General features: G+C 73.1%; 194 protein-coding genes, 1 tRNA gene, 4 pseudogenes and 1 riboswitch (2 of these 200 cut by a window edge). Of the genes and pseudogenes, 119 read left to right on the top strand and 80 right to left on the bottom strand.

Annotated elements, in window-relative coordinates; translation table 11 throughout:
• The 3 genes from macS to ACFY7E_RS17085 all read left to right on the top strand — a co-directional run.
• Positions 1-81: the 3' end of a MacS family sensor histidine kinase gene (macS, locus tag ACFY7E_RS17095; RefSeq protein ID WP_389485547.1), read on the top strand. Its footprint begins 1,131 nt before the window's first position; the window shows 81 of its 1,212 coding nt (coding positions 1,132-1,212); its start codon lies off the left edge, out of view; the stop codon is at positions 79-81.
• 20 nt (positions 82-101) lie between these two features.
• Positions 102-749, top strand: a complete 648-nt coding sequence (locus ACFY7E_RS17090; protein ID WP_383442040.1) for a response regulator — start codon at positions 102-104, stop codon at positions 747-749.
• Between the two features lie 135 nt (positions 750-884).
• Positions 885-1,883 carry a 2-hydroxyacid dehydrogenase gene (locus ACFY7E_RS17085; RefSeq protein WP_389485545.1) on the top strand — a complete coding sequence of 333 codons (999 nt, stop codon included), beginning with the start codon at positions 885-887 and terminating at the stop codon, positions 1,881-1,883.
• Positions 1,884-1,916: 33 nt separating this feature from the next.
• Here ACFY7E_RS17085 and ACFY7E_RS17080 read toward each other — a convergent pair whose 3' ends face one another.
• The 3 genes from ACFY7E_RS17080 to ACFY7E_RS17070 all read right to left on the bottom strand — a co-directional run bounded on the left by ACFY7E_RS17080 (position 1,917) and on the right by ACFY7E_RS17070 (position 6,818).
• Entirely contained in the window at positions 1,917-3,785 is a 1,869-nt protein-coding gene (locus ACFY7E_RS17080) for an anthranilate synthase family protein (protein ID WP_389485543.1), read from the bottom strand.
• A 101-nt stretch (positions 3,786-3,886) separates the two neighbouring features.
• The gene (locus tag ACFY7E_RS17075) at positions 3,887-3,943 is read right to left on the bottom strand and encodes a trp operon leader peptide (RefSeq protein ID WP_383442038.1); all 57 of its coding nucleotides are present in this window, start codon (positions 3,941-3,943) and stop codon (positions 3,887-3,889) included.
• Positions 3,944-4,034: 91 nt separating this feature from the next.
• Positions 4,035-6,818, bottom strand: coding sequence for an N-acetylmuramoyl-L-alanine amidase (locus tag ACFY7E_RS17070; RefSeq protein WP_389485541.1), 2,784 nt, complete (start codon positions 6,816-6,818; stop codon positions 4,035-4,037).
• A gap of 193 nt (positions 6,819-7,011) precedes the next feature.
• Between ACFY7E_RS17070 and ACFY7E_RS17065 the strand changes: the two genes are divergently transcribed.
• Both ACFY7E_RS17065 and ACFY7E_RS17060 read left to right on the top strand, forming a co-directional pair.
• Positions 7,012-8,364 (top strand): class II 3-deoxy-7-phosphoheptulonate synthase, encoded by a 1,353-nt coding sequence (locus ACFY7E_RS17065; protein WP_389485538.1) that lies wholly within the window; start codon positions 7,012-7,014, stop codon positions 8,362-8,364.
• A gap of 122 nt (positions 8,365-8,486) precedes the next feature.
• Positions 8,487-8,747, top strand: coding sequence for a bacterioferritin-associated ferredoxin (locus tag ACFY7E_RS17060; RefSeq protein WP_389485536.1), 261 nt, complete (start codon positions 8,487-8,489; stop codon positions 8,745-8,747).
• A 13-nt stretch (positions 8,748-8,760) separates the two neighbouring features.
• Here ACFY7E_RS17060 and bfr read toward each other — a convergent pair whose 3' ends face one another.
• The gene (bfr, locus tag ACFY7E_RS17055) at positions 8,761-9,237 is read right to left on the bottom strand and encodes a bacterioferritin (protein ID WP_030205614.1); all 477 of its coding nucleotides are present in this window, start codon (positions 9,235-9,237) and stop codon (positions 8,761-8,763) included.
• Positions 9,238-9,420: 183 nt separating this feature from the next.
• Here bfr and ACFY7E_RS17050 point away from each other — a divergent pair, with 183 nt between their 5' ends.
• On the top strand, positions 9,421-10,077 hold the full coding sequence (locus ACFY7E_RS17050; RefSeq protein ID WP_389485533.1) for a sulfite oxidase-like oxidoreductase: 657 nt from the start codon (positions 9,421-9,423) through the stop codon (positions 10,075-10,077).
• A gap of 16 nt (positions 10,078-10,093) precedes the next feature.
• Here the strand turns inward: ACFY7E_RS17050 and ACFY7E_RS17045 are convergent, their stop codons facing one another.
• The 6 genes from ACFY7E_RS17045 to thiO all read right to left on the bottom strand — a co-directional run bounded on the left by ACFY7E_RS17045 (position 10,094) and on the right by thiO (position 15,862).
• Positions 10,094-10,657 (bottom strand): DUF4396 domain-containing protein, encoded by a 564-nt coding sequence (locus tag ACFY7E_RS17045; RefSeq protein ID WP_389485530.1) that lies wholly within the window; start codon positions 10,655-10,657, stop codon positions 10,094-10,096.
• Between the two features lie 67 nt (positions 10,658-10,724).
• Positions 10,725-11,576, bottom strand: a complete 852-nt coding sequence (locus ACFY7E_RS17040) for a deoxyribonuclease IV (RefSeq protein ID WP_389485527.1) — start codon at positions 11,574-11,576, stop codon at positions 10,725-10,727.
• Positions 11,577-11,582: 6 nt separating this feature from the next.
• Entirely contained in the window at positions 11,583-13,529 is a 1,947-nt protein-coding gene (gene pknB / locus ACFY7E_RS17035; protein ID WP_389485524.1) for a Stk1 family PASTA domain-containing Ser/Thr kinase, read from the bottom strand.
• A 91-nt stretch (positions 13,530-13,620) separates the two neighbouring features.
• Complete coding sequence (locus ACFY7E_RS17030) at positions 13,621-14,415, bottom strand: thiazole synthase (protein ID WP_389485522.1); 795 nt, start codon at positions 14,413-14,415, stop codon at positions 13,621-13,623.
• 5 nt (positions 14,416-14,420) lie between these two features.
• Positions 14,421-14,666, bottom strand: a complete 246-nt coding sequence (gene thiS, locus ACFY7E_RS17025; RefSeq protein ID WP_389485519.1) for a sulfur carrier protein ThiS — start codon at positions 14,664-14,666, stop codon at positions 14,421-14,423.
• Positions 14,663-15,862, bottom strand: a complete 1,200-nt coding sequence (thiO, locus tag ACFY7E_RS17020; protein ID WP_383442009.1) for a glycine oxidase ThiO — start codon at positions 15,860-15,862, stop codon at positions 14,663-14,665. The genes thiS and thiO overlap by 4 nt, the downstream gene beginning before the upstream one ends.
• A riboswitch (TPP riboswitch) is annotated at positions 15,860-15,972 on the bottom strand. It overlaps the preceding gene by 3 nt.
• Positions 15,973-16,116: 144 nt before the next feature.
• Here thiO and ACFY7E_RS17015 point away from each other — a divergent pair.
• The 5 genes from ACFY7E_RS17015 (at position 16,117) to ACFY7E_RS16995 (ending at position 20,436) form a co-directional block, all read left to right on the top strand.
• Complete coding sequence (locus ACFY7E_RS17015; protein ID WP_389485644.1) at positions 16,117-17,280, top strand: NAD(P)/FAD-dependent oxidoreductase; 1,164 nt, start codon at positions 16,117-16,119, stop codon at positions 17,278-17,280.
• 42 nt (positions 17,281-17,322) lie between these two features.
• Positions 17,323-17,688: an Rv2175c family DNA-binding protein gene (locus ACFY7E_RS17010; protein ID WP_053640476.1), complete on the top strand. Its 366-nt coding sequence runs from the start codon at positions 17,323-17,325 to the stop codon at positions 17,686-17,688.
• A gap of 150 nt (positions 17,689-17,838) precedes the next feature.
• Positions 17,839-18,492, top strand: a complete 654-nt coding sequence (thiE, locus tag ACFY7E_RS17005) for a thiamine phosphate synthase (protein ID WP_389485515.1) — start codon at positions 17,839-17,841, stop codon at positions 18,490-18,492.
• Positions 18,493-18,672: 180 nt separating this feature from the next.
• Positions 18,673-19,590 (top strand): methylenetetrahydrofolate reductase [NAD(P)H], encoded by a 918-nt coding sequence (gene metF / locus ACFY7E_RS17000; RefSeq protein ID WP_383442853.1) that lies wholly within the window; start codon positions 18,673-18,675, stop codon positions 19,588-19,590.
• 54 nt (positions 19,591-19,644) lie between these two features.
• Positions 19,645-20,436, top strand: a complete 792-nt coding sequence (locus ACFY7E_RS16995) for a hypothetical protein (RefSeq protein WP_389485512.1) — start codon at positions 19,645-19,647, stop codon at positions 20,434-20,436.
• A gap of 40 nt (positions 20,437-20,476) precedes the next feature.
• On the opposite strand, the gene ACFY7E_RS16990 is transcribed toward ACFY7E_RS16995, so the two are convergent.
• The 5 genes from ACFY7E_RS16990 to ACFY7E_RS16970 form a co-directional block, all read right to left on the bottom strand.
• Positions 20,477-21,883, bottom strand: a complete 1,407-nt coding sequence (locus ACFY7E_RS16990; protein ID WP_389485510.1) for a phytoene desaturase family protein — start codon at positions 21,881-21,883, stop codon at positions 20,477-20,479.
• Between the two features lie 42 nt (positions 21,884-21,925).
• Positions 21,926-22,543, bottom strand: a complete 618-nt coding sequence (locus tag ACFY7E_RS16985) for a DUF4126 domain-containing protein (protein ID WP_389485508.1) — start codon at positions 22,541-22,543, stop codon at positions 21,926-21,928.
• Positions 22,544-22,804: 261 nt separating this feature from the next.
• On the bottom strand, positions 22,805-23,434 hold the full coding sequence (locus tag ACFY7E_RS16980) for a TetR/AcrR family transcriptional regulator (protein ID WP_389485506.1): 630 nt from the start codon (positions 23,432-23,434) through the stop codon (positions 22,805-22,807).
• 43 nt (positions 23,435-23,477) lie between these two features.
• Positions 23,478-25,565, bottom strand: a complete 2,088-nt coding sequence (locus tag ACFY7E_RS16975; RefSeq protein WP_389485504.1) for a YhgE/Pip family protein — start codon at positions 25,563-25,565, stop codon at positions 23,478-23,480.
• Positions 25,537-26,415 carry an ATP-binding cassette domain-containing protein gene (locus ACFY7E_RS16970; protein WP_389485502.1) on the bottom strand — a complete coding sequence of 293 codons (879 nt, stop codon included), beginning with the start codon at positions 26,413-26,415 and terminating at the stop codon, positions 25,537-25,539. Before ACFY7E_RS16970 ends, ACFY7E_RS16975 begins: the two co-directional genes overlap by 29 nt.
• A gap of 163 nt (positions 26,416-26,578) precedes the next feature.
• Between ACFY7E_RS16970 and ACFY7E_RS16965 the strand changes: the two genes are divergently transcribed.
• The 3 genes from ACFY7E_RS16965 to ACFY7E_RS16955 all read left to right on the top strand — a co-directional run bounded on the left by ACFY7E_RS16965 (position 26,579) and on the right by ACFY7E_RS16955 (position 28,627).
• Entirely contained in the window at positions 26,579-27,097 is a 519-nt protein-coding gene (locus ACFY7E_RS16965) for an SAV_6107 family HEPN domain-containing protein (protein WP_389485499.1), read from the top strand.
• Between the two features lie 66 nt (positions 27,098-27,163).
• Positions 27,164-27,952, top strand: a complete 789-nt coding sequence (locus tag ACFY7E_RS16960; protein ID WP_383442829.1) for a class I SAM-dependent methyltransferase — start codon at positions 27,164-27,166, stop codon at positions 27,950-27,952.
• A 273-nt stretch (positions 27,953-28,225) separates the two neighbouring features.
• Positions 28,226-28,627, top strand: coding sequence for a DUF3040 domain-containing protein (locus ACFY7E_RS16955; protein WP_383442826.1), 402 nt, complete (start codon positions 28,226-28,228; stop codon positions 28,625-28,627).
• Positions 28,628-28,887: 260 nt separating this feature from the next.
• Here the strand turns inward: ACFY7E_RS16955 and ACFY7E_RS16950 are convergent, their stop codons facing one another.
• The 3 genes from ACFY7E_RS16950 to ACFY7E_RS16940 are packed head-to-tail and all read right to left on the bottom strand — an operon-like array spanning position 28,888 to position 33,742.
• On the bottom strand, positions 28,888-31,377 hold the full coding sequence (locus tag ACFY7E_RS16950) for a transglutaminaseTgpA domain-containing protein (protein WP_389485497.1): 2,490 nt from the start codon (positions 31,375-31,377) through the stop codon (positions 28,888-28,890).
• Complete coding sequence (locus ACFY7E_RS16945; protein WP_389485494.1) at positions 31,374-32,726, bottom strand: DUF58 domain-containing protein; 1,353 nt, start codon at positions 32,724-32,726, stop codon at positions 31,374-31,376. Before ACFY7E_RS16945 ends, ACFY7E_RS16950 begins: the two co-directional genes overlap by 4 nt.
• Entirely contained in the window at positions 32,726-33,742 is a 1,017-nt protein-coding gene (locus tag ACFY7E_RS16940) for an AAA family ATPase (RefSeq protein ID WP_389485492.1), read from the bottom strand. Before ACFY7E_RS16940 ends, ACFY7E_RS16945 begins: the two co-directional genes overlap by 1 nt.
• Positions 33,743-34,304: 562 nt before the next feature.
• Here ACFY7E_RS16940 and rsmH point away from each other — a divergent pair.
• The 16 genes from rsmH (at position 34,305) to ACFY7E_RS16860 (ending at position 52,029) form a co-directional block, all read left to right on the top strand.
• Positions 34,305-35,261 carry a 16S rRNA (cytosine(1402)-N(4))-methyltransferase RsmH gene (gene rsmH / locus ACFY7E_RS16935; protein ID WP_389485490.1) on the top strand — a complete coding sequence of 319 codons (957 nt, stop codon included), beginning with the start codon at positions 34,305-34,307 and terminating at the stop codon, positions 35,259-35,261.
• Positions 35,258-35,776: a septum formation initiator family protein gene (locus ACFY7E_RS16930; RefSeq protein WP_389485487.1), complete on the top strand. Its 519-nt coding sequence runs from the start codon at positions 35,258-35,260 to the stop codon at positions 35,774-35,776. The genes rsmH and ACFY7E_RS16930 overlap by 4 nt, the downstream gene beginning before the upstream one ends.
• 7 nt (positions 35,777-35,783) lie before the next feature.
• Positions 35,784-37,781, top strand: a complete 1,998-nt coding sequence (locus ACFY7E_RS16925; protein WP_389485484.1) for a peptidoglycan D,D-transpeptidase FtsI family protein — start codon at positions 35,784-35,786, stop codon at positions 37,779-37,781.
• 16 nt (positions 37,782-37,797) lie between these two features.
• Positions 37,798-39,489, top strand: a complete 1,692-nt coding sequence (locus ACFY7E_RS16920; RefSeq protein WP_389485482.1) for a UDP-N-acetylmuramoyl-L-alanyl-D-glutamate--2,6-diaminopimelate ligase — start codon at positions 37,798-37,800, stop codon at positions 39,487-39,489.
• A 4-nt stretch (positions 39,490-39,493) separates the two neighbouring features.
• On the top strand, positions 39,494-40,918 hold the full coding sequence (murF, locus tag ACFY7E_RS16915; protein ID WP_389485479.1) for a UDP-N-acetylmuramoyl-tripeptide--D-alanyl-D-alanine ligase: 1,425 nt from the start codon (positions 39,494-39,496) through the stop codon (positions 40,916-40,918).
• Positions 40,915-41,985, top strand: a complete 1,071-nt coding sequence (gene mraY / locus ACFY7E_RS16910; protein ID WP_062756489.1) for a phospho-N-acetylmuramoyl-pentapeptide-transferase — start codon at positions 40,915-40,917, stop codon at positions 41,983-41,985. Before murF ends, mraY begins: the two co-directional genes overlap by 4 nt.
• Positions 41,967-43,406 carry a UDP-N-acetylmuramoyl-L-alanine--D-glutamate ligase gene (murD, locus tag ACFY7E_RS16905; RefSeq protein ID WP_389485477.1) on the top strand — a complete coding sequence of 480 codons (1,440 nt, stop codon included), beginning with the start codon at positions 41,967-41,969 and terminating at the stop codon, positions 43,404-43,406. Before mraY ends, murD begins: the two co-directional genes overlap by 19 nt.
• Before the next feature lie 55 nt (positions 43,407-43,461).
• Positions 43,462-44,802, top strand: a complete 1,341-nt coding sequence (ftsW, locus tag ACFY7E_RS16900) for a putative lipid II flippase FtsW (RefSeq protein WP_389485474.1) — start codon at positions 43,462-43,464, stop codon at positions 44,800-44,802.
• Positions 44,803-44,808: 6 nt separating this feature from the next.
• On the top strand, positions 44,809-45,903 hold the full coding sequence (gene murG / locus ACFY7E_RS16895; protein ID WP_389485472.1) for an undecaprenyldiphospho-muramoylpentapeptide beta-N-acetylglucosaminyltransferase: 1,095 nt from the start codon (positions 44,809-44,811) through the stop codon (positions 45,901-45,903).
• 34 nt (positions 45,904-45,937) lie between these two features.
• Positions 45,938-46,741: a cell division protein FtsQ/DivIB gene (locus tag ACFY7E_RS16890; protein ID WP_389485469.1), complete on the top strand. Its 804-nt coding sequence runs from the start codon at positions 45,938-45,940 to the stop codon at positions 46,739-46,741.
• A 278-nt stretch (positions 46,742-47,019) separates the two neighbouring features.
• Complete coding sequence (gene ftsZ / locus ACFY7E_RS16885; protein ID WP_383443521.1) at positions 47,020-48,237, top strand: cell division protein FtsZ; 1,218 nt, start codon at positions 47,020-47,022, stop codon at positions 48,235-48,237.
• Entirely contained in the window at positions 48,234-49,010 is a 777-nt protein-coding gene (gene pgeF, locus ACFY7E_RS16880) for a peptidoglycan editing factor PgeF (protein ID WP_383443518.1), read from the top strand. Before ftsZ ends, pgeF begins: the two co-directional genes overlap by 4 nt.
• Positions 49,010-49,729, top strand: a complete 720-nt coding sequence (locus tag ACFY7E_RS16875) for a YggS family pyridoxal phosphate-dependent enzyme (RefSeq protein ID WP_389485466.1) — start codon at positions 49,010-49,012, stop codon at positions 49,727-49,729. The genes pgeF and ACFY7E_RS16875 overlap by 1 nt, the downstream gene beginning before the upstream one ends.
• Before the next feature lie 122 nt (positions 49,730-49,851).
• Positions 49,852-50,472, top strand: coding sequence for a cell division protein SepF (locus ACFY7E_RS16870; protein ID WP_389485463.1), 621 nt, complete (start codon positions 49,852-49,854; stop codon positions 50,470-50,472).
• 80 nt (positions 50,473-50,552) lie between these two features.
• Positions 50,553-50,843, top strand: coding sequence for a YggT family protein (locus ACFY7E_RS16865; protein ID WP_360801912.1), 291 nt, complete (start codon positions 50,553-50,555; stop codon positions 50,841-50,843).
• A gap of 55 nt (positions 50,844-50,898) precedes the next feature.
• Positions 50,899-52,029: a DivIVA domain-containing protein gene (locus tag ACFY7E_RS16860; RefSeq protein ID WP_389485460.1), complete on the top strand. Its 1,131-nt coding sequence runs from the start codon at positions 50,899-50,901 to the stop codon at positions 52,027-52,029.
• A 168-nt stretch (positions 52,030-52,197) separates the two neighbouring features.
• On the opposite strand, the gene ileS is transcribed toward ACFY7E_RS16860, so the two are convergent.
• Positions 52,198-55,335, bottom strand: coding sequence for an isoleucine--tRNA ligase (ileS, locus tag ACFY7E_RS16855; RefSeq protein ID WP_389485458.1), 3,138 nt, complete (start codon positions 55,333-55,335; stop codon positions 52,198-52,200).
• A 548-nt stretch (positions 55,336-55,883) separates the two neighbouring features.
• Between ileS and ACFY7E_RS16850 the strand changes: the two genes are divergently transcribed.
• From ACFY7E_RS16850 to ACFY7E_RS16825, 6 genes are all read left to right on the top strand, one after another.
• A complete protein-coding gene (locus ACFY7E_RS16850) occupies positions 55,884-56,582 on the top strand; it encodes a TraR/DksA family transcriptional regulator (protein WP_389485456.1) in 699 nt (232 codons plus the stop codon).
• A gap of 116 nt (positions 56,583-56,698) precedes the next feature.
• Positions 56,699-57,295: a signal peptidase II gene (lspA, locus tag ACFY7E_RS16845; RefSeq protein ID WP_389485454.1), complete on the top strand. Its 597-nt coding sequence runs from the start codon at positions 56,699-56,701 to the stop codon at positions 57,293-57,295.
• A 17-nt stretch (positions 57,296-57,312) separates the two neighbouring features.
• Entirely contained in the window at positions 57,313-58,254 is a 942-nt protein-coding gene (locus ACFY7E_RS16840; RefSeq protein ID WP_383437944.1) for an RluA family pseudouridine synthase, read from the top strand.
• Positions 58,251-58,730 carry a GNAT family N-acetyltransferase gene (locus ACFY7E_RS16835; RefSeq protein WP_389485452.1) on the top strand — a complete coding sequence of 160 codons (480 nt, stop codon included), beginning with the start codon at positions 58,251-58,253 and terminating at the stop codon, positions 58,728-58,730. The genes ACFY7E_RS16840 and ACFY7E_RS16835 overlap by 4 nt, the downstream gene beginning before the upstream one ends.
• Before the next feature lie 75 nt (positions 58,731-58,805).
• A complete protein-coding gene (locus ACFY7E_RS16830) occupies positions 58,806-60,392 on the top strand; it encodes a Na+/H+ antiporter (protein ID WP_389485449.1) in 1,587 nt (528 codons plus the stop codon).
• Positions 60,393-60,526: 134 nt separating this feature from the next.
• On the top strand, positions 60,527-61,108 hold the full coding sequence (locus ACFY7E_RS16825; RefSeq protein ID WP_389485447.1) for a dienelactone hydrolase family protein: 582 nt from the start codon (positions 60,527-60,529) through the stop codon (positions 61,106-61,108).
• A gap of 74 nt (positions 61,109-61,182) precedes the next feature.
• Here the strand turns inward: ACFY7E_RS16825 and ACFY7E_RS16820 are convergent, their stop codons facing one another.
• The 5 genes from ACFY7E_RS16820 to ACFY7E_RS16800 form a co-directional block, all read right to left on the bottom strand.
• Positions 61,183-62,145, bottom strand: coding sequence for a zinc metalloprotease (locus tag ACFY7E_RS16820; protein WP_389485445.1), 963 nt, complete (start codon positions 62,143-62,145; stop codon positions 61,183-61,185).
• Between the two features lie 356 nt (positions 62,146-62,501).
• Complete coding sequence (locus ACFY7E_RS16815; RefSeq protein WP_389485443.1) at positions 62,502-64,151, bottom strand: alkaline phosphatase D family protein; 1,650 nt, start codon at positions 64,149-64,151, stop codon at positions 62,502-62,504.
• A 198-nt stretch (positions 64,152-64,349) separates the two neighbouring features.
• Complete coding sequence (locus ACFY7E_RS16810) at positions 64,350-65,165, bottom strand: DsbA family protein (RefSeq protein WP_389485441.1); 816 nt, start codon at positions 65,163-65,165, stop codon at positions 64,350-64,352.
• 55 nt (positions 65,166-65,220) lie between these two features.
• Positions 65,221-65,907, bottom strand: a complete 687-nt coding sequence (locus ACFY7E_RS16805) for a hypothetical protein (RefSeq protein WP_389485439.1) — start codon at positions 65,905-65,907, stop codon at positions 65,221-65,223.
• A 37-nt stretch (positions 65,908-65,944) separates the two neighbouring features.
• Complete coding sequence (locus ACFY7E_RS16800) at positions 65,945-67,303, bottom strand: DUF2252 domain-containing protein (protein ID WP_389485436.1); 1,359 nt, start codon at positions 67,301-67,303, stop codon at positions 65,945-65,947.
• 190 nt (positions 67,304-67,493) lie between these two features.
• Here ACFY7E_RS16800 and dnaE point away from each other — a divergent pair, with 190 nt between their 5' ends.
• Complete coding sequence (dnaE, locus tag ACFY7E_RS16795) at positions 67,494-71,033, top strand: DNA polymerase III subunit alpha (RefSeq protein ID WP_389485433.1); 3,540 nt, start codon at positions 67,494-67,496, stop codon at positions 71,031-71,033.
• A 72-nt stretch (positions 71,034-71,105) separates the two neighbouring features.
• Here dnaE and ACFY7E_RS16790 read toward each other — a convergent pair whose 3' ends face one another.
• Positions 71,106-71,276 carry a hypothetical protein gene (locus ACFY7E_RS16790; RefSeq protein ID WP_383437916.1) on the bottom strand — a complete coding sequence of 57 codons (171 nt, stop codon included), beginning with the start codon at positions 71,274-71,276 and terminating at the stop codon, positions 71,106-71,108.
• A gap of 225 nt (positions 71,277-71,501) precedes the next feature.
• Here ACFY7E_RS16790 and ACFY7E_RS16785 point away from each other — a divergent pair, with 225 nt between their 5' ends.
• The 5 genes from ACFY7E_RS16785 to ACFY7E_RS16765 are packed head-to-tail and all read left to right on the top strand — an operon-like array spanning position 71,502 to position 75,648.
• Complete coding sequence (locus ACFY7E_RS16785) at positions 71,502-72,839, top strand: NYN domain-containing protein (protein ID WP_389485431.1); 1,338 nt, start codon at positions 71,502-71,504, stop codon at positions 72,837-72,839.
• A 20-nt stretch (positions 72,840-72,859) separates the two neighbouring features.
• Positions 72,860-73,840, top strand: coding sequence for an ABC transporter ATP-binding protein (locus tag ACFY7E_RS16780; RefSeq protein ID WP_389485641.1), 981 nt, complete (start codon positions 72,860-72,862; stop codon positions 73,838-73,840).
• Positions 73,837-74,181, top strand: a complete 345-nt coding sequence (locus ACFY7E_RS16775; RefSeq protein ID WP_389485428.1) for a hypothetical protein — start codon at positions 73,837-73,839, stop codon at positions 74,179-74,181. Before ACFY7E_RS16780 ends, ACFY7E_RS16775 begins: the two co-directional genes overlap by 4 nt.
• On the top strand, positions 74,178-75,002 hold the full coding sequence (locus tag ACFY7E_RS16770) for an ABC transporter permease (protein ID WP_389485426.1): 825 nt from the start codon (positions 74,178-74,180) through the stop codon (positions 75,000-75,002). Before ACFY7E_RS16775 ends, ACFY7E_RS16770 begins: the two co-directional genes overlap by 4 nt.
• A gap of 34 nt (positions 75,003-75,036) precedes the next feature.
• A complete protein-coding gene (locus ACFY7E_RS16765; RefSeq protein ID WP_389485423.1) occupies positions 75,037-75,648 on the top strand; it encodes a DUF2567 domain-containing protein in 612 nt (203 codons plus the stop codon).
• Between the two features lie 13 nt (positions 75,649-75,661).
• Here ACFY7E_RS16765 and ybaK read toward each other — a convergent pair whose 3' ends face one another.
• The 4 genes from ybaK to ACFY7E_RS16745 all read right to left on the bottom strand — a co-directional run bounded on the left by ybaK (position 75,662) and on the right by ACFY7E_RS16745 (position 79,843).
• Entirely contained in the window at positions 75,662-76,159 is a 498-nt protein-coding gene (gene ybaK, locus ACFY7E_RS16760; RefSeq protein WP_389485420.1) for a Cys-tRNA(Pro) deacylase, read from the bottom strand.
• Positions 76,160-76,255: 96 nt separating this feature from the next.
• A complete protein-coding gene (locus tag ACFY7E_RS16755) occupies positions 76,256-76,993 on the bottom strand; it encodes an LON peptidase substrate-binding domain-containing protein (RefSeq protein WP_389485418.1) in 738 nt (245 codons plus the stop codon).
• 11 nt (positions 76,994-77,004) lie between these two features.
• The gene (locus ACFY7E_RS16750) at positions 77,005-78,084 is read right to left on the bottom strand and encodes a hypothetical protein (RefSeq protein WP_389485416.1); all 1,080 of its coding nucleotides are present in this window, start codon (positions 78,082-78,084) and stop codon (positions 77,005-77,007) included.
• A 145-nt stretch (positions 78,085-78,229) separates the two neighbouring features.
• On the bottom strand, positions 78,230-79,843 hold the full coding sequence (locus ACFY7E_RS16745; protein WP_389485414.1) for an oxidoreductase: 1,614 nt from the start codon (positions 79,841-79,843) through the stop codon (positions 78,230-78,232).
• A gap of 194 nt (positions 79,844-80,037) precedes the next feature.
• Here ACFY7E_RS16745 and hisD point away from each other — a divergent pair, with 194 nt between their 5' ends.
• From hisD to ACFY7E_RS16695, 10 genes are all read left to right on the top strand, one after another.
• Complete coding sequence (gene hisD / locus ACFY7E_RS16740) at positions 80,038-81,387, top strand: histidinol dehydrogenase (protein ID WP_389485412.1); 1,350 nt, start codon at positions 80,038-80,040, stop codon at positions 81,385-81,387.
• Positions 81,384-82,490 (top strand): histidinol-phosphate transaminase, encoded by a 1,107-nt coding sequence (locus ACFY7E_RS16735; RefSeq protein WP_389485410.1) that lies wholly within the window; start codon positions 81,384-81,386, stop codon positions 82,488-82,490. The genes hisD and ACFY7E_RS16735 overlap by 4 nt, the downstream gene beginning before the upstream one ends.
• Positions 82,487-83,080, top strand: coding sequence for an imidazoleglycerol-phosphate dehydratase HisB (gene hisB / locus ACFY7E_RS16730; RefSeq protein WP_389485407.1), 594 nt, complete (start codon positions 82,487-82,489; stop codon positions 83,078-83,080). The genes ACFY7E_RS16735 and hisB overlap by 4 nt, the downstream gene beginning before the upstream one ends.
• 2 nt (positions 83,081-83,082) lie before the next feature.
• Entirely contained in the window at positions 83,083-83,247 is a 165-nt protein-coding gene (locus ACFY7E_RS16725) for a hypothetical protein (protein WP_383437884.1), read from the top strand.
• The gene (gene hisH, locus ACFY7E_RS16720; RefSeq protein WP_389485405.1) at positions 83,244-83,894 is read left to right on the top strand and encodes an imidazole glycerol phosphate synthase subunit HisH; all 651 of its coding nucleotides are present in this window, start codon (positions 83,244-83,246) and stop codon (positions 83,892-83,894) included. Before ACFY7E_RS16725 ends, hisH begins: the two co-directional genes overlap by 4 nt.
• On the top strand, positions 83,891-84,619 hold the full coding sequence (gene priA / locus ACFY7E_RS16715) for a bifunctional 1-(5-phosphoribosyl)-5-((5-phosphoribosylamino)methylideneamino)imidazole-4-carboxamide isomerase/phosphoribosylanthranilate isomerase PriA (RefSeq protein ID WP_383437878.1): 729 nt from the start codon (positions 83,891-83,893) through the stop codon (positions 84,617-84,619). Before hisH ends, priA begins: the two co-directional genes overlap by 4 nt.
• Positions 84,616-85,014, top strand: coding sequence for a RidA family protein (locus tag ACFY7E_RS16710; RefSeq protein ID WP_389485402.1), 399 nt, complete (start codon positions 84,616-84,618; stop codon positions 85,012-85,014). Before priA ends, ACFY7E_RS16710 begins: the two co-directional genes overlap by 4 nt.
• A complete protein-coding gene (gene hisF, locus ACFY7E_RS16705) occupies positions 85,011-85,766 on the top strand; it encodes an imidazole glycerol phosphate synthase subunit HisF (RefSeq protein WP_389485399.1) in 756 nt (251 codons plus the stop codon). Before ACFY7E_RS16710 ends, hisF begins: the two co-directional genes overlap by 4 nt.
• Before the next feature lie 118 nt (positions 85,767-85,884).
• Positions 85,885-86,472 carry an ArsR/SmtB family transcription factor gene (locus ACFY7E_RS16700; RefSeq protein ID WP_389485397.1) on the top strand — a complete coding sequence of 196 codons (588 nt, stop codon included), beginning with the start codon at positions 85,885-85,887 and terminating at the stop codon, positions 86,470-86,472.
• Entirely contained in the window at positions 86,469-87,713 is a 1,245-nt protein-coding gene (locus ACFY7E_RS16695; protein ID WP_389485394.1) for an MFS transporter, read from the top strand. Before ACFY7E_RS16700 ends, ACFY7E_RS16695 begins: the two co-directional genes overlap by 4 nt.
• 30 nt (positions 87,714-87,743) lie before the next feature.
• Here the strand turns inward: ACFY7E_RS16695 and ACFY7E_RS16690 are convergent, their stop codons facing one another.
• The gene (locus tag ACFY7E_RS16690; protein WP_356543512.1) at positions 87,744-88,379 is read right to left on the bottom strand and encodes a TIGR03085 family metal-binding protein; all 636 of its coding nucleotides are present in this window, start codon (positions 88,377-88,379) and stop codon (positions 87,744-87,746) included.
• 84 nt (positions 88,380-88,463) lie between these two features.
• On the opposite strand from ACFY7E_RS16690, the gene hisI reads away from it, so the two are divergent.
• The 11 genes from hisI (at position 88,464) to lgt (ending at position 98,149) form a co-directional block, all read left to right on the top strand.
• Positions 88,464-88,814 (top strand): phosphoribosyl-AMP cyclohydrolase, encoded by a 351-nt coding sequence (gene hisI / locus ACFY7E_RS16685; protein WP_125666693.1) that lies wholly within the window; start codon positions 88,464-88,466, stop codon positions 88,812-88,814.
• A gap of 11 nt (positions 88,815-88,825) precedes the next feature.
• Positions 88,826-90,316 carry an anthranilate synthase component I gene (locus ACFY7E_RS16680; protein ID WP_389485391.1) on the top strand — a complete coding sequence of 497 codons (1,491 nt, stop codon included), beginning with the start codon at positions 88,826-88,828 and terminating at the stop codon, positions 90,314-90,316.
• 14 nt (positions 90,317-90,330) lie between these two features.
• Positions 90,331-90,969, top strand: coding sequence for a TIGR02234 family membrane protein (locus ACFY7E_RS16675; RefSeq protein WP_389485388.1), 639 nt, complete (start codon positions 90,331-90,333; stop codon positions 90,967-90,969).
• Positions 90,970-91,110: 141 nt separating this feature from the next.
• Complete coding sequence (locus ACFY7E_RS16670; protein WP_389485638.1) at positions 91,111-91,365, top strand: HGxxPAAW family protein; 255 nt, start codon at positions 91,111-91,113, stop codon at positions 91,363-91,365.
• Between the two features lie 249 nt (positions 91,366-91,614).
• Positions 91,615-92,262: a DUF2752 domain-containing protein gene (locus ACFY7E_RS16665; RefSeq protein WP_389485386.1), complete on the top strand. Its 648-nt coding sequence runs from the start codon at positions 91,615-91,617 to the stop codon at positions 92,260-92,262.
• Positions 92,263-92,401: 139 nt separating this feature from the next.
• A complete protein-coding gene (trpC, locus tag ACFY7E_RS16660; RefSeq protein WP_389485383.1) occupies positions 92,402-93,211 on the top strand; it encodes an indole-3-glycerol phosphate synthase TrpC in 810 nt (269 codons plus the stop codon).
• Between the two features lie 7 nt (positions 93,212-93,218).
• Positions 93,219-93,503 carry a tryptophan biosynthesis modulator TrpM gene (trpM, locus tag ACFY7E_RS16655; RefSeq protein ID WP_389485380.1) on the top strand — a complete coding sequence of 95 codons (285 nt, stop codon included), beginning with the start codon at positions 93,219-93,221 and terminating at the stop codon, positions 93,501-93,503.
• Positions 93,504-94,090: 587 nt separating this feature from the next.
• On the top strand, positions 94,091-95,374 hold the full coding sequence (gene trpB, locus ACFY7E_RS16650) for a tryptophan synthase subunit beta (RefSeq protein ID WP_383447977.1): 1,284 nt from the start codon (positions 94,091-94,093) through the stop codon (positions 95,372-95,374).
• Positions 95,371-96,201: a tryptophan synthase subunit alpha gene (gene trpA / locus ACFY7E_RS16645; RefSeq protein ID WP_383447975.1), complete on the top strand. Its 831-nt coding sequence runs from the start codon at positions 95,371-95,373 to the stop codon at positions 96,199-96,201. The genes trpB and trpA overlap by 4 nt, the downstream gene beginning before the upstream one ends.
• 70 nt (positions 96,202-96,271) lie before the next feature.
• A complete protein-coding gene (locus ACFY7E_RS16640) occupies positions 96,272-97,093 on the top strand; it encodes a DsbA family protein (RefSeq protein WP_389485377.1) in 822 nt (273 codons plus the stop codon).
• Between the two features lie 99 nt (positions 97,094-97,192).
• Positions 97,193-98,149, top strand: coding sequence for a prolipoprotein diacylglyceryl transferase (lgt, locus tag ACFY7E_RS16635; protein ID WP_389485375.1), 957 nt, complete (start codon positions 97,193-97,195; stop codon positions 98,147-98,149).
• A 77-nt stretch (positions 98,150-98,226) separates the two neighbouring features.
• Here lgt and ACFY7E_RS16630 read toward each other — a convergent pair whose 3' ends face one another.
• The 7 genes from ACFY7E_RS16630 to ACFY7E_RS16600 form a co-directional block, all read right to left on the bottom strand.
• A complete protein-coding gene (locus tag ACFY7E_RS16630) occupies positions 98,227-99,108 on the bottom strand; it encodes an HpcH/HpaI aldolase/citrate lyase family protein (protein WP_389485373.1) in 882 nt (293 codons plus the stop codon).
• Positions 99,105-100,349, bottom strand: a complete 1,245-nt coding sequence (locus ACFY7E_RS16625) for a CaiB/BaiF CoA transferase family protein (RefSeq protein WP_389485371.1) — start codon at positions 100,347-100,349, stop codon at positions 99,105-99,107. The genes ACFY7E_RS16630 and ACFY7E_RS16625 overlap by 4 nt, the downstream gene beginning before the upstream one ends.
• A complete protein-coding gene (gene rbsK, locus ACFY7E_RS16620; protein WP_389485369.1) occupies positions 100,346-101,266 on the bottom strand; it encodes a ribokinase in 921 nt (306 codons plus the stop codon). Before rbsK ends, ACFY7E_RS16625 begins: the two co-directional genes overlap by 4 nt.
• Positions 101,263-102,840 carry an ADP-ribosylglycohydrolase family protein gene (locus tag ACFY7E_RS16615; protein ID WP_389485367.1) on the bottom strand — a complete coding sequence of 526 codons (1,578 nt, stop codon included), beginning with the start codon at positions 102,838-102,840 and terminating at the stop codon, positions 101,263-101,265. Before ACFY7E_RS16615 ends, rbsK begins: the two co-directional genes overlap by 4 nt.
• Positions 102,837-104,042: an ADP-ribosylglycohydrolase family protein gene (locus ACFY7E_RS16610; RefSeq protein ID WP_389485365.1), complete on the bottom strand. Its 1,206-nt coding sequence runs from the start codon at positions 104,040-104,042 to the stop codon at positions 102,837-102,839. The genes ACFY7E_RS16615 and ACFY7E_RS16610 overlap by 4 nt, the downstream gene beginning before the upstream one ends.
• A complete protein-coding gene (locus tag ACFY7E_RS16605) occupies positions 103,969-105,150 on the bottom strand; it encodes an ADP-ribosylglycohydrolase family protein (protein WP_389485636.1) in 1,182 nt (393 codons plus the stop codon). Before ACFY7E_RS16605 ends, ACFY7E_RS16610 begins: the two co-directional genes overlap by 74 nt.
• A 536-nt stretch (positions 105,151-105,686) precedes the next feature.
• Positions 105,687-106,682 (bottom strand): ADP-ribosylglycohydrolase family protein, encoded by a 996-nt coding sequence (locus ACFY7E_RS16600; protein ID WP_389485363.1) that lies wholly within the window; start codon positions 106,680-106,682, stop codon positions 105,687-105,689.
• A 257-nt stretch (positions 106,683-106,939) separates the two neighbouring features.
• On the opposite strand from ACFY7E_RS16600, the gene ACFY7E_RS16595 reads away from it, so the two are divergent.
• The 3 genes from ACFY7E_RS16595 (at position 106,940) to ACFY7E_RS16585 (ending at position 114,113) form a co-directional block, all read left to right on the top strand.
• Entirely contained in the window at positions 106,940-107,668 is a 729-nt protein-coding gene (locus ACFY7E_RS16595) for a VIT1/CCC1 transporter family protein (protein ID WP_383438075.1), read from the top strand.
• 429 nt (positions 107,669-108,097) lie between these two features.
• Positions 108,098-112,660: a glutamate synthase large subunit gene (gltB, locus tag ACFY7E_RS16590; RefSeq protein WP_389485361.1), complete on the top strand. Its 4,563-nt coding sequence runs from the start codon at positions 108,098-108,100 to the stop codon at positions 112,658-112,660.
• Positions 112,653-114,113 (top strand): glutamate synthase subunit beta, encoded by a 1,461-nt coding sequence (locus tag ACFY7E_RS16585; protein WP_389485359.1) that lies wholly within the window; start codon positions 112,653-112,655, stop codon positions 114,111-114,113. Before gltB ends, ACFY7E_RS16585 begins: the two co-directional genes overlap by 8 nt.
• A 121-nt stretch (positions 114,114-114,234) precedes the next feature.
• Here ACFY7E_RS16585 and ACFY7E_RS16580 read toward each other — a convergent pair whose 3' ends face one another.
• From ACFY7E_RS16580 to ACFY7E_RS16570, 3 genes are read right to left on the bottom strand one after another with little or no spacing between them, the layout of a single operon-like run.
• On the bottom strand, positions 114,235-114,687 hold the full coding sequence (locus ACFY7E_RS16580) for a hypothetical protein (RefSeq protein WP_389485357.1): 453 nt from the start codon (positions 114,685-114,687) through the stop codon (positions 114,235-114,237).
• Positions 114,684-115,010 (bottom strand): hypothetical protein, encoded by a 327-nt coding sequence (locus ACFY7E_RS16575; protein WP_389485355.1) that lies wholly within the window; start codon positions 115,008-115,010, stop codon positions 114,684-114,686. The genes ACFY7E_RS16580 and ACFY7E_RS16575 overlap by 4 nt, the downstream gene beginning before the upstream one ends.
• Positions 115,007-120,172: a caspase family protein gene (locus tag ACFY7E_RS16570; protein ID WP_389485353.1), complete on the bottom strand. Its 5,166-nt coding sequence runs from the start codon at positions 120,170-120,172 to the stop codon at positions 115,007-115,009. Before ACFY7E_RS16570 ends, ACFY7E_RS16575 begins: the two co-directional genes overlap by 4 nt.
• Before the next feature lie 157 nt (positions 120,173-120,329).
• Here ACFY7E_RS16570 and ACFY7E_RS16565 point away from each other — a divergent pair.
• The 4 genes and pseudogenes from ACFY7E_RS16565 to ACFY7E_RS16550 all read left to right on the top strand — a co-directional run.
• Positions 120,330-121,043 (top strand): annotated as a pseudogene (locus ACFY7E_RS16565) (vWA domain-containing protein); the annotation flags it as partial.
• 58 nt (positions 121,044-121,101) lie between these two features.
• The gene (locus ACFY7E_RS16560; protein ID WP_389485351.1) at positions 121,102-121,485 is read left to right on the top strand and encodes a VOC family protein; all 384 of its coding nucleotides are present in this window, start codon (positions 121,102-121,104) and stop codon (positions 121,483-121,485) included.
• 300 nt (positions 121,486-121,785) lie between these two features.
• Complete coding sequence (locus ACFY7E_RS16555) at positions 121,786-123,447, top strand: DEAD/DEAH box helicase (protein WP_389485349.1); 1,662 nt, start codon at positions 121,786-121,788, stop codon at positions 123,445-123,447.
• Positions 123,448-123,592: 145 nt separating this feature from the next.
• Positions 123,593-123,787, top strand: a pseudogene (locus ACFY7E_RS16550) (DUF3817 domain-containing protein); the annotation flags it as partial.
• Between the two features lie 14 nt (positions 123,788-123,801).
• On the opposite strand, the gene ACFY7E_RS16545 reads toward ACFY7E_RS16550, so the two are convergent.
• Both ACFY7E_RS16545 and ACFY7E_RS16540 read right to left on the bottom strand, forming a co-directional pair.
• A complete protein-coding gene (locus tag ACFY7E_RS16545; RefSeq protein ID WP_389485347.1) occupies positions 123,802-125,280 on the bottom strand; it encodes an ankyrin repeat domain-containing protein in 1,479 nt (492 codons plus the stop codon).
• Positions 125,281-125,348: 68 nt separating this feature from the next.
• Positions 125,349-126,233 carry a hypothetical protein gene (locus tag ACFY7E_RS16540; protein ID WP_389485344.1) on the bottom strand — a complete coding sequence of 295 codons (885 nt, stop codon included), beginning with the start codon at positions 126,231-126,233 and terminating at the stop codon, positions 125,349-125,351.
• 178 nt (positions 126,234-126,411) lie between these two features.
• On the opposite strand from ACFY7E_RS16540, the gene ACFY7E_RS16535 reads away from it, so the two are divergent.
• Entirely contained in the window at positions 126,412-127,182 is a 771-nt protein-coding gene (locus tag ACFY7E_RS16535; RefSeq protein ID WP_383438139.1) for a S1 family peptidase, read from the top strand.
• Between the two features lie 122 nt (positions 127,183-127,304).
• Here the strand turns inward: ACFY7E_RS16535 and ACFY7E_RS16530 are convergent, their stop codons facing one another.
• The gene (locus ACFY7E_RS16530) at positions 127,305-129,068 is read right to left on the bottom strand and encodes a beta-galactosidase family protein (protein WP_389485342.1); all 1,764 of its coding nucleotides are present in this window, start codon (positions 129,066-129,068) and stop codon (positions 127,305-127,307) included.
• A 107-nt stretch (positions 129,069-129,175) separates the two neighbouring features.
• Here ACFY7E_RS16530 and ACFY7E_RS16525 point away from each other — a divergent pair, with 107 nt between their 5' ends.
• The 6 genes from ACFY7E_RS16525 to ACFY7E_RS16500 all read left to right on the top strand — a co-directional run bounded on the left by ACFY7E_RS16525 (position 129,176) and on the right by ACFY7E_RS16500 (position 137,264).
• Positions 129,176-130,063, top strand: a complete 888-nt coding sequence (locus ACFY7E_RS16525; RefSeq protein WP_389485340.1) for a helix-turn-helix domain-containing protein — start codon at positions 129,176-129,178, stop codon at positions 130,061-130,063.
• 11 nt (positions 130,064-130,074) lie between these two features.
• Positions 130,075-130,452 (top strand): chorismate mutase, encoded by a 378-nt coding sequence (locus ACFY7E_RS16520; protein ID WP_389485338.1) that lies wholly within the window; start codon positions 130,075-130,077, stop codon positions 130,450-130,452.
• A gap of 82 nt (positions 130,453-130,534) precedes the next feature.
• Positions 130,535-131,527 (top strand): asparaginase, encoded by a 993-nt coding sequence (locus ACFY7E_RS16515; RefSeq protein WP_389485336.1) that lies wholly within the window; start codon positions 130,535-130,537, stop codon positions 131,525-131,527.
• Between the two features lie 224 nt (positions 131,528-131,751).
• Positions 131,752-134,238 carry an aminopeptidase N gene (gene pepN / locus ACFY7E_RS16510; protein ID WP_389485334.1) on the top strand — a complete coding sequence of 829 codons (2,487 nt, stop codon included), beginning with the start codon at positions 131,752-131,754 and terminating at the stop codon, positions 134,236-134,238.
• A 135-nt stretch (positions 134,239-134,373) separates the two neighbouring features.
• Positions 134,374-135,819 carry a pyridoxal phosphate-dependent decarboxylase family protein gene (locus ACFY7E_RS16505; RefSeq protein WP_389485331.1) on the top strand — a complete coding sequence of 482 codons (1,446 nt, stop codon included), beginning with the start codon at positions 134,374-134,376 and terminating at the stop codon, positions 135,817-135,819.
• Positions 135,816-137,264, top strand: a complete 1,449-nt coding sequence (locus ACFY7E_RS16500) for a lysine N(6)-hydroxylase/L-ornithine N(5)-oxygenase family protein (RefSeq protein WP_389485329.1) — start codon at positions 135,816-135,818, stop codon at positions 137,262-137,264. Before ACFY7E_RS16505 ends, ACFY7E_RS16500 begins: the two co-directional genes overlap by 4 nt.
• Before the next feature lie 8 nt (positions 137,265-137,272).
• Here ACFY7E_RS16500 and ACFY7E_RS16495 read toward each other — a convergent pair whose 3' ends face one another.
• On the bottom strand, positions 137,273-139,081 hold the full coding sequence (locus ACFY7E_RS16495) for a bifunctional metallophosphatase/5'-nucleotidase (protein WP_389485327.1): 1,809 nt from the start codon (positions 139,079-139,081) through the stop codon (positions 137,273-137,275).
• Between the two features lie 272 nt (positions 139,082-139,353).
• On the opposite strand from ACFY7E_RS16495, the gene pyk reads away from it, so the two are divergent.
• Both pyk and ACFY7E_RS16485 read left to right on the top strand, forming a co-directional pair.
• Positions 139,354-140,781, top strand: a complete 1,428-nt coding sequence (pyk, locus tag ACFY7E_RS16490; protein ID WP_389485325.1) for a pyruvate kinase — start codon at positions 139,354-139,356, stop codon at positions 140,779-140,781.
• Positions 140,782-140,828: 47 nt separating this feature from the next.
• Positions 140,829-141,590 (top strand): isocitrate lyase/phosphoenolpyruvate mutase family protein, encoded by a 762-nt coding sequence (locus ACFY7E_RS16485; RefSeq protein WP_389485322.1) that lies wholly within the window; start codon positions 140,829-140,831, stop codon positions 141,588-141,590.
• Positions 141,591-141,596: 6 nt separating this feature from the next.
• Here ACFY7E_RS16485 and ACFY7E_RS16480 read toward each other — a convergent pair whose 3' ends face one another.
• Positions 141,597-142,376 (bottom strand): helix-turn-helix domain-containing protein, encoded by a 780-nt coding sequence (locus ACFY7E_RS16480; protein ID WP_389485319.1) that lies wholly within the window; start codon positions 142,374-142,376, stop codon positions 141,597-141,599.
• 109 nt (positions 142,377-142,485) lie between these two features.
• Positions 142,486-142,558 (bottom strand) — tRNA-Leu (locus ACFY7E_RS16475).
• 100 nt (positions 142,559-142,658) lie between these two features.
• Between ACFY7E_RS16475 and ACFY7E_RS16470 the strand changes: the two genes are divergently transcribed.
• The gene (locus ACFY7E_RS16470; RefSeq protein ID WP_389485316.1) at positions 142,659-143,318 is read left to right on the top strand and encodes an ANTAR domain-containing response regulator; all 660 of its coding nucleotides are present in this window, start codon (positions 142,659-142,661) and stop codon (positions 143,316-143,318) included.
• Positions 143,319-143,411: 93 nt separating this feature from the next.
• Here the strand turns inward: ACFY7E_RS16470 and ACFY7E_RS16465 are convergent, their stop codons facing one another.
• From ACFY7E_RS16465 to ACFY7E_RS16435, 7 genes are all read right to left on the bottom strand, one after another.
• A complete protein-coding gene (locus tag ACFY7E_RS16465) occupies positions 143,412-144,128 on the bottom strand; it encodes an ABC transporter ATP-binding protein (protein WP_389485314.1) in 717 nt (238 codons plus the stop codon).
• On the bottom strand, positions 144,125-145,114 hold the full coding sequence (locus ACFY7E_RS16460) for an ABC transporter ATP-binding protein (RefSeq protein ID WP_389485312.1): 990 nt from the start codon (positions 145,112-145,114) through the stop codon (positions 144,125-144,127). The genes ACFY7E_RS16465 and ACFY7E_RS16460 overlap by 4 nt, the downstream gene beginning before the upstream one ends.
• A gap of 3 nt (positions 145,115-145,117) precedes the next feature.
• Positions 145,118-146,947: a branched-chain amino acid ABC transporter permease gene (locus tag ACFY7E_RS16455; protein WP_389485633.1), complete on the bottom strand. Its 1,830-nt coding sequence runs from the start codon at positions 146,945-146,947 to the stop codon at positions 145,118-145,120.
• A 5-nt stretch (positions 146,948-146,952) separates the two neighbouring features.
• Positions 146,953-147,882 carry a branched-chain amino acid ABC transporter permease gene (locus ACFY7E_RS16450; RefSeq protein ID WP_389485309.1) on the bottom strand — a complete coding sequence of 310 codons (930 nt, stop codon included), beginning with the start codon at positions 147,880-147,882 and terminating at the stop codon, positions 146,953-146,955.
• A 97-nt stretch (positions 147,883-147,979) separates the two neighbouring features.
• Positions 147,980-149,218: an ABC transporter substrate-binding protein gene (locus ACFY7E_RS16445; RefSeq protein ID WP_389485307.1), complete on the bottom strand. Its 1,239-nt coding sequence runs from the start codon at positions 149,216-149,218 to the stop codon at positions 147,980-147,982.
• A gap of 529 nt (positions 149,219-149,747) precedes the next feature.
• Positions 149,748-150,251 (bottom strand): PaaI family thioesterase, encoded by a 504-nt coding sequence (locus ACFY7E_RS16440; RefSeq protein ID WP_389485305.1) that lies wholly within the window; start codon positions 150,249-150,251, stop codon positions 149,748-149,750.
• 97 nt (positions 150,252-150,348) lie between these two features.
• A complete protein-coding gene (locus tag ACFY7E_RS16435) occupies positions 150,349-152,631 on the bottom strand; it encodes an FdhF/YdeP family oxidoreductase (RefSeq protein WP_389485303.1) in 2,283 nt (760 codons plus the stop codon).
• Positions 152,632-152,753: 122 nt separating this feature from the next.
• On the opposite strand from ACFY7E_RS16435, the gene polA reads away from it, so the two are divergent.
• Both polA and ACFY7E_RS16425 read left to right on the top strand, forming a co-directional pair.
• On the top strand, positions 152,754-155,465 hold the full coding sequence (gene polA / locus ACFY7E_RS16430) for a DNA polymerase I (protein WP_389485301.1): 2,712 nt from the start codon (positions 152,754-152,756) through the stop codon (positions 155,463-155,465).
• Between the two features lie 221 nt (positions 155,466-155,686).
• Positions 155,687-156,385 (top strand): annotated as a pseudogene (locus ACFY7E_RS16425) (serine hydrolase); the annotation flags it as partial.
• Between the two features lie 208 nt (positions 156,386-156,593).
• Here the strand turns inward: ACFY7E_RS16425 and ACFY7E_RS16420 are convergent.
• Positions 156,594-157,481, bottom strand: a complete 888-nt coding sequence (locus tag ACFY7E_RS16420) for a DUF4184 family protein (RefSeq protein WP_389485298.1) — start codon at positions 157,479-157,481, stop codon at positions 156,594-156,596.
• 252 nt (positions 157,482-157,733) lie between these two features.
• On the opposite strand from ACFY7E_RS16420, the gene ACFY7E_RS16415 reads away from it, so the two are divergent.
• Positions 157,734-159,617, top strand: a complete 1,884-nt coding sequence (locus tag ACFY7E_RS16415) for a lytic transglycosylase domain-containing protein (RefSeq protein ID WP_389485295.1) — start codon at positions 157,734-157,736, stop codon at positions 159,615-159,617.
• Between the two features lie 307 nt (positions 159,618-159,924).
• On the opposite strand, the gene ACFY7E_RS16410 is transcribed toward ACFY7E_RS16415, so the two are convergent.
• Together ACFY7E_RS16410 and ACFY7E_RS16405 are read right to left on the bottom strand one after the other, a co-directional pair.
• Positions 159,925-162,600: an ATP-dependent RNA helicase gene (locus tag ACFY7E_RS16410; RefSeq protein WP_389485293.1), complete on the bottom strand. Its 2,676-nt coding sequence runs from the start codon at positions 162,598-162,600 to the stop codon at positions 159,925-159,927.
• A gap of 222 nt (positions 162,601-162,822) precedes the next feature.
• A complete protein-coding gene (locus ACFY7E_RS16405; protein WP_389485290.1) occupies positions 162,823-163,662 on the bottom strand; it encodes a class I SAM-dependent methyltransferase in 840 nt (279 codons plus the stop codon).
• A gap of 346 nt (positions 163,663-164,008) precedes the next feature.
• Between ACFY7E_RS16405 and rpsA the strand changes: the two genes are divergently transcribed.
• A complete protein-coding gene (rpsA, locus tag ACFY7E_RS16400; protein WP_383437697.1) occupies positions 164,009-165,523 on the top strand; it encodes a 30S ribosomal protein S1 in 1,515 nt (504 codons plus the stop codon).
• A gap of 114 nt (positions 165,524-165,637) precedes the next feature.
• On the opposite strand, the gene ACFY7E_RS16395 is transcribed toward rpsA, so the two are convergent.
• Positions 165,638-166,585 carry a right-handed parallel beta-helix repeat-containing protein gene (locus ACFY7E_RS16395; protein ID WP_389485287.1) on the bottom strand — a complete coding sequence of 316 codons (948 nt, stop codon included), beginning with the start codon at positions 166,583-166,585 and terminating at the stop codon, positions 165,638-165,640.
• A gap of 239 nt (positions 166,586-166,824) precedes the next feature.
• Here ACFY7E_RS16395 and ACFY7E_RS16390 point away from each other — a divergent pair, with 239 nt between their 5' ends.
• From ACFY7E_RS16390 to ACFY7E_RS16380, 3 genes are all read left to right on the top strand, one after another.
• Positions 166,825-167,763: a PAC2 family protein gene (locus ACFY7E_RS16390; RefSeq protein WP_389485284.1), complete on the top strand. Its 939-nt coding sequence runs from the start codon at positions 166,825-166,827 to the stop codon at positions 167,761-167,763.
• Positions 167,764-167,794: 31 nt separating this feature from the next.
• The gene (gene coaE, locus ACFY7E_RS16385) at positions 167,795-168,454 is read left to right on the top strand and encodes a dephospho-CoA kinase (protein WP_389485281.1); all 660 of its coding nucleotides are present in this window, start codon (positions 167,795-167,797) and stop codon (positions 168,452-168,454) included.
• 79 nt (positions 168,455-168,533) lie between these two features.
• Complete coding sequence (locus ACFY7E_RS16380) at positions 168,534-168,902, top strand: tetratricopeptide repeat protein (protein WP_383437708.1); 369 nt, start codon at positions 168,534-168,536, stop codon at positions 168,900-168,902.
• Positions 168,903-168,960: 58 nt separating this feature from the next.
• Here ACFY7E_RS16380 and ACFY7E_RS16375 read toward each other — a convergent pair whose 3' ends face one another.
• Together ACFY7E_RS16375 and ACFY7E_RS16370 are read right to left on the bottom strand one after the other, a co-directional pair.
• Positions 168,961-169,230: a DUF6343 family protein gene (locus tag ACFY7E_RS16375; RefSeq protein WP_389485277.1), complete on the bottom strand. Its 270-nt coding sequence runs from the start codon at positions 169,228-169,230 to the stop codon at positions 168,961-168,963.
• 90 nt (positions 169,231-169,320) lie between these two features.
• Positions 169,321-169,656 (bottom strand): hypothetical protein, encoded by a 336-nt coding sequence (locus tag ACFY7E_RS16370; RefSeq protein ID WP_383437713.1) that lies wholly within the window; start codon positions 169,654-169,656, stop codon positions 169,321-169,323.
• Between the two features lie 379 nt (positions 169,657-170,035).
• Between ACFY7E_RS16370 and ACFY7E_RS16365 the strand changes: the two genes are divergently transcribed.
• The 3 genes from ACFY7E_RS16365 to ACFY7E_RS16355 all read left to right on the top strand — a co-directional run bounded on the left by ACFY7E_RS16365 (position 170,036) and on the right by ACFY7E_RS16355 (position 175,144).
• Positions 170,036-172,924, top strand: coding sequence for a DEAD/DEAH box helicase (locus ACFY7E_RS16365; RefSeq protein ID WP_389485274.1), 2,889 nt, complete (start codon positions 170,036-170,038; stop codon positions 172,922-172,924).
• Positions 172,921-174,192: an SWIM zinc finger family protein gene (locus ACFY7E_RS16360; protein WP_389485271.1), complete on the top strand. Its 1,272-nt coding sequence runs from the start codon at positions 172,921-172,923 to the stop codon at positions 174,190-174,192. The genes ACFY7E_RS16365 and ACFY7E_RS16360 overlap by 4 nt, the downstream gene beginning before the upstream one ends.
• A 127-nt stretch (positions 174,193-174,319) precedes the next feature.
• The gene (locus ACFY7E_RS16355) at positions 174,320-175,144 is read left to right on the top strand and encodes a chaplin (protein WP_389485268.1); all 825 of its coding nucleotides are present in this window, start codon (positions 174,320-174,322) and stop codon (positions 175,142-175,144) included.
• A 47-nt stretch (positions 175,145-175,191) separates the two neighbouring features.
• On the opposite strand, the gene ACFY7E_RS16350 is transcribed toward ACFY7E_RS16355, so the two are convergent.
• The 3 genes from ACFY7E_RS16350 to ACFY7E_RS16340 all read right to left on the bottom strand — a co-directional run bounded on the left by ACFY7E_RS16350 (position 175,192) and on the right by ACFY7E_RS16340 (position 177,656).
• A complete protein-coding gene (locus tag ACFY7E_RS16350) occupies positions 175,192-175,869 on the bottom strand; it encodes a DUF2293 domain-containing protein (protein ID WP_389485265.1) in 678 nt (225 codons plus the stop codon).
• An 11-nt stretch (positions 175,870-175,880) separates the two neighbouring features.
• On the bottom strand, positions 175,881-176,339 hold the full coding sequence (locus ACFY7E_RS16345; RefSeq protein ID WP_383437726.1) for a hypothetical protein: 459 nt from the start codon (positions 176,337-176,339) through the stop codon (positions 175,881-175,883).
• Between the two features lie 105 nt (positions 176,340-176,444).
• Positions 176,445-177,656, bottom strand: a complete 1,212-nt coding sequence (locus tag ACFY7E_RS16340; protein WP_389485263.1) for a pyridoxal phosphate-dependent aminotransferase — start codon at positions 177,654-177,656, stop codon at positions 176,445-176,447.
• Positions 177,657-177,756: 100 nt separating this feature from the next.
• On the opposite strand from ACFY7E_RS16340, the gene ACFY7E_RS16335 reads away from it, so the two are divergent.
• Positions 177,757-178,398: a winged helix-turn-helix transcriptional regulator gene (locus ACFY7E_RS16335; RefSeq protein ID WP_389485261.1), complete on the top strand. Its 642-nt coding sequence runs from the start codon at positions 177,757-177,759 to the stop codon at positions 178,396-178,398.
• On the opposite strand, the gene ACFY7E_RS16330 is transcribed toward ACFY7E_RS16335, so the two are convergent.
• Both ACFY7E_RS16330 and ACFY7E_RS16325 read right to left on the bottom strand, forming a co-directional pair.
• Positions 178,388-178,759: a MerR family transcriptional regulator gene (locus ACFY7E_RS16330; protein WP_389485257.1), complete on the bottom strand. Its 372-nt coding sequence runs from the start codon at positions 178,757-178,759 to the stop codon at positions 178,388-178,390. The two genes, ACFY7E_RS16335 and ACFY7E_RS16330, sit on opposite strands and share 11 nt — an antisense overlap.
• A gap of 48 nt (positions 178,760-178,807) precedes the next feature.
• Complete coding sequence (locus tag ACFY7E_RS16325; RefSeq protein WP_389485254.1) at positions 178,808-179,560, bottom strand: SDR family NAD(P)-dependent oxidoreductase; 753 nt, start codon at positions 179,558-179,560, stop codon at positions 178,808-178,810.
• Between the two features lie 43 nt (positions 179,561-179,603).
• Here ACFY7E_RS16325 and ACFY7E_RS16320 point away from each other — a divergent pair, with 43 nt between their 5' ends.
• Both ACFY7E_RS16320 and ACFY7E_RS16315 read left to right on the top strand, forming a co-directional pair.
• On the top strand, positions 179,604-180,077 hold the full coding sequence (locus tag ACFY7E_RS16320; RefSeq protein ID WP_389485252.1) for a hypothetical protein: 474 nt from the start codon (positions 179,604-179,606) through the stop codon (positions 180,075-180,077).
• A 4-nt stretch (positions 180,078-180,081) separates the two neighbouring features.
• Positions 180,082-180,717 (top strand): uridine kinase, encoded by a 636-nt coding sequence (locus tag ACFY7E_RS16315; RefSeq protein WP_389485250.1) that lies wholly within the window; start codon positions 180,082-180,084, stop codon positions 180,715-180,717.
• A gap of 34 nt (positions 180,718-180,751) precedes the next feature.
• Here the strand turns inward: ACFY7E_RS16315 and ACFY7E_RS16310 are convergent, their stop codons facing one another.
• Together ACFY7E_RS16310 and ACFY7E_RS16305 are read right to left on the bottom strand one after the other, a co-directional pair.
• The gene (locus ACFY7E_RS16310; protein WP_389485248.1) at positions 180,752-181,669 is read right to left on the bottom strand and encodes a carbohydrate kinase family protein; all 918 of its coding nucleotides are present in this window, start codon (positions 181,667-181,669) and stop codon (positions 180,752-180,754) included.
• Positions 181,670-181,815: 146 nt separating this feature from the next.
• Positions 181,816-182,712: pseudogene (locus ACFY7E_RS16305) on the bottom strand (pseudouridine-5'-phosphate glycosidase); the annotation flags it as partial.
• 264 nt (positions 182,713-182,976) lie between these two features.
• Between ACFY7E_RS16305 and ACFY7E_RS16300 the strand changes: the two are divergent.
• Positions 182,977-183,333 (top strand): cupin domain-containing protein, encoded by a 357-nt coding sequence (locus ACFY7E_RS16300; protein ID WP_383437752.1) that lies wholly within the window; start codon positions 182,977-182,979, stop codon positions 183,331-183,333.
• 157 nt (positions 183,334-183,490) lie between these two features.
• On the opposite strand, the gene ACFY7E_RS16295 is transcribed toward ACFY7E_RS16300, so the two are convergent.
• Together ACFY7E_RS16295 and ACFY7E_RS16290 are read right to left on the bottom strand one after the other, a co-directional pair.
• Positions 183,491-184,795: an MFS transporter gene (locus tag ACFY7E_RS16295; RefSeq protein WP_389485246.1), complete on the bottom strand. Its 1,305-nt coding sequence runs from the start codon at positions 184,793-184,795 to the stop codon at positions 183,491-183,493.
• Positions 184,796-184,901: 106 nt separating this feature from the next.
• Complete coding sequence (locus ACFY7E_RS16290; RefSeq protein WP_389485244.1) at positions 184,902-185,492, bottom strand: methylated-DNA--[protein]-cysteine S-methyltransferase; 591 nt, start codon at positions 185,490-185,492, stop codon at positions 184,902-184,904.
• Between the two features lie 240 nt (positions 185,493-185,732).
• Here ACFY7E_RS16290 and ACFY7E_RS16285 point away from each other — a divergent pair, with 240 nt between their 5' ends.
• The 5 genes from ACFY7E_RS16285 (at position 185,733) to ACFY7E_RS16265 (ending at position 193,100) form a co-directional block, all read left to right on the top strand.
• Positions 185,733-186,650, top strand: a complete 918-nt coding sequence (locus tag ACFY7E_RS16285; protein ID WP_389485242.1) for an MHYT domain-containing protein — start codon at positions 185,733-185,735, stop codon at positions 186,648-186,650.
• Positions 186,651-186,721: 71 nt separating this feature from the next.
• Positions 186,722-188,860, top strand: a complete 2,139-nt coding sequence (gene uvrB / locus ACFY7E_RS16280; protein WP_383437760.1) for an excinuclease ABC subunit UvrB — start codon at positions 186,722-186,724, stop codon at positions 188,858-188,860.
• Positions 188,861-189,014: 154 nt separating this feature from the next.
• A complete protein-coding gene (locus tag ACFY7E_RS16275) occupies positions 189,015-189,593 on the top strand; it encodes a TerD family protein (RefSeq protein WP_383437762.1) in 579 nt (192 codons plus the stop codon).
• A 164-nt stretch (positions 189,594-189,757) separates the two neighbouring features.
• Complete coding sequence (locus ACFY7E_RS16270; protein WP_389485239.1) at positions 189,758-191,860, top strand: TerD family protein; 2,103 nt, start codon at positions 189,758-189,760, stop codon at positions 191,858-191,860.
• A 232-nt stretch (positions 191,861-192,092) separates the two neighbouring features.
• Positions 192,093-193,100: a TerC/Alx family metal homeostasis membrane protein gene (locus ACFY7E_RS16265; RefSeq protein WP_389485236.1), complete on the top strand. Its 1,008-nt coding sequence runs from the start codon at positions 192,093-192,095 to the stop codon at positions 193,098-193,100.
• A 68-nt stretch (positions 193,101-193,168) separates the two neighbouring features.
• On the opposite strand, the gene ACFY7E_RS16260 is transcribed toward ACFY7E_RS16265, so the two are convergent.
• The 3 genes from ACFY7E_RS16260 to ACFY7E_RS16250 all read right to left on the bottom strand — a co-directional run bounded on the left by ACFY7E_RS16260 (position 193,169) and on the right by ACFY7E_RS16250 (position 195,949).
• On the bottom strand, positions 193,169-194,452 hold the full coding sequence (locus tag ACFY7E_RS16260) for an MFS transporter (RefSeq protein WP_389485630.1): 1,284 nt from the start codon (positions 194,450-194,452) through the stop codon (positions 193,169-193,171).
• A gap of 132 nt (positions 194,453-194,584) precedes the next feature.
• A complete protein-coding gene (locus tag ACFY7E_RS16255) occupies positions 194,585-195,241 on the bottom strand; it encodes an MBL fold metallo-hydrolase (RefSeq protein ID WP_389485234.1) in 657 nt (218 codons plus the stop codon).
• A gap of 9 nt (positions 195,242-195,250) precedes the next feature.
• On the bottom strand, positions 195,251-195,949 hold the full coding sequence (locus ACFY7E_RS16250) for a maleylpyruvate isomerase family mycothiol-dependent enzyme (protein WP_389485232.1): 699 nt from the start codon (positions 195,947-195,949) through the stop codon (positions 195,251-195,253).
• 165 nt (positions 195,950-196,114) lie between these two features.
• On the opposite strand from ACFY7E_RS16250, the gene uvrA reads away from it, so the two are divergent.
• Entirely contained in the window at positions 196,115-199,141 is a 3,027-nt protein-coding gene (uvrA, locus tag ACFY7E_RS16245) for an excinuclease ABC subunit UvrA (RefSeq protein WP_389485230.1), read from the top strand.
• A 298-nt stretch (positions 199,142-199,439) separates the two neighbouring features.
• Positions 199,440-199,883 (top strand): Rieske (2Fe-2S) protein, encoded by a 444-nt coding sequence (locus ACFY7E_RS16240; protein ID WP_389485228.1) that lies wholly within the window; start codon positions 199,440-199,442, stop codon positions 199,881-199,883.
• Between the two features lie 30 nt (positions 199,884-199,913).
• On the opposite strand, the gene ACFY7E_RS16235 is transcribed toward ACFY7E_RS16240, so the two are convergent.
• Positions 199,914-200,843 carry a hypothetical protein gene (locus ACFY7E_RS16235; protein WP_389485226.1) on the bottom strand — a complete coding sequence of 310 codons (930 nt, stop codon included), beginning with the start codon at positions 200,841-200,843 and terminating at the stop codon, positions 199,914-199,916.
• 226 nt (positions 200,844-201,069) lie between these two features.
• Between ACFY7E_RS16235 and ACFY7E_RS16230 the strand changes: the two genes are divergently transcribed.
• From ACFY7E_RS16230 to ACFY7E_RS16160, 15 genes are all read left to right on the top strand, one after another.
• The gene (locus tag ACFY7E_RS16230; protein WP_383443696.1) at positions 201,070-201,657 is read left to right on the top strand and encodes a papain-like cysteine protease family protein; all 588 of its coding nucleotides are present in this window, start codon (positions 201,070-201,072) and stop codon (positions 201,655-201,657) included.
• Positions 201,658-201,683: 26 nt separating this feature from the next.
• A complete protein-coding gene (locus ACFY7E_RS16225; RefSeq protein ID WP_389485628.1) occupies positions 201,684-202,553 on the top strand; it encodes a hypothetical protein in 870 nt (289 codons plus the stop codon).
• Positions 202,554-202,715: 162 nt separating this feature from the next.
• Entirely contained in the window at positions 202,716-204,821 is a 2,106-nt protein-coding gene (gene uvrC / locus ACFY7E_RS16220) for an excinuclease ABC subunit UvrC (protein ID WP_389485224.1), read from the top strand.
• Complete coding sequence (gene rapZ / locus ACFY7E_RS16215) at positions 204,818-205,726, top strand: RNase adapter RapZ (RefSeq protein ID WP_383443690.1); 909 nt, start codon at positions 204,818-204,820, stop codon at positions 205,724-205,726. The genes uvrC and rapZ overlap by 4 nt, the downstream gene beginning before the upstream one ends.
• Positions 205,723-206,748 carry a uridine diphosphate-N-acetylglucosamine-binding protein YvcK gene (gene yvcK / locus ACFY7E_RS16210; protein ID WP_383443687.1) on the top strand — a complete coding sequence of 342 codons (1,026 nt, stop codon included), beginning with the start codon at positions 205,723-205,725 and terminating at the stop codon, positions 206,746-206,748. Before rapZ ends, yvcK begins: the two co-directional genes overlap by 4 nt.
• On the top strand, positions 206,739-207,728 hold the full coding sequence (gene whiA, locus ACFY7E_RS16205; protein WP_383443684.1) for a DNA-binding protein WhiA: 990 nt from the start codon (positions 206,739-206,741) through the stop codon (positions 207,726-207,728). The genes yvcK and whiA overlap by 10 nt, the downstream gene beginning before the upstream one ends.
• Before the next feature lie 238 nt (positions 207,729-207,966).
• Complete coding sequence (locus ACFY7E_RS16200) at positions 207,967-210,915, top strand: M14 family zinc carboxypeptidase (RefSeq protein ID WP_389485221.1); 2,949 nt, start codon at positions 207,967-207,969, stop codon at positions 210,913-210,915.
• Positions 210,916-211,154: 239 nt separating this feature from the next.
• A complete protein-coding gene (gap, locus tag ACFY7E_RS16195; protein ID WP_383443678.1) occupies positions 211,155-212,165 on the top strand; it encodes a type I glyceraldehyde-3-phosphate dehydrogenase in 1,011 nt (336 codons plus the stop codon).
• 106 nt (positions 212,166-212,271) lie between these two features.
• Positions 212,272-213,483, top strand: a complete 1,212-nt coding sequence (locus ACFY7E_RS16190) for a phosphoglycerate kinase (RefSeq protein ID WP_389485219.1) — start codon at positions 212,272-212,274, stop codon at positions 213,481-213,483.
• A gap of 7 nt (positions 213,484-213,490) precedes the next feature.
• On the top strand, positions 213,491-214,267 hold the full coding sequence (gene tpiA, locus ACFY7E_RS16185; protein ID WP_389485217.1) for a triose-phosphate isomerase: 777 nt from the start codon (positions 213,491-213,493) through the stop codon (positions 214,265-214,267).
• 97 nt (positions 214,268-214,364) lie between these two features.
• Positions 214,365-214,595 (top strand): preprotein translocase subunit SecG, encoded by a 231-nt coding sequence (gene secG, locus ACFY7E_RS16180; protein ID WP_030205174.1) that lies wholly within the window; start codon positions 214,365-214,367, stop codon positions 214,593-214,595.
• Between the two features lie 77 nt (positions 214,596-214,672).
• A complete protein-coding gene (locus tag ACFY7E_RS16175; protein ID WP_003957010.1) occupies positions 214,673-215,008 on the top strand; it encodes an RNA polymerase-binding protein RbpA in 336 nt (111 codons plus the stop codon).
• A 177-nt stretch (positions 215,009-215,185) separates the two neighbouring features.
• Entirely contained in the window at positions 215,186-216,847 is a 1,662-nt protein-coding gene (gene pgi, locus ACFY7E_RS16170) for a glucose-6-phosphate isomerase (protein WP_389485214.1), read from the top strand.
• Between the two features lie 9 nt (positions 216,848-216,856).
• The gene (locus tag ACFY7E_RS16165) at positions 216,857-217,357 is read left to right on the top strand and encodes a PH domain-containing protein (protein ID WP_389485212.1); all 501 of its coding nucleotides are present in this window, start codon (positions 216,857-216,859) and stop codon (positions 217,355-217,357) included.
• Positions 217,354-218,952: a PH domain-containing protein gene (locus ACFY7E_RS16160; RefSeq protein ID WP_389485210.1), complete on the top strand. Its 1,599-nt coding sequence runs from the start codon at positions 217,354-217,356 to the stop codon at positions 218,950-218,952. Before ACFY7E_RS16165 ends, ACFY7E_RS16160 begins: the two co-directional genes overlap by 4 nt.
• Before the next feature lie 34 nt (positions 218,953-218,986).
• Here the strand turns inward: ACFY7E_RS16160 and pgl are convergent, their stop codons facing one another.
• The 5 genes from pgl to tkt are packed head-to-tail and all read right to left on the bottom strand — an operon-like array spanning position 218,987 to position 225,664.
• A complete protein-coding gene (gene pgl / locus ACFY7E_RS16155; RefSeq protein WP_389485207.1) occupies positions 218,987-219,769 on the bottom strand; it encodes a 6-phosphogluconolactonase in 783 nt (260 codons plus the stop codon).
• Positions 219,766-220,887, bottom strand: a complete 1,122-nt coding sequence (gene opcA / locus ACFY7E_RS16150; protein ID WP_389485205.1) for a glucose-6-phosphate dehydrogenase assembly protein OpcA — start codon at positions 220,885-220,887, stop codon at positions 219,766-219,768. The genes pgl and opcA overlap by 4 nt, the downstream gene beginning before the upstream one ends.
• Positions 220,884-222,416, bottom strand: coding sequence for a glucose-6-phosphate dehydrogenase (gene zwf / locus ACFY7E_RS16145; protein WP_383445195.1), 1,533 nt, complete (start codon positions 222,414-222,416; stop codon positions 220,884-220,886). Before zwf ends, opcA begins: the two co-directional genes overlap by 4 nt.
• Positions 222,417-222,421: 5 nt before the next feature.
• The gene (gene tal / locus ACFY7E_RS16140; protein WP_389485202.1) at positions 222,422-223,540 is read right to left on the bottom strand and encodes a transaldolase; all 1,119 of its coding nucleotides are present in this window, start codon (positions 223,538-223,540) and stop codon (positions 222,422-222,424) included.
• A 36-nt stretch (positions 223,541-223,576) separates the two neighbouring features.
• The gene (tkt, locus tag ACFY7E_RS16135) at positions 223,577-225,664 is read right to left on the bottom strand and encodes a transketolase (RefSeq protein WP_389485200.1); all 2,088 of its coding nucleotides are present in this window, start codon (positions 225,662-225,664) and stop codon (positions 223,577-223,579) included.
• 313 nt (positions 225,665-225,977) lie between these two features.
• Here tkt and ACFY7E_RS16130 point away from each other — a divergent pair, with 313 nt between their 5' ends.
• Positions 225,978-226,925, top strand: coding sequence for a heme o synthase (locus tag ACFY7E_RS16130; RefSeq protein WP_383445202.1), 948 nt, complete (start codon positions 225,978-225,980; stop codon positions 226,923-226,925).
• Between the two features lie 99 nt (positions 226,926-227,024).
• Positions 227,025-227,357, top strand: a complete 333-nt coding sequence (locus ACFY7E_RS16125; RefSeq protein ID WP_389485198.1) for a hypothetical protein — start codon at positions 227,025-227,027, stop codon at positions 227,355-227,357.
• Positions 227,358-227,454: 97 nt separating this feature from the next.
• Here ACFY7E_RS16125 and ACFY7E_RS16120 read toward each other — a convergent pair whose 3' ends face one another.
• The 3 genes from ACFY7E_RS16120 to ACFY7E_RS16110 form a co-directional block, all read right to left on the bottom strand.
• Complete coding sequence (locus ACFY7E_RS16120; RefSeq protein WP_389485196.1) at positions 227,455-228,414, bottom strand: heme A synthase; 960 nt, start codon at positions 228,412-228,414, stop codon at positions 227,455-227,457.
• A gap of 72 nt (positions 228,415-228,486) precedes the next feature.
• Positions 228,487-229,281 (bottom strand): ABC transporter permease, encoded by a 795-nt coding sequence (locus ACFY7E_RS16115; protein ID WP_389485194.1) that lies wholly within the window; start codon positions 229,279-229,281, stop codon positions 228,487-228,489.
• Positions 229,278-230,219, bottom strand: coding sequence for an ABC transporter ATP-binding protein (locus ACFY7E_RS16110; RefSeq protein ID WP_389485191.1), 942 nt, complete (start codon positions 230,217-230,219; stop codon positions 229,278-229,280). Before ACFY7E_RS16110 ends, ACFY7E_RS16115 begins: the two co-directional genes overlap by 4 nt.
• Positions 230,220-230,398: 179 nt before the next feature.
• Between ACFY7E_RS16110 and ACFY7E_RS16105 the strand changes: the two genes are divergently transcribed.
• Positions 230,399-230,686, top strand: partial view of a helix-turn-helix transcriptional regulator gene (locus ACFY7E_RS16105; RefSeq protein ID WP_389485189.1) — the start only. 438 nt of this gene lie beyond the right edge of the window; only the first 288 of its 726 coding nucleotides appear in the window; it begins with the start codon at positions 230,399-230,401; its stop codon lies off the right edge, out of view.

Below are 230,686 nucleotides of genomic sequence, written 5' to 3'. Positions count from 1 at the left end.
AGCGCCGAGGTCGTCTCGGTCCCGGGGCAGGGCACGGAAGTCGAGTTGAAGGTCCCACGGGGGAAGGCGGAGAAGCAGTGAGCGAGCAGCGGATCAGAGTGATGGTCGTCGACGACCACCCGATGTGGCGGGACGCGGTCGCCCGCGACCTGGACGGGGCGGGCTTCGAGGTGGTCGCCACCGCCGGCGACGGCGAGCAGGCCGTGCGGCGCGCGGCGGCCGCCGCCCCCGACGTCCTCGTCCTGGACCTGAACCTGCCGGTCAAGCCCGGCGTCCAGGTCTGCAAGGAGCTCGTCGGGGCCCGGCCGGACCTCAGGGTCCTCGTCCTCTCGGCGAGCGGCGAGCACGCCGACGTCCTGGAGGCGGTCAAGTCCGGCGCCACCGGCTACCTCCTCAAGTCCGCCAGTACGGAGGAGCTGATCGACGCGGTGCGGCGCACGGCCGCCGGCGACCCCGTCTTCACCCCCGGCCTGGCCGGCCTGGTCCTCGGCGAGTACCGCCGGCTCGCCTCCGAGCCCGCCCCGGTCCCCGGCACCGACGAGCCGAACGCCCCCCGCCTTACCGAGCGCGAGACCGAGGTCCTGCGGCTCGTCGCCAAGGGCCTCAGCTACAAGCAGATCGCCGAACGCCTGGTCATCTCGCACCGCACGGTGCAGAACCACGTCCAGAACACCCTCGGCAAGCTCCAGCTGCACAACCGGGTCGAGCTCGTCCGGTACGCCATCGAGCGCGGCCTCGACGAGGCGTAGGAACCACGGAGACCCGGCCCCCGGGACCCGGCGCGGCGACCGCGAGGGCCGTATATTCGCGCACAACAGGACATGTGTGTGCGTATACGGCCCGTCACCGCGAGGGTCGCGGAGAGCGGACGACGAGGGGAAACCGTGGAAATCCTGGCATTCGGCGTGCAGGCGGACGAGAGGCCCCTCATCGAGCGGGCCTTCGAGGGGTACCACGACGTCCACTGCCTGGACGTCTTCCTGACCGAGGACACCGCCCGCATCGCGGCCGGCCACGAGATCATCTCCACCAGCGTCAACGCCGTCCTGGACCACCGCGTCCTGCAGACCCTCGCCGCCGGCGGCACCCAGATGATCGCCCAGCGCTCCACGGGCTTCAACAACATCGACCTGGAGGTCGCCGAGCGCCTCGGCCTCACCGTCGCCCGGGTGTCGTACTACTCGCCGTACTCGGTCGCGGAGTTCGCCTGGACCCTCGCCATGGCCGTCAACCGCCGGATCGTCCGGGCCTCCAACCGCACCCGCGACTTCGACTTCCGCCTCGACGGGCTGATGGGCCGCGACCTGCGGGGGCGCACCGTCGGCGTCCTCGGCACCGGCAAGATCGGGGAGGCCTTCACCCGGATCGCCCACGGCTTCGGGATGAAGCTCCTCGGCTGGGACGTCGCCGAGAACCCGGCCTGCGTCGACCTCGGCATGCGGTACGTCGAGAAGGAGCGGCTCTTCGCGGAGTCGGACCTCGTCAGCCTCCACGTGCCGCTGCTCCCCGCCACCCGGCACGTCGTCGACGCCACCGCCCTCAAGGCGATGAAGGACGACGCCATCCTGGTGAACTCCAGCCGCGGCGGCCTCGTCGACACCGACGCCCTGGTCGCCGAGCTGCGCGCCGGCCGTTTCACGGGCGTGGGCCTGGACGTGTACGAGGCGGAGGCCGGGCTCTTCTTCCTCGACAAGTCCCTGGAGGCCGTCGAGGACGACACCCTGGCCCGCCTGGTCACCTTCCCGAACGTGGTGGTCACCTCCCACCAGGCGTACTACACGGCGGACGCCGTCGGCCAGATCGTGGAGGCCACCCTCCGCAACGTCCTCGACCACGTCGCGGGCCGGCGCAGCGAGAACGTCCTGGTCCCCAGGGTCGGATGACCCGGCGGCCGGACCCCGGGGACCCCCGGGCCCTCAGACCAGCACGCCCGCGAGGAGCGAGGCCGTCAGGGCCGCGCCCTCCGTCGTCAGGACCGACTCGGGGTGGAACTGCACCCCGGCGAAGCCGGGCCCGCGCAGGGCGTGCACCTCGCCGGTCCCCGGATCGCGGCTGACCTCGATCCGGTGCAGCGCCAGCTCCTCGGCCGCCCGGTCGTCGCAGCGGGCGGTGAAGCTGTTGTAGAAGCCGACCGTCCGCTCCTGCCCGAAGAGGTCGATCCGCACCTGGGCGCCCTGGAACGGCACCCGCTTGCGGACGATCTCCAGGCCCAGCTCGGCGGCGATCAGCTCGTGCCCGAGGCACACCCCCAGCAGGCCGTGCCGGTGGTCCCGGACCAGGTCGGCCGTCAGAGCGCGCAGGAACCGCATCTTCGGGTCGGCCGCGTCCGAGGGGTCGCCGGGCCCGGGGCCCAGGACGACCGGCCCCTCGTGCGCGAGCGCCAGCTCCCGCAGCCCCGGCTCGTCGTACCGCAGCACCGACACCTCCAGGCCCGAGGAGCGCAGGACGTGCGCCAGCATCGCCGTGAAGGTGTCCTCGGCGTCCACCACCAGGGCGTGCCCGGACAGTTCGGCGGACCGGACCTGCATCTTCAGCCAGAACGGCGCCAGGTCCGCCCGGCGCGCGTCGAGCGCGGCCCGCACCCGCGGGTCGTCGGCCAGCCGCGGGCCGGCGGGGTCCCCCGTCGCCGGCCGGCCCTCCCGCACCCCGAGCGCGGTGAGGACCCCGGCCGCCTTGGCGTGGGTCTCGGCGACCTCGCCCGCAGGGTCCGAGTGCCGCACGAGGGTCGCGCCCACCGGCACCCGCAGCCGCCCGTCGGCGGCGATGTCGGCCGTACGGATCAGGATGGGGGAGTCCAGCGTCTGGGCGCCGGTCCCGTCCGTGCCGAGCAGGGCGAGGGCCCCCGCGTAGTAGCCGCGGCCCCCGGTCTCGTGGCGCTCGATCACCCGGCAGGCGTTCTGCACCGGCGACCCGGTCACGGTCGCCGCGAACATCGTCTCCCGCAGCACCTCCCGCACGTCGAGTGACGACCGGCCGCGCAGCTCGTACTCGGTGTGGGCGAGGTGCGCCATCTCCTTCAGGCGCGGGCCGATCACCACCCCGCCCCGGTCGCCCACCGTGCACATCATCTTCAGCTCCTCGTCCACCACCATGGACAGCTCCTCGGTCTCCTTGCGGTCGCCGAGGAAGGCGAGCAGGCCCTCCGGGGTGGGGGCGGCGCCGGCCGGGTAGCGGTACGTGCCGCTGATCGGGTTCATCACGACCGTCCCGCCCGACATCCGCACGTGCACCTCGGGACTGGCCCCGACCAGCGTCCGCTCCCCGGTGTGCACGACGAAGGTCCAGTACGCGCCCCGCTCGCCCGCGAGCAGCCGCCGGAACAGGGCGAGCGCGTCGGCGCGCCCGAAGCCCGGGATCTCCCCGGTGTAGGTGCGCCGGATCACGAAGTTCGCGCCCTCGCCGGAGCCGATCTCCTCGTCGATCACCCGCCGCACGGTCTCCGCGTACTCCTCGTCGGAGACGTCGAACCCGCCGCCCTCGACCCGCACGTCGTGCGCGGGGAGCCGCTCCAGGACGTCGGCGAGCGGCAGCTCGTGGGCCTCGTCGGCGACGAGCACGGAGAGCGGGGTGCCGTCGTCGCGCACGTCGAAGCCGCGCTCCCGGATCTGCCGGAAGGGCACGAGCGCGAGCGTCGGCAGCGGACCGACGGGCAGCTCCGCGAGGCGCTCGGCCTCGTGGACCCGGCCGATCAGCACCTCGACGGTGTCGTGGTCGCGGCCCGGGGTGCGCCTGCGCAGCAGGGCGAAGGGAGGGCAGGAGTCGTCGAGCAGACGGGAGAGGTCCATGGGGTCCGTCGTTCCTTCCGTTGGTGTGCGGAGAGGAACGGCCCCGGATACGGGAAAGGCCGCCCCTCGGGCGGCCTTCGCGCGTGTCGGTGTACGCGTGGTCAGTGGGCCGCCGGAAGAGCGGGCCACCACCAGTTCTGGTTCAGGGGCGCGTACATGCGAGCACTGTAACCCAGCCGCACACGGGAACGGGGCCCGTCCCACACCGCGGACGGTGTGGAACGGGCCCCGGGGCCGTCACGCCTTCGATCAGACGATCAGGTCGTAGGTCTGCCAGCCGGGACCGACCTGCACGCGCGCGGCGTACGGGTTCGGGTAGCCGTTCGTGTTCTTGTAGAACCACAGGACGCCGGCCGTGTCGCGGGCGATCAGGTCCGGCCTGCCGTCCCTGTCCAGGTCGCTCGGACCGACCATGACGTTGTAGACGCCCCAGCCGCCGCCGACCTTGGCGCGGGTGGCGTACGGGTTCGGCGACCCGCCCGTGTTCTTGTACAGCCACAGGACGCCGGCCGTGTCGCGGGCGATCAGGTCCGGCTTGCCGTCACCGGTCATGTCGCCGGTGCTGATGAGCTCGTTGTAGATGCCCCAGCCGCCACCGACCCTGACGCGGGTCGCGAAGGGGTTCGGGGTGGCGCCCGTGTTCGTGTAGAGCCACAGCACGCCCGACGCGTCGCGGGCGATCAGATCCGGCCTGCCGTCGGCGTTCATGTCCCGCGCGCCGAGCAGCTTGTTGTAGACGTTCCAGCCGCCGCCGACCTTGAGCCGCGTCTTGAACGGCACGGAGGGGTTGCCGCTGCCCTGGTAGTACCAGAGCACGCCGTCCTTGTCCCGGGCGACCACGTCCCCGGTGCCGTCGGCCCGCAGGGCCGTCATCGGGGTGACGGCGTTGTAGATCCCCCAGCCGGACCCGATCCGGTACTTGGCCAGGAACGGCGCGGAGCCGGAGCCGGTGCCCTGGTACTGCCAGAGGACGCCGGAGGCGTCGCGGGCGATGACGTTGTAGCGGTCGTTCGTGGCGACGGGGGCGGCGGCGGGCGCCTCCGTGATCTCGCTCTGCTTCACCCAGACGACCTTGTGGTGGAAGCGGATCGGCACGAACTTCGTGGAGCCGACGACGTTCTTCTGGGCCGAGCCGAACCAGTCGTCGCCCGCCACGGCCGGACCGGCCTTGACGTAGGCCTGGCCGGCGGCGAACGAGAACTTCGACAGGGGGTCGTTCTCGTCGCCCGGCGCCTCGAGGTTCGCTGCCGTGTAGGCGGCGGTCTCGGGGAAGGAGCGGCCGAAGACCTTGATCGAGGAGCGGCCCGACCCGACCTTCACGGTCGTGGCGCCGGAGACCGGGACGGTGTACTGGCCGCCCGGGTTGAAGAACCAGGCCTTCTGGCCGGCGTACCAGATCGCCGTCCAGTCGTTCTGCGCCTCGGCGACGACGTAGAGACCGCCGGCGCGGACCTTGTTGCCGTAGTTCGACCCCTCGGTCGGGAGGGAGCTGAAGTACGGGTCCTTCAGCGTCGTCGCGGTCGTCGAGGGCGAGGTGTAGAGGTAGCCGAAGTTGGCCGGGCGGGCCGGGACGTCCGTGCCGCCCGTGGTCAGCTTCGGCTGGTTCGCCGTGGTGAACGGCGGCACGACGCGGACCACCTGGCCGGCCCGGAGCAGACCGCCCGCGCCCTTGTCGCCCTGCGGGGCGCCCAGGAGGGACATGTAGTAGTTCCAGTCCCAGTACGGGCCCGCGTCCCAGTGGAGGCTGGCGAGGCGGTTGTCCGTCTGGAGCGCCACCTCGTCGTGGCCGATGATGTGCTCGCGGTCGATCGGCACGCCGTACTCGTTCGCCAGGAACTTCACCAGCTCCGCGGAGGAGCGGTACTGCGGCTCGGTGTACCAGCTCCCCTCCTTGATGGCGAAGCCCTCGTGCTCCACGCCGATGGCGTGCATGTTGTGGGTCCAGTTGCCCGCGTGCCACGCCAGGTGCTTGTTCTCCAGCATCTGGGTGACCAGGCCGTCCTGGGCCCGGATCAGGTAGTGCGCGCTGCCGCCGCCCTTCGGGTTGGTCAGGGCGTCGAGCGAGCCCTGGTAGGGGCCCTCGGTGTCGTGGATGACGATCTGGCGGATGTCCACGCCCTGGTTCGGGCGGTCGGCCGGCGTGTAGTTGCGCGCGCCGCCGGGGTCCGTCCGGACCGGTACGAAGTTGCAGTTCAGGCCCGACGGGCACTCGGGGGTCGGGACCGCCGCCGTGCTCGCGAAGCTCGCCGCCAGCGGTACGTTCGCCGGCTTGACCGGCTCCACCGAAGGGTCGGCCGGCAGGGCGACCTGCTCGCCGTCGAGGGTGACCGCCCGCTCGCCCTCCTTGATCGACTCGAAGACGCGCTTCGCGAAGAGGTCGGCGCCCTTCTTCTCCGGCGACTGGCTGTAGCGCGCCACGGCCGGGTACCAGTCGCCCGGCTCCTCGGACAGCTCGGCGCCCGCCTGCTTCTGGTAGTCGGCGAGCAGCGCGGCACCGGCCCGGACGGAGGCGCCGGCGTCGTTCTGGACGGTCTCGGCGGAGCTGTCGATCAGCTCGGCGGCCTTGTCCAGGGTGTGCAGGCGCGGGTCGTCGGTGTCGACGAGCGCCTTCTCCAGGATGCGCCGGACCTGCTCGCGGTCGAACTTCTCCTCGATCTCCGGCCGGCCGGAGCCGTTGAAGTGGTCGATCTGCTCGTCGGTGACCTTCTGCGCGACGTCCTCGGGCTCCACCTTCGTGAGCCCCATCACGTTGTACGCGCCGGTCGTGCTCGGCTCGCCGTCGTGCGACTCCCAGCGGGTCTGCTGGTACGAAACCGCCATCAGCACGCTCTGCGGCACGTCGAACTCCCGTGCCGCGTTCGCGAACTGCTCCTGGAGGGTGGCCTCCCGGCCCGGCTTGTCGTCCCCCGCCGCTCCCAGGAGGTTCGGAGAGGCGACCGCGAGGGTGCCGATCGCGGCCGTGGCGACGACCGCCGCCGCCGTCCCGTAAAGGAGACGTTTCTTCTTGCGGTCCCTGCGGTGTGTCTGGCTCACGCCCACCCCTGTGTTCACCTGTGTTCGACCGAGCTGTCGAGAACTGTGCGGTCAAGAACTGTGTTGTCGAGAAACGGGCCCGAGGGTAACACCATCCGGTGCCACGAAGATCGTCGACCGACATTCCGGGCAGTCGTCTCAGCCACTGGTCGGTAGGGCAGGACCGGACGAAGAACCCCGTAGTGTTGTCCGTGTGACCGTGAACGCTGATTCCCACGCCGTCGCCGAGGCGACCTGGCGAGACCTGCCCGCGGCGCAGCAGCCCGAGTACCCCGATGCCGAGGCTCTGCGCGACGTGATCGCGGACCTCGAGTCGTATCCTCCGCTCGTCTTCGCCGGCGAGTGCGACCAGCTGCGCGCCCGGATGGGAGCCGTCGCCCGTGGCGAGGCGTTCCTGCTCCAGGGCGGCGACTGCGCCGAGGCCTTCGACGCCGTGTCCGCCGACCACATCAGGGCCAAGCTCAAGACGCTGCTCCAGATGAGCGCCGTCCTCACCTACGCGGCCTCCGTGCCCGTGGTGAAGGTCGGCCGTATCGCCGGGCAGTACTCCAAGCCCCGCTCGAAGGGGACCGAGACCCGCGACGGCGTGACCCTGCCGACGTACCGCGGCGACTCCGTCAACGGCTTCGACTTCACCGAGGCCGCCCGCGTCCCGGACCCCGAGCGCCTGAAGCGGATGTACAACGCCTCCGCCTCCACGCTCAACCTGGTGCGCGCCTTCACCACCGGTGGCTACGCCGACCTGCGCCAGGTGCACGCCTGGAACCAGGACTTCGTCAAGTCGTCCCCCTCGGGCCAGCGCTACGAGGCGCTCGCCCGCGAGATCGACAACGCCCTGAACTTCATGAAGGCCTGCGGCACCGACCCGGCCGAGTTCAAGGCCGTCGAGTTCTACGCCTCCCACGAGGCGCTGCTGCTCGACTACGAGGGCGCCCTGACCCGTACGGACTCGCGCACCGGCAGGCTGTACGACACCTCCGGCCACATGGTCTGGATCGGCGAGCGCACCCGCCAGCTCGACCACGCCCACATCGAGTTCGCCTCGCGGATCGCGAACCCGATCGGCATCAAGCTGGGCCCGACCACCTCGGTCGACGAGGCGCTCACCTACATCGACCGCCTCGACCCGGAGCGCGAGCCGGGCCGGCTGACCTTCATCGTCCGCATGGGCGCCGACAAGGTCCGCGACAAGCTCCCCGAGCTGGTCGAGAAGGTCACCGCCTCCGGCGCGGTCGTCGCCTGGGTCACCGACCCGATGCACGGCAACACCTTCGAGGCCGCCTCCGGCCACAAGACCCGCCGCTTCGACGACGTCCTGGACGAGGTCAAGGGCTTCTTCGAGGTCCACAAGGCGCTGGGCACCCACCCCGGCGGCATCCACGTCGAGCTCACCGGTGACGACGTCACCGAGTGCGTGGGCGGCGGCCACGAGATCTTCGTCGACGACCTGCACCAGCGCTACGAGACGGCCTGCGACCCCCGCCTGAACCGCAGCCAGTCGCTCGACCTGGCGTTCCTGGTGGCGGAGATGTACCGCGATCAGTAAGTGCCTTCCTACGACGACGGGGCGCGGATCCTTGTGATCCGCGCCCCATCGTCTTGGCGGGGGCTTTTCCGGCCCCGGGCCGCCGGGTAAGGTTAGGTTAGCCTAATCGATCTCGGCGGGAGGTGAACCGCGTGTACGTCTGCTCATGCTTCGGTGTCACGGAGAAGCAGGTCAAGGAGCACGCGGACGCGGGCGCCCACACGCCCCGCCAGATCGCCTCCGCCTGCAAGGCCGGCACGGACTGCGGGTCCTGCGTCCGTCGCATTCAGGCCATTCTCGGGCGCGGCAACTGCCCCCGGCGCGAGCTGGTGGACCGGGGCGTCCCCGCCCTGGCGGCCGAGACCGCCGTCGCTCCCGTCGCCACCCTCGGGGAAGCCGCCTGACCCCGCCGGGGACTCAGCTCGGCTGCTCGATGAGCGTCGAGATGTAGAGCGCCTCGCCCAGCGACTCGATCAGCTCCAGCTGCGTGTCCAGGTAGTCGATGTGGTGCTCCTCGTCCGCGAGGATCTCCTCGAAGAGGTTGGCGGACGTGATGTCCCCCTTGGCGCGCATGACCTCGATGCCGCGCCTGAGGCGGTCGATCGCCTCCACCTCGACCTGGCGGTCCGCCTGGAACATCTCGGTGACGGTCTGGCCGACGCGCACGTGGAAGAGCCGCTGGTAGTTGGGCAGGCCGTCGAGCATCAGGATGCGCTCGGTCAGCTTGTCCGCGTGCTTCATCTCGTCGATGGACTCTTCACGGGTGTACTTGGCGAGCTTCGTCCACCCCTTGTTGTCCTGGATGCGGTAGTGCAGCCAGTACTGGTTGATGGCGGTGAGTTCGCCGGTCAGCTGCTCGTTCAGGAACTCGAGGACCTCGGGGTCGCCCTGCATCGCACAGGCTCCTTCCACTTGCACACGGTGTGTCCACGCCATAACTGGGCAGGATGGCCGCATCCTCGCACTCCGAATGGGGGGCGTCCAGTAAGTACAGGCTTAGTGGGAGTTGCCCCAATGGTGTCGTCGGAGTGGTCGCCTGGTCATGACCACCCCTTGCGGTCTGTCACCATGGATGACATGGGTCAGCCGGAGAGCGGAGTACACCGGGAAGAGGGCCGGCCGGATCGTTCGCCGGACCTTTCGGCGGATCTCCCGCCGGGGCAGCGGATCCAGCGCGGCTGGCCGGTCACCCACTACGGTCCCGTCCCCAAGTTCAAGCCGGACCGCTGGGAGTTCCGCGTCTTCGGGGCGACGGCCGACGGCGACAAGCGGTGCTGGAACCACGAGGAGTTCTCGGCCCTGCCGTTCTCCACGGTGGTGGCCGATCTGCACTGCGTCACGAAGTTCAGCATGCTCGGGGCCGAATGGGGCGGCGTTCCCGCCCGGACGATCCTGGAGCTCGCCCCGCCCGCGCCCCAGGTCACCCATGTGATGGTCTGGGCCGAGTACGGCTACAGCGCCAACATGCGGCTCGCCGACTTCGCCTCGGACCGCACGATCTTCGCCACCCACAAGGACGGGGAGCTGCTCACCGCCGAGCACGGCTTCCCGTTGCGGCTCGTCGTCCCCCACCTGTACGCCTGGAAGGGCCCGAAGTGGGTCCGGGGCGTGGAGTACATGGCCGCCGACCGGCGGGGCTTCTGGGAGGAGCGGGGCTACCACAACCTCGGCGACCCCTGGCGGGAGCAGCGCTACTCGTACCAGGAGGAGCCGGGGGACGGCCCCGAGCTCTGACCCGGGGCCCCCGGCCTCAGTGGTGGTACGCGTGGACCACCGCGTGGCCCTTGCCGCGGCCGATCAGCCACTTGTTGACCGGCGTGGTGATCACGAAGGCGACGGCGAGCGCGAGGGCCAGGACGATCCAGAAGAGCGGCTCGGACAGGTGCGCGTCCATGGCGCCGGGCCAGAGGGCGATGACGCCGTTGTCGACGATCTCCATGACCGCGATGGAGAGGGTGTCGGCGGCGAGGGCGACCTTGAAGGCCGCCCGGAAGCCGACGCCGGCGGCCAGGATGCCGCGCAGGGTGAGCGCGTAGCCGAAGAAGAAGGCCAGGACGATGGCGAGGACCATCGTCGGCACGTTCCCCCAGCCGAGCGCGGTGCCGATCACCATGCCGAGCACCTCGCCGATGGCGCAGCCGGTGAGGCAGTGCAGCGTGGCCTTGGCGGCCATGGCCCAGGTGGCCCCGCCGGGCGCGGCGTGCTCCCCGTGGCCGTGGCCGTGGTCGGGTCCGGGTCCGTGGTTGTTGTCGTGCCCGTGGTCGTTGTCGTGTCCGTGCTCGTGCCCGTGGTGGGCGTGCGCTTCGTGTCGCATGAGGACCCCCGGCGTCGGGTGAAGGTTCCTGTCGTTACGGGAACCCTATACCCCTCAGGGGTATTTCTCAGGGGCGCAGTTTCTTCAGGAGCTCCACGTCCGCCCGGTGCCCCTCCTTGCCGCCGGGCGTCTCGATGACCAGCGGCACGCCCTCCGTCGCCGGATGGCGCAGCAGCTCCCGGAAGGCGTCCTCGCCGATGTGGCCGGCGCCGATGTTCGCGTGCCGGTCCTTGTGGGCGCCCACCACGTCCTTGGAGTCGTTGGCGTGGATCAGCCTCAGCCGCCCCGCCCCGACGGTCTCCACGAGCAGGTCGAGGGTCTGCGCCGCCCCCGACGGGCCCGTCAGGTCGTGTCCGGCGGCGAACACGTGACACGTGTCCAGACAGACGCCCAGCTTGGGATGGCGGTCGAGGACGTCGAAGTACGGGCCGAAGTCCCAGGTCCGCGAGCAGAGCGAGGAGCCCTGCCCGGCCGTCGACTCCAGGAGCAGGTCCGGGTCGTCCGGGTGCGTCAGCTCGTCGAGCAGCGGCAGCAGCCGCTCCCGCACCTGGGCGAGCGCCACCGCGCGCGGCCGGCCGCCGGTCGCCGAGCCGGTGTGCACCACCACGCCCTTCGCGCCGATCTCCCGGCCCCGGCGCAGCGAGTGCCGCAGCGACTCCACCGACCGCTCCGCGGTGGCCTCGGTGTGCGAGCCGAAGTTGATCAGGTACGGGGCGTGGACCCAGACCGAGAGCGACGCCTCCGCGCACTCGGTCCGGAACCGCTCGTCCTGGGCCGGGTTGCCGGCCGGGGTGGCCCAGCCGCGCGGGTTGGCGACGAAGACCTGCACGGCCTCGGCGCCCAGCTCGCGGGCGTAGCCCAGACCGACCGTGGCGAGACCGCCGGCCACGGGGACGTGGCCGCCGACGGGGTTGCGCATGGGTGTCTACAGTCCCTTGATCGTGAGGGTGACCGTGGAGCCCTCGGGGGCGGTGGAGCCGCCTTCCACGGACTGGCCCGCGACCGTGTCGCCGAGGTACGGGAACGACTTCTTCAGCTTCACCTCGAAGCCCGCGTCCTCCAGGGCCGCGCGCGCGTCCTCGGTCTTCTCGCCGGTCACGTCGGGGACCTCGATCAGCTCGGGACCCTCGGAGACGGTGAGGGTGACGGTGTCGCCCTCGGCGGCGCGGCTGCCCTCCGGGAGGGACTGGGCGGCGACCGAGCCGGCGTCCTCGGGGGAGTTGACCCGCTCCGGGGCGACCCGGACGGTGAGCCCCGCCTCCTGGAGCGCCGCCGTGGCGTCGGCGACGGTCTCGCCGGTCACGTCGGGCACGTCGACCGGGGAGCCCTTGCTGACGACCAGGGCGATCGCCGAGTCGGGGGCGCGCTCGGTGCCGGGCTCGGGATCGGAGCCGATCACGGCCCCCCTGGCGACGGAGTCGCTGAACTCGCGGGTGACCACCCCCGCGGCCAGGCCCTCCTCCGCCAGGGCCTCGCGGGCCTCGGCGAGCGGCTTGTTCCTGAGGTGCGGCACCTTCACGACCTCGGGACCCCGGGAGAGGGTGAGGGCGACCGTGTCGTTGCCGCGCAGACGCTCGCCGGGAGGCGGGTCGACGGCCATGACGGTGCCGCGCTCGTACACGTCGCTGAAGGCGCGCCTCGTCGTGCCGACGTCCAGGCCGGCGTCGGTGATCCGCTGCGTGGCGGCGGCCTCGCTCTGGCCGAGGACGGCCGGGACGCGGGTGAACTGGCCGGAGTTGATGTACCAGACCCCGCCGCCCAGACCGAGGACGAGCAGGACGGCGGCGACCACGAGCAGCGGGCCGCGCGGGGCCGGCCGGCGGGCGGCGGGGGCCGCGGGCGGCTCGGGCGCCGGCATCCGGCCGGTGTGCCGCACCTCCCCGGCGCCGGCCTCCGCCGACGGCGGGAGGTCGATCACACTGGTGCGTTCCTCGGCCGGCACGGCACGGGCGATCACGCTCGTCCGGTCCTCGGCGGTGTCCCGGGCGCCGGACCGCGCCTGCGGCGGCGCCGCGTCCAGCTGCTCCTCGGAGAGCGCGGCGCGGGCCGCCAGGACCAGGCCGAGCAGGGCGGCGGCGTCGTGCGGACGCGCCTCGGGGGCGCGGGCCGCGGCGGCCGCGACCAGGCCGTCGAGCTCCGGGGCCAGCCCCGGCACGGCGGCCGAGGGCGCGGGCACGTCCGTGTTCAGGTGCCGGTAGAGCACCTGGGCGGGCGTGTCGCCCGCGTGCGGCTTGGCGCCGGTCAGCATCTCGTACAGGACGACGCCGCAGGCGTACACGTCGGCGCGGGTGTCGGCGGTGCCGTGCTCGATCTGCTCCGGCGCCAGGTACGAGACCGTGCCGAGGACCGAGCCGGTGGTGGCGGTCGCCGAGCCCACCGCCCGTACGAGCCCGAAGTCCGCGACCTTCACCCGGCCGTCGTCCCCTATCAGGACGTTCTCCGGCTTCATGTCCCGGTGCACGAACCCGGCCCGGTGCGCGGCGCCGAGCGCGGCGAGCACCGGCTCCAGGATGTCGAGCGCGGCCCGGGGCGCCAGGGCGCCCCGCTCGCGCAGCACGTCGCGGAGGGTGCAGCCGGGCACGTACTCCATCGCCAGGTAGACGTACGGCCCCTCGGCGCCCTGGTCGAAGACGCCGACGACGTTGGGGTGCGCGAGCCGGGCGACCGACTTCGCCTCGCGGATGAACCGCTCGACGAAGGCGGCGTCGGCCGCCAGCTGCGGGTGCATCACCTTGAGCGCGAGGACGCGGTCGAGGCGGGTGTCGACGGCCCGGTAGACCGTGGCCATCCCGCCGACGGCGATGCGCGCGTCGACGCGGTAGCGGCCGTCGAGCAGCCGCCCGACGAGGGGGTCCTGAAGGGTCGTGTCCACGGCGACGAGTCTACGAGCCGCGCACACGCGTCCGGCGCGCCCGTCCCGTACCGCGGCACACCCGTGACGGGCGCGCCGGACGGCCCCGGCCTCAGAAGGCGGGGCGCTCCGGGTCCAGGCGGGCCCGGCCCTCCACCGGCGAGGACGCCTCCGCGAAGTGGCGGCGCGGGATCCGGCCGGCCCGGTGGGCGAGCCGGCCCGCCTCGACCGCGTGCCGCATCGCCGAGGCCATCAGGACCGGTTCCTGCGCCCGGGTGACGGCCGACGCCAGCATCACCGCCGCGCACCCCAGCTCCATCGCGAGCGCCGCGTCCGACGCCGTGCCGGCTCCCGCGTCCAGGATCACCGGCACTCCCGCACGCTCCGCGATGAGCTGGAAGTTGTGCGGGTTGCGGATGCCGAGCCCGGAGCCGATGGGGGAGCCGAGCGGCATGATCGCCGCGCACCCCGCGTCCTCCAGCTTCCGGGCGAGGACCGGGTCGTCGTTGGTGTACGGCAGGACGGTGAAGCCGTCGTCGACCAGGGTCTCCGCCGCGTTCAGGAGCTCCTCCCCGTCCGGCAGCAGGGTCCGCTCGTCGGCGACGACCTCCAGCTTGATCCAGTCGGTGCCGAGCGCCTCCCGGGCGAGCCGGGCGGTCAGGACCGCCTCGCCGGCCGTGAAGCAGCCCGCCGTGTTGGGCAGGACCCGGATGCCGAGCCGGTCCAGGACGGAGAGGACCGACCCCTGGACGGTCGGGTCGAGACGCCGCATGGCGACCGTGGTCAGCTCCGTGCCGCTGGCGACCAGGGAGCGCTCCAGGGCGTCGAGGCTGGGCGCCCCGCCGGTCCCCATGATCAGGCGGGAGGAGAACTCCGCACCGCCCAGGACGAACACGTCGTCGGACATCGCGCTCAGCCCCCCTGCACCGCGGTGAGGACCTCCACCCGGTCCCCGTCGCCGAGGAGCGTCGCCGCCCACTCGCCGCGCGGGACCACCGTCTCGTTGACGGCGGCGGCCACCCCGGAGGGGGCGGCGGTCAGGGTCGCGACGAGGGCGTCGAGGGAGACGGGACCGGAGAGGACGCGCGCCTCCCCGTTGACGGACACGGACACGGACACGGTCGCGGGCGCGTCGTTCGCGGACGGGTTCACGCTCATGCGGGCTGCTCCTGACGTACGGGAGGGGCGGGGGAGAAACGGCGGGGGGTGAAGGGGCGCGCCTCCTCGGGCAGGGCGCCCGTGGTGAGCGCCTCGGCCAGGGCGTCGCCGGTGACGGGGGTGAGCAGCACCCCGTTGCGGTAGTGGCCGGTGGCGAGCAGCAGGCCGGGCAGGGCGGTGGGGCCGAGCAGGGGGGCGTTGTCCGGCGAACCGGGGCGCAGCCCGGCCAGGGTCTCGGTGAGCGGCAGCTCGGTGATCCCGGGCACCAGCTCGTGGGCGTCGCGCAGCAGCTCGTACACCCCGCCCGCCGTCACCGTGGTGTCCCAGCCGAGCTCCTCGCTGGTGGCGCCGACGACCAGCTCGCCGTTCTCGCGGGGCACCAGGTAGACGTGGCTGCCGCGCACGACGGCCCGGACGGTCCGGGAGAGGAAGGGGGCGTACGCGGGCGGCACCCGCAGGCGCAGGACCTGGCCCTTCACCGGGCGCACCGGCGGGAGCACCTCGTCGGGCACCCCCGCGAGCCGTCCGCTCAGGCTGCCCGCCGCGAGGACGGTCTGCCCCGCCGTCAGCTCCTCGCCCCCGGCGAGGACCGCGCCGCGCGCCCGGTCGCCCGTCACCGTGAGCCGCTCCGCGCGTGTCCGGTGGAAGACCACCCCGGCCCGCTCGCAGGCGGTGACGAGCGCGGCGGCGAGCCGGCGCGGGTCCACCTGGTGGTCGCCGTCGACCCGGAGGCCGCCGCGCACGCCCGGTGCCAGCATCGGCTCCAGACGGCGGCACTCGCGGCCGCTCAGCCACTCGGAGGCGAGCCCGCAGCGGGTCTGCAGGGCGTGCAGCTCGCGCAGGTGGGCCCGGTCGTCGGCGTCGAGGGCGACGGCGAGGGTGCCGCAGGCGCGGTAGCCGACGTCGAGCCCGGTCGCCTCCTCCAGCTCGGCGACGAAGGCCGGATAGCGGGCGGCGGAGGCGAGGTTGAGCCCGAGCAGGGTCTCCTCGCCGTAGTGCAGCTCGGTCACGGCGGCGAGCATCCCGGCCGCGACCCGCGCGGCCCCGCCGCCCGGTTCGGGATCGACGACGGCGGTGCGCAGCCCGCGCAGCGCGGCCCGCCAGGCCGTGACCAGGCCGATGATCCCGCCCCCGACCACGAGGACGTCGAAGGCCTTCCGGACATCGGAAGATCTCTGTGCGTCGGAAGAACGCATGGGCGTCCAGCCCCTCCCTTCGCCGGCATGACCCGGATCAGGTTCGTACGGTCGGAGGCCGGTCAGCCTCCCTCTCAGCCCGGTGCGTCCGGGCTCCCGCGAGTGCTTTACGCCCGCCAGACTAGCTTCCGCCGCGCGCCCGTCACGAGGGGGCCGGACTCCCCGTTCTCCCTGACGGCCCGTCAGGTACGTAAGGTGGCCGCGTGAGCGAGCAGAAGCAGACCCAGCGGCGCGTCGTGGTCGTCGGCGCCGGAATGGCGGGCGTCCAGACCGCCGTCGCCCTGCGCGAGCAGGGCTTCACCGGCCCCGTGACCCTCGTCGGGGCCGAACCCCACCAGCCCTACGACCGGCCCCCGCTCTCCAAGGCGGTCCTCCTCGGGAAGGCCGAGGACTCCGCCTTCGAGGTCGACTTCGAGGACCTCGGCGTCGAACTCCGGCTCGGCGTGGACGTCACCGGGCTGCGCGCCGCCGACCACGAGGTCGACACCGAGGCCGGACCCGTCCCGTACGACGTCCTGGTGATCGCCACCGGCGCACAGCCGGTCACCCTGCCCGGCTCCGAGGGCGTCCCCGGCGTCCACCTGCTGCGCACCCTCGACGACGCCGTGCGCCTCGGACCCGTCCTGGAGCGCCGCCACACCGTCGTGGTCGTCGGCGCCGGCTGGATCGGCGCCGAGTTCACCACCGCCGCGCTCGGCGCCGGCTGCGCCGTCACCGTCGTGGAGGCCGCCGACCTCCCGCTGGCCGGCACCCTGCCCGCCGAGGTCGCCGCCCCCATGGCCGACTGGTACGGGGCGAACGGCGCCGAACTCCTCACCCACGCGCGCGTGGACACCGTCGAACCCGGCCGGGTCCGCCTCGCCGACGGCCGCGAACTGCCCGCCGAGGCCGTCGTCGTCGGCATCGGCGCCCGCCCGGCCACCGGCTGGCTCGCCGGGTCCGGCATCGCCCTCGACCCGGGCGGCGCCGTCACCGCCGACGACCGGCTGCGCACCTCCCTGCCCGACGTGTACGCGGTCGGGGACTGCGCCTCCTTCCCCTCCACCCGCTACGGCGAGCGCCTCCTCGTCCACCACTGGGACAACGCCCTCCAGGGCCCGCGCGCGGTCGCCGCCGCGATCACGGGCGCCGACACCGGCCCGTACGACCCCGTGCCGTACTTCTGGTCCGAGCAGTTCGGGCGCTTCGTCCAGTACGCGGGGCACCACGCGGGCGCGGACGAGCTGCTGTGGCGCGGCGACCCGGCGGACGAGGCCTGGTCGGTGCTCTGGCTGCGCGCCGGGGCGCCGGTGGCCCTCCTCGCCGTCGGCCGCCCCCGCGACCTGGCCCAGGGCCGGAAGCTGATCGAGGCCGCGACCCCGGTCGACCCGGTCCGCGCCGCCGACCCCTCCGTACCCCTGAAGGCGGCAGTCCGGTAGGCCCGACTACCGGCTGTCGGTCCGGGATGGCAGGCTTGTCACGTGACCGAGATTGACGCAAAGATCGATGCTCTCGTCCCCGCCTGGCTCTACCTGCCCGACATCGCGGAGATGCTCGATGTCGAGGTGACGCGCGTGCGGCAGCTGGTCAAGGAGGGCCAGCTCATCGCCGTGCGCCGCGGAGAGAACAACGCACTCCAGGTGCCCGCCGCCTTCATCCAGGGCGACAAGGTCGTCAAGGGCCTCACCGGGACCCTGACCCTGCTGCGGGACGACGGCTTCACCGACGAGGAGATGCTGGAGTGGCTCTTCACTCCGGACGAGAGCCTGCCGGGCACGCCCGCGCAGGCGCTCGGCGAGAACCGCGGCACGGAGGTGAAGCGCCGCGCCCAGGCGCTCGCCGTCTGACGCGCCCTGCTTGACGCGCACCGCCCGACACGCGTCACCCGACGCACGTCGTCCGGCGCGCGCCGAAGACACCACCAGCGGGTGTCGTGACGGCCGGTCCCCGGTGACCGGCCGCCACGGCACCCGCGACACCGACGGGGGGACCCACCCATGCCCACGCCTCGCGAGCGGCTCGCCGACGCCCGGCTCTACCTGTGCACCGACGCCCGGAAGCGCCAGGGCGACCTGCCCGCCTTCCTCGACGCCGTGCTCTCCTCCGGCGTGGACGTCGTCCAGCTCCGCGACAAGGGCATGGAGGCCGCCGAGGAGCTGGAGCACCTCGCCGTCTTCGCCGAGGCCGCCCGCCGGCACGGCCGGCTCCTCGCCGTGAACGACCGGGCCGACGTCGCCCACGCCGTCGGCTCCGACGTCCTCCACCTCGGCCAGGGCGACCTGCCCGTCCCCGCCGCCCGCGCGATCCTCGGCGAGGAGGTCCTCGTCGGGCGTTCCTGCCACGCCGAGGGCGAGGTGGCCGCGGCCGCCGCCGAGCCGGGCGTGGACTACTTCTGCGCCGGCCCCTGCTGGCCCACCCCCACCAAGCCCGGACGGTACGCGCCGGGGCTCGACCTCGTGCGGTACGCGGCCGGCCTGGCCCAGGACCGCCCCTGGTTCGCCATCGGCGGCATCGACGAGACCAATCTCGACGAGGTCCTGGACGCGGGCGCGCGCCGGATCGTCGTCGTCCGGGCGATCACCGAGGCCGACGACCCGGCCGCCGCGACCGCCGCCCTCGTCAAGCGCGTCCGGGAGCGCGCCGGGGACTGAGACGCACCGGGGACCGGGACGCGCCGGGGACGACGACGCGCCCGAGACCGGGACGCACCGGGACCCGGACGCACCGGGCCGCGACACGCCCGGGCCCGGCCCGGCCGGAATCCGTCCGAAAAGTGTCCACCGATCGGACAGGGCCCGCGCGGTCCGCCGTACCCCGTCTAACCTGCCCGTATGGCCCTTGGTACCGCTTCCGTCCGCTCGGACCGCGCCCGCACGGTCCGCGACATCCTCGCCTCCGGCGGCACGTCGTACTCCTTCGAGTTCTACGCGCCCCGGACCGAGAAGGGTGAGCAGAGCCTCTGGAAGGCCATGCGGCGGGTCGAGGCGGTCGGCCCCAGCTTCGTCTCCGTGACCTACGGCGCCGGCGGCACCACCCGGGGCGGCACCGTCAAGGCCACCCAGAAGATCGCCTCCGACAGCACGCTGACCCCCGTCGCGCACCTCACGGCCGTCGGCCAGTCCGTCGCCGAGCTGCGCAACATCCTCGGCCAGTACGCCGACGCCGGCATCCGCAACATGCTCGCCCTCCGGGGCGACCCGCCGGGCGACCCGCTGGGCGAGTGGATCGAGCACCCGGAGGGGGTCCGCTACGCCGCCGACCTGGTCCGGCTGATCAAGGAGTCGGGCGACTTCTGCGTCGGCGTCGCCGCCTTCCCCGAGATGCACCCCCGGTCCACCGACTGGGACACCGACGTCCGGCACTTCGTGGACAAGTGCCGCGCGGGCGCCGACTACGCCATCACCCAGATGTTCTTCGACCCGGAGACGTACCTGCGGCTGCGCGACAGCGTGGCGAAGACGGGCTGCGAGACCCCGATCATCCCCGAGGTCATGCCCGTCGTGAACGTGAAGACCCTCGACCGGCTGCCCCAGTTGAGCAACGCCGCCTTCCCGGCGCGCGTGAAAGAGCGCATCCTCGCCGTCAAGGACGACCCCGCCGCTGTACGCTCCATCGGTATCGAGTTCGCGACGGAGTTCTGCGCGCGTCTGCTGTCCGAGGGCGTCCCCGGACTGCACTTCATCACGCTCAACAGCTCCACCGCGACACTCGAGATCTACGAGAATCTCGGACTGCACCAGCAGTCGTGACCGGTCGTACCCGCCCCGACCCGCGGCGGTGACCGTGGAGAGGGGCGGCGGGGCATGGGGTGGACGGTCCTCTACATCGCGTTCGGCGTGGTCGCGCTGTGGCTGCTGGGGGAGGTGCTCCTCCAGTACAAGGCGCGGCTGCGCTGGCGCGTGCTCGCCTTCTGCGGCTTCCTCTTCGTGGTCCTGGGCGTCCTGCTGCCCTCGGTCCCGGTGATCGTCGCCGGCGCGCTCGCCTTCGCCGTCGGCCAGACCTGTGTGACGCTCTCGTTCCGCCGCGGCTTCTCCACCGGCTGGGCGATCGGCGGCAACCCGGGCGCGAGCCGCCGCCGCAGGTCCGGCGCGCCGGCCCAGGCCGGACCCACCCTGGAGGTCACCGGACTCTCGTACGACGAGCCGGGCGCCGGCCACGGCCCCGCGGAGCACCCGGAGACGGCGGCCGGGGGGATGCCGGTCCACGAGCCCCTGCCGATGCCCGACGACACGGGCGGGTACGGGGTCTACGACACGGGGCGCGACACCGCCCCCGACGGCGGCCACGAGCCGGCGGCCCACGCCTCCTGCGCGACGGGGTACGAGCAGCCCGTCGCCCCGCAGGGGTACGACTACGGGACCGTCGGGCAGCAGCAGTACGCCGCCTACTCCGACCCGTACATCGGTCCCGGCACGGACGCCCAGCAGTACGGCTCGTACTACGGCGACCCCTACGCCCCCTCGTACACCTACGACACCCCGCCCGGCGGGGTCTGGGTCCCGCAGCAGCGCGACGCCGAGCCGGACCCGCGGCAGGCCACGGAGCCGTACGGACCCGGGTCCCACCAGGACGACCAGCAGCACTACCGGTACTGAGGTCCCGGGGCGCCCGTGGTCCCACCGCGGGCGCGCCGCCTCACCGCGAGCCGCGGAAGTCCTCGCCCTCCACGATCAGTCCCGCCACCAGCGCGCCCGACATGCCCGCGTGGGCGAGCCCGCCGCCGGGGTGCGACCAGCCGCCCGCGAAGTACAGGCCCGGCAGCGGCGAGCGGTTGGCGGCCGGGAGCAGCCGTCCGTCCGCCCCGGCGAGCGCGGGCCCGGGCACCTCGGCGGCGCCGGTGTCCCGGCGCACGTCCTCCGGGGTGCGGACGTGCCGCCACAGCAGCCGCTCCCGGAGGCCCGGCACCGCTCGTCCGGCGGCCTCGACCATCCGGTCGGCGAACGCCTCCCACTCCCGTCCCGGAGCCGTGCGGACGGTCGCGGTGACCGTCACCGCCTCGTGGTCCGCGTCCGGCCGCAGCGCCGGGTCGTCCGGGCGCAGCACGGTCACCGTCGGCCGCCCGCCCTCCGCGTGCACGACCGTGCGGTGGACCGCGTCCGCCCCCCGGGGGCCGCGCAGGGCCAGACAGACCGTCACCCGGCCGGTGCCGAGGGCCTGGTGGCGCTGCGTACCGCCGGGGTGGAGCGCGGGCACCGGGGCCCCGGAGACCACGTGGTCGGCCGCGACCTCCTCGCCCCCGGCCAGCCGCACGCCGACCGCCCGGCCGTCCTTCTCCAGGACGTCCACCACCGGCGCGTCGAAGACGAACTCCACCCGCCGCTTCCGGCACCGCTCGTACACCGCGTCGGCCAGCGCCCGCAGCCCCCCGGCCACGTACCAGCTGCCGAAGGTCTGCTCCATGTACGGCAGGACGGCGGCCGAGGCCGGGGCGTCGGCCGGGTCGAAGCCGTACGACCACGCGTACGCGTCGAGCAGGGCGGCGAGCCGGGGATCGCGCAGCTCCCGCGCCCCCACCCGCGCCAGCGTCCTCGTGGGGCGGCGCAGCAGGCCCGCCTTCGGGGCCGGGTACGGCTCGCGGGCCAGCGGCGCGGGGTCGGCCGGCTGCGGCTCCTCCAGGAGCGGCCGGCGGGTGCGGTCCCAGGCCTCGCGGGCCCGGGTCAGGAAATCGCCCCAGCGCTCGCCCGCACCCGCGCCGAGCGCCGCGTCCAGGGCGGCGACCGTGCCGGCCCGGGAGGCGTTCGGCAGCTCCACGCGCGTGCCGTCGGCGAAGACGTGACGGGCCGCCGGGTCGACCTGCGTCAGCGCGACGCACTCCTCCAGGGGCTCCCTGCCCGTCTTCACGAACAGGTCCCGGTACACGGCGGGCAGGTGCAGCAGCCCCGGGCCCGTGTCGAAGGCGAAGCCGTCGCGCGCGTACCGGCCCACCGCGCCGCCGTACGTCGCCCCCTGCTCGTACACCGTCACCCGGTGGCCCGCCACGGCCAGCCGGGCCGCCGCCGCCATGGCGCCCAGTCCCGCGCCGATCACCACAATCCGTGCCATGCCGGCGAGCCTATCCGGCCCCTCCGACGCCCCGTGAAGAGGTCAGGGGTGGGGAGGGGTGCGGGCCCCGGCGGCGAGCCGCCTCTCCTCCCGGCGCTGTGACCTGCGGCGCAGGAAGCGGCGGATCCGCCGGGCGAGGAAGACGACTGTGACCAGGCCGAGCAGGAGCAGGACGCCCGCGACGACCGCCGCCGCCACCGGGTGGAAGAGCGCGAGGGTGACGACCGCCGCCACCCCGAGGTCCTCCGCCAGGCTCACCCCGACGTTCGTGAACGGCTCCGGCGAGGTGTTGACCGCCATCCTCGTCCCCGCCTTGACGAAGTGGCTCAGGAGGGCCGTCGAACCGCCGACCGCGCCCGCCGCCAGCTCCGGCAGCGAACCGTCCTGCCCGGCGAGCAGGGCGCCGACGACGGCTCCCGCGACCGGCCGGACCACGGTGTGGACGGCGTCCCACACCGAGTCGACGTACGGGATCTTGTCCGCCACCGCCTCGCACAGGAACAGCACGCCCGCGACGACGAGGACGTCGGTGCGCTGGAGGGACTCGGGCACCTCGTCGGTCAGCCCGGTCGCGCCGAAGAGGCCGAACAGCAGGACCACCGCGTACGCGTTGATCCCGCTCGCCCAGCCGCTGGTGAACACCAGGGGGAGTACGGACACGTCCGCGATCGTAACCAGGACTGAGTACCCGTACCCAGGGGGCGGGATGAGTACGAGCGCGGATGGGCCCGGCGGCGCCCGGAGGAGAGAGTGGAGCCCACGGAAGGGGCGCGGCTCCGGAACCGCCGGCACGGGGCGGCGGAACGGGGCCGCGCGCCGGCCGGCACGGGGGCACGGGGGTGTTCACGGGGGGAACGCGGAAGAAGCCGGTGCGGCGGGGCTCGGGGGGATCGAGCCTCACCGCACCGGCTTTCTCCGTGCCTACGCGCGCGGGGTGGGGTCCTGACAGCCGCCCACCCGGCCGTGCAGCAGCCGGGAGAGGGCCGCGTGCACGTCGTCGAGCGAACGCTCGCTCTGGAACGCCTGCCAGTCGAGCGCCGCCACGAGCACCATGCCGACGAGCGCCGCCGCCGTCAGCTGGACGTCGATCTCCTCGCTCAGCTCCCCGGCCCCGACCCCTTCGCGCAGCACCCCCTCGACCACCGCGACCGCCTCCTTGCGGACCACCAGGAGCGTGGAGTTCCAGGCCCGGTTGGTGCGCCAGAGCTCGGCCACGTACAGCTGGGTGAAGGCCGGGTAGCGGTCGATGAAGACGAGGCCCGCCCGGATCATCGCGTCCAGCGCGTCGACCCGGCTCCCGCCGCGCCCGGCGGTCTCCTCGGCCGCCGCGCGCAGGGAGGCGGTGAGCAGCGACACCCCGTGGCGCAGCAGCTCCTCGAAGAGCTCGGTCTTGCTCTTGAAGTTGTAGTAGACCGTGCCCTTGGCCACGCCGGCCCGCTCGGCGATCTCGTCCACCGTCGTCGCGGAGAAGCCCTGCTCCGCGATGAGCGTGACGGCCGCTTCGTAGAGCTTCGCGCGCGTGGCCTGGCGTCTGGTGCTGCTGCTGTCCATGGGGTCGATTCTCACAGGTGTCACGGGTGGTGCCGGCCCTGTCTCACAGGGTCAGTTCGGGGTGGAGCCGGTCCAGCGTCCAGACCTGCCGCCTGCGGGCCGAGACGGCCGTCAGGGCCAGGGCGCCCAGGGTGAACGCCGCCAGGACCGCGCAGGACTGCCAGACGGGTTCGAGACCGCCGCCCGTGATCAGCCGGCGCAGCGACTCGACCACGTAGCTCATGGGCAGGAAGGGGTGGATCGCGTTGAAGAACGCCGGGCTGGTCTGGACGGGGTACGTGCCGCCCGCCGAGGTCAGCTGGAGCATCAGGAGGGCGAGCACCAGGATCCGGCCCGCCGCGCCGAAGCGGGCGTTGAGCCACTGGACGATCGCGGTGAAGCAGCAGGTGACCAGGGCGAGGAAGCCGACCGTGCCGGCGGCCCGCGCCATCTGGAGGCCGAGGCCCCAGTGCAGGACCGACATCAGGGCCGCGACCTGGAGGAGCCCGATCGCCGCCACCGGGAGCCAGCCCGCGAGGGCGATCCGCCAGGCGGAGCCGCCCACGGCGAGCGCGCGCCGGTTCATCGGCTGGATGATCATGTACGCGACCATCGCGCCGACCCAGAGGGAGAGCGGGATGAAGTACGGGGCGAAACCGGTGCCGTAGTTCGGCGCCTTGTGGAGCGACTGGGAGGCGAGCCGCACCGGGTCGGCCATGACCTCCGTACGCCGGTCGCGGGCCTGCTGGTCGTAGTCCGGGATCCGCCCGACCCCGTCGCGCAGCCCGACCGCCAGCTCGCCGGAGCCGTCGGCCAGCTTGAACAGGCCGCCGTCCAGGTCGCCGGCGCCCTTCTCGAGCCTGTCGATGCCGGCGTCGAGGTTCACCGAGCCGGTCTTCGCCCCGGTGATGCCGGTGTGCAGCCGGTCTGCGCCCGTCGCGACCTTCCTGGCACCCGCGTTCAGCTCGTTGATCTTCCGGATGGCGTCCTCGACGTCCTCGTCGAGGTGCGGGGCGCGGGCGGCCAGCTCGTCGGCCTGCTTCTTGAGCGTGACCAGGCGCGCGTTCAGCTTCTTCAGGTCGCCGTCGCTGTCCTTGGTCAGCTCGTGCACGTCGTCCGCGACGACCGCCACGTCGCCTGCGGTGACCGCGGCCCGCCGGAGGACCTCGCAGACCCGGGCGTCGGGCTCGGGGGCCTCCGCGCACGCCTCGCGGTGCAGGGCGGTCAGGTCGGCGTCGGCCTTGTGCGCGGCGGTGCGGAGCTGCGGGCCCCGCTTCACCAGGAGGTCCAGGTTGTGCTGGACGGCGGTGGCCGAGTCGGAGACCAGCCGGGCGGTGTCGCGGATCGACCTGCCGTTGTTCGCCAGGTAGGGGCGGACCTTGTCGGCGGTGCCGTTCACCTTGTCGGCGAGCCTCTGCGTGCCGTCCGCGACCTTGCGGGAACCGTTCTCCAGGTCCTTGGCGCCCTTGTCGAGCTTCTTCAGGCCCGCGGCCAGGTCGCCGCTGCCGGCCTTGGCGTCCCCGAGGCCGTCCGCCAGGCTCTTGGAGCCCTTCTTGGCCCTGTCCACGCCCCGCTTGAGGTCGGCCGCACCCTCGGCGGCCTTCTCGGTGGCGTCGTGGATGTCGGAGAAGGAGATGAAGATCTTGTCGAGGAAGGTGCGCGAGGACTTGGTGGAGGCCGCGGTGCGCACCTCGGAGAAGACCGTCCGGGAGATCTGCCCGACGATGTAGTTGTTGGCGTCGTTCGTCCGCACCCGCAGGGCGCCGGTCTCGGGGGAGTCGCCGGAGCTGGAGGCGATGCGCGCGCTGAAGTCGCCGGGCATGGTCAGGGACAGGTAGTACGTCCCGTCCTCGACGCCCCTGCGCGCCTCCTCGTCGCTCACCCGGTGCCACGCGAAGGTGTCGCTCTCCAGGAGCCCCTTCGTGATGTCGTCGCCGGCGTCGATCCTCCTGCCGTCGGCGGTGGCGCCCCGGTCCTCGTTGACGAGGGCGACGGGGATCTTGTCGAGCCTGCTGTACGGGTCCCAGAACGAGCACAGGTAGAGGGCGCCGTACAGCAGGGGCAGCAGCAGGACCGCGACGAGCGCGGCGATCGGCAGCTTCCCCCTGCCGAAGCGCCTCAGCTCAAGAGCGGCCAGTTTCGGCGAGCGCATCGTCCGCCCCCTCCTCGGTCGTGGACGCGGCGGCGCCCGTGTCGGTACGGCCGGCTTCGGCGGCTCCGGGGGCCCCGGTTGCTTCGGGGGCTCCGGTTGCTTCGCGCGTCTCCGGCGTCTCCGGCGCTTCCGGCGCCTCCCCGGCGACCGCGGTGATCCGCAGGGCGCCCTCCGGGGCATCGCTGCAGACGGCGAGGACGGTCGTCCCGGACGCGGTCAGGGAGCGCAGGAGCGCCCAGGCCTCGGTCCGGGCGGCGTCCGAGAGCTTCAGGTCCGCGTCGTCCACGGCGAGCAGCCGGGGGCGCCCGATCAGGGCGAGGGCGATCGAGAGCCGCAGCGCCTCGATCCGCTCCAGGTCCCGTACGGAGGTCCGCGCGCCCTTCGGCAGGGCGTCGAGGTCGAGCCCGGCGGCGGCCACGGCCTCCTCGATCCGGGCCCGGGCCTCCGCCGCCCGCGTGCCGGGGCGCCGCAGCAGCGCCCGTACGGAGCCGTCGAAGCGGCGCTGGAGGAGCGCCCGCTCGCGCAGGTGCTCGGCGACCGTGAGGGCGGGGTCGAGCTCGTTGACGCCGGGGACCTGGCCCAGCGCGCTGATCCGGCGCACCGCGGCCGCCTTCCGGGGCAGCGGGAGGCCGCCGACCTCGGCGTGCCCCTCCTGGGCCTTCATCCGGCCGGTGAGCGCGAGGAGCAGGCAGGTGCGCCCCGTGCCCGACGGCCCCTCGATCGCCACGAGCGCGCCCGGCTCCGCCCGGAAGGACACCTCCCGGAAGACCCAGCCCCGCGGTCCCCTCAGTCCGAAGCCGTCCGCGACGACGGCGGCGCCGTGCGGCTGTTCCTCGGCTTCCGTGCCCACGGACTCACCCCCCACTCCCCATTTTGAACTGACCAGTCAGTTCAAAAGCTACCCTCGTCCCGGATCCTTCGCAAAACGGCAGGTCAGCGTGATTGTCAGTGGGAGTGGGCACGATGGACACATACGGCCACAGCGCCGTCACGCGACGACAGGAGGCTTCGTCATGGCACGTCCATCCGCAGCAGCCGCACCCAGGCGCCACCACGTCCCCGTGCACTCCGGACCCGCGTCCGACATCCACCCCGTCTCCCGCCGCACCGCCGCCCCGCCCGCCGCCCTCGACCTCCTCGCCAAGTCCCGCGCCGGACTCGCCGAGGCCGCCGTCCTCGACCGCCCCCACGAGCGGTACGCCACCGCCCACCTCGCCGCCCTGCGCGCCGCGGCCGCCGTGCTCGCCGCCCGGGGCGCGCCCGACCCCGCCCCCCGCCGCCGGGAGCGGATACGGACCGCCTGGGAGCTGCTCGCCGAGCTGGCGCCCGAGCTGGCCGAGTGGAGCGCCCACTTCGCCGCCGGCGCACCGCGCAGGGCCCGCGCCGAGGCGGGCATCACGAGCGCCGTCACCCCCAGGGAGGCCGACGACCTCCTCAGGGAAGCCGCGCACTTCTCCCGTCTGGTCGAGCGGCTGCTCACCCTCCAGCCGGTGCTGCCCCGCGGCCCCGGGAGCGACGACGCGGGAGGATGATCCGAAAGGCGGGACCGAGGCCATAGGGTGGGGAGGTCCGTACCCGTCACCGAGGAGTCAACAGCCGTGCCGGACCCTTCCCCCGCCTTCGGTCGAGAGGCGACCTCCCGCCCGTCGCGCGCCTCCCTGCGCACCGCCGTCGTCTGGGACGTCCTCAAGGACGCCCTGGACCGCCGGGTCGAGGCCACCGGGAAAGACGGTCTCGACGTCCTCGACACGGGCGGCGGCTCCGGGAACTTCGCGGTGCCGGCGGCCCGCCTCGGCCACCGGGTCACCGTCGTCGACCCCAGCCCCAACGCGCTCTTCGCGCTGGAGCGCCGGGCCGCCGAGGCCGGCGTCGCCGACCTCGTCACCGGTGTCCAGGGCGACGTCCGGGGCCTCTTCGACGTGGTCGGGCGCGAGGGGTACGACGCCGTGCTCTGCCACGGCGTCCTGGAGTACGTCGACGACCCCGCCGAGGGCGTGCGCAACGCGGTCGCCGCGCTCCGGCCCGGCGGCAGCCTCAGCCTGCTCGCCGCCGGGGTCGGCGGCGCCGTCCTGGCCCGCGCCCTCGCCGGGCACTTCACCGAGGCCCGGCACGCGCTCACCGACCCGGCCGGCCGCTGGGGCGCGGGCGACCCGGTGCCCCGCCGCTTCACCGCCGACCAGCTCGCCGAGCTGGCCGACGAAGCCGGCCTGGAGGTCGGCGCCGTGCACGGCGTCCGGGTCTTCGCCGACCTCGTCCCCGGCGTCCTCGTCGACACCGAGCCGGGCGCGGCCGAGGCCCTCCTCCGTCTGGAGGCGGCCGCCGCGGAGCTGCCCTCCTTCCACGCCGTCGCCACCCAGCTGCACGTCCTCGGCGAGAAGCGGGCCTGACCCCCGGAGCCCACCCGTTCGGCGGTCCGGACCCCGGCGCCCCATGGAGTGCGCCACAGCACGCCCGGTGCGGGGCTCGGCCCCGTATGATCGGGGGACACCATCCGGCATGACGGACGGGGGCCCGGGGAACCAACACCTCAGCAACCGATCCGCATGGCGGCCCGGATTGGCTATTCGGCATTGTGGGCGGGTTTCACGGGGGCGATTCCCTGCCTATCCTGAAAGGGCCGCAAACCGGTCGCCCCCGCGGCCGACGACTAGGAGGACTCCGTGCCGCTCTCGGAGCACGAGCAGCGAATGCTCGAGCAGATGGAGCGAGCGCTGTACGCCGAAGACCCCAAGTTCGCGACAGCGCTCGAGGGAAGCGGACTGCGCACGTACACCCGGCGACGGGTTTACCAGGCAGTCGCCGGCTTCCTGGTGGGTATCGCGCTCCTCATGGCCGGAATGGTCGCACAGCAGATCTGGATCAGCGTGGTGGGATTCCTCGTCATGCTGGGCTGCGCGGTCCTGGCGGTCACCGGATGGCGCAAGGCGCCGAAGCCGGGCGAGCAGCAGACTGCGGGTGGACCGGCGGCCGGCGGCCGCCAGACCCGGCAGCGACGCCCCATGATGAACCGGATCGAAGAGCGGTGGCAGCGCCGCCGTGACGAACAGGGCGGCGGCCACTGACGGCCCCCTGAGCGGAAGCCCCGCCCCCTCCGACGGACCGAGCCCCGCAGAGCCGCGCTCCCGAGCGCAGCGGCCCTGTGGGGCTCGTTCGTGTCCCGGGCCCGCTCGTTCGCGTACCGGGACCAGGGGGGCCCCACCAGACCCGGGAGCGAGGCTCCTTCGTACCAGGGGGAGAGGCCCCTCCGGACCAGGGGGAGAGGCCCCTCCGGACCAGGGGGAGAGGCCCCTCCGGACCTCGCCCCCTCCCCCGGCCGGCTTCCTCAGCCCGCCCCGTGCTGGGTCCGGCGGAAGCGGGCCGTCAGGGCGTCGCGGCGGTCCGCCCAGCGGGCCGTCCCCTCCGCCCAGCGGGCCGAGGCCGCCCAGCGGACCCGGACCGCCGAGCGGGGAGCGAGCAGGGCGCGCAGCCGGGTGCGACGGTTCGCGCCCGCGTGGAAGCCCGCCCGGACCCGCCCGGCCTCCTCGGCCAGGCCCGCGACCGGCTGCGGCCGGGGTGCGTACAGCACCTCCTCCACCGCCCGCGCCACCCGGTGCACCGCGTCGGCGGACCCGCCCCGCAGCTCGCCCAGGCGCACGATTCGCGCCGCCGCGCGCCGGGGCGTCTGCGACTCGTCCGGCTCGACCCCGTAGTCCCAGGCCGTGTCGTTGATCTCCCGCCAGACCGCGAGCGTCCGCGCCGCCGTCCCCCCGGCGCCCCGCGCCGAGACCCGGCCGGAGCGCTCCTCCGCGGGCGCCGCCCCGGAGGGCACGGCCGTCACCTCCGGGTCCCGCGACCCGGCCGCCCCGAGCCGCCGGGCGCGGGTCCGGATCCGCCAGAACAGCGGAAGCAGCGGCAGGGCCAGGACCGCGACCGCGCCCAGGACGATCAGGGTCGTGTCCACCGGGTCCGGACCGGAGTCGTCCGGGGCCGCCCCGGCCGCCGCCGTCTGCGGGCCGCAGTCACCGAGCCTGCGCATCTGCGGCGTGCAGTCCTCCGAGGCGCTCGGCGCGACGGACGGCTGCGCCGAGGCGCTCTGCTGCGGCTGCGCGGGCCCGGTGGCCGAGCCCGAGGGCGTGGTCTCCCGGGCGTAGGAGGGGGTGGAGCCCCGCTGCGGGGTCGGCTCGAACCGCGTCCAGCCCGCCCCCTCGAAGTACAGCTCCGGCCACGCGTGCGCGTCCCGGATGCCGACCGACACCGACCCGTCGCTCTGGGGCGTGCCCGGCATGAAGCCCACGGCCACCCGGGCCGGGATGCCGAGCGTGCGGGCCATCGCCGCCATCGAGAAGGAGAAGTGGATGCAGAAGCCCTCCTTGTCCTTCAGGAAGCGGGAGACGGCCTGCGCCCCCGTGCCGGACTCCACCTCCACGTCGTAGCGGAAGCCGCCCTCCCGGGCGAACCAGTCCTGGAGCTTCACGGCCCGCTCGTAGTCGTTGCGCGCGTCGCCGGTGACCTTCAGGGCCGTCGCCTTCACGTCGGCCGGCAGCGACGGGGGCACCTCGGTGTACTCGCGGCGCAGCTTCTCCGGGGCGGCCCCGGCGGCGGCCAGCTGCTCCGCCGTCGGCCGCACCTCCAGGCCGGCCACCTGGTAGCGGACGCCCCGGGTGGTCTGCTTGTCGTCGCCGACCAGCATCCGGCCGGCCGGCTCGTACCGCCAGTTGCCCCCGACGTCGACCCGGGAGGCCGGGTACGGCATGGGCAGCCACTTCTGCTCGTAGTTCTCCGAGGCGACGAAGTTGCCGGTCACCTCGGTCACCCGGACGTCCTGCGCGAGCCCCTCCGGCCACGGCAGCCGCTCCGGCACGTCCTCGACCGGGCGGACCGAGGACTTCCACGACAGGCCGTCGAACCGGTCGAGCGCGACGAGCCGCAGGTACATGCCGCTGATGTCCTGGGCGTTGGTCCGGTAGCGCAGGACCTCCCGGTCCTCCTGCTGGCGCAGGTTGTTCTGGAGGGAGACCAGCGGGTTCACGGCGGAGATCCGGCCGCCCGTGCCGGTGCCCCCGGACCCCCCGCCGCCCCCGCCGTTCAGGAGGAGACCGCCGCTCAGACCGGGCAGCGCGAACGGCACCACGAGCGCGACCCCCATGGCCACGGCCCCGATCCGGCGTCCGGTGCGGACCGGGGCGAAGGCCTGGCCGCCGCCGCCCGCGGCGCTGCCGGGCCGGCCGGTGCGCCGGGCGCCGCCGAAGACCCGCCCCCACTGGGAGAGCCGGTCCCGGCCCTCGGCGAGGAGCAGCAGCAGATAGCCGGCGCCGGCCAGGACGAACCAGAGCCGGCCCGCGCCGCCGCCGGAGAGCCCGGCCGCCACCGAGTACAGGGCGAGCAGCGGCAGACCGGCCGGGGCCGCCCTGCGGAAGGTGACCGCGAGGGCGTCCACCAGGAGCCCGATCACGACCACGCCGCCGACCAGCATGAGCCGGATGCCCTCGGTGTCCGGCGCGGGAACCGCGTACCGGCCCACGTCCTCGGCGCCCGCCCGGAGCAGCTCGGCGGCGTGCGTCACCGCCCGCGGCCCCGGGAGGAACCAGAGGACCGCCTGCTCGCGCGCGAAGATCGCGGTCAGCGCGAGCAGCGCGACCACGCCCTGGGCGAGCAGGGTCAGCGGCCGGGACGGCGCCGCCCGCCGGACCAGCGTGCCCGCCCCGCTCACCAGGGCGAGCACGAAGGCCGCCGTGAAGATCCAGGTCGCCGGCCTGACCAGCGGGAGCAGGGCCCCGGCCGCCATCAGGGTGGCGGCCCAGGAGGCCAGCGTCAGCCGTGCGCGCCCGCTCATGACCATCCTCCGTAGGGGGTGTCGGCGGCGGCCTCCGCGCGGACGCCGGCCGCCTGCTGCCACAGATCGGCGAGCCGCGCCCCGGGCGGCACGGCGAGCGCCGTCCAGCCCGCCTCGCGCAACTGCCGCACCCGGTCCTCGACCGCCCCGGAGACCGAACCGCCGGTCAGCCAGGCGCCGGAGTCCAGGACGAAGGCGACGGCCGCGCCGGCGCGCCCGCGCATCCGGGCGACGAGCGCGGCCTGCTCCTCGTCCAGGTCGCCGAGGAAGGCGACGAGCAGCCCGTCGCCGCCGGTCCGCAGCACGTCGGAGGCGCGCGAGAGCCCCGCCCCCTCGGAGTGGTCGACGACCGCGAGGGTGTCCATCATCAGACCGGCCGAGTCCGCCGGGTCCTGCACCGAGCCGCCGAAGCCCTCGGAGCCCTCGCCGGGGACCGCGCTGCCGGTGTCGGTGAGCAGCCGGACCGTGTAGCCGCGCTCCAGCATGTGGACGAGCGCGGAGGCGGTGCCGGAGACCGCCCACTCGAAGGCGGAGTCGGGGCCCGTCCCCCGGTAGGCGACCTCGCGGGTGTCGAGGAGGACGGTGCAGCGGGCGCGCTGCGGCTGCTCCTCGCGGCGGACCATCAGCTCCCCGTAGCGGGCGGTGGAGCGCCAGTGCACCCGGCGCAGGTCGTCGCCGTGGCGGTAGGCGCGGGGGATCACGTCGTCGTCGCCGGCGAGGGCGAGCGTGCGCTGCCGCCCCTCGCCGTATCCGGCGGTCTCGCCGAAGAGCCCGGTCGGCGGCAGGACCTCGGTCCTGGGCACGACGGTCAGGTCGTCGTACGCGCTGAAGGAACGGGTCAGCTCGCACATCCCGAAGGGGTCGCTCAGCCGCAGCTGGAGCGGCCCGAGCGGGAAGCGGCCGCGCAGGTCCGAGCGGACCCGGTAGGACACCTCGCGCCGCCCGCCCGCCTCGACCCGGTCGAGGACGAAACGGGGGCGGGACCCCAGCATGTACGGCACGTGGTCCTGGAGCATGAGCAGCCCGGTGGGCAGCTTGGAGACGTTCTCCATCCGCAGCCGGACCCGGGCCTCGGTGCCCGTCTCCACCCGCTGCGGGGTGAGCAGGCGCGAGGTGGCGACCCGGTAGCGGGTCCGGTGCAGCACGAGGACGCAGATCAGCGGCAGGACGGCGAGCAGCAGCCCGACGCGCAGCAGGTCGGCCTGGCCGAGGACGTAGGCGCAGACGGCGGCGGCCACCCCGGCGGCGAGGAAGGACCGGCCGCGGGTGGTGAGGCCGCTCAGGGCGGTCCGCAGCCCGCCCCGGCCGTCGTCGCCCGGCTGCCCGTCCGGCACGGCGGCGCTCGTCATCACAGCCGCCGGGCGCCGGGCTGCTGGCCGTAGAGCGGTCCGGCGGGCGGGGCCGCGGCCGGTACGGGGGTGCGCTGCAGGATGTCGTGGACGACCTGCTCGGCGGTGCGGCGGTTCAGCTGGGCCTGCGCCGTCGGCAGCAGCCGGTGGGCGAGGACGGGCGCGGCGAGGGCCTGGAGGTCGTCGGGCAGGACGTACTCGCGGCCGCTGAGCGCGGCGGAGGCCCGCGCGGCCCGCAGCAGGTGGAGCGTGGCCCGCGGGGAGGCGCCGAGCCGCAGGTCGGGGTGGGTGCGGGTGGCGGCGACGAGGTCGACCGCGTACCGGCGCACGGCGTCGGCGACGTGCACCGCGCGCACCGCCTCGATCAGCTTCAGGACGTCGTGGGCGTGCGCGACCGGCTGGAGGTCGTCCAGCGGATTGACCGCGCCGTGCACGTCGAGCATCTGGAACTCGGCCTCGGCGCTCGGGTAGCCGATGGAGACCCGGGCCATGAAGCGGTCGCGCTGGGCCTCGGGCAGCGGGTAGGTGCCCTCCATCTCGACCGGGTTCTGGGTGGCCACGACCATGAACGGGCTGGGCAGCTCGTACGTCTGCCCGTCGATGGTGACCTGCCGCTCCTCCATGGACTCCAGGAGCGCGGACTGGGTCTTCGGCGAGGCGCGGTTGATCTCGTCGCCGATCACGATCTGGGCGAAGATCGCGCCCGGCTTGAACTCGAACTCCCGGCGCTGCTGGTCGAAGATCGACACGCCCGTGACGTCCGAGGGCAGCAGGTCCGGGGTGAACTGGATGCGGCGCACCGAGCAGTCGATGGACCGGGCCAGGGTCTTGGCCAGCATGGTCTTGCCGACGCCGGGCACGTCCTCGATGAGGAGGTGCCCCTCGGCGAGCAGCACGGTCAGCGAAAGGCGTACGACCTCGGGCTTGCCCTCGATCACACTCTCCACCGATCTGCGGACGCGCTCCACAGTGGCGGTCAGATCAGTGAGGCTCGCTCGATCGTCATAGGTCGTCACCCGGCCCTCCTCGGCCTTCCGGAACACACGGACACCTGCCCCCGGCGGAATGTTCGGGGGGTGTCCACCCGGGCATTGTTGTTGGCGCGGCCGGGTCGTGTCACTCGGCTGCCGACAAGTACGGAGGAAATGCCGGAGTTTCGACCGTTAAGCCCGGCCGGCGGCGCGGGCCCCCGGGGATCCGCGGCGCGGGCCCCCGCGATCCGCCGCGCGGGGGAGGGGGAGCGTCAACGCGCCTCGTCGCGAGCTGACCCGCGGGAGGGAGAGCCGCACCCCGAACGAGTGAGCCGTCCGGAATGTTCCGCGGAACCGCCGGGGCCGTGCGACGCGCCAGCGGGTTGATTGACCGGCGGGTCCCGTGGACTAAAGTGACGCGGAGTTCACGGAGACAACGAGCGATTTCCGCGGTTTCTCCCCCGTGTGCGCGGCGGTACCCACGGCTCGGCCTCCTCCCGCTCGCCGGTCGGCCGACACGCCCTTCCGGCGCCGGACGACCGCTTCTCCCCGGCGAGCGGGCGGGGACCCGGCGGTACGTGCCCCGCGTTCGTTCTGAGAGGGCGCATTGAGCAACGACCGACACGTCCCGGTGATGCTCCAGCGGTGCCTGGACATGTTGGCCCCCGCCCTGGAGCGCCCCGGCGCGGTCGTCGTCGACTGCACCCTGGGGCTCGGCGGCCACAGCGAGGCCCTGCTGAAGAGGTTCCCCGAGGTGCGCCTCGTCGCACTCGACCGGGACAAGGAGGCCCTGCGGCTCTCCGGCGAACGGCTCGCCCCCCACGGCGAGCGGGCCACCCTCGTCCACGCGGTGTACGACGAGCTGCCCGAGGTCCTCGACCGGCTCGGCATCCCGCGGGTGGACGGCGTCCTGTTCGACCTGGGCGTCTCCTCCATGCAGCTGGACGAGGCCGACCGCGGCTTCGCCTACGCCCAGGACGCCCCGCTCGACATGCGCATGGACCAGTCGACCGGCATCGGCGCGGCCGAGGTCCTCAACACCTACCCGGCCGGCGAACTGGTCCGCATCCTGCGCGCGTACGGCGAGGAGAAGCAGGCCAAGCGGATCGTCTCCGCGATCGTGCGCGAGCGCGAGAGGGAGCCCTTCACCACCAGCGCCCGGCTCGTCGAGCTCATCCGCGACGCCCTGCCCCAGGCCGCCAAGCGCACCGGCGGCAACCCGGCCAAGCGCACCTTCCAGGCCCTGCGCATCGAGGTCAACCACGAGCTCGACAGCGTCGAGAGGGCGATCCCGGCGGCCGTGAAGGCCCTCGCCGTCGGCGGCCGGATCGCCGTCCTGTCGTACCAGTCCCTGGAGGACCGGATCGTCAAGCAGGTCTTCGCGGCCGGCGCGGCCACCACCGCCCCGCCCGGCCTGCCGGTCGTCCCCGAGAAGTACCAGCCCCGCCTGAAGCTGCTCACCCGCGGTGCCGAGCTGCCCACGGAGGAGGAGGTCGCCGAGAACCGGCGTGCCGCCCCGGCCCGGCTGCGGGGCGTCGAGCGCATCCGGGAAGACGTCCTGTGAACACGGCGAAGGGGCCCCTCAAAGGGCGGGCCGCGCGGCTCGGGCTGCTCATGCCGTCCGGGCCCAGCACGGCCGCCCGCACCCCCTTCGTCCTGCTCGTCGTCGTGCTGCTCGGCGGCGGCCTGATCAGCCTGCTCCTGCTGAACTCGGCGCTCAACCAGGGCTCCTTCAAGCTGAACGAGCTGAAGAACGAGACCACCGAGCTCACCGACGAGGAGCAGGCGCTCCAGCGGGACGTGGACGACTACGCGGCCCCCGACGCCCTGGAGCGGCGGGCCCGCGAACTCGGCATGGTCCCGGGCGGCAGCCCCGCCTTCCTAGGCCCCGACGGCAAGGTCCTCGGCCGTCCCTCCGCCGCCCCCTCCCCGGACCCGACCCCGGCCCCGACGGACCCGTCGGCGGACCCGGGCGCGGCCGGCGCCGGCGCGGACCCCGCGGGCACCGGAACCGGCACCGACCCGGCGCGGACCGCGCCCGCGTCCCCAGCAACCGCTCCGACGACCTCCGGCAGGTGACCGAGCAGTGCCCCCCAAGGAGCCCCCGCGCCGCCGCGTCCCCGGCCCCGCCCGGCCCGCCCGCCCCCGGCCCGCCCCGGCGGCCTCCGGCGGCGCCCGCACGGCCCGGCCCGCACCGCGCCCGGCGGCCAGGGCCGGGCGGACCGCGCCCCGGCCCCCGGCCCGCCGGCCCCGCACCATCAAGCTCGGCAACCCCCGGCCCCGGCTGCGCCTGGTCTCCCTCGGCCTGACCCTCGTCATGCTGGTCTTCGTCGTCCGGCTGCTCCAGGTCCAGGCCGTGGACGCCGACGCGTACGCGGCCAAGGCCGACCGGTACCGATTCCAGGAGTACACGCTCTCCGCCGAGCGCGGCGAGATCACCGACCGCAACGGCATCGCGCTCGCCGCCAGCGTCGACGCGTACGACATCACCGCCGACCCCAAGCTCTTCACCCCCGAGGAGAGCAAGGTCGCGGACGCCCCCGAGCAGGCGGCCGCCCTCCTCGCCCCGATCCTCGGCAAGCAGCCCGCCGAGCTCGCCAGGAAGCTCCGCACCCCCAAGTCCCGCTACACCCTGCTCGCCCGCAAGCAGACCCCGCAGGTGTGGAACCAGATCAAGGACCTCAAGAAGGTCTACGGGCAGAAGGCCCAGGCTTCCGCCGGGGGCAACGGGATCAACCTCCTCGGCGGCGTCCTCAGCGAGCCCAGCACCAGGCGCGTCTACCCGAACGGCGAACTCGCCGCCGGGATACTGGGCTACGTCAACGCCGAGGGCCGGGGCGCCGGCGGCCTGGAGTCCATGCTCGACCCGCAGCTCGCCGGCAAGGACGGCAAGATCCGCTTCACCCAGTCCGGAGGCCGCCAGGTGCCCACCGCCGGCTCCCAGGGCACCCCCGCCGTCCCCGGCTCGAACATCGAGCTGACCATCGACCGGGACATCCAGTGGGCCGCCCAGCAGGCCATCACCGAGCAGGTGGAGAAGTCCAAGGCCGACCGCGGCTACGTCATCGTGCAGGACACCCGCACCGGCGAGGTCCTCGCCATGGCCAACGCCCCCGGCTTCGACCCCAACGACCTCTCCGCCGCCAACGCCGCCTCCATGGGCAACGCCGCCCTCCAGGACGCCTACGAACCCGGCTCCACCAGCAAGGTCATGTCCATGGCCGCCGTCCTGGAGGAGGGCAAGGCCGCCCCCGACACCCACGTCACCGTCCCCAACCGGCTCCACCGCGGCGACCGGCTCTTCAAGGACGACATCGACCACCCGACCTGGTACCTGACGCTCAACGGCGTCCTCGCCAAGTCCAGCAACATCGGCACCATCCTCGCCACCGGCCGGCTCGGCGCCACCCAGGCCGAGTCGAACAAGGTGCTCCACTCCTACCTGCGCAGGTTCGGCATCGGCGGCCCCACCGGCCTCGGCTACCCCGGGGAGACCTCCGGCATCCTCGCCAGGCCCGGGGACTGGTCCACCTCGCAGCAGTACACGATCCCCTTCGGCCAGGGCCTCTCCCTCAACGCCATGCAGGCCGCCTCCGTGTACTCGACCATCGCCAACGGAGGCGTACGGGTCGCCCCCACCCTCGTGCGCGGCACCAAGGGACCCGACGGGCGCTTCACCCCGACCCCCCGGCCCGAGGAGGCGCGGGTCGTCAGCGAGAAGACCGCCAAGACCCTCGCCACCATGCTGGAGTCCGTCGTCGACGACCAGGAGGGCACCGGCACCCGCGCCGCGATCCCCGGCTACCGCGTCGCCGGCAAGACCGGCACCGCCAACCGGGTCGACCCCGAACTCGGCCGCTACAAGGGCTACACCGCCTCCTTCGCCGGCTTCGCCCCCGCCGACGCGCCGAGGGTCACCGTCTACTGCGCCATCCAGAACCCCACCAGGGGAAGCTACTTCGGCGGCCAGATCTGCGGCCCCATCTACAAGAAGGTCATGGAGTTCGCCCTCAAGACCCTCCACATCGCCCCCACGGGCAGCGGCCCCGCCCGACTGCCGGTCGTCTTCGACCCCACCCCGTGACACTCCGGGAGCACCAGTGACAACGATCACCCCCCATTCCGGGAACCGGAAATCGAACTCCGGCGAGGCCCCGGCCTCTTTTGGCCCCCCACAGGGTGGGCCCGGTACGCTCACCGCCGTGCCACACGCTGATCAGTACCGAACCACCCCGCCACGGCCGGAGCGGGTCCGCCCGACACCCCTGGGCGACCTGGCCGCGCACCTGGGGACCGACACCCCGGGCGACGCCGAGATCTCGGGCATCACCCACGACTCCCGGGCCGTGCGCCCCGGGGACGTGTACGCCGCCCTGCCCGGCGCCCGCGCCCACGGCGCCGACTTCGTCGACCAGGCCGCCGGACTCGGCGCCGCCGCGATCCTCACCGACCCGGCGGGCGCCGAACGCGCCGCCGCCACCGGACTGCCGGTCCTGGTCGTCGAGGACCCGCGCGGCCGGATGGGCGAACTCGCCGCCGAGATCTACGGACGGCCCGGCGCCGACCTGCTGAAGATCGGCATCACCGGCACCTCCGGCAAGACCACCACCGCCTACCTGGTCGAGGGCGGCCTGCGCGGCGCCGGACGGCGGACCGGACTCGTCGGCACCGTCGAGATGCGGATCGGCGACGAGCGCATCAAGTCCGAGCGCACCACCCCCGAGGCCACCGACCTCCAGGCCCTCTTCGCCGTCATGCGCGAGCGGGGCGTCGAGGCCGTCGCCATGGAGGTCTCCAGCCACGCCCTCGTGCTCGGCCGGGTCGACGGCTGCGTCTTCGACGTCGCCGTCTTCAACAACCTCAGCCCGGAGCACATGGAGTTCCACTCCGACATGGAGGACTACTTCCAGGCCAAGGCCGGGCTCTTCACGCCCGAGCGCAGCCGCCTGGGCGTGGTCAACCTCGACGACGCGTACGGCCGCAGGCTGGCGAAGGAGGCCGGCGTCCCGGTCGTCACCTTCTCCGCCGAGGGCCGCACCGACGCCGACTGGCGCGCCGAGGACCTCGTCCTGGGCTCCCACGACTCGACGTTCACCGCCGTCGGCCCCGGGGGCGAGCGGATTCCCGCCGCCGCCCCGCTGCCCGGCCCGTTCAACGTCGCCAACACCCTCGCCGCGATCGCCGTCCTCGCCGTCGCCGGCCTCGACCCGAAGGCCGCCGCCGAGGGCGTCGCCGCCGTCCCCGGCGTCCCCGGACGCCTGGAGCGCGTCGACGCGGGCCAGCCGTACCTCGCGGTCGTCGACTACGCGCACAAGACGGACGCCGTCGAATCGGTCCTGCGCTCCCTGCGCGAGGTCACCGAGGGCCGGCTGCACGTGGTCATCGGCTGCGGCGGCGACCGGGACGTCACCAAGCGCGGCCCGATGGGCGCCGCCGCCGCCCGGCTCGCCGACACCGCCGTCCTCACCTCGGACAACCCCCGCTCCGAGGACCCCCTCGCCATCCTCACCGCCATGCTCACGGGCGCCGCCGGGGTCCCCGCCGGAGAGCGCGGCGAGGTGCTCGTCCTCGCCGACCGCGCCGCCGCGATCGGCGCGGCCGTCGCCCGCGCCCGGCCGGGCGACACCGTCCTGGTCGCGGGCAAGGGACACGAACAGGGCCAGGAGATCGCCGGGGCCGTCCGCCCCTTCGACGACCGCGAGGTCCTGCGCGCCGCGATCCTCGGACAGCAGAACCGGACCGCCCCGTCGAGCAGCAGTGCCGAAGCCAGTCACCAGAACAGTCAGGGATGAAGCAGTGATCGCCCTCTCCCTCGCCGAGATCGCCGAAATCGTCGGCGGGCAGGCGCACGACATACCGGATCCGGCCGCCCGGATCACCGGGCCCGTCGTCATCGACTCCCGCGAGGTGCGGGCCGGCAGCCTCTTCGCGGCCTTCGCCGGTGAGCGCGTCGACGGCCACGACTACGCGGCACGCGCCGTCGAGGCGGGTGCGACGGCCGTGCTCGCCACCCGCCCCGTCGGCGTGCCCGCGATCGTCGTGGACGACGTCCAGACCGCCCTCGGGGCCCTCGCCCGCGCGGTCGTCGAACGCCTCGGCACCGACGTCGTCGCCCTCACCGGCTCGGCGGGCAAGACCTCCACCAAGGACCTGATCGCCCAGGTCCTGGAGAAGCACGCCCCCACCGTGTGGACGCCCGGCTCGCTCAACAACGAGATCGGCCTGCCCCTCACGGCGCTCCGTGCGACCGACGAGACCCGGCACCTGGTCCTGGAGATGGGCGCGCGCGGAATCGGCCACATCCGCTACCTCACCACCCTCACCCCGCCCCGCATCGGCCTCGTCCTCAACGTGGGCTCCGCCCACATCGGCGAGTTCGGCGGCCGGGAGCAGATCGCCCTGGCGAAGGGCGAGATGGTCGAGTCGCTCCCCACCGAGGCCGAGGGGGGAGTGGCGGTCCTCAACGCCGACGACCCCCTCGTACGCGCGATGGCCGACCGCACCAAGGCCCGCGTGCTCCTCTTCGGAGAAGCGGACGAAGCGGCCGTACGTGCCGAGAACGTCCACCTCACCGAGGTCGGGAGGCCCTCTTTCCGCCTTCACACACCCACCGGGTGCAGCGACGTGACCTTGCGCCTGTACGGTGAGCACCACGTGTCGAACGCGCTCGCCGCGGCCGCCGTCGCGCACGAGCTGGGCATGCCTGTCGAAGAGATCGCCACCGCGCTCTCCGAGGCCGGCTCCCTGTCGCGCTGGCGCATGGAGGTCACCGAGCGTCCGGACGGCGTGACGATCGTCAACGACGCCTACAACGCGAACCCCGAGTCCATGCGGGCCGCCCTGCGCGCGCTCGCGTCCATGGGCCGGGCCGCACAGGCCCGGGGGGCCCGTACGTGGGCGGTGCTCGGCAAGATGGCCGAGCTCGGGGACGCATCGCTCGCCGAGCACGACGCGGTCGGACGGCTCGCCGTCCGGCTCAACGTCAGCAAGCTCGTGGCGGTCGGGGACAGGGAAGCGTCCTGGCTGCAACTGGGCGCATATAACGAGGGTTCGTGGGGTGAGGAGTCGGTGCACGTGTCCGACGCGCAGGCGGCGGTCGACCTGTTGCGCAGTGAGCTGCGCCCGGGGGACGTCGTCCTTGTGAAGGCTTCCAGGTCGGTCGGTCTCGAACGGGTCGCCCTGGCTCTCCTCGACACCGAGGGCGAGGTCGCCGGCCGATGAGGCAGATCCTCTTCGCGGGGGCCATCGGGCTCTTCCTGACCCTGATCGGCACCCCGCTGCTCATCAAGCTGCTCGCGCGCAAGGGGTACGGGCAGTTCATCCGGGACGACGGCCCGCGCGGCCACGCCGGGAAGAAGGGCACGCCCACCATGGGCGGCATCTCCTTCATCCTGGCCACGCTCATCGCGTACGCGCTGGCCAAGGTCATCACCGGCGAACCCGTCTCGTACTCCGGCGTGCTCGTCCTCTTCCTGATGGCGGGCATGGGCCTGGTCGGCTTCCTCGACGACTACATCAAGATCGTCAAGCAGCGGTCGCTCGGTCTGCGGGCGAAGGCGAAGATGGCCGGACAGCTGATCGTGGGCATCGCCTTCGCGGTGCTCGCGCTCCAGTTCTCCGACTCGCGGGGACTCACCCCGGCCTCCGAGAAGCTCTCCTTCATCACGGACTTCGGCTGGACCATCGGCCCGGTGCTCTTCGTGGTCTGGGCGCTCTTCATGATCCTGGCCATGTCCAACGGCGTGAACCTGACGGACGGTCTGGACGGCCTGGCCACCGGGGCCTCCGTGATGGTCTTCGGCGCGTACACCTTCATCGGGCTCTGGCAGTTCCAGGAGTCCTGTGCCAACGCGCTGACCCTCACCAACCCGAACGCCTGCTTCGAGGTCCGCGACCCGCTGGACCTCGCGGTCGTGGCCTCCGCCCTCATGGGAGCCTGCTTCGGCTTCCTGTGGTGGAACACCTCGCCCGCCAAGATCTTCATGGGCGACACCGGCTCGCTCGCCCTCGGCGGCGCCCTCGCCGGCCTCGCCATCTGCTCCCGCACGGAGCTCCTCCTCGCGCTGCTCGGCGGCCTGTTCGTGCTGATCACGATGTCCGTGGTCATCCAGGTCGGCTCGTTCAAGATGACCGGCAAGCGCGTCTTCCGGATGGCCCCCCTCCAGCACCACTTCGAACTCAAGGGGTGGTCCGAGGTCCTGGTCGTCGTCCGGTTCTGGATCATCCAGGGCATGTGCGTCATCGTGGGCCTGGGCCTCTTCTACGCGGGATGGGCAGCGGACAAGTGACAGAGCGGCTCGACTGGAACGGCAAGCGGGTCACCGTCGCGGGACTCGGCGTCTCCGGCATCCCGGCCGCCCGCGTCCTGCACGGCCTCGGCGCGCGCGTGACCGTCGTCAACGACGGCGACGACGAGCGCTCCCGGGCCCAGGCCGCCGCGCTGGAGGCCGAGGGCGTCACCGTCCGCCTCGGCGACGGCGACACCCTGCCGACCGGCACCGAGCTGATCGTCACCGCCCCCGGCTGGCGCCCCGACAAGCCCCTCTTCGCGGCCGCCGCCGAGGCGGGTGTGGAGGTCTGGGGCGACGTCGAACTGGCCTGGCGGCTCCGGGGCCCCGGAGCCGCGCCCTGGCTCGCGGTCACCGGCACCAACGGCAAGACCACGACCGTGCGGATGCTCGCCTCGATCCTGGAGGCGGCCGGCCTGCGGACCGCCGCCGTCGGCAACATCGGCGTCTCCCTCCTCGACGCCGTCCTCGGCGACCGGGAGTACGACGTGCTCGCCGTCGAACTCTCCAGCTACCAGCTCCACTGGGCGCCCTCCGTCCGCGTCCACTCGGCCGCCGTCCTCAACCTGGCGCCCGACCACCTCGACTGGCACGGCTCCATGGAGGCGTACGCCGCCGACAAGGGCCGGATCTACGAGGGCAACCGGGTCGCCTGCGTCTACAACGCCGCCGACAGGGCGACCGAGGACCTGGTCCGCGAGGCCGACGTCGAGGAGGGCTGCCGGGCGATCGGCTTCACCCTCGGCACCCCCGGCCCCTCCGAACTGGGCGTCGTCGAGGGCCTCCTCGTCGACCGGGCCTTCGTCGAGAACCGGCGGGAGAACGCCCAGGAGCTGGCCGAGGTCGCCGACGTGCGGCCCCCGGCCCCGCACAACATCGCCAACGCCCTCGCCGCCGCCGCCCTGGCCCGCGCCTTCGGCGTCGACGCCAAGGCCGTACGGGACGGCCTCAGGGCCTTCCGGCCCGACCCGCACCGCATCGAACCGGTCGAGGAGGTCGGGGGAGTCACCTACGTCGACGACTCCAAGGCCACCAACACCCACGCCGCGGAAGCCTCGTTGGCGGCCTACGACCCGATCGTCTGGATCGCCGGCGGCCTCGCCAAGGGCGCGACCTTCGACGAGCTGGTCCAGAAGTCCGCGAAGCGGCTGCGCGGGGCCGTCCTGATCGGCGCCGACCGGGCCCTGATCCGCGAAGCCCTGGCGCGACACGCCCCGGAGGTCCCGGTGGTCGACCTCGACCGGACCGACACTGGTGCGATGTCCGAGGCGGTCCGCGAGGCGGCCCGGCTCGCCCGCCCCGGGGACACGGTCCTGCTCGCCCCGGCCTGTGCCTCGATGGACATGTTCACCGACTACAACAAGCGCGGCGAGGCCTTCGCGGACGCGGTCCGCGCCCTCGCCGCCGCCGGGGACGCCTGACCCGACCAGTGGGAGGGTCCGGCCGCACCGGACACGACCGGAGGGGACGGCGACCATGCCGAGCAAGACCGCCGGGACGCGCCGGCCCTCCGCCGCACGCGGCGGGGGGCGGCCTCCCGCGACCCCGCGGCGGACGCGCGGCGGAGGCGTGCGGGGGCTCCACGAGCGGGCCAGGAAGGCCTGGGACCGCCCCCTCACGGCGTACTACGTGATCATCGGCGCGGGAATGCTCATCACCGGCCTCGGGCTCGTGATGGTCTACTCCGCCTCGATGATCACCGCGCTCACCTACGACCTGGTGCCGTCCTACTTCTTCCGGAAGCAGTTCCTCGCCGCGCTCCTCGGCACCGGACTGCTCCTGGCCGCCTCCCGGATGCCGGTGAGGCTGCACCGGGCGCTGGCCTACCCGATCCTGGTCGGCGCGGTCTTCCTGATGGTCCTCGTGCAGATCCCCGGGATAGGGCACTCGGTCAACGGCAACCAGAACTGGATCTCCCTCGGCGGCCCCTTCCAGCTCCAGCCCAGCGAGTTCGGCAAGCTGGCGCTGATCCTGTGGGGCGCCGACCTGCTCGCCCGCAAGCAGGACATGCGGCTCCTGACCCAGTGGAAGCACATGCTGGTGCCGCTGGTCCCGGGCGCCTTCATGCTGCTCGGACTGATCATGCTCGGCGGCGACATGGGCACCTCGATCGTCCTCGCCGCGATCCTCTTCGGCCTGCTCTGGACGGCCGGGGCGCCCACCCGGCTCTTCGTCGGGGTGCTCACCGTCGCCGGCGCGATCGGCATGCTGCTGATCAAGACAAGCGCCAACCGCATGAAGCGCTTCCAGTGCATCGGCGCGTCCGACCCGGGCGGCGAGGGAGCCCCCTGCCTCCAGGCCGCGCACGGAATCTATGCTCTGGCGTCGGGCGGATGGTTCGGATCCGGGCTCGGTGCGAGTGTGGAGAAATGGGGCCAACTGCCGGAGGCGCACACCGACTTCATCTTCGCGGTCACCGGTGAGGAACTGGGCCTGGCGGGGACGCTGTCGGTACTCGCCCTGTTCGCGGCTCTAGGCTATGCGGGTATCCGCGTGGCCGGAGGCACGGAGGACCCCTTCGTGAGGTTCGCCGCGGGAGGTGTGACCACCTGGATCACGGCGCAGGCCGTGATCAACATCGGTGCGGTGCTCGGCCTGCTGCCGATCGCCGGTGTCCCGCTCCCGCTGTTCTCCTACGGAGGGTCGGCCCTGCTGCCGACCATGTTCGCCGTCGGGCTCCTCATCGCCTTCGCGCGACAGGAACCCGCCGCGAGGGCGGCCCTGGCCATGCGTCGCCCCGGCTGGGGCAAGCGGGTCGGGAAGAGATGGAAGTCGATGCGACGGCGCGTGAAGAAGCGCCCGTCCGGAGAGCGGTGAATTTCGGTGCATGTCGTACTCGCCGGTGGGGGGACCGCCGGCCACATCGAGCCCGCGCTCGCCCTCGCGGACGCCCTGCGCAGGCAGGACCCCAGCGTGGGGATCACGGCGCTCGGCACGGAGAAGGGCCTGGAGACCCGGCTCGTGCCCGAGCGGGGCTACGAGCTGGCGCTCATCCCCGCCGTACCGCTGCCCCGCAAGCCCACCCCCGAGCTGATCACCGTCCCCGGACGGCTGCGCGGCACGATCAAGGCGGCCGAGCAGGTCCTGGAGCGCACCAAGGCGGACTGCGTGGTCGGCTTCGGCGGCTACGTGGCCCTGCCCGGCTACCTGGCCGCCAAGCGGCTCGGGGTGCCGATCGTGGTCCACGAGGCCAACGCCCGGCCCGGCCTGGCCAACAAGATCGGTTCGCGGTACGCGGCCGGGGTCGCCGTCGCCACCCCGGACAGCAAGCTCCGCAACGCCCGTTACATCGGCATCCCGCTGCGGCACACCATCGCCACCCTCGACCGGGCCCGGACGCGCCCCGAGGCGCGCGCCGCGTTCGGGCTCGACCCGAACCTGCCGACGCTGCTCGTCTCGGGCGGCTCGCAGGGCGCCCGGCGCCTCAACGAGGTCGTCCAGCAGGCCGCCCCGGTGCTCCAGCGCTCCGGCATCCAGATCCTGCACGCGGTCGGTCCGAAGAACGAAATGCCGCGCGTCGACAACATGCCCGGTATGCCGCCGTACGTACCGGTACCGTACGTGGACCGGATGGATCTCGCGTACGCCGCGGCCGACATGATGCTCTGCCGCGCGGGCGCGATGACCGTCGCCGAGCTCTCCGCCGTCGGGCTGCCCGCCGCGTACGTCCCGCTGCCCATCGGCAACGGCGAACAGCGGCTCAACGCCCAGCCGGTGGTCAAGGCCGGCGGCGGGCTCCTCGTCGACGACGCGGAGCTGACGCCGCAGTGGGTGCAGGGCAACGTCCTGCCCGTACTGGCAGATCCGCACCGGTTGTACGAGATGTCCCGCGCCGCCGCCGAGTTCGGCCGCCGGGACGCCGACGACCTGCTCGTCGGCATGGTGTACGAGGCGATCGCCGCCCGCCGCCAGGCGTAGCGCGGCGCTCCGGACGGAAGGCAGGAGGCGCCGGGTGGCAACCGCACCGACGACCGCGGAGAAGAGCGGCGCACGCGGGTCGAGGGGCCCGTCGGACGGTCCGTCCCGGCCGGGTGCCCGGAATCGAAGGTTCCGGGCGCCCGCGCCCCGGCTCCTGTTCTCCGGGCTCGGTCTCGTGGCGGTCACCGCCGGAGTGCTCTGGGCGCTCTACGGATCGGACTGGTTCCGTGTGGAAGATGTGAAGACTTCCGGCACGCGGGTCCTGACCCCGGCCCAGGTCGAGAAGGCCGCCGCCGTCCCGGTCGGCGCCCCGCTCGCCTCCGTCGACACCGACGCGATCGAGGCCCGGACCCGGCAACTGCTGCCCCGGATCGAGTCGATCGAGGTCGTCCGGTCCTGGCCGCACGGCATCGGACTCGAGGTGACGGAACGGAAGCCGGCCCTGCTCGTCGAGAAGGGGGGGAAGTTTACCGAAGTGGACATGAACGGCGTGCGGTTCGCCACCGTCGCCACCGCCCCCCGGGGCGTTCCCCTGCTGGTCCTCGACGCCTCCTCCTCCCCGAGCCTCCGCCGCTTCGGCGCGGACCGGCTGCTGCGGGAGGCGGTCCGCGTCCGGGGCGAACTCCCGGCGGAGGTCGCCCGGGACACCCGTGTCGTCCGCGTCACCTCGTACGACTCCGTCACCCTGGAACTGACCGGCGACCGCACCGTCCTCTGGGGCAGTGGCGAACACGGCCCCGCCAAGGCCCGGGTCCTCACCGCCCTCATGAAGGCCGCGCCCAAAGCGGGGCACTTCGACGTAAGTGCTCCCACGGCGCCCGCCTCGTCGGGGAGTTGACGCACATCACCGCTGGCCAGCACCCTGGTTGGCCAGCGCTACGGGTGATCACATAGGGTGAAAAGAAAAACGGGAGGTTCGGCGTGTTCGTTGAACGTGCGCCACTTGTCGACTTAGTGTCCTGTTCGGAAGAGTCCAGCGAACAGAGACGCTGGTAACCCTAAACTTCAACGTTAGGGTTTGGGTCGGCGTTTCGGACCGTCCCAATCGGCATCCGTCGTCGCAGCGCGGCCAACCGCGCGGTGGCGACACGTAACTCGAGGCGAGAGGCCTTCGACGTGGCAGCACCGCAGAACTACCTCGCAGTCATCAAGGTCATCGGTGTCGGCGGCGGTGGTGTCAATGCCATCAACCGAATGATCGAGGTCGGCCTCAAGGGCGTCGAGTTCATCGCGATCAACACCGACGCGCAAGCGCTGTTGATGAGCGACGCCGACGTCAAGCTCGACGTCGGCCGTGAACTCACCCGCGGCCTCGGCGCCGGGGCGAACCCGGCCGTCGGTCGCAAGGCGGCAGAGGACCACCGCGAGGAGATCGAGGAGGTCCTCAAGGGGGCCGACATGGTCTTCGTCACCGCCGGCGAGGGCGGCGGCACCGGCACCGGCGGCGCGCCCGTCGTCGCCAACATCGCGCGCTCGCTCGGCGCCCTCACGATCGGTGTGGTCACCCGGCCGTTCACCTTCGAGGGACGCCGCCGGGCCAACCAGGCGGAGGACGGCATCGCCGAGCTCCGCGAAGAGGTCGACACCCTCATCGTCATCCCCAACGACCGGCTGCTGTCGATCTCGGACCGCCAGGTCTCCGTGCTCGACGCCTTCAAGTCGGCCGACCAGGTCCTCCTGAGCGGTGTCCAGGGCATCACCGACCTCATCACGACCCCGGGTCTGATCAACCTCGACTTCGCCGACGTCAAGTCGGTCATGTCCGAGGCCGGTTCGGCCCTCATGGGCATCGGCTCCGCCCGCGGCGACGACCGCGCGGTGGCCGCCGCGGAGATGGCGATCTCCTCGCCGCTCCTGGAGGCGTCCATCGACGGCGCCCGCGGCGTCCTGCTCTCCATCTCCGGCGGCAGCGACCTCGGCCTCTTCGAGATCAACGAGGCCGCGCAGCTGGTCAGCGAGGCCGCCCACCCCGAGGCCAACATCATCTTCGGCGCCGTCATCGACGACGCCCTCGGCGACGAGGTCCGGGTCACCGTCATCGCGGCCGGCTTCGACGGCGGCCAGCCGCCGGCCCGCCGGGACAACATCATCGGCTCGGTCTCCGCCAAGCGCGAGGAGCCCGCCCCGGCGCCCCGCCCCGCCGAGACCTCCCGCCCGCTGGGCGGCCTCGGCACGGTGCCCCCGCGCGAGGACCCGGCCCCCGCCCCGGTCGAGCCGCCCGCCCCGGTCGTCAACGAGGCCCCGCTGACCCCGGCCCCGCCGGTGGTCCCCCCGGCCCGTCCGTACGCGGACAGCCAGGCCGAGGAGCTGGACGTCCCGGACTTCCTGAAGTGATAGGACGTCGCTTCGACGCGAACGGCGCGCACTTCGCCTTCACCGACCGGTGGGGCGGGGTGAGCGCCGTTCCGTACGAGGAGCTCAACCTCGGCGGCGCGGTGGGCGACGACCCGGGGGCCGTGCTCGCCAACAGGTCGCTCGCCGCCGGGGCCCTCGGGCTCGACCCGGCGCGGGTGGTCTGGATGAACCAGGTGCACGGCGCGGACGTGGCCGAGGTCGAAGGCCCCTGGGGGGACGCGGAGATCCCGTCCGTCGACGCCCTCGTCACCACCCGGCGCGGGCTCGCCCTCGCCGTCCTCACCGCCGACTGCGTCCCGGTCCTGCTCGCCGACCCCGTCGCCGGGGTCGCGGCCGCCGCCCACGCGGGACGGCCCGGCATGGTCGCCGGGGTCGTCCCGGCCGCGGTGAAGGCCATGACCGCCCTGGGCGCCGACCCCGCCCGGATCGTCGCCCGCACCGGACCCGCCGTCTGCGGACGCTGCTACGAGGTGCCGGAGGCGATGCGCGACGAGGTCGCCGCCGTCGAGCCGGCCGCCGCCGCGGAGACCTCCTGGGGGACCCCCGCCGTCGACGTCGCCGCCGGAGTGCGCGCGCAGCTCGCCCGGCTCGGGGTCGGGGACGTCGGGGACGCCGGGGTCTGCACCCTGGAGTCCCGCGACCACTACTCGTACCGCCGCGACCGCACCACGGGGCGACTCGCGGGATATGTCTGGCTGGACGCCGAGTCCTCCCGGGGCGCGGCCCCCGGATCCCCGGCAGGAAAGAGCTGATGACGGACCGCACGGCGGAACTCGCCGAGAACCTGGCCCGGGTGGAGGCGCGCATCACGGCCGCCTGCGCCGCCGCGGGACGCGCGCGCGAGGAGGTCACCCTGATCGTGGTGACCAAGACCTACCCCGCGAGCGACGTGAGAATCCTCCACGGCCTGGGCGTTCGGCACGTCGCCGAGAACCGGGACCAGGACGCCGCGCCCAAGGCGGCCGCCTGTGTCGATCTCGACCTCACCTGGCACTTCGTGGGCCAGTTGCAGACGAACAAGGTCAGGTCCGTGGCCGGTTATGCCGATGTGGTGCAGTCCGTCGACCGCCCGAAGCTCGTCTCCGCCCTCTCCGCCGCGGCGGAGAGGAAGGGCACCGCGCTCGACTGCCTGATCCAGGTCGCGCTCGACGCGGAGTCCGGCGAGCGGGGCGACCGCGGCGGTGTGGCGCCGGACGGGATCGAGGAGTTGGCGGCGGCCGTGGACGCCGCCCCCGGACTGCGGCTCGGCGGTCTGATGACGGTCGCCCCGCTCGCCGGTCCGTACGCCGGGGAGCCCCGCGCGGCCTTCGACCGGCTGATGGATTTGTCGACTGCCCTGCGCGCGACCCGTCCGGCTGCGAACATGGTCTCGGCAGGGATGAGCGGAGACCTCGAAGAGGCCGTCGCCGCCGGGGCGACACACGTACGCGTCGGTACGGCGGTACTCGGAGTCCGCCCGAAGCTCGGGTAACGTCGCGAAGCAAGTCGGACCACAGCAGAAAATATGGTCATTCCGCAGAACGGCGGGACGACCCGTGGATCGCCGGCACTTGGTGACGAGGCCGATCCACCACAGAGCGGAGGAATCGGAGAATGGCCGGCGCGATGCGCAAGATGGCGGTCTACCTCGGCCTCGTGGAGGACGATGGGTACGACGGCCGGGGCTTCGACCCCGACGACGACTTCGAACCCGAGCTGGAGCCGGAGCCCGAGCGCGACCGGCGTCACGTCCCCCCGCGACAGGTGGAACACGAGGAGCCGGTGCGCGTGGTGAAGCCCCCGGCCCCCCGGGAGCCCGTCGCCCGTTCCGTCCCTGTACTCGCCGAAAGCGGACGTCCGGCCCGAATTGCCCCCGTGGCATCCATCACACCCGAACGCCCGAGCCTGGAGAAGAACGCACCGGTGATCATGCCCAAGGTCGTGTCCGAGCGGGAGCCCTACCGCATCACCACGCTGCACCCCCGGACCTACAACGAGGCCCGTACCATCGGGGAACACTTCCGTGAGGGCACCCCGGTGATCATGAATCTCACGGAGATGGACGACACGGACGCGAAGCGACTTGTCGACTTTGCCGCCGGACTCGTCTTCGGACTCCATGGCAGCATTGAGCGCGTGACGCAGAAGGTGTTCCTGTTGTCGCCTGCTAACGTCGATGTCACGGCGGAGGACAAGGCCCGGATCGCAGAGGGCGGATTCTTCAACCAGAGCTGAGAACACAGGAACCGGACGGACCGGTCGCGAGGGCGGCCGGGACGAGCGAGAGCGCAAGCCAGGGGAGAGGGAAACGCGGGATGGGCGTCGCACTACAGGTGGTCTACATCGTGCTGATGTGCTTCCTCGTCCTCCTGATCGTCCGGCTCGTCATGGACTACGTCTTCCAGTTCGCCCGTTCATGGCAACCCGGTAAGGCGATGGTGGTCGTCCTTGAGGCCACCTACACTGTCACCGATCCACCGCTCAAGCTTCTGCGGCGGCTGATCCCGCCGTTGCGTCTCGGGGGCGTGGCACTCGACCTGTCCTTCTTCGTTCTGATGATCATCGTCTACATCCTGATCTCCCTCGTGAGCAGCTTCGCGAGGTGAATGTGGACGATACGGTCTTGCCGACTGCCGACGACTACGTAGAGGTGAAGAAGAGATGCCGCTGACTCCCGAGGACGTGCGGAACAAGCAGTTCACGACCGTCCGCCTTCGAGAAGGCTATGACGAGGACGAGGTCGATGCCTTCCTCGACGAGGTCGAAGCCGAGCTGACCCGCCTGCTCCGCGAGAACGAGGACCTGCGCGCCAAGCTGGCCGCCGCGACGCGCGCCGCCGCGCAGAACCAGCAGCAGCAGAGCATGCGCAAGCCCCCGGAGCAGCAGGATCGTCCCGTCGGGCCCGGGGCTCCGGTACCCGCCGCCATATCCGGTCCGCCGGTCCAGCAGCAGCCGCCGCAGATGGGCCCGCCGCAGCTGCCTTCCGGTGCTCCTCAGCTTCCCGCCGGCCCGATGCAGGGCGGCCCCATGCAGGGCGGGCCCATGGGCCCCGGCTCGATGCAGGGTGGCCCCATGCAGGGTGGACCGATGGGTCCCGGCCCGATGCAGGGCGGTCCGATGCAGGGCGGCCCCATGCAGGGCGGCCCGATGGGTCACCCGCAGCAGATGCAGCAGCAGCCGCCCGCGCAGGCGCCCGGAGGCGACAGCGCCGCGCGCGTCCTGTCGCTGGCCCAGCAGACCGCCGACCAGGCGATCGCGGAGGCCCGTTCCGAGGCCAACAAGATCGTCGGCGAGGCGCGTTCGCGCGCCGAGGGCCTGGAGCGGGACGCCCGCGCCAAGGCCGACGCCCTAGAGCGGGACGCGCAGGAGAAGCACCGCGTCGCGATGGGGTCCCTGGAGTCCGCCCGCGCCACCCTCGAGCGCAAGGTCGAGGACCTGCGGGGCTTCGAGCGCGAGTACCGCACGCGCCTGAAGTCGTACCTGGAGTCGCAGCTGCGTCAGCTGGAGACCCAGGCGGACGACTCGCTGGCTCCGCCGCGAACCCCGGCCGCGGCCTCCCTCCCGCCGGCCCCGTCGATGGCCTCGGCCGGTGCCGGTGGCCCGTCCTACGGCGGCGGCACGATGGGCGGCGGCCCGTCCATGGGCGGCGCCCCGTCCTACGGCGGCGGTCAGCAGCAGATGTCCCCGGCGATGACCCAGCCGATGGCTCCGGTCCGTCCGCAGGCACCGCAGCCGATGCAGCAGGCTCCGGCGCCGATGCGGGGCTTCCTGATCGACGAGGACGACAACTGACGGCGGGCGGTCGCGCGACGAGCGCGTAGCCGTCGGCAGGCTGCGAGGGCCGGCTCCCGGGAAACCGGGGGCCGGCCCTTCGTCGTGCCCGGGGTGCTCCGGGGCGCGGGGAGGGAAAGCGGAAGGCCCGGCCCCCGGAGCGGGGGAGCCGGGCCTTCGCCGTGCCGGTTACGCCTTGCGGAGGCGGAACGTCAGGCCGAGGGACTCGTCCGTGAACGGGGCGCCGTAGGTGTCGTCGGCCTCGCCGTTCGCGTGGTCCGTCGCCAGGACCTCGTCCGCGATGAGGGCCGCGTGGGCCGTCAGGGCCTCCCTGGTCTCCGCGGAGTCGGAGGTCCAGCGCAGGGCGATGCGGTCGGCGACGTCCAGGCCGCTGTTCTTGCGGGCCTCCTGGATCAGCCGGATCGCGTCACGGGCCAGGCCCGCCCGACGCAGCTCCGGGGTGATCTCCAGGTCCAGGGCGACCGTCGCGCCCGCGTCCGAGGCGACCGACCAGCCCTCGCGGGGGGTCTCCGTGATGATGATCTCCTCGGGGGTGACGGTGATCGTCTCGCCGTTCACCTCCAGGCTCGCCTCCCCGGAGCGCAGCGCCAGGGACAGGGCCGCCGCGTCCGCCGCCGCCACCGCCTTCGCCACGTCCTGGACGCCCTTGCCGAAGCGCTTGCCCAGGGCCCGGAAGTTGGCCTTCGCCGTCGTGTCGACGAGCGAGCCGCCGACCTCCGACAGGGACGCGAGCGAGGAGACGTTCAGCTCCTCCGTGATCTGGGCCCGCAGCTCCGGCGAGAGGGCGGTGAAGCCCGTGGCCGCCACCAGGGCGCGGGAGAGCGGCTGACGGGTCTTCACGCCCGACTCGGCGCGCGTCGCCCGGCCCAGCTCCACCAGGCGCCGGACGAGCAGCATCTGCTCGGAGAGCGTGCCGTCGATCAGCGTGGCGTCCGCCTCCGGCCAGGTGGCCAGGTGGACCGACTCCGGGGCGTCCGGCGCCACCGGGACCACCAGGTCCTGCCAGACCCGCTCGGTGATGAACGGGGTCAGCGGGGCCATCAGGCGGGTGACCGTCTCCACGACCTCGTGCAGGGTCCGCAGAGCGGCCTTGTCGCCCTGCCAGAAGCGGCGGCGGGAGCGGCGCACGTACCAGTTGGACAGGTCGTCCACGAACGCCGAGAGGAGCTTGCCGGTGCGCTGGGTGTCGTACGACTCCATCGCCTCGGTCGTCTCGGCCACCAGCGTGTTCAGCTCGGAGAGCAGCCACTTGTCGAGGACCGTGCGGTCGGCCGGGGCCGGGTCCGCCGCGCTCGGCGCCCAGCCGGACGTGCGGGCGTACAGGGCCTGGAAGGCGACCGTGTTCCAGTACGTCAGGAGGGTCTTGCGGACCACCTCCTGGATCGTGCCGTGGCCCACCCGGCGGGCCGCCCACGGTGAGCCGCCGGCCGCCATGAACCAGCGGACGGCGTCGGCGCCGTGCTGGTCCATCAGCGGGATCGGCTGGAGGATGTTCCCCAGGTGCTTGGACATCTTGCGGCCGTCCTCGGCGAGGATGTGGCCCAGGCAGACCACGTTCTCGTACGACGACCTGTCGAAGACCAGGGTGCCGACGGCCATCAGCGTGTAGAACCAGCCGCGGGTCTGGTCGATCGCCTCGGAGATGAACTGCGCCGGGTAGCGGCTCTCGAACAGCTCCTTGTTCTCGTACGGGTAGCCGTACTGCGCGAACGGCATCGAGCCCGAGTCGTACCAGGCGTCGATGACCTCGGGGACGCGCGTGGCCGTCTTCGAGCAGCTCGGGCACGGGAACGTGACCGCGTCGATGTACGGGCGGTGCGGGTCCAGGCCCGACTGGTCGGTGCCGGTCAGCTCGGTCAGCTCCGCGCGCGAGCCCACGCAGGTGAGGTGTCCGTCCTCGCAGCGCCAGATCGGCAGCGGGGTGCCCCAGTAGCGGTTGCGGGAGAGCGCCCAGTCGACGTTGTTGGTCAGCCAGTCGCCGAAGCGCCCGTGCTTGACCGACTCCGGGAACCAGTTGGTCTTCTCGTTCTCCGCGAGCATGCGGTCCTTGACCGCGGTCGTGCGGATGTACCAGGACGGCTGCGCGTAGTAGAGCAGCGCCGTGTGGCAGCGCCAGCAGTGCGGGTAGCTGTGCTCGTACGCGATGTGCTCGAAGAGCAGGCCGCGCGCGTCCAGGTCGGCGGTCAGCTTCTCGTCGGCCTTCTTGAAGAAGACGCCGCCGACCAGCGGCACGTCCTCCTCGAAGGTGCCGTCGGGGCGGACCGGGTTCACGACCGGCAGGCCGTACGCCTTGCAGACCCGGAGGTCGTCCTCGCCGAAGGCGGGGGACTGGTGGACCAGACCCGTGCCGTCCTCGGTGGTCACGTACTCGGCGTTGACGACGTAGTGCGCCGGCTCCGGGAACTCGATCAGCTCGAACGGGCGCTCGTACGTCCAGCGCTCCATGTCCTTGCCGGTGAAGGTCTCGCCGGTGGTGACCCAGCCCTCGCCGAACGCCTTCTCGACCAGCGGCTCGGCGACGACGACCTGCTCGTCGCCGTCGGTGGCGACCACGTAGGTGACCTCGGGGTGGGCGGCGACCGCCGTGTTGGACACCAGGGTCCACGGGGTCGTCGTCCAGACCAGGAGCGCCGCCCGGCCGGCCAGCGGGCCGGAGGTCAGCGGGAAGCGGACGTAGACCGAGGGGTCGACGACCGTCTCGTAGCCCTGCGCCAGCTCGTGGTCGGAGAGGCCGGTGCCGCAGCGGGGACACCAGGGGGCGACCCGGTGGTCCTGGACCAGCAGGTCCTTCTCGAAGATCTGCTTGAGCGACCACCAGACCGACTCGATGTACGCGGGGTCCATGGTCCGGTACGCGTCGTCGAGGTCGACCCAGTAGCCCATCCGGGTCGTCAGCTCGGCGAAGGCGTCGGTGTGGCGGGTCACCGACGCGCGGCACTTCGCGTTGAACTCCGCGATGCCGTAGTCCTCGATGTCCTTCTTGCCGGAGAAGCCGAGCTCCTTCTCGACGGCGAGCTCGACCGGCAGGCCGTGGCAGTCCCAGCCGGCCTTGCGGGCCACGTGGTAGCCGCGCATGGTCCGGAAGCGGGGGAAGACGTCCTTGAAGACGCGGGCCTCGATGTGGTGGGCGCCCGGCATGCCGTTGGCGGTGGGCGGGCCCTCGTAGAACACCCACTCGGGGCGTCCCTCGGACTGCTCCAGGGTCTTCGCGAAGACCTTGTTCTCCTGCCAGAAGTCGAGCACGGCGTGCTCGAGGGCGGGCAGGTCGACCTGGGCGGGCACCTGGCGGTACTGCGGCGGTGTCATGCGGCGGACTCTCCTCCGGACGGACGGTTCTGCTTCCGTCGGAGGGACGAGAGCGCTGCTCCCGCGGTACCACCCTCCTTGGCCCCGGACGTGACCGCCCCGAGCCCCCTCATTGGGGTCGCGACGCCGGGTCTAGTCACCGCGCCCGTGGGGCGGCTTTCTTCCGGCGGCTCCGGGGTGATGCTTCACATCGGGCTCGCCCCCGGGCTCTCACCGTCCCCGGGTCGCTCATGGCTGCGTACGACGCTACTCGTCCCCATCCAAGCCTTTCGCTGAGGCCAGTGTACGGGGCCCGGGGAAGGAGGGCGGACCGGTTTTCCGTGACCCGAATGGCCATACGGAGGGGCCCGGGTCCGGTGTGGGGCCATGTGGGGGAGGGGCGGGACGGATAACCCGGCGGGGAGCCGGGCACAACGGATGCAGGCCGCCCCGGCGGGGAGCGGGGGCGGGTGGGAACGGCGGCGTGCCCCGTTGCCGCGGGCCCCGGGCCGATTTATCGTCCCAGCACGATTCGCGAGCAAGATCACAAAATGTGAAGGGGCCGCGACATGGTGGCGAAGAAGACGGTCACGAAGAAGGTGGCGGCCGCCAAGAAGACGGTCGCCGAGAAGGCCGCGGCGGCCGAGAAGGCCGTCGTGGAGAAGACGGGAGCGGCGGCCCCCGCCGGGGCGGCCTCCGCCGAGGACACCGCCGCCCCGGACGCGCCCGCCAAGAAGGCCGGGGCGAAGAGGGCGGCCGCCGGCAAGGCGCCCGCGCGGAAGCAGACAGGAGCCAGGACGGTGGCAGCGAAGAAGACCGCGGGTGGGGTCACGACCGTCGACGACGAGGCCGCGGTGCCCCCGGCCCGTGCCGGCGAACTCGCGGTCCGGCCGGGCGAGGACCCGTGGACGCCCGAGGAGGTCGCCGGGGCCCGCGACGGGCTCCGGGCGGAGGTGGCGCGGCTCCGCAGCGAGCTCGCCCACTCCCAGGAGGAGCTCACCGGCCTCATGCGGGACTCGGGCGACGGCGCCGGGGACGACCAGGCCGACACCGGCACCAAGAACATCACCCGCGAGCACGAGCTGGCCCTCGCGGCCAACGCCCGGGAGATGCTGGAACAGACCGAGCACGCCCTGGAGCGGCTCGACGCCGGCACGTACGGCCTGTGCGAGGTGTGCGGCAAGCCGATCGGCAAGGCCCGGATGCAGGCCTTCCCGAGAGCCACCCTCTGCGTCGAGGACAAGCAGCGCCAGGAACGGCGCGGCTGAGGCGCGCGGCGCCCGCCGGGGCGCCGCGCGGCCGGGCGGTCTCGGCCGACGGCCCCGTACGCCTGTGCCGTACCCTCGGTGCACGGTCAGGCATCGAGGTCGAGGGACTCACTCACGTGGCAGAGGCGGAGCGCATCATCGGTACGCCGGATTCAGCAGGGGCCGACGGGTCGGCCGCCCCCGACGGCACGGACGCCGGCGCGGACGCCCCCGCGGAGCGTCCCCGGGGCCGGCGCAGGATCGCCGCCCTGTTCGTGGTGGCCGTCCTGGCCTATCTGCTCGACCTCGGCAGCAAGATCCTCGTGGTCGAGAAGCTGGAGGGCCGCGAGCCGATCCGGGTGATCGGCGACCTGCTCCGCTTCGACGCCATCCGGAACCCGGGCGCCGCCTTCGGCATGGGCGAGGCCTTCACGATCATCTTCACCTGCATCGCCGCCGTCGTGATCGTCGTGATCGTCCGCCTCGCGCGCAAGCTCTACAGCCTGCCGTGGGCCGTCGCGCTCGGCCTGCTCCTCGGCGGCGCGCTCGGCAACCTCACCGACCGGATCTTCCGCTCGCCGGGCGTCTTCGAGGGCGCGGTCGTCGACTTCATCGCCCCCGCGCACTTCGCCGTCTTCAACCTCGCCGACTCGGCGATCGTCTGCGGCGGCGTCCTCATCGTGATCCTGTCGTTCCGGGGCCTGGACCCCGACGGGACCGTCCACAAGGACTGACAAGGCATACTCGACGGGTGAGTACGAGTCCCGAGATCCGCACGCTGCCCGTTCCCGACGGCCTGGAGGGCGAGCGCGTCGACGCCGCCATCGCCCGCATGTTCGGGTTTTCCCGTACGAAGGCGGCCGAGCTGGCCGCCGCAGGGAAGGTCCAGGTCGACGGCTCCGTCGTCGGCAAGTCCGAGCGGGTCAGCGGCGGCGCGTGGCTCGAGGTCGAGATGCCGGGCGCCGCCGCGCCCGTGCAGATCGTCGCGGAGCCCGTCGAGGGCATGGAGATCGTCCACGACGACGACGACATCGTCGTGATCACGAAGCCGGTCGGCGTCGCCGCCCACCCCAGCCCCGGCTGGACCGGCACCACCGTCATCGGCGGCCTCGCCGCCGCCGGCTACCGCATCTCCACCTCCGGCGCCGCCGAGCGCCAGGGCATCGTGCACCGCCTCGACGTCGGCACCTCCGGCCTGATGGTGGTCGCCAAGTCCGAGTACGCGTACACCTCGCTCAAGCGCCAGTTCAAGGAGCGCACGGTCGACAAGCGCTACCACGCGCTGGTCCAGGGGCACCCCGACCCGATGAGCGGCACCATCGACGCCCCCATCGGCCGGCACCCGAACCACGACTACAAGTGGGCGGTCACCGCCGACGGCAAGCCCTCCGTCACGCACTACGACCTCATCGAGGCCTACCGCTCGGCCTCGCTGCTCGACATCAAGCTGGAGACGGGCCGCACCCACCAGATCCGGGTGCACATGTCCGCCCACCGCCACCCCTGCGTCGGCGACCTCACCTACGGCGCCGACCCGACGATCGCCAAGCGCCTCGGCCTGACCCGGCAGTGGCTGCACGCCGTCCGCCTCGGCTTCGAGCACCCGGGCGACGGCTCGTGGGTCGAGTTCGCCAGCACCTACCCCGAGGACCTGCGGAAGGCCCTGGACCGGATCGAGGCGGAGAGCCGGTGAACACCGCGCACGGCACCGCGTACGACGTCCGCGAGGTCCTGGGCGACGAGGACCGGGAGGCCTGCTTCGCGGTCCGCCGCGAGGTCTTCGTCGAGGAGCAGGGCGTTCCGGCGGACATCGAGTACGACGCGTACGACGCGACCGCCGTGCACGTGCTCGCGGTCCGCGCGGACGGCCTCCCGCTGGGCACCGGGCGCCTGCTGCACGGCGCCGACGCGGCCGGCAGGACCGGCGGCGACGCCTCGGTGGGCTCGCTCGGCCGGCTCGCGGTCGCCGGGGCCGCGCGCGGCCTCGGGGTCGGCGCGGCCCTGGTCCGGGGCATCGAGGACGCGGCGCGCGAGCGCGGTCTGACCGCCGTCGACCTGCACGCGCAGACCCACGCCCTCGGCTTCTACGAGCGGCTCGGCTACGAGGCGTACGGCCCCGAGTTCCCGGACGCGGGCATCCCGCACCGGGCCATGCGGAAGACGCTGTAGCGTCCCCGGGGCCGTCCGTCGCGGCGCCCCGGGGACAACACGTGTGAAAAGAGGCCCACGTGGCAGGCTGAGCCCGTGGATCAATTGGCCCTGCTGTTCCTGCTGCTCCTGGGCGCCCTGCTCACCGTCCCCCTCGGCGAGCGGCTCGGGCTGCCCGCGCCGGTCCTGATGACCCTCGTCGGGATCGTGCTGGCCCTCCTGCCCTTCGTACCGAACGTCGAGATCCCGCCGGAGTACATCCTCCCGCTGGTGCTGCCGCCCCTCCTCTACGCGGCCGTGCAGCGGACCTCCTGGCGCCAGTTCGCGGCCAACAAGCGGCCCATCTTCCTGCTCGCGGTGGCCCTGGTCTTCGTCACCACGGCCGCCGTCGGCGCCGTCGCGAACGCGCTCGTGCCCGGCATCCCGCTGGCCGCCGCCATCGCGCTCGGCGCCCTCGTCGCGCCGCCGGACCCGGTCGCCGCGACCGCCGTCGCGGGCTCGCTCGGGCTGCCCCGCCGGCTCGTGTCGATCCTGGAGGGCGAAGGCCTCTTCAACGACGTCACCGCGATCGTGCTCTACCACGTGGCGATCGGCGCCGCCGTCAGCGGCGCCTTCTCCTGGCCCGGGGCGGTCGGCGCCCTCGTGCTCTCCGCCGTCGTCGCCGTGGTCGTCGGCCTGGGGCTCGGCTGGCTCTCCAACAAGCTCATCGGGGTCCTGGGCGACGCCACCCTCCAGACCGGCCTCACCCTCCTCGTCCCCTTCGTGAGCTACGTGCTCGCCGAGGAGCTGCACGGCTCCGGCGTCCTCTCCGTCCTGGTCACCGCGCTCTTCCTGGCCGAGCACGCGGCCGACGCCGACGACGTCATGGGCCGGCTCGCCGGGCAGACCTTCTGGGAGATCGTCGACACCCTCGTGACCGGCATCGCCTTCGGCCTCATCGGCCTGGAGGTCGTCCACGTCTTCGGGTACGCGGACGGACACGTCCTGGAGATGCTCGGCTGGGGCGCGGCCGTGGCCGGGACGGTCGTCGTCGTCCGGCTGCTCTGGCTGCTGCCCGCCACCTGGCTGGCGCAGAAGCTGCACACGCTCCGGGACGTGGACGAGGAGATCCCGGTGAGCTGGCGGGAGACCGTCGTCATGTGGTGGGCGGGGATGCGCGGGGTGGCCTCGGTGGCGCTCGCGCTCGCCGTTCCGCTCACCACCGCCGACGGCGAGCCCTTCCCCGGCCGCGCGGAGATCGTCTTCATCGCCTTCTGCGTGATCCTCACCACCCTCGTCCTCCAGGGGCTGACCCTGCCCGCCCTGGTCCGGCGGCTCGGGGTGAAGGCGGACACCGAGGCCGAACGGGCCCTGGAGCGGGAGCTCGCGGTCCGGGCCGCGAAGGCGGCCAAGCGGCGGCTCAAGGAGATCGAGGAGGTCGAGGACCTGCCGGAGGAGGTGCAGGAGCGGCTCCAGCGCGGCGCCTTCGACATCGGGGCGCGGATCAGCCCCGACATGGTGGACGACGAGCGGCGGGCCGCCTTCGCGGAGCGGGCGCACCGCTTCAAGGCGGTCCAGCGGATCCAGAGGGAGCTGATGTCGGCGGCCCGGCACGAGGTCCTGGCGGCGCGCAGCGAGCCGGGCGCCGACCCCGAGGTGGTGGACCGGGTGCTCCGCCAGCTGGACGTGCGCAGCATGCGGTGACGTGCGCGGCACGCGGTGACGCGGGCGGCACGCGGTGACGCGGGCGGCACGCGGTGACGCGGGCGGCGCGGTCGGGCGGGGGAGCGGGGCCCGGCTTTCGGAGCGGGCCCGTGCCGGGTGGCAGGATGGCGCGCATGGACATCATGCTTTTCCACTCGGTGTACGGCCCGCGCCCGGCCGTGGAGGCCGCGGCCGAGCGGCTGCGGGCCGCCGGGCACCGGGTGTGGACGCCGGACCTCTTCGACGGCTGGACCACCGATTCGGTGGAGGAGGGCACGGCGAAGCGGGACGAGATCGGCAAGGACGAACTCCTCAGGCGCGCGATCCTGGCCGCCGCCCCGTACTCGGAGCGCGGCCTCGTCTACGCCGGCTTCTCGCTGGGCGCGTCGGTCGCGCAGACCCTGGCCCTCGGCGACGAGAGGGCGCGCGGCCTCCTGCTGCTGCACGGCACCTCGGACCTCGCGCCGGACGCGTCGGTGGACGGGCTGCCCGTACAGCTGCACGTGGCCGAGCCCGACCCCTTCGAGACGGACGACTGGCTGTCCGCGTGGTACCTCCAGATGGGCCGGGCCGGGGCGGACGTGGAGATCCACCGCTACCGGGGCGCCGGGCACCTCTACACGGACCCGGACCTGCTCGACTGGGACGCGGAGGCGGCGGAGCGGACCTGGACGGTGGCGCTCGCGTTCCTGGAGGAGCTGGAAGAAGCCTCGTAAGGTCCGTGCGGACGTGCCCGAGGGCGCGACGGGAGGCTCTTCCCGTCGCGCCCTCGGTGTGTTCGCGGGCCGGATCAGCCCGCGCGGTACGCGGTCCAGTACTCGTTCATCCGGGCCACCTGGCCCGAGGTGAACTGGTACATGCAGGAGTCGTACGTGTAGTCCATGAAGTTGTGGATCGGGTCCGCGCCGGCCTTGGTGGTGCAGGAGTCGCGGCCGGTCGGGCACTCGTACGCCGGGCTCTTCTCGGCCGGGGTGTCGGCGACGTAGTCGCCGCTGCCGCTGCAGCCACCCTGGAAGGTGTGGTAGAGGCCCATCCAGTGGCCGACCTCGTGGGTGGCGGTGTCGCCCTGGTTGTAGTTGGCCGCCGAGCCGCCCGGGAGCGAGGCGTCGAGGACGACGACGCCGTCCATGGACGGGTTGGACTTGTACGAGGACGGGAAGGTCGCCCAGCCGAGCAGTCCGCCGCCCAGGTTGGCGGTGTAGAAGTTCAGCGCGCCCGCGCCGCCCTTCCGGAGGGTCTGCTTCATCTGCTTCTCGGCGGTGGAGCCGGAGGTCAGGTTGTACCAGGAGGCGTTGTCCGTGTAGTCGGTACCGGCCAGGGTGAACTGGAAGTTGCTGTTCACGTTGCCGGTGCCCTGGCCGGCGTAGGCCGCGTTCAGGACGTTCATCTGGTTGTTGACGGCGGTGGCCGAGAGCTTGCCCGTCGTCCCGGAGTGGATGACGTGGAAGTAGACGGGGATGGTGACCACGGCGGCGGCCCGGCCCGAGGCGGCGGCCCGGCCGGCGTCGGTGCGCCCGGCCGAGGAGAGCGACGCCAGTCTCTTGTCGAGGTCGGCGTCCATCGCCTTGGCCTGGGCGGCCGAGACCTCGTTGGGCTCGGCCGCGTGGCTGTCGGCGCCGCGCGCCTTGCGGGCGCCGGAGAGGGCCGCCGTGCCGTCGGCACACTCCTCGGCGGAGGCGCCGGCGAGGGGGGAGGCGGCGGCGCCGGTGGCGACGGGGGCCGAAAGCGGTGCCAGGGCCAGGGTTCCGGCCATGACGGCGGTACCGATGACACGACGTGACGTACGCGGGGATATACGGGCAAGAGCACGCATCGTGACTCCTCGTGGGGGGTGTGCGGGGGAACTTCCTCCGCCACGCCGGGGAGATTACGCGGCCATGTCAGGTGTCATTGAGGAGTGATCAGGCCCAATCATCCGTGGGGCAATTCGGCGCATCGGGAAGAAAATCTTCTGCGTCTTCCGGAGTTTGAGACGCCGACGTAACGAACCGAGGGACGGTGGCGGGTGGTGTGTCCGGATTTCGATCGCCGAAAATCGCCACCCGCCGTAGCCGTGTGATCTCTCGTTAACAGAAGGGATCATGGCTGAAAATCGACCCTCTGGGGATCTCAGAGGACCGGCTGGTACACCCGCTCGACACGCTGCGTTCCGCTCGACGTCCGGTACGAGCGCGCCCAGGCCGTCGTCGCGGCCGGGTCCGCCTTGTCGGAGACCGTGTAGTAGTCCATCTGCGAGCGGTCGGCCGTCACGTCGAGCACGCCGTAGCCGTGGTGGTCCATGTCCACCCACTTCACGTGGCGGTTGGCGGCCTTCACGGCGGTCGCGGCCACCGCCGAGAGCGTCCCCGGCGCCACGTGCAGCAGGTCGTCCAGGTTGTCCGAGGTCACCGAGGTGACCACGAACTCGGTCGCCGCCGAGGCCGAGAGCGGATACGTCGCGGCCCGCACCGGCACGTCGTTGGCCCAGGCCATGTGGATGTCGCCGGTCAGGAAGACCGTGTTCCGGACACCGCGCGAGGTCAGGTGCGCGAGGAGCTCCCTGCGGTCGTCCGTGTACCCGTCCCACTGGTCCACGTTGACCGCGAGCCCCTCCTTCGGCAGGCCCATCAGCTCCGCGAGCGGCTCCAGGAGGTGGGCGGGCAGGGAGCCGAAGGCGACCGGCGAGATCATCACCGAGGTGCCGACCAGCTGCCAGGTCGCGTCCGAACCCGCGAGCCCCGCCTTGAGCCAGTCCAGCTGGGCGCGGCCGGTGATGCTCCGCTCCGGGTCGTCGACCGTGCCGCTGCCCGCCTTCGCCTGCGCCGAGCGGAACGAACGCAGGTCGAGCAGGTGCAGATCGGCCAGTCTGCCGAAGCGCAGGCGCCGGAAGACCGTGCCCTCGGTGGAGGCCCGGACCGGCATCCACTCGAAGTACGCCTGCTTGGCGGCCGCCACCCGGGCCGCCCACGCGCCCTCGGCGCCGGGGGTGTGGTTCTCGGCCCCGCCCGTCCAGGCGTCGTTGGCGAACTCGTGGTCGTCCCAGATGGCGATCACCGGGTGCGCCGCGTGCAGCGCCCGCAGGCCGGGGTCCGTCTTGTACTTCCCGTGCCGGGCGCGGTAGTCGGCGAGCGAGACGATCTCGTGGCGCGGCTCGTGGGCCCGGACGGTGTACTTCGCCTCGGGGTAGACCCCGCTGGCGTACTCGTAGAGGTAGTCGCCGAGGTGGAGCACCGCGTCCAGGTCGGCGCGGGCGGCCAGGTGGCGGTACGCGGAGAAGTGCCCGGCCTCCCAGTTCGCGCAGGAGACCACGCCGAAGCGGACGCCGGGCGCGGCCGCGTCGGCGGCCGGGGCGGTGCGGGTGCGGGCGGCCGGCGAGACCGTGCCGTCCGCGGTGAAGCGGAACCAGTAGGCGGTGGCCGGGCGCAGGCCCCGGACGTCCGCCTTCACGGTGTGGTCGGCGGCGGCGCCCGTCGTGGTCGTGCCCGAGGCGACGACCCGGGCGAAGGCGCGGTCCTCGGCGACCTCCCAGCCGACCCGGACGTCGGGGCCGACGCCGGAGCCGGGCACGGCCTCGGGGACGGGGGTGACGCGCGTCCAGAGCAGGACGCCGTCGGGCAGCGGGTCGCCGGAGGCGACGCCGTGGAGGAAGGCGGGGGCCGTGGCCTCCGCGAGGGCGGGGGAGGCGGCGCCCAGGAGGACGGGCGCGGCGACGGCGGTGGCGGCGGCGGCCTTCACGACCGTGCGGCGGGTGGGGGCGGAGGATACGGAACGACTGGTCACGGGCAGTCAGATTACTGACGGGTATGCCCAAGGGGCAGGCGAAATCCGGAAGTTCGCCGACCGGTCGCCCCGGGGACGCCCGGGTTCCTCCTGTCGGCTTCCCCCCTTGCCGCGCCCCCGTCCCGGACGCGCCTCGGCCCCGGACCGGTGGGGTCCGGGGCCGAGGAGGGCTGTCGGAGCGGGGCGCGGGGGCGGGCGTCAGCCCTTGAGGGCCGCCGTGATCGCCGTCGTGAACTCCTCCGGCGACATCGGCGGGTTGTCGCTGCCCTGGACCGTCACCGGCTTGCCGTTCATCTTCAGGGTCGGGGTGCCCTGCACCCCGCTGTCGTCGAAGGACTTGGACATCTTCACCGCCCAGGCGTCGAAGGTGCCCTCCTCGACGTTCTTCTTGAACGCGGCGTTGCCCTTGAGCGCCGGCACCGACTCCGCGACCTCCAGGAGGTAGGAGTCCTCGGCGAACTTGTCGTCGTTCTCCTCCGGGTGGAACTTCGTGGAGTAGAGCGCGGACTTGTACTTCAGGAAGGCCTCCGGGCTCACGTCCAGGGCAGCGCCGAGCGCCGACAGGGCGTTCCTCGAACCCTCGCCCGGGACGGCGTTGTCGATGAAGGTCGCGCCGACGTACCGGATCTTGTACTTGCCGGCCTCGACGTCCTTCTCGATCGTGGAGCCCACGGACTGCTCGAAGGTCGCGCAGACCGGGCAGCGCGAGTCCTCGTACAGCTCCAGGGTCTTCTTCGCGGACGCCTCGCCGACGACGACCGTCGTGCCGTTCGTCCCCGAGGTGTTCTTCGGGGCCGCGACGGTCGTCGCCTCGGCCGCCGCCTCCCACTGGGAGGGCTTGTTCGCCTGCACCACCGCGTAGCCGACGCCGCCGGCGACGGCCAGGACGGCCACCGCCGAGACGCCCACGACGAGCTGCCGGCGCGCCCGGTCCTTCTTCGCCCGGCGCTCGCGCTCCTCGCGCAGCCGCTCGCGGGCGGCCGCCTTGTGGGACTGGCTGTTGCGTGCACTCATGATCGTTTCCTCCGTGGAAACCGTGAGAAAGGGGGGAGGGAGCCGCGGGACCCGCTCAGACGAGAGCGAGGCCCGGACGCGGCGGCCCCCGCCGCCCCACGGAGTGCACGAGGAGCCGGGTGCGCGAGGACCGGGGCCGTCCCTGGGGGCGCCCGGTGCGCCGGGGCGCCGGACCGCCCGTACGGAAGAAGGCCGCCACGAGCAGCAGCGGCCGGAACGCGAAGGCCTCCACCGCGCCGATCAGCCGGGCGAGCGCCCGCTCCCCGCCGCGCAGCCAGCAGGCCGCCGAGAACCCGACGCCCACGTGGGCCAGGAGCAGCAGCCACGGCAGCGCCGGGTCGGGGGAGGAGAGCAGGGCGGCCGCGCTCCCGCTCTCCGGGACCGCCACGCCGGGCAGCGGCGCCCCCACGGCGCCGCCGCAGAAGACCTCCACCCCCACCGCGCGCAGCGACCCGGCGACCGGGCCGCCGGCGGGGCCGTAACAGACCGCCTGGCCGCTGGTGAAGAGCGTGTCGGCCGCCAGCTCCAGCGGGACGAGGAGCCCGGCGATCGGGCCGAGGCCGCGCTCGCGGCCGGCCAGCGCGTACGCCACGGCGAAGACGCCGGCGGCGACCGGGACGACCGTCCCCACCGGCAGCGGCACGCCCGAGAGCAGCACGTGGGACGCCACGGACAGCGTCACGGCCAGTACCGTGAAGAACGCCGCCCGCAGCGTCCTCAGCTGCGTCCCTGCCATGTCCATCGCTCAGGAGTGTGCCACGCGGGCGCGTAAGGGGTCACTAAAGGGAAGCTGTGGAGGGTCCCTCCGGTCCCCGGAGCCCCGGGATCCGGTCGTTGCGGAACAGGTCCACGAAGATCTGGTGGTCCGCCCGGGCACGGGCCCCGTAGGAGTGCGCGAACTCCACGAGCAGCTCCGCGAACCCCTCCCCGTCGGTGCCGATCGCCGCGTCGATGGCCCGCTCCGTCGAGAACGGCACGAGGGAGTGGCCGCTGGAGTCGTCCGCCGCCGCGTGCATGGTCGCCGTCGCCCGCCCCAGGTCCGCCACGGTCGCCGCGATCTCGGCCGGGTCGTCGATGTCCGACCAGTCCAGGTCCACCGCGTACGGCGAGACCTCCGCCACCAGCTGTCCCGCGCCGCCCAGCTCCGTCCACCCCAGCCAGGGGTCCGCGTGCGCCTGGAGCGCCCGCTGCGAGATCACCGTCCGGTGCCCCTCGTGCCGGAAGTACCCCCGTACCGCCGCGTCGGTCACGTGCCGGGAGACCGCCGGGGTCTGCGCCTGCTTGAGGTAGATCACGACGTCGTTCTCCAGGGCGTCGCTGTTGCCCTCCAGGAGGATGTTGTACGAGGGGAGGCCGGCCGAGCCGATGCCGATCCCGCGCCGCCCGACCACGTCCTTCACCCGGTACGAGTCGGGGCGGGCCAGGCTGGACTCCGGCAGGGTCCCCAGATAGGCGTCGAAGGCGGCCAGGACCTCGTGGCGGGTGCCCGCGTCCAGCTCGATCGTGCCGCGGCCCGCCGAGAAACGGCGCTCGAAGTCCTGGATCACGGTCATCGAGTCCAGGAGCCCGAAGCGGGTCAGCGACCGGGCCTGGCGCAGGGCGGCGAGCAGCGGCCCGCCGGCGGTCTCCAGGGTGAAGCCGGGCACCTCGTCCTCCCCGGCGCCGGACGCCAGGACGTGGATCCGCTCCCGGTAGGCGGCGGCGCAGATCCGTACGAGCTCGGTGATCTGTGCGTCACTGAGCGCCTTGGCGTACCCGATCAGGGCGAGCGAGGCCGCGAGCCGCTTCAGGTCCCAGGTGAAGGGACCCACGTACGCCTCGTCGAAGTCGTTGACGTTGAAGACCAGGCGCCCGTTGGCGTTCATGTACGTGCCGAAGTTCTCGGCGTGCAGGTCACCGTGGATCCAGACCCGGCCGGTGCGCTCGTCCAGGTACGGGCCGCCGTGCGCCTCCGCCTCCAGGTCGGCGTAGAACAGGCAGGCGGTGCCCCGGTAGAAGGCGAAGGCGGACCCGGCCATCTTCCGGAACTTCACGCGGAAGGCCGCCGGGTCGGCGGCGAGCAGCTCGCCGAAGGCGGTGCCGAAGACGGCGAGGATGTGCTCACCGCGCTCGGCGGCGGTGGGCTGGGGGACCGGCATCGGGGTGCCTCCTGGTGGGGGACGTACGGGAAGAATGTTCACGACAAATGGGACGGGTGTTCCCCGCCTCACAACGCGCGACCCTAGCCCCCGAGTGCCCCGCGCGACCCACCCGCCCGACTAGACTCCGACACCGTCCCCCGCAGACTGCCCGCAGCCTGTCATCCGTCGTTCCCGGAGGCCTCCCGCCGTGACCAAGCCGCCCTTCACGCACCTCCACGTCCACACCCAGTACTCGCTGCTGGACGGTGCCGCGCGGCTGAAGGACATGTTCGACGCGTGCAACGAGATGGGCATGACGCACATCGCCATGTCCGACCACGGCAACCTGCACGGGGCGTACGACTTCTTCCACACGGCCAGGAAGGCCGGGGTCACGCCGATCATCGGCATCGAGGCGTACGTCGCCCCCGAGTCCCGGCGGAACAAGCGGAAGATCCAGTGGGGTCAGCCGCACCAGAAGCGGGACGACGTCTCCGGCTCCGGCGGCTACACCCACAAGACGATCTGGGCGGCGAACGCCACCGGACTCCACAACCTCTTCAAGCTCTCCTCCGACGCCTACGCCGAGGGCTGGCTCCAGAAGTGGCCCCGGATGGACAAGGAGACCATCTCCCAGTGGTCCGAGGGCCTGATCGCCTCCACCGGCTGCCCCTCCGGCGAGCTCCAGACCCGGCTGCGCCTCGGCCAGTTCGACGAGGCCCTGAAGTCCGCCTCCGAGTACCAGGACATCTTCGGCAAGGACCGGTACTTCCTGGAGCTGATGGACCACGGCATCGAGATCGAGCACCGGGTCCGCGACGGCCTCCTGGAGATCGGCAAGAAGCTCGGCATCCCGCCGCTCGTCACCAACGACTCGCACTACACCTACGCGCACGAGGCGACCGCCCACGACGCCCTGCTCTGCATCCAGACCGGCAAGAACCTCTCCGACCCGGACCGCTTCAAGTTCGACGGCACCGGCTACTACCTGAAGTCCACGGACGAGATGTACGCCGTCGACTCCTCGGACGCCTGGCAGGAGGGCTGCCGCAACACCCTCCTGGTCGCCGAGCAGGTCGACACCTCCGGCATGTTCGAGGCCAGGAACCTCATGCCGAAGTTCGACATCCCGGAGGGCTACACCGAGGTCACCTGGTTCCGCGAGGAGACCATGCGCGGCATGCACCGCCGCTTCCCCGGGGGCATCCCCGAGGACCGCATGAAGCAGGTCGAGTACGAGATGGACACCATCATCTCGATGGGCTTCCCCGGCTACTTCCTCGTCGTCGCCGACTTCATCATGTGGGCCAAGAGCCAGGGCATCGCCGTGGGCCCCGGCCGGGGCTCCGCGGCCGGCTCGATCGTCGCGTACGCCATGGGCATCACCGACCTCGACCCCATCCCGCACGGCCTGATCTTCGAGCGCTTCCTCAACCCCGAGCGCATCTCCATGCCCGACGTCGACATCGACTTCGACGAGCGCCGGCGCGTCGAGGTCATCCGGTACGTCACGGAGAAGTACGGCTCCGACAAGGTCGCCATGATCGGCACCTACGGCAAGATCAAGGCCAAGAACGCCATCAAGGACTCCGCGCGCGTCCTCGGCTACCCGTACGCCATGGGCGACCGGCTCACCAAGGCCATGCCCGCCGACGTCCTCGGCAAGGGCATCGACCTCGACGGCATCACCAACCCCTCCCACCCGCGCTACAGCGAGGCGGGCGAGATCCGGGCGATGTACGAGAACGAGCCCGACGTGAAGAAGGTCATCGACACCGCCCGGGGCGTCGAGGGCCTGGTCCGGCAGATGGGCGTGCACGCCGCCGGCGTGATCATGTCCAGCGAGCCGATCGTCGACCACGCCCCGATCTGGGTGCGGCACACCGACGGCGTCACCATCACGCAGTGGGACTACCCGCAGTGCGAGTCGCTCGGCCTCCTGAAGATGGACTTCCTGGGCCTGCGCAACCTCACCATCATGGACGACGCCGTCAAGATGGTGAAGGCGAACAAGGGGATCGACCTCGACCTGCTCGCCCTGCCGCTCGACGACCCGAAGACCTTCGAACTGCTCCAGCGCGGCGACACCCTCGGCGTCTTCCAGTTCGACGGCGGGCCCATGCGCTCGCTGCTCCGGCTGATGAAGCCCGACAACTTCGAAGACATCTCCGCCGTGTCCGCCCTGTACCGGCCGGGTCCGATGGGCATGAACTCGCACACCAACTACGCCCTGCGCAAGAACAAGCAGCAGGAGATCACCCCGATCCACCCCGAGCTGGAGAAGCCGCTCGAAGAGGTGCTCGCGGTCACCTACGGCCTCATCGTCTACCAGGAGCAGGTGCAGAAGGCCGCCCAGATCATCGCCGGCTACTCGCTCGGCGAGGCCGACATCCTCCGCCGCGTGATGGGCAAGAAGAAGCCCGAGGAACTGGCGAAGAACTTCACCATCTTCCAGGCCGGCGCCCGGAAGAACGGCTACAGCGACGAGGCCATCCAGTCCCTCTGGGACGTCCTGGTCCCCTTCGCCGGCTACGCCTTCAACAAGGCGCACTCCGCCGCGTACGGCCTGGTCTCCTACTGGACCGCCTACCTCAAGGCCAACCACCCGGCCGAGTACATGGCCGGACTGCTCACCTCGGTCAAGGACGACAAGGACAAGTCCGCGGTCTACCTCAACGAGTGCCGCCGCATGGGCATCAAGGTGCTGCCGCCCAACGTCAACGAGTCCCAGTCGAACTTCGCCGCCCAGGGCGACGACGTGATCCTCTTCGGCCTCACCGCCGTCCGCAACGTCGGCACCAACGTCGTCGAGTCGATCATCAAGACCCGCAAGTCCAAGGGGAAGTACTCCTCCTTCCCCGACTTCCTGGACAAGGTCGAGGCCGTCGTCTGCAACAAGCGGACCGTCGAGTCGCTGATCAAGGCCGGCGCCTTCGACGAGATGGGCCACACCCGCAAGGGCCTGGTCGCCCACCACGAGCCCATGATCGACAACGTGGTGGCGGTCAAGCGCAAGGAGGCCGAGGGGCAGTTCGACCTCTTCGGCGGCATGGGCGAGGAGACCACCGACGAGCCCGGCTTCGGCCTGGACGTCGAGTTCTCCGACCTCGAGTGGGAGAAGTCCTACCTGCTCGCCCAGGAGCGCGAGATGCTCGGCCTCTACGTCTCCGACCACCCGCTCTTCGGCATCGAGCACGTCCTGTCCGACAAGACGGACGCGGCGATCTCCCAGCTCACCGGCGGCGAGCACGGCGACGGCGCGGTCGTCACCATCGGCGGCATCATCTCCGGCCTCCAGCGCAAGATGACCAAGCAGGGCAACGCCTGGGCCATCGCCACCGTCGAGGACCTGGCCGGCTCCATCGAGTGCATGTTCTTCCCGGCCACCTACCAGCTGGTCTCCACCCAGCTCGTCGAGGACACGGTCGTCTTCGTCAAGGGCCGGCTCGACAAGCGCGAGGACGTGCCCCGGCTCGTCGCCATGGAACTCCAGGTGCCCGACCTGTCGAACGCCGGGACCAACGCGCCGGTGATCCTCACCATCCCCACGGTCAAGGTGACCCCGCCGATGGTCAGCAGGCTCGGCGAGATCCTCAAGCACCACAAGGGCAACACCGAGGTGCGGATCAGGCTCCAGGGCCCGCGCAAGACCACCGTGCTGCGGCTCGACCGGCACCGGGTGACGGCCGACCCGGCGCTCTTCGGCGACCTGAAGGTGCTGCTCGGCCCGTCCTGCCTGGCCGGCTGACCGCGCCTCCCCGCACGCGCAAGGGGCGCGCCCGTCGTCACGGGCGCGCCCCTTTGCCGTACGCGAGAGCCGTCAGTTGTGGCCGAAGCGCTTCTGGCGGCCCTTGCGGGCGACATCGCTGGGAAGGACCTGGGACGCGCGCTGCGCCGCCTCGGACTCCATCGCCGACTGCTGCGCCTGCTGGGCGCCGCGCTCGGCCGGGGACTGCTTCGGACCGCGGTTCTGGTTCCGGTTCTTGGCCATGGTGATGCCTCCTCAAGGGAATTAGGGGCCAGGGCCGCTGTCAGACTCACATACGGGGTGAAACGCCGCATTTTGGATCATTACGGAGGGTCAGGGCGCTCCGAACAGGACATCCGCCACGCCGATGATCCAGTTCCGACCGTCAAGCCACCGGCCGTCGGGCAGACTCGAAGGAAACCCGGAGCAACTTCCGATCCCGAGTCCGACCCCCAGGGCCGAAAGAGGGTGGAACACGTGGACCGCTGCGTCGTCCTGGTGGACGCCGGCTACCTGCTGGGCGCCGCCGCCAGTCTCCTCGCCGGGGAACCGGCCCGTTCCCGGATCACGGTCGACCACACCGCGCTGATCCAGCAGCTGCGCCAGCGGGCCGAGGCCGAGACCGCGCTGCCCCTCCTGCGGATCTACTGGTTCGACGGCGCGCCCGACCGGGTGCCCCAGCCCGAGCACCGCAGACTGCGCGTGATGCCCCGGGTCACCGTCCGGCTCGGCGCCCTGACCAGGAGCGAGGGGCGCTGGGCGCAGAAGGGCGTCGACGCGGCCATGCACACCGAGCTGACCGAGCTCGCCCGGAACAGGGCCTGCTCCGACATCGTGCTCGTCACCGGCGACGGCGACCTGCTGCCCGGCCTCATGTCGGCCAAGGAACACGGCGTCGCCGTCCACCTCTGGGCCGTCCAGGCCGCCGACGGCGACTACAACCAGTCCGAGGACCTCGTCGCCGAGGCCGACGAGCGGCGGGTCCTCGACCGGGCCTGGATCACCCGCGCCGTCCGCGCCAAGGACCTCAGCGGACTCTGCGCGCCCCCGCCCGCCCCGCGCCCCGAGATCGCCGCCATCCTCTCCGCGCCGCTGCCCGAGGCCGCCCTCGCCGCCTCGGCCGAGCGGGCGGCGGAGGCCGCCGCGGCGGCGACCGTACGGAACGGGAGCACGGCCCCGGCCGGGACGAACGGCTCCCGGGGCGCCTCCGACGGCGGCCACGACCACGACCACGCGCGCGCCGGGGAGAACGGCCGCGCCCCGGCCCAGAGCAGGGGCGTCCCCACCCCCAAGGACCTCGCGGGGCTGCGCGCCCCCGCGGTCAACGGCTCCCACGGCGCCCACGGCGCCTCCGTGCCGCAGAGCGCGAGCGCGCTCCGCTGGTCCTCCGACCGGGGCTGGGTCGAGCGCCCCGCCCCCCTCGGCGAACCGGCCGAGACCGCCTCCCTGCCCACCCTCGCCGCGCTCACCAGCGCCGAGCAGCGCTGGGCCGACCGCGAGGAGGACATCACCACCGTCGGCGGCGACCCCTTCGAGGTCGGACAGGTCTTCGCCCGCCGCTGGATGGAACGCCTCCCGGAGCAGAGCCACGTCCAGAAGCTCTCCACCCTCTACCCCCGCATCCCGCACCGCATCGACGGCGAACTCCTCCGCTACGCCGCCCGCTTCGGTCTCCTCGCCCACAAGGACGACCAGATCGACGAGCACGACCGGTACGCGATCCGGGCCGGTTTCTGGCGCGAGATCGACGTCCGCGCCGCCGCCGAACACGCCCCCGCGCCCGGAGCGGGCCCGGCGACCCCGTAGGCTCTTCCCCCGTGAGTACGGTGTGCGCGGTGCGGGATCTGGTCAAGACGTACCCCGCCACGCGCGGCGGGCGCGGTGCGCCGGCGACCCCCGAGGTGCGGGCCACCGACGGGATCAGCCTCGACGTGCGCGGCGGGGAGATCTTCGGGCTGCTCGGCCCCAACGGGGCGGGCAAGTCCACCCTCGTCCGCCAGGTCACCGGGCTCATGCGGCCCGACTCCGGCTCCGTCGAGCTCCTCGGCCACGACCTGGTGCGCCACCCCGAGCGGGCCTCCCGGCTCCTCGCCCACCTCGGCCAGGAGTCCACCGCCCTCGACGAGCTGACCGTCTCCCTCGCCGCCGTGACCACCGGCCGGCTGCGTGGCCTCACCGCCCGCGACGCGCGCGCCGAGAGCGACGCCGTCCTGGAGGAGCTCGGCCTCACCGCGCTCGCCTCCCGGCCCCTCAAGAAGCTCTCCGGCGGACAGCGCCGCCTCGCCTGCGTCGCCGCCGCCCTCGTCGGCCGGCGGCCCGTCCTCGTCCTCGACGAGCCCACCACCGGCATGGACCCGGTCGCCCGCCGCGCCGTCTGGGCCGCCGTCGACCGGCGGCGCGCCGAACACGGCACCACCGTCCTCCTCGTCACCCACAACGTCATCGAGGCCGAGACCGTCCTCGACCGGGTCGCCGTCCTCGAACACGGCCGGGTCATCGCCTGCGACACCCCGGCCGGGCTCAAGGAGCGCGTCGCGGGCGAGGTCCGCGTCGAACTGGTGTGGCGCGAGACCGCCCCCCTCCACCTGCCCGAGGTGGCCGCCCTGCGCGGCCTCGCCCAGGAGACCGGCCGGCGCTGGAGCCTGCGGCTCGCCCCCGACGCGGCCCGCGCGGCCGTCGCCACCGTCACCGGCGGCGCCGCCTTCGCCGCCCTCGACGACTTCGCCCTGGCCACGCCCAGCCTGGAGGACGTCTACCTCGCCCTCGGCGGCGCGACGGAGGGCACGGAGGGGCTGGTGAAGGCGTGACCACCACGACGCCCGGCTCCGCCGTGACCTCCGGATCCTTCGGCTCCGACGCGCTTCCCGGCTCCGCCGGGGAACCCGTGCTTTTCGGTCCCGCCGCGCTTTCCCGCCCGGACCTGGCGCCCCTCTCCGCCGAGGCGTCCGGCCCCTTCGGCTCCGCTCCGCTTCCCGGCCCCGCCGGGCCCTCCGGCGCGCGCGGCCCCGTCGGCGCGGCACGCCGTCCCGGCGCCCGGGACGCCTCCCGCGTCCCCGGGGGCGGCCGTCCCCCGTACGCGCCCCTCCCCGCCCCCGCGGGGCACCGCGTTCCGTACCCGCACGTGACCGTCAGGAGCTGTCCGCAGTGAGCACCGTGCCCGCCGAGGCCCTGCCGACCCGCGCGCCGGGCGTCCGGTCGTACGACGACGGGGCCGCCGCGCCCCTCGCCCCGAGCGCCCGGCTGCTGCCGTCCCTGGCCGCCGTCTACCGCGCCCAGCTCTCCCGGGCCCGCGTCGCCCGCATCCCGCTGCTCTTCGTCGCCACCTTCCAGTCCATCGGGATCATGGTCCTGATGCGCGGGGTCGTCGACGGCGGCTCCGAGGCGCGCGCCGTCGTGGCCGGCTCCACCGTCCTCGTCGTCGCCTTCGTCGCGCTCAACCTGCTCGCCCAGTACTTCGGACAGCTGCGGGCGACCGGCGGCCTCGACCACTACGCCACCCTGCCGGTGCCGCCCGCCGCCGTCGTGCTCGGCGCGGCCGGGGCGTACGCCTCCTTCACCGTCCCCGGCACCGCCTTCACCGCCGTCGCGGGCTCCCTGCTCTTCGGCCTCCCGCTCACCCACCTGTGGATCCTCGCCGCCGTCGTCCCGCTCTCCGGTGCCGCCCTCGCGGGACTCGGCGCGGCCCTCGGGCTCCTCGCGCCCCGGCAGGAGCTGGCCACCCTCCTGGGCCAGCTCGGCATGTCGGCCGCGCTGCTCCTCGGCGTGCTCCCGGCGGAGCGGCTGCCCGGACCCCTCGGCTGGGCGCGGGACCTGCTGCCCTCGACGTACGGCGTGGAGGCCCTGGCCCGCGCCTTCGACCCGCACCCCGACTGGGCGGCCGTCGCCCTGGACCTCGCCGTCTGCGGCGCGGTCGGCGTGATCTCGCTCGCGGTCGCCACCCGGGCGTACCGCAGGGCCGCCGTCCGCTGAGGCGGGTCACAGGCACACCTGGCACGATGGCGGGGTGACCGCACCTCTGACTCCGCCTCACCAGCCGCCGCACGACCCCGCCTGGCCCCCGCCGCCCCCGCCGGCGTCCGGCCCGGACGGGGACCCGATCACGGCGGCCGAGGTCGTCCAGGGCGCCCTGGTGACCATCGCCTCGGCGGTCGCGGGAGTGCTGCTCGGAGTGCTGTGGCTGAACCTGGCCCCCCGCGTCCTGCTCGTCTCGGACGGCAAGGGGGTCTACCTCCGGAACTCCGAGGGGGAGACCGCGATCGGCGCGGACGGCACGTTCGTCCTGCTCGCCCTGGCCTTCGGCGCGGTCGCCGGAATCACCGTCTTCCTGCTGCGCCGGCGGGGCGGCGTCCCGCTGGTCCTCGGCCTGGCCGCCGGCGGCGTCCTGGGCTCGCTGCTCGCGTGGGGCCTCGGCACGCACTTCGGTCCGACCTCGGACGTGGTCGCCCACGCGAAGGCGGTCGGCCCCGACGTCACCTTCGAGGCCCCGCTGGAACTGCACCTGGGCGCCGCCGCGCTCCTCGCCTGGCCGCTCGCCGCGATGATCGTGCACCTGTCCCTGACGGCCGCCTTCGGTCCGCGCGACCCGGACCCCTGGGAGCACCCGAAGGCGCTCTGACGCGGCGGCCCGGTCAGCCGCGGCCGATCGGGGCCACCACCGCCGAGGTGAGGGCGGCGAGGTCCGCGGGGGAGAGCTCCACCTCCAGGCCGCGCCGCCCCGCCGAGACGCAGACGGTCGCGTGGTCCGAGGCCGAGGAGTCGAGGACGGTACGGAGCCGCTTGCGCTGCCCCAGCGGGGAGATGCCGCCCCGCACGTAGCCCGTGGTGCGCTCCACCGCCGCCGGGTCGGCCATCGCCGCGCGCTTGCCGCCGACCGCCGAGGCCAGCGCCTTCAGGTCCAGCCGGCCCGCCACCGGGACCACCGCGACCGTCAGCTCGCCGTCGACGTCCGCCACCAGCGTCTTGAACACCCGGTCGGGGGAGACGCCCAGGGCCTCCGCGGCCTCCTCGCCGTACGAGGGGGCGGCCGGATCGTGCTCGTACGCGTGCACGGTGAACGGCGTGCCGGCCGCCGTCAGGGCCACCGTCGCCGGAGTGCCCCCGCCGTTCTTCTTCTGCTTCTTCGCCACGCGCTCCTCCTGGCTTCTTTCCCCGCTCGGGCGGGACTCCGGGCGGGACCCCGCCCGGGCCGGATCCGGTGCGAACCGGATCCGGTCCGGCCCGGATCAGTTCGGGTACGTCGGGGTCTGCGTCAGGTCCACGACCGGCAGCGACGGCAGGTGCCGCAGGACCGCCGTCTCCGTGCGCAGCAGGGCCAGCTCCTCGCGCAGCCGCGTCGCCGTGTCCGGGGCCTGGAGCAGCCGCTGCTTCGACGGCGTGTCGAGCACCGCCGCCGCCGCGACCAGGTACGACACCACCGACGGGTCGTCCGGCAGCTCGCTCGTGGTCAGCGAGCGCTCCCGGGCGCCCGCCAGCCGCTTCTGATAGCTCCGGAAGGCCCGCAGCACCCCCTCGGCGAGCGCGCCCGCATCCTCGCCCGGCTCCTCCGGGATCTCCTCGACCTCGGCCGTCAGGAACGGGCCGCTCGCGTCGACCGAGAGCAGCTTCACCCGGGTCGTGCCGGTGGTCATCACCTCGAAGCTGCCGTCGGCGCGCTCCCGGACGCTCGCCGCGTCGGCGACGCAGCCCACCCGGTGGAAGGACTGGATCGGGTCGGCGCCGAAGCCCGCGGCCGGGCCCTTCTCGGGCAGCGCCGTCGGGTCCGGCAGCCCGGGCGCGGTCGGCGCGACCTCGCGGCCGTCGCGGATCGCGACGACGGCGAAGCGGCGCGGCTCCGCCTCGTCGATCGTGAGCAGCTCGCGCATCATGGCGCGATAACGCTCCTCGAAGACGTTCAGCGGCAGCACGAGGCCCGGGAACAGCACCGTGTTGAGGGGGAAGAGGGGCAGGCGGGCGGTGGTCACAGCGGCCAAGCCTAATGGCCGCCGGGCCCACCCCGTCCGGCCCGTCCACGACCGGGCGTCCACAGGGGCGTCCGGCGGGCCACTTCGAGCCGCGTCCGGTCCCGCGCGGCCAGGAAACGGAGGAGGGGGTCACCGCCGTCCGGGCGCGGCCGGGAGCCCGGGGGAGGGTCCCCCGGCACGGCGTCCCGCGCGGACCCCCAGGGGAACGAGGTCGCGCAGGGACCGATCCGGCCGAACTCCTCCAGGGCCTCCGTCCACCGCCCCCGCTCCATCAGCACGTGCGCGAGCAGGTTGCGCGCCCCGGCCGGCCACGGGTCGCCCGCCGGGAACGCCGCCGACAGGGCCAGGGCCCGGTCCGCCGCCCGATCGAGCACGGCCGGCGGCCCGGACCCCTCCTGCCCCGGCGCCCCCAGTGCCTCGTGGGCGGCGCGGACCGGCAGCGCCCGCACCAGCGAGTCCGGGGCGGCGTCGTCGGCCGCCCGCTCGGCGAAGTCGAAGGCGGCGCGACGCGAGCCGTGCCCCTGCGCGGACAGGTACTTCAGCGCCGCGACGTGGCAGCCGTAGTGGTGCGGGGAGCGGCGCACGGCCTGTTCCCAGAGGGACTCGAAGACGGCGGGCCCGGCCTGTGCCCCGCGCGCGTGGTCCAGGGCGAGCCGCCACGGCACCGGGTCGTCGTGCGGGGCCGTCTCGGCGACCCCCCGGACCAGCGGTTCGAGGTCGCCCAGGAGCTCGGTCCGCGCCGGGGACCCCCACGCCCTGCGGACGGCGAGCTGCGTCGTGACGAGCAGGGCGTCCGAGTCCTCGGGCGCGGTGGAGAGCCACTGGAGCAGCCAGTCGTCCCGGTGCCGGGCGAAGGCGGCGAGCCGGACGACGTACCGGTCGCGGTCCTCCCACTCGGCGGCGTCCCGGGTGGTGGCGAGCAGTTTCGCCGCGGGCTCCGGGTCGCCGAGGGCGGCGGCGACCAGGGCGGGGGCGAGCCGCTCGTCCGGGGCGTCGAGCAGCACGTCGTCGTCCGGCACGAGCCCGGCGGCGAGCCGCGGGGCGTGCCGGGCCGAGCGGGCGGCGCCTACCAGGGCGCGAAACAAGGACATGGCGTGACGTATTGTCCCCCGGCGCCCCCCGCGGTCGCAGCCGTCCCGGCAGGTCGTGACAGCTCCCTCACCGCGCCGTGACAGCTTCCACACGCCTGCCACTCCCGCCTCCGCTTTTCACGCGCGAAACCCCTCCTCCGCCGCCTCACCCCCTGCTCAGCAGGCGGGTCGCGCCCGCCGCCACCGTCGTCGCGAGGATCCAGCCCAGCAGGACGAGCACCGCCGCCGCCCACTGCCACATGCCTTCGAGGCGCCAGTAGCCGTCCTGACCCAGGTTGATCACCGGCAGCAGCAGGTCCAGGGCGTACAGCGTGCCGTTCCACTCGGGCGCCTCGTCCGCCTTCAGCGGGACCGGACGGTAGTGGGAGAAGGCCACCGTGCCCGCCGCCCACAGCACCGCCATCCACAGCGCCGCCCGGCCCGGCCGGTAGCCGTACGCCACCGTCCAGTCCTGGAGGTAGCCCCAGAGCTTCCCGGCGAGGGGCAGCGTCTCCCGCCGGCGCCGCTGCTTGGCGAGCAGCACCTCGCGCGCGTCCGCGTCCTCGCCGCTGTTGCGCAGCACCGCCGCGAGCCGCTCGTACGGCTCGGGGGCGTACTCCGGGGTCGCCGCCGCCACCCACTCCAGGCGCAGGGCCAGCGGGAAGCGCTCGTACGGCACGAGGTTCTCGTAGACGAAGCCGCCCATCGCGAGGCCGCCGGGCCCCGGCCAGCTGCTCCACAGGTCGATCAGGGTGACGATCCTGGCGCCGTTGAGCACCACCCGCCCCTCCTCCGGGCGCTCGCCGTTGAACCGCAGCTCCGGGGTGACGATCCGGCGCAGCGACACCTCCTCCCGGCGCGCGCCGTCGAGGAGGAACCGGGCGTGCTTCAGGTCCACCGCGTCGCCGAACCGCCCGTCGTCGAGCCGCACCCCGCCGTGGAACTCGACCGGCTTGCGCCGCGTGCCCCGGGCGGGCGTCAGCCCGTACGGCGGGGTGGCCGTCGAGCCGTCCGCCACTCCCGCCGTCCCCGTCCCCTCGTACACCCAGGCCGCGTTCAGATAGAGCGAGCGCTCCACCGTCAGCTGCGGCGCGTTGAGCGCGCGGCGGCCCTGGGCCCCGCGCAGCACGCTGCCCCGCAGGCTGAGCGAGACCCCGACCTGGGCCCCGCGCAGGCTCAGCTCGCCGTACGTCTCGATCAGCTCGGCCTGGAGGTCCTGCGCCACCACCATCCCGTCCGCCGCGATAGCCCGCCCCCGCCGGTCCGGCCACACCTGGATCTGGTTGATCAGCAGGTCCGTGCCGATCTGGGCGTCCGTCAGACGGATGCCCCACCGCACCCGGCAGCGCGGCAGGTGCAGGTCCCCCTCCGTGTGCAGCCGGGCCGCCTCCAGGCGCGGCAGGGCGCACTCGACCATCCGCAGGGTGCCGAACCGGGCCTCGGGCACCACCACCTCGCCGTCGAACCGGCAGCCCTGGAGCTCCACGTACGGCCCTATCGTCCCGCCCGCCAGGTCCAGGACGCCGGTGATCCTGGCCCCGCGCAGCTTCAGCGCCGCCACACGCCCGGACCTGGCGTCCGGCCCGGAGAGCAGCAGCAGCGCCACCACCTCGGCGCGGACGCTCCGCTCCTCCCCCCACTCCCGCGCCCCGAACGGGTCGTCCCGCTCCGCGACCCCCTCCGTCAGATCGCACGTCCTGCCCACCCGGAACGCCCTCCACAGGGCCCGCTCCGGAGCCGTGAGACCGTCCGGGATCCCGTCCTCGTGCGGCTCGGTCACTGCCGCCCCCTCGCTTTCCACGATCCGCATCCACGATTCCGCTCTCCGGGATTCGTGGATTCGTACAGCCGTTCTTCCCGCTGTGTGACGGGCTGAACGCTAACGGTCAGGAGTGGCGCCAAGACGCCACTGTGGTGTGTATCAGCCAGTGATACGGGCGTCCGGTGCCGTGGGGCGTCTGAGAGAATTGACCCGTGATCTCTCGAATCGATCTGCGCGGCGAGGCCCTCCCCGAGGGTTCCGCCCTGCGTGACCTGCTGCCCCGTGCCGAGTTCGACGTGGAGGCCGCCCTGGAGAGGGTGCGGCCGATCTGCGAGGACGTACGGCATCATGGCGCGGCCGCGGTGATCGACTACGGGGAGAAATTCGACGGCGTCCGCGTCCCGGGCCTGCGCGTCCCCGCCGAGGAGCTCACCCGCGCCCTCGACGAGCTCGATCCGGCCGTCCGCGCCGCCCTGGAGGAGTCCGTCCGGCGCGCCCGGCTCGTCCACCGCGAGCAGCGCCGCGCCACCCACACCACCCAGGTCGTCCCCGGCGGCACCGTCACCGAGAAGTGGATCCCCGTCGAGCGCGTCGGCCTGTACGTGCCGGGCGGCCGCTCCGTCTATCCGTCCTCCGTCGTGATGAACGTCGTCCCGGCCCAGGAGGCCGGCGTCGAGGGCGTGGCCGTCGCCTCGCCCCCGCAGAAGGAGTTCGGCGGGCTCCCGCACCCCACGATCCTCGCCGCCTGCGCCCTGCTCGGCGTGGACGAGGTCTACGCCGCCGGCGGCGCCCAGGCCATCGCCATGTTCGCGTACGGCACCCTCGACGGCACCGGGACGGACGGCGAGCCCGGCTGCGCCCCCGTCAACCTGGTCACCGGCCCCGGCAACATCTACGTGGCCGCCGCCAAGCGCCTCCTCAAGGGCCGCATCGGCATCGACGCCGAGGCCGGACCCACCGAGATCGCGATCCTCGCGGACTCCACCGCCGACCCCGTGCACGTCGCCGCCGACCTCATCAGCCAGGCCGAGCACGACCCGATGGCCGCCTCCGTCCTCGTCACCGACTCCGAGGAGCTGGCCGCGGCGACCGAGGCCGAGCTGAAGACCCAGGTCGCCGCCTCCAAGCACGTCGACGACCGGATCGTCCCGGCCCTGGCCGGCCGCCAGTCCGCGATCGTCCTCGTCCGCGACCTCGCCGACGGCCTCGAGGTCGTCGACGCGTACGGCGCCGAGCACCTGGAGATCCAGACCGCCGCCGCCGCCGCCGTCGCGGACCGCGTCCGCAACGCCGGCGCGATCTTCGTCGGCCCCTGGGCCCCCGTCTCGCTCGGCGACTACTGCGCCGGCTCCAACCACGTCCTGCCCACCGGCGGCTGCGCCTGCCACTCCTCGGGCCTCTCCGTGCAGTCATTCCTGCGCGGGGTGCACATCGTGGACTACACCCGCGACGCCCTCGCGGACGTCGCCCACCACGTGGTGACCCTCGCGGAGGCCGAGGACCTGCCGGCCCACGGCGCCGCGATCAAGGCGAGGTTCGGATGGAAGGTGCCGCAGCGGTGACCGGAATCGACGACCTGCCCGTCCGGGACGAGCTGCGCGGCAAGTCCCCCTACGGCGCGCCCCAGCTCGACGTCCCCGTCCAGCTCAACACCAACGAGAACCCCTACCCGCTGCCCGAGCCGCTCGTGGCCCGGATCGCGGAGCGGGTCGCCGAGGCCGCCCGCGGCCTCAACCGCTACCCCGACCGGGACGCGGTCGAGCTGCGCACCGGGCTCGCCCGCTACCTCACCCGCACCGGCGGGCACCCGGTCGCCGTCGAGAACGTCTGGGCGGCCAACGGCTCCAACGAGGTCCTCCAGCAGCTCCTCCAGACCTTCGGCGGCCCCGGCCGCACCGCGATCGGCTTCGAGCCCTCGTACTCGATGCACGCCCTGATCGCCCGCGGCACCGGCACCGGCTGGATCTCCGGTCCCCGCAACGAGGACTTCACCATCGACGTGGCGGCCGCCGGGAAGGCGATCGCCGAGCACCGCCCGGACGTCGTCTTCGTCACCTCGCCCAACAACCCCACCGGCACCGCCGTCGGGGCCGAGACCGTCCTCGCCCTGTACGAGGCGGCCCAGGCGGCCAGGCCGTCGATGGTCGTCGTGGACGAGGCGTACGTCGAGTTCAGCCACCGCGACTCGCTGCTGCCCCTCATCGAGGGCCGCCCGAACCTGGTGGTCTCGCGGACCATGTCCAAGGCCTTCGGCGCCGCCGGACTCCGCCTCGGCTACCTCGCCGCCCACCCCGCCGTGGTCGACGCCGTGCAGCTCGTCCGGCTGCCGTACCACCTCTCCGCCGTCACCCAGGCCACCGCGCTCGCCGCCCTGGAGCACACCGACACCCTCCTCGGGTACGTCGAGCAGCTCAAGGCCGAGCGCGACCGGCTCGTCGCCGAGCTGCGGGCGATCGGCTACGAGGTCACCGAGTCCGACGCCAACTTCGTGCAGTTCGGGAAGTTCCCCGACACCCACGCCGCCTGGCAGGCGATCCTCGACCGGGGCGTCCTGGTCCGGGACAACGGCGTACCGGGATGGCTGCGCGTCACCGCCGGCACCCCCGAAGAGAACGACGCGTTCCTCGACGCGGTCCGTGAATTGATGAAGGAGCAGGAACGATGAGCCGCGTAGGCCGCGTTGAGCGCACCACCAAGGAGACCTCCGTCGTCGTCGAGATCGACCTCGACGGCACCGGGAAGGTCGACGTGTCGACCGGGGTCGGCTTCTACGACCACATGCTCGACCAGCTCGGCCGCCACGGGCTCTTCGACCTCACGGTCAAGACCGAGGGCGACCTGCACATCGACTCGCACCACACCATCGAGGACAGCGCCCTCGCCCTCGGCGCCGCCTTCAAGCAGGCCCTCGGCGACAAGGTCGGCATCTACCGCTTCGGCAACTGCACCGTCCCGCTCGACGAGTCGCTCGCCCAGGTCACCGTCGACCTCTCCGGCCGCCCGTACCTCGTGCACACCGAGCCCGAGAACATGGCGCCGATGATCGGCTCGTACGACACGACCATGACCCGGCACATCTTCGAGTCGTTCGTCGCCCAGGCCCAGATCGCGCTGCACATCCACGTCCCGTACGGGCGCAACGCCCACCACATCGTGGAGTGCCAGTTCAAGGCCCTCGCCCGCGCCCTGCGCTACGCCTCCGAGCGCGACCCGCGCGCCGTCGGCATCCTTCCCTCCACGAAGGGCGCGCTCTAGTCGTGAACGGCCTCTCCACCATCCTGATCGTCGTCGGGCTGTTCCTGCTCGGCGGCATCTACTCCTTCGCCAAGCAGCAGATGCCCAAGGGCCTCATCGTGCTGCTCTCCCTCGGCGCCGCGATGTGCCTCGCCGCCGGCGTGCTCCGTCTGGACGTGTGGTCATGAGCGCACCCGGAGACTCCAAGAAGGTCGTCGTCTTCGACTACGGCTTCGGCAACGTGCGCTCCGCCGAGCGCGCCCTCGCCCGGGTCGGCGCCGACGTCGAGATCACCCGCGACTACGAGCGCGCCATGAACGCCGACGGACTCCTCGTCCCCGGCGTCGGCGCCTTCTCCGCCTGCATGCAGGGGCTCAGGCAGGCCCGCGGCGACTGGATCGTCGGCCGCCGCCTCGCCGGCGGCCGGCCCGTCATGGGCATCTGCGTCGGCATGCAGATCCTCTTCGCCGAGGGCATCGAGCACGGCGTGCAGACCGAAGGGCTCGACGAGTGGCCCGGCACGGTCGAGCCGCTGAACGCCCCCGTCGTCCCCCACATGGGCTGGAACACCGTCGACGCCCCCGCCGACAGCGAGCTGTTCGCCGGGCTCGACGCCGGCGCCCGCTACTACTTCGTGCACTCCTACGGGGTGCGCGAGTGGTCCATGGAGATCGGCAACCCGCACATCCGCGCCCCCAAGGTCAGCTGGACCACCCACGGCGAGCCCTTCGTCGCGGCCGTCGAGAACGGCGCCCTGTGGGCCACCCAGTTCCACCCCGAGAAGTCCGGCGACGCCGGAGCCCAGCTCCTCACCAACTGGATCGGAACCCTGTGAGCAGCACGCTTGAACTCCTCCCCGCCGTCGACGTCCGCGACGGGCAGGCCGTCCGCCTCGTCCACGGCGAGTCCGGCACCGAGACCTCCTACGGCTCCCCGCTCGAAGCGGCCCTGGCCTGGCAGAGCTCCGGCGCCGAGTGGCTGCACCTGGTCGACCTCGACGCGGCCTTCGGCACCGGCGACAACCGCGAGGTGATCGCCGAGGTCACGGGGGCCATGGACATCAAGGTCGAGCTCTCCGGCGGCATCCGCGACGACGCCTCGCTCGTCGCCGCCCTCGCCACCGGCTGCACCCGCGTCAACCTCGGCACCGCCGCCCTGGAGACCCCCGAGTGGGTCGCCAAGGTCATCGCCGAGTACGGCGACAGGATCGCCGTCGGCCTCGACGTGCGCGGCACGACCCTGCGCGGCCGCGGCTGGACCCGCGACGGCGGCGACCTGTACGAGACGCTGGCCCGCCTCGACTCCGAGGGCTGCGCCCGGTACGTCGTCACCGACATCGCCAAGGACGGCACCCTCCAGGGCCCCAACCTGGAGCTCCTGAAGAACGTCTGCGCGGCCACCGACAAGCCCGTCGTGGCCTCCGGCGGCGTCTCCTCCCTGGACGACCTGCGGGCCCTGTCCGGCCTGGTCCCGCTGGGCGTCGAGGGCGCGATCGTCGGCAAGGCGCTGTACGCCAAGGCCTTCACCCTCGAAGAGGCGCTCGCGGCGGTGGCGTCGTGACCTCCGGCGTCCGCAGGATCGTCACCGGAGCGCCCTGGGAGGAGCAGTTCGGCTACTCCCGCGCGGTCGAGCTGCCGAACGGCACGGTCCTGGTCTCCGGCTGCACGTCGGTGGTCGACGGCCAGATCGCCGACGGCGGCCCGTACGACCAGGCGGTCAACTCCTTCAACGTGGCCTTCGGCGCGCTGGGGCAGCTGGGCCTGGGGGCCGAGCACGTCGTCCGGACCCGGATGTACCTCACGCACGCCCGGGACGTGGAGGAGGTCGGCCGCGCCCACAAGGAGCTGTTCGACGCCGTCCGCCCCGCCGCCTCCATGATCATCGTCTCCGGCTTCGTCGACCCCCGCCTGGTCGTCGAGGTCGAGGTCGAGGCCTACCGGGGGGAGAGCTCATGAGCCTCGCCGTACGCGTGATCCCCTGCCTGGACGTGGACAACGGCCGGGTCGTCAAGGGCGTCAACTTCCAGAACCTGCGGGACGCGGGCGACCCCGTCGAGATGGCGAAGCTGTACGACGCCGAGGGCGCCGACGAGCTGACCTTCCTCGACATCACCGCCTCCTCCGGCAACCGGGAGACCACCTACGACGTGGTGCGCCGCACCGCCGAGCAGGTCTTCATCCCGCTCACGGTCGGCGGCGGCGTGCGGTCGGCCGAGGACGTCGACAGGCTGCTGCGGGCCGGCGCCGACAAGGTCGGCGTGAACACGGCGGCCATCGCGCGTCCCGAGCTGATCCAGGAGATCGCGGAGCGCTTCGGCCGCCAGGTGCTCGTCCTGTCCGTGGACGCGCGCCGTACGGAGACGGGCTCCTTCGAGGTCACCACGCACGGCGGCCGCAAGGGCACCGGCATCGACGCCGTCGAGTGGGCGCACCGCGCCGCCGAGCTCGGCGCGGGCGAGATCCTGCTCAACTCGATGGACGCGGACGGCACGAAGGACGGCTACGACACCGAGATGATCGCGGCCGTGCGCAAGCACGTGACCGTGCCGGTGATCGCCTCCGGCGGCGCGGGCAGGCTCGCCGACTTCCCGCCGGCCGTCGCGGCGGGCGCCGACGCGGTGCTCGCGGCCTCCGTCTTCCACTTCGGCGACCTGCGGATCGGTCAGGTCAAGGAGACGCTGCGGGAGGCGGGCCACCCGGTCCGCTGAGACCCGGTTCCGCTTCCTGGAAGGGCCCCTTCGGGGGCCCTTCTTCCAGGTCGGATGCACAGGATTTCTTTCGCAATTCTCATTGCGCAACTTTTCTTTCGTATCTAGGGTCATGGGCATGACCTCACCGGAGAACCGTCGGATCACCGACCTCGGCACCCTCAAGGCCGTCTCGCACCCGCTGCGGATGCGCCTCTACCGCGCCCTCTTCACGGCCCGCACCGCCACCGCGTCCCAGCTCGCCGACCAGGTCGACGAGGCCGTCTCCCTGGTCAGCTACCACCTGCGCAAGCTCGCCGAGCACGGCCTCATCGAGGAGGCCGGGGCCCGGTCCGCCGACGGCCGCGAACGCTGGTGGCAGCCCAGCTCGTACGGCTTCAGCATCCACGACGAGGACATGCGCGACGCCCCCGAACTCGTCGCCGCCAACACCGCCTTCAGCCGTACGGTCGAGGCGCAGCGCGGCGAGATGCAGGCCCGCTTCCTCGACGAGCGGCACACCTGGTCCGACGCCTGGCGCGCCGCCTCCACCAGCTCCGAGTGGCTGCCCCGCCTCACCGCCCCCGAGCTGGCCGCGCTCGCCGCCGAACTGGACGCCGTCGTCGAGAAGTACGACCAGCGGGCCCGCGCCGCCGAGGAGGCCGGCGACACCGAGGGCCGCGAGAACGTGGCCGTCCACCTCAACGGCTTCCCCTACCGCGCATGACCGCCGCCGTCCTCGCCGCCGCCCCGCCGCGGCCCGCCCACCGCGACCCCCGGGTCCTGCGCTGGCTCGGCGCCTACACCGCCTCCACCGTCGGCGACGGCGTCTACCACCTCGCCCTCTCCTGGACCGCCGTCAGCAGCGGCAGCCCCGCCCAGGCAGGACTCGTCATGGCCATCTCCGCCGTGCCCCGGGCCCTCCTCATGCTCGGCGGGGGAGTGGTCGCCGACCGCTTCGGCCCCCGCCGGGTCGTCATCGTCTCCGACGCCGTCCGCTGCCTCGTCGTCCTCGCCCTGGCCGCGCTCGTCCTGGCCACCACGCCCGCCCTCTGGACGCTCGCCGCCGTCGCCCTCGTCTTCGGCGTCCTCGACGCCCTCTTCCTGCCCGCCGTCGGCTCCCTGCCGCCCCGGATGGCCCCGCGCGACCAGCTCGCCCGCGTCCAGGGCATGCGCGGCCTCGGCCAGCGCGCCGGAGCCGTCCTCGGTGCCCCGCTCGGCGGCCTCGCGGTCGCCCTCGGCGGACCGGGCGCCGCGTTCGCGGCCGCCGGACTGCTCTTCGCGCTCTCCCTGCCCCTGCTGCTCGGGCTCCGCCTGGACCCGCTGCCGACCGACGCCGGGGCGCGGGGCCGGAAGAACACCGCCCTCGGCGACCTGGCCGACGGCCTGCGCTACCTGCGCGGCCACCGGGTCCTCGGCCCTCTCGTGATCGTCATCGCCCTCAGCGACCTCGGCTTCGTCGGTCCCCTCAACGTCGGCCTCGCGCTCCTCTCCGACCAGCGCGGCTGGGGCGCCTCCGGCATCGGCTGGGTCCTCGCCGGCTTCGGCACGGGTGCGGCGGCCTCCTCGCTGCTGCTCGGCGTCAAGGGCCGGGTCCCGCGCGCCGGGGCCGTCCTCGGCGGGACCATGGTCCTCGGCGCCGTCTCGGTCGCCGCGCTCGCCCACACCCCGCTGCTGCCCGTCGCCGTGTTCCTCGCGCTCTCCGTCGGCCTGCTCGCCGGGCTCTCCGGAGCGCTGGCCGGCGCCCTCCTCCAGACCGAGTGCGACCCCGCGTACCTCGGCCGCGTCTCCGCCGTCGCGAGCCTGTGCAGCCTGGGCCTCGCCCCGCTGAGCTTCCCGGCCACGGGCGCCGCGATCGGCCTGTGGGGCCCCGGCCCGGTCTTCGTCGCCAGCGCCGCCGTCTGCGCCCTGGCCGGGGTCCACGGCCTCCTGGTCCCGGCCCTGCGCCGCGCCGAACTGCCGAAGTAGCCCGGATCACCGGGCCACCGAACCGAGGCCCTAGATCCCCAGCCGCTTCGTCTCCCGCAGCCGCTCGATCGCCTGCGGCTCCCCGTCGAGCGCCACCTTCGCCGCGTCCTGCCGCCCGTACAGGTACATCGTCAGCTCGCCCGGCTCCCCGGAGGCCGTCACCACCGGGGTGCCCCTGCGGGCGACCACCGTCTGCCCGTCCGGGCGGCGCAGCACCAGGCCCACCGGGACCTTGCGGCCGAGCAGCCGGGCCGTGCGCTCCAGACGGGACCAGAGGACGTCCGCGAAGACCGGGTCCAGCTCACGGGCCGACCAGTGGGGCTGGGCCCGCCGCACGTCCTCCGCGTGCACGTAGAACTCGACGACGTTCGCCCCCTCGTCCACCTGCTTGATCGTGAACGGCGAGAACTTCGGCGGTCCCGTCCGGATGAGCCGGATCAGCTCGTCGTACGGCCGGTCGGCGAACTCCGCCTGCACCCGGTCCTGCCGGTCCTTCAGCGCCGGTACGAGCGAACCGGCCGCCGCGTCCGGGCGCCGCTCCCGCACCACCACATGGGCCGCGAGGTCCCGGGCCCGCCAGCCCTCGCAGAGCGTCGGCGCGTCCGGACCGGCCGCCTCCAACAGATCAGCCAGCAGAAGCCGTTCACGTTTGGCATGGGTCGACATGTCCGCCAGCGTACGGCGGACGCCCACGGTCCGCCCAGTGGACGCCCCGCCGGGCACCGCTCCCGGGCGCGGCACAATGGCGCCATGAGCAGCAATCTCGACCCGGCCCTCTCCGCCCGGCTCAAGCGCAGCCCGGACGGGCTCGTCCCCGCCATCGCCCAGCAGTACGACACCGGCGAGGTGCTGATGCTCGGCTGGATGGACGACGAGGCCCTGCACCGCACCCTCACCACCGGCCGCTGCACCTACTGGTCCCGCAGCCGCAACGAGTACTGGGTCAAGGGCGACACCTCCGGGCACGTCCAGCACGTCAAGTCCGTCGCCCTCGACTGCGACGCCGACACCCTCCTCGTCAAGGTCGACCAGGTCGGAGCCGCCTGCCACACCGGCGCCCGCACCTGCTTCGACGCCGACGTGCTCCCCGTATCCCAGTAAGGTCCGGTGCCATGGATCTCGAGACCTTCCGCAAGCTGGCGGCCGACCGCCGCGTCATCCCCGTCAGCCGCAGGCTCCTCGCGGACGGCGACACCCCGGTCGGGCTCTACCGCAAGCTCGCCGCCGAACGCCCCGGCACCTTCCTCCTCGAATCCGCGGAGAACGGCCGCTCCTGGTCCCGCTACTCCTTCATCGGGGTCCGCAGCGACGCCACGCTGACGGTGAAGGACGGCGAGGCCCACTGGCTCGGCACCCCGCCCGTCGGCGTCCCCGTCGACGGCGACCCCCTCCAGGCCCTGCGCGCCACCGTCGAGACCCTCCACACCCCCCGCGACCTCGCTTCGGGCATGCCCCCGTTCACCGGCGGCATGGTCGGCTACCTCGGCTACGACATCGTCCGCCGTCTGGAGAGGATCGGCGAGCACGGCCGCGACGACCTGGAGCTCCCCGAGCTCACCATGCTCCTCACCAGCGACCTCGCGGTCCTCGACCACTGGGACGGCTCGGTCCTCCTGATCGCCAACGCGATCAACCACAACGACCTGGAGACCGGCGTCGACGAGGCGTACGCGCACGCCGTCGCCCGCCTCGACGCCATGGAGGCCGACCTGGCCCGCCCGGTCGCCACCGCCCCCACCGCCCTGCCCGCCTCCGAGCTGCCCGACTACTCGGCCCTCTGGGGCGGCCCCGCCTACCAGGACGCCGTCGAGGACATCAAGGAGCGCATCCGGGCCGGCGAGGCCTTCCAGGTCGTGCCCTCGCAGCGGTTCGAGACCCCCTGCGCCGCCTCCGCGCTCGACGTCTACCGGGTCCTGCGGGCCACCAACCCGTCCCCGTACATGTACCTCTTCCGCTTCGAGAACGGCTTCGACGTCGTCGGATCCAGCCCCGAGGCCCTCGTCAAGGTCGAGGACGGGCGGGCGCTCGTGCACCCCATCGCCGGCACCCGGCACCGCGGCGCCACCCCGCAGGAGGACCACGACCTCGCCGAGGAGCTGCTCGCCGACCCCAAGGAGCGCGCCGAGCACCTCATGCTCGTCGACCTCGGCCGCAACGACCTCGGCCGGGTCTGCGCGCCCGGCTCCGTGGAGGTCGTCGACTTCATGTCGATCGAGCGGTACTCCCACGTCATGCACATCGTCTCCACCGTGACCGGCCGGGTCGCCGAGGGCCGCACCGCCTTCGACGTCCTCACCGCCTGCTTCCCCGCCGGAACCCTCTCCGGCGCCCCCAAGCCGCGCGCCATGCAGATCATCGAGGAGCTCGAACCCTCCCGGCGCGGCCTGTACGGCGGATGTGTCGGTTATCTCGATTTCGCCGGCGACGCGGACACCGCCATCGCCATCCGCACCGCCCTGCTCCGCGACGGCACCGCGTACGTGCAGGCCGGAGCGGGTGTCGTCGCCGACTCCGACCCGGCCGCCGAGGACGACGAGTGCCGCAACAAGGCCGCGGCCGTCCTCCGGGCCGTCCACACCGCCAACCGGATGAACGCCTCCTGAGCGCGTAGGGGATAGTGGGGTACGTGAGCGCCGTACCCGTACCCCAGCCCCGGACCGCCCGAGCGGCCGCCCCCACGGGCGGCCGTCGCAGCCTGGCCGCGGCCCTCCTCCTCGGCGCCCTCGGCGCCACCGTCGTCCTGCTCTCCGCCGGGCAGATCTGGGCGCAGGGCACCGCGGCCGTCGGCGGCGGCAGCGTCCCCGTCGAGGCCGACGGCGGCACCGTCACCGGCGTGCCGACCGCCCTCGCGATCGTCGGCCTGGCCGCGCTCTTCGCCGTCTTCGCCGTCCGCCGCACCGGCCGCACCCTCGTCGCCGCGCTCCTCGCGCTGAGCGGCGCGGGCGCCGCGCTCGCCGCCGTCCTCGGCGCCTCCGACCGGACCGCCCTGGACGCCGAGGCCGCCCGGATCAGCGGCGACACGGCCGCCGCCGTCGCCGGCCTGACCCACACCGTCTGGCCGTACGTGACCGCCGCGGGCGCCGCCCTCATCCTGCTCGCCGGCCTCTTCGCACTCCGCTTCGGCAAGAACTGGCCCGCCATGGGCGGCCGCTACGAGCGCACCGGCGCCGCCCGCAAGGCCCCCACGGCCGACCCCGACCGGCCCGAGGACCTGTGGAAGGCCCTGGACCGCGGCGAGGACCCCACCCGGAACTGACCGGGCCGGGGCGCCGACCGCGACGCGTGATCGTCCCGGTACCCCCGATTCATCCTCGCGCGCCCGCGTGCGGGACAATGAGCGCCGAGCGTCCGCGCACGCGTGACCTCACCACCGAGCAACAGCAACGAGGAGCAACTCATGGCGGGCAGCGCCCACGGACACACCCCGGCCGCCTGGACCGGTGTCATCATCTCCTTCATCGGCTTCTGCATCGCCGGAGTCTTCATGGTGGCCGCCAACGTGCCCGGTTTCTGGGCGGGCATCGCCGTCGTCCTCCTCGGCGGTGTCGTCGGCGGAGCGATGAAGGTGGCGGGCCTCGGCATGCCGAAGGAGTCGGCCGACGTGGCCGCCGCCCGCGAGGCCGCGAGCACCACCGCGCGGGCCCATTCCTGACGCGACCCCACGCACACGAGGGCGCGGCCCGGCAACGCCGGACCGCGCCCTCGCGCGTGAGGGGGCCGGGTCGCGCGCACGCGCGTGAGGGGAGTCGGGTCGCGTCCTCGGGTGCGTGAGGACCTGGGCCGAATCCGCGCGGGGATCCGGGTCGCGCCAGCGCGCGCCTGAGGGGGACGCGAAGCCGCCGTGCCGCGGGGAACCGCCGTCCGGGCTGCGCTCGCGCGCGTGAGGGGCGAGAATCACCGCGTGGACCCACATCCGACGCCCGAACCCGCGACCGACGCCCTCCGCCGCACCCGGTCGGCGGAACCCGCCCCGACGAATGCCGGGGATCCGGGGACGGACGCCCTCGCCGCGCCCCCGTCGCCCGCCCGGTCCGGGCCGTCCCGGGGCCCCGTACCCCCGTCCCCGTCCTGGGGTCCCGTACCCCCGTCCCCGTACGGGACCGCCCGGTACGAACCGTCCGGGCGGCCCGTGTTCCCGCCCCCGCCGCCCCGCTCGCGCGCGCGGCGCCTGCTCGCGCCCGTCGGGGCGCTCGCCGGGGTCGTCGCGGCGTTCGCGTACGTCGGGGCCGTCGACCCCAACGAACCCGGGCACTACCCGGTCTGCCCGCTGCTCCGCTTCACCGGTCTGTACTGCCCCGGCTGCGGCGGGCTCCGCAGTGCCCACGCCTTCGCCCACGGCGACCTTCCGGCCGCCCTCGGCGCCAACGCCCTCGCCGTCGTCGGCTACGGAGTGTTCGCCGTCGTGGCCGTCCTGTGGCTGGTACGCGCCTACCGGGGCGCACCGATGCGCCTCTCGGTCCCCCCGAACTGGTGGTGGGGGATCGGGGCCGTCCTCGTCCTCTTCTCCCTGGTCCGGAACCTTCCCCTCGGTTCCGCGCTGGCCCCGTGAGGGCCCGCCGGGACCCCGGCGGGACGTCCCAGCAGATGGGACGCCGCTCCGGTCGATGCGAGACCGGGGCCGTCCTGCGGATAGGATCGACGTGGCTGAACCTGGTTCATCATCACCGTCCCGGAAGGGGGCCCCTCGCGTGAGTGTGCTCGACGAGATCATCGAAGGCGTGCGCGCCGACCTCGCAGAGCGGCAGGCGCGGGTCACCCTCGACGAGCTCAAGGAGCGCGCCGCCAAGGCGCCGCAGGTCAAGGACGGCGTCGCCGCACTGCGCGGCGACGGCGTCAAGGTGATCTGCGAGGTCAAGCGCTCCAGCCCGTCCAAGGGCGCGCTCGCCGCGATCGCCGACCCGGCCGGACTCGCCGCGGACTACGAGGCGGGCGGCGCGGCCGTCATCTCCGTCCTCACCGAGGAGCGCCGCTTCGGCGGCTCCCTCGCGGACCTGGAGGCCGTCCGCGCCAAGGTCGACATCCCGGTCCTGCGCAAGGACTTCATCGTCACCGCGTACCAGCTCTGGGAGGCGCGGGCGTACGGAGCGGACCTCGCGCTCCTCATCGTCGCCGCCCTGGAGCAGGAGGCCCTCGTCTCCCTCATCGAGCGGGCCGAGTCCATCGGGCTCACCCCGCTGGTCGAGGTGCACGACGAGGAGGAGGTCGAGCGCGCCGTCGACGCGGGCGCCCGGATCATCGGCGTCAACGCCCGCAACCTCAAGACCCTCAAGGTCGACCGCTCCACCTTCGAGCGCGTCGCCCCCGAGATCCCGGCGCACGTCGTCAAGGTCGCCGAGTCCGGCGTCCGCGGCCCGCACGACCTCATCGCGTACGCCAACGCGGGCGCCGACGCGGTCCTCGTGGGCGAGTCCCTGGTGACCGGCCGCGACCCGAAGGCCGCCGTCGCCGACCTGGTCGCCGCCGGCGCCCACCCGGCCCTCCGCCACGGGCGGAGCTGACCGGACCATGACCCCCCGCCGCGACACGCCGACCCCTCCGGGCCCCGCCCGGGGGGACGCCGCCGTGCCGTCGGCACCCGGGCGCCGCGGCCGGCTCCGTACCGCCGCGGCCCCCGTCCCCGCGCACGCCCCCCTGGCCCGGGGCTGCCGCCCGCGCGGCTGCCGCGCGCCCGCCCGGCGGGTCCTCGGCCGCCGGGTGCGGTACGTGATCGGCGACGAGCCCGGCCAGGTCAACGGCATGCGATGGCGCCCGCGCCTCGCGCGCGTCTCCACGCACGCCGCCAGCGCCTAGCCGCCACGGTTTCCGTCCCCTCACCCGCGCGGGCCCCCGTTCCACGAGGACCCCGCACGGACGGCACCGCGCCGACACGGGCCTCCGCCATCCCGGCACGGGCCCCCGCCATCCGGGCGGGGAGCCTCCGCCACCCCGGCGGGACTCCCGCCGCCTCGGTGCGGGCCCCCGCCCCTCCGTTGTGGGCAGTTGTTCCGCTGGGGCGTGGGGGTCCCCCCCTCCGGGGGAGGGTGGGCACAACGGGACGGCGCCCCTCGCCGGGCCCAGGCTTCCGCGCCCCGACCCGCACCCGGTGCGCGCCGCGCCGGTGGTGCGGGCGGGAGCAAGGGGCGGAGGCGCCGCCAAGGGCGCCGTCCCGTGTGCCCACCCGTCCCGCCCTGCGGGACGATTGCCCACACGGGCGGGGCGGCGGCCCGCACAGGCGGTGCGGCGGCAGCCCGTCACCGGTGCCCAGCACCGGCGACCGCCCCGGCACCGGCCGACGGCGACGGCCACCGCACCGGCAACCGCGTAAGCGAGCGGCGCGCGCATACCGTGACCATCACCCACACGTATCCCGGGGCACCCGCCCCGCGAGGAGCAACCGCATGTCCAGCGAGTTCTTCATTCCCGACCCGGACGGTCAGGTCCCCACCGCCGAGGGCTACTTCGGCGCCTACGGCGGCAAGTTCATCCCGGAGGCCCTCGTCGCCGCCGTGGACGAGGTCGCCGTCGAGTACGACAAGGCCAAGTCCGACCCCGAGTTCGCCCGCGAGCTCAACGACCTGATGGTGAACTACACGGGCCGCCCGAGCGCCCTCACCGAGGTCCCCCGGTTCGCCGGGCACGCCGGCGGCGCCCGGATCTTCCTCAAGCGCGAGGACCTCAACCACACCGGCTCGCACAAGATCAACAACGTGCTCGGCCAGGCCCTCCTGACCAGGCGCATGGGCAAGACCCGGGTCATCGCGGAGACCGGCGCCGGACAGCACGGCGTCGCCACCGCCACCGCCTGCGCCCTCTTCGGCCTCGACTGCACCATCTACATGGGCGAGATCGACACCCAGCGCCAGGCGCTCAACGTCGCCCGGATGCGGATGCTCGGCGCCGAGGTCGTCGCCGTGAAGTCCGGCAGCCGCACCCTCAAGGACGCCATCAACGAGGCCTTCCGCGACTGGGTCGCCAACGTCGACCGCACGCACTACCTCTTCGGCACCGTCGCCGGCCCGCACCCCTTCCCCGCCATGGTCCGCGACTTCCACCGCGTCATCGGCGTCGAGGCCCGCCGCCAGATCCTGGAGCGCGCCGGACGCCTCCCCGACGCGGCCGTCGCCTGCGTCGGCGGCGGCTCCAACGCCATCGGCCTCTTCCACGCCTTCGTCCCCGACGCCGACGTGCGCCTGATCGGCTGCGAGCCGGCCGGTCACGGCGTCGAGACCGGCGAGCACGCGGCCACCCTCACCGCCGGCGAGCCCGGCATCCTGCACGGCTCGCGCAGCTACGTCCTCCAGGACGACGAGGGCCAGATCACCGAGCCGTACTCGATCTCGGCCGGCCTCGACTACCCCGGCATCGGCCCCGAGCACGCCCACCTCAAGGACAGCGGCCGCGGCGAGTACCGGGCCGTCACCGACGACGCCGCCATGCAGGCGCTCCGGCTGCTCTCCCGCACCGAGGGCATCATCCCGGCCATCGAGTCGGCCCACGCCCTCGCCGGGGCGATCGAGGTCGGCAGGGAGCTGGGCCCCGAGGGCCTGATCGTGGTCAACCTCTCCGGGCGCGGCGACAAGGACATGGACACCGCCGCCCGCTACTTCGGCCTGTACGACACCGACGCCGAGGTCGCCGCGGACGCCGGCGACACCGCCGAGATCGAGGGGGACGCCAAGTGAGCGGCAACATCCAGCTGTTGAGCGACACCCTCGCCGCGGCGAAGTCCGAGGACCGGGCCGCGCTCATCGCCTACCTGCCGGCCGGCTTCCCGACCGTCGACGGCGGCATCGCGGCGATCAAGGCCGTCTTCGACGGCGGCGCCGACGTCGTCGAGGTCGGCCTCCCGCACAGCGACCCCGTCCTCGACGGTCCGGTCATCCAGACCGCCGACGACATCGCCCTGCGCGGCGGCGTCCGGATCGCCGACGTCATGCGCACGGTCCGCGAGGCCCACGAGGCGACCGGGAAGCCGGTCCTCGTCATGACGTACTGGAACCCGATCGACCGCTACGGCGTCGAGCGCTTCACCGAGGAGCTCGCCGCGGCCGGCGGCGCGGGCTGCATCCTGCCCGACCTGCCGGTCCAGGAGTCCGCGCTCTGGCGCGAGCACGCCGACAAGCACGGCCTCGCGACCGTCTTCGTCGTCGCGCCCAGCAGCAGGGACGAGCGCCTCGCCACCATCACGGCGGCCGGGTCCGGCTTCGTCTACGCCGCCTCCCTCATGGGCGTCACCGGCACCCGCGCGTCGGTCGGCGAGCAGGCGGCCGACCTGGTCCGCCGCACCCGCGCCGCCGTCGAGCCCGGCCGCACCCTCCCGGTCTGCGTCGGCCTCGGGGTCTCCGACGCCGCCCAGGCCAAGGAGGTCGCCGCCTTCGCCGACGGCGTCATCGTCGGCTCCGCCTTCGTCAAGCGGATCCTCGACGCCGACGGCGACGAGGCCGCCGGACTCGCCGCCGTGCGGGAACTGGCGGCCGAACTCGCCACGGGCGTCCGCCGGGATTCGTAACCCGTCACCCGTCCGGGTGGTTCAGGGACCGGGGAGGCGCGCCCGCGCCTCCCCGGTTCGTTGTCCGGGCGTGAGCCAGAACAACCGTGGTGACGGTAACCGGAACGCGCGCGAGCGCCTTCAGCAGCAGCGCGAGCGCGACAAGTCCCGTGAGCGGCAGCGGCGCGTCCTGATCGTGTCGTCGGCGGTGGTCGGCGTCCTCGCGCTCGCCGCGGTCGTCGGCGTGATCGCCGCGAGCGCCGGCAAGGACGGCGGATCCGACAAGGCCGGCCCGGTGGTCGCGCCGTCGACCTCCGTCGAGGGCGACAAGCCCGCCATCCCCACCGGCCGGCCGGACGCCCCCGCCACCCTCCAGATCTGGGAGGACTTCCGCTGCCCGGCGTGCGCCCAGTTCGAGAACGTCATGCGGGACTCCATCCACGAGCTGGAGGCCTCCGGACAGCTCAGGACCGAGTACCACCTCGCCACCCTCATCGACGGGAACATGGGCGGCAGCGGCTCGCTGCGCGCGGCGAACGCCGCCGCGTGCGCCCAGGACGCCGGGAAGTTCACCCCGTACCACGACACGCTCTACATCAACCAGCCGCAGGAGACGGACGACGCCTTCGGCGACAACAAGAAGCTGATCGAGCTGGCGGCGAAGGTCCCGGGCCTCGACACGCCGACGTTCCGCTCCTGCGTGGAGGACGGCACGCACGACAGCTGGGTCGTGAAGTCCAACGAGGCCTTCCAGAAGGGCGGCTTCCGCGGCACCCCGACCGTCCTCCTCGACGGCGAGTCGATCTTCCCGACCAAGGGGAACGAGCAGCTCTCCCCGGAGAACCTGAAGAAGTGGGTCGCCGAGGCCGGCAAGGGCGAGAAGCCCGGCACGGCCTCCCCGTCGGCCGGCTGAGCCGCCCCCGGCGGGCCCCCGTCCACCGGGGTTAGTTACCCAGACGTTGCCGGGCGGGCTGCCGTCGCGCCCGCCCGGCAGGGTAGCGTCGGACCTGCCATGGACCTTGCCTACATTCCCAGCCCGTCGACCGGCGTGATCCACCTCGGACCGATCCCGCTGCGCGGCTATGCCTTCTGCATCATCATCGGTGTCTTCGTCGCCGTCTGGTACGGCAACAAGCGCTGGATCGCCCGGGGCGGCACCGCCGGCACCGTGGCCGACATCGCCGTCTGGGCGGTGCCCTTCGGCCTCGTCGGCGGCCGTCTCTACCACGTGATCACCGACTACCAGCTGTACTTCAGCGAGGGTGAGAACTGGGTCGACGCCTTCAAGATCTGGGAGGGCGGCCTCGGCATCTGGGGCGCCATCGCGCTCGGCGCGGTGGGCGCCTGGATCGGCTGCCGCCGCCGGGGCATCCCGCTCCCCGCGTACGCCGACGCCATCGCGCCCGGCATCGCCCTCGCCCAGGCCGTCGGCCGCTGGGGCAACTGGTTCAACCAGGAGCTGTACGGCCGGGCGACCGACCTGCCCTGGGCCCTGAAGATCAGCGAGGGCGCGAACCGCGAGGCCGGGACCTACCACCCGACCTTCCTGTACGAGTCCCTCTGGTGCGTCGGCGTCGCCCTCCTCGTCGTCTGGGCCGACCGCCGCTTCAGGCTCGGCCACGGGCGCGCCTTCGCGCTCTACGTCGCCGCGTACTGCGCGGGCCGCGGCTGGATCGAGTACATGCGCGTCGACGAGGCGCACCACGTGCTCGGCCTGCGTCTGAACGTGTGGACGGCCATCGTCGTCTTCCTCCTCGCGGTGGTCTACATCGTGGTCTCGTCGCGGGTCCGGCCGGGACGCGAGGAGATCGTGGAGCCGAAGGCCGGGGAGAAGGCGGAGGGCTCGGAGAAGGCCGGGGAGTCCGACGAGGACGCCCCTGCCGACGCCGACGCCGACACGAAGGCGGACGGCTCCTCCGGTGCCGTCGACCTCGGCAAGGACATGGAGCACGGCGCCGGGAAGAGCTGACCGCCCCGCCCGCGGCGATCGCGAGGGCCGCCGGAGCCGAAAGGTTCCGGCGGCCCTTCCGCGTGCGGGGGCACGGGTCACCCGGTCCGCGCAGCGAGGGCGAGGACCCGGCGGGCGCCCTCCACCACCGCCGCGTCGACGAACCGGCCGTCCGGGAGGGCCAGCGCGCCACGCCCGGTCGCGGCGACGATCTCCCGGGCCTCGTCGACCTCCTCCGGGGTGGGGAGATAGGCGCGCTCGATGACCGGGAGCTGGCGGGGATGGATGGCCGCGCGGCCCAGGAAGCCCAGCGCCCGGCCCCGGGCGCAGTCGGCGGCCAGCCCCTCCAGGTCGCGGACGTGGGGGTGGACCGACTGGGTGGGGGGCGGGAGGGCGGCCGCGCGGGCCGCGACCACCAGCCGGCCGCGCGACCAGTCGAGCCCGCCGTCCTCCCGCACTCCCAGGTCGGAGCGGAGGTCGGCCTCGCCGAGCGCGATGCCGCGCACGGCGGGGTGGGCGGAGGCGATGGCGTACGCGTTCTCCACCGCGAGGGCGCTCTCCAGGAGCGGGTAGAGCGGGAGGCCCGGGGCGAGGCCGGCGATCCGGTGGATGTCAGTGGCGTGTGTCACCTTGGGTACACGGAGACCGCAGAGGCCGGGGAGGGGGGTCAGGGCGGGGATGTCGAGCGGGGTGTGGACGCGGACGTGGACCGGGACGGGGTGCACGTCCGCGAGGAGATCGACCGTCGCCTCCAGGGCGTACGCCTTGCGGTGCGGGGCGACCGCGTCCTCCAGATCGACGATCACGACGTCGGCGCCGGAGGCCAGGGCCTTGCGGACGACCTCGGGCCGGTCGCCGGGCGCGTACAGCCAGGTGAGCGGGGTGTGCGGCCCGGCGGTGCCGCTCGCGACGGGCGCGCCGGTCCGCTCGCGGGGGCCGCTGACCCTGCCCGGGTTCCGGACGCCGTGGGTGCCGCTCATACCGCCCCCTGGTCGCGGAGGGCACCGATCTCGGCGGGGCTGAGGCCGAGTTCGGCGAGGACGGCGGCGGTGTCGGCGCCGTGCGGGCGGCCGGACCAGCGGATGGCGCCGGGGGTCTCGGAGAGCCGGAAGAGGACGTTCTGCATCCTGATCGGCCCCAGCTCGGGGTCGTCCACTTCGGTGACGGTGCCGAGCGCCTGGTACTGCGGGTCGTCGAGGACGTCACGGACGTCGTAGACGGGGGCGATGGCGGCCTCCGCCTTCTCGAAGGCCGCCATCGCCTCGTCGCGGGTGCGGCGGGCGATCCACGAGCCGACCGCCTCGTCCAGGACGTCCGCGTGCGCCGCCCGGCCCGCGCCGTCGGCGAACCACGGCTCGTCGATCAGCTCCGGGCGGCCGACGAGGTTCAGGACCCGTTCCGCGATCGACTGGGCGGAGGTGGAGACGGCGACCCAGGAGCCGTCGGCGGTCCGGTAGGTGTTGCGCGGGGCGTTGTTGCGGGAGCGGTTGCCGGTGCGGGGCTGGACGTATCCGAGCTGGTCGTACCAGAGGGGGTGGGGTCCGATGACGGAGAGCATCGGTTCGATGATGGCCATGTCCACGACCTGGCCGCGGCCGGTCGTCGTCCTGGCGGTGAGCGCGGTCATCACGGCGTACGCGGTGGCCAGGGCGGCGATCGAGTCGGCCAGGCCGAAGGGGGGCAGGGTCGGCGGGCCGTCGGGCTCGCCGGTGATGGCGGCGAAGCCGCTCATCGCCTCGGCGAGGGTGCCGAAGCCGGGGCGGTGGGAGTACGGGCCGAACTGGCCGAAGCCGGTGACGCGGGCGAGGACCAGACGCGGGTTGGCGGCGGAGAGCTCCTCCCAGCCCAGGCCCCAGCGCTCCAGGGTGCCGGGGCGGAAGTTCTCCACGATCACGTCGGCGTCGGCGGCGAGCGCGAGGAGGGTGGCGCGGCCGCCCGGCGTGGACAGGTCGAGGGTGATCGTCCGCTTGTTGCGGCCCAGGACCTTCCACCACAGGCCGATCCCGTCCTTGGCGGGGCCGTGGCCGCGGGACGGGTCCGGCCTGCGGGGGTGCTCGACCTTGACGACGTCGGCGCCGAAGTCGCCCAGCATCATGGCGGCGAGCGGCCCGGCGAAGAGGGTCGCGAGGTCCAGGACCCGCAGCCCCCGGAGGGGCGGGGCGGAGCCGTCGGTCTCCGGCGCGGTGTCAGGCGTGGCGTCCTGTGCGGTGTTCGGCGTCATACGGGATCGGCCTCCAGGGAGTCGGGGGAGCGGAAGGCCGCTTCGATGTCGACGCGGTACGGCATCGAGGTCGACGCGCCCTCGCGCCGGACGGAGAGCGCGGCGGCGGTCTGCGCCCAGGCGAGCGCCTCCGGGGCGGGACGGCCCTCGCCCAGGGCGACCGCGAGGGCGCCGACGAAGGTGTCGCCGGCGCCGGTGGTGTCCACGGCCCTGACCCGGCGGGCGGGCACGGCGACCGGTTCGGCGCCGCGCGCCGCGTACAGGCTGCCGGCCGCGCCCAGGGTGACCACCACCTCGGGGACGTCCCGCAGCAGGGCCTCGGCGGCGGCGCGCGGGTCCGTGCGGCCGGTGAGCGCGGCGGCCTCGTGCTCGTTCGGCACCAACAGGTCGGTGACGGCGAGGAGTTCGGGAGGGAGCGGCTGCGCGGGGGAGGGGGTGAGGACGGTGCGGACGCCGCGCCGGCGGGCGGCCGTGGCGCCCTCGACGACGACGGGGAGGGGGAGTTCGAGCTGGAGGAGCAGGGTGTCGGCGGTGCCGATGAGGGCCTCGTCGCCGTGGGTGAGGGAGGTGACGGTGCCGTTGGCGCCGGGGACGACGACGATCGCGTTGCCGCCCTCGTCGTCCACGACGATGTGGGCGGTGCCCGAGGCGCCCTCGGCGGTGCGCAGGAGGTCGGTGTCCACCGCGCAGTGCTCCAGGGCGGCCCGCAGCCGCGTGCCGAAGCCGTCCGTGCCGACCGCGCCGATCATCGCGACCTCGCCGCCGGCGCGGGCGGCGGCGACGGCCTGGTTGGCGCCCTTGCCGCCGGGGATCGTACGGAAGGAGCGGCCGGTGACGGTCTCGCCGGGGGCCGGGGCCCTCGGCACATAGGCGACGAGGTCCATGTTCGTGCTGCCGAGCACGACGATGCTGGTCATGGGCGTACTGCCTCCAGGTGTGTCAGTGCGGCCAGGGTGTCGAAACCGATGCCGTCGAAGGACGGGACCGAGGTCGCGAGGCGGTTCTTGAGGGGGGAGGTCCAGCGCTCGGGGAGCCGGTCGGGCCGGCCGGCGAGCAGACCGGCGACCGAGCCGGCGGTGGCGCCGTTGGAGTCGGTGTCCCAGCCGCCCGAGACCGCCGCGCAGACGGAGCGGGAGAAGTCGCCGTCGGCGTGGGTGAGGGCGGCGGCGAGCAGGGCGGCGTTGGGGACGGCGTGCACCCAGTGGTACCCGCCGAGTTCGGCGTGCAGCCGGTCCGCGACGGCGTCGAAGTCGGGGTGGGCGCGGGCGTGCGCGATGCCCCGGCGGACCGCCCGCGCGAGGCGGGAACGCGGCGGGACCACGGCGAGTCCGGCGGCGAGCGCCCGGTGGACGTCGGCGGTGCCGGACGCGGCGGCGGCGACGGTGGCGGCGACGAACATGGCGCCGTACACGCCGTTGGCGGTGTGGGTGAGCACCGCGTCCCGGTACGCCTGCGCGGCGGCGGCCGCCGGGTCGCCCGGGTGGGTCCAGCCGTGCACGTCGGCCCGGATCTGGGCGCCGATCCACTCGCGGAAGGGGTTGCGGCGGACGGCGGTCAGCGGGGGTTCGATCCCGTCGAGGAGGTTGCGGTAGGCGACGCGCTCGGCCGTGAAGGTGCGGCCGGCGGGGAGTTCGTCGAGCCAGAGGCGGGCGACGTCGGCGGTGGTGAAGTCGCGGCCGTACCGCTGGAGCAGGAGGAGGTTCAGCAGGGGGTAGTTGAGGTCGTCGTCCTCGGGCATGCCGTCGATGTTCTCGGCGAGGGAGGTGGCGGCGGACCGCCGGTTCCAGGGGTGGGCGGCGAGCAGTCCGGGAGGCACGCCCCGGGCGGTGAACCAGGTGCTGAGGGGCCAGTTGCCGGTGGCGCGGGCCAGGGCGCGGATCGCGGGGAGGGGGAGCTTCTCGACGGGTTTGCCGAGCAGGCACCCGACGGCACGGCCGAGCCAGGCGGCGTGCAGCCGGGGGAGGAGGGCGGGGTCGTGCGCTGCTTCCGCCGCCGCTCCGGGGGAGGGCGGGCCTCCGCCGGGCCGGGGAGCCGCGCCTTCGTGGGCCCGGGGGCCCGAGGTCTCGCGCGGGGCGTCCGGCACCGGGCGGGGGGCCGAGGCGACGTGGGCGTCGTGGGCGTCGTGGCCGCCGTGGTCGTCGTACGGGGAGCCCGGCGCCCGGCTCCGGGCATGCCCGTCCCCGGCGCCGGGCCCCTCCTGGGTGCCTCCGGCGGGGGCGGAGGTCAGGGCCAGGATGCCGGGCAGGGCGGTCGGCTCGTGCTCCGCGAGCGGGGAGGGGAGCGCGGCCAGGGCGTCCAGGAGTTCCTCCGCCAGGGGGCGGAGGTCCGGGCGGGGCGTTGCGGAGGCGCCGGCCGCGTCCGGGGCGGGCGGGCCGCCCGCCGCCGCCCAGCGGGCCGCCTGGGCGCGGACGTCGCGGCCGTCCTCCGCCGCCTGCCGGAGCTCGTGGCCCACCAGGTCCTCCGGCTGCACCCAGGTCACACGGAGGTTCACCGGTCCGCGCTCGTCAGCGCCGCGAACGCCGACTCGTGCGCCCGGCGCGCCTCCGCGTCCCGCGCGAAGACCTCGCGGGCGACCCCGGCCAGGGCCCGCGCCGGGGCGTGCAGGTCGAGGCGGCTCGCCTCCGCCACCCGCTTCGCCCAGTCGGCGGGCACGACCGCCTCGCCGTGCAGCGCGCCCACGATCGCGCCCGCCATCGTGGCGATCGAGTCGCAGTCCCGGCCGTAGTTGACGGCGCCCAGGACCGTGCGCCGGAAGTCGCCCCCGCCGACGAGCAGCATCCCCAGGGCGATCGGCAACTCCTCGATCGCGTGGAGCCGGGAGGGCCGCCGGGCGCCGAGGGACGGCGCGCGGTAGTCGGGGCCGACCGTGTCGAAGGGGGCCACCGCCCGGCGCAGGGGGGTGAGGGCGGTCTCGAAGTCCGTGTGGCGGGCGGCCGCTTCGGCCACCGCCTCGATCGCCGCCTCCGTGCCGTCCTTCGCCAGGGCCAGGGCCGCGTCCACCACCGAGACCGGCGTCGCGCCCGGTACGCAGGCCGCCGCCACCGCCGCCGCGAACACGCCCGCCGCCTCCCGTCCGTACGAGGACTGGTGCGCGCCCGCCAGGTCGAGGGCCTCGGCGTAGGCGGCCGGCGGGTTGGCGGCGTTGACGAGTCCGACCGGCGCCATGTACATCGCGGCGCCGCAGTTGACGATGTTGCCGCTGCCGGCCTCGCGCGGGTCCACGTGGCCGTAGTGGAGCCGGGTCACGATCCACTTCTCGGCGAGGAAGATCCGCTGGAGCGGCAGCGCCTCGGCCTCCAGTTCCGGGATCCAGACGGGGGAGTTCATGAGTTCGGGGACGAGGTGGTCCGCGACCGCGTACGCGTCGAGGTGGCCGCGGACCTTCTCGTACACCCGGATCAGGGTGTGGGTCATCAGGGTGTCGTCGGTGACGTGCCCGTCGCCCTTGTGGTACGGGGCGATGGGGCGGGCGGTGCGCCAGGCCTCGCCGTTCCAGGGGCCGACGATCCCGGTGACGCGGCCGCCGTGGCGCTCCAGGATCTGCTCGGGGGTGTAGCCCTCGACGGGGCCGCCGAGCGCGTCGCCGACGGCGGCTCCGAGGAGGCTGCCGGTGATCCGGTCATCCAGGGTGGGAGCGCCCGGCGTGTTCGGTGTGGGTGCAGCCGGGTCGGGCACGTCCAGTGTGGGTTCCATGTCGGAATTGTCCCCCTGGGGCGGCCGGTTCCGTGGCTCCGAGCAGCCCGGCGAGTTCCACCAGGTCGGTCCCCGCGAGCCGGGGCAGCGCGCAGCCCGCGAGCCTCCGGCAGGCCTCGCGCCAGCTCGCCGGGATCGAACGGCCGCCGCCGAGCGCGCCGGTGAGCGCGCCCGCGAGCGCCGGGGCCGAGTCCGCGACCCGGGAGAGACAGGCGGCGGCCGGGACCGCGGCCGTCGTCTCGCCCCGGGCGGCGAGGGCGAGCGCGAGGGCGACCGGGACCGTCTCGGCGGCGGCGACGCCGTAACTGTAGACGTGGTCCACGATCCGGTGCTCCAGGAGCGGGACGAGCGCGAAGGCCGAGTCGGCGGACCGGGCGAGCTCCACGGCGTGCCGGGCGTTGCGGCCGATCTCGGTGGCGGGCGGGAGTTCGGCGAGCGCCGCCCCGACGGCCTCGTCGACGTCCGCCCCGCCGAGGGCCGCGGCGACCGCCGCCGCCGTCGCGCGCGCGCCGTGCACGCCGTCGCCGTCCTGGGTGTACCGGGCGTCGAACTCCGCGAGTTCGGCGGCGGCGCGCGGATCGCCCGGGTGGACGAGGGCCAGGACGGCGGCCCGTACGCAGGCGGCGTCGTCGAAGTAGTGCGGGTTGTCGTGGCCGGTCGCGGGCGGGCGCAGGCCGGTGGCGAGGTTGCCGAGACCGGCCCGTACGGAGATCCGGGCGCGGAGGGGCAGGACGGCGGACTCGACCTCGGGGGCGCGGTCGGCGGCGGCCGCGACCTGCCCGGCGAGGGCGTTCCAGGCGAGGTCGACGGCGGCGCGGAGCCGGCGCTCCGGGGGCAGGCCGGACAGGGCGGGGTCGGCGGAGGCGAGGATCGCCTCGGCGGTGAAGACCGCCCACTCTGCGTCGTCGGAGGGGCCCAGCAGGAGGGGCTCGGGGGGCTGGTTGAGGGCGATGGGGACGGGGAGGGCGGTCGTCGCGTTCTGCTCCGCGAAGGTGTCGAGCTCCCGGGTGAGGCGGCGGGTCCACTCGGGCATCCGGGCGGCCCGGTGCCGCGCGGCGGGCCACCCGGCGGCGTCACCCGCGGCGAGCCCGAGGAGAAGCCCTTCGATCGCGTCGCGCCTTGCGGTGACCTGGGCGGTCGGCGTCTGGAGCGGGGTGGTGGGCGCGGTGACCCGGGCGGTCGGCGCCTGGGCCTGGGCGGTGGGCGTCGAGGTGTGGTCGTGCGTGTCCCGCGCCGGGGGTGCCGCCGGGTCCTCGTGGATCCCGTCCAGCAGGCCGGTGCCCCGCACCGGGGCCTGTGTCCTACCTCCCCCGGAGGAGGGACCTCCCCGTCCGGTGGGACTACCGGCCACGTGGGTGGTGGGGATGCCGACGCCCGGACCGGTGCCCATGGCGGTGGGCGCGGACGGGGCGGTGCCGCCGGTTTCCGGAGCCGTACCCGCGAAGGAGGTGGAGGCTCCCGTGGCGGAGGCGATCGCCGGAGTGCCCGGGGTGGCGTCCGTGCCCACGGCCGTGACGGGGGCGCTCGGACCCGTACCCGCGTCCACGGCCGTACCGGAGGCGCTCGTACCCGCGCCCACACCCGTACCGGCCCCCGCCGCTCCCGCTCCCGCCCCCGGCAGGTCCGGCAGGTTCGTGTTCGGGTTCATGCCGCCTCCTCCGGGGTCAGGAGGTCCGCGATGTCCAGGACGTGGTAGCCGCGCATGGAGGGGAGGCAACTGCCGGTGACCGGGGTGATGGCCGTGGCCCACTCCGCCGGGATCGCCCGGGCGCCCGACATCGCACCCGCCAGGGCGCCCGCGACCGCCGCCGTGGTGTCGGCGTCGCGGCCCATGTTGACGGCGGTCAGGACGGCCGTACGGAAGTCCCCGCGGGCCGCCGCGAAGGCGCCGAACGCCAGGCCCACCGCCTCCGGGGCCAGGTCCGTCCACGGGTAGCCCCCGATGACGACCGCCGAGCGGACCTGGCGTTCGCGGACGAGCGGGTCCGGCTGGACCCGCTGGGCCGCCACGACCGCGCGGCGCAGCGAGCGGGCCGTCCACGAGTCCATCGGGACGGCGGAGAGGGCCGCCGCGATCACCGACGTCACGCTCGCCCCCGCCATCGCCGCCGCGACCCCCGCCGCGACCGCCTGACCGCCGTAGATGCCCTCGCCCTCGTGGCTGACGCTGCCGTCGATCGCGACGAGCCGGGCCGCCTCCGCCGGGCGCCCGGCGGCGAACACCCCGAACGGCGCCGCGCGCATCGCGAGGCCGTCGCTCCAGGCGTGCCGGTGCTGCGCGGAGATGGGGGCCGCGAGCCCCCGCCGGAGGTTCTCCAGGGTGCCCCGCTCCGAGAAGCCCGCGCCCCGGAAGGGCCCTTCGTCGAGGTCGGCGATCCAGCGGTGCCAGGCCCGTTCGACGTGGCGGACGGTGAGGGCCGAGCCGTGCCGGGCGAGCAGCAGCCCCGAGAAGACGGCGTACTCGGTGTCGTCCGTGCCCGTCGGGCTCTCCGTCACGAAGCCCTCGATCCGGCCCCAGCGGCGGCGGATCTCGGAGGGCCGCATGTTCTCGGCGGGCGCGCCGAGCGCGTCGCCGACGGCGAGGCCGAGGAGCGCCCCCCTCGCCCGTTCCCGCGTGTCGCATGCCGTGGTGGTGACCATGTGCGGCGGCTCCTTCCTCCGGGAGGCGCACCGTTGGCGCCCCGTTGCCTGGATCTGTGCCACCACCGCCCGCGAACTCGCCGCGGAAACGTCTCTGTCACCCGCCTGACACCCCGCCAGGATCCGGTGCTCCCGGTCAGGCGGCCCTTAGTAAGTACGGCCTGCCTTGCTGGCACGACCCTTACATCGAGCGTATTTTCGAGGGTAGTCGAGGGGGAGGCGGGCGTGTCCCGGACCGCCGTGAAGAGGGGAGCACCATGTCCATCATCGAAGCCCAGGCACCGCTGCACGAGGCCCACCGCGACAACCACACGCACCGCGACGTGAACGGTGGCTGGCTGCGTCCGGCGGTCTTCGGCGCGATGGACGGACTGGTGTCCAACCTCGCCCTGATGACCGGCGTCGCCGGCGGCGCGGTCTCCTCCGGGACCGTCGCCGTGACCGGCCTCGCGGGCCTCGCCGCCGGCGCCTTCTCCATGGCCGCCGGGGAGTACACCTCCGTCGCCTCGCAGCGCGAACTCGTGCAGGCCGAACTGGACGTGGAGCGACGCCAGTTGCGCAAGCACCCCGTCGACGAGATGGAGGAGCTCGCCGCGCTCTACGTCTCCCGGGGCGTCGAGCCCGCCCTCGCCCGCGAGGTCGCGATGCAGCTGTCGAAGGACCCCGAGCAGGCCCTGGAGATCCACGCCCGCGAGGAGCTCGGCATCGACCCCGACGACCTGCCGTCGCCCGCGGTCGCCGCGGTCTCGTCGTTCGGCTCGTTCGCGCTCGGCGCGCTGCTGCCCGTCCTGCCGTACCTGCTCGGGGCGACCACCCTCTGGCCGGCCGTGCTGCTCGCCCTCCTCGGGCTCTTCGCCTGCGGCGCCCTGGTGGCCCGGGTGACCGCGCGCGGCTGGCTCTTCAGCGGCCTGCGCCAGCTCGTCCTCGGCGGTGCCGCCGCGGCCGTCACGTACGGACTCGGCATGCTCTTCGGCGCCGCGCTGTAGCCCCGGGGCGCCCTGCTTTTCGGGCACAAGCCGCATATCGCCTGTGACGTATCTCCCTGGTCCGATCCGCCGTCGCGATGAGACACTATGCGGAGCGCTACATACATAGCCGGTTACCCGGCGGTTTCGGACCCGTGTCCAACGGGAAGGACGCATGAGCGCCAGTGGGCAACGAAGCCCACCCAGCGACGGCTCGCCGGAGATCCGGAGATCGTTCGGACCCCCTCGATCCGTCCCCGCGGGACAGTGCCTGTCACCGCACCCCACAGCTGAACCGGTACCACCGCTGCGTGTCGGCGGTGTCCGCATGTTGGAATGAGCTATCCGCTTCGCGAGAAGCCCGCCATCATGTAACCTGCACGAAATTTCGCGGAGGGCCAACGTCGTCCCTCGGCATCTGCATATGCCACGACGACGACGGGAGAGCCGATGCGTTCCGACGCCTGGTCGCCCATGGACGGTCGCCCCGCTCCGCAGGGGATGTACGACCCCCGTAACGAACACGACGCCTGCGGTGTCGGGTTCGTGGCCACCCTCACCGGTGTAGCCAGCCACGCGCTGGTGGAGCAGGCGCTGACCGTACTGCGCAACCTCGAGCACCGCGGCGCCACCGGCGCGGAGGCCGACTCCGGCGACGGCGCCGGCATCCTGCTCCAGGTCCCGGACGCCTTCCTCCGCGAGGTCGCCGGATTCGAGCTCCCCGAGGCCGGCGCGTACGCCGTCGGCATCGCCTTCCTCCCCGAGGACGGCATCGACGCCACCGTCGCGAAGATCGAGGCGATCGCCGCCGAGGAGGACCTGAACGTCCTCGGCTGGCGCGAGGTCCCCGTCGCCCCCGAGCTGCTCGGCGCCTCCGCCCGGTCCACCATGCCGGTCTTCCGCCAGCTCTTCGTGGCCGACGGGCGGAACACGGGCATCGCGCTCGACCGCAAGGCCTTCGTCCTGCGCAAGCGCGCCGAGCGCGAGGCCGCGACGTACTTCCCGTCGCTCTCCGCCCGCACCCTCGTCTACAAGGGCATGCTGACCACCGGCCAGCTGGAGCCCTTCTTCCCGGACCTGTCGGACCGCCGCTGCGCCACCGCCGTGGCCCTGGTCCACTCCCGGTTCTCCACCAACACCTTCCCGAGCTGGCCGCTGGCCCACCCGTACCGCTTCGTCGCCCACAACGGTGAGATCAACACCGTCAAGGGCAACCGGAACTGGATGACGGCCCGCGAGGCCCAGCTCGCCTCCGACGTCTTCGGCGACCGTCCGCTGGACCGGGTCTTCCCGATCTGCACCCCGGACGCCTCCGACTCGGCCTCCTTCGACGAGGTCCTGGAGCTGCTCCACCTCGGCGGCCGCTCCCTGCCGCACGCGGTCCTCATGATGGTCCCGGAGGCGTGGGAGAACCACGAGACCATGGACCCGGCCCGCCGCGCCTTCTACCAGTACCACTCCACGATGATGGAGCCCTGGGACGGCCCGGCCTGCGTCACCTTCACCGACGGCGTCCAGGTCGGCGCGGTCCTCGACCGCAACGGTCTGCGCCCCGGCCGCTACTGGGTCACCGACGACGGCCTCGTCGTCCTCTCCTCCGAGGTCGGCGTCCTCGACATCGACCCCGCCAGGGTCGTCCGCAAGGGCCGCCTCCAGCCCGGCAGGATGTTCCTCGTCGACACCGCCGAGCACCGCATCGTCGAGGACGACGAGATCAAGGCCGCCCTCGCCGCCGAGAACCCCTACGAGGAGTGGCTGGAGACCGGCGAGATCGAGCTCTCCGACCTCCCCGAGCGCGAGCACGTCGTCCACACCCACGCCTCGGTCACCCGCCGCCAGCAGACCTTCGGCTACACCGAGGAAGAACTCCGCGTCATCCTCGCCCCGATGGCCCGCACCGGCGGCGAGCCCCTCGGCTCCATGGGCACGGACTCCCCGATCGCGGCCCTGTCCGCCCGCCCGCGCCTCCTCTTCGACTACTTCACCCAGCTCTTCGCGCAGGTCACCAACCCGCCGCTCGACGCCATCCGCGAAGAGCTCGTGACCTCGCTGCGCTCCTCGCTCGGCCCCCAGGGCAACCTGCTCGACCCGACCTCCGTGTCGTGCCGCAGCGTCACCCTGCCCTTCCCGGTGATCGACAACGACGAGCTCGCCAAGCTCGTCCACATCAACGCCGACGGCGACATGCCCGGAATGAAGGCCGCGACCCTCTCCGGCCTCTACCGGGTCTCCGGCGGCGGCGACGCCCTCGCCGCCCGCATCGAGGCCATCTGCGCCGAGGCCGACACCGCCATCGAGGGCGGCGCCCGCCTCATCGTGCTCTCCGACCGGCACTCCGACGCCGAGCACGCCCCGATCCCCTCGCTGCTGCTCACCGCGGCCGTCCACCACCACCTCATCCGCACCAAGCAGCGGACCAAGGTGGGCCTGCTCATCGAGGCCGGCGACGTCCGCGAGGTCCACCACGTCGCCCTGCTCATCGGCTACGGCGCCGCCGCCGTCAACCCGTACCTCGCCATGGAGTCCGTCGAGGACCTGGTCCGCGCCGGCACCTTCATCGAGGGCCTGGAGCCCGAGCAGGCCATCCGCAACCTGATCTACGCCCTCGGCAAGGGCGTCCTCAAGGTCATGTCCAAGATGGGCATCTCCACCGTCGCCTCCTACCGCGGCGCCCAGGTCTTCGAGGCCGTCGGCCTCGACGACGAATTCGTCGCCACGTACTTCAACGGCACGGCCACCAAGATCGGCGGCGCCGGCCTCGACGTCGTCGCCCAGGAGGTCGCCGCCCGCCACGCCAAGGCGTACCCCGCCTCCGGCGTCCCCTCGGCGCACCGCGCCCTGGAGATCGGCGGCGAGTACCAGTGGCGCCGCGAGGGCGAGCCGCACCTGTTCGACCCGGAGACCGTCTTCCGCCTCCAGCACGCCACGCGCACCAAGCGGTACGACATCTTCAAGCAGTACACCGACCGGGTGAACGAGCAGTCCGAGCGCCTCATGACGCTCCGCGGCCTCTTCGGCTTCGCCGCCGAGGACCGCACCCCGATCCCGATCGACGAGGTCGAGCCCGCCTCCGAGATCGTCAAGCGCTTCTCCACCGGCGCCATGTCGTACGGCTCCATCTCCCAGGAGGCGCACGAGACCCTCGCCATCGCCATGAACCGGCTGGGCGGCAAGTCCAACACCGGCGAGGGCGGCGAGGACCCGGACCGCCTGTACGACCCGGAGCGCCGCTCCTCCATCAAGCAGGTCGCCTCCGGCCGCTTCGGCGTCACCAGCGAGTACCTGGTCAACGCCGACGACATCCAGATCAAGATGGCCCAGGGCGCCAAGCCCGGCGAGGGCGGCCAGCTGCCCGGCCACAAGGTCTACCCGTGGGTCGCCAGGACGCGTCACTCGACGCCCGGCGTCGGCCTGATCTCCCCGCCGCCGCACCACGACATCTACTCCATCGAGGACCTGGCCCAGCTGATCCACGACCTCAAGAACGCCAACCCGGTCGCCCGCATCCACGTGAAGCTGGTCTCCGAGGTCGGCGTCGGCACGGTCGCCGCCGGCGTCTCCAAGGCCCACGCGGACGTCGTCCTCATCTCCGGCCACGACGGCGGCACGGGCGCGTCTCCTCTGACGAGCCTGAAGCACGCGGGCGGCCCCTGGGAGCTCGGCCTCGCCGAGACCCAGCAGACCCTGCTGCTCAACGGCCTGCGCGACCGGATCGTCGTCCAGACCGACGGCCAGCTCAAGACCGGCCGCGACGTCGTCATCGCCGCGCTGCTCGGCGCCGAGGAGTTCGGCTTCGCCACCGCGCCGCTCGTCGTCTCCGGCTGCGTCATGATGCGCGTCTGCCACCTCGACACCTGCCCGGTCGGCATCGCCACCCAGAACCCGGTCCTGCGCGACCGCTTCTCCGGCAAGGCCGAGTACGTCGTCAACTTCTTCGAGTTCATCGCCGAGGAGGTCCGCGAGCTCCTCGCCGAGCTGGGCTTCCGCACCCTCGAAGAGGCCGTCGGCCACGCCGAGCTGCTCGACACCGGCCGCGCCGTCACCCACTGGAAGGCCCAGGGCCTCGACCTGGGGCCCCTCTTCCACGTGCCGGACCTCCCGGAGGGCGCGGTCCGCCACGCCCTGGTCGAGCAGGACCACGGCCTGGAGAAGGCCCTCGACAACGAGCTGATCCAGCTCGCCGCCGAGGCCCTGAACGCCCCCTCCGCCGAGGAGGCCCAGCCGGTCCGCGCCCAGGTCGCGATCCGCAACATCAACCGCACGGTCGGCACCATGCTCGGCCACCAGGTGACGAAGAGGTTCGGCGGCGCCGGCCTCCCGGCCGACACCGTCGACATCACCTTCACCGGCTCCGCCGGCCAGTCCTTCGGCGCCTTCCTGCCGAGCGGCGTCACGCTCCGCCTGGAGGGCGACGCCAACGACTACGTCGGCAAGGGCCTCTCCGGCGGCCGCGTGATCGTCCGCCCCGACCGGGGCGCCGACCACCTGGCCGAGTACTCCACCATCGCGGGCAACACCATCGCGTACGGCGCGACCGGCGGCGAGTTGTTCCTCCGCGGCCGCACCGGCGAGCGCTTCTGCGTCCGCAACTCCGGCGCCCTCGTCGTCTCCGAGGGCGTGGGCGACCACGGCTGCGAGTACATGACCGGCGGCACGGCCGTCGTCCTCGGCGAGACCGGGCGCAACTTCGCGGCCGGCATGTCCGGCGGCGTCGCCTACGTGATCGACCTCGACCGGGACAACGTCAACTCCGGCAACCTGGGCGCGATCGAGGCCCTGTCGGACACCGACGCGGCCTGGCTGCACGACGTCGTGCGCCGCCACCACGAGGAGACCGGCTCCACCGTCGCCGAGAAGCTCCTCGCCGACTGGGACGCCGCCGCGGCCCGGTTCAGCAAGATCATCCCCACCACGTACAAGGCAGTGCTCGCCGCCAAGGACGCCGCTGAGCTCGCCGGTCTCTCCGAGACCGAGACCACCGAGAAGATGATGGAGGCGGCGACCCATGGCTGATCCGAAGGGCTTCCTCACCACCGGTCGCGAGGTCGCCGAGACCCGTCCCGTGACCGAGCGCGTCCGCGACTGGAACGAGGTCTATGTCTCCGGCTCCCTGCTGCCGATCATCAGCAAGCAGGCCGGCCGCTGCATGGACTGCGGCATCCCGTTCTGCCACAACGGCTGCCCCCTCGGGAACCTGATCCCCGAGTGGAACGACTACGCCTACCGCGAGGACTGGTCGGCGGCGCAGGAGCGCCTGCACGCCACCAACAACTTCCCGGAGTTCACCGGCCGCCTCTGCCCGGCGCCCTGCGAGTCCGCGTGCGTGCTCGGCATCAACCAGCCGGCCGTCACCATCAAGAACGTCGAAGTCTCCATCATCGACAAGGCCTGGGACGGGGGCGACGTCAAGCCGCAGGTGCCCGAGCGCCTCTCCGGCAAGACCGCCGCCGTCATCGGCTCCGGCCCGGCCGGTCTCGCCGCCGCCCAGCAGCTGACCCGGGCCGGCCACACCGTGGTCGTGTACGAGCGCGCCGACCGCATCGGCGGCCTGCTGCGCTACGGCATCCCCGAGTTCAAGATGGAGAAGCGGCACATCAACCGCCGCATCGAGCAGATGCGCGCGGAGGGCACCAAGTTCCGCACCGGCATCGAGATCGGCCGCGACCTGACGGCGACGGACCTGCGCAAGCGGTTCGACGCGGTCGTCGTCGCCGCCGGCGCCACCACCGCCCGCGACCTGCCCGTCCCCGGCCGCGAGCTGAACGGCATCCACCAGGCGATGGAGTACCTGCCGCTCGCCAACAAGGTGGTCGAGGGCGACTTCGTGGCCCCGCCGATCACCGCCGAGGGCAAGCACGTCGTCGTCATCGGCGGCGGCGACACCGGCGCCGACTGCGTCGGCACCGCCCACCGCCAGGGCGCGGCCTCGGTCACGCAGCTGGAGATCATGCCCCGGCCGGGCGAGGAGCGGAACCCGGGCCAGCCCTGGCCGACCTTCCCCATGCTGTACAAGGTCACCTCGGCGCACGAGGAGGGCGGCGAGCGGGTCTACTCCGTCTCCACCACCCACTTCGAGGGCGACGAGGACGGCAACGTCCAGTCCCTCCACCTCGTGGAGGTCGAGTTCGTCGACGGCAGGCTGACCCAGAAGCCGGGCACGGAGCGCAAGATCCCCGCCCAGCTGGTCACCCTCGCCATGGGCTTCACCGGCACGGACGTCCAGAACGGCCTGGTCGCCCAGTTCGGCCTGGAGCTCGACGAGCGCGGCAACATCGCCCGCGACGCGGACTTCGCCACCAACGTCGACGGCGTCTTCGTCGCCGGTGACGCGGGCCGCGGCCAGTCGCTCATCGTCTGGGCCATCGCCGAGGGCCGCTCCGCCGCCCGCGGCGTGGACCGCCACCTGACCGGCGCCAGCTCCCTGCCGGCCCCGATCCGCCCGACGGACCGCTCCCTGACGGTCTGATCCCACCGGATCACCCCTTTGAACGTCCCGTACAACGACGTACGGAACTGAGCGCGGCGCCCCCCGACCTGTCCCCGACCGGACGACTGGGTGGGCGCCGCGGCGCGTTCTCGTACGGGAGTCAGCTCGCGCCCGGGAAGATCCAGGTGACCAGCGAGGCGGCGGACACGGCGAGGACGCCGACGAGGCCCATCCAGCGGGCCCAGGCGGTCATCCGCCGTACGGTACGGGCCCGGTCCCGCTCGTACCGCAGCAGGTACTCCGCGCCGGAGGGCAGCTTTCGCCCCGGCCGCTCGTGGACGGCGGAGACCATCAGCCAGGAGGCGGCGAGCAGCAGCAGGAAGGCCTCGGCGAGCAGTCCGACCACCCACCACCTCGGGCCGGTGGTCATCTTGCTCAGGTTCTCCTGCCCCTTGAGCACGAAGACGACGGTCAGCAGCCCGGTGAGGGTGGTGAGGAAGTTCCGGTACCCCTCCGCCTGCTGGAGCGCCGCCCGCAACTGCTCCGGCGGAGTCGCCATCGCCAGCACCCGCTGATCGGCGTCCCGCAGCTCCTGCGGAGTGAACTCGCTCATCGCGACAGCCCCTGCGGCGGCAGGGCGATCCAGAACGACGCCCCGCAGCCCTGCTCCACCCCGGCGGGCCGGTCCACGTGCCAGGTCTCGCACAGACACCGCGCGTACTTCGGCGCCCCGTCGTCGAGGACGTACTTTCCCGGCGCGGACGGCCCCTTGGTGACGTACTGGACGTCCTCCCAGACGCGCACGGTCACACACCGGCAGGCCGGGCACTCTCCGGTCGCCTCCACCCGGACGCCGTCCCGGGACTCCCAGAGGAAGGTGGTGACGGGGGTGGCGAGGGGGAGGTCGGTGACGCGGTAGGGGACGGTGGAGCTCATGGGCGGGATCCTCCGGGGACGGTGGCGGGAAGGTCGAGGCCGAAGAGACGGGCGTACCGCCGGAGCCGGTCGAGGACCTGCTCCTCGGTGAGGTCGGTCTCCTCGGCGCACAGGACGATGTGGTCGGGATCGACGGCGCCTTCGAGCGCGGGGGCGCGCCCGGTCAGCCGGGCGGTGAGCACGATGACGTCACGCCAGTCGGGCACGAGGTCCCGCTCGTCGCCGACGGGCTCCGGCGTGGTGACGTCGAGCCCGAGACAGCGGAAGGGCGCGTACCGCTCGTACGTCTTCGCCAGCGTCCAGCCGAAGCGGCCGGCGACGAGGACGAGGTCGAGGGGGCCGAGGGCGCCGGGGCCGAGGAGGCCGGGGTCGAAGGCGACCAGGTCGAAATTGGTCGGAGCGAAGTCCTCCAGTGCTTCGGCGTCGGGACCGGTGAAGGGACCGGGTAGGGAGGGGCCGCCGACGGGGCGAAAGACGAGGGCGGTGCGTACGGCGTCGCCGAGTCCTCTGCCCGACTGCTCGGCGAACTGGAGGAGAGCCTTGCAGGAGAGAACAGTGCGGAAGGACAGCTTGATGAAGTGCTGCTCGTCCATTTCGAACAGTGCCAGGATCTCGAAGCCGAAGGGCAACGTCCCAAGCAGGTTGGGAAGGCGGGCGACTTCCAGCGGAAGCGGTGGGGCGAGTGCCGTCAACTGTTCGATCTGCGTGTGGATCGTGCTTCTCTCCAGCACGGCCAAATAGGTCAGAAGTTCGACTCCGAGGCCTTGTGTGTCGAGGTTCCAACTCCACTTTGCGGAGGTCGGGTGCGATCGAATCGCGTCAAATAGGCGTTCGACGATCGGAGGTGGGTCGACAATTCGATCGATGTTCGGCTCGATGAGGGCGAGACAGCCGGGAGCGAGCACACCGCACGCGTCCAGATGGAGCAGATCCTGACGCAGCGAAGCGAACCCGGCGTCGATGGAGGCGCGGCGCATGGCCGAGGCGGTGCTCCACGGTCCGAGCGGGATCAACTCTTCCTCCTGCAGGAGGAGTTCACCGACCCAATAGGGAACGGTCCAGTCGGTGGTCGCCTCGGGTACCAGCGGCGCCGAAACGTTCGTGGCGGAGGCGAGAGCGTTGATCTGTTCCACCACACGGCCGACCGGGACTCCCATCTGCTGTGACTTCCGGAGGACATCGGGCAGGGTGAGGTCGCTGGTGATCCAGGAGCGCGTGTTGTTCGTGTTGTACGAGAGGAGGCGGAGTTCGTCACCGGTCAGGGGCCGATGAGCGAGTGTGGCATCCGAGACGTCCTGCCCCAAGGTGAAACCCAGTTCCCCCAGTTCCTCGATTCGTTGGACGAGTCGTGCGCGCTGTTCGACGGAGGGAGCTCGGACCAGTAGGTCCACTGCATGGACGGTTCCTGCGTGCCAGGGGTGGGCCTCCCTCTTCGTGACGGCGTCGAGGGGGACGGCCAGTTCCACGGCCTCCATCTCCGAAACGGTCCTTTCGGGGAACCGGGGAAGTTCTTCCCAGCCCGGCACGGGCACACTGTCCACCAGTTTCCGTGCGGAGACGAGCACCTCGGCCAGGGTGATGCCATGGGCCGCTGCGACGGGAAGAAGTGGGGCAAGGCGTGCCGGTGCCGGGTTCCTCCCTCCGTCGTGGAAACGGCGAGTGTCGGAGTAGGCGGTATGGAGATCGGCCATGATCGCTGTCGGGACCACGTCTCTGAGTGCGCGGACGTCCAGGGCCTCGGGCACTCGCACCCCGGTGACGGAGAAGCGCCGTTGAGCCCTTACGGCTGCCGCGAGGGACTGCTCCGTGAGCGCTGCCGCCCTCAGGGCCGCAGTCCAGGAGTCGTCGGGGACACCCCTCTCGAAGAGCAGCGCGTCCAGGCCCACGGGCGAAGGGTACCCAGGAGGCAAGAACGGTTCGCGTACGTCCTTGAACACGCCCAGGAGAGAGCCTCGCCACCGTTGGAACAAGATCCCTTCGTCCCTCCGCGCGCGAACGAAGGGGGGTCCCAGGTGGTTCCGCAGGATGAGACGCCGGTCAGAGGGCAGACACCCCACTTCGCGCGCGGGCAAGGTGGAGGAGACCAGGCTGTGCTCGGTGTACGACACCTGGAGGGTCCCCGTCACGTCGTCGCCGAGCGAGTCGAACACCGCGACCGCCAGTTTCGGTTCGCGATCGGCGAGATCCCACAGCCAGCGCAGTGACACTTCCTCGAATGCACCGGCGGCCTCGGGGACCCCAAGGAGAAGACGCTGCATCACCCCCTTCTCGTCCCAGCCGATCAGCCCGTTCCGGTCCACGGTGGGCACCGGCTGGTCCCGCTCCCGCAGGTTGAAGACGTAGCCGTCGACCTCGGGTGCGTTCTTGACGACGACGCCGTCCAAGAGCAGCTGTCCCTTGCCCTGGACGAGCCAGGCGTCCGTCCCCGCCCCGGCCGGTGCGGTCGGCCAGACCTCCGACGCCTGGAGCTGGCCCGGCGTCCACTTTGCCGAGCGGGCCGGGTTCCCCCCGCGGTCCAGTTCCACCGCCGTCACCCGGTGGTCGCTCACCCACAGCAGCTTCCGCAGCGTCTCCACCAGGGACGGCGGGGTCTCGCCGTCCGCGCTCAGGTAGAGACGGACGGTGGTGCCGCCGCGCTCCGGGGCGTCGGAGGTCTCGACGATCTCCAGGAGGCCGGAGCCGGACTGGATGGTGGCCCGGAGGGGTGCTTCCGTACGGGACGGGTTGCCGTGCAGGTCGGTGGTGGCGGTGGTGACCACCACTTCCTCCGCCAGCATGAAGTAGCTGAACACCCCGATGCCGAAGCGGCTGTTGAAGGGAGTCGGATCGATCCCCGCGCGTCGCCAGTTGCGGCGCTCCTGCACGAAGTCCGGGTCCTGCTCGTACCGCTTGCCGGCCCGGGCGAACATCGAGGTGAGCTTCTTGCGGCTCATGCCGGTGCCCGTGTCGCGGCACTCGATGTAGGGACGGTCCTCCTCGTCGTACCCCTGGACGAACTCGATCCAGGGTTCCTTCCCGGCTGTCCCGCACTTGCCGAGCCGCCGGCCGTAGTCGACGCGCAGTTGCCGGTGCCGGCAGGCGTCCAGGGCGTTCTGGTAGAGCTCCCGGACGGCGAGCATCTTGTCGCCGTACAGCTGGGTGCCCATGAGCAGGGGGCGGATCTCGTCCTCGGCGAGCCGGAAGCGCTCCAGCGGCTTGGTGTACTGGTGGTCCAGCGGCTCCAGGAACTCGGTGGTCACTTTCCGCGGGATGCCGCGCAGCAGGTACGGCGCGTCCGTACGCGTCTCCTTCCACTTCTTGTGGAGCGCCCGGACCGACGCGTCGGCGGTCGCGGCCAGTTCCTCCACGGCCGCGTGCAGCGCGGGATGGGGACAGAGGAAGTCGATGGCGAGGTCGTACGTGCCACCCGCCTGCGTCCGCGCGTGCGCGTCGGGGGACTGGAGGCGGTACTCGGCGAGGGCCACGACCACGTCCGAGGGCACCAACCGTTTGTGGGCGCCCAGATGGTCGACGAGAACGCTCGACATACGCCGGGGATCGGCAGCCAGAAGGGCGGCGAGCCAGACCAGGTACGCGAGGTCGGGGCCGCGCCACGTGTTGCCGGGCACGGCGGGGTGCGTGCTCCAGCGGAGTTCGCCGCTGTCGTTGATGCGGGGACTGCTGCCGGGGGCGACCGTGACGTGGGCGAGGACCTGCCGGACCTGGCGGTCGATCAGGGTGCGATTCTGTGGAGTGGGCTCGCCGGGGGCTCCGGCGGCGACGGCGGTCACCACCATGTCGAGCAGGTGGTCGACCGCCGGGTAGTCGCCGGTGCGGTCCCACAGCCGGTCCCAGTCGGCGATGAACCGGTGCCGCAGCCAGTGGTCGGCCGCCGCTGCCCGCTCCGGGAGGTGGCGCTGCCGCAGCGTCTCCGCCGCGAGGCCGACCTGCGAGTGCGCCCGCGCCACGTCCCGCGCGGCGTCGCACACCAGCCGGTCGTGCGAGGTGACGGCGTCCCGCCCCCGGCCGTCCTCGCGCCGGTCGATCCGGTCGGGCCGCAGTGCCGCCAGCTCGCTGAGGGCGACGGCGACGACCCCCTCGTGCAGCAGGGGCGCCGCGAGCAGCGCCGCCGTCTCGGCGGGGGAGAGGAGCTCCCGGCCGGTGAGGGCGGCGGCCTCCACGAGGTGGTCGAGCCGCTCCACGAACCGGATCGGGTACTCGGGGTCGCTCCAGGGCGTGGCGAGGGCCGAGTCCGTGCCCAGGCGGCTCTTCGCGACCTCACGGGCCAGATCGGCGAGCCGGTCCTTCACCCGCTCGTGGACGTCGGGTCCGTGCGAGGTGTGCCGCCAGAGCGCGGAGCCGGTGACGGCCTCGGTCCAGCGCTGGGTCTCCTGGGAACCCCGGCAGACGACCAGGCGCTCGGCGAGTCCTTCCGGACAACGGGACCCGACCGTCGGCGGAGGTTCCGCGAGCCTGGCGGTGAGCCGCTCGACCCGGCCGCGGACGAAGGCGTGGACCTCCTTGAACGTCTTCGGGGGACTGTTGCGGGACAGCGCCTCGGAGAGGGCGATGCCGAAGTGGCTTCCCTTCTCCGGATCCGCGTAGGCGGCCTGTCCGCGCCCGCAGGCCAGCAGCCAGGCCACGTCGCGGTAGGCGGAGTCCACCAGGGGCGTCTCGTGCGGGATCGCGGCGGAGGGCGGCTGGTCGGTGCGGCAGGTGTCCAGGCAGACGACGACCTCGACGCCCTCGGGTATCCGGCCCAGCAGGACTTCGGGCGCGGTTTCGAGGACGGTCTGGGCGATCAGGGAGCCGTCGGCACGGGGCCGCGCGTCCGAGGCGACCAGGTACTCGCGCTCACCGACGGACATGCCGTGGCCGGAGAAGTAGAGGAAGGCCGTGTCCCCGGCCCCGCAGGAGAGGAAGAACTCCTCCACCGCGCTCACGATCGACCCCACGCTCGTGTCCTGCCGCTCCGACAGGGAATGACGGGGGTGCAGCGACTCGACCGCGTAGCCGGACTCGGCGAGGGCGGCGCCCACCGTCTCGACGTCCCGGTCGACGAACCCGAGCCGGGGGAAGCGCGCGGCGAGACCGGGGTCGCGCTCCAGGAAGGCGGTCCGGCCCACGCCGACGAGCAGCGCCCGCCGTCTGCCGGCGACCGGCTCTCCGTCCGAGTCCGTCATCGAGCCCACCCTCGCCCCCGCTCCCCGCCCCGCACACCTGGGCGCCCATGATTCCAGAGGTCCACCGGGAGCGGAGCCGTACCGACGGAACGTCACGCGAAGGCTGTCGTACGCTCGACGGCACGTCGGACGCGGCCACGTACGAGGGGGAACGCCCATGGCACCGAGCCTGCGGAAGGTCGAGGAGACCGCGCCCGCGCTCGTGAGTCTCTACAAGTCGGCGGGGGAGTCGCTGCGGCGGCACGGGATCGACGGGCAGCGGGCCGCCGTCCACCTGGTCGTCGATCACTCGGGGTCGATGCGGCCGTACTACAGGAGCGGGGCCGTGCAGGCGCTCGCCGACCGGGTCCTCGGGCTCTCCGCGCACCTGGACGACGACGGGCGGGTGCCGGTGGTGTTCTTCTCCACCGATGTCGACGCGGAGAGCGAGATACGGCTCGACGACCACAAGGGACGGATCCACCGGATCGCCGCCGGGCTCGGGCACATGGGGAGGACGAACTACCACCTGGCCATGGACGCGGTCGTCGACCACTACCTGGACAGGGGGGCGACCGATCCCGCGCTCGTCGTCTTCCAGACCGACGGCGGGCCGACCAGCAAGCCGGCGGCCGAGCGGTACGTGTGCAAGGCGGCCCGGCTGCCGATCTTCTGGCAGTTCATCGGCTTCGGCGACCCCGACAGTCGGCAGTTCGACTTCCTGCGCAGACTGGACGAGCTGGACGTCCCGGGAAAACGGCCTGTCGACAACGCGGGGTTCTTCCACGCGGGACAGGACCCCGACCGGATCCTGGACGCCGAACTGTACGACCGGCTCCTCTCCGGGTTCCCGGTGTGGCTCGCCGCCGCCCGGGAACGGGGCATCATCCGGGGGTGGGAGAACCGCAAAGTGGTGGCCCCGCCCCGGCCCCGGCGGGGATCATGGCGCCATGACCTCTCTCGTACGCCACGTGACCATCGACTGCGCCGACGCCTACGCCCTCGCGTCCTTCTGGGCGCAGGTCCTCGGCTCGAAGGTCTCCGACGACGACGTGCCGGGGGACGAGGAGGCGCTCGTCGAGTCGTCCGGGGCCTCGCTCCTCTTCATCCAGGTGCCCGAGCCGAAGGTCGCGAAGAACCGGGTCCACCTCGACCTCCAGCCGCAGGACCGCACCCGTGACGAGGAGGTCGAGCGGCTCGTCGGCCTCGGGGCGACCCTCCTCGACGACCGCCGCAACCCGGACGGCACCGGCTGGGTCACCCTGGGAGACCCCGAGGGGAACGAGTTCTGCGTCGAGCGCAGCCGGGCGGAGCGCGAGACCACCGCGGTCTGATCCCCGAGTGCGGGCCGCCGGCCCCGGAGCCCCGGAGCGGTAAGCCGCCGGGGCCGGGGCGCCCAGGACGTGTGAGGTGAACCACGTCGGGGACCGCTGGGCTGGGCCGATCCGTCCGGGCATCGGGCGGGCGGGGCGGGAAGGTCCCGGGGCGCACTATTGTTCCGGTAGAGAGACGACCGGAGCCGTACCACGTGTTCCGGACAGAGCAGCCGGGGCCCGCATCGCGCAGGTGCGGGCCCCGGCTGCGCCGCGCACCGGCCAGAAGGGCTCGGCGGCGCACCGGCCAGAAAGGCACGAATGACCCGCTCCGAGCGCCCCCACAAGCGCGGCCCCCGCACCGCGCAGGCGAAGTCCACGTCCCAGCCGAAGGCCTCCCGCGGTGGCCGCCGCCCCACCGCGCCCCCGCCGCCGAGCGAGTTCACGCCGCCGGTGTCGGTGACGCCCGCGCTGCCCCCGGTGGCCTCCTTCGCCGACCTCGGCATGCCCGAGGGCCTGCTGCGGACCCTCGGCGAGCAGGGCGTCACGGAGCCGTTCCCGATCCAGGCCGCGACCCTGCCGAACTCGCTCGCGGGCCGCGACGTGCTCGGCCGGGGACGCACCGGCTCCGGCAAGACCCTCGCCTTCGGCCTCGCCCTGCTCGCCCGCACCGCGGGCCGCCGCGCCGAGCCGACCGCGCCCCTCGCCCTCGTCCTGGTGCCCACGCGCGAGCTCGCCCAGCAGGTCACCGACGCCCTCACCCCGTACGCCGGTGCCCTGCGGCTGCGGATCACCACCGTCGTCGGCGGCATGTCGATCACCCGGCAGTCGTCCGCGCTGCGCCGCGGCGCCGAGGTGCTCATCGCCACCCCCGGCCGCCTCGCCGACCTCATCGACCGCGGCGACTGCCGGCTCGACCAGGTCGCCGTCACCGTCCTCGACGAGGCCGACCAGATGGCCGACATGGGCTTCCTGCCGCAGGTCACCAAGCTCCTGAAGCAGGTCGAGCCGGGCGGCCAGCGCCTGCTGTTCTCGGCCACCCTCGACCGGAACATCGACCGCCTGGTCAAGATGTTCCTCGACGACCCGGTCGTGCACTCCGTCGACCCGTCGGCCGGTGCGGTCACCACCATGGAGCACCACGTCCTGTACGTGGCCGACGAGACCGACAAGAAGGCCGTCACCCTGCGGATCGCGGCCCGCGACGGGCGCACGATCCTCTTCCTCGACACCAAGCGGTCCGTGGACCGGCTGGTCAAGCGGCTCCTCGCCAACGGCGTACGGGCCTCCGGCCTGCACGGCGGGCGTTCGCAGCCGCAGCGCAACCGCACCCTGGACCAGTTCAAGAACGGCCAGGTCACCACGCTCGTCGCGACCAACGTGGCGGCCCGCGGCATCCACGTCGACGACCTCGACATGGTCGTGAACGTCGACCCGCCGATGGACCACAAGGACTACCTCCACCGCGGCGGCCGCACCGCCCGCGCCGGCGAGTCCGGCAGCGTCTTCACCCTGGTCCTGCCCGACCAGAAGCGCGACATGGGCCGGCTGATGTCCAACGCGGGCATCAGCCCCCGCACGGCGCAGATCAAGTCCAGCGACGAGGAACTGGCCGAGCTCACCGGCGCCCGGGAGCCCTCGGGCGTCCCGATCGTCATCGAGACCCCGCAGCCCACCCCGCCCCGCAAGCCCGCCGGGTCCGGCACCGGTGCCGGGAACGGCGGCGGTCGCCGCCGTCGCCGTCCGGCCGCCGCCGGGAACACCGGCGCCACCACGGGCACGGGCACGGGCGGAGGCCGCGGCTCCGGTACGGGCGGGGGCCGCGCTTCCGGTACGGCCGGGGGCCGTGGTTCCGGCACGGGCCGGGGCGCGGGCAGCGGTCGCGCCGCCGCCTCCACCTCCGCCGGGTCCGGCCGCGGCGGGCGCCGGACGGCGGGCACGGGCCGCTCGCGCGGTTCCCGCCCGGGAGCCGCCGACGCCTGATCCCGTACGGGACGAGGAGACCGGGCCGCGTGATCCCGCGAGGGGCGCGGCCCGGTCGTGCGTTTCCGTACCTCCTCGGTCACGACCGTGCCGCTCTTCGACGTGGGCACGGACCACGCGCTCGTCATGAGCGCTCCACGGAGCCGCCTTCGTCGTCCACGGGCTCCTGACGGTCCTGGTGGCGGTCCGGCTGAAGTGGGGGCCGGGCCGGACGACGCTCCTCGCCCTGCTCGCCGCCGTACCGCCCTTCGCGACCGTGGCGTTCGAGGCGTGGGCCCGCCGCACCGGCCGGCTCCCCGCGAGGCCGGCCCCGGCCCCGCGGCCCGCGCCCGCCCCGTAGCCGGGTGCCCGCGCTCAGCTCCGGCGCGGGGCCGTCCACTCCAGACGGGTCCTGACCCGGGGGTCCCGGACGTGTTCGAGGGCGGCGAGCGCCGTCTCGCGCGCCGCGCCGTCCGCCTCGCCGTCCGCGAGGACCGACGCGAGCGCGTCGACGGCGCGCGGGTCCTGGCGGATCGCCAGCCCGCGCGCCGCCTCCGCCGCCGTCTCCGGGTCCGCGTCGTCGAGCCGCTCGGCGAGACCCTCCCGTACGAGCGGGGTGTCGTCGGGCAGTTCGGCGAGCGCGAGCGTCGCCCAGTCCCGCACCCGGGCGTCGCCGTCCCGGCTCAGCGCGAGCAGCACCCCGAGGGCCTCGACGTGCCCGGCCGGGACGATTCCGGCCAGGGCGCCCGCGACCGCCCTCCGCACCACCGCGTCGGGATGCCCGGCGGCCGCGAGCAGTTCGGGCACGGCCGCCGGGTCCGCGCACTCCCCGAGCGCCGTGACCACCGACAGGACCGGCTCCCGCGCCGGGCCCGCGACGGTCGACGGCTCCGCCGCGAGCCGCCGCAGGACCGGCACGGCGCTCTGCGCGAAGTCCGGCAGGGCGCCCAGGACCCGAGCGCCGAGCGCCCGCCGCAGCGGGTCCCGGTAGGCGCACCAGCCGGCCGCCGCCACGAAGGTCTCCTCGTCGGCCCGGCCCGCGAGTTCGGCCACGACCGTCGTCCAGTCGTCGAGTCCGGGGTCGCCGCACCGCAGCGCCCGCGCCGCCAGCTCCTCGACGGGGGTGCGCAGGCCGAGCGAGGCCTCCAGGAGCGTGGCGATCGCCGCGTGCCCGGTCTGCCGGTCGTTGCCGCGTCCGGGGGCGCCGTCCTCCCGCAGCAGCTCCACGACGACCGTGATCCCGCCGTCCTCCCGGACCCGGCGGACCACCGCCTCGTACGTCTGCCCGCCCTCGTTCCCGGCGACGAGCCCGCGCCGCAGCTCGGCCGCGATGTCGGCGCCGATCCACCGCCGCGCCTCCCGCAGCGCGGCCTCCCGGCCGCCCGCCCCGTGGTCCAGGAGCGCCCGCACGCAGCCGGTGGAGCCGCGCCGGGCGGCGGCGAGGAGCGGGACGAGCCCGTCGGGGCCGCGCCGGTCGGGGTCGGCGCCGTGCTCCAGGAGGAGCCGCGCGACGTCGGCGTACCCGAGCTGCAGGGCCCAGGCCAGGGCGGTGAAGCCGTACCCCTCCTCCTGGTCCGCCGCCGCGCCCGCCGCCAGCAGCGCCCGTACCGTCCCGGTGTGCCCGCCGCAGGCCGCCCCGCACAGCGGCAGGTCGCCGTCCTCCTCGCCGCTGCCCCGGCCCGGATCAGCCCCGGCGGCGAGCAGCACCCGCACGATTCCGGCCTCGCCGCCGACGGCCGCCCGGTACAGGGCGGTCTCGCCGTCCTCCCGCCCCTCGGGGTCGGCCCCTTCCCGCAGGGCCCGTACGGCCCCGTCCTCGTCGCCGTCCAGGATCGCCTCGAACAACGTGCTCATGCACCGACCCTGACCCGCCGTCGGCACATGGCGCAAATCGATTGCGGTCGGACACGGGCGGAGGAGGGTCAGGCCGCGCACTCCAGGACCGTGCCGCACACCCCGCACCGGGCCCGCAGCGTCCGCCCCGCCGGGATCCGGAGCCGCTGGCGGCAGACCGGGCAGGGGAAGGAGACACCGGTCGCGGGGGCCCCGCCGTCGAAGGCGTACGGGGCGCCCTCGCCGGCCCGGCCCCGGCGCCGCTCCCAGGCGTACCGGCGGCGCTCGACCGGGCCCGCCCCGGCGAGCGGCGGCGCCGTCCGCTCCCGGCGGGCCTCCGCCCGGCCCCGTACCCACGCCTCGTACGCCACCGGGCTCGTGAACCACGGCGACGGGTCCTCGCCGAACACCTCGGCCCGCTTGGCGAGGACGTAGCCGAACTCCTCCGGGGTCAGGTAGCCGAGCCGCTGGCGCTCGACGCCGTCCTCGCGGTACGCGTCGAGCAGCAGCCAGCCGGCGCCCAGATAGGCGGCGGTCACGTCGGTGAGGATCTCGTTCTCGGCGGTGCGCGGGAAGCGCAGGCCGAGGCGGTGCAGGAGCACGTGGGTGATCTCGTGGGCGAGGACCGCGCCGATGTCCCCGCGGCGGGTCCGGAACCGCTCGTGCACCTCCACGGAGTACTCCGGTCCGGGAGCGAGTTCGACGGTGCCGGCGTACTCCATCGGCCGGAAGTCCACCGTCACCCGCGCGTCGGGCAGCCCCAGGTGCCGGACGAGGGCGCGGGCCACCCGCCGGGTGCCCCGGTGCAGGTCCTCGCCGTCGCCGAGGGCCACGTCGGCGGCGGTCACGCTGGCCGGATAACGGCGCACGCCGTCGGGGGAGAGGCGGCGGTGGAGCGCGGTGAGCGAGGCCCCGACCGCGGACCGGTGCGGAAAGCCGTGGACGACACGGTCGGCCTCGTGACGGTGCGGCATGCCGGATCCCCCCTCTCCTTCACTGTACGGTCCCTCACATCGCAGCTGGCCGAAAAGGCTTCCTTGTGACGGCGGTTGAGCGCTGTTCATAATGCGGACCACACCTTGACGGGCGCATGTCATGAACCGTCGAGGTCGACCCCCCACGAGAGAAGGCAGACACGTGACGAAGAACAGAATGGTCCGCGCGCTCCAGAAGCTGGCCGCGGCCGGCGCCGTCGTCCTCGCGGCCGTCAGCCTCCAGCCCACCACCACCGCCTCCGCCGCCCCGGCCCCCGTCGTCGGCGGCACCCGCGCCGCCCAGGGCGAGTTCCCCTGGATGGTGCGGCTCTCCATGGGCTGCGGCGGCTCGCTGATCAGCCCGCAGGTCGTCCTCACCGCCGCCCACTGTGTGAGCGGCTCCGGCAACAACACCAGCATCACCGCCACCGCCGGAGTCGTGGACCTCCAGAGCAGCAGCGCCATCAAGGTCCGGTCGACCAAGGTCCTCCAGGCCCCCGGCTACAACGGCAAGGGCAAGGACTGGGCCCTCATCAAGCTCGCCAGCCCCATCACCTCCCTGCCCAACCTGAAGCTCGCCGAGACCACCGCCTACAACAGCGGCACCTTCACGGTGGCCGGCTGGGGCGCCGCCCGTGAGGGCGGGGCGCAGCAGCGCTACCTGCTCAAGGCGAACGTCCCGTTCGTCTCCGACGCCTCCTGCCAGTCCGCCTACGGCAGCGACCTCGTCCCCAGCGAGGAGATCTGCGCCGGCTACTCCCAGGGCGGCACCGACACCTGCCAGGGCGACTCCGGCGGCCCGATGTTCCGCAAGGACAACGCCGGGGCCTGGGTCCAGGTCGGCATCGTGAGCTGGGGCGAGGGCTGCGCCCGGGCCGGCTACCCCGGCGTCTACACGGAGGTCTCGACCTTCGCCGCCGCCATCAAGTCCGCCGCCGCCACGCTGTAGCGGCAGCCCGTGAACGGGTGCTCCGGGGCGGCCTCGGCCCCGGAGCACCCCTCCCGTACACCGGGCCGGTGTGGGCCGGCCCGGTGTGCACGGCCCGCTCGCTCCTCTTATTTAATGTGCAGTCACAGGACGTCGAGCACCACCTTGGCCCCCGCGTCCCCCTCCAGCTCCAACACCCACACCTCGTTCGCCCCCTCCCGCAGCACCGGGCCCGGCACGAACAGCGCCTCCTGCGGACCGGCCGACCAGTACCGGCCCAGGCAGAAGCCGTTCACCCAGACGAAGCCCCGGGTCGCCCCCGGCAGCCGCAGCACCGCGTCCCCCGCGCCCGCCACGTCGAGGACCGCCCGGTGGAGCCCCGGGCCGCCGCCGTGGTCCGCGCCCGACGCGAACGGCACCTTCCCGACCGCCGCCGCCTCGAACGCGTCGAGCCGCAGCCCCCGCGCCCGCACCCCGTGCAGGTACTGCCGCTCGTGCCGCACGCCCCCGGTGATCCCCTTCGGCTCCGCGAGCCGCGGCCCGTAGTTGACCCGCCCCAGGGACTCCACCCACAGGTCCACCACCGCCGGGCCCGCCACCGGCTCCGCGAGCGCCACGTCCTCCCCGCCGCCCGTGTCCAGGACCCCCGCGAGGGCCCCGTCCACGTACACCACGGCCCGGTCCCGCAGCCCCGTCACCCCCAGCGGGTACGGCCGCCGGGGACCCGGCACCGCCACCCGGTAGCGGACCAGGCCCCGGTCCACCCCCAGCTCCTCGAAGACCGGCGGCACCGCCGCCACCACCTCCTCGTCGCCGAGGACCTCCAGGACCGCGTCCAGCGACGCCCACCCGGCGAAACCGCCCCGCACCGGCGCCGCGAGCCGGGGCGGGGCCTCCGGCACCTCCGGCAGCGGCCCCTGCGCGTACTCCGCGAGCACCTCGCGGAAGCGCCAGAACTTCTCCGTCGGCCGCCCCGCCTCGTCCACCGGCGCGTCGTAGTCGTACGAGGTCACCGTCGCCCGCAGCGGCCCGTCGTGCAGCTCCCCGTCCCGGTTCGCCCCCGCCCAGCCGCCGAAGTTCGTCCCCCCGTGCGCCATGTACACGTTGACCGAGGCCCCGCACTCCAGGATCTCCCGCAGCGCCCCCGCCGCGTCCGCCGCGTCCCGCACCGCGTGCTCCGTGCCCCAGTGGTCGAACCAGCCGCACCAGAACTCCATGCACATCAGCGGCCCCGACGGCCGGTGCCGCCGCAGCGCCGCGAAGCCCTCCCGCGCCCCCGAGCCGAAGTTCGCCGTCGCGAGCACCCCCGGCACCGACCCACCCGTCAGCATGTGGTCCTCCGGGCCGTCCGAGGTGAACAGCGGCACGACCACCCCGCACTCCCGCAGCAGCTCCGCCAGCCACTCCAGGTACACCGGATCGCTGCCGTAACTCCCGTACTCGTTCTCCACCTGCACCAGGACCACCGGCCCGCCCCGGTCCACCTGCCGCTCCACCACCTGCGGCAGCAGCCGCCGGAACCAGGACCCCACCGGCGCCAGGAACTCCGGGTCCCGGGTCCGCACCCGCCGCCCGAGCGGCCCGGTCAGCCAGTGCGGAAGCCCGCCGTTCTCCCACTCGGCGCAGACGTACGGACCGGGGCGCACGATCGCCCGCATCCCCGCCCGCCCCACCGCGTCCAGGAACCGGCCGAGCGCCGCCACGTCCCCGTACCGGCCGGGCTCCGGCTCGTACAGGTTCCACGGGACGTACGTCTCGACGCAGTCGAGTCCCATCGCCCGCAGCATCCCCAGCCGGTGCTCCCAGTGGCCCTCGTGCACCCGGAAGTAGTGCAGCGCCCCCGACAGCAGCCGCACCGGCCGCCCGTCGAGCAGGAAGTCCTCGTCACCCACAGCGAACGTGCTCATGGACACCACCTCACCCCCTGGCGGCGAACCCGTCCATGGACAAAGATCGTCGCAGTTTGGACGTTGGGGCCCGCCCGGCCGGGGCCCCGGGGAAGGGGCGCCACCGCATGTACCACACCTGGATGCGCTACTTCACGCCCGGCCCCGTCCACCACCGCCTCGGCCTCGTCTGCCTCGGCGTCGGGCTCCAGCACGGCACCCTGCCCACCGTCGGACCCCGCACCCTCGACCACCACGTGGCCGTCGTCGTCTCCGCCGGCGGCGGCTGGTACCGGGGCGCCGACGGACGGCGCACCGCCGTCACCGCCCCCGCCCTGATCTGGCTCACCCCCGGCGTCCCCCACCACTACGGCGCCGACCCCGGCACCGGCTGGGACGAGGCCTTCGTCGACTTCTCCGGACCCGCCGCCGCCACGTACACCGAACTCGGCTGCATCGAACCCGACCGGCCCGTCGTCCCCCTCTCCGACGCCGCCCCCGCCCGCGCCGCCATCGCCCGCATCGCCCGCGCCGCCCGTCCGGGCAACCCCCTCCTGGAGGTGGAGACCGGTGCCGCCGTCCACGAACTCCTCGTCGCCCTGCGCCGCGCCCGCGCCGACACCAACGCCGACGGCGACCCCGTCCTCACCGCCCTCGCCCGCGACGCCTTCCAGCCGCTCTCCGTCGCCGAACACGCCGCCCGCCACGGCATGACCCCCGCCGAACTGCGCACCGCCGTCCGCCGCGCCGCCGGCTGCAGCCCCAAGGACTACCTGCTCACCGTCCGCCTCGGCCGTGCCAAGGAACTCCTCGCCGCCACCGAACTGCCCGTCTCCGCCGTCGCCCGCCGCGTCGGCTACGACGACCCCGCCTACTTCTCCCGGCTCTTCACCCGCCGGGTCGGCACCGCGCCCGTCCGCTTCCGCGAGCAGCAGGGCCGGTCCGTGCCCGGCGGCTGGAGCGACCGCGTCCCGGATCCCGAACACCCGCCGACGATCCTCCCGCGATCCGTCTAAGCTCGCAGATCATGAGCGACTCCACCCCGACCTCCGCGCCGACCCCGGCACCGGCCTCCGCACAGGCCCCCGCACCGGCCTCCTCCCCGGCAGCCGACGAGGCCGTACGCGCCGAACTGACCCGGCTGCGCGACAGCATCGACAACATCGACGCGGCCGTCGTCCACATGCTCGCCGAGCGCTTCAAGTGCACCCAGCAGGTCGGCGTCCTCAAGGCCGAGCACCAGCTGCCGCCCGCCGACCCCGCCCGCGAGGCCCGCCAGATCACCCGCCTCCGGCAGCTCGCCGAGAACGCGAAACTGGACCCGGCCTTCGCCGAGAAGCTCCTCAACTTCATCATCGCCGAGGTCATCCGCCACCACGAGACGATCGCGGACGGCACCCGGTGACACCCGCCGCCCCTGGTCCCGCGCCGGTGCGCGGGAACACCGGCGGCGGGGCCGCGCCGCCCGCCCCGCACGGAGCCCCCTGATGCCCCGCGTCACCGTCTTCACCCTCGGCGGGACCGTCTCCGCCCGGGGCGGAGACGCGGCCCGCATGACCGGCCGCGAGGTGCTCGCCGGGCTCGGGGCGCCCGAGGGCGTCGACGTCGTCCTCCGCGACTTCCGCCGCGTCCCCAGCTCCTCCCTCACCCACGCCGACCTCGCCGCCCTCGCCACGGAGGTCCGCGCCACCGTCGCCGCCGGCTCCGGCGCCGTCGTCGTGCAGGGCACCGACACCCTGGAGGAGACCGCCTTCCTCCTCGACCTGCTCTGCACCACCGAGCGGCCGATCGCCGTCACCGGCGCCATGCGCCGCCCCGACCTGCCGGGCGCCGACGGCCCCGCCAACCTCGCCGCCGCGCTCGCCGTCGCCGCCGCCCCCGCCTGCCGGAACCTCGGCGTCCTCGTCGTCCTCGCCGACGAGATCCACGCCGCCCGTCACGCCCGCAAGACCCACACCACCTCGGTCGCCACCTTCGCCTCGCCCGGCGCGGGGCCCCTCGGCGCCGTCGTCGAGGGCGAACCCAGGATCCTGCTCCGCCCCGCCACCCCCGCCACGCCCCGCCCCCTGGCGTTCGACCCCGACCTCCGGGTGGCCCTGGTGACCCTCTCCCTGGGCGACCGCGGAGAACTCCTCGAAGCCGTCGACGGCCGCTTCCAGGGCCTCGTCGTCGCCGCCTTCGGCGCCGGGCACGTCCCCGCTCCGCTCGTCGGGCCCCTCGCGGCGACCGCCGCGCGGATCCCGGTCGTCCTCGCCTCCCGCACCGGCGGCGGAGCCACCCTCTCGCACACCTACCGCGGCCCCGGCTCCGAACACGACCTGCTGCGCCGCGGACTGATCCCGGCCGGACCGCTCGACCCGGCCAAGGCCCGCCTCCTCCTCCACGCCCTGCTCTCCGACGGCGCTGCGGGCCCGGCCGGCTACGACCGCCCCCGCATCACCGCCGCCTTCGCCCGCCTGAACGGCTCCGGAACCGCCTGAACGGCTCCCCGAACCACTTGAACGGCCCCCTCGAACCACTTGAACGGCTCCGGAACCGCGCCCGCACCACTCCCCGTACCGCCTCGACGCCCCGCGACCGCCCCCGCGACCCCCGTACCGCCTCGACGCCCCGCGACCACCCGAACCGAGCCCCGGACCCCCGCCCGCAAGGTTCTCCCCCTCACCCCTGCCAGCCGCCCCGGGCATCGGGCAGCATAGGGCCCATGTCCGTACTGACGCGCGACGAAGCGCAGACCCGTGCCCAGCTCCTCGACGTCCACCACTACCTCGTGGACATCGACCTCACCACCGGCGCCGAGACCTTCGAGTCCACCAGCACCGTCCGATTCACCGCCCGCGCCGCCGGGGACACCTTCGTCGAGCTCAAGCCCGTCACCCTGCACTCCGCCACCCTCGACGGAGAGCCCCTCGACCCCGCCGCCCTCGACGGCAACCGGCTCCCGCTGAGCCTCACCGAGGGCGAGCACGAGCTGCGCGTCGCCACCACCATGCGCTACTCCCGCACGGGCGAGGGCATGCACCGCTTCACGGACCCCACCGACGGCGAGTCGTACGTCTACACCCAGCTCTTCATGGAGGACGTCCAGCGCGTCTTCGCCGCCTTCGACCAGCCCGACCTCAAGGCCGTCTTCGAGGTCGCCGTCACCGCCCCCGACGACTGGACCGTCCTCGCCAACGGCATCACCGAACGGCAGCCCGACGGCACCTGGAAGGCCGCCCCCACCCCCCTCCTCTCCACCTACTTCGTCTGCGTCGCCGCCGGCCCCTGGCACTCGGTCCGCACCGAACACGCCGGGCTCCCCCTCGGCATCCACTGCCGCCGCTCCCTCGCCCCCCACCTCGACGCCGACGCCGACGAGATCCTCGCCGTCACCAGAGCCTGCTACGACCGGTACCACGAGAAGTTCGACGAGCCCTACCCCTTCGACTCGTACGACCAGGCCTTCGTCCCCGAGTTCAACGCCGGCGCCATGGAGAACCCCGGCCTCGTCACCTTCCGCGACGAGTTCGTCTTCCGCTCCGCCGTCACCGTCACCGAACGCCAGACCCGCGCCATGGTCATCGCCCACGAGATGGCCCACATGTGGTTCGGTGACCTCGTCACCCTGCGCTGGTGGGACGACATCTGGCTGAACGAGTCCTTCGCCGAGTACATGGGCTACCAGACCGTCAACGAGGCCTGCTCCGACCTCTTCCCCGACACCTGGATCGACTTCGGCGTCACCCGCAAGGCCTGGGGCTACGAGGCCGACCAGCGCCCCTCCACCCACCCCGTCGCCCCCGACCCCGAGGCCGTCCCCGACACCGCCTCCGCCCTCCTCAACTTCGACGGCATCTCCTACGCCAAGGGCGCCTCCGCCCTCCGCCAGCTCGTCGCCTGGCTCGGCGAGGAGGACTTCCTCGCCGGCATCAACATCCACTTCAAGCGGCACAAGTTCGGCAACGCCACCCTCGCCGACTTCATCGACAACCTCGCCGCCGCCACCGACCGCGACGTCCACGGCTGGGCCGAGCAGTGGCTGCGCACCACCGGCGTCGACACCCTCACCCCCCGCCTCGACGGCGAGGGCCTCCACTGGAACCTCACGGTCGACCGCGACGGCAGCCGCCCCCACCGGATCTCCGCCGGCCTCTACGACCGCGACCCCTCCGGCGACCTCGTCCTGCGCGAACGCCGCGAACTCGACGTCCCCCAGGACGTCCCCGCCGAACTCACCGGCCCCCGCCCCGCCCTCGTCGTCCTCAACGACGGGGACCTCACCTACACCAAGCTCCGCTTCGACGAGGTCTCCGAGGAGTCCGCCCTGCGCGGCCTCTCCCGCGTCCCCGACCCCCTCACCCGCGCCGTCGTCTGGAACGCGCTGCGCGACCAGGTCCGCGACGGCGACCTCGCCCCCGCCGAATACCTCGAATTCGCCCTCGCGCACCTCACCGAGGAGACCGAACTCGCCCTCGTCCAGGGCGTCCTGGCCTTCGCCCGCCACCAGATCGCCGACCGGTACGTCCCCGCCGGCGAACGCCCCGCCGCCCTCGCCACCATCTGCGAGATCGCCCGCGCCCTGCTGCGCCGCACCGAGGACGGCGAAGCCCCCGGACTGCGCCTCACCGCCGTCCGCGCCTTCGTCGACAGCGCCACCACCCCCGACAAGATCGCCTCCTGGCTCGACGAGGGCACCGTCCACGGCGGCCCCGAACTCGACCCGGAACTGCGCTGGCGGATCCTCGCCCGCCTCGCCGTCCTCGGCGCCACCGACGAAACCGCCGTCGCCGCCGAACTGGAACGCGACCCCAGCGCCACCGGCCAGGAAGGTGCCGCCCGCTGCCGCGCCGCCCTGCCGACCTCCGAGGCCAAGGAAGCGGCCTGGTCCGCCCTCTTCGACTCCGACGACCTCTCCAACTACCTCTTCACCGCCACCGCCCAGGGCTTCTGGCAGCCCGAACAGGCCGACCTCGTACGGGACTACGTGCCCCGCTTCTACGAGGCGGCCGTCGCCCTCGGCGACCGGCGCGGTCCCGCCATGGCCGAGGCCACCGGCCGCCACGCCTTCCCGGCCCACGCGGTCGACGCCGACTCCCTCGCCCTCGGCGAACGCCACCTGGCGGACACCCCCATGATCCCGGCCCTCCGCCGCAAGCTCGTCGACCAGCTCGACGACCTGCGCCGGGCCCTGCGGGTCAGGGAAGGCTGACCCGGAGACGGTGCGGGGACCGGACCCCCGATCCCCGCACCACCCGGCCCCGAAACACCACCCCGTGTCCCCCGTTCGGGTAACACCCCCGCACTCTCCGGACAAACCCCCGCACCCCCCGGCACCCTGTCGTCCATGCGTGCCGCACCCCCACCCCTCGCCGGAGGCGTCCCCGGCGCCGCCGCCCTGCGGCCCCTCCTGGGCACCGTCCTCGACGCCCTGCGCGCCGGAGCCGAGGAACGCGGCGGACCGCTCCCGGCCGGAGGCCCGGACGCGGTGGCCCACCGGACCGCGCGCCTCGGAGCCGTACTCCCCGAGACCGGAACCGGCCCCGACGAAGCCCTCCGCACCCTCGTCCACGCCCTCGCCGCCGGCGCCGCCGACCCCGCGCACCCCCTCTGCGCCGCCCACCTCCACACCCCGCCCCTCGCGCTCGCCGCCGCCGCCGACCTGGCCGCCTCCGCGCTCAACCCCTCCATGGACTCCTGGGACCAGGCCCCCGCCGCCTCCGCCCTCGAAACCCTGGTCACCACCGCCCTCGCCGCCGAGATCCACCCCGACGCCCCCCGCCCCGACGCCCTCGTCACCACCGGCGGCACCGAGTCCAACCAACTCGCCCTCCTCCTCGCCCGCGAACGCCACGCCGGCGAGCGCCACAGCGAGGGACGCCACGCCGGCGAGCACCACACCGGAGAACGCCACACCGGAAACGGCCCCCTCCGCACCGTCGTCGGCGCCAACGCCCACCACTCCTTCCGGCGCGCCGCCTGGCTCCTCGGCCTCCCCGCCCCCGTCGTCGTCCCCACCCCCCGGGGCGTCCTCGACCCCGCCGCCCTCCACGCGGCCCTCACCGAAACCCCCGGCCCGCTCCTCGTCGCCGCCACCGCCGGCACCACCGACGAAGGCCTCGTCGACCCCCTGCCCGCACTCGCCGACGTCTGCGCGGCCCACGGCGCCGACCTCCACGTCGACGCCGCCTACGGCGGCCCCCTCCTCTTCAGCCGCACCCACCGCCCCCTCCTCGACGGCCTCGCCCGCGCCCGCACCGTCACCGTCGACCTCCACAAACTCGGCTGGCAGCCCGCCGCCGCCGGACTCCTCGCCGTCCGCGACACGACCGACCTCGCCCCCCTCGCCCACACCGCCGACTACCTCAACGCCGACGACGACACCGACGCCGGCCTCCCCGACCTCCTCGGCCGCTCCCCGCGCACCACCCGCCGACCCGACGTCCTCAAGGCCGCCGTCACCCTCCGCGCCCTCGGCCGCACCGGACTCGGCGCCCTCGTCGACACCTGCATGGACCTCGCCCAGGACCTCGCCGACCGCATCGAGAAGACCCCCGCCCTCGACCTGCGCGCCCGGCCCGTCCTCACCACCGTCCTCTTCCGCCCCCACGACGCCGACGACACCACCGTCGCCGCGATCCGCCGCACCCTCCTCACCGGCGGCCGGGCGGTCCTCGGCCGGGCCCGCGCGGACGGCCGCCTCTGGCTCAAGGCCACCCTGCTCAACCCCCACGCCACCCCCGGCGACCTGGACCAGCTCATCACCCTCGTGGAAGGCAGCGCCCACCGATGACCGGCAGCACCCCCGAACAGGACACCGACCGGCCCCCGCACCCCCGGGACACCCCGGCCCCCGACCGCCCCCACGACCTCGTCGGCATCGGCATCGGCCCCTTCAACCTCTCCCTCGCCGCCCTCGCCCACGGCGTCCCCGGCGGCCTCTCCACCGCCTTCTACGAACAGCGCCCCGCCTTCCACTGGCACCCCGGACTCCTCCTCGACGGCGCCACCCTCCAAGTCCCCTTCCTCGCCGACCTCGTCACCCTCGCCGACCCCGCCAGCCCCTGGACCTTCCTCAACTACCTCAAGAGCCGCGAGCGCCTCTTCCCCTTCTACTTCGCCGAGAAGTTCCACATCCACCGCGCCGAGTACGACGCCTACTGCCGCTGGGCCAGCGAACGCCTCCCCGGCCTCCACTTCGCCCACCAGGTCGACTCCGTCCGCTGGAACCCCGAACGGCGCCTCTTCGAGGTCGACTTCACCCAGCTCGACCCCGACGGCGAGGCCGAGGCCCTCGGCCGCGCCCACACCCGCAACGTCGTCCTCGGCGTCGGCACCGAACCGTACGTCCCCGAACCCCTCCGCCCCCTCGCCGACGCCCCCGGCGTCCCCGTCGTCCACTCCGCCGACTACCTCACCCACCGCGAGACCCTCCTCGCCGCCGGACACGTCACCGTCATCGGCTCCGGCCAGTCCGGCGCCGAGATCTTCCTCGACCTCCTGCGCGCCCGCCCCGCCGGAGCCGAGGGCCTCCACTGGCTCACCCGCACCGAGGCCTTCGCCCCCATGGAGTACTCCAAACTCGGCCTCGAACACTTCACCCCCGACTACACCCGCTACTTCCACGCCCTCCCCGAGCAGGTGCGCGACGGCCTCGTGCCCCGCCAGTGGCAACTCCACAAGGGCATCGACGACGCCACCATCACCGCCATCCACGACGAGCTCTACCGCCGCACCCTCCACGGCGGCTGGCCCGACGCCGTCCTCACCCCCGGCGTCCGCGTCCGCACCGCCGGCCGCGTCGCCACCACCCGCGTCGAACTCCACCTGGAACACCTCCAGCAGTCCACCCGCACCCGCCTCACCACCGACGCCGTCGTCCTCGCCACCGGCTACCGCGAACGCCCCCTCGACCGCATGCTCACCGGCCTCGACCCCTACCTGCGCCACGACTCCGCCGGCCGCCCCCGGATCGACGAGCACTACCGCCTCGTCCTCGACCCCTCCGTCACCGGCGCCGTCCACGTCCAGAACGCCGAACGCCACACCCACGGCGTCGGCGCCCCCGACCTCGGCCTCGCCGCCTGGCGCAGCGCCACCATCCTCAACGCGATCACCGGCAAGGAGCCCTACCCGCTGCCCCGCCGCACCGCCTTCACCAGCTTCGGCCTGGAAACACGAGAGGCGCCCGGCATCCCGGCCCAGGGCCGGAAGCTGACGCCCCTCGTCCAGCACTGACGTACGGATCAGAACACCGGCACGCCGTCCCGGGTCAGCCTCCAGTCCACCGACGCGAACTGCCCCGGGTCGACCGTCCCCCTCGCCCGCACCCACTGGATGATCGTGTTGCGGATCTCGTCCGAATTCGCCCACAGCTGCGGCGCGTTCGCCACGTGCGGGAACGCGCCGCCGCCGCTCGCCCGGTAGTTGTTCACCGCGAGGACGAACTCCGCCGCCGGATCCAGCGGCCTCCCCTCGAACGACAGGTTCACGATCCGCGACCCGGCCGGCTGCGCGATGTCGATCTCGTACGTCAGACCCGACACCGCGTCGTAGTTGTAGTCCGGCGTGCCGTCCGCGTTCGTCAGCTTCGCCGTGTCCACCGGAGCGCCCGCCGGGGTCCGCACGTAGTACCGCGCCGAGAACTCCAGGTAGTCCTTCAGCTGCGCGCCCGTCAGCAGCCGCGCCTCCAGGGTGTTCTCGAACGGGTACAGACCCGCCGCGTCCTTGATCGTCACCTGACCGGCCGGGATCCGGGCCGTACGGGAGAAGCAGGACGCCTGCGAGAGCACCGGCAGACCCGCGTACGCGCCGCCCGCCAGGGCCGCCCTCACCGTCTCCGCCTGCACCGCGTTGATCAGGTCGATGATCGGCTCGTCCTTCCACGGCGCGTCCGCCGTGGTCATCGCCGAGGTCGAGCTGCCGATGACCTGGTTGACGTACGCGACCACCTTCCGGTGCTCGTCCGAGAGCAGCCGCACGATCTTCGGGTCCTCCTCCACCGTGTTGGAGTTCAGGACCCGCGCACCGACCTTCTCGACGCTCCAGCGGCCCTTCTCCCACACCAGGCCGAAGTCGAAGAGGGTGAGCCGCTGCCCCCACTTCAGCGGCTCGGAGAGCACGACCTCCCTGCCGGTCTCCTTGTTCGCGACCCGGTACTCGGGGATCTCGCTGTGCGCGTGCCCCACGAGGATCGCGTCGATGCCCGGCACCTGCTCGGCCACCAGCCCGGCCGCGTTCTCCACGTACGGCAGCTGGTCACCGTACGAGGACGTGCCGCTGGAACCGGAGTGCGCCGAGACGACCACCACGTCCGCGCCCATCGAACGCAGCTTCGGCACCCACTTCGCCGCCTGCTCCTCCAGGCCCGGGAAGACCATCCGCCCGCCGACGTTCGCCTTGTCCCAGATCGCGATCCCCGGGTTGGTCAGCCCGAGCACGGCCACCTTCACGACCCGGCCGCACGGGGTCCGCAGCCGGTGCATGCTGTACGGGGCGAACGCCGGCCGCAGGGTCTTCGCGTCGAGCGCGTTGGCACCGAGCAGCGGGAAGTCGCACTGCTCCTCGAACTTCCGCAGCACCGGGATGCCGTAGTTGAACTCGTGGTTGCCGAGGGCGGCGGCGTCGTAGCCGATGGCGTTCATCGCCTGCGCCATCGGATGGACCGGACCGCGTCGCGCGGTGATCGGGTCCACCTTGGCGTAGTAGTACGACAGCTGGGTGCCCTGGATGGTGTCACCGGCGTCGATGAGCAGGGTGTTGCGCCTCCCCTTCTCCGCGCGCACCCGGTCCACGAGCGTGGAGATCTTGGCGAGGCCGACGTCGTTGTGCGCCTTGTCGTCGAACTCCTTGTCCGTGAAGTAGTCCCAGTTGAAGACGTTCCCGTGCAGGTCGGTCGTCCCCATGACGGTGAAGGAGTACCGCTCGGCCGGCTTCGGGCGGTGCCCGTGCCCGGTTCCGTGGGCCTCGGCGGGGGCGACGGCCCCGGCGGTGAGAGCGGCCCCGGCCCCGACGGCCACGGAGCCCTCCAGGAACGTCCGGCGGTTCAACGGCATGTGCTTCTCCTCGGTTCAGTGGCGTCGCTCAGGTGCACAACGCGCGTAGATTCTGGCCCAGGAGACCCGCCCGCAACAGGCCTCACGGGTTACGGAGTGGAAAAGTGTTCGACGCGCGCACGCCGCCGGACACCCACAGGGAGGACGGAAAGCGCTCATCGGAGCACCCCGCCGCACATATTCAATACTTGTCAACGACCCTTCACCGAAAGGTTGTTGGGCAGTCACGACAGGCGGATTCGCTACCCACCGGTAAGCCCTAGGCTCGTCCCATGCGCCGAGCGAAAATCGTCTGCACCCTTGGGCCCGCCACCGAGACATACGACCAGATCAAGGCACTGATCGAAGCCGGAATGGACGTGGCCCGCCTCAACCTCAGCCACGGCACCTACGCCGAGCACGAGGAGCGCTACCAGCGCGTCCGCAAAGCCTCCGACGAAACCGGCCACAGCGTCGGCGTCCTCGCCGACCTTCAAGGCCCGAAGATCCGCCTCGGCCGCTTCCGCGAAGGCCCCGTACTCCTTGAACGCGGCGACGAATTCACCATCACCGTCGAACCCGTCGAAGGCGACCGCCACACCTGCGGCACCACCTACCCCGGCCTCGCCGACGACGTCACCACCGGCGAACGCATCCTCGTCGACGACGGCCGCGTCACCCTCGAAGTCACCGCCGTCGACGGCCCCCGCGTCCGCACCCGCGTCGTCGAAGGCGGCATGGTCTCCGACCACAAGGGCCTCAACCTCCCCGGCGTCGCCGTCTCCGTCCCCGCCCTCTCCGACAAGGACATCGAAGACCTCCGCTGGGCCCTGCGCACCGGCGCCGACGTCATCGCCCTCTCCTTCGTCCGCAGCGCCCGCGACATCGACGACGTCCACCGCATCATGGACGAGGAAGGCCGCCGCCTCCCCGTCATCGCCAAGATCGAGAAACCCCAGGCCGTCGACAACATCGACGAGATCGTCGCCGCCTTCGACGGCATCATGGTCGCCCGCGGCGACCTCGGCGTCGAAATGCCCCTGGAACAAGTCCCGATCGTCCAGAAGCGCGCCGTCAAACTCGCCAAGCGCAACGCCAAACCGGTCATCGTCGCCACCCAGATGCTCGACTCCATGATCGACAACTCCCGCCCCACCCGCGCCGAGGCCTCCGACGTCGCCAACGCCGTCATCGACGGCACCGACGCCGTCATGCTCTCCGGCGAGACCAGCGTCGGCCGCTTCCCCGTCGAAACCGTCCGCACCATGAGCCGCATCGTCGAAGCCGCCGAAGAAGACGTCCTCGCCAAGGGCCTCCCCCCACTCACCGAACGCAACAAACCCCGCACCCAGGGCGGCGCCGTCGCCCGCGCCGCCGCCGAAATGGGCGACTTCCTCGGCGCCAAGTTCCTCGTCGCCTTCACCCAGTCCGGCGACACCGTCAAACGCCTCTCCCGCTACCGCTCCCCGATCCCCCTCCTCGCCTTCACCCCCGACCCCGCCACCCGCTCCCAGCTCAACCTCACCTGGGGCGTCGAAACCTTCCTCGGCCCCCACGTCGACTCCACCGACGCCATGGTCGCCCAGGTCGACGAGGAACTCCTCCGCATCGGCCGCTGCGCCAAGGGTGACATCGTCGTCATCACCGCCGGCTCCCCGCCCGGCGTCGCCGGCTCCACCAACCTGGTCCGCGTCCACCACATCGGAGAACCGCTGACATAACCCCGGCAACACGTCGTCCGCGACGTTCCGGGGGTAGCGTCCACGACATGGATCTCCACACCACCGCCGAGCGCGCCCGGCGCCTCAAGCAGCTCCACGCCGACCACCAGCCCCTCGTGCTGCCGACCGTCTGGGACGTCTGGTCCGCCCGCACGGCGGCCGACGCCGGATTCCCCGCCCTGACCATCGGCAGCCACCCCCTCGCCGACTCCCGAGGAGCCGACGACCACGAAGGACAGACCTTCGAAGAGGTGCTCACCGCCGTCCGGCCGATCATCGCGGCGGTGGACGTCCCCGTCTCCGTCGACCTGGAGGCCGGATACGGACAGAAGCCCGCCGACCTCGTCGCCGGACTCCTCGAGATCGGCGGCGCCGGCCTCAACCTCGAGGACACCGTCCACTCGGACGGCGGGCGCGTCCGCGACACGCAGGAACACGCGCAGTACATCGCCGGCCTGCGCGCGGCGGCCGACGACGCGGGCGTCCCGCTCTGGATCAACGGCCGCACCGACCTCTTCCTCCACGCGGAGGACCCCTCCACCGTCCTCGACGAGGCGATCGAACGACTGCGCGCCATGGAGCGGGCCGGCGCCGACAGCGTCTACCCGGTCAGCATCCAGGACGACGACGACCTCCTCACGGCGGTCGTCGACGCCGTCACCGTCCCCGTCAACTCCACGGCCCACCCCGTCAAGCACGACCTCGCCCGCTTCCGCCGCCTCGGCGTCGGCCGCGTCACCTACGGCCCGCTGCTGCAACTCGCCCTCACGGACACGATGAAGGACATGCTGAAGCCCTGGACCCCCTAGGGGAAGTCAGTACTTGGGCCCCACGTGAAGGTCCATGAGCGCGACGGAGGCCCTACGGGCGACGGAGACGTTGTAGGGCCTCCCGTCGCGGACACAGCGCGTCCACTCGACGCCGAGCGCGTCGAGCGTGTCGGTGTAGAGCCGCCGGATGTCGTCCGAGACGTTGGTGAAGAAGTACCGGGGGTACTCGTACCGCTTGCGCTCGCCCTTCACGACACGGGTGGTCCAGTTGGTGATCCGGCACCCGTCGGAGTGGACGAGCCCGCGCACGAACTCCCAGGGGTGAGCGTCGACGATCGCCTGCTGCCAGGGTCCGAGGACGATCGCGCGCTCGTGCTTCTTGCCGGGGCCGTGCTGGGGGAACATGCACGTCCAGTGCTTGGTGAAGGACTTCACCTCGGTGCACCCCTGCCTGGTCCTTCGCCGAATGGTCGGCAGAGGCATCACCCCGCGCATCGCCACCTCGGCGGCGTCGATCAGCATCGGCCACGAGGTGTCGCAGAAGATCGACAGGTGATGCTGCTTGGCCCTCGACGTGATGTGGCCGTCGCCGAGGTAGAGCCCCAAGAGATAGGCGTACGCGGATGTATCGAACGCACGGTTCGTGCACCTGGGGCAGTCCGTGGGCCGCTCGAATCGGACGCCGCGCTTCCGGCGGTCCTCGGAGAGCCACCAACCGACCGTGCCTCGCGGCACGTTGAGCTGTTCGGCAACTGCCCGGTTGCTCAAGCCCCGGTGGAGGAGTGCGAGTGCTTCTTCGCGAATCGAAGGATTGTGCTGCCCCATGGCGGCAGCTTGGTCGAACCGCAACTCGTATGGATCAAGTCGAAGAGATGTTCACCGCGACGAGTGAAGATCAACAGCGCCCTTGGGTTCCTTGGAATCGAAGGTAAAGTGCCCCGGGTGGGATTCGAACCCACGCTGTATGGTGTTTGAGACCACTGCCTCTTCCGCTGGGCTACCGGGGCGTCCTTCGAAACGAAGGTCATTGGCAACCTGCCGTGCCTCAAACATACAGGACCTAGGTAGGCTCATGTAGCAGTAGCTGCCCTGCAACGAGGAGCCCCCGTGACCGCCCCCGAGTCGCCCCAGCCCGCCGACGGCGTCGAGGCGCCGCACGTCCCTCCGCTGACGACCCGCGTCGTCATCGCCGAGGACGAGGCCCTGATCCGCCTCGACCTCAAAGAGATGCTCGAGGAAGAGGGCTACACGGTCGTCGGCGAGGCCGGGGACGGTGCCAAGGCCGTCGAGCTCGCCCGTGAGCACCGCCCGGACCTCGTGATCCTCGACGTGAAGATGCCCGTCCTCGACGGCATCTCGGCCGCCGAGAAGATCGCCGGCGAGTCCATCGCCCCCGTCCTCATGCTCACCGCGTTCTCGCAGCGGGAGCTGGTCGAGCGGGCCCGGGACGCCGGGGCCATGGCGTACCTGGTGAAGCCGTTCAGCAAGAGCGACGTGGTGCCGGCCATCGAGATGGCCGTCTCCCGGTTCGCGGAGCTGCGGGCCCTGGAGAAGGAGGTCGCCGACCTCTCGCAGCGTCTGGAGACCCGGAAGCTGGTGGACCGGGCGAAGTCGGTCCTGCAGACGCAGTACGGCCTGACGGAGCCCGCCGCGTTCCGGTGGATCCAGAAGACGTCGATGGACCGGCGCATGTCGATGCAGCAGGTCGCGGAGGCCGTGATCGAGGACGCCGAGGAGAAGAGGGCGGCCAAGAACAAGGAGCAGTAGTCCGCTCCGTACGTACGGACCCCGTACGGGAGAAGGCCCGTCCCCACGGCGTTGTGGGGGCGGGCCTTCCGTCTTCGGTGCGGTCCCGGTGGCTCAGTCCTCGCCGAGGTACGCCTTGCGGACCGACTCGTCGTGGAGCAGGTTCTGTCCCGTGCCGGAGAGCACGATCTTGCCGATCTCCATGACGTGGCCCTGGTCCGCGAGGGCGAGGGCGGCCTGGGCGTTCTGCTCGACGAGCAGGATGGTGGTGCCCTGGGCCTTCAGTTCGGCGATGGTGGCCATGATCTTCTGCATCATGATCGGGGAGAGGCCCATGGAGGGCTCGTCGAGCATGAGCAGCTTGGGCTGGGACATGAGGGCCCGGCCCATGGCGAGCATCTGCTGTTCGCCGCCGGAGAGCGTGCCGGCGGCCTGCTTGCGACGTTCGCCCAGGATGGGGAAGAGGTCGTAGGCGCGCTGGACGTCCTTGGTGATGCCGGGGCCGTCCTTGCGGAGGAAGGCGCCGAGGAGGAGGTTCTCCTCGATCGACATGCGGGGGAAGATGTGCCGTCCCTCGGGGGAGTGGGCGAGTCCCAGGGAGACGATCTTGTGGGCGGGGATCTTGCGGAGGGACTTGCCCTCGAACTTGATCTGGCCGCCGACCGGCTTGAGGAGGCCGGAGAGGGTCCGCAGGGTGGTGGTCTTGCCGGCGCCGTTGGTGCCGATGAGGGTGACGACCTCACCGGCGTCGACGGAGAAGGAGATGCCCTTGACGGCCTCGATCTTTCCGTAGGCGACGCGCAGGTTCTCGACTTCGAGCAGTGCGGTCATGCGTCGTTCTCCTTGCCCGAAGCAGGGTGGTGCGGGGTGTCCTCCGAGGCGTCGTCGGAAGCCGGGGCCTCGGGGGTCCCGTCGGCGGGGGGCGCGTCGGCCGGGGCCTCGTCGGTCTCCGGGGTGTCCTTCGCGGCCGGGGTCGCGGCCGGGGCGGGGGCCGGGGTCGCTTCCGATTCGACGGGCTCGCCCAGGTACGCGGCGATGACCCGCTCGTCGCTCTGGACGGTGTGGCTGTCGCCCTCGATGAGCTTCTGGCCCTGGACGAGTACGGCGACCCGGTCGCAGAGGTTGAAGATGAAGCGCATGTCGTGCTCGATGACGAGGACGGCGACGCCCATGTCCCGGATGGCGAAGATGAGTTCCTCGGCGGCCCGGGTCTCCTGCGGGTTCATGCCGGCGGTGGGCTCGTCGAGGAGGATCAGGCCGGGGTCGCTCGCGAGGGCGCGGGCGATCTCCAGCTTGCGCTGCTCGCCGTAGGGGAGGTTCTTGGCGAGGTGCTGGGCCTTGTCCTGGAGGCCGATGAACTCCAGGAGTTCCATCGCGCGCTGCGACGCCTCGGCCTCGGCCTTCTTGAAGCCGGGGAGGCGCAGGAGGGCGGACCAGAGGCCCTGCTTCATCCGGGTGTGGCGTCCGACGAGGACGTTCTCCAGGACGGTCATGTTGTGGAAGAGGCGGATGTTCTGGAAGGTGCGCGCGATGCCGGCGTCGGTGACCTTGTACGACGTGGGCGGCAGGACCTTGCCCTTGTAGCGGACTTCGCCCTCGGTGGGGACGTAGAGGCCGGTGAGGCAGTTGAAGAAGGTGGTCTTGCCGGCGCCGTTGGGGCCGATGAGGCCGACGATCTCGCCGCTGTTGACGGTCAGGTTCACGTCGCGGACGGCGGTGAGGCCGCCGAAGCGCATGGTGACCCCGCGTGCGTCGAGAACGGTCTCGCCCGAGGCCGGTGCGGTGGTGGCGTCGGCGGTCGTGGTGGTGGTGGTCATGGTTCAGGCACCTGCCTTGGCGAGCGTGGCGGGCGTCTCGTCCTTCTCGTGGAACTCCAGCTGGTTGCGCCGGTTGGCGATCATGCCCTCCGGGCGGAAGCGCATGAGCAGGATCAGCGCGACGCCGAAGGCGAGGAGCTGGAACTCGCCCATGAACTGGAGCTTGTTGGGGATGAGGAAGAGCAGCGAGGCGCCGACCAGGGGGCCGCTCATCGTGCCCATGCCGCCGAGGACGACGGCTGCGAGCAGGAAGGCGGAGTTGGGCGGGATGGGACCGGCGAAGAGGTACTGCTCCGGGGTCACGGTGTAGGTGACGTGGGCCTGTACGGTGCCGGCGAGGCCGGCGAGCGCGGCGCCGAGCGCGAAGGCGATGAGCTTGACCCGGAAGCCGTTGATGCCCATGGCGAGCGCGGCGGTCTCGTCCTCGCGGATGGCGACCCAGGCGCGGCCGATGCGGGAGTCGCCGCTGCGCCGGAAGACCAACACGACGACCACCATGATCAGCAGCATCAGGAAGAAGTAGTTGGCGAAGCGGCCGATGGTGAATCCGGCGATGACGTGCTCGGCGCCGAAGTCGAATCCGAAGATGTTGAGGTTCGGGATGGACGCGATGCCGTTGGAGCCGTTGGTGATGTCGGGGCCGGAGGTGCCGTCGGTGTTGTTCACGGCGATGCGGAAGATCTCGCCGAAGCCGAGGGTGACGATGGCGAGGTAGTCGCCGCGCAGCCGCAGGGTGGGGGCGCCGATGAGGACGCCGAAGACCAGGGATGCCGCGGCGCCGACCAGGACGGCGGCCCAGAAGGGGAGGTGTACGCCGAAGGGGGAGGTCGGGGCGCCGGAGACGAGGGCGGCCGCGTAGGCGCCGACGCCGAGGAAGGCGACGTAGCCGAGGTCGAGGAGGCCGGCGAGGCCGACGACGATGTTCAGGCCCAGGGCGACGGTGGCGAAGATCAGGATGTAGACGCCGAGGGTGGCGTACTGGTCGTCGGTCTGGGTGAAGGGGAAGAGGGCGGCGGCGGTGAAGGCGCCGGCGATGGTGAGGTTCTGGTGCTTGCCGGTGAGCTGGGTGGCCTGCTGGACGAGACCCGACTTGTTGAGCGCGGCGAAGCCGATGCCGGTCGTGATCAGGAAGCCGAGGAACAGCTCGTCGTACTCGGTGCCGACGCCGTAGGTGAAGATGCCGAGGGCCACGGCGAGGACGCCGGTGATGATCAGGATCTCGACGGAGGAGTGCAGCGGGGGCACTCGGCGGACGGGGCCGGTGACGAAGGCGGCCTTGAAGGTGGTCCAGGCGTTGCCGACCTTGTGCTTGAACTGGTCCCAGCCGGTGTCCTCGGGGTCCGTCGGCAGCAGTTTCGGCCGTTCGAAGGGGAGGGCGAGGGCGCCGAGGAGGGCGATCAGGGAGGCGAGGGCGAGGACGGCGCCGCCGGGCTCCAGGTTGATCGGGCCGCCGAGGGTGATGCTGATGGCGCCGATGGTGAACCAGGAGATGGCGAAGTTGGCGATGGCGGCGAGTCTGAGGGCCGAGTCGCCACCGGCGGGGGTGAGCCAGCGGGTGCCCTTGACGCCGTAGGTGGAGAGGGCGAGGAGGGTGGTGAGCAGGCCGGTGACCAGGACCTGCATCTGGAGGCCGGCGGGGGAGCCGTAGTACGTGAGGTCGCCGGGGAAGCTGGAGGTCCAGGTCCAGGCCAGGAAGCAGCTGGCGACGGTGAGGGCGCCGCCGGCCGTGACGAGGAGGCGGGCGGTCTTGGCGGGGATGAAGCCGATGAGACCGGTCGCTTCGGCGGGCGCGGGTGCCGCGGCCGCCTGGGGGTTCTCGGAGATGGTGGTCATGGTGCTCACGCCCTGTCCGCGACGCGCTCGCCGAGGAGGCCCTGGGGCCGGGCGAGGAGTACGACGATGAGGAGTACGAAGGCCCAGACGTCGGCCCAGGACTGGCCGCCGAGCTGCTCCATACCGGGGATGTGGCTGATGTACGCCGTCGCCATGGTCTCGGCGATGCCGAGGACGACTCCGCCGATCATGGCTCCGTAGATGTTGCCGATGCCGCCGAGGACCGCGGCGGTGAAGGCCTTGAGTCCGAGGAGGAAGCCCATCTTGTAGTCGACGACGCCGTACTTCAGGCCGTAGGCGACGGCGCCGACGGCGGCCATCGCGGCGCCGAGGGCGAAGGCGATGACGATGATGCGGTCGGTGTTGACGCCCATGAGCTTCGCGGTGTCCGGGTCCTGCGCCGTGGCCTGCATGCCGCGACCGGTGCGGGTGCGCATGACGAAGAAGGCGAGGAAGGCCATGCAGACGGGGGCGGCGATGAGGAGGAAGACGTCGCCGGTCTGGATGGTGACCGGGCCGAGTTCGATCGCGCCGCCGGGGATCTGCGGGAAGGTGCGGGCGGACTTCGCCTCCGGGTACAGCGACCAGACGAGCTGCTGGAGGGCGAGGGAGAGGCCGATGGCCGTGATGAGCGGGGCGAGGCGGGGGCCGCCGCGGAGCGGGCGGTACGCGAGTCGTTCGGCGCCGACGGCTATGGTCGTCGCGACGAGTACGGCTCCGATGATCATGAGGGGGAGAGCCACCCACATGGTGGTGCCGCCGGGCAGGATGAGCCAGACCGTGAGCGCTCCGAAGCCGCCGGTCATGAAGATCTCGCCGTGGGCGAAGTTGATGAGCTGGACGATGCCGTAGACCATCGTGTAGCCGACGGCGACCAGCCCGTACATGGATCCCAGTAGCAGGCCGTTGACCAGCTGCTGCGGCAGTTCGTTCACCGCATTGTCCTCCGAGACTTTCGACGGATGTGACACCGCGCGGGGAGCCTGGTGCGGCGCCCCGCGCGGTGAGGGTGGTGCTGGGAGTGGGGTGGGGTCAGCTGCCGAAGGTGCCGGACTTGACGGGCTTGAACGCGCCGCCCTGGACCTTGTAGACGGTCAGCTGCTTGTTGGTGGTGTCGCCGAACTCGTCGAAGGAGACCTTGCCGGTCACGCCTTCGAAGGAGACGCCCTGGAGGGCTTCGACGACCTTGGCGCGGGCGTCGCTGGGGAGCTTGCCGCCGTTGCCGTCCACGGCCTTCTTGACGGCCTCGATGATGGCCCAGGTCGAGTCGTAGGAGTAGCCGCCGTAGGCCTCGTAGGCCTCCTTGTAGTTCTCGGCCTTGTAGTTGGCCAGGAACTCCTTGGCGGAGGCGAGGGTCTCGATCGGCGCGCCGACGGAGGTGGCGAAGTCGCCCTCGGCCGCGGTGGCGCCGGCCAGCTTCACGTACTCCGGGCTGTAGAGCGCGTCGCCGCCGACGACGGTGACCTTCGCGCCGGCTTCCTTGATCTGCTTGGCCAGCGGGCCGGCTGCGGGGTACTCGCCGCCGTAGTAGACGACGTCGGCGCCGGAGCTCTTGACCTTGGTGGCGACCGCGGAGAAGTCCTTGGTGTCCGGGTTGATGTGCTCGGTGCCGAGGACCTTGCCGCCGAGCTTCTCGAACTCGGTCTTGAAGGTGCCCGCGAGGCCGGCGCCGTAGGTCTTCTTGTCGTCGATGATGAAGGCCTTGGTCTTCTTGGCCTCGTTGACGACGTACTGGGCGGCGAAGGGGCCCTGGATGGCGTCGGTGGTGGCGGTGCGGAAGTACGACGTGTAGCCGCGCTTCTTGTCGCCGGTGCTCCAGTTGACGCCCTGGCTCAGTGCCGGGTTGGTGTTGGCGGGGGAGACCTGCGCCAGTTTGGCGTCGTCGAAGACCTTCTGCATCGATTCGGCGACGGAGGAGTTCAGCGGGCCGACGACGCCGAGGACGGTCTTGTCGGCGACGAACTTGGTGGCGTTCTGCTGGCCGGCGGAGGGCTGGGCCTGGTCGTCCAGGGACTCCAGTTCGAAGGTGACGCCCTTGACGTACTGCTTCTTGTTGGCCGTCTTGACCGCGAGGTCGGCGGAGTTCTTGATGCCGAGGCCGAGGGCGGAGAGCTCACCCGTGAGCGGCGCGTCGAGGCCGATGGTCACGGTGACGTTTCCGCTGTCGCCGTTCCCGGCGCCGCCCTTGTCGTCGCGCGAACCACAGGCAGTGAGCGTGAGCGCTCCCGCGGTGATCGTGGTGGTGAGTATGAGCAACGAACGGTTTCGCACGAAGGGTCCTTTCCCTGGCGCGGCCCCCTCGGACGGGGCGGTGCCGTGAAGCTGCGGAGCGAGGGGTGCCGTTTTGGAACGCCGGGCCGTACTGGGTTGGTACAGGGCCGTGCAGTAGGACGCGCCCGGCGGCGCGGTGACTGGCGGTGACTCTAAGCGCAGGTGGGGAGGGTCGGGGAGCGGCGAGGTCAGGATGTGACTGTCTTGTTATGCCGACGGGGAAAGAGTGTGCGCGACGGAGGGGCGAATCGGGGCGAAAGGGTTCTTTACGCGGTGTTCACATAGTGAGAACGTGCAGTTCCGCTAAGGGGCTTGAGTGTTTCTTGGTCCTGACGGCGGCCTTCGGCCACTCTCCGGATATCGGACAGTGGCGGAAACCTCAGCGGACGAACCGGCGCCTCCGGTTCGGGGGATTCCGCTTCGCACGAAGATCACGCAGAGTGATGGACGCTGGGGTGGGGACGGGGGGGGGGGGGGGCCCCCCCCCGGGGGGGCCCCCCCCCCCCCCCCGTCCCCGCTCGCGCGGGTCTCAGGCGCCCGCGCCCGTCCCCGCGCCCGGGACGTTCTCCGCGTCCTTGCCGGTGACCTCGCGCAGCAGGCAGGTCAGCCGCGCCGAGCAGACCCGCCGGTCCTGCTCGTCGGTGATCACGATCTCGTACGTGGCGGTGGAGCGCCCGCGGTGCACCGGGGTCGCCACGCCGGTCACCAGGCCGCTGCGGACCCCGCGGTGGTGGGTGCAGTTGAGGTCGACGCCGACCGCGATCCGGGAGACCCCGCCGTGCAGCATCGAACCGACGGAGCCCAGCGTCTCGGCGAGCACCGCCGACGCCCCGCCGTGCAGCAGCCCGTACGGCTGTGTGTTGCCCTCCACCGGCATGGTGCCGACGACCCGCTCGGCCGAGGCCTCCAGGATCTGCACGCCCATCCGGTTGCCGAGGTGCCCCGCCGAGAAGAGGGCCGGGAGGTCGACGCCGAGCGCCGCGTACTCGTCGATGACCTCCTGCGGGAACTTCACGTGCTGCTGCTCACCCATGGCCCGGCTCCGTTCGTCTGCGTACGGCTGCTGATCGGCGCGATCACGTCGGTCGCGCCGATCGCGTCGCTTCCGCCCGAGCGTACTAAGCGTTCGCTCAGGCGGAAGGGGATTGTTCCAGACGGACGATCACGGACTTGCTCGCGGGGGTGTTGCTGACGTCCGCCGTCGACTCCAGCGGCACCAGGACGTTCGTCTCCGGGTAGTAGGCCGCCGCGCACCCCCGGGCCGTCGGGTAGTGCACCACTCGGAAGCCGGGCGCCCGCCGCTCGACGCCGTCCGTCCACTCGCTCACCAGGTCCGCGTACGCCCCGTCGGCCAGGCCGAGGGCCGCCGCGTCCGCCGGGTGCACGAGGACGACCCGACGGCCCCCCTGGATGCCCCGGTAGCGGTCGTCCAGACCGTAGATCGTGGTGTTGTACTGGTCGTGCGAGCGCAGCGTCTGGAGGAGCAGCCGGCCCTCCGGCACCCTCGGGTACTCGACGGGCGCGGCCGTGAAGTTGGCCTTGCCGGTCCTCGTGGGGAAGCGGCGCTCGTCGCGCGGGGCGTGCGGCAGCGCGAAGCCGCCCGGGTCCGCCGCGAGCCGGGCGTTGAAGTCCTCGAAGCCGGGCACCACGCGCGCGATGCGGTCCCGGATCAGGGCGTAGTCGGCCTCGAACTCCTCCCAGGGCGTGGCCGAGCCGTCGCCGAGGACGGCCCGCGCCATCCGCGCCACGATCGCCGGCTCGGACAGCAGGTGCGGGCTCGCCGGGGGCAGGTTGCCCCGGGAGGCGTGCACCAGGCTCATCGAGTCCTCGACCGTCACGAACTGCCGCCCGCCCTTCTGGACGTCCTTGTCGGTGCGGCCGAGGGTGGGCAGGATCAGCGCGCGCGTGCCCGTCACCGCGTGCGAGCGGTTCAGCTTCGTCGACACGTGGACGGTCAGCCGGGCCCGGCGCATCGCCGCCTCCGTCACCTCCGTGTCGGGCGTGGCCCCCACGAAGTTGCCGCCCATCGCGAAGAACACCTTCGCCCGGCCGTCGCGCAGCGCCTGGATGGAGCGGACCACGTCGTAGCCGTGGTGGCGCGGCGAGACGATCCCGAACTCCTTGTCCAGGGCGTCGAGGAACGCGGGCGCGGGGCGCTCGAAGATGCCCATCGTGCGGTCGCCCTGCACGTTCGAATGGCCGCGCACCGGGCACACGCCCGCGCCGGGCCGCCCGATGTTCCCCCGGAGCAGCAGCAGGTTGACCACCTCGCGGATGGTCGGCACGGAGTGCTTGTGCTGGGTGAGGCCCATCGCCCAGCAGACGATCGTGCGCTCCGAGGCGAGCACCATCTCCAGGGCCCGCTCGATCTCGGAGCGCTCCAGACCGGTGGCCGCGAGGGTCTCGTCCCAGTCGGCCTCCCGCGCGGCCGCCGCGAACTCCTCGTACCCGTGGGTGTGTTCGCGTACGAACTCCTCGTCGACCGCCCCGGGCGTCGCCAGGACCAGCTTGTTGAGGAGGCGGAAGAGGGCCTGGTCGCCGCCGATCCGGATCTGGAGGAAGAGGTCGGTGAGCGCGGTGCCCCTGAGCATGCCCCGGGGGGTCTGCGGGTTCTTGAACCGCTCCAGGCCCGCCTCCGGCAGCGGGTTCACCGAGATGATCCGGGCGCCCGCGGCCTTGGCCTTCTCCAGGGCGGACAGCATCCTGGGATGGTTCGTCCCCGGGTTCTGCCCGGCCACGACGATCAGGTCCGCCTTGTGCAGGTCCTCCAGGGAGACGCTGCCCTTGCCGACGCCGAGGGTCTCCGTCAGGGCCGAACCCGAGGACTCGTGGCACATGTTGGAACAGTCCGGCAGGTTGTTGGTGCCGAACTCGCGGGCGAAGAGCTGGAGCAGGAACGCCGCCTCGTTGCTGGTGCGGCCCGAGGTGTAGAACAGCGCCTCGTCGGGGGAGTCCAGGGCCCGCAGCTCCTCGGCGAGGATCCCGAAGGCCCGCTCCCAGGTCACCGGCTCGTACCGCTCGCCGCCCTCCGGGAGCAGCATCGGCTGCGTGATGCGGCCCTGCTGGCCCAGCCAGTACCCGCTGCGCTCCGCCAGGTCCGCCACGGGGTGCGCGGCGAAGAACTCCGGGGTGACCCGGCGCAGCGTCGCCTCCTCGGCGACCGCCTTCGCGCCGTTCTCGCAGAACTCCGCGACGTGCCGCTCGTCCCCCTCGGGCCAGGCGCAGCCCGGACAGTCGAAGCCGTCCTTCTGGTTGACCCTGAGGAGGGTCCGCGCGGTGCGCAGGGACCCCATCTGCTCCCGGGCGATCCGCAGGGTGTGCCCGACGGCGGGCAGTCCGGCGGCGGCGTGCTGCGGCGGCGTGACCTGCGGTGCGTCCTGGACCGGGTCACCGGCCGGCGGCTTGCTGACCATCGCGCTCTCCCTTGAGCGGTCGTCCTGCTGCGTACGTCTCCGATCCTGTCACGCGCCACCGACAGCCCGGCACCCCGACCGGTGAGGAGGGGATTGTCGGTGGGCCGTGGCAGGATCGTCCCGTGGCCCAGACAGCATCGAAGAACCCCGCAGACACCCGTCCCCGCCTGCTCCTGATGGACGGGCACTCGCTCGCGTACCGGGCGTTCTTCGCGCTGCCCGCGGAGAACTTCACCACCGCGACGGGGCAGCCGACGAACGCGATCTACGGGTTCGCCTCGATGCTGGCGAACACGCTGCGCGACGAGGCGCCCACGCACTTCGCGGTGGCGTTCGACGTGTCCCGCAAGACCTGGCGGTCCGAGGAGTTCCCCGAGTACAAGGCGAACCGCTCGAAGACCCCCGACGAGTTCAAGGGGCAGGTCGAGCTGATCGGCGAGCTGCTCGACGCGATGCGCGCGCAGCGCTTCGCCGTCGACGGCTTCGAGGCGGACGACGTCATCGCCACCCTCGCCACGCAGGCCGAGGCCGAGGGCTTCGACGTCCTGATCGTCACCGGCGACCGGGACTCCTTCCAGCTCGTCACCGACCACGTCACCGTGCTCTACCCCACCAAGGGCGTCTCCGAGCTGACCCGCTTCACCCCGGAGAAGATCCAGGAGAAGTACGGCCTGAGCCCCGCGCAGTACCCCGACTTCGCGGCCCTGCGCGGCGACCCGTCCGACAACCTGCCGGGCATCCCCAAGGTCGGCGAGAAGACCGCCGCGAAGTGGATCGGCCAGTTCGGCTCCTTCGACCAGCTCGTCGAGCGCGCCGACGAGGTCAAGGGCGTGGCCGGGCAGAACTTCCGCGACCACCTGGAGTCGGTCAAGCTCAACCGGCGCCTGACCGAGATGGTCCGGGACGTCGAGCTGCCGAAGACCGTGGCCGACCTCGCCCGCGAGCCCTACGACCGTCCGGCCGTCGCCCTCGTCCTCGACACCCTGGAGATCCGCAACCCCTCCCTGCGCGAGCGGCTCCTCGCCGTCGACCCGGGCTCCGCCGAGGAGGCCGCCCCGGCCCCCGCCGCGGGCGTCGAGCTCGACGCCTCCGTCCTGGCCGCCGGCGAGCTCGCCCCCTGGCTCGCCGAGCACGGCACCGGGCCCCTCGGCATCGCCACCGTCGACAGCTGGGCGCTCGGCACCGGAAACGTCAGCGAGGTCGCCCTCGCCGCCGCCGGGGGCGCCGCCGCCTGGTTCGACCCCAGCGGGATCGACGAGGCCGACGAGCGGGCCTGGGCCGCGTGGATCTCCGACCCCGACCGCCCCAAGGTGATGCACAACGCCAAGGGCGCCATGCGGGTCTTCCCCGAGCACGGCTGGAGCGTGGCGGGCGTCACCATGGACACCGCCCTCGCCGCCTACCTCGTCAAGCCCGGCCGCCGCTCCTTCGCCCTGGACGCGCTCTCGATCGAGTACCTCGGCCGCGAGCTCGCCCCCGCGTCCGCCGCCGACGGGCAGCTCGCCTTCGGCGCCGACGACACCGCCGAGGCCGAGGCCCTCATGGCCCAGGCCCGCGCCGTCCTGGACCTCGGCGACGCCTTCGACGAGCGGCTCGGCGAGGTCGGCGCCCGCGAGCTCCTCCACGAGGTCGAGCTGCCCACCTCCGCCCTCCTCGCCCGCCTGGAGCGGCACGGCATCGCCGCCGACCGCGAGCACCTGGAGGCCATGGAGCAGCAGTTCGCCGGAGCCGTCCAGCAGGCCGTGAAGGAGGCCCACGCCTCCGTCGGCCACGAGTTCAACCTCGGCTCGCCCAAGCAGCTCCAGGAGGTCTTCTTCGGCGAGCTGAACCTCCCGAAGACCAAGAAGACCAAGACCGGCTACACCACCGACGCCGACGCGCTCGCCTGGCTGGCCGGGCAGACCGAGCACGAACTGCCCGTGATCATGCTCCGCCACCGCGAGCAGGCCCGGCTCCGCTCCACCGTCGAGGGCCTGATCAAGACCGTCGCCGCCGACGGCCGGATCCACACCACCTTCAGCCAGACCGTCGCCGCCACCGGCCGCCTCTCCTCCACCGACCCCAACCTGCAGAACGTGCCGGTGCGCACCGACGAGGGCCGGGCCATCCGGCACGGCTTCGTCGTCGGCGAGGGCTTCGAGGCCCTGATGACCGCCGACTACAGCCAGATCGAGCTGCGGGTCATGGCCCACCTCTCCGAGGACGAGGGCCTCATCGAGGCCTTCACCTCCGGCGAGGACCTGCACACCACCGTCGCCTCGCAGGTCTTCGGCGTCGAGCGGTCCGCCGTCGACGCCGAGATGCGCCGCAAGATCAAGGCCATGTCGTACGGCCTGGCCTACGGCCTCTCCGCCTTCGGCCTCGCCCAGCAGCTCACCATCGACCCGGCCGAGGCCCGGATCCTGATGGAGACCTACTTCGAGCGCTTCGGCGGGGTGCGGGACTACCTGCGCCGGGTCGTCGACGAGGCCCGCGCCACCGGGTACACCGAGACGATGCTGGGCCGCCGCCGCTACCTGCCCGACCTCAACAGCGACAACCGGCAGCGCCGCGAGGCCGCCGAGCGGATGGCGCTCAACGCCCCCATCCAGGGCACGGCCGCCGACATCGTGAAGGTCGCCATGCTGAACGTCGACCGGGCGCTCACGGAGGCGGGCCTCACCTCCCGGATGCTCCTCCAGGTCCACGACGAGATCGTGCTCGAACTCGCCCCCGGCGAGCGCGAGCGGGTCGAGGCCCTGGTCCGCGAGCAGATGTCCGGCGCGGCCCACCTGCGCGCCCCGCTCGACGTCTCCGTCGGCGTCGGCCGGGACTGGGACTCCGCCGCGCACTGACACGCACCGACGACCGCCCGCCCCCGGCCCCGGGGGCGGGCGGTCGTCGTACGGGACGCAGAGGGCGCGCGGTTGCCGTACGGGGTCCCGGAGCGTGCGGATGTCGTACGGGGTCCTGGGGGCGTGCGAATGCCGTACGAAAAGCCCGGGGGCATGCGGTTTGCGCCGGATGGACCACTCCGGAGGGCGTCCCGGCCGCCGGGCTCACGAGACTGATCAGCATGATCACGAGCCGCCGCGCCCGCCTTCGCGCCTGGGCCCTGCTCGGAGCCGTCCTCGGGGCATCGGGCGCCGTCCACCCCGCCGAGGCGCACCGGGCACCCGCACTCTGCACCTCGTCCCGCGAACCGACCCTCGCCACCCGGCTGTCCCAGGACATCGCGAAGGCGCTCGGGGGCCGCGACGGCACGGTCTCCGTCGCCCTGCACGCCCCCGCGCGAGGACTGCGCTGCCGGCTCGACGACACCCTGGTGTACGACTCCGCCAGCATCGCCAAGGTCCTCATCCTGGAAGCCGTCCTCGGACGGGCGGCGGAGCTCGGCCGCGCGCCCACCCGCCCGGAGTCCCAGCGGATGAGGGCGATGATCACCCGCTCCGACAACAAGGCGGCCGGCGAGCTGTGGCAGGGGCTCTCCCGCGCCCGCCTCACCAGGGTGCTGCGCGACGTCGGGGCCCGGAACACCGTCCCGGGGCACGGCGGCTACTGGGGCCTCACCCGCACCACCGCCCGCGACCAACTCGCCCTCCTGGCCGCGGTGTCCCGCCGTACCGAGGCGCTGTCCCTGATGGGCCAGGTCGTCCGCGACCAGGCCTGGGGCGTCACCTCGGGCGCGCCCCGCACGGTCAAGGTCCACCTCAAGAACGGCTGGCTGCCCCGCGCCACCCACGCCTGGCGCGTCCACAGCGTCGGCGTGGTGCGCCCGGCCGCCGGCAAGGGGAAGGGCCGGAGCGGAGGCGGGGGCGGAGGAGCGGGCGCGGGGGCCGGGACGGGCGGTGCCTCCGCGACCGACTACCGGCTGGCGCTCCTGAGCCACGACAACCCCACCATGCGGTACGGCGTCCGCACCCTGGAGGGGGTCGCCCTGGCCGTGCACCGCAGACTCTCCGGGAGCGCGTCGGCCCGCGACTTCACCCCCTCCGAGGAGGTCGGCGAGGTCCCGGACGGGAGCGCTCCGGCCGGGACGCCGGGACCTCCGCCCCGGGAGCGGGCGACGCTCCGAGGAGCCGCGCCCCCGCCCCGTACAGCACGAGCCCGACGGCGAGCCCGGCGCCGGCCCCGAAGCACGCCGTCGGGATGACGTCCAGGGGCGTCTCGATCCGGTCCCAGCCCCAGTACGCGGCCCAGCGCAGCACCCGGTGGGCGACCCCGGCGAGGACGCAGCCGCCGATGAGCCCGGCCGCGATCAACCGCCCGCGCCGGTCCGGGACCGGCACGCCGGCGGGAAGCCCCACCCCCGGCGCGGTGGCGCGCAGCGCACGGGCGGCGAACCACACGAGGAGCACCAGGGCCAGCGCCGAACCCCCGTACTGCGCGTAGAGGTAGACGGGGAAGCCGGCCACGATCTCGCCGAGGAGGGGGATCGCGCGGGTGCCCCAGCGGTCGATGTGGGTGAAGGAGTCCCACACCACGTGGGTCGTGGCGCCCAGCACCGCCGAGAGACAGAACCGGCCCGCGAGCGCGGCGGGCCGCCGGTCGTGCCGACGGCGGCCCACGACGAGCCCGTACACCCTGCCCCGCCACCGGGCGGGCAGCAGTGCCACGAGCGGTTCGCGCACGGTCAGCCACAGGCCGACGAGCGCGGCCGTGATCAGGACGTCCGCCGTGACGATCCCGGCGGGGGAGTGCGTGACGTCCCCGAAGGCCATCGCGCCGGGGAACGCCGTGGCGGCGAAGTAGGTCGTGTCGGGCGCGAAGGAACCCGCGACGAGGGCCGACGCGACCAGCGGCCCGCGCCCGGTCCCGTCCCGGCGCAGCCCGGGCAGCACGGCGGCGGCATGGCTCGGCGTGAACGGCAAGAGGGGCTCCCGGGGTTCGGACGGCGGCGGCCCGCGGGGATCGGCCGGCGGTCCATGATCGGTCGCAGTGCAAGAGGCGACGGGCGCCCCGGTCGGTTCCCGCTCCCGTTTGATCGGGAGGCGGCCAAGAGGTGGCGAAAGCGTGAAACACGGTCACGGGCCGGTACTCGTCGGTACGGAGTTGGCATAGGGTCGCCGGAGGCCACGCGCGGGGAGCACGGGGCCCCAGTCGAATGGGGAGGGACGACACATATGGCACCGGACATGGGCCGCCGGCTGCGCAGGGGGGCCACCAGTGGCGCGGTGGTGGCCGCGGCGGTCGCCGCGCTCGCCGCGTCGCAGGCACCGGAGGCGATACAGCCGACCACGGACAACGCCGGCGGCGACCGCGCCGTCGGCGCGGGGGAGACCGCCCCGCCGTCCGGCGAGGGCTCCGCCACCGGCGACTCGCCGTACTACACGGCGCTGCCGCCGCTGAACAAGCCGGGCGGGCCCGCGGTGAGCATCAACCTGCCGCCGGTGGTCACCGGCCCCGCCGAGGCCGGCATACCCGCGTCCGTCCTCTCCGCCTACAAGCGGGCCGAGCTGTCCATACGCTCGACCGACCCCGCCTGCAACCTGCCGTGGCAGCTGCTCGCCGGCATCGGCAAGGTCGAGTCCGGACAGGCGCGCGGCGGCCGGGTCGACGGCAACGGCACGACCACCTCGCCGATCCTCGGCCCCGCCCTCAACGGCGTCGGCTTCGCCGACATCTCCGACACCGACGGCGGCGCCTACGACGGCGACAGGGTCCACGACCGGGCCGTCGGCCCGATGCAGTTCATCCCGTCCACCTGGGCCACGTGGGGCCAGGACGCCAACGGCGACGGGAAGAAGGACCCGAACAACATCTACGACGCGGCACAGGCCGCCGGTCTCTACCTCTGCGCCAACGACCGCAACCTCGCGCTCAGGGCCGACCTCGACCGCGCGATCCTCAGCTACAACCGCTCGACCGAGTACCTGAACACGGTCCTGTCCTGGTTCGAGTACTACAAGCGCGGCACCCACCAGATCCCGGACGGCACGGGCGTGCTGCCGGTCGACCGCAGCGACGACCGGCGTCCGGGCGGCTTCCCCAGCCCCACCACCGTGCCGTTCCCGTCCGTGCCGACGTCCCCCTCCCCGACGTCCCCCGCGCCGAAGCCGGACACCCAGAACCCGACGCCGACCAAGCCCGGGACGACCAAGCCGCCGACCGTCCCGACCAAGCCCCCCACCACCGACCCGACGCCGCCCGCCACCACTTCGCCGGCCGAGAAGGTGGCGGTGCTCTCGGTCGCGGCCAACGGGCAGCTGACCGTGACCACCGGCAGCGACTTCGCGAAGACCCCCCGGGCCGCGGCGCTCGACGCCTCGGGCAAGCCGGTCCCCGGGGTGAGCGTCCGCTTCGAGATCGTCGGGGCCACCGACACCCGCTTCGCCGGGGGCAGGACCGTCGTCACCGCGACCACCACCGCGTCCGGCGTCGCTTCCGCCCCGGCGCTGCGAGCCGGCGAGAAGACGGGAACGTTCAAGATCCGGGCCACCGTCGTGGGCCGGACCCTGGACGCGGCCGACTTCGCCGTCTCCGTCACGGAGCGCCAGGCGGACACCCTCGTCAGCGTCGGCGACGCCTCCCTGTCGGCCGCCACCGGCACCGCCTTCGACCAGCAGGTCCAGGCGAAGGCCACCCTCAAGGGCGCCCTCGCCCCCGGCGTGCTCGTCACCGCGCAGATCGTCACCGCGAAGACGGACAAGGAGGCGAGCGCCGAGGGCCCGACCTTCAAGAGCACGTCCTCCCGCACCGCCACCTTCCGGACCGCCGTGGACGGCACCCTCACCCTCGCGGCGGGCGACCTCCTCGCGGGCGACAAGGCGGGCGCGTACTACCTCAGGCTGACCACGCCCGGGGGCGGCTCCGTCTTCGTCGAACTCAAGGTCACCGAACCCGCCACCACGCCCACTCCCACCCCCACTCCCACCCCGAAGCCGGAACCGGAGCCCTCCGGGAGCAGCACGCCCGAGGCCTCCCCCTCGCCGTCCACCTCTCCTTCCCCGTCGTCCTCCACGCCGACGGACCCCTCCATCTCCACCTCCACCACCCCCAAGGCCTGACCACCACCCCGGGGGCCGATCATTGCCCCGAGGCCTGACCGCCACCCCCGGGGTCGGCCGCTGCTCCGAGGCCTGACCGCCGCCCCGGGGCAGCCACTGCCCCGAGGCCTGATCGCACCCCGGGGGCCGGTCACGGACCCGAAGGCTGACCAGGGCTCCGGGCCCGGCCGCCTCGCCCGAGGCCCCCAGGCACCGGCCCCGCCCGGCCGCACCGCGCCCCCCCCGCGCCCCCCTTCCGTCCGCACCGGACGAGGGGGCGGCGCTTCGCGTTCCCGGACCGCGTCCCGTCCCGCCGACCCCTCCGGAGTCACCGTCCCCCCTTGAGCCGCGCACTGGTGTGCCGGGTCGCCACCGCCGCGGACGGGTCCTCCGGCCACGGATGCTTCGGATACCGTCCCCGCAGTTCCGCCCGCACCGCGCGGTAACCGTCCCGCCAGAACGACGCCAGGTCGGCGGTCACCGCCGCCGGCCGCCCGGCGGGGGAGAGGAGGTGCACGAGCACCGGAACCCCCGCCACCCGGGGCGTCTCGGCCAGGCCGAACATCTCCTGGAGCTTCACCGCGAGCACCGGCCGGTCGCCCCCGTACTCCACCCGTATCCGCGAACCGCTCGGCACCTCGATCCGCTCCGGTGCCAGCTCGTCCAGCCGACCCGCATCGCCCGACGCCCACGGCAGCAGCCGCCGCAGGGCCTCACCGGCGCCGATCCGCCCCAGGTCGGCACGGCGCCCGGCCCGGGACAGCTCCGGTTCCAGCCACTCCCCGGCCCGGTCGACCAGCGCCGCCTCCGACACGTCCGGCCACGGTTCGCCCACCTCCCGGTGGAGGAACGCCAGCCGCTCGCGCAGCTCCCCGGCCTCCCGGCTCCACCGCAGCAGCCCGAGCCCCTCGCGCCGCAGGCCGTCGATCAGCGCCTCCCGCACCAGGGCGCGATCGGCCCCGGTGCCCAGCGGCCGGACCGCCAGCTCGACCGCGCCCAGCCGGTCCACCGAGCGCGCGACCACGTCCCCGTCCTCCCAGTGGACCTCCTCGCCGGTGGACCGCAGATGGCCGGCCGCCCGCCGCGCCACGGCCTCGTCCACCACCGCCGCGAGCCGCACCCGCGCGGTGGCGTCCCGGGCCGTACGGTCCGCCACCGCCACGGCCAGCCACGGCGCGGACCGCAACCCGGAGCCCTCGGCGAGCCGCGCCCCGCTCCCCGACACCATCAGGAAACCGCCCTGTTCCCGAGCCCTGGCCACTCGCTCGGGGAAGGCGAGCGCCGTCACCAGCCCGGCCACGGCGTCCTCGCCCTCCCCGACCGCCACCGCGACGCCACCACCACTTCTCCCGGACGCCGAGACACCCCCGTCCCCGCTCCCGGCATCTCCGGCACTCCCGCCCCCGTTCCCAGCACCTCTGGCATCCCTGCCCCCGCTCCCGGCACCTTCGGCACCCCCGCCGTCCCTGGTCGCCACCACGCCGGCCGCCCGCTCCAGACGGCGCGCCTCCGCCCTCCACCGCGCGCCGTACCCGTCCGAGCCACGGCGGGCCGCCCGCCAGGCCGCCGCCAGGTCGTCCCCGTAGTCGCGCGGCGGTTCCTCGCTCAGCAGCGCGACCACCTCGGCGGCCCGCCGGACCCCGACCTCCGGCGCACCGTCCAGCAGGGCGCGGCCCAGCCGGGGGTGGAGCCCGAGCCGGGACATCCGCACCCCGCGCTCCGTGGCCCGGCCCGCCGCGTCCACGGCCCCGATCGACCCGAGGACCGAACGGGCCGCCTCCATCGCCCCGGCCGGCGGCGCGTCGAGCAGCGCGAGCCCTCCGGCCGTCGGGTCGCCCCAGCAGGCGGCCCGCAGAGCGAAGTCCGCCAGGTCCGAGATCCTGATCCCGGGCGACGGGAACCGCGCCCGGCCGCCGTCCTCCGCCTCCGCCCAGCAGCGGTAGACCACACCGGGCGCCTCGCGTCCCGAGCGCCCGGCCCGCTGGGTCGCCGCGGCCGTCGACACCGGCACCGTCGCCAGCGACCCGAGCCCCCGGGCGTGGTCCGTCCGGGGCTCCCGCGCGAGCCCCGAGTCGACCACGATCCGCACCCCCGGGACCGTCAGGCTCGACTCCGCCACCGCCGTCGAGAGCACCACCCGGCGCCGCCCGCCCGGCTCGGCGCCCCGCAGCACCGCGTCCTGCACCGCCGCCGGAGCCCGCCCGTGCAGCTGGAGCACCTCGGCGTCCAGGCCGGACAGCAGCCCCGCCGTCCGCGCGATCTCCCCCGTACCCGGCAGGAAGCAGAGGACGTCGCCCCCGTGCCGCTCCAGGGCGAGCCGGACCGTCGCCGCCACGTGGCGCAGCAGCGCCGGATCCACCCAGGTGCCGTGCGCGGGCCTGATCCCGGCGGGCGGCGGGGCGAACCGGACCTCGTACCCGTGCCCCTCCCCCTCGCTCCGCACGATCGGTGCGGGACCGTCGCCGTCGAGGGCCGTCAGCAGCCGGGCCCATGCCTCGGCGTCGCTCGTCGCCGAGGCCGCGACCAGCTTCAGTTCCGGCCGCAGGGCCGCCCGCACGTCCACCAGGAACGCCATCGCGGTGTCGGCGTCCAGGTGCCGTTCGTGGCACTCGTCGAGCAGCACCACGTCGACCCCCGCGAGTTCCGGGTCGCGCTGGAGCCGCTGAAGCAGGATGCCCGTGGTCACCACCTCGACCCGGGTCGCCGGCCCGGCCCGCCGCTCGCCGCGCACCGAGAAGCCGACCGTGCCGCCGACCTCCTCGCCGAGCAGCCACGCCATCCGCCGGGCCGCCGCCCGCACCGCCATCCGGCGCGGCTCGGCCACCAGCACCCGGCGCGCAGGCCCGTCCCCCATGAGTCCCGCCAGCACCGGCGGGACCAGCGTCGTCTTGCCGGTGCCGGGAGGAGCGGACAGCACCGCCACGCCGCGCTCCGCGAGCGCGGAGAGCAGCTCGGGGACGGCATGGCGGACGGGGAGACGGTCGAGCGCTTCGTTTCGGATCACGCACTCAGTCTCGTACGCGGAAGAAAAAGGCGAGCCCCGTTGTCCACAGGGCCCGCCCATAAGTACGCAAGTAAGACTGATGAAGCTGGTGGATCTGGCGAAGCCGGTGAAGCTGACGAAGCCGGTGAAGCTGACGAAGCCGGTGAAGCCGGTGAAGCCGGTGAAGCTGACGAAGCCGGTGGAGCTGCTGGAACCGGCGCAGCCTCTTCTCCTGCCTCTCCCCTACTCCGCCCGCTCGCACACGAAGATCGCCGTCCCCGGGATCAGGTTCCCCCGCAGCGGGGACCAGCCGCCCCACTCCTGACCGTTCCAGGCCGGCCACTCCGGCTCGACCAGGTCCACCAGCCGGAACCCGCCGGCCACCACGTCCCGCACCCGGTCCCCGAGCGTCCGGTGGTGCTCCACGTACACCGCCCGCCCCTCCTCGTCCTGCTCGACGTACGGCGTGCGGTCGAAGTAGGAGGCCGCGACCGAGAGCCCCTCGGGCCCCGGCTCGTCGGGGAAGGCCCAGCGGATCGGGTGCGTCACCGAGAACACCCAGCGCCCGCCCGGCCGCAGCACCCGGCGTACCTCGCGGAAGACCCGTACCGGATCGGCGACGAACGGCACCGCCCCGTACGCCGAGCAGGCCAGGTCGAAGGAGCCGTCCCGGAACGGCAGCGCCACCGCGTCCGCCTCCACCAGCGGCACCTCGCCGCCGATCCGCAGCGCGTGCTGGAGCTGCCGGTGCGAGAGGTCGAGCGCCACCGGCCGCGCCCCCCGCGCCGCCAGCCACCGCGAGCACTGCGCCGCGCCCGCGCCGATCTCCAGGACGTCGAGGTCCTTCAGCGAGGCGGCCGGACCGAGGAGCCCGGCCTCCGCCTCGTCGAGCCCTTCGGGACCCCACACGAACCGGTCGTCGCCCAGGAAGGAGCCGTGCTCGCTCTGGTACTCGTCGGCGTTCCGGTCCCACCATCCGCGGCTCGCCCGGCTGCTCTCCGCGTCCCCCGCCTCACGCCGGGTCGCCTCCGCCCCGTCGGCCTCGTCCTCGACCGCGTCTTCGCGTCCGTACCCTTGGTTCATCTCGCCCGCCGATGTAGTTTGCGCTCAGTACCGCCGTGCGGCGGACCACGCCGATACGGCGTGGATGGACATGAATGGCGCCGGAGTTGAGCGGATCTGCCCCGGGTGCGCGCTTCGCGCATTGACCCTGTCCGGCCGCTTCCGTATGCTAAAGGTTGCGCTGCGGGTCTGCGTGCCTCAGACGGAGCAGGCCGCGCTCGTACCTGGTATATGTCCCCTCGGTTTTCGAGGCTCCTCCCGTCCGCGGGCAGGGGTTTCCTTGGCTGTCCGGCTTCTTGGTGCGATAACGGGCTCTCGGCGTAGCAGTACCTACGACCTTCTGTCCGTAACCGGAGCCCTTTCCCACATGACGAGCAGCACCGAGACCACCGCCACCAGCACCACCCCGCAGGTTGCGGTCAACGACATCGGTAACGAGGAAGCCTTCCTCGCCGCGATCGACGAGACGATCAAGTACTTCAACGACGGCGACATCGTCGACGGCGTCATCGTGAAGGTCGACCGGGACGAGGTCCTGCTCGACATCGGTTACAAGACCGAAGGTGTCATCCCGAGCCGCGAGCTCTCGATCAAGCACGACGTCGACCCGAACGAGGTCGTCAAGGTCGGCGACGAGATCGAGGCCCTGGTTCTCCAGAAGGAGGACAAGGAAGGCCGCCTGATCCTCTCGAAGAAGCGTGCCCAGTACGAGCGCGCCTGGGGCACCATCGAGAAGATCAAGGAAGAGGACGGCATCGTCACCGGTACCGTCATCGAGGTCGTCAAGGGTGGTCTCATCCTCGACATCGGCCTCCGCGGCTTCCTCCCGGCCTCCCTGGTCGAGATGCGTCGCGTCCGCGACCTCCAGCCCTACGTGGGCAAGGAGCTCGAGGCGAAGATCATCGAGCTGGACAAGAACCGCAACAACGTGGTCCTGTCCCGCCGCGCCTGGCTGGAGCAGACCCAGTCCGAGGTCCGCCAGACCTTCCTCACGACCCTCCAGAAGGGTCAGGTCCGCTCCGGCGTCGTGTCCTCGATCGTCAACTTCGGTGCCTTCGTGGACCTGGGTGGCGTCGACGGTCTCGTGCACGTCTCCGAGCTGTCCTGGAAGCACATCGACCACCCGTCCGAGGTCGTCGAGGTCGGCCAGGAGGTCACCGTCGAGGTTCTCGACGTGGACATGGACCGCGAGCGCGTCTCCCTGTCGCTGAAGGCGACGCAGGAGGACCCGTGGCAGCAGTTCGCCCGGACCCACCAGATCGGTCAGGTCGTCCCGGGTAAGGTCACCAAGCTGGTTCCGTTCGGTGCGTTCGTCCGCGTGGACGAGGGCATCGAGGGTCTGGTCCACATCTCCGAGCTGGCCGAGCGCCACGTGGAGATCCCGGAGCAGGTCGTCCAGGTCAACGACGAGATCTTCGTCAAGGTCATCGACATCGACCTCGAGCGCCGCCGCATCAGCCTCTCGCTGAAGCAGGCCAACGAGTCCTTCGGTGCCGACCCGGCCTCGGTCGAGTTCGACCCGACCCTGTACGGCATGGCCGCGTCCTACGACGACCAGGGCAACTACATCTACCCCGAGGGCTTCGACCCCGAGACCAACGACTGGCTCGAGGGCTACGAGACCCAGCGCGAGACCTGGGAGACCCAGTACGCCGAGGCGCAGTCCCGCTTCGAGCAGCACCAGGCCCAGGTCATCAAGTCCCGCGAGGCCGACGAGGCCGCCGCTGCCGAGGGCGCTGCCGCCCCGGCCGCCGGTGGCAACGCCGGTGCGGGCATCTCGGGCGGCTCCTACTCCTCGGAGTCGGACGACAACTCCGGCGCCCTGGCGTCGGACGAGGCGCTCGCCGCCCTGCGCGAGAAGCTGGCCGGCGGCCAGAGCTGAACAGGCTCTCCGCTGAGCGCTAGTCGCTGGTGAGACCGAGGCCCGTTCCCCTCCGGGGGAGCGGGCCTCGATCGTTCTCCCGCTCCCGCTCCCGGCCCCGTGTAGGGCCACGGCTCAGGGCGTGACGGCGACGTTCGTCAGCCCGTTCCCGCCGGTCACCGTGTTCGAGGCGTACACCGTGGTCCGGCACGAGGCGCTCTGGTGGGCGACGTTGATCGCGAGTCGCTGCGGCCCGGTAGCGCCCGTCAGGTCCGCGCGATTGCCGCGGAAGACCGTCCCGCAGCCCCAGCCGCTCTGCTGGCTGTGGGTCTCGAAGCCGTTGTTCGTCGTGTTCACCCCGGTGTTGTTCTCCACGAGGACGTCGTTGCCCTTCACGTCCACCCAGGAGTCGTCGTAGTTGGCGCCGGTCAGCCCGCGCCCGTCGAAGGTGTTGCCGACGATCCTCGCCCCGGTCGTGCCCTCCTTGACGTCGACACTCTCGCCGCCGACGTCCGGCCCGATGACGTTGTCCAGGATCTGCGCGCCGTCGCTCCTGTCCCCGAGATCGCCGGCGGTGCCCACGTACACGCCCTCGCCCATGCCCCGGCCGTCGTTCCCGGTGTCGTAGATCCGGGAGTTCCTGAGGACCCCGTTCCTGCTGGAGTTGCGGAAGTGCACGCCCTCCATGTCCAGGCCGTGCACGGTCACCCCGTCGATCACCACGCCGTTCGCGGAGTCGGCCATGATCCCCTTCTGTCCGCCGGTCACCGTGACCCCCTCCACCGTCCAGTACGAAGCTCCGTTGAGGTGCAGCCCGTAGCCGCCGCCGGCGGTCAGCACCGCGCGCGGGGAGCCGGTCAGCGTGATCCGGGCGGACGAGGTGCCCGGCGTGGTGGCCTTGAAGTTCCCGGTGTACGTGCCGTCCGCGAGGTGGATCGTGTCGCCGGGACGTGCGGCGGTGAGCGCCGACTTGAGCTGGGCTGCGGTCGTGACCTCGATGGTCGCCGCGGCGGACGGAGAGGCCGCGAGGGGGACGGCGAGGAGCGCGGGGAGGAGCGGGAGGAGCAGCGTTCGAGGGCGCATGGGGGTGCCTTCCGGGGCAGGAATGGGGTGTTCCCGTAGGTGCGCGGGGATCGAGTGGGTGCACGGGGACCGAGGGGCTGAACGCGACGCTGCCGGGAGACGGTAGGGAGCCGCCTTGATCGTGTCAAGGTCTGGACCAGTGGCCGGAGTTCGGGCCGTTCGCCGAAAGATCGCGTGTCCCGGGAATGGCGGCGCCGCCCGGCACGTTCCCAGAGAGGACACGAGGAGGAGCGGTAATCGTGCTTGATCCGCAGGATTTGTACGAATGGGACCCGAAGGGCGTGGCCGTCGTCGACATGGCTCTGGCACAGGAGTCGGCCGGCCTCGTCATGCTGTACCACTTCGACGGCTACATCGACGCGGGCGAGACCGGTGAGCAGATCGTCGAGCGTCTGCTCGACACCCTTCCGCACCAGCCGGTGGCCCGTTTCGACCACGACCGGCTCGTGGACTACCGCGCCCGCCGCCCGCTCCTGACCTTCCGGCGCGACCGCTGGACCGCGTACGAGACCCCGTCCATCGAGGTCCACCTCGTGCAGGACGCCACCGGCGCCCCCTTCCTCCTCCTCGCCGGTCCGGAGCCGGACGTGGAGTGGGAGCGGTTCGCCGCCGCCGTCCGGCAGATCGTCGAGCGCCTCGGCGTGCGCCTCTCCGTCAACTTCCACGGCATCCCCATGGGCGTGCCGCACACCCGCCCGGTCGGCCTCACCCCGCACGGCAGCCGCACCGACCTCATGCCCGGTCACCGCAGCCCCTTCGACGAGGCCCAGGTCCCCGGCAGCGCCGAGTCCCTCGTGGAGTACCGGCTCACCGAGGCCGGCCACGACACCCTCGGCGTCGCCGCCCACGTCCCGCACTACGTGGCCCGCTCGGCCTACCCGGACGCGGCCCTGACCGCCCTGGAGGCCGTCACGGCCGCCACGGGGCTCGTCCTCCCCGGCGTCGCCCACTCGCTGCGGACGGAGGCCCGCCGTACCCAGACCGAGATCGACCGCCAGATCGGCGAGGGCGACGAGGAGCTGGTGGCGCTGGTGCAGGGCCTGGAGCACCAGTACGACGCGGTGGCCGGGGCCGAGACCCGCGGCAACCTCGTCGCGGAGCCCGCCGACCTGCCGTCGGCGGACGAGCTGGGCCGCGAGTTCGAGCGCTTCCTCGCGGAGCGGGAGGGCGACGCCTAGCCCCGCCGGGGCAGGCCCTAAGCTGCCGCTCATGCTGAAGGTGGGCCTGACCGGCGGGATCGGCGCCGGCAAGAGCGAAGTGTCACGACTGCTCGTCTCGTACGGGGCCGTCCTCATCGACGCGGACCGGATCGCCCGCGAGGTCGTGGAACCCGGGACGCCGGGGCTCGCGGCCGTCGTGGAGGCCTTCGGCGAGGGCGTCCTCACGGCGGAGGGGGTGCTCGACCGGCCGAAGCTCGGCTCCCTCGTGTTCACCGACGCCGACCGCCTGGCCACCCTCAACGCCATCGTCCACCCCCTGGTCGGAGCCCGGTCGGCGGAGCTGGAGAGCCGTGCGGAGGCCGGGGACGTCGTCGTCCACGACGTCCCCCTGCTCACCGAGAACGGGCTCGCGCCCCTCTACGACCTGGTCGTGGTCGTCGACGCGTCCCCGGAGACCCAGCTCGACCGGCTCGTACGGCTCCGGGGCATGGCGGAGCCGGAGGCCCGGGCCCGCATGGCGGCCCAGGCGACGCGCGCGCAGCGGCTGGCCGTCGCGGACCTCGTGATCGACAACGACGGACCGCTCGACGCCCTCGAACCGCAGGTGCGGAAGGTCTGGGACGAACTGGCGCGGCGGGCCGCGTCCTCCACTCGGAGCCGCTCCTCCGGCCAGAGCCGTTCTTCCGGCCGGAGCGGTTCGTCCGGCTAGAGCCGTCCTTCCGGCGGCCGGACGGAATGCGGGCGCCGGGTCCGGTGTTCAACCACCGAACGAGGGGAAGGATGCCATCGTGGCCGACAGCAATCCGGAAACGCACGTCATCGACTTCCGCGCCGCGGAGCAACTGCTGGCCGCGCGGGACCCCCGGGGCGCCGTGAAGCTGCTGGACTCGGTGATCGCCGCCCATCCCGAGAACACGGCCGCGCGCCTGCTGCGCGCACGGGCCTTCTTCGCCGCCGCCCAGCTGCGCCCCGCGCAGTTGGAGTTCGAACTGGTCCTGGAGCGCGAGCCCGACAACGCGTTCGCCCACTTCGCCCTCGCCCGCACCTTCGAGCGCTCCGGACAGACCGACCGGGCCACCCGGCACTTCCGCCTGGCCGCCGCGCTCGACCCCAAGCCGGAGTACCTGGAGGCGGCGGACTTCGACTCGCGGAACTGAGGACGTACGGAGGCGGGACGCAGGGGCCGGAACGTACGGAACGGGTGCCGGGCAGTGCTCAGCGCCTCCCGCCGTCGGGGCCGGGATCGTACGGAGGGACGTTCCGGCCCGGCTGCCAGTGCGCCCCCTGCCGCATGCGCCGCACCACGAGGACCAGATCGACCAGGACCACCAGGAACAGCACCCCGCAGGCCGCGGCCCAGCCGGGCCGGTTCACCACGGCGAACGCGACCGTGCCGAAGGCCGCCCACAACAGCCCCCACACGCTCAGCCAGAACCGCATCCGCAGCGGGCTGCGCGCGGTCACCGGCTCGTTCCCGGTCCGCATGACGGTCACATCTCCCGTAGGGGTTCCTCGGACACTTCCAGCATGGACCCGTCCCGGGCGAAAGCGAAAAGGGGAGCGGGACGTCCCGCGCTAGTGGATGACGCTGTAGCTGCGCCAGGGCAGGGTGTCCGGAACGATGTGCTCCCCGGTGTTGGACGGCAGGTAGGTGGAGTCCTTGCCCCGGCAGTCGCGGGTCGGGTACAGCACGATGTCCACCAGGGTGTTGTTCTCGACGCTGGTCGCGCCCGAGGGCGCCAGGCGGTGGCAGCCCTTCACCGAGGGGCTCGTCACCATCACCCCCACCTCGCGCTCCGTCTCGTACTCGATCGTGCCCACGGCGGTGCGGCCGAGGCCCGAGCAGCCGGCGACGGCGAGGGTGAGCAGCACGGCCCCGGTGGCGGTCGTGAGACGCCGGCGAACGGACATGGCGGTTCCTCTTCTGTCGGGCGAACATCGGGTGAAGGTGGGGGCGAAAGTAAGGGCGAGGACTACGGGCTGCGGCGGACGGACCACGACGGGCCCTGCCTCTCGGGCCCGACCCCGGTCCAGGCCCACCCTCCCGCCCGCCGGGCCCCGTGTCATCCGCTGCTGGGCCGCCCGGGGGAGCCGCCCGGCGACCGTGGCCGGATCTGCGGCCGGACCGGCGGCCCGCCGTCGCACGCATGCCCCGGCCTGCCGTGCCGGAGGCGTGGTCGGACCGGTGGCCGGTCCCGTTGTCAGTCCCCACCCGTAAGGTCGGAGGTCCACGTCGGAACTCGTCGGAGTGCCGGCACGCGGCGGAGGGCCGGGGGAGGAGAGCGGAGCCGTGACACACACGTGGGCCACCGGTGCCGCCGTCTTCCTGCCCGCCGCCCTTCCCCGCGAGGGCCGGGTCGCCTTCTGGGCCCCCGACGGCGGCGCGCTGCCGGACCCCGGGGCGGTGGCCGGCGCGGAGCGCGTCGAGCTGACCGTGACCCGGCGGCACGGCAGCGGCGCCCGGAGCCGCGAGGTCCCCGCCGTCACCCTCCCCGTCGAGGCCGCCCTGCCCCACCTCGTCGCGGCCCGCCACCATCCGGCCGCCCATCCCGCCACCGCCGGCTGGGGCGCCGCCGCCCTGCACGCCCTGCACCTGGCCGCCCGGGGACGCCTCCTGCCGGGACTCACCGCCGACGACCTGGACGCCTGGCGGGCCGGCCCCCTGGACGCCGACGACATCGCCCACCTGCGGGCCGTCGCGGCCGCCCTGCCGGCCGAGGCGTACGCCGTTCCCGTCCCCGGCCGCGGGCCGCTGCGGCTGTCCGACCCCGAGGTCCTCGTCCGCGCCTTCCTCGACGCCGTCGCCGACACCCTGCCCCGCACCCCGGCCGCCCCGCACGCGGTCGGGGCGCCGTTCGCGGCCCGCGCCCCGCAGCACCTGCCCCGCGCGCGTGCCTGGGCCGCCGAGGCGGCGGCCGGAATGGACGCCGGGGTCCGCGTCTCGCTCCGCCTCGACCTGTCGCCGTACGAACTCTTCGACATCGGCGCCCCCGGAGAGGAGGACGGCGCCCCCGGGGCGAAGGGCGACGGGAAGCACGGCGGGAGCGGAGGCGAGCGGCACGCCGCCGCGGCGCTCCTCCAGGTCCACAGCCTCACCGACCCGACCCTCGTCATCGACGCCACGGCCCTGTGGGCGGGGGAGGGCGAGCACTTCGGCCCCCGAGCCCGGATCGACGCCGTCCTCGCCCTGCGCCGCGCCGCCCGGGTCTGGCCCCCGCTGGCCCGGCTCCTGGAGCGGGACGTGCCCGACGTCCTCGCCGTCACCGAGGACGAGCTGTACGAGCTGCTCGGCCCGGCCGCCGCCCGGCTCGCCGACGCCGGGGTCGCCGTCCACTGGCCGCGTGAGCTGGCCCGCTCGCTCAGCGCCTCCGCCGTCGTCCGCCCGGCGCTCGCCGCCCCCGGCTCCGCGACCGACGGCACCTCCTTCTTCGACAGCGAGGAGCTGCTGCGGTTCGACTGGCAGCTGGCCCTCGACGGCGATCCGCTCACCGAGCGCGAGATGGACCTCCTGGCCGAGGCCCACCGGCCCGTCGTGCGCCTCCGCGACCAGTGGGTCGTCGTCGACCCCGACCTGGTCCGCAAGGCCCGCAAGCGGGAGCTCGGCCTGCTCGAACCGGTCGACGCCCTCGGCGTCGCCCTCACCGGCACCGCCGAGGTGGACGGCGAGACCGTCCCCGCCGTCCCCGTCGGGGCCCTCGCCGCCCTCCGCGACCGGCTCCTGGCCGGACCCGAGGACGTACCGGCCCCGCCCGGCCTCACCGCCACCCTGCGCGACTACCAGCTCCGCGGCCTCGCCTGGCTCGACCTGATGACCTCGCTCGGCCTCGGCGGCTGCCTCGCCGACGACATGGGCCTCGGCAAGACCGTCACCCTCATCGCCCTCCACCTGCGCCGCGCCCGCCGCGCCCCCACCCTCGTCGTCTGCCCGGCGTCCCTGCTCGGCAACTGGCAGCGGGAGGTGCGGAAGTTCGCCCCCGACGTGCCGGTGCGGCGCTTCCACGGCACCGACAGGGACCTGGACGGCACCGCAGGCGGCTTCGTCCTCACCACCTACGGGACCCTGCGCACCAGCACCGCCCGACTGGCCGCCCACGAATGGGGGATGGTCGTCGCCGACGAGGCGCAGCACGTCAAGAACCCGTTCTCCGCGACCGCCAGGGCGCTGCGCGAGATCCCCGCGCCCGCCCGGGTCGCCCTGACCGGCACCCCCGTGGAGAACAACCTCTCCGAGCTGTGGGCCCTGCTCGACTGGACCACCCCCGGGCTCCTCGGGCCGCTCAAGGCCTTCCGCTCCCGGCACGCCAGGGCCGTGGAGAACCACGAGGAGATCGAGCACGACGAGGCCGTCGAGCGGCTCGCCCGGCTCGTGCGGCCCTTCCTTCTGCGCCGCCGCAAGTCCGACCCCGGCATCGTCCCCGAGCTGCCGCCCAAGACGGAGTCCGACCACCCCGTCCCCCTCACCCGGGAGCAGGCCTCCCTCTACGAGGCGACCGTCCGCGAGACCATGGCGCGGATCGAGGAGTCCGAGGGCATGGCCCGCCGCGGCCTCGTCATGAAGCTGCTGACCTCCCTCAAACAGATCTGCAACCACCCCGCCCAGTTCCTCAAGGAGCAGGCTCCGCGCGGCCCCGGCACCGCCCGCCTCGCAGGCCGCTCGGGAAAGCTCGCCCTCCTCGACGAACTCCTCGACACGATCCTCGCCGAGGACGGGTCCGTGCTCGTCTTCACCCAGTACGTGTCGATGGCCCGGCTCCTCGCCGACCACCTGGCCGCGCGCGGGATCCCCGCCCAACTCCTGCACGGCGGCACCCCGGTGGCCGAGCGGGAGCGGATGGTCGACCGCTTCCAGAGCGGCGAGGTCCCCGTCTTCCTGCTCTCCCTGAAGGCCGCGGGCACCGGCCTCAACCTCACCCGGGCTGGCCACGTGATCCACTACGACCGCTGGTGGAACCCGGCCGTCGAGGAGCAGGCCACCGACCGCGCCTACCGCATCGGACAGACCCGGCCGGTGCAGGTCCACCGGCTGATCGCCGAGGGCACGGTCGAGGACCGGATCTCCGAGATGCTCCGCGCCAAGCGGGCCCTGGCCGACGCCGTCCTCGGCTCCGGCGAGGCCGCCCTCACCGAACTCACCGACCGGGAGCTCGCCGACCTCGTGTCCCTGAGGAGGCCCTCGTGAACCGCGCCCGGCCCGCACGCGGAGCCGCCCCCCGCCACGACGACCGCCGCCGCTCCTTCCCGCAGGTCGCGCCCCGCGAAGCCCCCGACGGACGGTTCGCCGCCACCTGGTGGGGGAACGCCTGGGTCGAGGCACTGGAGGACGCCGCCCTCGACCCGGCCCGCCTCGCCCGCGGCAAGGCCTACGCGAGACGCGGCCACGTCGACGCGATCACGGTCACCCCCGGCCGGGTCGTCGCCTACGTCCACGGCAGCCGGCCCCGCCCGTACCGCACCGAGATCAGGATGCGGACCCTCGGCGACGACGGCTGGGAGGAGTTCCTCGACCGGGCCACCGCGCGCCCCGACCACATCGCCGCCCTCCTCGACAAGGACGTGCCGCACTCCCTGGAGGCGGTTACCGGGCTGCTCCCCGCGCCGGGCGACCTCGTCCCCGACTGCTCCTGCCCGGACGACGGCTACCCCTGCAAGCACGCCGCCGCCCTCTGCTACCAGGCCGCGCGACTCCTCGACGAGGACCCGTTCGTCCTCTTCCTGATGCGCGGCCGCGGCGAGCAGGAGCTCCTCGCCGAACTGACCCGGCGCAACGCGGCCCGGACCGCCGCCGAGACGGCCGCCGCCCCGCCCCCGACGCCCACCGTCCCCGCCCGCACCGCCCTCGACGCCGCCACCGGCGCCGGGCTCCCGCCGCTGCCCGCCCCGCTGCCGCTCCCCGACCGGCCCGGCCGCCCGGCCGTCTTCCCGCCCGACCCCGCCGCCCCCGACCCGCTCGCGCTCGACCTCCTCGCCACCGAGGCCGCCGCCCGCGCCCACGCCTTCCTCACCACCGGCCTCGACCCGGTCGCCGCCCTCACCCCCTGGCAGGACGCGGTCCGGCTCGCCGCCGCGCACCCCGGCTCCGGACTCACCGCCTCCACCCGCGCGCTCTACCGCGACCTGGCCCACGCCCTCGACCGCACCCCCACGGACCTGGCCCGCGCCGTCGCCGCCTGGCGGCAGGGCGGCGCCGAGGGCCTCGCCGTCCTGGAGGAGGCCTGGGACCCGCCGGCGGGCCCGTTCGACCGGGCCAGACCCGCGCTGCTCGCCGCCGGCCTCCCCGCCTTCCGCCCCTGGCGCAACCGCCTCTCCGGCAGGTCCCTCCAGCTCCGCCTCGGCCGGGACGGCCTCTGGTACGGCTACGAGTCGGACGCCGACCGCGAGGACTGGTGGCCGCGCGGCCACCCCGGTCCCGACCCCGTCGACACCCTCGACGGACTCCTGGGACGGTGAGTCCACACTCGAACAGGTCCCACTCGTTGGGGTGAAACCCTCCGGGGGCCGGATCCGGCGCACACGTCCGCCGCGTTGATTCGGGTACGGGCGACTGCCCGTGCACACCTCCGGAAGGCAGGAAGCCATGAGGCAGATTCGCCGAAGTGGTCTGGCCACACTGTTGGTCACGGGCGGGGCGCTCGCCCTCTCGGCGGGCGCCGCGCACGCCGACGCCGGCGCCCAGGGCGCCGCGGTCGGTTCGCCGGGAGTCGGTTCCGGCAACACGGTTCAGCTGCCGGTGCACGTCCCGGTCAACGTCTGCGGCAACACGGTCAACGTCGTCGGACTGCTCAACCCGGCCTTCGGCAACGGCTGCGCCAACGTCTCCGACGAGTCCGCGGGTTACGGATCGGACGAGGACGGCGGCGGCCGCTCCCACTCCCACAAGGACGAGCCCGGCACCCCGCGCGGCGGCGAGCAGGCCGGCGGCTCCCACGGGGGCGGCGCCCAGAGCGGCGGCTCCTCCAACGGCGGCGGCTCCACCGCCGAGGGCCAGGCCCAGGGATCGCCCGGCGTCCTCTCCGGGAACGGCCTCCAGCTCCCCGTCGACCTCCCCGTGAACGTCAGCGGGAACTCGGTCAACGTGGTCGGCATCGGCAACCCGTCCTTCGGCAACACGGCGGTCAACGGCCCCGGGAAGCCGACCCAGCCGACCCAGCCGGTCGAGACGCCGACGCCGCGCCCGCAGACCCCCGTGCGGAACGTCCCGGTCCCGCAGGCGCAGAACGAGTCGCCGGCCCCCGCTCCCGCCGTCCCGGCCCCCGCGCCGCAGGGCGAGACGGGCGAGGCCGCGCTGGCCCACACCGGTTCGTCGGACGGCATCGGCTACGCCGCCGCGGGAAGCGCCGCGCTGCTCCTCGGCGGCGCCCTGCTGTACCGCCGCGCGCGCCGCGCCGGAGACCGGGCCTGAGGGGACGTCCCGCGCGGCGGGACCGGCGCGCGCTGACGCCCGAGCCGTCAGCCGTGCGCTTCCCCGCCGCCATCGCGCCAGGCCCGGAGCACCGCCTCGATGGCGGGCGCGACCCTCGTCCGGGCCTGGTGACGCGGTACCCCCTGCATCAGCAGGGTGTCGTACGGGGTGTCGACGTGCCGTACCCCGGCCCGTACGGCGGCGATCACCGCGCCGCGGTCGAGCGAGCGGCCCGCGGCCGTGCGCCCCACCCGGCCGCTGCCCTTCGCCGAGGCGTGGACGGCGATCTCGTCGGCCCGGTCCGCCGGGCAGGACGGGAAGAGCCGCAGGATCTCCGCCCGGAGGGCCGCGGTGATCCCGGCGTCGAGGACCGCGCGCCGCTCCGCGTCCCGGGCCCGCCGCCTGGCACGCGCCTCCGCGTCCGCCAGGCAGGCCCGCTCCGCCCCGGCCAGCGCCGCCTCCTCGACGAGGAGGCCCTGGCGCTCGTACCGCGTGCGGCGCCGGTTGTGCCGTACCACCACCGCCCACAGGGTGCAGGCCTCGCGGGCGCGGCGGGTGAGGGCCGTGTCGCCCCGGGGCAGGAAGACCAGGTGCCCGAGGTCGGCGCAGTCCAGGCAGACCGGCGCGTTGAACTCGAGGATCATCCGTTCCAGCGGCCCCCGGTGGCACTCCGAGCAGCGGCGGCGCTTGAGCGGTTCGACGACGACCGGCGCGACGAGGTCCACGGCCGCCCCCGTCAGCGGACGCCGGGAGCGGCGGCGGCGACGAACAGGGCGAGGGCCTTCTTCGCCCGCTCGGAGCGGCGGGCGCGGTCCGCGGTCCCCACCGCCTCGTGCATGCAGTGGGTCTCCTCGAAGGCCTTCTCCGCCAGACGCCGGGTCTCGGGGTCGTCGCACACCAACTGGACGCGGAAGAGCGCCTGCCGGGCGGCGGTGCGCTGCCGGTAGGAGGCGAAGCGGGACTCCTCCGCCTCCTCCGAACCGGGCTCCTCGACCGCCCGGAACCAGCGGTCGTTCTGGCTGTGCCGGTAGTCGACGACCGCACCGGCGAAGGCACTGTAGGTCGCGATCCGTTCCTGCCGGAGCTGCTCGGACCGGGCGAGCGCGGCCGTGCGCTCGGTGGCCCGCCCCTGGAACCAGTGCGTGAAGACGACACCCAGCAGGGTTCCCGCCACGGCTATCAGCGCAGCGTCCATGACCGGCCGCCCTCCCGTTTCCCTCGACCGCCCGACCCCTTGATCATGACAGCCGGGAGGGCTCACGTCACCGCCCGTGTCCGCACCTGCCGCCGCCCGTGTCCGCTACTGCCGGTATCCGCTCAGGAAGCGGCCGATGCGGCTGATCGCGGCGTCGAGGTCGTCGGCGTACGGCAGGGTGAGGATGCGGAAGTGGTCCGGGCGCGGCCAGTTGAAGCCGGTGCCCTGGACGACCTGGATCTTCTCCCGGAGCAGCAGGTCGAGGACGAACTTCTCGTCGTCGTGGATCCGGTGCACGGCCGGGTCGAGGCGGGGGAAGGCGTAGAGGGCGCCCTTCGGCTTCACGCAGGAGACGCCGGGGATCTCGTTGAGCTTCTCCCAGGCGCGGTCGCGCTGCTCGCGCAGCCTGCCGCCCGGGGCGGTCAGCTCGTGGATCGACTGCCGGCCGCCGAGGGCGGCCTGGATGGCGTACTGGGCGGGGGCGTTGGGGCACAGGCGCATGGAGGCCAGCATGGTGAGGCCCTCCAGGTAGTTCGCGGCGTGCCGCTTCGGGCCGGTGACGACCAGCCAGCCGGAACGGAAGCCCGCCACCCGGTAGGTCTTGGAGAGACCGCCGAAGGTGAGGATCACCAGGTCGTCGGCGAGGGAGGCGGCCGGGTAATGGACGGCCTCGTCGTAGACGATCCGGTCGTAGATCTCGTCGGCGAGCACCATCAGGCCGTGGCGGCGGGCGAGGTCGAGCACGCCCTCGACGATCTCCTTCGGATAGACCGCGCCGGTGGGGTTGTTGGGGTTGATGATCACGACGGCCCGGGTCCGGTCGGTGATCTTCGACGCCATGTCGTCGAGGTCCGGGTACCAGTCGGCCGACTCGTCGCACAGGTAGTGCACGGCCTTGCCGCCCGCGAGGGTGGTGGCGGCGGTCCAGAGCGGGAAGTCGGGGGCGGGGATCAGAACCTCGTCGCCGTCCTCCAGGAGGGCCTGCACGGCCATGGAGACCAGCTCCGACACGCCGTTGCCGAGGAAGACGTCGTCGACGTCGACCTCCGGGAGGCCCATGGCCTGGTAGCGCTGGGCCACCGCGCGGCGGGCGGAGAGGATGCCGCGCGAGTCGGTGTAGCCGTGGGCCCTGGGGAGCATCCGGATCATGTCCTGGACGATCTCCTCGGGCGCCTCGAAGCCGAAGAGGGCCGGGTTGCCCGTGTTGAGGCGCAGGACGCTGTGGCCCGCCTCCTCCAGGGCGTTGGCGTGCTCGATCACCGGGCCGCGGATCTCGTAGCAGACCTCGTTCAGCTTGCTCGACTGCCGGAACTCCATGTCCGACCTCCCCAGTTCCCGGAATCAGCGCCGTTCGGCGATGCTTGGTTTTACCAAGTTCGAGCTTGGAAAGTCCAACGACATGTCTAGACTGCGTCGCATGCCACGTCAGTCACGCCGCAGTTACGACCAGCACTGCGCCACCGCGCGCGCCCTCGACCTCGTCGGCGACCGCTGGACCCTGCTCGTCGTCCGCGAACTCCTCGCCGGGCCGCGCCGCTACACCGACCTCCACGCCGACCTGCCCGGCGTCAGCACGGACATGCTGGCCGGCCGCCTCAAGGACATGGAGGGCGCCGAACTCGTCACCCGTCGCCGACTGCCCCCGCCCGCCTCGGCGTCCGTGTACGAACTCACCCCGCGCGGCCGTGACCTGCTGCCCGTCCTGCGCGCCCTCGCCGCGTGGGGGGCGCCCGACCTGGGGGAGCCGCGGCCGACCGACGCCGTGCGCGCGCACTGGTACGCGATCCCGCTCCTCGGACCGCTCGCGGAGCTGGGCCCCGGAACCGTCCAGGTCACCCTGGACGAGGGGGAGTTCCACGTACGGACCGGGACCGACGGCGACATCGCGTACGGAGACGGCCCGGCGGAGGCCCCCGACACCCGTCTGCGAACCGACGCGGCGACGTGCCGCGCCCTCGCGGACGGAAAGCTGACGCTCGCGGAGGCGGTCGCGTCGGGGCGTGCGGAGTGGGAGGGGGCGGAGCCGGTTCCGATCGGAGCCCCTGGCCTCACGTCCTGACGTACTCCGCCTTCGGCGCCTTCGCCTCCAGGGCCCTCGCCAGGCGGTCGCGGGCCGCGGTCTGCGCCGCGATCCGCGCGTCGAGCACGGCCAGCCGCTCGCGGGCGATCTCGAGCCCGAGGGCGGACGGCGGGGCCGAGGACACGTCCCCGTCCAGGCAGGAACGGAAGGCGGACACGTCCTCCAGGGTGAGCCCGGCGTCCAGCAGGTACCGGATGTTCGCCACCCGCGTGACGGCGCCCTCCTCGTACAGCCGGTAGCCGTTGGCCGCGCGGGACGACGTGACCAGGCCCGCCTTCTCGTAGTGCCGCAGAGCCCGGGCCGACACCCCGGTCCGCCGGGCCAGTTCGCCGATGCGCAAGGACGCCACCTCCTCGCACAGTCGTACCACGGCCCGGCGGGCCACCCTTCAGAGGACCAGCGCGCCCCCGTCGACGGGCAGGACCGTGCCGGTCGTGAAGGAGGCCTCGGGCGCGGCGAGGGAGGTGATCGACCACGCGACCTCCTCCGGCCTGCCGAGTCGCCCCAGCGGGACGTGCGCGAGCTGCCAGGCCCGCACCTCCTCCAACCGCTCCGGGGACAGACCCGCGTGCCGGCCGATCGGGGTCTCGACCGGTCCGGGGGCGACCGCCACCACCCGGATCCCGGCCGGCGCGAGCTCCACGGCCCAGCAGCGCGTCAGGGTCTCCAGGGCGCTCTTGGTCGCCGGATAGACGGAGTTGGCGGGCCAGCCGCGCTGCCCGACGGCCGTCGACACGTTCACCACCACGCCCCGGGACTCCCGGAGCGCGGGGACGGCGGCCTGGACGAGCAGGAGCGGGGCGACGAGGTTCGTCTCCAGGAGCGGGGTGATCACGGAACGGTCCAGGGTGCCGAGCGGGCCGCCCGTGGCGATCCCGGCGTTGTCGACGAGGACGTCGAGACGGCCGTGGGCGTCCAGGGCGGCCCGGACGATCTCCTCGGCCGCGCCCTCCGCCGTGACGTCGGCGGTGAACGGGTGGATTCCGGAGCGGCCCTCGGCGGTCTCCCGCAGCGGCTCCTCCCTGCGGCCGACGGCGACGACGGTCGCCCCCTGCGCCGCGAAGGCCCGCGCGGTGGCCCGGCCGATGCCGGTGCCCGCGCCCGTGACGACGACGACCCTGGTGGGTGTGGTGGTGTCCATGAATCCGATGGTCGAACGGTGACGTCAGTGACAAGGTCAAGCCATGACACCGCGCGAACTGTGGACGGCCCTGCCGCAGGAGGCACGCGAGCGTGTGGACGCGTTCGTCGTCCGGCGGATGAGGGTGCATGCGGTCAGGGAGATGAGGGACGCCGGTCTCGTGCCCCGGCCCGGTCTGTACGACTGCGCCGACCTCGCCGTCGTACGCGCGGAGATCCTCGCCGACCGGCTCGTACCGCTTCCGGCCCAGGACGTGGACGCCCTCGCCGGGAAGGCCGCCGCGTTGCCCGGGCCGCCCGCCGCCCTGGAACTGGAGTGGGACGGCGACAGCTGGGGCTGGATCCTGCTGCTCAGCGCCGTCCTCCCCGGGCCGCCCGGGCGTCCGCGCCCATTGGCACGGTGGCAGGTGGCCGACTGGACGGAGCCCCTCGCCACCGCGCGGGCCCTCGCGGACCGGCTCGGCGTGCCGCTGCGCGGACCCGGTGACGACGGCCCGCCGGGCGTACGGGCAGAGTGAGGGCATGCGGTACGAGGCGATCACCTGGGACAAGCTGGCGGAGGCGCTCGCCGGGCACGTCGACGCGTCCGCCCCCGGCGACGGCGGCGCATGGCTCAAGGTCGGCATCGACGGGCCGCCCGCCGCACCCGGCGGCGAACTCGCCGCCGCGCTGGCCGAGTCGCTGCGGGCGCGCGGACGCCCCGTCCACCTGGCGGGCACGGACGGCTTCCTGCGACCCGCCTCCCTCCGGTACGAGTACGGCAAGCAGGACCCCGACGCGTACTACGGCGGGTGGACCGACACCGGGGCCCTGTGGCGGGAGGTCTTCGGCCCGCTGGAGCCCGGCGGCACCGGGCGCGTGCTGCCCGACCTGTGGGACCCGGTCACGGACCGCGCGACCCGCAGCCCGTACGTCACGCTGCCGCCCGGCGGGGTCCTCGTCCTGCACGGCCCCTTCCTGCTCGGCCACTGGTTCCCCTTCGACCTCGTCGTGCACCTGCGGCTCTCGCCCGCCGCCCTCGCCCGGCGCACGGAGGAGTCCTGGACCCTTCCGGCCTTCGCCCGGTACGAGACGGAGGTCGACCCGGCCGGGACGGCGGACGTCGTCGTGCGCGCCGACGACCCGCGCCACCCGGCCTGGACGGGATTCGAGCCGTAGGCGCGGGACGCGCCGGACCCGGCCCCGCCGGTCTTCAGGAGCCGTCCGCCGGCGGCACCGGCGGTCTGCCGCCCACCACGGTGACCGCCTCCGCGCCCGCCCGGCACCCCGTCTCCGCCGCCTTCACCGGGTCCGCGCCCGCGAGCCGGGCCGCCAGGAACGCCCCGGTGAACGCGTCGCCCGCGCCCGTCGAGTCCACCGGCCGCACCGGAGGCGCCGCCACCCGCGCGATGACCGCGCCGTCCTCGGCGACCAGCGCCCCCGCCGCCCCGAGGGTGACCACGACCAGCGGAAAGCGCCGGCTCAACTCCGCCGCGGCCCGGTCCGGTTCGGCGTGACCGGTGAGCGTCCGGGCCTCGTCGGCGTTGGGCAGCAACACCTCGGCGCCGGCCACGGCCGTCAGGAACCTGTCGGTGCCCAGGGCCCTCAGGAACCCCGCCGAGGCCGGGTCCACGCTCACCGGAACCCCCGTCCTCCCGGCGTCCCGCAGCGCCCGCCGGGCCGCCTCGCGGCTCGGGCCGGCGAAGAACAGATACCCCGAGAGGTGCAGCCGGGCCACCCCGTCGAGCAGTCCCGGCGACCAGTCGGCGAGGGAGAGGCGCAGCGCGGCACCGCCGTCGGTCAGGAAGGTGCGCTCCGCCGAGGCGTCCACGAGCGCGATGACGGTGGCCGTCGCCGCCCCCGCGTCCCGGACGAGCAGCGGACGCACGCCCGCCGCCCGCAGTGCCCGCTCGTGCCAGTCGGCCGCGTCCGTCCCCACCCGGCCGAGCAGTCGCACCTCCCCACCGCCGTAACGCACCGCCCAGCAGGCCGCGTTGGCCCCCGCGCCACCCGGCAGGGTCCGGATCTCCGCGGCCGTGTCCGTGGCGGGCGCAAGTGGGGTCCGGTGCCGGGCCACGACGTCCGTGACCACGTCCCCGACGACGAGCAGCGCGCGCCGGACGCGACTCACCGGCGGCCCGCGCCGTGTGCCTCCGTACCGGGCGTCCCTGTGCCGTGCGTCCCTGTGTTGTGCACTCCCGTACCGTGCGCCCCCGTGCCGCGCACCTCCGTACCGCGCACCCCCGTGCCGTGCGCTGCCCCGCGTATCTCCGTCCCGTACGCCCCCGCGATCCTCGCCGCGAGCCGCACGTTCCCCCGGATCGCCGCCAGGTTGGCCTCCAGGGAGGCCCCCTCCGTGTGCGCCGTCAGGTAGGCGAGCAGGAACGGCGTCACCGCCTGCCCCGTGATCTCCTTCTCCTCGGCCGCCGCCAGGCCGTCCGCGAGCACCCGGTCGTGCAGCGCGGGGTCCAGCTGCTGCGTCTCCGGCACCGGGTTGGCCACGACGAGCGCGGTCCGGAGGCCTTCGAGGCGGTCCTGCGCGCGCATCACCGCCGCCACCTCCTCCGGCGTCCGCAGGGTCCAGTCGACGGGCTCGCCCGAGGAGGAGAGGTAGAAGCCGGGGAAGCGCTCCGTGCCGTACCCGACGACCGTCACCCCCAGGGTCTCCAGGCGCTGGAGCGTCGCGGGCACGTCGAGGATCGACTTGACCCCGGCGCAGACGACGGTGGTCCCGACCCGGGCGAGCAACCGCAGATCGGCGGACTCGTCCTGCGTCTCGCTCCACCCGCGGTGCACCCCGCCGAGGCCGCCCGTCGCGAACACCCGGACGCCCGCCGCGTCCGCGAGCCAGGCCGTCGCCGAGACCGTCGTCGCGCCGGTCGTGCCCGTCGCCAGGGCGGGGGCCAGGTCGCGGTGGCCCAGCTTCCGCACCGTCGGGTCCTCGGCGATCCGCATCAGCGCCGCCTCGTCCAGGCCCACCCTGGCCGTGCCGTCGACCACGGCGATCGTGGCGGGGACGGCGCCCCCGGTCCGCACCAGCTCCTCCAGCTCACGGGCCACCGCGAGGTTGCGCGGGCGCGGCAGGCCGTGGGCGACGAGCGTCGATTCCAGCGCGACGACGGGACGGCCCTCGTGGAGCGCTTCCCGTACCTCTTCGGACACGTGTGTGGACATGTCCCATTCCTGGCGCTCCCGCAAGGCCCGCAAACCTCGTTGGCGACCTCCTGCCAATTCCTCCGGAGCCCCCTGCGGAATCCGTCACGGACCGCCCCCGGCGCCCCTCCCGCACGGCCGCGCCTCCCTTGCGGCGCCGCCCCGAGGTCGCCGTACGGATTCCGTCGCCACCGCCGAAGCCGGACATCGTCGCTGGTGGGAGCCGTGTCCTTCAGGTGGTCCCGGCCTCGGACGGCCCCCGGACCCCCGCTACAGTCACCGCCCATGACGACACACGACCTGCCCTCCTTCGCCGTCCACATCCCCGACGCGGAACTCGTGGCGGAGCCGCTCGACCCCGCCCAGATCGTCTCCGGCACGCCCGAGGTGACGGGCAAGGTGCTGTGGGAGTCCGCCGACGGCAAGCAGGTGCGCGGCATCTGGCAGATCACGCCCGGCGTCGTCACCGACACCGAGGCCAACGAACTGTTCGTGGTGGTCTCCGGCCGGGCGACCGTCGCCGTCGAGGGCGGGGACACCCTCGAGATCGGCCCCGGCGACGCCTGTGTGCTGCGCGAGGGCGACCGGACCACCTGGACCGTCCACGAGACCCTGCGCAAGGCGTACCACATCAGCCTCTGAAGCCGATCGAGGCTTCCCGGGACTCTCACGTACGGGTACGGGTACGGGGAAGCGGTCCGGTACGTCCCGGTCGGCGGCACGGGCATCCCGTACCGTCTCGCCGCCGGGGCCCCGTCCCCGGCGGCGCCGCGCCGAAGGGACGCCTTCCCGGGCCCGTTCAGGCCTTCCGGAGGACGCCCCGCAGGGCGAGCGCCGCCATCGGAAGGAGCAGACAGGCGGCGATCGCGTTCAGCGGCCCGTAGCCCGCCTGCGAGACGATCAGGCCCGCCGCGATGCCGCCGACCCCGGCGGCCGTGTTCATGATGAAGTCGGAGAGCCCCTGGACGGCGGCCCGGGCGGCCTGCGGCACCGAGTCCGTGAGCAGCGCCGAACCGGACACGAGCCCCGCCGACCACCCCAGGCCGAGGACGAAGAGCCCCAGGGCGACCCGGCCGTGGCTCGCCCCCGCCGTGCCCGCGACGAGCGCCGCCGTGCCGAGGAGCCCGACCGCGAGCCCGATCACGGAGAGGCGCCCCAGCCGGTCGGACAGCCAGCCCATCACGGGGGAGAAGGCGTACATGCCCGCGATGTGGCCGCTGATGACGAGGCCGATCAGCTGGATGTCCGCGCCGTGGTGGGTGAGCGCCACCGGGGTCATCGACATGATCGACACCATGGCGGTGTGCGAGCCCGCGACGGTGACCAGGGCGAGGCGGCCCCGCGGGGACTCCCGCACCGCCCGCATCCCGGCCCGCAGGGAGCGGCCCTCGGCCGCCGCCTCCCCGCCCCGGTCCCCGTCGGCCAGCGCGCGGGCGGTGAGGAGCGGGTCCGGGCGCAGCAGCAGGGCCACCACGGCCGCGGCGACCACGAAGACGCCGGCGGCCCAGACGAAGGGGCCCGCCGCGGCCGGCACGCCCAGGCCCGAGACGCTCTTCCCGGCGGGCGCCGCGACGTTCGGCCCGAGGACCGCTCCGATCGTGGTCGCCCACACCACCGTGGAGATGGCACGGGCGCGATGGTCCGGCTCGGCCAGGTCGGCGGCGGCGAAGCGGGCCGCCAGGTTCGCCGAGGAACCGGCGCCGAAGCCGACGAGCCCGGCGAGCAGCAGGGGGAAGCTCCCGACGACCGCCCCCAGCACCACCACACCGGCGCCCACCGCCCCGAGCAGGTACGCGAGGACGAGCCCCGCCCTGCGCCCCCGCGAGGCCATCAGGGCGGCCAGCGGCATGGCGAGCAGCGCGGGACCGGCCACCGTCGCCGTCGACGCCAGACCGGCCAGCGCCTCGGTGCCGCCGATCTCCGTGGCCAGGACGGCGGCGAGCGCGACCCCGATGGCGATGCCGAGGCCGCCGAGGATCTGGGTGGCGATCAGCACGGCCCGAATGCGTCGGCGCAGCGCCGGCAGTTCGGCGGCGGTGACGGGGACGGGAGCGGATATGTGGCCGGGCAGGGTGGCGTCAGGGGCACCGGGGGTCTGGGTCACTTACGAGAGTGTGCCAGCCGTCCCACCCGGGGGGAACGCCCCGGAGGGGGACCACCTCCGAGGGAGATCGCCCCCGGGGGGAACCGCCTCGGCACCCGTGCGGCCCTCAGAACAGCGGCGCCGGCAGCACCCCCTCCAGAGCCAGCAGCCGCCGCTTGGTCTCCAGGCCGCCCCCGAAACCGCCGAGCCCGCCGTCGCTCTCCACCACGCGGTGGCACGGCACCACCACCGGCAGCGGATTGGAGCCCATCGCCGCCCCCACCGCCTGCGCGGCGCCCGGCTGCCCCAAGCGCCGTGCCAGCTCCCCGTACCCGACGACCGTCCCGTACGGGACGCCGGTCGCCAGCTCGCGCAGCACCTGCCGGTTGAATCCGCTCGTCAGGCTCCAGTCCAGGGGCAGGTCGAGCTCGTCCGGTTCGCCCGCGAAGTACCGGCCGAGCCGGCGTATCGGCTCCGCGAGCAGCCCCGAGGCGCACTCCACCGGCTCCGCGCCGAACCGGGCCGCCAGCCGGTCGGGCATCCGCTCCCGCCGCGCCGGGTCCGCGTGGAACCCGACCTGCACGAGCCCCCGCACGGTCGCGGCCAGGAAGAGCGGCCCGACGTCGCTCTCCACGACCGCCCACTCCACCGGGACGGCCCGCTCCCCGGCCGCCGGCCCCGCCGCCGGACCCCTCTCCGGCACCGCTTCGATCTCCATGCCGACCACGCTACGGCCCCGCACCGACAGTCCGTGAGCAAGCACCGAAGAGGCTGTGGAAAACCCCGGGCACCGGCTCCAGGATCACGGCCCGGTCTCGCTCCGGCCTCGCGGAAGGAAAATCCCCGGTCACATGGTCGCCGCGACTTCCGCGCGCCATAATCTCGCCCCGGGGGAGTAGGAGCCGACGGAACCGATCGTTTTCGGCCGACGTCGCACCAGGGGTGGAGGGCACAGCTCATGCAGGGCACGGTCGACGGATTCAGCTACGGGCTCGTCACTCCGGTGGCCTCCTTCCTCATGGCCTGCCTCGGCGGCGCCCTCGGCCTGAGGTGCACCACCAGATCCCTCCGCCACCGCGACACCTTCAAGGCGGGCTGGCTCGTCCTCGGCGCCACCTCGATCGGCACCGGCATCTGGACCATGCACTTCATCGCCATGATGGGCTTCTCGGTCCAGCAGGCCGCGGTCGACTACGACCGGCCCCTCACCTTCGCCAGCCTGGGCGTCGCGATCCTCATGGTCGGCATCGGCATCCTCATCGTCGGATACCGCGGGGCGACCGCCCTGACCCTGGTCACCGGCGGCACCATCACCGGTCTCGGCATCGCCACCATGCACTACCTGGGCATGGCCGGCATGCGTCTCCACGGACGCGTCGAGTACGACACCGCGACCGTCGCCCTCTCCGTGGTCATCGCCGTCCTGGCCGCCACCACGGCCCTCTGGGCGGCCGTTTCCGTCCATGGATTTCTGGCCAGCCTCGGTGCGAGCCTGGTGATGGGCATCGCCGTCAGTGGTATGCACTACACCGCCATGGCGGCCGTCAGCGTCCACCTGAACGGCGCCGGGACCCCCCGGGCCGCCACCGCCCCCTCCGCCTCGCTCCTCCTGCCGATGCTGATCGGCCCGGCGGTCTTCCTCATCCTGGCCGCCGTCGTCGTCATGTTCGATCCGCTGCTCGTGATGGGCGAGCCCGAAGGGCGGCGGACCCCGGCCCGGGCCGTGCACCGGCCCGGCGTGCCCGCCCCGCGCCACGTGCCGACCCACTACGGCGAGCCCGCCAGCCGGTCGTACCGCCCCGCCCGCCGCATGCCCGGCCGCGCCACCCGCAGGGCCGCCGCGGTCCACGGAGTGCACCGCTCCCAGGACTGGTGAGGAGCCGCCCGGAGGCCGGGCGACGGGCCGATCACCGCCCGAGTGTCAGTGCCGGGTCGTACGGTGGTTGCATGCGGCCCGTTTCCAAGATCGAACGTACGGTGGCGCCCTTCGAGGTCGTCAGCTCCTACCAGCCCAGCGGCGACCAGCCGACGGCCATCGCCGACCTCGAGCGCCGGATCCGCGCGGGAGAGAAGGACGTCGTGCTCCTCGGCGCCACCGGCACCGGCAAGTCGGCGACCACCGCGTGGATGATCGAGAAGCTCCAGCGCCCCACCCTCGTGATGGCGCCGAACAAGACGCTGGCCGCGCAGCTGGCGAACGAGTTCCGTGAGCTCCTGCCCAACAACGCCGTCGAGTACTTCGTCTCGTACTACGACTACTACCAGCCCGAGGCGTACGTCCCGCAGTCGGACACCTACATCGAGAAGGACTCCTCGATCAACGAGGAGGTGGAGCGGCTCCGCCACTCCGCCACGAACTCCCTGCTCACCCGCCGGGACGTGATCGTCGTCGCCTCCGTCTCCTGCATCTACGGCCTCGGCACGCCCCAGGAGTACGTGGACCGGATGGTCCCGCTCAAGGTCGGCGAGGAGATCGACCGCGACCAGCTGCTCCGCCGCTTCGTCGACATCCAGTACACCCGGAACGACCTCGCGTTCACCCGCGGCACCTTCCGGGTCCGCGGCGACACCATCGAGATCTTCCCGGTGTACGAGGAGCTCGCCGTCCGCATCGAGATGTTCGGCGACGAGATCGAGGCCCTCTCCACCCTCCACCCGCTCACCGGCGAGGTCATCAGCGAGGACGACCACCTGTACGTCTTCCCCGCCAGCCACTACGTCGCCGGACCCGAGCGCATGGAGCGGGCCGTCAACGACATCGAGCGCGAGCTGGAGGGCCGCCTCGCCGAGCTGGACAAGCAGGGCAAGCACCTGGAGTCCCAGCGGCTGCGCATGCGGACCACGTACGACATCGAGATGATGCGCCAAATCGGCTCCTGCTCCGGCATCGAGAACTACTCGATGCACTTCGACGGACGCGAGCCCGGCTCCGCGCCCAACACCCTCCTCGACTACTTCCCCGAGGACTTCCTGCTCGTCATCGACGAGTCCCACGTCACCGTGCCGCAGATCGGCGCCATGTACGAGGGCGACGCCTCCCGCAAGCGGACCCTGGTCGACCACGGCTTCCGGCTCCCCTCGGCCCTCGACAACCGCCCGCTGAAGTGGGAGGAGTTCCAGGAGCGGATCGGCCAGACCGTCTACCTCTCCGCGACCCCCGGGGCGTACGAGCTCTCGCGCGGCGACGGCTTCGTCGAGCAGATCATCCGCCCCACCGGCCTCGTCGACCCCGAGGTCGTCGTCAAGCCCACCGAGGGCCAGATCGACGACCTGGTCCACGAGATCCGGCTGCGCACCGAGCGGGACGAGCGGGTCCTCGTCACCACCCTCACCAAGAAGATGGCCGAGGACCTCACCGACTACTTCCTGGAGCTCGGCATCCAGGTGCGCTACCTGCACAGCGACGTCGACACCCTGCGCCGCATCGAGCTGCTGCGCGAGCTGCGCGCCGGCGAGTACGACGTCCTCGTCGGCATCAACCTCCTCCGGGAGGGCCTCGACCTCCCCGAGGTCTCCCTGGTCGCCATCCTCGACGCCGACAAGCAGGGCTTCCTGCGCTCCGGCACCTCCCTGATCCAGACGATCGGCCGCGCCGCGCGAAACGTCTCGGGCCAGGTCCACATGTACGCGGACCGGATCACCCCGGCGATGGAGCAGGCCATCGACGAGACCAACCGGCGCCGCGAGAAGCAGATCGCGTACAACACCGAGCACGGCATCGACCCGCAGCCGCTCCGCAAGAAGATCAACGACATCGTGGCGACCATCGCGCGCGAGGAGATCGACACCGAGGAGCTGCTCGGCACCGGCTACCGGCAGGCGAAGGAGGGCAAGGGCGCCAAGGCCCCCGTCCCCGCGCTCGCCGCGCACGCCCCCAAGGGCCGGGGCAAGGGCGGCAGGGCGGGTTCCACGGTCGAGCTCGGCGACCGGCCCGCCACCGAACTGGCCTCGATCATCGAGGAGATGACGGACCGGATGCGCGCCGCCGCCGCCGAGCTCCAGTTCGAGGTGGCGGCCCGGCTCCGCGACGAGGTGGGAGAGCTGAAGAAGGAGTTGCGCCAGATGAAGGAGGCGGGTCTCGCCTGACGGGGCGCCGCCCGGCCGGACGCGGTCCGGTGTGTTGCAAGACCGACACAAAACCGGACCGCCCCTCCGCGGTGTCAGTGACCCTGCGTAGGGTGCTGAACAACCGCACGCACCGGACAGCGGGCGCGGGGAACGCAACGAGAGGGGCACGCGCGTGACCGTGAACATGACCAAGGGTCAGGCCATCAGCCTGGAGAAGAAGGGCGGGGGCAGCCTCACCCAGGTGCGGATGGGGCTCGGCTGGCAGGCGGCGCCGCGCCGCGGTCTGTTCGGCTCGCGCACCCGCGAGATCGACCTGGACGCCTCGGCCGTCCTCTTCGCCGACAAGCAGCCGGTCGACGTGGTCTTCTTCCGACACCTGGTCAGCGACGACGGCTCGGTCAAGCACACCGGCGACAACCTGGTCGGCGGCGCGGGCCAGGGCGGCGACGACGAGGCGGTCCTCGTCGACCTGGAGCGGGTCCCGGTCCACATCGACCAGATCGTCTTCACGGTGAACTCCTTCACCGGCCAGACGTTCCAGGAGGTGCAGAACGCCTTCTGCCGTCTCGTCGACGAGACGAACGGGCAGGAGCTGGCGCGCTACACCCTCGACGGCGGCGGCCGCTACACCGCGCAGATCATGGCGAAGGTGCACCGGGCCGGCTCCGGCTGGCAGATGACCGCCCTGGGCAACCCGGCCAACGGCCGCACCTTCCAGGACCTGATGCCGGCGATCCTGCCGCACCTGTAGGCGGCCCGCGCACCACGCACCCACAGCTCCCGGAGGCAGCCGCCGCCGGGAGCTGTCCCGCATGATCCGTCCGGACCGGCCGCACGGCCCGGGCGCGCACGATCCGTTCGATCCGCGACCGATCCGTCGGAACCACGACGGGAAGAACCGAGGGGACAGAGCCGATGACGGCCGAGCTGGTCCGGGGGCAGAACCACCCCCTGCCCGACACCCGCCTTGAGATCCGGGTGTCGGCCGGTCATCCGGTCCTCGCCGGAGCCACCCTCGGCGACGAGACGGGCAGGGTCCCCGGCGCGGAGTGGATCGCCCACCCCGGCGCGCCCTCGCTCCCCGGCCTCGACGTTCCGGGGGCGGTGGCGGCCGACCACCGGCTCTCCGTCGACCTGGGGGCGATGCCCGGGACCGTCCACCGGATCTCGGTCCTCCTGGCGCTGACCGGGGACGGCGGAGCGGCCCGCTTCGGAGCCGCCGCCGCACCCTTCGTCGCCGTCGCCGGAGCCGACGGCGACGAGATCGCCAGTTACACCCTCACCGGCCTCGACAGGGAGACCGCCGTCGTCGCCCTGGAGCTGTACCGCAGACAGGGCGCCTGGAAGGTCCGCGCCATGGGCCAGGGGTACGAGGGAGGGCTCGCCGCCCTCCTCGGCGACCAGGGCCTGGAGCGCCCCGCCGACACGGCCGCGGCGATCCTGGCCGCGGCCGCCCCGGAGCACGCCCCCGCGGCGACCGCCCCGCGGCCGCGCGTCCCCGAGCCGGAGCGGGTGCCGCGGGCGACGTCCCTGGACCCCGCGGCACCCGCTCCGCCCCAGGACCCCGCTCTCCCGACGGCCCCGGAATCCACCCTCCCGGCCGTCCCGGCCCCGGTCCTTCCGGCCGGCTCGGACCACCCCACGCCCCTGACCACCCCGGTCGTCCCGGCCCCCGCCTCCCCGGCGACGCCGGACCCCACGCCTCCGCCCCCGCCCCTTCCGCCGGTCGTCCCCGATCCGGCGCCGACCGTGCCGGTGGCCCCCTCGGCGACGCCGCCGCAGGGCACGGGCGCGCGGGCCCAGGGTGGCCCCATCGACTACTCCCACCCCCGCCGCAGGCCCGCCGCCGCGCCGGAGCCCCCGCGGACCCCGCCCCAGGTGCCGCCCGTGCCGGTCGCCGGGGACGCCTCCGGCTGGTCCATGGACGAGCGCCTGTACAACCAGGTGTGGGGGATGTTCGAGGACCTGGCCCGCACCGCCGCCGCCTACCGCAGCGCCTGCGACTTCGCGGAGTCCCGGCTCGACCGGGAGCTCGACCGGACCCTCTCCGACTACCGCGCCCGGAACGGGGACGCGAACGACGCCGCCCGCGCGGCCGCCCGGGCCCGGCACGACGAGCTGGTGGAGCGGGCCCGGGCGGTCCTGGACCGGGACCTCGCCCAGCTCGCGACCGAGTCCGAGGTCGTCGAACCGGCCCTGCCGCCCGCCTACGCCCGCTGGGACAACCCGGTCTGGCACGCGTACCGCGTCCCGACCGAGGAGCCCATGGCCGTCCGGCTCGGCGACCTCCACCTGCCCGAGCGGACCGATCTGCGGATCCCCATGCTCGTCCGGCTGCCGCTGGAGCGCGGGCTGTGGGTGGACAGCGGGCGGGGGCGCTCCGAGGCGGCCGGCCTCCTCGACGGGACCGAGCTGCGGAGGCTCGCCCTGGACAGCGCGGTCGCGCACACCGCCCGGCTGCTCGCCGCGCACCCGGCGGGCGAGTTCGCCGTCCACGTCCTCGACGCGGCCGGAGCGGGCACCGCGTCCCTCGCGCCGCTCGTGGAGTCGGGCGTCCTCGCGGCCCCGCCGGCCCGGGGCGCGGCCGGTGTCTCGGCGGTCCTGGAGCAGCTCACCGAGCGGGTCGACCTGCTCCAGATGGCGGTGCGGGGCGGCGCGGCCGACGCGCTGCCGCCCGGCCTGGACACGGCCGGGCAGCTGCTGATCGTGCACGACTTCCCGCACGGCTTCGACGACCGGGCGGTCACCCGGCTGCGGTACCTCGCCGACGAGGGGCCCTCGGTCGGCGTCCACCTGCTGATGGTGGCGGACCGGGCGGACGCGGCCGCGTACGGGCCGCTGCTCGACCCCCTGTGGCGCTCGCTGCTGCGGCTCACCCCCGTCCCCGACGACCACCTCGCCGACCCGTGGGTGGGGCACGCCTGGTCGTACGAGCCGCCGGTGCTCCCGCCGGGCAGCGGGGTCCTGCGGCAGGTCCTCGCCCAGGTGGCGGACGCCCGCCGGGGGAAGCAGTTCTGAACTGGCGTTTTGATGATCCTTTAGCCTGCCCTTTACCTTCTCTTGGTGTTTCGGGTAGTGTTCTTCATGCGGAGGGGAGTACTCCCCAAGCGCGGCGTGCCCGTCAGTACGGACGGATCCCCATGATCCGATCCCGGGGCGTCGGCCCGGCGGCGGTCAGCCCGTCCCCCGGGTGGAAGAGACCTCCGGCAGCGACGACGCTGATCAGTAGCCGTACGACGCCGGAGGCGCAATGGACGTTTCAACGACCATGTGGGTCCTGACCATTCTCGGTCTGGGTGCCCTGATCGGTGCCGACTTCTTCATCGGGCGTAAGCCCCATGACGTGTCGGTCAAGGAAGCCGGGATCTGGACGGTCGTCTGGATCGTGCTCGCCGCGCTCTTCGGGCTCGGCCTGCTGTTCTTCGGCAATGCCCAGGCCTCGGGCGAGTTCTTCGCCGGTTACATCACCGAGAAGTCGCTCAGCGTCGACAACCTCTTCGTCTTCGTCCTCATCATGGCGAAGTTCTCGGTCCCCTCGCACCTCCAGCAGCGCGTGCTGCTCGTGGGCGTGCTGATCGCCCTGGTGCTCCGCGCGATCTTCATCGCCGCCGGCGCCGCGATCATCGCGAGCTTCTCCTGGGTCTTCTACATCTTCGGCGCGTTCCTGATCTACACCGCCTGGAAGCTCATCCAGGAGGCGCGGGCCGACGAGGAGGAGGACGAGTTCGAGGAGAACCGGCTCCTCAAGAGCGTCGAGAAGAAGTTCGGCGTCGCCGACCGGTACCACGGCACCAAGCTCTTCATCCGTGTCAACGGCAAGCGGGTGCTGACCCCCCTGATGGTGGTCATGCTGGCCATCGGCACCACCGACATCCTCTTCGCCCTCGACTCCATCCCGGCGATCTTCGGCCTCACCCAGGACCCGTACATCGTCTTCACCGCCAACGCCTTCGCCCTCATGGGTCTGCGGCAGCTGTACTTCCTGATCGGCGGCCTGCTCAAGAAGCTGGTCCACCTCAGCTACGGCCTGTCGGTGATCCTCGGCTTCATCGGCGTCAAGCTCGTGCTGCACGCCCTGCACGAGTCCGGGGTGCACGTCCCGGAGATCTCCATCCCGGTCTCCCTCGCGGTCATCTGCGGTGTTCTGATCATCACCACGATCACCAGCCTGATCGCCTCCAAGCGGCAGGCCGATCGGGAGGCAGCCCAGAGCGTGGCCGACGTGGAAGGAACCGAGAAGGACAGCATCGGCGCCTGACGCGGCACACACGGCGACGGCCGGCCCGGGATCCCCCTCCCCGGCCGGCCCTCGCCGTTTCCCGTCCTCTACCGGGCCGGTGCCGGCTCCTTCACGGCGGCGCGGGCGGGCAGGGTCTCCGGGAGCAGCGCGAAGCAGCCCAGGCTGACCAGGGCCACCAGGGTCAGGTAGGCCGCCACGCCCCACGGCGGACCGGAACCGCCCTCGGAGAGCGCGGTGGCCGCGAGGGGGGTCAGGGCGCCGCCGAGGACGCCCGCGAGGTTGTAGCCGACGGCCGCGCCCGTACAGCGGACCCGGGGCTCGTACAGCTCCGGCAGGTACGCGGAGACCACCGCGAACATCGTGATGAAGGCCAGCAGCGCGCCCAGGAAGCCGAGGAACATCAGCGGCGGCCGCGCGGTGTGCAGCAGCGCCACCATCGGGAACATCCAGAGCGCGCAGCCCGCGCACCCGGCCAGGCAGAGCGTCCGGCGGCCCCAGCGGTCGGCGAGGAGCGCCACGAACGGGGTGGCCGCGCCCATCACCGCCACCGCCGCCATGACGCAGCCCAGCATCACCGGACCGCTCAGGCCGAGCCGCCCGGTGCCGTAGGCCAGGGCCCAGGTGGAGACCGCGTAGAAGACGGCGTACCCGACCGCGAGGGCCCCCGCCGTCAGCAGGACGAGCCGCCAGTGGTTCCGTACGACCTCGGCCAGCGGGGCGCCCGCGCGCCGCCCGGACGCGGACAGCTCCTCGAACTGCGGGGTCTCCGCCAGCGAGGAGCGCAGCAGCAGTCCGCCCGCCGCGAGCAGCCCCGCGGCCCAGAACGGCACCCGCCAGCCCCAGGACCGGAACTCCGCGTCGCTCAGCCCGGCCGTGAGCCCCAGCATCGTCCCGTTCGCCAGGAGGAAGCCGACCGCCGGGCCGATCTGCGGGAAGCTCGCCCACAGCGCGCGCCGGTGCTCCGGGGCGTGCTCGGCGGTGAGCAGCACCGCCCCGCCCCACTCGCCGCCCAGACCGAGCCCCTGGAGGAAGCGGAGGAGGAGCAGCAGCGCGGGGGCGGCGATGCCGAGCGTCGCGTACGTGGGGACGCAGCCGACCGCGACCGTGGCGCAGCCGGTCAGGAGCAGCGAGGCGAAGAGGACGGGGCGCCGGCCGTACCGGTCGCCGACGTGGCCGAAGAGGACCGACCCGAGCGGCCGGGCCACGAACCCGACCGCGAAGGTGCCGAAGGCGGCCAGGGTCCCGGCGAGCGGGGAGAAGGTCGGGAAGAAGAGCGGCCCCAGGACGAGGGCGGCGGCGGTCCCGTAGACGTAGAAGTCGAAGAACTCGACGGCCGTGCCGACGAGCGAGGCGGCGGCGATCCGGCCCATCGAGGGGCCGGGGGAGGGCGACGGAGAGTGACGGCGGTGCATGTCCCGCGATCTACCCGCCGACCACCCCGTCCACGGGGGCGTGCGGAAGCGCGCCGCTGGTGGGGCGCGCGCCCTCCGTCCGCCGTCGGGTCACCAGCCCCGCTCGCGCCACCCCGCGAGGTGGGGGCGCTCGTCACCGAGGGTGGTGTCCCTGCCGTGACCCGGATAGACCCAGGACTCGTCAGGGAGGGCGTCGAAGAGCTTGGTCTCCACGTCGTGGAGCAGGCTCGCGAAGGCCTCCGGGTCCTGGCGGGTGTTGCCCACGCCGCCCGGGAAGAGGCAGTCGCCGGTGAAGACGTGCGGGTGGCCGTGCGGGTCGTCGTACACGAGGGCGATCGAGCCCGGGGTGTGCCCGACGAGCCGGCGCGCGGTCAGTTCGACCCGGCCCACCCGGATCGTGTCGCCGTCCTCGACGCGCACGTCGGTCGCGACCGGGATGCCCTCCGCGTCGTACGCGCCCGCGTAGGTGCGCGCACCGGTCGCGGCGACCACCTCGGCCAGGGCCTGCCAGTGGTCGCCGTGCCGGTGGGTGGTGACGACGGCGCCGACGCCGTCGTCACCGATCAGCGTGAGCAGCGTCCCGGCGTCGTTCGCCGCGTCGATCAGCAGCTGCTCGCCGGTCGTCCGGCAGCGCAGCAGGTACGCGTTGTTGTCCATCGGACCGACCGCGACCTTCGAGATCATCAGGTCCGCCAGTTCGTGCACGTCCGCAGGGCCGCCGACCTTCACCACTCCGCTGTACGTCATGCGCTCAGCCTATAGCGGGGGCAGTTCGGGGAGGCCGTCGCCGGAGAGGACGACGAGACGGGCGCCCTTGTCGCCGCGGCCGGACAGCCAGCCGAGCAGTTCGGGGCCGGTGCCGGCGAGGACGACCGGCGTCCCCTCGGTGCCGCCGGTGCGCCAGCTCGGACCCTCCTCGGGATCGAGCCGGAGGGTCACCGGGGGGACCTCCGGCCGTCCCGACCAGCGGTCGGCGAGGAACTCGATCTCCCGCAGGACGAACTCCTCCGGCAGGTCCTCGAGCCCGTAGCCGGCGCCCAGGTCGACGTGGTGCAGGGCCACCTCCACCCAGCGGCGGAAGGGGACCCGGGCCGCGCTGTCGGTGACGCCGTTGCGCAGCTCGACGGTCCGGCTCCAGTCGGCGGGCCTCTCGCCCACGGCCCGCAGCCGGTCGGCGCTCTCGCGCACGTCGGCGAGCTGCACGTCGAGCGGGCGGTACGCGTCCCGCTCGATGTCGGCCTCGCGGGTCGCCGCGTCCGGGTACATGGGGCGCCCTTCGAGGACGTTCACCAGGGCGTCGGCGTTGCGGGCGAGATGGGCGAGGACATGGCCGCGGGTCCAGCCGGGAAGCCGTGACGGCTCGGCCGCCGCGGCGTTGTCCCAGGAGGCGGCGGCGTCCAGGAGCCGATCGGTCGCCTCCCGCACGGAAACAAGGTCACGCTCGTGATCGATCATGGCGCCGACCTTAGCGCCGGCCGGGCCGGACCACTCGTTCGGGTGAAGCGGTCTCCGGAAGACCGGAAATCGAATGTACGTGCTATACGCTCGATGGAAGCATCCGGCGTCCCCGGTTGTTGGTGTGTAGGCACATCCGCTCTCTCAAGAAAGGTGCGGACCGGCGTGGCCGACCGTCTCATCGTCCGTGGCGCTCGCGAGCACAACCTCAAGAACGTCTCCCTCGATCTCCCGCGTGACTCCCTCATCGTCTTCACCGGGCTCTCGGGGTCGGGCAAGTCCTCCCTCGCGTTCGACACGATCTTCGCCGAGGGGCAGCGCCGGTACGTCGAGTCGCTCTCCTCGTACGCCCGGCAGTTCCTCGGCCAGATGGACAAGCCGGACGTCGACTTCATCGAAGGTCTGTCGCCCGCCGTCTCCATCGACCAGAAGTCGACCTCGCGCAACCCGCGCTCGACGGTCGGCACCATCACCGAGGTCTACGACTACCTCCGCCTGCTCTTCGCGCGCATCGGCAAGCCGCACTGTCCCGAGTGCCACCGCCCCATCTCGCGCCAGTCGCCGCAGGCCATCGTCGACAGGGTCCTGGAGCTGCCCGAGAGCAGCCGCTTCCAGGTGCTCTCCCCGCTCGTGCGCGAGCGCAAGGGCGAGTTCGTCGACCTCTTCGCCGATCTCCAGACCAAGGGCTACAGCCGTGCCCGGGTCGACGGCGCGACCGTCCAGCTCAGCGAGCCGCCGACGCTGAAGAAGCAGGAGAAGCACACCATCGAGGTGGTCGTCGACCGCCTCACCGTCAAGGACAGCGCCAAGCGCCGGCTCACCGACTCCGTCGAGACCGCGCTCGGACTCTCCGGCGGCATGGTCGTGCTCGACTTCGTCGACCTCCCCGAGGACGACCCCGAGCGCGAGAAGATGTACTCGGAGCACCTCTACTGCCCCTACGACGACCTCTCCTTCGAGGAGCTGGAGCCGCGCTCCTTCTCCTTCAACTCGCCCTTCGGCGCCTGCCCGGACTGCACCGGCATCGGCACCCGCATGGAGGTCGACCCGGAGCTGATCGTCCCCGACGAGGACAAGTCCCTCGACGAGGGCGCCATCCACCCCTGGTCGCACGGCCACACCAAGGAGTACTTCGGCCGGCTCGTCGGCGGCCTCTCCCAGGCTCTCGGCTTCCGCACCGACATCCCGTACGCGGGACTGCCGCAGCGCGCCAAGAAGGCGCTGATGTACGGCCACAAGACCCAGGTCGAGGTCCGCTACCGCAACCGGTACGGACGGGAGCGGGCGTACACCACCCCGGCCTTCGAGGGCGCCGTCCCCTTCGTCAAGCGGCGCCACACCGAGGCCGAGAGCGACTCCAGCCGCGAGCGCTTCGAGGGCTACATGCGCGAGGTGCCCTGCCCCACCTGCGAGGGCACCCGGCTCAAGCCGATCGTCCTCGCGGTCACGGTCATGGACAGGTCCATCGCCGAGGTCTCCGCGATGTCCATCAGCGACTGCGCCGAGTTCCTCTCCCGGCTCACCCTGAGCGCCCGCGACAAGAAGATCGCCGAGCGGGTCCTCAAGGAGGTCAACGAGCGGCTGCGCTTCCTCGTCGACGTAGGCCTCGACTACCTCTCGCTCAACCGGGCCGCCGGGACGCTCTCCGGCGGCGAGGCCCAGCGCATCCGACTCGCCACCCAGATCGGCTCCGGCCTGGTCGGCGTGCTCTACGTCCTCGACGAGCCCTCCATCGGCCTCCACCAGCGCGACAACCACCGGCTGATCGAGACCCTGGTGCGGCTGCGGGACATGGGCAACACGCTCATCGTGGTCGAGCACGACGAGGACACCATCAAGGTGGCCGACTGGGTCGTGGACATCGGCCCCGGCGCCGGCGAGCACGGCGGCAAGGTCGTCCACTCCGGCTCCCTGAAGGAGCTCCTCGCCAACGAGGAGTCGATGACCGGGCAGTACCTGTCCGGCCGCAGGGCGATCACCACCCCGGACACCCGCCGGCCGGTCGACCCCGGACGCCGGCTCACCGTGCACGGGGCCCGCGAGAACAACCTGCGGGACATCGACGTCTCCTTCCCGCTCGGCGTCCTCACCGCCGTCACCGGCGTCTCCGGATCCGGCAAGTCGACCCTGGTCAACGACATCCTCTACACCCACCTGGCGCGCGAGCTGAACGGCGCCAAGTCGGTGCCCGGACGGCACACGCGCGTGGAGGGCGACGACCTGGTCGACAAGGTCGTGCACGTCGACCAGTCCCCGATCGGCCGCACCCCGCGGTCGAACCCGGCGACCTACACCGGCGTCTTCGACCACGTCCGCAAGCTCTTCGCCGAGACGATGGAGGCCAAGGTCCGGGGCTACCTGCCCGGTCGCTTCTCCTTCAACGTCAAGGGCGGCCGCTGCGAGAACTGCTCCGGCGACGGCACGATCAAGATCGAGATGAACTTCCTCCCGGACGTCTACGTCCCGTGCGAGGTCTGCCACGGCGACCGGTACAACCGGGAGACCCTGGAGGTCCACTACAAGGGCAAGTCCATCGCCGAAGTCCTGAACATGCCGATCGAGGAGGCCCTCGGCTTCTTCGAGGCCGTCCCGACCATCGCCCGCCACCTGCGCACCCTGACCGAGGTCGGTCTCGGCTACGTCCGCCTCGGGCAGTCGGCGCCGACGCTCTCCGGCGGCGAGGCGCAGCGCGTGAAGCTCGCCTCCGAGCTCCAGAAGCGCTCGACGGGCCGCACGGTCTACGTCCTGGACGAGCCGACCACCGGTCTGCACTTCGAGGACATCTCGAAGCTGATCAAGGTCCTCTCCGGTCTGGTCGACAAGGGGAACTCGGTGATCGTCATCGAGCACAACCTCGACGTCATCAAGACCGCGGACTGGGTCATCGACATGGGCCCGGAGGGCGGCAGCGGCGGCGGCGTGGTGGTCGCCGAGGGCACGCCGGAAGAGGTCGCCTCGGTCCCGGCGAGCCACACCGGCAAGTTCCTCCGCGAGATCCTCGGCGCCGACCGGATCAGCGACGCGGCGATCCCGGCAGCGCGCGGCGCGAAGAAGACGACGGCCAGGAAGACGGCGGCGAAGAAGGCCACCGCCACGAAGGCCGCACCGGTGAAGAAGACGGCCGCCGCCACGAAGGCGACCGCGACCAAGGCCGCCGCCAAGAAGACGGCGACCCGCACCCGCAAGGCCTGACCCGCCACCCGGCAGGGCCCCGCCCCGGGCCCTGCCGCACCGGCGTGCCCCCGCGCACGGACCCCGCCGCACCGGCGGAGGCCCGTGCCGGGGGCGCTGTCATGCCCACGGGTCGTCGCGTACGGGACTCCGCCGTACTCACGGAGCGTCGGGTACGGGCCTCCGCCGTGCCCACGGGCCGTCGCGTACGGACTCCGCCGTCCCCACGGGCCCCCGCGACCCGGGAGCGGGACGCGCCGGTATCGTCGGTTCGGTCACCGCTGGGGTGTCTTGTCCCCGATCTCACCGTGGAGCGCTCATGTCCGGCCAGTCCAGCCGTCGCACCGTACTGAAAGGCGCCGCCCTCGCCGGTGCCGCCGGGCTGGGAGTCGCCGCCTGCTCCACCGAGTCCAAGCTCGGCCACGCCGAGGTCCCGACCCCGACCGCCCCGGTCCCCCTCGGTTCCCCGGACGAGGTCCCGGTCGGCGGTTCCAAGCTCTACCGCGAGCAGCGCCTCGTGGTGAGCTGCCCCGCCAAGGGCCAGTACAAGGCCTTCAGCGCCCAGTGCACCCACGCCGGCTGCGTCCTCGACAAGGTCGAGGAGAACGAGGGCAACTGTCCCTGCCACGGCAGCCGCTTCGACGTGACCACCGGCAAGGCGCTCCGGGGCCCGGCCACCGTCCCCCTCCCCGAGGTCCCGATCCGCGTCGAGGCCGGCAAGCTCGTCGCCGGACCCGAGACCGCCCAGGCCCCCAGGGTCTGAGGACCCGCCCCCCAAAGAAACCCAGGCCCCTCAGGACCAGTCCCAGTCGATCCCCAGGATCCCCGGACGCACCACCTGCTCCACCAGGTGCACCGTGCGGTGCCGGCCGCTCAGGGTCAGTTCGGCGCGGCCGCCGCGCGGCGCCCCCGCCGAGACCTGCGCGAACCTCCGGCACCGCACCGGCAGCGCCGCCTCGTCGAAGCGCACCTGGAGCACGTACTGCCCGCCCGCGAAGCTGAACCCGCGCACGTACTCCCCGCTCGCCCCCGCCGTACCGTCCTCGAAGCCGTACGAGAAGAGGTACGTGTCCCCGGCCCGCAGCCGCGCGTCGAAGAGCAGCTCCGCGACCAGCACCCCCGTCCCCGCGTGCCACCGCACCCGCCCGGTCCGGCAGTTCTCCACGGCCCGCACCACCACCCCCGACGGGTCGCAGCCCGGATCCCCGTGGTGGACGGCCAGATAACGGTCCACCCCGTCCCGGTGCGCCCGCACCACGTGCTGGGACTCCCGCCCCACCAGTTCCCGCCCCGCCCCGATCCGCACCCGCTCGTGGTGCCCCACCGTGTGCAGCCCCCCGTCCGTCGGGCACTCCATCTCCGCGAGCAGCTCCTCGACCGAGCCGGACGCCTCCACCAGCGAGCGGTACGAGCGGCCCGCCGGGCGCTCCGCCTCGGACCGGGCGGCCGTGTCCTCCGCGAGCAGCCGCAGGAGCGAGTTCCCCGGGAGCCGGAGCACCTCCTCCAGGACCCGGACGGCCTTCAGGGACTCCGGACGCTGCGGGCGGCGGGCGCCCTGCTGCCAGTAGCTCAGGCTCGTCACCCCGACCCTGACGCCCCGGTGCGCCAGATGCTGCTGGACCCGCTGGAGCGGCAGCCCGCGCACGGCGAGCGCGGTGCGCAGCGCCAGATGGAAGGGACCGGTGTGCAGCAGCTGCGCAAGATCGGCCTCGGTGCGGCTCACGAGGACTCCTCGGTGAACGTTCACGGCGGGGGAGCGGACCGTCGTACCGCCGGGGACGGGCGGGCAGGTGGGCCGGGGGCGTCCGTTCACACCCGGGTCACACCGTTCACAGTCCGATGTCATCCCGCATTGAAGCGTGTTGACCCGGACCGGACAACGGCAGATGCTCCTGACCAGCGTCCGGACGCGCTCCTCCAGATCCCCACCCCCACCCGGGAGGAACGCGATGCGCAGAAGAAAGCTGAACCTCGCGGCGCTCGCCGCGGCCGCCCTCTTCCTCGTCCCCACCACCTCGGCGTCCGCCGCGCCGACCGCCGGGGACGCCTCGGCCCTCGCCGCCAAGCGCCTGAACATCACCATGCAGGCCCAGCAGAAGACCAACTGGTGCTGGGCGGCGGGCGGCAACACCATCGCCACCTGGTTCGGCCGCTCCTACAGCCAGAACCAGTTCTGCAACGCCGCCTTCAACCGTCAGCAGGGCTACGACTGCCCCAACAACCAGGCCACCCTCGGCAACGTCCAGACCGGTCTGAGCTGGGCCGGAATCCGTCCCGGCTCGTACGTGACCGGCTGGCTGCGCTACCCCACCGTGCAGACCGAGATCAACGCCGACCGGCCGGTCGAGACCCGCATCCAGTGGTCGAGCGGCGGCGGGCACATGCACGTGATCTACGGCTACGACGACGCGAGCAGCTGGGTCTACTGGGGCGACCCCTGGCCCTCCAGCGACCGCTACAACTGGGCCTCGCACGCCTGGTACGTCGACAACGGCTCCTTCTCCTGGACCCACTCGCTCTACCGGATCGGGGCGTGACCACCGTGATCACCGTGACCGTGCCCATGACCGCGACGCACGCGCGTGCCACCGCCGCCGGCCTCCTGACCGCCGCGGCCCTCGTCGCCCTCGGAACCCTCCCGGCGGCCGCCGCCGAGAGCCTGCCGCCCGCCCCCACCCCCGAGCGGGCCGCCTCCGCGCCGGGGACCCTGGAGACCCTGTCCCGGTTCTTCGCCAGCGACGGGGCCGGAGCCCCGGCGACGGCCGCCCGTACGACGGGCACCCCGCGGGTCGAAGGCTCCTCCGTCCCCGTCCGGATCCTCTCCCCGGACTTCGTCGCCGGGAAGGCCGGGGCCCCGGTCGCCCGCGTCGAGTTCCGCGCCACCCGGGCCGTCGCCCCGGACGGACGGAAGGCCTCCCTGTGGACGGTCGAGGGGGCCGGCGGCTGGCAGGTGGTGAACATCGCCACCGGCGACGACGAGATCCGGTACGCGGAGCGGGCCGGGCACCTGCTGCCCGGCGGCCTCGTCTTCCGCGAGCCGCAGATCGACGCCTGGTACGTCCAGAAGGGTGCGAAGGTGCTCCCGCTGGACGAGGACGCGGTCCGGGCCGTCGGGAAGAACGGGACGACCCTCGCCGCCTACCGGGAGCGGGTCGCCCGGGCGTACGGCGACAAGCTCCCCGGCTCCGCCTACGCGAAGAAGGGCGCGGCGGGCGGGTACGGGGCGCGGGGAGCCGCCGGACAGGCGGCCCCGGCACAGGAGGCCGCCGTGCAAGCGGCTCCCGCGCCGCAGGCCGCTCCGACGGCCCGGGCGGACGCCTCGGAGGCGTTCACCGCCACCGTGGCCGGCGCCGGCGCCTCCCTGGCCCTCGCCCTGGCGGCCACGGCCGCGATACGCCGCCGCCGGGCGGCCTGGAGCGACCCGGCGGCCTGACCCGGCCCCGGCCCGGGCGGGGCCGCCCCCGCCCGGTTCGGCCCGGCCCCGCCCCGGCCCCGGCGGGCCTCGTGCGGGCAGGACGGCGACCCACCCGCACGAGGCCTGGACGCAGGTGTGCGCCCGGCCGGAGTGTCGGTCCCCGCCAGTAGGGTGGGGACCATGGCAGACCCCTCCAGCTACCGCCCCAAGCCGGGTCAGATCCCCGACTCCCCGGGGGTCTACAAGTTCCGCGACGAGCACCGCCGGGTGATCTACGTGGGCAAGGCGAAGTCCCTGCGCCAGCGCCTCGCCAACTACTTCCAGCCGCTCGCGAGCCTCCACCCGCGCACGGCCACCATGGTGACCACGGCCGCCTCCGTGGAGTGGACCGTCGTGTCCACCGAGGTCGAGGCGCTCCAGCTGGAGTACTCCTGGATCAAGGAGTTCGACCCCCGGTTCAACGTCAAGTACCGGGACGACAAGAGCTACCCGTACCTCGCGGTGACCATGAACGAGGAGTTCCCCCGCGTCCAGGTCATGCGCGGCCACAAGAAGAAGGGCGTGCGCTACTTCGGGCCGTACGCGCACGCGTGGGCGATCCGCGAGACCGTCGACCTGATGCTGCGGGTCTTCCCCGTCCGCACCTGCTCGGCGGGCGTCTTCCGGAACGCCGCCTCGGCCGGCCGCCCCTGCCTCCTCGGCTACATCGGCAAGTGCTCGGCGCCCTGCGTCGGCCGCGTCACCCCCGAGGAGCACCGCGGACTCGCGGAGGACTTCGGCGACTTCATGGCCGGCCGCACCGGCACGTACATCCGCCGGCTCGAAAAGCAGATGACGATCGCGGCCGAGGACATGGAGTACGAGAGGGCCGGCCGGCTCCGCGACGACATCGCGGCCCTGCGCCGGGCCATGGAGAAGAACGCGGTCGTCCTCGCCGACGCCACCGACGCCGACCTGATCGCCCTCGCCGAGGACGAGCTGGAGGCCGCCGTCCAGATCTTCCACGTGCGCGGCGGACGCGTCCGCGGCCAGCGCGGCTGGGTCACCGACAAGGTCGAGGCCGTCGACACCGCCGGGCTCGTCGAGCACGCCCTCCAGCAGCTGTACGGCGAGGAGAGCGGCGAGGCGGTCCCCAAGGAAGTCCTGGTCCCGGCGCTCCCCGAGGACGCCGAAGCCGTCTCCGCCTGGCTCTCCGGCCGCCGCGGCTCCCTCGTCTCGCTGCGCGTGCCGCAGCGCGGCGACAAGAAGGACCTGATGGAGACCGTCGCGCGCAACGCCCAGCAGGCCCTCGTGCTCCACAAGACCAAGCGGGCCAGCGACCTCACCACCCGCTCCCGGGCCCTGGAGGAGATCGCCGAGGCCCTGGACCTGGACTCGGCGCCGCTGCGGATCGAGTGCTTCGACATCTCGCACCTCCAGGGCGAGGACGTCGTGGCGTCCATGGTCGTCTTCGAGGACGGGCTGCCCCGCAAGAGCGAGTACCGCCGCTTCCAGATCAAGGGCTTCGAAGGGCAGGACGACGTCCGCTCCATGCACGAGGTGATCGGCCGCCGCTTCCGGCGCTACCTCGCCGAGAAGGAGAGGACGGGCGAGTGGGGCGACGGCGAGGTCCCCGCCGAGGACCCCGAGGACGACGGGCGGCCCAAGCGGTTCGCGTACCCGCCGCAGCTCGTCGTGGTCGACGGCGGACAGCCCCAGGTCGCCGCCGCGCGGCGCGCCCTCGACGAGCTCGGCATCGACGACATCGCGGTCTGCGGCCTCGCCAAGCGCCTGGAGGAGGTCTGGCTGCCCGGCGACGACGACCCGGTGGTGCTGCCCCGCTCCAGCGAGGGCCTGTACCTTCTCCAGCGGGTGCGTGACACGGCTCACGACTTCGCCATCCGCTACCAGCGGTCCAAGCGGTCGAAACGCCTCAGGACCGGGCCCCTCGACGCCGTCCCCGGCCTCGGGGAGACCCGGAAGCAGGCCCTGATCAAGCATTTCGGCTCGGTGAAGCGGCTCCGGCAGGCGACAATCGAGCAGATCTGCGAGGTCCCCGGCATGGGCCGGAAGACCGCGGAGGCCGTCGTCGTCGCCCTGGCACAGGCGGCCCCGGCCGCCCCCGCCGTCAACACGGCGACGGGGGAGATCCTGGAGGACGACGTGGCTCCCGCCCCGGCGGCTCCCGCCGCCCCCGTCGTGAACACGGCGACGGGCGGGATCATGGAGGACGACGCGGACGTCACGGCACGGCCGCGCGTGAACGGCACGACGAGCACCACCGAGAAGACGGAGCAGGACACGTGAGTACGGGCACCAAGGAGACCCCCGGCGACAACGGCGCCGAGGCGGCCATTCCCGAGCTGGTGATCATCTCCGGCATGTCCGGGGCCGGCCGGTCCACCGCGGCGAAGTGTCTGGAGGACCTCGGCTGGTTCGTCGTGGACAACCTGCCGCCCGCGCTGATCCCCACCATGGTGGAGCTCGGCGCCCGCTCCCAGGGCAACGTCGCCCGGATCGCCGTCGTCGTGGACGTCCGCGGCCGGCAGTTCTTCGACAACCTGCGGGAGTCCCTCGCCGACCTCGACGCCAAGCAGGTCACCCGCCGGATCGTCTTCCTGGAGTCCTCCGACGAGGCCCTCGTCCGGCGCTTCGAGTCGGTCCGCAGGCCCCACCCGCTCCAGGGCGACGGCCGCATCACCGACGGCATCGCCGCCGAGCGCGACCTGCTGCGCGAGCTGCGCGGCGACGCCGACCTCGTGATCGACACCTCCAGCCTCAACGTCCACGAGCTGCGCGCCAAGATGGACGCCCAGTTCGCCGGCGACGAGGAGCCCGAGCTGCGGGCCACCGTGATGTCCTTCGGCTTCAAGTACGGCCTGCCCGTCGACGCCGACCTCGTCGTGGACATGCGCTTCCTGCCGAACCCGCACTGGGTCCCCGAGCTGCGCCCCTTCACCGGCCTCAACGAGGAGGTGTCGAACTACGTCTACAACCAGCCCGGCGCCAAGGAGTTCCTGGACCGCTACACCGAGCTGCTCCAGCTGATCGCCGCCGGCTACCGCCGCGAGGGCAAGCGGTACGTGACGGTCGCCGTGGGCTGCACGGGCGGCAAGCACCGCTCGGTGGCCACCGCCGAGCGCCTCGCCGCCCGCCTCGCCGCCGAAGGGGTCGAGACCGTCGTCGTGCACCGGGACATGGGGCGCGAGTGAAGCCGTACCGCCGGCGTGCCTCCACCCTCACGGTGCGGCGCACGCTCCGCAGACGCGGCGCCCAGCCCAAGGTCGTCGCGCTCGGCGGGGGCATGGGCCTCTCGGCCTCCCTCGCCGCGCTCCGCCGGATCACCGGCGACCTCACCGCCGTCGTCACCGTCGCCGACGACGGCGGTTCCAGCGGCCGGCTCCGCGAGGAGCTCGGCGTGCTGCCCCCCGGCGACCTGCGCAAGGCGCTCGCGGCGCTCTGCGGCGACGACGACTGGGGCCAGACCTGGGCCCGGGTCATCCAGCACCGCTTCCACTCCAAGGGCGAGATCAACGGGCACGCCGTCGGCAACCTGCTGATCGTCGCCCTCTGGGAACAGCTCGGCGACCCCGTGCAGGCCCTGGACCTGGTCGGCCTGCTGCTCGGCGCCCAGGGCCGGGTGCTGCCCATGTCCGCCGTGCCCCTGGAGCTCCAGGCCCTGGTCAGGGGCCACGACCCGGAGCGGCCGGACGACGTGGACACCGTGGCCGGCCAGGCCACCGTGGCGCTCACCCCCGGCGAGGTGCAGTCCGTGCACCTCGTGCCGAACGACCCGCCGGCCGTCCCCGAGGCGGTCGCCGCGGTCCTGGACGCCGACTGGGTCGTCCTGGGCCCCGGCTCCTGGTTCTCCTCGGTGATCCCGCACCTCCTGGTCCCCGAACTCCTCGACGCGCTGGCCGAGACCAAGGCCCGCAGGGTGCTCTCCCTGAACCTCGCACCGCAGCCCGGAGAAACCGATGGCTTCTCCCCGCAGCGTCATTTGGAGGTTTTGGGGCGACACGCCCCTAAACTCGCCCTGGACGTGGTGCTGGCCGACGAGGCCGCCGTGCCCGACCGCGACTCCCTCGCCGACGCCGCCAAGCGGTTCGGCGCCGCGGTCGAGCTGGCGCCGGTGGCCCGGCCCGACGGCTCCGCGAAGCACGACCCGGAGCTGCTGGCCGCCGCGTACGACCGTATTTTTCGGATGCATGGAAGGATCGGCCCATGGCGATGACGGCAGCGGTGAAGGACGAGATCTCCCGGCTTCCCGTCACCCGGACCTGCTGCAGGAAGGCAGAGGTCTCGTCGATCCTGCGGTTCGCGGGCGGGCTGCACCTGGTGAGCGGCCGCATCGTGATCGAGGCGGAGCTCGACACCGCGATGGCGGCCCGCCGCCTCAAGCGGGACATCCTGGAGATCTTCGGACACAGTTCCGAACTGATCGTGATGGCCCCCGGCGGGCTGCGGCGCGGCTCGCGCTTCGTGGTGCGGGTGGTGGCCGGAGGCGACCAGCTGGCCCGCCAGACGGGTCTGGTCGACGGCCGGGGCCGCCCCATCCGGGGCCTCCCCCCGCAGGTGGTCTCCGGGGCCACCTGTGACGCGGAGGCCGCCTGGCGCGGGGCCTTCCTCGCGCACGGCTCGCTGACCGAGCCGGGCCGCTCCTCCTCCCTGGAGGTCACCTGCCCGGGCCCGGAGGCCGCCCTCGCCCTGGTCGGCGCCGCCCGCCGGCTCTCCATCGCGGCGAAGGCCCGCGAGGTACGGGGCGTGGACCGGGTCGTCGTCCGCGACGGCGACGCGATCGGTGCCCTGCTCACCCGGCTCGGCGCGCACGAGTCGGTGCTCGCCTGGGAGGAGCGGCGGATGCGGCGCGAGGTCCGCGCCACCGCCAACCGCCTGGCCAACTTCGACGACGCCAACCTGCGCCGCTCGGCCCGCGCCGCGGTCGCCGCCGGGGCCCGGGTGCAGCGCGCCCTGGAGATCCTCGCCGAGGAGGTGCCCGAGCACCTCGCCGCCGCCGGCCGGCTCCGCATGGAGCACAAGCAGGCCTCCCTGGAGGAGCTGGGCGCGCTCGCCGACCCGCCGCTGACCAAGGACGCGGTGGCCGGCCGGATCCGCCGGCTGCTCGCCATGGCCGACAAGCGGGCGCAGGACCTGGGCATCCCCGGGACCGAGTCCAACCTCGCCGAGGAGCTGGACGACAGCCTGGTCGGCTGAGACCGGTAGATTTTCGGTCAACTCTTCCCTGCCGGTGCGTTTCTGACGCACCGGCAGTTCCTTTTCCGGTGTGCGCGACGCGCCGGGAGGCACCCTTGACGCCTCCGGGGGCGCCCATGAGTCTGTCGTCTGTCCACCCGCGAGACCCGTTCCACCCGTGAGACCGGTTCCATCCGCGAGACCCGTTCCACCCGCGAGATCTGTTCACCTCCGAGACGGACGACACCAAGGGGAGCTCATGGGACGCAGAGCGAGATCGATCCTCGCCGCGGCTTCACTGCTGATCGCCGGAGTGGCGACGGCGCCCGTCGCCGGAGCGCGGCCGGACGTCCGCGACGCCGACGCCCTCTCCGTATGGCACGCCGAGGTCGCCCGGGAGCAGGTTCCGCTCCTCCTCGAAGCCGGCGCCGACGCCCACGAACTGACCGAGCGGGTGCCCGCGAAGGGCACCGCCATGGTCGAGCTCTTCCTCACCGGCGCCCAGGCAGGGCGGCTGCGCGGCCAGGGCGTCGACCTCGCCGAGCACGACCTGTCCGGCCCGGCCGAGAAGCGGGTCGCCGCCGCCGGCGACGGCGTCTTCCGCCCGTACGGCGGCCCCGGCGGCCTCAAGCAGGAGATCCTGGACACCGCCCGGACCCACCCCGGGCTCACCAAGGCCGTCCCGATCGGCAAGACCCTCAAGGGCCAGGACATCCTCGCCCTCAAGATCAGCAAGGGTGCCGGACGGAGCAAGGACGGGTCGAAGCCCGCCACGCTCTACATGTCCAACCAGCACGCGCGCGAGTGGATCACCCCCGAGATGACCCGGCGGCTGATGCACCACTACCTCGACGGCTACGGCAAGGACCGGCGGATCACCCGGATCGTCGACACCACCGAGCTGTGGTTCGTGCTCTCCGCCAACCCGGACGGGTACGACCACACCCACGCCGACCCCGCCAACCGGCAGTGGCGCAAGAACCTCCGCGACAACGACGGCGACGGCAGGATCACCCCCGGCGACGGCGTCGACCTCAACCGCAACTTCGCCTACAAATGGGGCTACGACAACGAGGGCTCGTCCCCCGACCCCGCCGACGAGACCTTCCGCGGCAAGGGCCCCATGTCCGAGCCCGAGACCAGGGCGATCGACGCCTTCCAGAAGCGCATCGGCTTCGCGTACGGGATCAACTACCACTCCGCCGCCCAGCTCCTGCTGTACGGCGTCGGCTGGCAGGTCGCCACCGACACCCCCGACGACGTGGCCCTCGAGGCGCTCGCCGGCACCCCGGAGAACTCGGCCGTGCCCGGCTACCGGCCGCAGGTCTCCTCCGAGCTGTACACCACCAACGGCGAGGCCGACGGACACGCCGCCAACGTCAACGGCATGCAGATGTTCACCCCGGAGATGTCCACCTGCGCCACCGCCTCCCGGGTCGACCCGAACGACGCCTGGAACCCGGCCGACTGCGCCTCCGTCTTCACCTTCCCGGACGACGAGAAGCTGATCCGGGCCGAGTTCGCCAAGAACGTGCCCTTCGCGCTCGCCGTCGCCGAGTCCTCCGCCCACCCGGACCGGCCCGTCTCCCCGGTCGGCGTCGAGGCCCCCGACCTCACCCCGAAGACCTTCACCACCTCCTACGCCCGGGGCGGGGAGCAGGAGGTCGCCGTCACCGCCCGCAAGTCGCTGCGCGGCAAGACGCTCGAGTACCGGGTCAACGGCGGCCGCGTCCACCGCGAGGCGCTCCGCGCCTGGAAGGGCGGAGAGACCTACGGCGGCGAGGACAACCTCTACTTCGACGAGTACCGCGCCGAGGTCGCGGGCGCCCGGCCCGGCGACTCCGTCGAGGTCCGGTTCACCGCCCGCACCCGCGAGGGCCGCACCACCGCCTCCGCCCCCTTCACGTACCAGGTGGCCGAACGCGCCCGCGGCGACGTCCTCGTCCTCGCCGACGAGGGCGGCACCACCGCCGGACGCCACACCGCCGCCTACGTGAAGGCGCTCGCCGACAACGGACGGAGGGCCGCCGTCTGGGACGTCGCCGTCCAGGGCGCCCCGGACGCCCTCGGCGTCCTCTCCCACTTCGACGCCGTCGTCTGGTACACCGGCGCCGGGCGCCCCTCCGGGGGCGCCGAGCTGGCCGTCCGCTCCTACCTCAACGAGGGCGGCCGGCTGATCAACGCGGGGGAGAAGGCCGGCGGACTCACCCGGGTCGGCCCCGCCGAGACCGACGACTTCGCCCAGTACTACCTCGGCGCCCACCACCGCGCCGGACTGAAGAACCCGTCCGCCTTCGCCGGCGCGGGCGCCTTCGGAGGCGTACGGGCCGGCCTGGGCGCGGCCCCCGGCAACCCGCTGGACGACGCCGGCGCGTACACCGTCACCTCCGACACCCTGAACCCGGAGGACTTCCCGCAGTTCGCGAGCAGCGCCTCCGCCGGCGACTACCCGGGCGTCCGCACCCCCTTCGAGCCCGCCGAGGGCGCCACCTTCGCGGCCGTCAAGCACGCCGACGACACCTGGGCCCGGCTCGCCAGGACCGTCGACCTCACCGGCGTCCCGGCGTCCGCGAAGCCCCGCCTGGACTTCCAGGTCAGCCACGACACCGAGCCCGGCTACGACAACCTCGTCGTCGAGGCCCGCACCGTCGGCCGGGACGACTGGACCACCCTGCCCGACGCCAACGGCGGCACCTCCGCCGAGCCCCCGGCCGACTGCGGCGAGGGTTACTACGTCCGCGGCCACCCCTTCCTCGCCCACTACCTCACCGTCGGCGAGGACGGCTGCGCACCCACCGGCACCACCGGCTCCTGGAACGCCTTCACCGGCCCCTCCAACGGCTGGCGGCAGGCCTCCGTCGACCTGAGCGCCTGGGCGGGCGGGAAGGTCGAACTCTCCCTCTCGTACGTCTCCGACCCCGGTACGGGCGGGACGGGCGCCTTCGTCGACGACGTCCGGCTCGTCACCGGCACCACCACCGAGGCCGAGGGCTTCGAGACCTCCCTCGGCGTCTGGTCCACGCCCGGGGCGCCGACCGGCAGCCCCGGCAACGGCTCCGACTGGACGCGCTCCGCCGCCCTCTTCCACTCGCGGGCGGCGGTCACCACCCGGGACACCGTCCTCCTCGGCTTCGGCCTGGAGCACGTGCCCGGCACGGCGGAGCGGGCACGGCTCGTCGGCCGCGCCCTCAAGGCCCTCCACCGCTGAGAGCGGTGCCCCGACCGTTTGACGGAGAGTAGTCGGGACAAAAGTCCCAAGGCGGCCCTTACCTGCTGGTAGGTGCGGGCCGCCGACCGCCCATCCTCACTTTCCGGGCTCGTACGGATGCGCTCGATGTCACTCCGGCGGCCCCGGAGGGGTAGGGTCGTAAGTGGTCGGGGACATCCCAAAAACAAAAATCTCGCCGGCGTCGAACACACCGGCGTACCTAACGAGGAGATCGGTTCGTGACGATCCGCGTAGGCATCAACGGCTTTGGCCGCATCGGCCGGAACTACTTCCGCGCGCTCCTTGAGCAGGGTGCCGACATCGAGATCGTGGCTGTCAACGACCTGGGTGACACCGCGACCACGGCCCACCTGCTGAAGTACGACACCATCCTGGGACGCCTCAAGGCCGAGGTGACCCACACCGAGGACACCATCACCGTCGACGGCCACACCATCAAGGTGCTGTCCGAGCGCGACCCGGCCGACCTCCCCTGGGGCGAGCTCGGCGTCGACATCGTCATCGAGTCGACCGGCATCTTCACCAAGAAGGCCGACGCCGAGAAGCACATCGCCGGCGGCGCCAAGAAGGTCCTCATCTCGGCTCCGGCCAAAGACGAGGACATCACCGTCGTGATGGGCGTCAACCAGGACAAGTACGACCCGGCGAACCACCACGTCATCTCGAACGCGTCCTGCACCACCAACTGCGTGGCGCCGATGGCCAAGGTCCTCGACGAGAACTTCGGCATCGTCAAGGGCCTGATGACCACGGTCCACGCGTACACCAACGACCAGCGCATCCTGGACTTCCCGCACAAGGACCTGCGCCGCGCCCGCGCCGCCGCGGAGAACATCATCCCGACCACGACCGGTGCCGCCAAGGCCACCGCCCTGGTCCTCCCGCAGCTCAAGGGCAAGCTCGACGGCATCGCCATGCGCGTCCCGGTCCCGACCGGCTCCGCCACGGACCTGGTCGTCACCCTGGACCGCGAGGTCACCAGGGACGAGGTCAACGCCGCGTTCAAGAAGGCCGCCGACGACGGCGACCTCAAGGGCTTCCTGTTCTACACCGAGGACCCGATCGTCTCCTCGGACATCGTGGGCGACCCGGCGTCCTGCACCTTCGACTCCTCCATGACGATGGTCCAGGACGGCAAGTCGGTCAAGATCCTCGGCTGGTACGACAACGAGTGGGGCTACTCCAACCGTCTCGTCGACCTCACCGTCTTCGTCGGCGGCCAGCTCTGATCCTCAGAGCGGGCTTTCGATGGTGAGCAGGGCTCGGGCAGCGCAACGTCGCGCTGCGCGAGCCCTGTTCGTGTGCTCCACCGCGTACCAAGGAGTCAGTTAACAGATGAAGACGATCGACGAGCTTCTCCACGAGGGCGTCGAAGGCAAGCGCGTGTTCGTCCGCGCCGACCTCAACGTGCCGCTCGACGGCACCACCATCACCGACGACGGACGCATCCGCGCCGTCGTCCCCACGGTCAAGGCGCTGGCCGACGCCGGCGCCCGCGTCGTGGTCGCCTCGCACCTGGGCCGCCCCAAGGGCGCCCCGGACCCGGCGTTCTCGCTCGCCCCGGCCGCCGCGCGCCTGGGCGAACTGCTCGGCGCCGACGTGGCGTTCGCGACCGACACGGTCGGCGACTCCGCCACCGGGACCGTCGCGGGTCTCGGGAACGGGCAGGTCGCCGTCCTGGAGAACCTCCGCTTCAACGCGGGCGAGACCTCCAAGGACGACGCCGAGCGCGGCGCCTTCGCGGACCGCCTCGCCGCCCTCGCCGACCTCTACGTCGGCGACGGCTTCGGTGCCGTGCACCGCAAGCACGCCTCGGTCTACGACCTCCCGGCGCGCCTCCCGCACGCCGCGGGTCACCTCATCGCCAACGAGGTCGGCGTCCTGAAGAAGCTCACCGAGGACGTGAAGCGGCCGTACGTGGTCGCCCTCGGCGGCGCCAAGGTCTCCGACAAGCTCGGCGTGATCGACCACCTCCTGGAGAGGGCCGACCGCATCCTCATCGGCGGCGGCATGGCGTACACCTTCCTCAAGGCGCAGGGCCACGAGGTCGGCATCTCCCTCCTCCAGGAGGACCAGATCCCGGCCGTCCAGGAGTACCTGGCCCGCGCGAAGGAGCGCGGCGTGGAGTTCGTGCTCCCCGTCGACGTCCTGGTCTCGCCCGAGTTCCCGGACCTGAAGACCAAGGCCCCGGCGAACCCCACCACGGTCGCCGCGGACGCCATCCCCGCGGACGAGGAGGGGCTCGACATCGGCCCCGAGACCCGCAAGCTCTACGCCTCGAAGCTCGCCGACGCGGCCACCGTCTTCTGGAACGGTCCGATGGGCGTCTTCGAGCACCCCGACTACGCCGAGGGCACCAAGGCCGTCGCCCAGGCGCTCGTCGACTCCCCGGCCTTCACCGTGGTCGGCGGCGGCGACTCCGCCGCCGCCGTCCGCACCCTGGGCTTCGACGAGAACGCGTTCGGCCACATCTCGACCGGCGGCGGCGCCTCCCTCGAATACCTCGAGGGCAAGACGCTTCCCGGCCTCGCCGCACTGGAGGACTGACCCACCCATGAGCACCCGCACCCCGCTGATGGCGGGCAACTGGAAGATGAACCTCAACCACCTCGAGGCCATCGCCCACGTCCAGAAGCTCGCCTTCGCCCTGACCGACAAGGACCACGACGCGGTCGAGGTCGCCGTCCTGGTCCCCTTCACCGACCTGCGGTCCGTCCAGACCCTGGTCGACGGCGACAAGCTCAAGATCAAGTACGGCGCCCAGGACATCTCGGCGCACGACTCCGGCGCCTACACCGGCGAGATCTCGGGCCTCATGCTGTCCAAGCTGAAGGCGGCCTTCGTGGCCGTCGGCCACTCCGAGCGCCGCCAGTACCACGCCGAGGACGACGAGGTCTGCAACGCCAAGGTGAAGGCCGCCTTCAAGCACGGCATCACCCCGATCCTCTGCGTCGGCGAGGGCCTCGACGTCCGCAAGGCCGGACAGCAGGTCGAGCACACCCTCGCCCAGCTCGACGGCGGTCTGAAGGACGTCCCGTCCGAGCAGGCCGAGACGATCGTGATCGCGTACGAGCCGGTGTGGGCCATCGGCACCGGCGAGGTCGCCACCCCCGAGGACGCCCAGGAGGTCTGCGGGGCGATCCGCGGCCGCCTCGCAGAGCTGTACTCCCAGGAGCTGGCCGACAAGGTCCGCATCCAGTACGGCGGCTCGGTCAAGTCCGGGAACGTCGCCGCGATCATGGCCCAGCCGGACGTCGACGGCGCCCTGGTGGGCGGCGCCGCGCTGGACGCCGACGAGTTCGTCAAGATCGTTCGCTTCCGCGACCAGTGAGTATGCGGTAGCGGAGTTACGTCGTACCCTTGCGGGGGTCGGGCAGGCGCCCGGCCCCCGTCCGTATAAGTCCGAGGAAGTTGGTCCAGCCGTGGTTATGGGGTTCTCGATCGCCCTGATCGTCTTCAGCGCGCTGCTGATGCTGCTCGTGCTGATGCACAAGGGGAAGGGTGGCGGCCTCTCCGACATGTTCGGTGGCGGCATGCAGTCCTCCGTCGGCGGCTCCTCGGTCGCCGAGCGCAACCTGGACCGCATCACCGTCGTGGTCGGCCTGCTCTGGTTCGCCTGCATCGTGGTGCTCGGTCTGCTGATGAAGTTGGACGGGTAACTCCAATCACTGGACGCGCGTTGGGCCTTACGTAGACTGGGGCACCTTCGAGCACCATCACGCAGGGAGTTACGACCGTGGCAAGTGGCAACGCGATCCGGGGAAGCCGGGTCGGAGCGGGGCCGATGGGCGAGGCCGAGCGGGGCGAGTCGGCGCCGCGCCTCCGCATCTCCTTCTGGTGCTCGAACGGGCACGAGACACAGCCGAGCTTCGCCAGCGACGCACAGGTCCCCGACACCTGGGACTGCCCGCGCTGCGGCTTCCCGGCCGGCCAGGACCGCGACAACCCGCCGGACCCGCCGCGCACGGAGCCGTACAAGACCCATCTCGCGTACGTGCGCGAGCGGCGCAGCGACGCGGACGGCGAGGCGATCCTCGCCGAAGCCCTCGCCAAGCTGCGCGGCGAGATCTGAGCACGGTGTGACGGCGTGACGAACGGGCCCCGCCCGCGAACTCTGTTCGCGGGCGGGGCCCGTTCGGCGTCCCCGGAGACCGTACGGGCGCCGCCGCGCCTGCCGTCGCCTCACCGGCCCTCCTGATCAATTAGGTTGGAGGGGCAGCGGGGCAGACACGTACGAGAGAAGTGGGCGATGTCCGAGATGAAGAACGAAGGCCGTACGAGGCTCAACCGGCTGCCCGAGTGGGCGGCCCTCGGCAAGCACCGCGAACAGCTGGGCACGCCCCGGCTGCGCGAGCTGTTCGCCGCCGACCCGACGCGCGGCACCGACCTCACCCTGAGGGTCGGCGACCTCTACCTGGACTACTCCAAGCACCTCGTCACCGACGAGACGCTGACCCTGCTGCGGGAGCTGGCCGCCGCCACCGGCGTGGCCGAGCTGCGCGACGCCATGTTCCGCGGCGAGAAGATCAACACCACCGAGGACCGGGCGGTCCTCCACACCGCGCTGCGCGCCCCCCGCGACGCCGTGATCGAGGTCGACGGGGAGAACGTCGTCCCCGGCGTCCACGCCGTCCTGGACCGGATGGGCGACTTCGCCGACAAGGTCCGCGCGGGCGAGTGGACCGGCCACACCGGAAAGCCGGTCAAGAACGTCGTCAACATCGGCATCGGCGGCTCCGACCTCGGCCCCGCCATGGCCTACGAGGTCCTGCGCTCCTACACCCGCCGGGACCTGACGCTCCGTTTCGTCTCCAACGTCGACGGCGCCGACCTCCACGAGGCCGTCCACGACCTCGACCCCGCCGAGACGCTGTTCGTCGTGGCGTCGAAGACCTTCACCACCATCGAGACCATCACCAACGCCACCTCCGCCCGCGACTGGCTCCTCACCGGCCTCGACGCCGGCCAGGAGGCCGTGGCCAAGCACTTCGTGGCCCTCTCGACCAACGCCGGGAAGGTCGAGGAGTTCGGCATCGACACCGCCAACATGTTCGAGTTCTGGGACTGGGTCGGCGGCCGCTACTCCTACGACTCCGCCATCGGCCTCTCCCTGATGATCGCCATCGGCCCGGAGCGCTTCCGCGAGATGCTCGACGGCTTCCACCTCGTCGACGAGCACTTCCGCACCGCCCCGCCCGAGGAGAACGCGCCGCTGCTCCTCGGCCTCCTCGGCGTCTGGTACGGCAACTTCTTCGACGCCCAGTCGCACGCCGTCCTGCCGTACTCCCACTACCTGTCGAAGTTCACCGCCTACCTCCAGCAGCTCGACATGGAGTCCAACGGCAAGTCGGTGGACCGCGAGGGCGAGCGGGTCGACTGGCAGACCGGACCCGTGGTCTGGGGCACCCCCGGCACCAACGGCCAGCACGCGTACTACCAGTTGATCCACCAGGGCACCAAGCTGATCCCGGCCGACTTCATCGGCTTCGCCCGGCCCGTGGACGACCTGGAGTCCGGCCTCGTCGCCCAGCACGACCTGCTCATGGCCAACTTCTTCGCCCAGACGCAGGCGCTCGCCTTCGGCAAGACGCCCGAGGAGGTACGGGCCGAGGGCGTCCCCGAGGAGCTCGTCCCGCACAAGACCTTCCGGGGCGACCACCCCACCACCACGATCCTCGCCGAGGCGCTCACCCCGTCCGTCCTCGGACAGCTGATCGCGCTCTACGAGCACAAGGTCTTCGTCCAGGGCGCGATCTGGAACATCGACTCCTTCGACCAGTGGGGCGTCGAGCTCGGCAAGGTCCTCGCCAAGCGGATCGAGCCGGTCCTGACGACCGGGGAGGGCGCGGAGGAGCTCGACGGCTCGACCGCCGGCCTCGTCGCCGTCTACCGCTCGCTGCGCGGCCGGTAGGCAGGAGCGGTGAGGGGGGAGGACGCGGTGCGGCTGCGGCCGCCGAGGAACGCCGTGGACGGGCGGGCCGTCACCTGGTGGCGGGCGCGGCTCCTGGCCGCCACCGCCGGACCGGTGGCGGTCCTCGCGGTCCTCGGCGCGCTCGTCGGGCCCGCCAGGACCTGGCTGCTGGTCGCGGCCGGGGCCGTGGCGGTCGCGGGCGCGGCCTGCACCGCGTCCCTCCCCGCCTGGTGGTTCCGGGTGCACCGCTGGGAGGTCACCGACACGGCCGTCTACGTGCGCACCGGAGCCCTCTGGCAGGAGTGGCGGATCGCCCCGATGTCCCGGATCCAGACCGTCGACACCTCGCGCGGCCCCCTGGAGCAGTACTTCCGGCTCGCCACCGTCACCGTGACCACCGCCTCCTCCGAGGGCGCGGTCCGGATCGAGGGCCTCGACCACGAGCTGGCCGCCGACCTGGCCGAGCGGCTGACGGCCGTCACCCGGGCCACGCCCGGGGACGCCACGTGAACGAGCCGGTACCGGAGGGGGAGCGGGGGCTCGACGCGCCCGGGGAGGAGCGGCGGCGCCCCGGCGCGTCCGAGGGGGAGTGGCGGCGGCTCGACCGGCGTACCCTCCTCGCCACCGCCGCCCTCCTCTGCGGAGTGGCCGGTGGCGCCGGGCTCCCCGTCGCCCTCGGTCTCGCCGGCTCCCGGCCGCTCTGGCAGGCCCTCGGCTGGGTCCTCGCCGGAGCCCTCCTCCTGGTCCTCGGAGGCACCGGGGCCGACTCCGTCCGCCTGCGCCGCACCCGCTACCGCGTCGGCCCCGAGCGGGTCGACCTCCACACCGGCCTGCTCCACCTGAAGCGCCGCTCCCTGGCCCGCGAGCGCATCCGCAGCGTCGACCTCACCGCCAACCCCCTCCAGCGCGTCCTCGGCCTGGTCAAGGTCCGCATCGGGACCGGCGAGCACAGCGGCGGCGACGCCGCGCTCGAACTGGATCTGGTCGCCCGCGCCGAGGGCGAACGGCTCCGCCGCGCACTCCTCACGCGGGCCGCCGTGCCCGAGGACCCCCGGCACGACGGCGCCCTCGCCGCCCTCGATCCGCGCTGGATCCGCTACGCCCCCGTCTCCTTCCTCGCCCCCGCCCTCGGCGGCGCCGCCGCCGGAGCGGTCATGCAGGTCAGCGAGTGGTTCGGCGCCCAGGGCGAGGTCATCGACTGGATAGGGGAGCGCTTCAGTTCCGTCGCGATCCCCTGGACGATCCTCTGGCTGGTCCTCCTCGCCACCGCCGTCGGGGCCGTCGGCGCCCTCGGCCTGTGGGTCGAGATGTGGTGGAACTACCGCCTGGAGCGCGAGCCCGGCGGCACCCTGCGCGTCACCCGGGGCCTCCTCACCGCCCGCTCGGTCTCCATCGAGGAGCGCCGGCTGCGCGGGATCGAGCTCGTCGAACCGCTCGGCGTGCGCCTCTTCGGGGCGGCCCGCGTCGACGCCGTCGCCACCGGCCTGGCCGAGAAGGACGAGGACAGGCACGGCGACCTCAAGAACCTGATACCGGCCGTCCCCCGCCCGCTGGCCGACCGGGTCGCCGCCCGGGTCCTGCGCGAGCCCGAACCGCCCACCGGGGCACCGCTCGCCGCCCACCCCCGGGCCGCCCGGAACCGGCGGACCCGCTGGGCCCTGTGGAGCGTCCTGACGCCCGCCGCGCTCCTCGCCGTCCTCGGCCTCGCCCTCACCCCGGTCCTGCTGTACGCGGCGGCCGGCTGGACCGTCGTCCTCACCCCGCTCGCCCTGCTCCTCGCCCGCGACGCCCACCGGAACCTCGGACACGGCGTCAGCGGGCCCTATCTGGTCACCCGTTCGGGTACGGTCCGGCGGGCCACGGTCGCCCTCCAGCGCTCCGGCGTCATCGGCTGGACCGTCAAGCAGTCGTACTTCCAGCGGCGCGCCGGCCTCGTCACCCTGGTCGCCACGACGGCGGCCGGATCGGGCGCGTACGCGGTCCTCGACGCGGGCCGGAGCCAGGGCCTGGCCTTCGCCGCCGAGGCCGTACCGGGTCTCCTCGCGCCCTTCCTGGAGCCCGTGGGAGTGCCGGACACACCGGAGGCCCGGTCCACCGAGGGGTGAACCGGGCCTCCGGGGCCGTGCCGGCCGGGGAAGGTCAGGCCGTGGCCGGCGGGTACAGGCTCCGCGGCAGCTCCGAGGCCGCCGCCGCGTCCAACAGCCACAGCGTGCGCGAACGACCGAGGGCGCCGGCCGCCGGGGCCTGCACCTCGCCCGCGCCCGACAGCGCGATCGCCGCCGCCTTCGCCTTGTCCTCACCGGCCGCGAGCAGCCAGACCTCCCGCGCCGCCCGGATCGCCGGGAGCGTCAGCGAGATCCGGACCGGCGGCGGCTTCGGCGCGCCGCGCACCCCGACCACCGTCCGCTCGCTCTCGCGCACGGCCGGCAGCTCGGGGAAGAGCGAGGCCACGTGCGTGTCGGGACCGACGCCCAGCATCAGCACGTCGAACGCCGGCACGCCGCCGTGGTCGTCGGGTCCGGCCGCGGCGGCCAGCTCCTCCGCGTAGGCAGCGGCGGCGGCCTCGACGTCGTCGCCGTACGGCCCGTCCGAGGCCGGCATGGCGTGCACCCGCGCGGGGTCCAGCGGCACCCGGTCGAGCAGCGCCTCACGGGCCTGGGTGACGTTCCGCTCCGGGTCCCCGTCGGGCAGGTACCGCTCGTCGCCCCACCACAGGTCGAGCCGCGACCAGTCGACCGCGTCCCGCGCGGGCGCCGAACCGAGCGCCGCGAGCAGGCCGTTGCCGTTGCGTCCGCCGGTCAGCACCACCGAGGCGGAGCCCCGGGCGGCCTGGGCGTCCACGATCCGGGTGATCAGCCGGGCCGCGGCGGCCTGCGCCATCAGCTCCTTGTCGCGGTGGACGACCAGCTGAGGGGCGCTCACTTGGCCGCCGCCTTCCTGGCCGGGGCCTTCTTCGCTGCGGACCTGGCGGCGGGAGCGGCCTTCTCCCCGGAAGCGGCCTTCTCCCCGGAAGCGGCCTCCTCCTCGGAAGCGGCCTCCTCCCGGGGAGCGGCTTCGGAAGCGGCCCCGGTCGTCCCGGCCTCCTCCTCCGGCTCGGGCGCCGTGACCGCCGCCCGCTCGTCGAGCCGCCCGACGCCGAACTTCAGCGCCGCCGCGTAGGTGTCGTCCGGGTCGAGCCGGCGCAGCTCCTCCGCGATCAGCTCGGCCGTGTCGCGGCGCTTGAGCGCCACCCCGCGGTCCGGCTGCCCCTCGATGGAGAGCGTGGCGAGCGACCCGTCCGGCCGGTCTAGCACGATCGGCCCGCAGTCGGTCTCCAGGCGTACGGAGGTGAGGCCGGGCCCCGCCGACTTCGAGCGCCGCACCGGCACCTTCAGCCGGTCCGCCACCCACATGGCGAGCAGTTCCACGCTCGGGTTGAACTCCTCGCCCTCCACCTCGGCGGCGTCGACCTCGCACGCGACCTGGTCGAGCGCGGCGGCGAGCATCGACCGCCACGGGGTGATCCGGGTCCACGACAGGTCCGTGTCGCCCGGGGTGTACGTCTCCGCCCGCGCCGTCAGCTCCTCGATGGGCTGTTCGGCGGCGTACGTGTCGGTCACCCGGCGCTGGGCGAGCGCGCCCAGCGGGTCCTTCGCCGGGTCGGTCGGCGCGTCCACCGGCCACCAGACGACGACCGGGGCGTCGGGGAGCAGCAGCGGCAGCACCACCGACTGGGCGTGGTCGACGACCTCGCCGTACAGCCGGAGCACCACCGTTTCGCCGGCGCTGGCGTCGGCGCCGAGGCGGACCTCGGCGTCGAGCCGTGCCTTGGCGCGGTCCCGCGGCGAGCGCGAGACCCTCTTGATGACGACGAGGGTCCGCGAGGGGTGCTCGCGGGACGCCTCGTTGGCCGCCTTGAGCGCGTCGTAGGCGTTCTCCTCGTCGGTGACGATGACGAGGGTGAGCACCATGCCGACGGCCGGCGCGCCGATCGCCCGCCGCCCGAGCACCAGCGCCTTGTTGATCTTCGAGGACGTGGTGTCCGTCAGGTCGGTCTTCATGGCCGGCGCCAGCTCCTGCCGTCTCGTGCGAGCATCTCGTCCGCCTCGACCGGGCCCCAGGTCCCGGACTGGTACTGCGCGGGCTTGCCGTGCTCGTCCCAGAACCTCTCGATCGGGTCGAGGATCTTCCAGGACAGCTCGACCTCCTCCACGCGCGGGAAGAGGTTCGAGTCGCCGAGCAGGACGTCGAGGATGAGCCGCTCGTACGCCTCGGGGCTGGACTCCGTGAAGGACTCGCCGTACGCGAAGTCCATCGACACGTCCCGGATCTCCATCTGGGTGCCGGGCACCTTGGAGCCGAACCGCACCGTCACGCCCTCGTCCGGCTGCACCCGGACGACGATGGCGTTGCGGCCGAGCTCCTCGGTCGCGGTGTGGTCGAAGGGGGAGTGCGGGGCGCGCTGGAAGACGACCGCGATCTCGGTGACGCGGCGGCCCAGCCGCTTGCCGGTGCGCAGGTAGAAGGGGACGCCCGCCCAGCGGCGGTTGTCGATCTCCAGCTTGACGGCCGCGTAGGTGTCCGTCTTGGAGTTCGGGTCGATGCCGTCCTCCTGGAGGTAGCCGACGGCCTTCTCGCCGCCCTGCCACCCGGCCGCGTACTGGCCGCGGACCGTGGACGCGCCCAGGTCCCTGGGCAGCTTCACCGCGCCGAGGACCTTGGTCTTCTCGGCGGCCAGCGCGTCGGCGTCGAAGGAGGCGGGCTCCTCCATCGCGGTCAGCGCGAGCAGCTGGAGCAGGTGGTTCTGGATGACGTCACGGGCGGCGCCGATGCCGTCGTAGTAGCCGGCCCGGCCGCCGATGCCGATGTCCTCGGCCATGGTGATCTGCACGTGGTCGACGTACGACCGGTTCCAGATCGGCTCGAAGAGGGTGTTGGCGAAGCGGAGCGCCAGGATGTTCTGGACGGTCTCCTTGCCGAGGTAGTGGTCGATCCGGAAGACCTCGTGCGGCGGGAAGACCTCGTGGACGACCTCGTTGAGCTCCTTGGCGGAGGCCAGGTCGTGCCCGAAGGGCTTCTCGATGACCGCGCGGCGCCAGGACCCGTCCCTCTGGTCGGCGAGCCCGTGCTTCTTGAGCTGCTGGACGACCTTGGGGAAGAACTTCGGGGGGACCGACAGGTAGAAGGCGAAGTTGCCGCCGGTGCCCTGGGCCTTGTCCAGCTCCTCGACGGTGGTCTTCAGCTGCTCGAAGGCCTCGTCGTCGTCGAAGTCGCCCTGGACGAACCGCATGCCCTGGATCAGCTGCTGCCACACCTCCTCGCGGAAGGGGGTGCGCGCGTGCTGCTTGACGGCCTCGTAGACCTCCTGCGCGAAGTCCTCGTCCTGCCATTCGCGCCGGGCGAAGCCGACGAGCGAGAAGCCCGGCGGCAGCAGGCCGCGGTTGGCCAGGTCGTAGACGGCGGGCATCAACTTCTTTCGGGACAAATCGCCCGTGACGCCGAAGATCACCAGACCCGACGGCCCCGCGATGCGCGGGAGCCGTCGGTCTGCGGCGTCACGGAGCGGATTGCCTCCGTGGGCTGCGCTCAAGGTGGTTACGCCTCCGAAGGTGCGAGGCGCTTCAGCTCCGCCTCGGTGGACTTGAGCAGGTCGGTCCAGGACGCCTCGAACTTCTGGACGCCCTCCTCCTCCAGGAGCTGGACGACCTCGTCGTAGCCGATGCCCAGCTTCGCGACGGCCTCCAGGACCGCGCGGGCGTCGTCGTACGTGCCCCGGATGGTGTCGCCGGTGACCTCGCCGTGGTCGGCGGTGGCCTCCAGGGTGGCCTCGGGCATGGTGTTGACCGTGCCGGGGGCGACCAGGTCCACGACGTACAGGGTGTCCTTGTACGCCGGGTCCTTGACGCCGGTCGAGGCCCACAGCGGACGCTGCTTGTTGGCGTGCGCCTTGTCCAGGGCGGCCCAGCGCTCGGAGGAGAAGACCTCCTCGTACGCCTCGTAGGCCAGCCGGGCGTTGGCCAGGGCGGCCTTGCCCTTGAGCGCCTTGGCCTCGTCGGTGCCGATGCCGTCCAGGCGCTTGTCGATCTCCGTGTCCACGCGGGAGACGAAGAAGGAGGCCACCGAGTGGATCTTGGAGAGGTCCAGGCCGCGCTCGCGGGCCTTCTCCAGACCCGCCAGGTAGGCGTCCATGACCAGGCGGTAGCGCTCCAGGGAGAAGATCAGCGTCACGTTGACGCTGATGCCCAGGCCGATGACCTCGGTGATCGCCGGCAGACCCGCCTCGGTGGCCGGGATCTTGATCAGCGCGTTGGGCCGGTCCACCAGCCACGCCAGCTGCTTGGCCTCGGCGACCGTGGCCTTGGTGTCGTGCGCGAGGCGGGGGTCGACCTCGATGGAGACCCGGCCGTCCTGGCCGTCGGTCGCGTCGAAGACCGGGCGCAGGATGTCGGCGGCGTCGCGGACGTCCGCCGTCGTGATCATCCGGATCGCCTCCTCGACGGTCACCCGGCGGGCCGCGAGGTCGGAGACCTGCTGGTCGTAGCCGTGACCCTCGGAGATCGCCTTCTGGAAGATCGACGGGTTGGTGGTCACCCCGACCACGTGGCTCTGGTCGATCAGCTCCGCCAGGTTGCCGGAGGTGATCCGCTGGCGCGAGAGGTCGTCCAGCCAGATCGCGACGCCTTCGTCGGAGAGGCGCTTGAGTGCGTCTGTCATGAGAGTTGCATCTCCAATAAGTCGTACGTATCGGGGTCAGCGCGCGGCGGCGTCGATCGATTCCCGGGCGGCGGCGGCGACGGCCTCGGGCGTGAACCCGAACTCGCGGAAGAGGACCTTCGCGTCGGCCGAGGCGCCGAAGTGCTCCAGGGAGACGATCCGGCCGGCGTCGCCGACGTACTTGTGCCAGGTCAGGCCGATGCCGGCCTCGACGGCGACCCGGGCGCGGACCGACGGCGGCAGGACGGAGTCCTTGTACGCCTGGTCCTGCTCCTCGAACCACTCCACCGAGGGCATCGACACCACCCGGGTGGGCGTGCCGGCGGCCTGGAGCTGCTCGCGGGCCTCGACGGCCAGGTGCACCTCGGAGCCGGTCGCGATCAGGACCACCTCCGGCTCGCCGCCTTCGGCGTCGAACAGCACGTAGCCGCCCTTGACCGTGTCCTCGTTCGGCGCGTACGTCGGCACGCCCTGGCGGGTGAGCGCCAGACCGTGCGGGGCGCCCTTGCCGTACACCTTGGTGTGGCGCTGCATGATCTCGCGCCAGGCCAGGGCCGTCTCGTTCGCGTCGGCCGGACGGACCAGGTTCAGCCCCGGGATCGCGCGCAGCGAGGCCAGGTGCTCCACCGGCTGGTGCGTCGGACCGTCCTCGCCCAGACCGATCGAGTCGTGGGTCCAGACGTAGGTGACCGGCAGGTGCATCAGGGCGGACAGCCGCACCGCGTTGCGCATGTAGTCGGAGAACACCAGGAAGGTGCCGCCGTAGATCCGCGTGTTGCCGTGCAGCGCGATGCCGTTCATCTCCGCGGCCATCGCGTGCTCGCGGATCCCGAAGTGGATCGTGCGGCCGTACGGGTCGGCCTCCGGCAGCGGGTTGCCCGCGGGCAGGAACGACGACTCCTTGTCGATCGTCGTGTTGTTCGACCCGGCGAGGTCGGCCGAGCCGCCCCACAGCTCCGGAACGACCGAACCGAGCGCCTTGAGGACCTGGCCCGAGGCGGCACGGGTGGCCACGCCCTTGCCCGGTTCGAAGACCGGCAGCTTCTCCGCCCAGCCCTCGGGCAGCTCGTTGGCCTGGATGCGGTCGAACTCCGCCGCCCGCTCCGGGTTGGCCGTACGCCACTCCGCGAGCTGCTTCTCCCACTCCACGCGCGCCTCGCGGCCCCGCTCGCCGAGCGCGCGGGTGTGCCCGATGACCTCGTCGGAGACCTCGAAGGTCTTCTCCGGGTCGAAGCCCAGGACGCGCTTGGTGGCCGCGACCTCCTCGTCGCCGAGCGCCGAGCCGTGGGCGGCCTCGGTGTTCTGCGCGTTCGGGGCGGGCCAGGCGATGATCGAGCGCATCGCGATGAACGACGGGCGCTCGGTCTCGGCCTCGGCGGCGCGGATCGCCGCGTAGAGCCCGGCCGGGTCCAGGTCGCCGTTCTCCTGCGGCTCGACGCGCTGCACGTGCCAGCCGTACGCCTCGTACCGCTTCAGCGTGTCCTCGGACACGGCCGTCTCGGTGTCGCCCTCGATCGAGATGTGGTTGTCGTCCCACAGCAGGATCAGGTTGCCGAGCTTCTGGTGGCCGGCCAGCGAGGACGCCTCCGAGGAGATGCCCTCCTGGAGGCAGCCGTCACCGGCGATCGCGTAGATCCGGTGGTCGAACGGCGAGGTGCCGGCCGGCGCCTCCGGGTCGAACAGACCGCGCTCGAAGCGGGCGGCCATCGCCATGCCCACGGCGTTGGCGACGCCCTGGCCCAGCGGACCGGTGGTCGTCTCGACGGCGGCGGTGTGGCCGTACTCCGGGTGGCCCGGGGTCTTCGAGCCCCAGGTGCGGAAGGCCTTCAGGTCGTCCAGTTCGAGACCGAAGCCACCCAGGTAGAGCTGGGTGTAGAGGGTCAGGGACGAGTGGCCGGCGGAGAGCACGAACCGGTCGCGCCCGACCCACTCGGGGTCGGCCGGGTCGTGGCGCATCACCTTCTGGAAGAGGGTGTACGCGACGGGCGCCAGGCTCATCGCCGTACCGGGATGGCCGTTGCCGACCTTCTGTACGGCGTCCGCGGCCAGGACGCGGGCGGTGTCTACGGCCCGCTGGTCCAATTCGGTCCACTCGAGGTCTGTGGTGGTCGGCTTAGTGCTCACCCTGGGTCAGGGCTCCTCTCCACATGTTATGAAGCCGGTGACTGAGGGTGTACCGGCGGTGTCGAGCCTACCCCCGCCGGACGGCCCTCTTTTCGTGCTCATGCCCCTCAAATGAGCGCACACAGCAAGACTGCCGGTGGCCGTGGGACTTCGCCTCCCGAACGCGGTCCACCCCTGGGGACCTACCCCTTCAACACGACCCCACCCCCGCGAAGACCGGCGTCTGGGCAACGTCTAGAGTGGCGTGGTACGCGCAAGCCCCGTCCCGCTCCCACGCGGGGGGCTTGCTGGGATTTCTCTGTCAGGGGTGTGCGTGACGGCCGTCGAGTCCCGACCCGCAGGGGTCGTCTTGACTCCCAGCCCGGGGGGCCATCGGCCGTTCGGGGCCCGCGTCAAGGCATTCGTGGCGCTGACCAAGCCGCGGATCATCGAACTGCTGCTCATCACGACCGTCCCGGTGATGTTCCTCGCCGAGCAGGGCGTGCCGAACCTCTGGCTGGTGCTCGCCACCTGCTTCGGAGGCTATCTGTCGGCGGGCGGCGCGAACGCGCTCAACATGTACATCGACCGCGACATCGACGCCCTGATGGACCGCACGTCCCAGCGTCCACTGGTCACCGGCATGGTCTCGCCGCGCGAGGGCCTGGTCTTCGGCCTCACCCTCGCGGTGGTCTCCACCCTCTGGTTCGGTCTGCTCGTCAACTGGCTCTCCGCCTGGCTCTCGCTCGGCGCGCTCCTCTTCTACGTGGTCGTCTACACGATGATCCTCAAGCGGCGGACCGCGCAGAACATCGTCTGGGGCGGCATCGCCGGCTGCATGCCGGTCCTCATCGGCTGGTCGTCGGTGACGAACTCGATGTCCTGGGCCGCCGTCATCCTCTTCATGGTCATCTTCTTCTGGACGCCGCCGCACTACTGGCCGCTGTCGATGAAGGTCAAGGAGGACTACGCGCGCGTGGGCGTCCCCATGCTGCCGGTGATCGCCTCCAACAAGGTCGTCGCCCGGCAGATCGTGGCCTACAGCTGGGTCATGGTCGTCGTCTCGCTGCTGCTCACCCCGCTGGGCTACACGGGCTGGTTCTACACCGCCGTGGCGCTGCTCACCGGCGGCTGGTGGCTCTGGGAGGCGCACGGGCTGCTGAACCGGGCCAAGGACGGCGCGACGGGCGCCAAGCTCAAGGAGATGCGCCTCTTCCACTGGTCCATCACCTACGTCTCGCTGCTCTTCGTGGCGGTCGCGGTGGACCCCTTCCTCCGCTGACGCGCCAAGGGAACCGCTCGGCCGACGGCCGGGCCGGGTGGGAAACGCCACGCGGCCCGGCCGTCGCCGTTCGATCTACCCATCGGTAGCATCCCTGGCATGGCAGACACGAAGGCAGACACGAAGAAGGACGAGCGCAGGGTCGCCCGGCTCGCCAAGCAGATCCAGGCCTTCTCCAAGGAGCACGGCGGCTCCGAGGGACACCTGGAGCACATCGGCCAGGCGGGCACCCGGATCGTCCTCGTCGGCGCGGACGGCCTCTGGGGCGACCTGGTCGCCCCGACGTACGCGGTCGCGGAGCAGGCCGCCGGGAAGGCCGGGCTGACGCTCCACGAGGAGTTCGACGGCGAGTTCGCCGCGAAGGTCGTCACCGGTCCGTACGAGTGGACCCGGATGGCGGGCATCCAGATCGGCGGCCCCTCCGACCGCTGAAGCGGCGGACGCGCACGTACGAAAGGGCCCACCGGCTCGCGGGAACCGGTGGGCCCTTCTCGTGTGCGCGGAAGGCGTACGGGAGCGGGCGGGGGCCTCAGGCCGTCGCGAGCTCCGGGTCGGTCCGGACCGGGGCCGCCGGCGTGCTCGGCGGGCGCTCGCGCATGCTCAGGGCCAGCCGCAGGACCGCGATCCACATCAGCGAGGAGCCGAGCATGTGGGCGGCGACCAGGATCTCGGGGACCCCGATGAAGTACTGGACGTAGCCGATCGCCCCCTGGGCGAGGAGCACGATCAGCAGGTCCCGGGCGCGGGCCCGGGTGTCGGCCGGGGCGTCCACCATGCGCAGGACCAGCCACATCGCGACCGCGAGCGCGCAGACGACCCAGGCGGCGATCGCGTGCAGGTGCGCGGCGTTCGTCCAGTCCCAGGGCATGCGCGGGACGTCGCTGCTGTCGCCGGCGTGCTTGCCGGCGCCGGTCACGGTGGTGCCGAGCGCGATCAGCAGGCCCGAGACGACCGTGATCGCCCAGGACAGCCTGCGGACCGGGCGCGGCACGCGCGGGCGGGGGGCGGTGTCGCCCTCGCCGGTCCGGTGCCAGGTGACGACGGCGACCGTGAGCAGCGCGTTCGCGGCGAGGAAGTGGCCGGCGACCGTCCACGGGTTGAGACCCATCCACACCGTGATGCCGCCGAGGACGGCGTTGCTCAGCACGATCCAGAACTGGACCCAGGCGAGCCGGGTGAGGCCGCGCCGGCGCGGCTTGACCGAGCGGACGGTGATGATGGCCCAGCCGACGGCCGCCGACAGGACGTACGTCAGCATCCGGTTGCCGAACTCGATGGCGCCGTGGAGGCCCTGCTCGGGCGTGGCGAAGAGGCTGTCGTCCGTGCACTTGGGCCAGGTGTCGCAGCCGAGGCCGGAACCGGTCAGCCGGACCGCGCCACCCGTGACGATGATGAGCACGCTCATCACGACGGCGGAGAGCGCGGCGCGCCGGAGCGTCCGGGGGGACGGGGTCCAGCGCCTGGCGATGAGGGCGAGGGGGTTCAGCACGGGCCTATCGTAGGACGGCGCTTGTGCGCGCTTTCACGAGGGGGGCGTATGTGGCCGAACGGAACCTTACGGTTACTCCCAGCGGAAGAACCTCGCCGCCGCCCCGAGGCCCAGGACCGCCCACACCGCGAGGACCAGCGCGTCGCCCCACGGCATCGACGCCCCGCCCTGGAGGACGTCCCGCAGGCCGTCCGAGAGGGCCGAGATCGGCAGCAGGGCGAGCACGTCGCCCGCGGCGCCGAACTTCTCCAGGGGCACGATCACCCCGCCGCCCACCAGGAGCAGCAGGAAGGCCAGGTTGGCGGCGGCCAGGGTGGCCTCGGCCCTCAGCGTGCCGGCCATCAGCAGCCCGAGGCCGGAGAAGGCGGCCGTGCCCAGGACCAGGAGCAGCAGGACCGCGAGCGGGTTCCCGTGCGGGGACCAGCCGAGCGCGAGCGCGATCGCCGTCAGGAGCGCGATCTGGAGGACCTCGGTGACCAGGACGGAGAGCGTCTTGGCGGTCATCAGGGCCCAGCGGGGGAGCGGCGAGGCCCCCAGGCGCTTGAGCACCCCGTACCGGCGCTCGAAACCGGTCGCGATGGCCTGGCCGGTGAAGGCGGTGGACATCACGGCGAGCGCGAGGACGCCGGGGGCGAGGAAGTCGACGGGCTTCCCGGCCCCGGTGTCGACGACGTCGACGGTGGAGAACAGCACCAGGAGCAGCGAGGGGATGATCACCGTCAGGAGCAGCTGTTCGCCGTTGCGCAGCAGCATCCTGGTCTCCAGGGCGGTCTGCGCGGCGATCATCCGCCCGACGGGGGCGGCGCCGGACCGGGGGGAGTAGGTGCCGGTGCCGGCGGACTTCGAGAGGGGGGCACCCGTGCTCATGACCTCAGCTCCTTGCCCGTGAGCTCCAGAAAGACGTCTTCGAGGGTGTGGCGCTCGACCGCGATGCCGTCCGGCATCACGCCGTGCTGGGCGCACCAGCTGGTGACCGTGGCGAGGAGCTGCGGGTCGACGCCGCCGGTGATCCGGTACGTGCCCGGGAGCGTCTCCGCCGCGGCCGTGCCGTCCGGGAGCGCCTTGAGCAGGGAGCCCAGGTCGAGCCCGGGGCGGCCGGTGAAGCGCAGGGTGTTCTCGGCGCCGCCGCGGCACAGCTCCTCGGGGCTGCCCTGGGCGGCGATCCGGCCGGCGTCGACGATGGCGACGTCGTCGGCCAGCTCCTCGGCCTCCTGCATGAAGTGCGTGGTGAGGACGGTGGTCACCCCGTCGGCGCGCAGCTCGCGGACCAGGTCCCAGGTGGCGCGCCGCGCCTGCGGGTCGAGGCCGGCGGTGGGCTCGTCGAGGAAGACGAGCTCGGGGCGGCCGACGACGGCCATGGCGAGCGCGAGGCGCTGCTGCTGGCCGCCGGAGAGCCGCCGGTAGCTCGTACGGCCGCAGGAGCCGAGGCCGAGCCGCTCGATCAGGGCGGCCACGTCCAGCGGGTGGGCGTGCAGCTTCGCCATGTGGCGGAGCATCTCGTCGGCGCGGGCGCCGGAGTAGACGCCGCCGGACTGGAGCATGACGCCGATCCGGGGGCGCAGGGCGGCCGCGTCGGCGACCGGGTCCAGGCCGAGGACCCGGACGGTGCCGCCGTCGGGTCTGCGGTAGCCCTCGCAGGTCTCGATCGTGGTGGTCTTGCCGGCCCCGTTGGGACCCAGGACGGCGGTGACGGTGCCGGCCCGTACGTCGAGGTCGAGGCCGTCGACGGCGGTCCTGTCTCCGTACCGCTTGACCAGGCCGCGGACCTGGACGGCGGACTCGGTCGTGGGGGGCTTCCCGTGCATGCCGGAAGTCTAGAGAGCGCCCGGCGGTCCCCCGGTCGCGGGGCCCGAAGAGTGGTCGAATTCATCCCATGAATGATCATCTTTCCAGGTCAGGTAAGCCTTGCCTGAGTGATGCACGGCACCGCCCGCGCGTCGGGTGCCGCTTGTCACTCCCCGATTAATTACGCAACAATGGTGTTGTGAAAAACGTGGGAGCGGCTCCGATGGAGGAACTGGCGACCCGGGAGCGCTCCACGCGCAACCGGGTCGCCCGGTCGATCCTCGACCACGGGCCTTCCACCGTCGCCGACCTCGCCGACCGGCTCGGCCTCACCCAGGCCGCCGTCCGCCGCCACCTCGACTCGCTGGTGGCGGAGAACGTCGTCGAGGCCCGCGAGAAGCGCGTCTACGGCAACCGCGGCCGCGGCCGCCCCGCCAAGGTCTTCGTGCTGACCGACTGCGGCCGGGACGCCTTCGACCAGTCGTAC

The sequence above is a fragment of the Streptomyces sp. NPDC012825 genome (assembly GCF_042900925.1).
GTDB lineage: Bacteria > Actinomycetota > Actinomycetes > Streptomycetales > Streptomycetaceae > Streptomyces.
This window is presented reverse-complemented; position numbering and strand designations above follow the sequence as displayed.

Bases quoted from the DNA above. Each gene is read 5' to 3' on its own strand.
- ACFY7E_RS16595 (WP_383438075.1), top strand. From the start codon at position 106,940: ATGTCCATCATCGAAGCCCAGGCACCGCTGCACGAGGCCCACCGCGAC.
- ACFY7E_RS16110 (WP_389485191.1), bottom strand. From the start codon at position 230,219: ATGCACGGGAAGCCCCCCACGACCGAGTCCGCCGTCCAGGTCCGCGGC.
- trpB (WP_383447977.1), top strand. From the start codon at position 94,091: ATGTCCAGCGAGTTCTTCATTCCCGACCCGGACGGTCAGGTCCCCACC.
- ACFY7E_RS16600 (WP_389485363.1), bottom strand. From the start codon at position 106,682: ATGGTCACCACCACGGCATGCGACACGCGGGAACGGGCGAGGGGGGCG.
- ACFY7E_RS16545 (WP_389485347.1), bottom strand. From the start codon at position 125,280: ATGAGCACGTTGTTCGAGGCGATCCTGGACGGCGACGAGGACGGGGCC.
- bfr (WP_030205614.1), bottom strand. From the start codon at position 9,237: ATGCAGGGCGACCCCGAGGTCCTCGAGTTCCTGAACGAGCAGCTGACC.
- ACFY7E_RS16340 (WP_389485263.1), bottom strand. From the start codon at position 177,656: ATGGAGTTCCGGCAGTCGAGCAAGCTGAACGAGGTCTGCTACGAGATC.
- ACFY7E_RS16250 (WP_389485232.1), bottom strand. From the start codon at position 195,949: ATGATCGATCACGAGCGTGACCTTGTTTCCGTGCGGGAGGCGACCGAT.
- ACFY7E_RS16395 (WP_389485287.1), bottom strand. From the start codon at position 166,585: ATGCGCCCTCGAACGCTGCTCCTCCCGCTCCTCCCCGCGCTCCTCGCC.
- hisB (WP_389485407.1), top strand. From the start codon at position 82,487: ATGAGCCGCGTAGGCCGCGTTGAGCGCACCACCAAGGAGACCTCCGTC.
- ACFY7E_RS16370 (WP_383437713.1), bottom strand. From the start codon at position 169,656: ATGTCCGTTCGCCGGCGTCTCACGACCGCCACCGGGGCCGTGCTGCTC.
- ACFY7E_RS16700 (WP_389485397.1), top strand. From the start codon at position 85,885: ATGACCTCACCGGAGAACCGTCGGATCACCGACCTCGGCACCCTCAAG.
- ACFY7E_RS16300 (WP_383437752.1), top strand. From the start codon at position 182,977: ATGACGACACACGACCTGCCCTCCTTCGCCGTCCACATCCCCGACGCG.
- ACFY7E_RS16990 (WP_389485510.1), bottom strand. From the start codon at position 21,883: ATGGCACGGATTGTGGTGATCGGCGCGGGACTGGGCGCCATGGCGGCG.
- ACFY7E_RS16810 (WP_389485441.1), bottom strand. From the start codon at position 65,165: ATGAGTGCACGCAACAGCCAGTCCCACAAGGCGGCCGCCCGCGAGCGG.
- ACFY7E_RS16860 (WP_389485460.1), top strand. From the start codon at position 50,899: ATGCCGCTGACTCCCGAGGACGTGCGGAACAAGCAGTTCACGACCGTC.
- ACFY7E_RS16265 (WP_389485236.1), top strand. From the start codon at position 192,093: ATGGACGTTTCAACGACCATGTGGGTCCTGACCATTCTCGGTCTGGGT.
- coaE (WP_389485281.1), top strand. From the start codon at position 167,795: ATGCTGAAGGTGGGCCTGACCGGCGGGATCGGCGCCGGCAAGAGCGAA.
- ACFY7E_RS16440 (WP_389485305.1), bottom strand. From the start codon at position 150,251: ATGGGTGAGCAGCAGCACGTGAAGTTCCCGCAGGAGGTCATCGACGAG.
- ACFY7E_RS16465 (WP_389485314.1), bottom strand. From the start codon at position 144,128: ATGACCGCACTGCTCGAAGTCGAGAACCTGCGCGTCGCCTACGGAAAG.
- ACFY7E_RS16670 (WP_389485638.1), top strand. From the start codon at position 91,111: ATGGCGGGCAGCGCCCACGGACACACCCCGGCCGCCTGGACCGGTGTC.
- murD (WP_389485477.1), top strand. From the start codon at position 41,967: ATGGGCAGCGGACAAGTGACAGAGCGGCTCGACTGGAACGGCAAGCGG.
- ACFY7E_RS16495 (WP_389485327.1), bottom strand. From the start codon at position 139,081: ATGCCGTTGAACCGCCGGACGTTCCTGGAGGGCTCCGTGGCCGTCGGG.
- ACFY7E_RS16980 (WP_389485506.1), bottom strand. From the start codon at position 23,434: ATGGACAGCAGCAGCACCAGACGCCAGGCCACGCGCGCGAAGCTCTAC.
- ACFY7E_RS16285 (WP_389485242.1), top strand. From the start codon at position 185,733: ATGCAGGGCACGGTCGACGGATTCAGCTACGGGCTCGTCACTCCGGTG.
- ACFY7E_RS16805 (WP_389485439.1), bottom strand. From the start codon at position 65,907: ATGGACATGGCAGGGACGCAGCTGAGGACGCTGCGGGCGGCGTTCTTC.
- ACFY7E_RS16945 (WP_389485494.1), bottom strand. From the start codon at position 32,726: ATGACGAGCGCCGCCGTGCCGGACGGGCAGCCGGGCGACGACGGCCGG.
- whiA (WP_383443684.1), top strand. From the start codon at position 206,739: ATGGCGATGACGGCAGCGGTGAAGGACGAGATCTCCCGGCTTCCCGTC.
- ACFY7E_RS17030 (WP_389485522.1), bottom strand. From the start codon at position 14,415: ATGTCCGACGACGTGTTCGTCCTGGGCGGTGCGGAGTTCTCCTCCCGC.
- ACFY7E_RS16520 (WP_389485338.1), top strand. From the start codon at position 130,075: ATGAGCGACTCCACCCCGACCTCCGCGCCGACCCCGGCACCGGCCTCC.
- ACFY7E_RS16750 (WP_389485416.1), bottom strand. From the start codon at position 78,084: ATGTCCTTGTTTCGCGCCCTGGTAGGCGCCGCCCGCTCGGCCCGGCAC.
- ACFY7E_RS16850 (WP_389485456.1), top strand. From the start codon at position 55,884: ATGGTGGCGAAGAAGACGGTCACGAAGAAGGTGGCGGCCGCCAAGAAG.
- ACFY7E_RS16525 (WP_389485340.1), top strand. From the start codon at position 129,176: ATGTACCACACCTGGATGCGCTACTTCACGCCCGGCCCCGTCCACCAC.
- ACFY7E_RS16690 (WP_356543512.1), bottom strand. From the start codon at position 88,379: ATGTCGACCCATGCCAAACGTGAACGGCTTCTGCTGGCTGATCTGTTG.
- pepN (WP_389485334.1), top strand. From the start codon at position 131,752: ATGTCCGTACTGACGCGCGACGAAGCGCAGACCCGTGCCCAGCTCCTC.
- ACFY7E_RS16260 (WP_389485630.1), bottom strand. From the start codon at position 194,452: ATGGGCCGGATCGCCGCCGCCTCGCTCGTCGGCACGGCCGTCGAGTTC.
- ACFY7E_RS16505 (WP_389485331.1), top strand. From the start codon at position 134,374: ATGCGTGCCGCACCCCCACCCCTCGCCGGAGGCGTCCCCGGCGCCGCC.
- ACFY7E_RS16200 (WP_389485221.1), top strand. From the start codon at position 207,967: ATGGGACGCAGAGCGAGATCGATCCTCGCCGCGGCTTCACTGCTGATC.
- opcA (WP_389485205.1), bottom strand. From the start codon at position 220,887: ATGAAGACCGACCTGACGGACACCACGTCCTCGAAGATCAACAAGGCG.
- rpsA (WP_383437697.1), top strand. From the start codon at position 164,009: ATGACGAGCAGCACCGAGACCACCGCCACCAGCACCACCCCGCAGGTT.
- tal (WP_389485202.1), bottom strand. From the start codon at position 223,540: ATGACAGACGCACTCAAGCGCCTCTCCGACGAAGGCGTCGCGATCTGG.
- ACFY7E_RS16255 (WP_389485234.1), bottom strand. From the start codon at position 195,241: ATGACGTACAGCGGAGTGGTGAAGGTCGGCGGCCCTGCGGACGTGCAC.
- ACFY7E_RS16415 (WP_389485295.1), top strand. From the start codon at position 157,734: ATGGCACCGGACATGGGCCGCCGGCTGCGCAGGGGGGCCACCAGTGGC.
- ACFY7E_RS16125 (WP_389485198.1), top strand. From the start codon at position 227,025: ATGGCAGACACGAAGGCAGACACGAAGAAGGACGAGCGCAGGGTCGCC.
- ACFY7E_RS16965 (WP_389485499.1), top strand. From the start codon at position 26,579: ATGGCACGTCCATCCGCAGCAGCCGCACCCAGGCGCCACCACGTCCCC.
- ileS (WP_389485458.1), bottom strand. From the start codon at position 55,335: ATGACACCGCCGCAGTACCGCCAGGTGCCCGCCCAGGTCGACCTGCCC.
- mraY (WP_062756489.1), top strand. From the start codon at position 40,915: ATGAGGCAGATCCTCTTCGCGGGGGCCATCGGGCTCTTCCTGACCCTG.
- ACFY7E_RS16585 (WP_389485359.1), top strand. From the start codon at position 112,653: ATGGCTGATCCGAAGGGCTTCCTCACCACCGGTCGCGAGGTCGCCGAG.
- metF (WP_383442853.1), top strand. From the start codon at position 18,673: ATGGCCCTTGGTACCGCTTCCGTCCGCTCGGACCGCGCCCGCACGGTC.
- ACFY7E_RS16375 (WP_389485277.1), bottom strand. From the start codon at position 169,230: ATGCGGACCGGGAACGAGCCGGTGACCGCGCGCAGCCCGCTGCGGATG.
- ACFY7E_RS16460 (WP_389485312.1), bottom strand. From the start codon at position 145,114: ATGACCACCACCACCACGACCGCCGACGCCACCACCGCACCGGCCTCG.
- ACFY7E_RS16695 (WP_389485394.1), top strand. From the start codon at position 86,469: ATGACCGCCGCCGTCCTCGCCGCCGCCCCGCCGCGGCCCGCCCACCGC.
- ACFY7E_RS16405 (WP_389485290.1), bottom strand. From the start codon at position 163,662: ATGAACCAAGGGTACGGACGCGAAGACGCGGTCGAGGACGAGGCCGAC.
- ACFY7E_RS16435 (WP_389485303.1), bottom strand. From the start codon at position 152,631: ATGGTCAGCAAGCCGCCGGCCGGTGACCCGGTCCAGGACGCACCGCAG.
- ACFY7E_RS16870 (WP_389485463.1), top strand. From the start codon at position 49,852: ATGGCCGGCGCGATGCGCAAGATGGCGGTCTACCTCGGCCTCGTGGAG.
- ACFY7E_RS16975 (WP_389485504.1), bottom strand. From the start codon at position 25,565: ATGCGCTCGCCGAAACTGGCCGCTCTTGAGCTGAGGCGCTTCGGCAGG.
- ACFY7E_RS16270 (WP_389485239.1), top strand. From the start codon at position 189,758: ATGACGGCCGAGCTGGTCCGGGGGCAGAACCACCCCCTGCCCGACACC.
- ACFY7E_RS16355 (WP_389485268.1), top strand. From the start codon at position 174,320: ATGAGGCAGATTCGCCGAAGTGGTCTGGCCACACTGTTGGTCACGGGC.
- ACFY7E_RS17015 (WP_389485644.1), top strand. From the start codon at position 16,117: ATGGCGGGCGTCCAGACCGCCGTCGCCCTGCGCGAGCAGGGCTTCACC.
- ftsW (WP_389485474.1), top strand. From the start codon at position 43,462: ATGCCGAGCAAGACCGCCGGGACGCGCCGGCCCTCCGCCGCACGCGGC.
- uvrC (WP_389485224.1), top strand. From the start codon at position 202,716: ATGGCAGACCCCTCCAGCTACCGCCCCAAGCCGGGTCAGATCCCCGAC.
- ACFY7E_RS16345 (WP_383437726.1), bottom strand. From the start codon at position 176,339: ATGGACGCTGCGCTGATAGCCGTGGCGGGAACCCTGCTGGGTGTCGTC.
- hisI (WP_125666693.1), top strand. From the start codon at position 88,464: ATGAGCAGCAATCTCGACCCGGCCCTCTCCGCCCGGCTCAAGCGCAGC.
- lgt (WP_389485375.1), top strand. From the start codon at position 97,193: ATGGACCTTGCCTACATTCCCAGCCCGTCGACCGGCGTGATCCACCTC.
- ACFY7E_RS16240 (WP_389485228.1), top strand. From the start codon at position 199,440: ATGTCCGGCCAGTCCAGCCGTCGCACCGTACTGAAAGGCGCCGCCCTC.
- ACFY7E_RS16825 (WP_389485447.1), top strand. From the start codon at position 60,527: ATGGACATCATGCTTTTCCACTCGGTGTACGGCCCGCGCCCGGCCGTG.
- ACFY7E_RS16630 (WP_389485373.1), bottom strand. From the start codon at position 99,108: ATGAGCGGCACCCACGGCGTCCGGAACCCGGGCAGGGTCAGCGGCCCC.
- pgi (WP_389485214.1), top strand. From the start codon at position 215,186: ATGTCCGAGATGAAGAACGAAGGCCGTACGAGGCTCAACCGGCTGCCC.
- ACFY7E_RS16530 (WP_389485342.1), bottom strand. From the start codon at position 129,068: ATGAGCACGTTCGCTGTGGGTGACGAGGACTTCCTGCTCGACGGGCGG.
- ACFY7E_RS16570 (WP_389485353.1), bottom strand. From the start codon at position 120,172: ATGACGGACTCGGACGGAGAGCCGGTCGCCGGCAGACGGCGGGCGCTG.
- pyk (WP_389485325.1), top strand. From the start codon at position 139,354: ATGCGCCGAGCGAAAATCGTCTGCACCCTTGGGCCCGCCACCGAGACA.
- ACFY7E_RS16515 (WP_389485336.1), top strand. From the start codon at position 130,535: ATGCCCCGCGTCACCGTCTTCACCCTCGGCGGGACCGTCTCCGCCCGG.
- rbsK (WP_389485369.1), bottom strand. From the start codon at position 101,266: ATGACCAGCATCGTCGTGCTCGGCAGCACGAACATGGACCTCGTCGCC.
- ACFY7E_RS16625 (WP_389485371.1), bottom strand. From the start codon at position 100,349: ATGACGCCGAACACCGCACAGGACGCCACGCCTGACACCGCGCCGGAG.
- ACFY7E_RS16800 (WP_389485436.1), bottom strand. From the start codon at position 67,303: ATGCCGGTCCCCCAGCCCACCGCCGCCGAGCGCGGTGAGCACATCCTC.
- ACFY7E_RS16575 (WP_389485355.1), bottom strand. From the start codon at position 115,010: ATGAGCTCCACCGTCCCCTACCGCGTCACCGACCTCCCCCTCGCCACC.
- ACFY7E_RS17045 (WP_389485530.1), bottom strand. From the start codon at position 10,657: ATGCGACACGAAGCGCACGCCCACCACGGGCACGAGCACGGACACGAC.
- thiE (WP_389485515.1), top strand. From the start codon at position 17,839: ATGCCCACGCCTCGCGAGCGGCTCGCCGACGCCCGGCTCTACCTGTGC.
- ACFY7E_RS16480 (WP_389485319.1), bottom strand. From the start codon at position 142,376: ATGGGGCAGCACAATCCTTCGATTCGCGAAGAAGCACTCGCACTCCTC.
- ACFY7E_RS16540 (WP_389485344.1), bottom strand. From the start codon at position 126,233: ATGCCGCACCGTCACGAGGCCGACCGTGTCGTCCACGGCTTTCCGCAC.
- secG (WP_030205174.1), top strand. From the start codon at position 214,365: ATGGGGTTCTCGATCGCCCTGATCGTCTTCAGCGCGCTGCTGATGCTG.
- ACFY7E_RS16535 (WP_383438139.1), top strand. From the start codon at position 126,412: ATGGTCCGCGCGCTCCAGAAGCTGGCCGCGGCCGGCGCCGTCGTCCTC.
- ACFY7E_RS16875 (WP_389485466.1), top strand. From the start codon at position 49,010: ATGACGGACCGCACGGCGGAACTCGCCGAGAACCTGGCCCGGGTGGAG.
- ACFY7E_RS16555 (WP_389485349.1), top strand. From the start codon at position 121,786: ATGACCCGCTCCGAGCGCCCCCACAAGCGCGGCCCCCGCACCGCGCAG.
- ACFY7E_RS17080 (WP_389485543.1), bottom strand. From the start codon at position 3,785: ATGGACCTCTCCCGTCTGCTCGACGACTCCTGCCCTCCCTTCGCCCTG.
- hisH (WP_389485405.1), top strand. From the start codon at position 83,244: ATGAGCGCACCCGGAGACTCCAAGAAGGTCGTCGTCTTCGACTACGGC.
- ACFY7E_RS16325 (WP_389485254.1), bottom strand. From the start codon at position 179,560: ATGGACACCACCACACCCACCAGGGTCGTCGTCGTCACGGGCGCGGGC.
- trpM (WP_389485380.1), top strand. From the start codon at position 93,219: ATGACCCCCCGCCGCGACACGCCGACCCCTCCGGGCCCCGCCCGGGGG.
- ACFY7E_RS17040 (WP_389485527.1), bottom strand. From the start codon at position 11,576: ATGCGCAACCCCGTCGGCGGCCACGTCCCCGTGGCCGGCGGTCTCGCC.
- ACFY7E_RS16290 (WP_389485244.1), bottom strand. From the start codon at position 185,492: ATGGAGATCGAAGCGGTGCCGGAGAGGGGTCCGGCGGCGGGGCCGGCG.
- ACFY7E_RS16680 (WP_389485391.1), top strand. From the start codon at position 88,826: ATGGATCTCGAGACCTTCCGCAAGCTGGCGGCCGACCGCCGCGTCATC.
- gltB (WP_389485361.1), top strand. From the start codon at position 108,098: ATGCGTTCCGACGCCTGGTCGCCCATGGACGGTCGCCCCGCTCCGCAG.
- ACFY7E_RS17050 (WP_389485533.1), top strand. From the start codon at position 9,421: ATGGGTCAGCCGGAGAGCGGAGTACACCGGGAAGAGGGCCGGCCGGAT.
- ACFY7E_RS16610 (WP_389485365.1), bottom strand. From the start codon at position 104,042: ATGGAACCCACACTGGACGTGCCCGACCCGGCTGCACCCACACCGAAC.
- ACFY7E_RS16230 (WP_383443696.1), top strand. From the start codon at position 201,070: ATGCGCAGAAGAAAGCTGAACCTCGCGGCGCTCGCCGCGGCCGCCCTC.
- ACFY7E_RS16995 (WP_389485512.1), top strand. From the start codon at position 19,645: ATGGGGTGGACGGTCCTCTACATCGCGTTCGGCGTGGTCGCGCTGTGG.
- uvrB (WP_383437760.1), top strand. From the start codon at position 186,722: ATGCGGCCCGTTTCCAAGATCGAACGTACGGTGGCGCCCTTCGAGGTC.
- ACFY7E_RS16190 (WP_389485219.1), top strand. From the start codon at position 212,272: ATGAAGACGATCGACGAGCTTCTCCACGAGGGCGTCGAAGGCAAGCGC.
- ACFY7E_RS16950 (WP_389485497.1), bottom strand. From the start codon at position 31,377: ATGAGCGGGCGCGCACGGCTGACGCTGGCCTCCTGGGCCGCCACCCTG.
- ACFY7E_RS16560 (WP_389485351.1), top strand. From the start codon at position 121,102: ATGACCTCTCTCGTACGCCACGTGACCATCGACTGCGCCGACGCCTAC.
- ACFY7E_RS16320 (WP_389485252.1), top strand. From the start codon at position 179,604: ATGACACCGCGCGAACTGTGGACGGCCCTGCCGCAGGAGGCACGCGAG.
- ACFY7E_RS16315 (WP_389485250.1), top strand. From the start codon at position 180,082: ATGCGGTACGAGGCGATCACCTGGGACAAGCTGGCGGAGGCGCTCGCC.
- ACFY7E_RS16485 (WP_389485322.1), top strand. From the start codon at position 140,829: ATGGATCTCCACACCACCGCCGAGCGCGCCCGGCGCCTCAAGCAGCTC.
- ACFY7E_RS16225 (WP_389485628.1), top strand. From the start codon at position 201,684: ATGACCGCGACGCACGCGCGTGCCACCGCCGCCGGCCTCCTGACCGCC.
- ACFY7E_RS16865 (WP_360801912.1), top strand. From the start codon at position 50,553: ATGGGCGTCGCACTACAGGTGGTCTACATCGTGCTGATGTGCTTCCTC.
- ACFY7E_RS16820 (WP_389485445.1), bottom strand. From the start codon at position 62,145: ATGGCCGGAACCCTGGCCCTGGCACCGCTTTCGGCCCCCGTCGCCACC.
- thiS (WP_389485519.1), bottom strand. From the start codon at position 14,666: ATGAGCGTGAACCCGTCCGCGAACGACGCGCCCGCGACCGTGTCCGTG.
- ACFY7E_RS16335 (WP_389485261.1), top strand. From the start codon at position 177,757: ATGCCACGTCAGTCACGCCGCAGTTACGACCAGCACTGCGCCACCGCG.
- ACFY7E_RS16500 (WP_389485329.1), top strand. From the start codon at position 135,816: ATGACCGGCAGCACCCCCGAACAGGACACCGACCGGCCCCCGCACCCC.
- ACFY7E_RS16580 (WP_389485357.1), bottom strand. From the start codon at position 114,687: ATGAGCGAGTTCACTCCGCAGGAGCTGCGGGACGCCGATCAGCGGGTG.
- thiO (WP_383442009.1), bottom strand. From the start codon at position 15,862: ATGCGTTCTTCCGACGCACAGAGATCTTCCGATGTCCGGAAGGCCTTC.
- ACFY7E_RS16455 (WP_389485633.1), bottom strand. From the start codon at position 146,947: ATGACCACCATCTCCGAGAACCCCCAGGCGGCCGCGGCACCCGCGCCC.
- ACFY7E_RS16790 (WP_383437916.1), bottom strand. From the start codon at position 71,276: ATGGCCAAGAACCGGAACCAGAACCGCGGTCCGAAGCAGTCCCCGGCC.
- ACFY7E_RS16115 (WP_389485194.1), bottom strand. From the start codon at position 229,281: ATGAGCACGGGTGCCCCCCTCTCGAAGTCCGCCGGCACCGGCACCTAC.
- ACFY7E_RS17090 (WP_383442040.1), top strand. From the start codon at position 102: ATGGTCGTCGACGACCACCCGATGTGGCGGGACGCGGTCGCCCGCGAC.
- hisF (WP_389485399.1), top strand. From the start codon at position 85,011: ATGAGCCTCGCCGTACGCGTGATCCCCTGCCTGGACGTGGACAACGGC.
- tpiA (WP_389485217.1), top strand. From the start codon at position 213,491: ATGAGCACCCGCACCCCGCTGATGGCGGGCAACTGGAAGATGAACCTC.